185 protein-coding genes, 17 tRNA genes, 15 rRNA genes, 1 other RNA gene and 1 other annotated feature (1 of these 219 cut by a window edge) are annotated in these 230,686 nt (G+C 38.8%); of the genes, 45 read left to right on the top strand and 173 right to left on the bottom strand.

The window, feature by feature from the left end:
- Positions 1-604 carry the 3' portion of a response regulator transcription factor gene (locus MHB65_RS01090; protein ID WP_342442212.1) on the top strand. The gene continues 59 nt to the left of window position 1, outside the view, so the window shows 604 of its 663 coding nt (coding positions 60-663); its start codon lies beyond the left edge, outside the window; the stop codon is at positions 602-604.
- Positions 601-1,626: a sensor histidine kinase gene (locus MHB65_RS01085; RefSeq protein ID WP_342442211.1), complete on the top strand. Its 1,026-nt coding sequence runs from the start codon at positions 601-603 to the stop codon at positions 1,624-1,626. The genes MHB65_RS01090 and MHB65_RS01085 overlap by 4 nt, the downstream gene beginning before the upstream one ends.
- Positions 1,627-1,633: 7 nt before the next feature.
- Here MHB65_RS01085 and MHB65_RS01080 read toward each other — a convergent pair whose 3' ends face one another.
- The 8 genes from MHB65_RS01080 to MHB65_RS01045 form a co-directional block, all read right to left on the bottom strand.
- Entirely contained in the window at positions 1,634-2,368 is a 735-nt protein-coding gene (locus MHB65_RS01080; protein ID WP_342442210.1) for a hypothetical protein, read from the bottom strand.
- Positions 2,369-2,380: 12 nt separating this feature from the next.
- Positions 2,381-3,115 carry a hypothetical protein gene (locus MHB65_RS01075; RefSeq protein WP_342442209.1) on the bottom strand — a complete coding sequence of 245 codons (735 nt, stop codon included), beginning with the start codon at positions 3,113-3,115 and terminating at the stop codon, positions 2,381-2,383.
- The gene (locus MHB65_RS01070) at positions 3,108-4,022 is read right to left on the bottom strand and encodes an ABC transporter ATP-binding protein (RefSeq protein WP_342442208.1); all 915 of its coding nucleotides are present in this window, start codon (positions 4,020-4,022) and stop codon (positions 3,108-3,110) included. The genes MHB65_RS01075 and MHB65_RS01070 overlap by 8 nt, the downstream gene beginning before the upstream one ends.
- A 278-nt stretch (positions 4,023-4,300) precedes the next feature.
- A complete protein-coding gene (locus MHB65_RS01065) occupies positions 4,301-6,241 on the bottom strand; it encodes an AraC family transcriptional regulator (RefSeq protein ID WP_342442207.1) in 1,941 nt (646 codons plus the stop codon).
- A gap of 114 nt (positions 6,242-6,355) precedes the next feature.
- Complete coding sequence (locus MHB65_RS01060) at positions 6,356-8,281, bottom strand: AraC family transcriptional regulator (RefSeq protein ID WP_342442206.1); 1,926 nt, start codon at positions 8,279-8,281, stop codon at positions 6,356-6,358.
- 235 nt (positions 8,282-8,516) lie between these two features.
- Entirely contained in the window at positions 8,517-12,887 is a 4,371-nt protein-coding gene (locus MHB65_RS01055; protein WP_342442205.1) for an S-layer homology domain-containing protein, read from the bottom strand.
- 174 nt (positions 12,888-13,061) lie between these two features.
- Complete coding sequence (locus MHB65_RS01050) at positions 13,062-13,484, bottom strand: hypothetical protein (protein ID WP_342442204.1); 423 nt, start codon at positions 13,482-13,484, stop codon at positions 13,062-13,064.
- Between the two features lie 373 nt (positions 13,485-13,857).
- A complete protein-coding gene (locus MHB65_RS01045) occupies positions 13,858-15,426 on the bottom strand; it encodes a sensor domain-containing diguanylate cyclase (RefSeq protein WP_342442203.1) in 1,569 nt (522 codons plus the stop codon).
- Positions 15,427-15,935: 509 nt separating this feature from the next.
- Here MHB65_RS01045 and MHB65_RS01040 point away from each other — a divergent pair.
- Positions 15,936-17,120 carry a CaiB/BaiF CoA-transferase family protein gene (locus tag MHB65_RS01040; RefSeq protein ID WP_342442202.1) on the top strand — a complete coding sequence of 395 codons (1,185 nt, stop codon included), beginning with the start codon at positions 15,936-15,938 and terminating at the stop codon, positions 17,118-17,120.
- A 633-nt stretch (positions 17,121-17,753) separates the two neighbouring features.
- On the opposite strand, the gene MHB65_RS01035 is transcribed toward MHB65_RS01040, so the two are convergent.
- The 4 genes from MHB65_RS01035 to MHB65_RS01020 form a co-directional block, all read right to left on the bottom strand.
- The gene (locus MHB65_RS01035) at positions 17,754-19,229 is read right to left on the bottom strand and encodes a hypothetical protein (RefSeq protein ID WP_342442201.1); all 1,476 of its coding nucleotides are present in this window, start codon (positions 19,227-19,229) and stop codon (positions 17,754-17,756) included.
- A 197-nt stretch (positions 19,230-19,426) separates the two neighbouring features.
- Positions 19,427-19,981 carry an HPP family protein gene (locus tag MHB65_RS01030; RefSeq protein ID WP_205446458.1) on the bottom strand — a complete coding sequence of 185 codons (555 nt, stop codon included), beginning with the start codon at positions 19,979-19,981 and terminating at the stop codon, positions 19,427-19,429.
- Positions 19,982-20,179: 198 nt separating this feature from the next.
- The gene (locus MHB65_RS01025; protein WP_342442200.1) at positions 20,180-21,538 is read right to left on the bottom strand and encodes an acetamidase/formamidase family protein; all 1,359 of its coding nucleotides are present in this window, start codon (positions 21,536-21,538) and stop codon (positions 20,180-20,182) included.
- Between the two features lie 83 nt (positions 21,539-21,621).
- Positions 21,622-22,236 carry a PH domain-containing protein gene (locus MHB65_RS01020; protein ID WP_205446456.1) on the bottom strand — a complete coding sequence of 205 codons (615 nt, stop codon included), beginning with the start codon at positions 22,234-22,236 and terminating at the stop codon, positions 21,622-21,624.
- Positions 22,237-22,451: 215 nt separating this feature from the next.
- Here MHB65_RS01020 and MHB65_RS01015 point away from each other — a divergent pair, with 215 nt between their 5' ends.
- Both MHB65_RS01015 and MHB65_RS01010 read left to right on the top strand, forming a co-directional pair.
- Positions 22,452-23,174, top strand: coding sequence for a response regulator transcription factor (locus MHB65_RS01015; RefSeq protein WP_205446455.1), 723 nt, complete (start codon positions 22,452-22,454; stop codon positions 23,172-23,174).
- Positions 23,171-24,571 carry a HAMP domain-containing sensor histidine kinase gene (locus MHB65_RS01010; protein WP_342442199.1) on the top strand — a complete coding sequence of 467 codons (1,401 nt, stop codon included), beginning with the start codon at positions 23,171-23,173 and terminating at the stop codon, positions 24,569-24,571. Before MHB65_RS01015 ends, MHB65_RS01010 begins: the two co-directional genes overlap by 4 nt.
- A gap of 117 nt (positions 24,572-24,688) precedes the next feature.
- On the opposite strand, the gene MHB65_RS01005 is transcribed toward MHB65_RS01010, so the two are convergent.
- From MHB65_RS01005 to MHB65_RS00975, 7 genes are all read right to left on the bottom strand, one after another.
- Complete coding sequence (locus MHB65_RS01005; protein WP_342442198.1) at positions 24,689-25,048, bottom strand: YxeA family protein; 360 nt, start codon at positions 25,046-25,048, stop codon at positions 24,689-24,691.
- Between the two features lies 1 nt (position 25,049).
- Entirely contained in the window at positions 25,050-26,918 is a 1,869-nt protein-coding gene (locus tag MHB65_RS01000; protein ID WP_342442197.1) for an ABC transporter permease, read from the bottom strand.
- Positions 26,905-27,672, bottom strand: coding sequence for an ABC transporter ATP-binding protein (locus tag MHB65_RS00995; RefSeq protein ID WP_342442196.1), 768 nt, complete (start codon positions 27,670-27,672; stop codon positions 26,905-26,907). The genes MHB65_RS01000 and MHB65_RS00995 overlap by 14 nt, the downstream gene beginning before the upstream one ends.
- Before the next feature lie 151 nt (positions 27,673-27,823).
- Entirely contained in the window at positions 27,824-28,300 is a 477-nt protein-coding gene (locus MHB65_RS00990) for a glutathione peroxidase (RefSeq protein ID WP_205446450.1), read from the bottom strand.
- Between the two features lie 16 nt (positions 28,301-28,316).
- Positions 28,317-29,651 carry an FAD-dependent oxidoreductase gene (locus MHB65_RS00985; protein WP_342442195.1) on the bottom strand — a complete coding sequence of 445 codons (1,335 nt, stop codon included), beginning with the start codon at positions 29,649-29,651 and terminating at the stop codon, positions 28,317-28,319.
- Between the two features lie 13 nt (positions 29,652-29,664).
- Positions 29,665-30,810 carry a VanZ family protein gene (locus MHB65_RS00980; RefSeq protein ID WP_342442194.1) on the bottom strand — a complete coding sequence of 382 codons (1,146 nt, stop codon included), beginning with the start codon at positions 30,808-30,810 and terminating at the stop codon, positions 29,665-29,667.
- Positions 30,811-30,963: 153 nt separating this feature from the next.
- Positions 30,964-31,251 (bottom strand): DUF6509 family protein, encoded by a 288-nt coding sequence (locus tag MHB65_RS00975; RefSeq protein WP_342442193.1) that lies wholly within the window; start codon positions 31,249-31,251, stop codon positions 30,964-30,966.
- Between the two features lie 156 nt (positions 31,252-31,407).
- Here MHB65_RS00975 and MHB65_RS00970 point away from each other — a divergent pair, with 156 nt between their 5' ends.
- Complete coding sequence (locus MHB65_RS00970; RefSeq protein ID WP_342442192.1) at positions 31,408-32,583, top strand: DHHA1 domain-containing protein; 1,176 nt, start codon at positions 31,408-31,410, stop codon at positions 32,581-32,583.
- A gap of 49 nt (positions 32,584-32,632) precedes the next feature.
- On the opposite strand, the gene MHB65_RS00965 is transcribed toward MHB65_RS00970, so the two are convergent.
- Positions 32,633-34,630, bottom strand: a complete 1,998-nt coding sequence (locus MHB65_RS00965) for a methyl-accepting chemotaxis protein (RefSeq protein ID WP_342442191.1) — start codon at positions 34,628-34,630, stop codon at positions 32,633-32,635.
- A 329-nt stretch (positions 34,631-34,959) separates the two neighbouring features.
- On the opposite strand from MHB65_RS00965, the gene MHB65_RS00960 reads away from it, so the two are divergent.
- The 4 genes from MHB65_RS00960 to tatC are packed head-to-tail and all read left to right on the top strand — an operon-like array spanning position 34,960 to position 38,522.
- Positions 34,960-35,709, top strand: coding sequence for a gluconate 2-dehydrogenase subunit 3 family protein (locus MHB65_RS00960; RefSeq protein ID WP_205446444.1), 750 nt, complete (start codon positions 34,960-34,962; stop codon positions 35,707-35,709).
- Positions 35,710-35,721: 12 nt separating this feature from the next.
- Complete coding sequence (locus MHB65_RS00955; RefSeq protein WP_342442190.1) at positions 35,722-37,434, top strand: GMC family oxidoreductase; 1,713 nt, start codon at positions 35,722-35,724, stop codon at positions 37,432-37,434.
- 27 nt (positions 37,435-37,461) lie between these two features.
- On the top strand, positions 37,462-37,665 hold the full coding sequence (gene tatA / locus MHB65_RS00950; protein ID WP_205446442.1) for a twin-arginine translocase TatA/TatE family subunit: 204 nt from the start codon (positions 37,462-37,464) through the stop codon (positions 37,663-37,665).
- An 11-nt stretch (positions 37,666-37,676) separates the two neighbouring features.
- Positions 37,677-38,522 (top strand): twin-arginine translocase subunit TatC, encoded by an 846-nt coding sequence (gene tatC, locus MHB65_RS00945; RefSeq protein WP_342442189.1) that lies wholly within the window; start codon positions 37,677-37,679, stop codon positions 38,520-38,522.
- Between the two features lie 14 nt (positions 38,523-38,536).
- Here tatC and MHB65_RS00940 read toward each other — a convergent pair whose 3' ends face one another.
- Positions 38,537-39,352, bottom strand: a complete 816-nt coding sequence (locus MHB65_RS00940) for a metallophosphoesterase (RefSeq protein ID WP_342442188.1) — start codon at positions 39,350-39,352, stop codon at positions 38,537-38,539.
- A 536-nt stretch (positions 39,353-39,888) separates the two neighbouring features.
- On the opposite strand from MHB65_RS00940, the gene MHB65_RS00935 reads away from it, so the two are divergent.
- Positions 39,889-40,596: a DNA-binding response regulator gene (locus MHB65_RS00935; protein ID WP_205446439.1), complete on the top strand. Its 708-nt coding sequence runs from the start codon at positions 39,889-39,891 to the stop codon at positions 40,594-40,596.
- Between the two features lie 49 nt (positions 40,597-40,645).
- On the opposite strand, the gene MHB65_RS00930 is transcribed toward MHB65_RS00935, so the two are convergent.
- The 8 genes from MHB65_RS00930 to MHB65_RS00895 all read right to left on the bottom strand — a co-directional run bounded on the left by MHB65_RS00930 (position 40,646) and on the right by MHB65_RS00895 (position 51,470).
- Entirely contained in the window at positions 40,646-45,961 is a 5,316-nt protein-coding gene (locus MHB65_RS00930; protein ID WP_342442187.1) for an InlB B-repeat-containing protein, read from the bottom strand.
- A 15-nt stretch (positions 45,962-45,976) separates the two neighbouring features.
- Positions 45,977-46,501, bottom strand: coding sequence for a tail fiber protein (locus tag MHB65_RS00925; protein ID WP_342442186.1), 525 nt, complete (start codon positions 46,499-46,501; stop codon positions 45,977-45,979).
- Positions 46,502-46,515: 14 nt separating this feature from the next.
- Positions 46,516-47,016, bottom strand: a complete 501-nt coding sequence (locus MHB65_RS00920) for a tail fiber protein (protein ID WP_342442185.1) — start codon at positions 47,014-47,016, stop codon at positions 46,516-46,518.
- A gap of 15 nt (positions 47,017-47,031) precedes the next feature.
- Positions 47,032-47,544 (bottom strand): tail fiber protein, encoded by a 513-nt coding sequence (locus tag MHB65_RS00915; protein WP_342442184.1) that lies wholly within the window; start codon positions 47,542-47,544, stop codon positions 47,032-47,034.
- Positions 47,545-47,585: 41 nt separating this feature from the next.
- A complete protein-coding gene (locus MHB65_RS00910; RefSeq protein ID WP_342442183.1) occupies positions 47,586-48,704 on the bottom strand; it encodes a hypothetical protein in 1,119 nt (372 codons plus the stop codon).
- Between the two features lie 27 nt (positions 48,705-48,731).
- On the bottom strand, positions 48,732-49,844 hold the full coding sequence (locus MHB65_RS00905) for a hypothetical protein (RefSeq protein ID WP_342442182.1): 1,113 nt from the start codon (positions 49,842-49,844) through the stop codon (positions 48,732-48,734).
- Between the two features lie 19 nt (positions 49,845-49,863).
- Positions 49,864-50,928 (bottom strand): hypothetical protein, encoded by a 1,065-nt coding sequence (locus MHB65_RS00900; RefSeq protein WP_342442181.1) that lies wholly within the window; start codon positions 50,926-50,928, stop codon positions 49,864-49,866.
- A gap of 80 nt (positions 50,929-51,008) precedes the next feature.
- Entirely contained in the window at positions 51,009-51,470 is a 462-nt protein-coding gene (locus MHB65_RS00895; RefSeq protein WP_342442180.1) for a GNAT family N-acetyltransferase, read from the bottom strand.
- A gap of 680 nt (positions 51,471-52,150) precedes the next feature.
- On the opposite strand from MHB65_RS00895, the gene MHB65_RS00890 reads away from it, so the two are divergent.
- Entirely contained in the window at positions 52,151-52,318 is a 168-nt protein-coding gene (locus MHB65_RS00890; protein WP_342442179.1) for a hypothetical protein, read from the top strand.
- On the opposite strand, the gene MHB65_RS00885 is transcribed toward MHB65_RS00890, so the two are convergent.
- Positions 52,315-53,367, bottom strand: a complete 1,053-nt coding sequence (locus MHB65_RS00885; RefSeq protein WP_342442178.1) for a helix-turn-helix transcriptional regulator — start codon at positions 53,365-53,367, stop codon at positions 52,315-52,317. The genes MHB65_RS00890 and MHB65_RS00885 overlap by 4 nt on opposite strands.
- A gap of 112 nt (positions 53,368-53,479) precedes the next feature.
- On the opposite strand from MHB65_RS00885, the gene MHB65_RS00880 reads away from it, so the two are divergent.
- The 5 genes from MHB65_RS00880 to MHB65_RS00860 are packed head-to-tail and all read left to right on the top strand — an operon-like array spanning position 53,480 to position 57,659.
- Entirely contained in the window at positions 53,480-54,457 is a 978-nt protein-coding gene (locus tag MHB65_RS00880; protein ID WP_342442177.1) for an ABC transporter substrate-binding protein, read from the top strand.
- Positions 54,432-55,175 carry an ABC transporter permease subunit gene (locus tag MHB65_RS00875; RefSeq protein ID WP_342442176.1) on the top strand — a complete coding sequence of 248 codons (744 nt, stop codon included), beginning with the start codon at positions 54,432-54,434 and terminating at the stop codon, positions 55,173-55,175. The genes MHB65_RS00880 and MHB65_RS00875 overlap by 26 nt, the downstream gene beginning before the upstream one ends.
- A gap of 37 nt (positions 55,176-55,212) precedes the next feature.
- Positions 55,213-55,881 carry an ABC transporter ATP-binding protein gene (locus tag MHB65_RS00870; protein ID WP_342442175.1) on the top strand — a complete coding sequence of 223 codons (669 nt, stop codon included), beginning with the start codon at positions 55,213-55,215 and terminating at the stop codon, positions 55,879-55,881.
- A gap of 33 nt (positions 55,882-55,914) precedes the next feature.
- Positions 55,915-56,619 (top strand): class I SAM-dependent methyltransferase, encoded by a 705-nt coding sequence (locus MHB65_RS00865; RefSeq protein ID WP_342442174.1) that lies wholly within the window; start codon positions 55,915-55,917, stop codon positions 56,617-56,619.
- On the top strand, positions 56,616-57,659 hold the full coding sequence (locus MHB65_RS00860) for a saccharopine dehydrogenase NADP-binding domain-containing protein (RefSeq protein WP_342442173.1): 1,044 nt from the start codon (positions 56,616-56,618) through the stop codon (positions 57,657-57,659). The genes MHB65_RS00865 and MHB65_RS00860 overlap by 4 nt, the downstream gene beginning before the upstream one ends.
- Before the next feature lie 50 nt (positions 57,660-57,709).
- Here MHB65_RS00860 and MHB65_RS00855 read toward each other — a convergent pair whose 3' ends face one another.
- The 3 genes from MHB65_RS00855 to MHB65_RS00845 form a co-directional block, all read right to left on the bottom strand.
- Positions 57,710-58,432: an amino acid ABC transporter ATP-binding protein gene (locus MHB65_RS00855; RefSeq protein ID WP_205446424.1), complete on the bottom strand. Its 723-nt coding sequence runs from the start codon at positions 58,430-58,432 to the stop codon at positions 57,710-57,712.
- Complete coding sequence (locus tag MHB65_RS00850; protein ID WP_036075291.1) at positions 58,425-59,084, bottom strand: amino acid ABC transporter permease; 660 nt, start codon at positions 59,082-59,084, stop codon at positions 58,425-58,427. Before MHB65_RS00850 ends, MHB65_RS00855 begins: the two co-directional genes overlap by 8 nt.
- A gap of 133 nt (positions 59,085-59,217) precedes the next feature.
- The gene (locus MHB65_RS00845) at positions 59,218-60,012 is read right to left on the bottom strand and encodes a transporter substrate-binding domain-containing protein (protein ID WP_205446423.1); all 795 of its coding nucleotides are present in this window, start codon (positions 60,010-60,012) and stop codon (positions 59,218-59,220) included.
- A gap of 422 nt (positions 60,013-60,434) precedes the next feature.
- Here MHB65_RS00845 and MHB65_RS00840 point away from each other — a divergent pair, with 422 nt between their 5' ends.
- Positions 60,435-63,443 (top strand): ATP-binding protein, encoded by a 3,009-nt coding sequence (locus tag MHB65_RS00840; RefSeq protein WP_342442172.1) that lies wholly within the window; start codon positions 60,435-60,437, stop codon positions 63,441-63,443.
- 14 nt (positions 63,444-63,457) lie between these two features.
- Positions 63,458-64,174 carry a DNA-binding response regulator gene (locus MHB65_RS00835; protein ID WP_342442171.1) on the top strand — a complete coding sequence of 239 codons (717 nt, stop codon included), beginning with the start codon at positions 63,458-63,460 and terminating at the stop codon, positions 64,172-64,174.
- A 451-nt stretch (positions 64,175-64,625) separates the two neighbouring features.
- On the opposite strand, the gene MHB65_RS00830 is transcribed toward MHB65_RS00835, so the two are convergent.
- The 7 genes from MHB65_RS00830 to MHB65_RS00800 are packed head-to-tail and all read right to left on the bottom strand — an operon-like array spanning position 64,626 to position 70,401.
- Complete coding sequence (locus tag MHB65_RS00830; protein ID WP_205446420.1) at positions 64,626-64,994, bottom strand: Na+/H+ antiporter subunit G; 369 nt, start codon at positions 64,992-64,994, stop codon at positions 64,626-64,628.
- The gene (locus tag MHB65_RS00825; RefSeq protein WP_205446419.1) at positions 64,972-65,256 is read right to left on the bottom strand and encodes a Na(+)/H(+) antiporter subunit F1; all 285 of its coding nucleotides are present in this window, start codon (positions 65,254-65,256) and stop codon (positions 64,972-64,974) included. The genes MHB65_RS00830 and MHB65_RS00825 overlap by 23 nt, the downstream gene beginning before the upstream one ends.
- The gene (locus MHB65_RS00820; RefSeq protein WP_205446418.1) at positions 65,256-65,738 is read right to left on the bottom strand and encodes a Na+/H+ antiporter subunit E; all 483 of its coding nucleotides are present in this window, start codon (positions 65,736-65,738) and stop codon (positions 65,256-65,258) included. Before MHB65_RS00820 ends, MHB65_RS00825 begins: the two co-directional genes overlap by 1 nt.
- Positions 65,738-67,243 carry a Na+/H+ antiporter subunit D gene (locus tag MHB65_RS00815; RefSeq protein ID WP_342442170.1) on the bottom strand — a complete coding sequence of 502 codons (1,506 nt, stop codon included), beginning with the start codon at positions 67,241-67,243 and terminating at the stop codon, positions 65,738-65,740. Before MHB65_RS00815 ends, MHB65_RS00820 begins: the two co-directional genes overlap by 1 nt.
- The gene (locus tag MHB65_RS00810; RefSeq protein ID WP_004233143.1) at positions 67,236-67,574 is read right to left on the bottom strand and encodes a Na(+)/H(+) antiporter subunit C; all 339 of its coding nucleotides are present in this window, start codon (positions 67,572-67,574) and stop codon (positions 67,236-67,238) included. Before MHB65_RS00810 ends, MHB65_RS00815 begins: the two co-directional genes overlap by 8 nt.
- Positions 67,575-67,577: 3 nt before the next feature.
- Positions 67,578-68,000 (bottom strand): Na(+)/H(+) antiporter subunit B, encoded by a 423-nt coding sequence (locus MHB65_RS00805; protein ID WP_205446416.1) that lies wholly within the window; start codon positions 67,998-68,000, stop codon positions 67,578-67,580.
- On the bottom strand, positions 67,990-70,401 hold the full coding sequence (locus tag MHB65_RS00800) for a Na+/H+ antiporter subunit A (RefSeq protein ID WP_342442169.1): 2,412 nt from the start codon (positions 70,399-70,401) through the stop codon (positions 67,990-67,992). Before MHB65_RS00800 ends, MHB65_RS00805 begins: the two co-directional genes overlap by 11 nt.
- A 564-nt stretch (positions 70,402-70,965) precedes the next feature.
- Between MHB65_RS00800 and MHB65_RS00795 the strand changes: the two genes are divergently transcribed.
- A complete protein-coding gene (locus MHB65_RS00795; RefSeq protein WP_205446414.1) occupies positions 70,966-71,652 on the top strand; it encodes a histidine kinase in 687 nt (228 codons plus the stop codon).
- A gap of 27 nt (positions 71,653-71,679) precedes the next feature.
- Here the strand turns inward: MHB65_RS00795 and MHB65_RS00790 are convergent, their stop codons facing one another.
- Entirely contained in the window at positions 71,680-72,885 is a 1,206-nt protein-coding gene (locus tag MHB65_RS00790) for an MFS transporter (RefSeq protein WP_342442168.1), read from the bottom strand.
- 102 nt (positions 72,886-72,987) lie between these two features.
- Between MHB65_RS00790 and MHB65_RS00785 the strand changes: the two genes are divergently transcribed.
- Positions 72,988-73,707 (top strand): DUF421 domain-containing protein, encoded by a 720-nt coding sequence (locus tag MHB65_RS00785; RefSeq protein ID WP_205446412.1) that lies wholly within the window; start codon positions 72,988-72,990, stop codon positions 73,705-73,707.
- 24 nt (positions 73,708-73,731) lie between these two features.
- Here the strand turns inward: MHB65_RS00785 and MHB65_RS00780 are convergent, their stop codons facing one another.
- Entirely contained in the window at positions 73,732-74,436 is a 705-nt protein-coding gene (locus MHB65_RS00780; RefSeq protein WP_205446411.1) for a CBS domain-containing protein, read from the bottom strand.
- A 184-nt stretch (positions 74,437-74,620) separates the two neighbouring features.
- Between MHB65_RS00780 and MHB65_RS00775 the strand changes: the two genes are divergently transcribed.
- The gene (locus tag MHB65_RS00775) at positions 74,621-75,382 is read left to right on the top strand and encodes a MerR family transcriptional regulator (RefSeq protein WP_342442167.1); all 762 of its coding nucleotides are present in this window, start codon (positions 74,621-74,623) and stop codon (positions 75,380-75,382) included.
- Positions 75,379-76,032 (top strand): GAP family protein, encoded by a 654-nt coding sequence (locus tag MHB65_RS00770; protein WP_342442166.1) that lies wholly within the window; start codon positions 75,379-75,381, stop codon positions 76,030-76,032. The genes MHB65_RS00775 and MHB65_RS00770 overlap by 4 nt, the downstream gene beginning before the upstream one ends.
- Positions 76,033-76,085: 53 nt before the next feature.
- Here MHB65_RS00770 and MHB65_RS00765 read toward each other — a convergent pair whose 3' ends face one another.
- The 5 genes from MHB65_RS00765 to MHB65_RS00745 form a co-directional block, all read right to left on the bottom strand.
- Positions 76,086-76,868 (bottom strand): ABC transporter permease subunit, encoded by a 783-nt coding sequence (locus tag MHB65_RS00765; protein ID WP_205446408.1) that lies wholly within the window; start codon positions 76,866-76,868, stop codon positions 76,086-76,088.
- Complete coding sequence (locus MHB65_RS00760) at positions 76,865-77,749, bottom strand: ABC transporter ATP-binding protein (protein WP_342442165.1); 885 nt, start codon at positions 77,747-77,749, stop codon at positions 76,865-76,867. Before MHB65_RS00760 ends, MHB65_RS00765 begins: the two co-directional genes overlap by 4 nt.
- The gene (locus tag MHB65_RS00755) at positions 77,746-77,949 is read right to left on the bottom strand and encodes a PLD nuclease N-terminal domain-containing protein (RefSeq protein WP_016992404.1); all 204 of its coding nucleotides are present in this window, start codon (positions 77,947-77,949) and stop codon (positions 77,746-77,748) included. Before MHB65_RS00755 ends, MHB65_RS00760 begins: the two co-directional genes overlap by 4 nt.
- A 695-nt stretch (positions 77,950-78,644) precedes the next feature.
- The gene (locus tag MHB65_RS00750) at positions 78,645-79,076 is read right to left on the bottom strand and encodes a dual specificity protein phosphatase family protein (RefSeq protein WP_342442164.1); all 432 of its coding nucleotides are present in this window, start codon (positions 79,074-79,076) and stop codon (positions 78,645-78,647) included.
- A gap of 20 nt (positions 79,077-79,096) precedes the next feature.
- Positions 79,097-80,044: a carbohydrate kinase gene (locus MHB65_RS00745; RefSeq protein WP_342442163.1), complete on the bottom strand. Its 948-nt coding sequence runs from the start codon at positions 80,042-80,044 to the stop codon at positions 79,097-79,099.
- A gap of 156 nt (positions 80,045-80,200) precedes the next feature.
- On the opposite strand from MHB65_RS00745, the gene MHB65_RS00740 reads away from it, so the two are divergent.
- From MHB65_RS00740 to MHB65_RS00710, 7 genes are all read left to right on the top strand, one after another.
- Positions 80,201-80,764 carry a GNAT family N-acetyltransferase gene (locus MHB65_RS00740; RefSeq protein WP_342442162.1) on the top strand — a complete coding sequence of 188 codons (564 nt, stop codon included), beginning with the start codon at positions 80,201-80,203 and terminating at the stop codon, positions 80,762-80,764.
- Positions 80,765-80,782: 18 nt separating this feature from the next.
- The gene (locus MHB65_RS00735) at positions 80,783-81,697 is read left to right on the top strand and encodes a DMT family transporter (protein WP_342442161.1); all 915 of its coding nucleotides are present in this window, start codon (positions 80,783-80,785) and stop codon (positions 81,695-81,697) included.
- A 199-nt stretch (positions 81,698-81,896) separates the two neighbouring features.
- On the top strand, positions 81,897-83,003 hold the full coding sequence (locus tag MHB65_RS00730) for an extracellular solute-binding protein (protein WP_205446402.1): 1,107 nt from the start codon (positions 81,897-81,899) through the stop codon (positions 83,001-83,003).
- Positions 83,004-83,086: 83 nt separating this feature from the next.
- On the top strand, positions 83,087-84,157 hold the full coding sequence (locus tag MHB65_RS00725; RefSeq protein ID WP_342442160.1) for an ABC transporter ATP-binding protein: 1,071 nt from the start codon (positions 83,087-83,089) through the stop codon (positions 84,155-84,157).
- 12 nt (positions 84,158-84,169) lie between these two features.
- Positions 84,170-85,876, top strand: a complete 1,707-nt coding sequence (locus tag MHB65_RS00720) for an iron ABC transporter permease (protein WP_342442159.1) — start codon at positions 84,170-84,172, stop codon at positions 85,874-85,876.
- 27 nt (positions 85,877-85,903) lie between these two features.
- Positions 85,904-87,418: an argininosuccinate lyase gene (argH, locus tag MHB65_RS00715; protein WP_205446399.1), complete on the top strand. Its 1,515-nt coding sequence runs from the start codon at positions 85,904-85,906 to the stop codon at positions 87,416-87,418.
- Positions 87,415-88,362, top strand: a complete 948-nt coding sequence (locus MHB65_RS00710; RefSeq protein WP_342442158.1) for a BadF/BadG/BcrA/BcrD ATPase family protein — start codon at positions 87,415-87,417, stop codon at positions 88,360-88,362. Before argH ends, MHB65_RS00710 begins: the two co-directional genes overlap by 4 nt.
- A 597-nt stretch (positions 88,363-88,959) precedes the next feature.
- Here MHB65_RS00710 and MHB65_RS00705 read toward each other — a convergent pair.
- The 3 genes from MHB65_RS00705 to MHB65_RS00695 all read right to left on the bottom strand — a co-directional run bounded on the left by MHB65_RS00705 (position 88,960) and on the right by MHB65_RS00695 (position 91,467).
- The gene (locus tag MHB65_RS00705) at positions 88,960-90,264 is read right to left on the bottom strand and encodes a transglutaminase domain-containing protein (protein WP_342442157.1); all 1,305 of its coding nucleotides are present in this window, start codon (positions 90,262-90,264) and stop codon (positions 88,960-88,962) included.
- A 144-nt stretch (positions 90,265-90,408) separates the two neighbouring features.
- Complete coding sequence (locus MHB65_RS00700; protein ID WP_004233098.1) at positions 90,409-90,669, bottom strand: metal-sensitive transcriptional regulator; 261 nt, start codon at positions 90,667-90,669, stop codon at positions 90,409-90,411.
- An 84-nt stretch (positions 90,670-90,753) separates the two neighbouring features.
- Positions 90,754-91,467, bottom strand: coding sequence for a glycosyltransferase family 2 protein (locus tag MHB65_RS00695; RefSeq protein ID WP_205446396.1), 714 nt, complete (start codon positions 91,465-91,467; stop codon positions 90,754-90,756).
- A 264-nt stretch (positions 91,468-91,731) separates the two neighbouring features.
- On the opposite strand from MHB65_RS00695, the gene MHB65_RS00690 reads away from it, so the two are divergent.
- Entirely contained in the window at positions 91,732-93,648 is a 1,917-nt protein-coding gene (locus tag MHB65_RS00690; protein ID WP_342442156.1) for a tetratricopeptide repeat protein, read from the top strand.
- A gap of 44 nt (positions 93,649-93,692) precedes the next feature.
- On the opposite strand, the gene MHB65_RS00685 is transcribed toward MHB65_RS00690, so the two are convergent.
- The 6 genes from MHB65_RS00685 to MHB65_RS00660 form a co-directional block, all read right to left on the bottom strand.
- Entirely contained in the window at positions 93,693-94,100 is a 408-nt protein-coding gene (locus MHB65_RS00685) for a hypothetical protein (protein ID WP_342442155.1), read from the bottom strand.
- Positions 94,101-94,173: 73 nt separating this feature from the next.
- Positions 94,174-95,547 carry a HAMP domain-containing sensor histidine kinase gene (locus MHB65_RS00680; protein ID WP_342442154.1) on the bottom strand — a complete coding sequence of 458 codons (1,374 nt, stop codon included), beginning with the start codon at positions 95,545-95,547 and terminating at the stop codon, positions 94,174-94,176.
- The gene (locus MHB65_RS00675) at positions 95,544-96,215 is read right to left on the bottom strand and encodes a response regulator transcription factor (RefSeq protein ID WP_205446392.1); all 672 of its coding nucleotides are present in this window, start codon (positions 96,213-96,215) and stop codon (positions 95,544-95,546) included. The genes MHB65_RS00680 and MHB65_RS00675 overlap by 4 nt, the downstream gene beginning before the upstream one ends.
- A gap of 73 nt (positions 96,216-96,288) precedes the next feature.
- Positions 96,289-97,386: a DUF5808 domain-containing protein gene (locus tag MHB65_RS00670; RefSeq protein WP_342442153.1), complete on the bottom strand. Its 1,098-nt coding sequence runs from the start codon at positions 97,384-97,386 to the stop codon at positions 96,289-96,291.
- Positions 97,387-97,390: 4 nt separating this feature from the next.
- Positions 97,391-97,786 (bottom strand): GntR family transcriptional regulator, encoded by a 396-nt coding sequence (locus MHB65_RS00665; RefSeq protein ID WP_342442152.1) that lies wholly within the window; start codon positions 97,784-97,786, stop codon positions 97,391-97,393.
- 72 nt (positions 97,787-97,858) lie between these two features.
- The gene (locus MHB65_RS00660) at positions 97,859-98,752 is read right to left on the bottom strand and encodes a LysR family transcriptional regulator (RefSeq protein ID WP_342442151.1); all 894 of its coding nucleotides are present in this window, start codon (positions 98,750-98,752) and stop codon (positions 97,859-97,861) included.
- Between the two features lie 129 nt (positions 98,753-98,881).
- On the opposite strand from MHB65_RS00660, the gene MHB65_RS00655 reads away from it, so the two are divergent.
- Positions 98,882-99,547, top strand: coding sequence for an O-methyltransferase (locus MHB65_RS00655; RefSeq protein ID WP_342442150.1), 666 nt, complete (start codon positions 98,882-98,884; stop codon positions 99,545-99,547).
- A 271-nt stretch (positions 99,548-99,818) separates the two neighbouring features.
- On the opposite strand, the gene aceB is transcribed toward MHB65_RS00655, so the two are convergent.
- Positions 99,819-101,417 (bottom strand): malate synthase A, encoded by a 1,599-nt coding sequence (gene aceB, locus MHB65_RS00650; RefSeq protein WP_205446387.1) that lies wholly within the window; start codon positions 101,415-101,417, stop codon positions 99,819-99,821.
- Between the two features lie 112 nt (positions 101,418-101,529).
- The gene (gene aceA / locus MHB65_RS00645; protein ID WP_205446386.1) at positions 101,530-102,813 is read right to left on the bottom strand and encodes an isocitrate lyase; all 1,284 of its coding nucleotides are present in this window, start codon (positions 102,811-102,813) and stop codon (positions 101,530-101,532) included.
- A gap of 214 nt (positions 102,814-103,027) precedes the next feature.
- Between aceA and MHB65_RS00640 the strand changes: the two genes are divergently transcribed.
- Positions 103,028-103,699 carry a LytTR family DNA-binding domain-containing protein gene (locus tag MHB65_RS00640; RefSeq protein ID WP_205446385.1) on the top strand — a complete coding sequence of 224 codons (672 nt, stop codon included), beginning with the start codon at positions 103,028-103,030 and terminating at the stop codon, positions 103,697-103,699.
- Between the two features lie 99 nt (positions 103,700-103,798).
- On the opposite strand, the gene rrf (MHB65_RS00635) is transcribed toward MHB65_RS00640, so the two are convergent.
- The 26 genes from rrf (MHB65_RS00635) to pabB form a co-directional block, all read right to left on the bottom strand.
- Positions 103,799-103,914 (bottom strand): 5S ribosomal RNA (gene rrf, locus MHB65_RS00635).
- 67 nt (positions 103,915-103,981) lie between these two features.
- Positions 103,982-106,909, bottom strand: a 23S ribosomal RNA gene (locus MHB65_RS00630).
- A gap of 90 nt (positions 106,910-106,999) precedes the next feature.
- Positions 107,000-107,075 (bottom strand) — tRNA-Ala (locus MHB65_RS00625).
- Between the two features lie 12 nt (positions 107,076-107,087).
- A tRNA-Ile gene (locus MHB65_RS00620) sits at positions 107,088-107,164 on the bottom strand.
- A gap of 94 nt (positions 107,165-107,258) precedes the next feature.
- A 16S ribosomal RNA gene (locus tag MHB65_RS00615) occupies positions 107,259-108,810 on the bottom strand.
- A gap of 143 nt (positions 108,811-108,953) precedes the next feature.
- A tRNA-Ala gene (locus MHB65_RS00610) sits at positions 108,954-109,029 on the bottom strand.
- A 15-nt stretch (positions 109,030-109,044) separates the two neighbouring features.
- Positions 109,045-109,121, bottom strand: a tRNA-Pro gene (locus tag MHB65_RS00605).
- Between the two features lie 9 nt (positions 109,122-109,130).
- A tRNA-Arg gene (locus tag MHB65_RS00600) sits at positions 109,131-109,207 on the bottom strand.
- 7 nt (positions 109,208-109,214) lie between these two features.
- Positions 109,215-109,303, bottom strand: a tRNA-Leu gene (locus MHB65_RS00595).
- Positions 109,304-109,308: 5 nt separating this feature from the next.
- A tRNA-Gly gene (locus MHB65_RS00590) sits at positions 109,309-109,383 on the bottom strand.
- A gap of 35 nt (positions 109,384-109,418) precedes the next feature.
- Positions 109,419-109,503, bottom strand: a tRNA-Leu gene (locus tag MHB65_RS00585).
- 18 nt (positions 109,504-109,521) lie between these two features.
- Positions 109,522-109,597, bottom strand: a tRNA-Lys gene (locus MHB65_RS00580).
- A 7-nt stretch (positions 109,598-109,604) separates the two neighbouring features.
- Positions 109,605-109,680, bottom strand: a tRNA-Thr gene (locus tag MHB65_RS00575).
- Between the two features lie 3 nt (positions 109,681-109,683).
- Positions 109,684-109,759 (bottom strand) — tRNA-Val (locus tag MHB65_RS00570).
- A 10-nt stretch (positions 109,760-109,769) separates the two neighbouring features.
- Positions 109,770-109,885: ribosomal RNA gene (gene rrf, locus MHB65_RS00565) — 5S ribosomal RNA — on the bottom strand.
- Positions 109,886-110,000: 115 nt separating this feature from the next.
- Positions 110,001-112,928 (bottom strand): 23S ribosomal RNA (locus MHB65_RS00560).
- A gap of 180 nt (positions 112,929-113,108) precedes the next feature.
- A 16S ribosomal RNA gene (locus MHB65_RS00555) occupies positions 113,109-114,660 on the bottom strand.
- The 16S, 23S and 5S rRNA genes sit together here with 11 tRNA genes alongside, the layout of an rRNA operon.
- Before the next feature lie 772 nt (positions 114,661-115,432).
- On the bottom strand, positions 115,433-115,714 hold the full coding sequence (locus tag MHB65_RS00550; protein WP_205446384.1) for a hypothetical protein: 282 nt from the start codon (positions 115,712-115,714) through the stop codon (positions 115,433-115,435).
- A 208-nt stretch (positions 115,715-115,922) separates the two neighbouring features.
- Positions 115,923-117,425: a lysine--tRNA ligase gene (gene lysS, locus MHB65_RS00545; protein ID WP_342442149.1), complete on the bottom strand. Its 1,503-nt coding sequence runs from the start codon at positions 117,423-117,425 to the stop codon at positions 115,923-115,925.
- Positions 117,426-117,602: 177 nt separating this feature from the next.
- Complete coding sequence (gene dusB / locus MHB65_RS00540; RefSeq protein WP_205446382.1) at positions 117,603-118,643, bottom strand: tRNA dihydrouridine synthase DusB; 1,041 nt, start codon at positions 118,641-118,643, stop codon at positions 117,603-117,605.
- An 88-nt stretch (positions 118,644-118,731) separates the two neighbouring features.
- On the bottom strand, positions 118,732-119,244 hold the full coding sequence (gene folK / locus MHB65_RS00535) for a 2-amino-4-hydroxy-6-hydroxymethyldihydropteridine diphosphokinase (RefSeq protein WP_342442148.1): 513 nt from the start codon (positions 119,242-119,244) through the stop codon (positions 118,732-118,734).
- Entirely contained in the window at positions 119,244-119,609 is a 366-nt protein-coding gene (gene folB, locus MHB65_RS00530; RefSeq protein ID WP_342442147.1) for a dihydroneopterin aldolase, read from the bottom strand. Before folB ends, folK begins: the two co-directional genes overlap by 1 nt.
- Positions 119,609-120,463 carry a dihydropteroate synthase gene (gene folP, locus MHB65_RS00525; protein WP_342442146.1) on the bottom strand — a complete coding sequence of 285 codons (855 nt, stop codon included), beginning with the start codon at positions 120,461-120,463 and terminating at the stop codon, positions 119,609-119,611. Before folP ends, folB begins: the two co-directional genes overlap by 1 nt.
- Positions 120,464-120,475: 12 nt before the next feature.
- A complete protein-coding gene (gene pabC, locus MHB65_RS00520) occupies positions 120,476-121,315 on the bottom strand; it encodes an aminodeoxychorismate lyase (protein WP_342442145.1) in 840 nt (279 codons plus the stop codon).
- The gene (gene pabA / locus MHB65_RS00515) at positions 121,316-121,897 is read right to left on the bottom strand and encodes an aminodeoxychorismate/anthranilate synthase component II (protein ID WP_205446377.1); all 582 of its coding nucleotides are present in this window, start codon (positions 121,895-121,897) and stop codon (positions 121,316-121,318) included.
- Positions 121,894-123,324 (bottom strand): aminodeoxychorismate synthase, component I, encoded by a 1,431-nt coding sequence (gene pabB, locus MHB65_RS00510; protein WP_342442144.1) that lies wholly within the window; start codon positions 123,322-123,324, stop codon positions 121,894-121,896. The genes pabA and pabB overlap by 4 nt, the downstream gene beginning before the upstream one ends.
- A 327-nt stretch (positions 123,325-123,651) precedes the next feature.
- Here pabB and MHB65_RS00505 point away from each other — a divergent pair, with 327 nt between their 5' ends.
- Entirely contained in the window at positions 123,652-124,875 is a 1,224-nt protein-coding gene (locus MHB65_RS00505) for an IS110 family transposase (protein ID WP_342442143.1), read from the top strand.
- 911 nt (positions 124,876-125,786) lie between these two features.
- On the opposite strand, the gene cysK is transcribed toward MHB65_RS00505, so the two are convergent.
- From cysK to MHB65_RS00460, 9 genes are all read right to left on the bottom strand, one after another.
- On the bottom strand, positions 125,787-126,716 hold the full coding sequence (cysK, locus tag MHB65_RS00500) for a cysteine synthase A (RefSeq protein ID WP_205446375.1): 930 nt from the start codon (positions 126,714-126,716) through the stop codon (positions 125,787-125,789).
- Positions 126,717-126,964: 248 nt separating this feature from the next.
- Positions 126,965-127,936, bottom strand: a complete 972-nt coding sequence (locus MHB65_RS00495; protein WP_205446374.1) for a peptidyl-prolyl cis-trans isomerase — start codon at positions 127,934-127,936, stop codon at positions 126,965-126,967.
- Positions 127,920-128,801: an Hsp33 family molecular chaperone HslO gene (hslO, locus tag MHB65_RS00490; RefSeq protein WP_205446373.1), complete on the bottom strand. Its 882-nt coding sequence runs from the start codon at positions 128,799-128,801 to the stop codon at positions 127,920-127,922. The genes MHB65_RS00495 and hslO overlap by 17 nt, the downstream gene beginning before the upstream one ends.
- Positions 128,802-128,822: 21 nt before the next feature.
- Complete coding sequence (locus MHB65_RS00485; RefSeq protein ID WP_342442142.1) at positions 128,823-129,590, bottom strand: type III pantothenate kinase; 768 nt, start codon at positions 129,588-129,590, stop codon at positions 128,823-128,825.
- 225 nt (positions 129,591-129,815) lie between these two features.
- Positions 129,816-130,649 (bottom strand): aldo/keto reductase, encoded by an 834-nt coding sequence (locus MHB65_RS00480; RefSeq protein WP_342442141.1) that lies wholly within the window; start codon positions 130,647-130,649, stop codon positions 129,816-129,818.
- Between the two features lie 150 nt (positions 130,650-130,799).
- Positions 130,800-132,827, bottom strand: a complete 2,028-nt coding sequence (gene ftsH, locus MHB65_RS00475) for an ATP-dependent zinc metalloprotease FtsH (RefSeq protein ID WP_342442140.1) — start codon at positions 132,825-132,827, stop codon at positions 130,800-130,802.
- 277 nt (positions 132,828-133,104) lie between these two features.
- The gene (gene hpt / locus MHB65_RS00470; protein WP_205446369.1) at positions 133,105-133,647 is read right to left on the bottom strand and encodes a hypoxanthine phosphoribosyltransferase; all 543 of its coding nucleotides are present in this window, start codon (positions 133,645-133,647) and stop codon (positions 133,105-133,107) included.
- Between the two features lie 67 nt (positions 133,648-133,714).
- Entirely contained in the window at positions 133,715-135,121 is a 1,407-nt protein-coding gene (tilS, locus tag MHB65_RS00465) for a tRNA lysidine(34) synthetase TilS (protein WP_342442139.1), read from the bottom strand.
- Between the two features lie 29 nt (positions 135,122-135,150).
- Entirely contained in the window at positions 135,151-137,544 is a 2,394-nt protein-coding gene (locus tag MHB65_RS00460) for a SpoIIE family protein phosphatase (RefSeq protein WP_342442138.1), read from the bottom strand.
- A 419-nt stretch (positions 137,545-137,963) separates the two neighbouring features.
- Between MHB65_RS00460 and MHB65_RS00455 the strand changes: the two genes are divergently transcribed.
- From MHB65_RS00455 to MHB65_RS00440, 4 genes are all read left to right on the top strand, one after another.
- Positions 137,964-138,038, top strand: a tRNA-Gly gene (locus tag MHB65_RS00455).
- Positions 138,039-138,049: 11 nt separating this feature from the next.
- A tRNA-Met gene (locus MHB65_RS00450) sits at positions 138,050-138,126 on the top strand.
- 4 nt (positions 138,127-138,130) lie between these two features.
- Positions 138,131-138,202 (top strand) — tRNA-Glu (locus MHB65_RS00445).
- 153 nt (positions 138,203-138,355) lie between these two features.
- Complete coding sequence (locus MHB65_RS00440) at positions 138,356-138,607, top strand: hypothetical protein (RefSeq protein WP_205446366.1); 252 nt, start codon at positions 138,356-138,358, stop codon at positions 138,605-138,607.
- A gap of 86 nt (positions 138,608-138,693) precedes the next feature.
- Here MHB65_RS00440 and MHB65_RS00435 read toward each other — a convergent pair whose 3' ends face one another.
- From MHB65_RS00435 to metG, 25 genes are all read right to left on the bottom strand, one after another.
- On the bottom strand, positions 138,694-139,122 hold the full coding sequence (locus tag MHB65_RS00435) for a S1 domain-containing RNA-binding protein (RefSeq protein ID WP_004229154.1): 429 nt from the start codon (positions 139,120-139,122) through the stop codon (positions 138,694-138,696).
- 134 nt (positions 139,123-139,256) lie between these two features.
- Positions 139,257-139,661 carry a septum formation initiator family protein gene (locus tag MHB65_RS00430; RefSeq protein ID WP_342442137.1) on the bottom strand — a complete coding sequence of 135 codons (405 nt, stop codon included), beginning with the start codon at positions 139,659-139,661 and terminating at the stop codon, positions 139,257-139,259.
- Positions 139,662-139,678: 17 nt separating this feature from the next.
- On the bottom strand, positions 139,679-140,170 hold the full coding sequence (gene yabQ / locus MHB65_RS00425) for a spore cortex biosynthesis protein YabQ (protein WP_205446365.1): 492 nt from the start codon (positions 140,168-140,170) through the stop codon (positions 139,679-139,681).
- A complete protein-coding gene (yabP, locus tag MHB65_RS00420) occupies positions 140,167-140,466 on the bottom strand; it encodes a sporulation protein YabP (RefSeq protein WP_004229167.1) in 300 nt (99 codons plus the stop codon). The genes yabQ and yabP overlap by 4 nt, the downstream gene beginning before the upstream one ends.
- A 147-nt stretch (positions 140,467-140,613) precedes the next feature.
- Entirely contained in the window at positions 140,614-140,904 is a 291-nt protein-coding gene (locus MHB65_RS00415; RefSeq protein ID WP_205446364.1) for an RNA-binding S4 domain-containing protein, read from the bottom strand.
- A gap of 4 nt (positions 140,905-140,908) precedes the next feature.
- Positions 140,909-142,369, bottom strand: a complete 1,461-nt coding sequence (gene mazG, locus MHB65_RS00410) for a nucleoside triphosphate pyrophosphohydrolase (RefSeq protein WP_342442136.1) — start codon at positions 142,367-142,369, stop codon at positions 140,909-140,911.
- A gap of 9 nt (positions 142,370-142,378) precedes the next feature.
- The gene (locus MHB65_RS00405) at positions 142,379-144,001 is read right to left on the bottom strand and encodes an oligosaccharide flippase family protein (protein ID WP_342442135.1); all 1,623 of its coding nucleotides are present in this window, start codon (positions 143,999-144,001) and stop codon (positions 142,379-142,381) included.
- A 158-nt stretch (positions 144,002-144,159) separates the two neighbouring features.
- Positions 144,160-144,696, bottom strand: a complete 537-nt coding sequence (gene spoVT / locus MHB65_RS00400) for a stage V sporulation protein T (RefSeq protein WP_004229174.1) — start codon at positions 144,694-144,696, stop codon at positions 144,160-144,162.
- Between the two features lie 306 nt (positions 144,697-145,002).
- The gene (mfd, locus tag MHB65_RS00395) at positions 145,003-148,515 is read right to left on the bottom strand and encodes a transcription-repair coupling factor (RefSeq protein ID WP_342442134.1); all 3,513 of its coding nucleotides are present in this window, start codon (positions 148,513-148,515) and stop codon (positions 145,003-145,005) included.
- Between the two features lie 142 nt (positions 148,516-148,657).
- Positions 148,658-148,885 carry an anti-sigma-F factor Fin gene (locus MHB65_RS00390; RefSeq protein WP_016993788.1) on the bottom strand — a complete coding sequence of 76 codons (228 nt, stop codon included), beginning with the start codon at positions 148,883-148,885 and terminating at the stop codon, positions 148,658-148,660.
- A 241-nt stretch (positions 148,886-149,126) separates the two neighbouring features.
- Positions 149,127-149,693, bottom strand: a complete 567-nt coding sequence (gene pth, locus MHB65_RS00385; protein ID WP_205446360.1) for an aminoacyl-tRNA hydrolase — start codon at positions 149,691-149,693, stop codon at positions 149,127-149,129.
- A gap of 148 nt (positions 149,694-149,841) precedes the next feature.
- Entirely contained in the window at positions 149,842-150,432 is a 591-nt protein-coding gene (locus MHB65_RS00380) for a 50S ribosomal protein L25/general stress protein Ctc (protein ID WP_342442133.1), read from the bottom strand.
- 252 nt (positions 150,433-150,684) lie between these two features.
- Positions 150,685-151,644: a ribose-phosphate diphosphokinase gene (locus MHB65_RS00375; protein ID WP_004229183.1), complete on the bottom strand. Its 960-nt coding sequence runs from the start codon at positions 151,642-151,644 to the stop codon at positions 150,685-150,687.
- A gap of 24 nt (positions 151,645-151,668) precedes the next feature.
- Complete coding sequence (gene glmU / locus MHB65_RS00370; RefSeq protein ID WP_342442132.1) at positions 151,669-153,039, bottom strand: bifunctional UDP-N-acetylglucosamine diphosphorylase/glucosamine-1-phosphate N-acetyltransferase GlmU; 1,371 nt, start codon at positions 153,037-153,039, stop codon at positions 151,669-151,671.
- Between the two features lie 262 nt (positions 153,040-153,301).
- A complete protein-coding gene (gene spoVG, locus MHB65_RS00365) occupies positions 153,302-153,604 on the bottom strand; it encodes a septation regulator SpoVG (protein WP_205446356.1) in 303 nt (100 codons plus the stop codon).
- A 220-nt stretch (positions 153,605-153,824) separates the two neighbouring features.
- Positions 153,825-154,199, bottom strand: coding sequence for a RidA family protein (locus MHB65_RS00360; protein WP_205446355.1), 375 nt, complete (start codon positions 154,197-154,199; stop codon positions 153,825-153,827).
- Positions 154,196-155,029 carry a pur operon repressor gene (gene purR, locus MHB65_RS00355; RefSeq protein ID WP_205446354.1) on the bottom strand — a complete coding sequence of 278 codons (834 nt, stop codon included), beginning with the start codon at positions 155,027-155,029 and terminating at the stop codon, positions 154,196-154,198. Before purR ends, MHB65_RS00360 begins: the two co-directional genes overlap by 4 nt.
- A gap of 56 nt (positions 155,030-155,085) precedes the next feature.
- Positions 155,086-155,952, bottom strand: coding sequence for a 4-(cytidine 5'-diphospho)-2-C-methyl-D-erythritol kinase (gene ispE, locus MHB65_RS00350; RefSeq protein WP_205446353.1), 867 nt, complete (start codon positions 155,950-155,952; stop codon positions 155,086-155,088).
- Positions 155,953-156,173: 221 nt separating this feature from the next.
- On the bottom strand, positions 156,174-156,353 hold the full coding sequence (locus MHB65_RS00345) for a small, acid-soluble spore protein, alpha/beta type (RefSeq protein WP_004229193.1): 180 nt from the start codon (positions 156,351-156,353) through the stop codon (positions 156,174-156,176).
- Between the two features lie 113 nt (positions 156,354-156,466).
- Positions 156,467-156,727: a Veg family protein gene (locus tag MHB65_RS00340; RefSeq protein WP_004229199.1), complete on the bottom strand. Its 261-nt coding sequence runs from the start codon at positions 156,725-156,727 to the stop codon at positions 156,467-156,469.
- Positions 156,728-156,884: 157 nt separating this feature from the next.
- Positions 156,885-157,766 carry a 16S rRNA (adenine(1518)-N(6)/adenine(1519)-N(6))-dimethyltransferase RsmA gene (rsmA, locus tag MHB65_RS00335; RefSeq protein WP_205446352.1) on the bottom strand — a complete coding sequence of 294 codons (882 nt, stop codon included), beginning with the start codon at positions 157,764-157,766 and terminating at the stop codon, positions 156,885-156,887.
- Positions 157,759-158,325, bottom strand: a complete 567-nt coding sequence (gene rnmV / locus MHB65_RS00330; RefSeq protein WP_205446351.1) for a ribonuclease M5 — start codon at positions 158,323-158,325, stop codon at positions 157,759-157,761. The genes rsmA and rnmV overlap by 8 nt, the downstream gene beginning before the upstream one ends.
- Positions 158,326-158,529: 204 nt before the next feature.
- A complete protein-coding gene (locus MHB65_RS00325) occupies positions 158,530-159,741 on the bottom strand; it encodes a ubiquitin-like domain-containing protein (protein WP_342442131.1) in 1,212 nt (403 codons plus the stop codon).
- Positions 159,742-159,876: 135 nt separating this feature from the next.
- Positions 159,877-160,647, bottom strand: a complete 771-nt coding sequence (locus tag MHB65_RS00320; RefSeq protein ID WP_342442130.1) for a TatD family hydrolase — start codon at positions 160,645-160,647, stop codon at positions 159,877-159,879.
- 253 nt (positions 160,648-160,900) lie between these two features.
- Positions 160,901-162,877, bottom strand: coding sequence for a methionine--tRNA ligase (metG, locus tag MHB65_RS00315; RefSeq protein WP_205446348.1), 1,977 nt, complete (start codon positions 162,875-162,877; stop codon positions 160,901-160,903).
- Positions 162,878-163,226: 349 nt separating this feature from the next.
- On the opposite strand from metG, the gene MHB65_RS00310 reads away from it, so the two are divergent.
- The gene (locus MHB65_RS00310) at positions 163,227-163,505 is read left to right on the top strand and encodes an AbrB/MazE/SpoVT family DNA-binding domain-containing protein (RefSeq protein ID WP_004229214.1); all 279 of its coding nucleotides are present in this window, start codon (positions 163,227-163,229) and stop codon (positions 163,503-163,505) included.
- A gap of 238 nt (positions 163,506-163,743) precedes the next feature.
- Here MHB65_RS00310 and rsmI read toward each other — a convergent pair whose 3' ends face one another.
- The 20 genes from rsmI to ffs all read right to left on the bottom strand — a co-directional run bounded on the left by rsmI (position 163,744) and on the right by ffs (position 181,014).
- A complete protein-coding gene (gene rsmI / locus MHB65_RS00305) occupies positions 163,744-164,619 on the bottom strand; it encodes a 16S rRNA (cytidine(1402)-2'-O)-methyltransferase (protein WP_342442129.1) in 876 nt (291 codons plus the stop codon).
- Positions 164,616-164,879 (bottom strand): GIY-YIG nuclease family protein, encoded by a 264-nt coding sequence (locus tag MHB65_RS00300; protein WP_205446346.1) that lies wholly within the window; start codon positions 164,877-164,879, stop codon positions 164,616-164,618. The genes rsmI and MHB65_RS00300 overlap by 4 nt, the downstream gene beginning before the upstream one ends.
- Positions 164,863-165,612, bottom strand: coding sequence for a tRNA1(Val) (adenine(37)-N6)-methyltransferase (locus tag MHB65_RS00295; RefSeq protein ID WP_342442128.1), 750 nt, complete (start codon positions 165,610-165,612; stop codon positions 164,863-164,865). The genes MHB65_RS00300 and MHB65_RS00295 overlap by 17 nt, the downstream gene beginning before the upstream one ends.
- Before the next feature lie 63 nt (positions 165,613-165,675).
- A complete protein-coding gene (gene yabA / locus MHB65_RS00290; RefSeq protein ID WP_004229222.1) occupies positions 165,676-166,032 on the bottom strand; it encodes a DNA replication initiation control protein YabA in 357 nt (118 codons plus the stop codon).
- A gap of 27 nt (positions 166,033-166,059) precedes the next feature.
- On the bottom strand, positions 166,060-166,875 hold the full coding sequence (locus MHB65_RS00285; protein WP_205446344.1) for a stage 0 sporulation family protein: 816 nt from the start codon (positions 166,873-166,875) through the stop codon (positions 166,060-166,062).
- Positions 166,868-167,872 (bottom strand): DNA polymerase III subunit delta', encoded by a 1,005-nt coding sequence (holB, locus tag MHB65_RS00280; RefSeq protein WP_342442127.1) that lies wholly within the window; start codon positions 167,870-167,872, stop codon positions 166,868-166,870. Before holB ends, MHB65_RS00285 begins: the two co-directional genes overlap by 8 nt.
- 156 nt (positions 167,873-168,028) lie before the next feature.
- The gene (locus MHB65_RS00275) at positions 168,029-168,469 is read right to left on the bottom strand and encodes a YaaR family protein (RefSeq protein WP_004229228.1); all 441 of its coding nucleotides are present in this window, start codon (positions 168,467-168,469) and stop codon (positions 168,029-168,031) included.
- Between the two features lie 125 nt (positions 168,470-168,594).
- Positions 168,595-168,924: a cyclic-di-AMP receptor gene (locus MHB65_RS00270; RefSeq protein WP_004229230.1), complete on the bottom strand. Its 330-nt coding sequence runs from the start codon at positions 168,922-168,924 to the stop codon at positions 168,595-168,597.
- A 307-nt stretch (positions 168,925-169,231) separates the two neighbouring features.
- A complete protein-coding gene (tmk, locus tag MHB65_RS00265) occupies positions 169,232-169,861 on the bottom strand; it encodes a dTMP kinase (RefSeq protein ID WP_205446342.1) in 630 nt (209 codons plus the stop codon).
- Positions 169,862-169,878: 17 nt separating this feature from the next.
- Positions 169,879-171,312 carry an aminotransferase class I/II-fold pyridoxal phosphate-dependent enzyme gene (locus MHB65_RS00260; RefSeq protein ID WP_342442126.1) on the bottom strand — a complete coding sequence of 478 codons (1,434 nt, stop codon included), beginning with the start codon at positions 171,310-171,312 and terminating at the stop codon, positions 169,879-169,881.
- A 317-nt stretch (positions 171,313-171,629) separates the two neighbouring features.
- Positions 171,630-172,067 (bottom strand): SRPBCC family protein, encoded by a 438-nt coding sequence (locus MHB65_RS00255; RefSeq protein ID WP_342442125.1) that lies wholly within the window; start codon positions 172,065-172,067, stop codon positions 171,630-171,632.
- Positions 172,068-172,172: 105 nt separating this feature from the next.
- Positions 172,173-172,288 (bottom strand): 5S ribosomal RNA (rrf, locus tag MHB65_RS00250).
- 68 nt (positions 172,289-172,356) lie between these two features.
- Positions 172,357-175,284: ribosomal RNA gene (locus MHB65_RS00245) — 23S ribosomal RNA — on the bottom strand.
- A 181-nt stretch (positions 175,285-175,465) separates the two neighbouring features.
- Positions 175,466-177,017: ribosomal RNA gene (locus MHB65_RS00240) — 16S ribosomal RNA — on the bottom strand.
- A gap of 283 nt (positions 177,018-177,300) precedes the next feature.
- Positions 177,301-177,573, bottom strand: a complete 273-nt coding sequence (locus MHB65_RS00235; protein WP_342442124.1) for a pro-sigmaK processing inhibitor BofA family protein — start codon at positions 177,571-177,573, stop codon at positions 177,301-177,303.
- A 75-nt stretch (positions 177,574-177,648) separates the two neighbouring features.
- Positions 177,649-177,864: a YaaL family protein gene (locus MHB65_RS00230; RefSeq protein WP_004233954.1), complete on the bottom strand. Its 216-nt coding sequence runs from the start codon at positions 177,862-177,864 to the stop codon at positions 177,649-177,651.
- Between the two features lie 13 nt (positions 177,865-177,877).
- On the bottom strand, positions 177,878-178,474 hold the full coding sequence (gene recR, locus MHB65_RS00225; protein WP_205446338.1) for a recombination mediator RecR: 597 nt from the start codon (positions 178,472-178,474) through the stop codon (positions 177,878-177,880).
- Between the two features lie 11 nt (positions 178,475-178,485).
- Positions 178,486-178,800 carry a YbaB/EbfC family nucleoid-associated protein gene (locus tag MHB65_RS00220; protein WP_257962315.1) on the bottom strand — a complete coding sequence of 105 codons (315 nt, stop codon included), beginning with the start codon at positions 178,798-178,800 and terminating at the stop codon, positions 178,486-178,488.
- A gap of 21 nt (positions 178,801-178,821) precedes the next feature.
- On the bottom strand, positions 178,822-180,606 hold the full coding sequence (dnaX, locus tag MHB65_RS00215) for a DNA polymerase III subunit gamma/tau (protein WP_342442123.1): 1,785 nt from the start codon (positions 180,604-180,606) through the stop codon (positions 178,822-178,824).
- Between the two features lie 140 nt (positions 180,607-180,746).
- Positions 180,747-181,014, bottom strand: an RNA gene (gene ffs / locus MHB65_RS00210) — signal recognition particle sRNA large type.
- A 168-nt stretch (positions 181,015-181,182) separates the two neighbouring features.
- Here ffs and MHB65_RS00205 point away from each other — a divergent pair.
- The 4 genes from MHB65_RS00205 to MHB65_RS00190 all read left to right on the top strand — a co-directional run bounded on the left by MHB65_RS00205 (position 181,183) and on the right by MHB65_RS00190 (position 184,908).
- A tRNA-Ser gene (locus MHB65_RS00205) sits at positions 181,183-181,275 on the top strand.
- A gap of 127 nt (positions 181,276-181,402) precedes the next feature.
- Positions 181,403-182,662, top strand: a complete 1,260-nt coding sequence (locus tag MHB65_RS00200) for an ATP-binding protein (protein ID WP_342442122.1) — start codon at positions 181,403-181,405, stop codon at positions 182,660-182,662.
- A complete protein-coding gene (locus tag MHB65_RS00195) occupies positions 182,663-183,541 on the top strand; it encodes a response regulator (protein ID WP_205446335.1) in 879 nt (292 codons plus the stop codon).
- A gap of 92 nt (positions 183,542-183,633) precedes the next feature.
- A complete protein-coding gene (locus MHB65_RS00190; RefSeq protein ID WP_205446334.1) occupies positions 183,634-184,908 on the top strand; it encodes a cation:dicarboxylase symporter family transporter in 1,275 nt (424 codons plus the stop codon).
- A 46-nt stretch (positions 184,909-184,954) separates the two neighbouring features.
- Here MHB65_RS00190 and MHB65_RS00185 read toward each other — a convergent pair whose 3' ends face one another.
- The 10 genes from MHB65_RS00185 to MHB65_RS00140 form a co-directional block, all read right to left on the bottom strand.
- Positions 184,955-185,575 (bottom strand): RraA family protein, encoded by a 621-nt coding sequence (locus MHB65_RS00185; protein ID WP_342442121.1) that lies wholly within the window; start codon positions 185,573-185,575, stop codon positions 184,955-184,957.
- Positions 185,576-185,689: 114 nt separating this feature from the next.
- A complete protein-coding gene (locus MHB65_RS00180) occupies positions 185,690-186,598 on the bottom strand; it encodes a methyl-accepting chemotaxis protein (protein WP_205446332.1) in 909 nt (302 codons plus the stop codon).
- 138 nt (positions 186,599-186,736) lie between these two features.
- On the bottom strand, positions 186,737-187,264 hold the full coding sequence (locus MHB65_RS00175) for a TIGR00730 family Rossman fold protein (RefSeq protein ID WP_243456369.1): 528 nt from the start codon (positions 187,262-187,264) through the stop codon (positions 186,737-186,739).
- Between the two features lie 89 nt (positions 187,265-187,353).
- Positions 187,354-188,022: a deoxynucleoside kinase gene (locus MHB65_RS00170; RefSeq protein WP_048391003.1), complete on the bottom strand. Its 669-nt coding sequence runs from the start codon at positions 188,020-188,022 to the stop codon at positions 187,354-187,356.
- Entirely contained in the window at positions 188,022-188,657 is a 636-nt protein-coding gene (locus MHB65_RS00165; protein ID WP_279381321.1) for a deoxynucleoside kinase, read from the bottom strand. The genes MHB65_RS00170 and MHB65_RS00165 overlap by 1 nt, the downstream gene beginning before the upstream one ends.
- A 197-nt stretch (positions 188,658-188,854) precedes the next feature.
- Positions 188,855-191,266 (bottom strand): heavy metal translocating P-type ATPase, encoded by a 2,412-nt coding sequence (locus MHB65_RS00160; protein ID WP_342442120.1) that lies wholly within the window; start codon positions 191,264-191,266, stop codon positions 188,855-188,857.
- An 80-nt stretch (positions 191,267-191,346) separates the two neighbouring features.
- Positions 191,347-191,553, bottom strand: a complete 207-nt coding sequence (copZ, locus tag MHB65_RS00155) for a copper chaperone CopZ (RefSeq protein WP_004233974.1) — start codon at positions 191,551-191,553, stop codon at positions 191,347-191,349.
- A gap of 32 nt (positions 191,554-191,585) precedes the next feature.
- The gene (locus tag MHB65_RS00150) at positions 191,586-191,918 is read right to left on the bottom strand and encodes a metal-sensitive transcriptional regulator (protein WP_205446329.1); all 333 of its coding nucleotides are present in this window, start codon (positions 191,916-191,918) and stop codon (positions 191,586-191,588) included.
- Positions 191,919-191,984: 66 nt separating this feature from the next.
- Positions 191,985-192,938 carry a cation diffusion facilitator family transporter gene (locus tag MHB65_RS00145; protein WP_205446328.1) on the bottom strand — a complete coding sequence of 318 codons (954 nt, stop codon included), beginning with the start codon at positions 192,936-192,938 and terminating at the stop codon, positions 191,985-191,987.
- Positions 192,939-192,957: 19 nt separating this feature from the next.
- Positions 192,958-193,293 (bottom strand): metalloregulator ArsR/SmtB family transcription factor, encoded by a 336-nt coding sequence (locus MHB65_RS00140; protein WP_205446327.1) that lies wholly within the window; start codon positions 193,291-193,293, stop codon positions 192,958-192,960.
- A gap of 237 nt (positions 193,294-193,530) precedes the next feature.
- Between MHB65_RS00140 and tadA the strand changes: the two genes are divergently transcribed.
- Positions 193,531-194,046, top strand: a complete 516-nt coding sequence (gene tadA / locus MHB65_RS00135) for a tRNA adenosine(34) deaminase TadA (protein ID WP_342442119.1) — start codon at positions 193,531-193,533, stop codon at positions 194,044-194,046.
- 103 nt (positions 194,047-194,149) lie between these two features.
- On the opposite strand, the gene MHB65_RS00130 is transcribed toward tadA, so the two are convergent.
- The 6 genes from MHB65_RS00130 to pdxS form a co-directional block, all read right to left on the bottom strand.
- Positions 194,150-195,742, bottom strand: a complete 1,593-nt coding sequence (locus MHB65_RS00130; protein WP_342442118.1) for an amidohydrolase — start codon at positions 195,740-195,742, stop codon at positions 194,150-194,152.
- The gene (gene brnQ / locus MHB65_RS00125) at positions 195,739-197,070 is read right to left on the bottom strand and encodes a branched-chain amino acid transport system II carrier protein (protein ID WP_342442117.1); all 1,332 of its coding nucleotides are present in this window, start codon (positions 197,068-197,070) and stop codon (positions 195,739-195,741) included. Before brnQ ends, MHB65_RS00130 begins: the two co-directional genes overlap by 4 nt.
- A 109-nt stretch (positions 197,071-197,179) precedes the next feature.
- Positions 197,180-198,514 carry a sigma 54-interacting transcriptional regulator gene (locus tag MHB65_RS00120; RefSeq protein WP_342442116.1) on the bottom strand — a complete coding sequence of 445 codons (1,335 nt, stop codon included), beginning with the start codon at positions 198,512-198,514 and terminating at the stop codon, positions 197,180-197,182.
- A 141-nt stretch (positions 198,515-198,655) separates the two neighbouring features.
- Positions 198,656-199,936 (bottom strand): serine--tRNA ligase, encoded by a 1,281-nt coding sequence (serS, locus tag MHB65_RS00115; protein ID WP_205446322.1) that lies wholly within the window; start codon positions 199,934-199,936, stop codon positions 198,656-198,658.
- 75 nt (positions 199,937-200,011) lie between these two features.
- Positions 200,012-200,231 (bottom strand) — a binding site (T-box leader).
- A 49-nt stretch (positions 200,232-200,280) separates the two neighbouring features.
- On the bottom strand, positions 200,281-200,844 hold the full coding sequence (gene pdxT / locus MHB65_RS00110) for a pyridoxal 5'-phosphate synthase glutaminase subunit PdxT (protein ID WP_342442115.1): 564 nt from the start codon (positions 200,842-200,844) through the stop codon (positions 200,281-200,283).
- A gap of 1 nt (position 200,845) precedes the next feature.
- A complete protein-coding gene (pdxS, locus tag MHB65_RS00105; protein ID WP_342442114.1) occupies positions 200,846-201,730 on the bottom strand; it encodes a pyridoxal 5'-phosphate synthase lyase subunit PdxS in 885 nt (294 codons plus the stop codon).
- A 102-nt stretch (positions 201,731-201,832) separates the two neighbouring features.
- Between pdxS and MHB65_RS00100 the strand changes: the two genes are divergently transcribed.
- Positions 201,833-203,257, top strand: a complete 1,425-nt coding sequence (locus MHB65_RS00100; protein ID WP_342442113.1) for a PLP-dependent aminotransferase family protein — start codon at positions 201,833-201,835, stop codon at positions 203,255-203,257.
- A gap of 15 nt (positions 203,258-203,272) precedes the next feature.
- Here the strand turns inward: MHB65_RS00100 and asnB are convergent, their stop codons facing one another.
- The 19 genes from asnB to dnaA all read right to left on the bottom strand — a co-directional run bounded on the left by asnB (position 203,273) and on the right by dnaA (position 230,686).
- A complete protein-coding gene (gene asnB / locus MHB65_RS00095; protein WP_342442112.1) occupies positions 203,273-205,111 on the bottom strand; it encodes an asparagine synthase (glutamine-hydrolyzing) in 1,839 nt (612 codons plus the stop codon).
- Between the two features lie 99 nt (positions 205,112-205,210).
- Positions 205,211-206,542 carry a D-alanyl-D-alanine carboxypeptidase family protein gene (locus MHB65_RS00090; RefSeq protein ID WP_342442111.1) on the bottom strand — a complete coding sequence of 444 codons (1,332 nt, stop codon included), beginning with the start codon at positions 206,540-206,542 and terminating at the stop codon, positions 205,211-205,213.
- Positions 206,543-206,683: 141 nt separating this feature from the next.
- Positions 206,684-208,147: an IMP dehydrogenase gene (guaB, locus tag MHB65_RS00085; protein ID WP_004233999.1), complete on the bottom strand. Its 1,464-nt coding sequence runs from the start codon at positions 208,145-208,147 to the stop codon at positions 206,684-206,686.
- Positions 208,148-208,432: 285 nt separating this feature from the next.
- Positions 208,433-208,548: ribosomal RNA gene (gene rrf, locus MHB65_RS00080) — 5S ribosomal RNA — on the bottom strand.
- A gap of 67 nt (positions 208,549-208,615) precedes the next feature.
- A 23S ribosomal RNA gene (locus tag MHB65_RS00075) occupies positions 208,616-211,543 on the bottom strand.
- Positions 211,544-211,723: 180 nt separating this feature from the next.
- Positions 211,724-213,275: ribosomal RNA gene (locus MHB65_RS00070) — 16S ribosomal RNA — on the bottom strand.
- Between the two features lie 311 nt (positions 213,276-213,586).
- On the bottom strand, positions 213,587-214,480 hold the full coding sequence (locus tag MHB65_RS00065; RefSeq protein ID WP_205446317.1) for a patatin-like phospholipase family protein: 894 nt from the start codon (positions 214,478-214,480) through the stop codon (positions 213,587-213,589).
- A gap of 899 nt (positions 214,481-215,379) precedes the next feature.
- Positions 215,380-215,495: ribosomal RNA gene (gene rrf / locus MHB65_RS00060) — 5S ribosomal RNA — on the bottom strand.
- Positions 215,496-215,562: 67 nt separating this feature from the next.
- Positions 215,563-218,490 (bottom strand): 23S ribosomal RNA (locus tag MHB65_RS00055).
- An 89-nt stretch (positions 218,491-218,579) separates the two neighbouring features.
- Positions 218,580-218,655 (bottom strand) — tRNA-Ala (locus MHB65_RS00050).
- Positions 218,656-218,667: 12 nt separating this feature from the next.
- A tRNA-Ile gene (locus tag MHB65_RS00045) sits at positions 218,668-218,744 on the bottom strand.
- A gap of 94 nt (positions 218,745-218,838) precedes the next feature.
- A 16S ribosomal RNA gene (locus tag MHB65_RS00040) occupies positions 218,839-220,390 on the bottom strand.
- Positions 220,391-220,829: 439 nt separating this feature from the next.
- Positions 220,830-221,912: an HD-GYP domain-containing protein gene (locus tag MHB65_RS00035; protein WP_342442110.1), complete on the bottom strand. Its 1,083-nt coding sequence runs from the start codon at positions 221,910-221,912 to the stop codon at positions 220,830-220,832.
- Between the two features lie 142 nt (positions 221,913-222,054).
- A complete protein-coding gene (gene gyrA / locus MHB65_RS00030; RefSeq protein WP_205446315.1) occupies positions 222,055-224,520 on the bottom strand; it encodes a DNA gyrase subunit A in 2,466 nt (821 codons plus the stop codon).
- Between the two features lie 25 nt (positions 224,521-224,545).
- Positions 224,546-226,480, bottom strand: a complete 1,935-nt coding sequence (gene gyrB / locus MHB65_RS00025; protein WP_342442109.1) for a DNA topoisomerase (ATP-hydrolyzing) subunit B — start codon at positions 226,478-226,480, stop codon at positions 224,546-224,548.
- A 92-nt stretch (positions 226,481-226,572) separates the two neighbouring features.
- On the bottom strand, positions 226,573-227,688 hold the full coding sequence (gene recF / locus MHB65_RS00020; RefSeq protein WP_205446313.1) for a DNA replication/repair protein RecF: 1,116 nt from the start codon (positions 227,686-227,688) through the stop codon (positions 226,573-226,575).
- Between the two features lie 3 nt (positions 227,689-227,691).
- Entirely contained in the window at positions 227,692-227,916 is a 225-nt protein-coding gene (gene yaaA, locus MHB65_RS00015; protein ID WP_205446312.1) for a S4 domain-containing protein YaaA, read from the bottom strand.
- 113 nt (positions 227,917-228,029) lie between these two features.
- On the bottom strand, positions 228,030-229,166 hold the full coding sequence (gene dnaN / locus MHB65_RS00010; protein WP_004233305.1) for a DNA polymerase III subunit beta: 1,137 nt from the start codon (positions 229,164-229,166) through the stop codon (positions 228,030-228,032).
- Positions 229,167-229,336: 170 nt separating this feature from the next.
- Entirely contained in the window at positions 229,337-230,686 is a 1,350-nt protein-coding gene (gene dnaA, locus MHB65_RS00005; protein WP_205446311.1) for a chromosomal replication initiator protein DnaA, read from the bottom strand.

Raw genomic sequence — 230,686 nt, 5'->3', positions numbered from 1 at the left:
AGAGAGATATGGGTATGAATGCATAAGTGGCGATGATTTCACAAAAATTGTAGAAGATGCTCTACAAAGCATGCCGCATTTAATTATTTTAGATCTTAACCTTCCTTTTCAAGACGGTTTTCAAGTGTGTCGTGAAATTCGGAAATTGTCTTCTGTGCCCATTATTATAGTAACTAGCCGTGACACTTCCTTTGACGAACTATTAAGTCTTCAAATAGGAGCAGATGACTTTATTACAAAACCATATGATTCACAAATCCTTTTAGCTCATATTCAATCCGTTTTAAAAAGAACTTACGAAATTTCCAAAAGTGCTATTCTTTCTTATAAAGATTTAACACTGGAAATATTAAAGAGCAAAGCTATTTATAATAATAAAGAAATAGAACTTACAAAGAATGAATTATGTATTCTTAGATTATTGATGATGAATAAAGGAAACGTAGTTTCTAGAGATGAAATAATGAATGAGCTTTGGCAAAACGGAGATTTTGTTGATGAAAATACCTTAAATGTTAATATATCAAGGTTAAGGCGCAAATTGGAATCAATCGGTTTAAAAAAATATTTATTAACGAAGAGAGGACAGGGTTATCAGTTATGAGTTTAATTGAATTTTTTAAGGAAAAACAGTTAGCAATACTTTTTCATTTACTATCATTGCTAATTATCTCTAGTGTCCTCTACTTGTATAATGAAAATGGAAGTTTAGTAATAGTAATAGATTTGATTCTTCTATTTTTCTTTTTCACACCAATTTTATTTAAATATTATCAATTAAGGAACTATTACGATGAAATAAAAAATATTTCAAAACAAATCAAAGAAAAAACATATATTGCAGATATTGTAGAGGAACCCCCTTTTTTTTCAGGGAAATTCTTCTACAACATCTTAAATGAAGCAACAAAATACATGAATGATTGTATTTTCTCTTTGAAAAACTCACAACGTAATTATACCGACTACATTGAACTTTGGGTGCATGAAATAAAAACACCAATCACTGCACTAAAGTTAATTATAAGTAACCATAAGACACCTGAAAATATCCTTATTCAAGAAGAACTATTAAAAATAGAAGGTTATGTTGAACAAGCTCTATACTATGCAAGAAGTAGTACTTTAAATCAAGATTATAGAATAGAAACATTTACACTTGATAAGGCTGTAAATTTAGCCATTAAATCATTATCTCTAAGTATTATTCGTGCCAATGGTAGTATATATAAGGATAACCTTGATTTGAAAGTCACATCTGATTCAAAATGGATTATTTTTATTTTAAAGCAATTAATAGATAATGCTATCAAATATCGTCATAATCCGCTTAAATTATCCTTTATTGCTAAAAAAGTAGAAAACGGTACTTTATTGTTAATATCAGACAACGGTATTGGTATAGCTTCATCTGATATTGAGAGAATTTTTAAACGTGGGTTCACAGGAACCAATGGTAGAAACTATGTTAAATCTACTGGTATGGGTTTGTACCTTTGTGAAACCTTGTGCAAAAAATTAGGGTTACGCATAAGTGTAGATTCTCAAGAAGATACTGGCACTACATTTAAAATATATTTCCCTGATAAACTGCGATTATTCCAAGAATCGAAACAAAATATATAGAGTTTATTTATTTCAAATCCCTTTTTTTGATTATATAGAGACCTATTATATAGGTTACTACTGAAAAGAAGCTTAAGTAAATAATATTATTAATATTGTAGTATAGAGTAGAAAAACCATCAGAAGCAATGTAAAATGGTGTATTCTCCATAATCGTCTTCATCCAACTGTCATCTCTTTCTACAATTTGTATACCAATGTTATATAAAAAAATATATAGAACATATCCAATTATTAATGAGTAAACGCGATTAAACGTAATAGAAATTGTAAATATACCTACTGATAAGATAGAAGAGAAATAAACTATATATACAATCCAAACTGAGAATAGTGTACTTAGGATCTCCATACTAGAGAAATGTTTACCTATGATAAGTTGAACAGTTAATCCAATTAATATATTAAAAATGCCATATAGAGAAGTATAAAATAAAAATGAAACACTTTTAATATGAATTATTTGACTTCTACTGTACATACTACTAAATACCATTTTCGAAGTTCCAAAACTAAACTCGGATCCTATCATATTACTGCCTAAGTAAATAAAGTAAATTTGTATAATAAATAAGGAAATACCAATATTTCCGCTTAACTCTACGCTTTTACTTAAATTCATCTGATAATAAAGAACATTATCAATAATTGTAGCAATAAATAATATTATTAAAAAAACGCATGTTGATGTATCAAATATTTTCTTAATTTCCATTCGGCTTATAGAAAACATACCAGTCATATTATCAATCTCCTATATTTCTCTTTTATTAATAATTATTAAAGATATTAAAAATAATACTAAGCCTGTTAATGCTAAACAAATATTATTTGATATTGATAAATTATTATATTGCATTCCCTTATAAACCAAAGCCAGTGGATTCTCTTTAATCCAAAGAGCTAATTTTGTTGTAGAGTCTAATTTTATTAAAATAATACCTCTAATCATACTCTCAAATGAAAACATAGAAATAATGGAAACTATTGTTGCAATTTGACTGAACGTAATAAACCCAATGATGAAAGATAAACTTGAAACAAAAAAGGAAATAAGTAAATAATTTGTTAGATTAGTGAAAATATCGTGTGTAAGATTATTCAGAGTAAATTTATTATGTTCCAATACCCACAATAAATTGGCTAGTAATCGATGAATAGTTCCTACAATACATCCAATTAAAATCAATGAAAGTAATTTTGATAGAACTATATTTATACGTGATAAAGATCCTGTGAATATAATTCTAGAAGTTTTTAATGAAAACTCTCTTGACATAATAAAAGAAGGCATAATGAGAATAATATAGTACGAAATATCACCAAAGTAATTGTAATATGTATCCAAATCCGAAGGGGATGGGTACATGGGCCTTTTTAGATAAATTGTAATAGTGTACAAAACTGCAATAAATAAACTTGACCAAATGCCATATCTTTTGAATAATTGTTTAACCTCTAATATTGATATTCTTATAGTGCTATTCAATCTTATTTCCTCCCATTAACTCAAAAAATCTCTTTTCTAAATCTTTGCGAAGTGGATAAATAGCATTTATACTAATTTTATTTTTTACTAAATCTACTATAAGAGAATCAGAATCTTTATAAAGATATTGAAATTTTACTTTATCTTGATCTATTTCTATAAAAGGTATGTTTTGTATATCATTTAAATAGTTTTTTACCATTTCTATTTTTTTAGTTTCTATGATAAATTCATGTAGCTCTCTATCAGTCTGTTTTTCTGTTTTTAAATCAATATAATCTACTACTGTTCCCTTCTTCAAAAACAAAACTTTATCACAAACAGCTTCAATTTCTGATAAAATATGGCTGGATATAAGAATTGATATCCCTCTCTCTTTTGAAACTTTCCCCAATATTTCTCTTATTTCAGCAACTCCTTCTGGATCTAATCCATTTGTGGGTTCATCTAAAATCAATAATTTAGGATTATTAACTAATGCCTGTGCAATTCCTAACCTCTGTTTCATTCCTAAAGAATACCTTTTTACCTTCTTATGAACAAAACCTTCAATCCCCAATAAATGGATTACAGATGAAACATTATCTCTATCATATCCCCCTGAAATCTCTGCAAAATAAATAAGGTTATCCATTCCACTCATATGGGGATAAAAACTAGGGTATTCAATCAGTCCTCCAATACGTTTTATATGTTGTAAAGGTTGCTTTTCAATATCAAACCGAACCTCCCCCTCAAACTTCGTTATTAATCCCATAATTATTCGCATAAGGGTTGTCTTTCCTGCACCATTTGGTCCAACTAAACCTATTACTTCACCTTTTGGAACTGAGAAAGAAACATTATTAATTACTTTATTATTTCGATAACTCTTTGTGATATTCGACAATGTTAAAATATTACTCATTTCTTCTCCTCCTTCTAACGCATCTTATCAATTACACGCAACAATTTTACTGATTTCCAATAAAAATGGTTTATAATTACATTTTATTAAAATAAGGATTTATTGTAAAATAATAGAATTCATAAGATATTACTCTTTCATAAAAAAGATATAGCAAATTGTAATTTAGTAGTTTTCTCCCTAGCTGAAAAGCCCAAGTAGACATATCCACTTGGGCTTTGTTGTAACTTTACTGTTTGCAGGAAAAACTAAGGTCTAACCTAGCCTTTCCTATCTACTTATTTTGTTAGCATATTTGGAAATTCCTCTAGCAACATGTTACTCGTTGTCATATCATCATAATTCCATTTATCCTCTATGAAATGCACTTTATTGTTCTTCACAGCAGGTAGGGAGTTCCACAATGGTTCTTGTTTTAATTCCTCAAATGCCTTTTGGGCCTCTTTATCCGCAGAAATTAATACAAATAATTGATCACCCATAAGTGTCTCATGTAGCGTCTCTTTAGTAATTTCAATATATGGTCCACTATTTGGCTGTAGTGCTTGCACCTTTTCATCCATACTATATCCTTTAGCTTGATACAGTAAACCTGCTACCCCACCTGTTTTCATCACGAACATCTTTTTATTCCAAAAAAATTGGAGTACTACTGCCGTTTCACCTTCAGCTACCTTACCCTCTGCACGAAGCTGCTCCCACATGGCATCGGCATCTTCATTATATTTCTTCAGTAGCTGCTCTCCTTCTTCCTTTTTACCAACAATATCAGCAACGACTGGGAATCGATCCTTTAATGGCTGCATACCATCAAAAACAATAGTTGGTGCAATTTTAGAAGCTTCTTCGACCTCATTATCCATAACATATGACAGCATAATCAAATCTGGCTTTAATGTCAGAACCTTCTCTAGGTTTGTTGGAAAGCCGATATCTGTTGAACTTACTTTCCCGTTATCTTCTAAAACACCGCTCTCGATAAAACGACGATCTACCCCAACAGGCTCTATGCCTAATGCAAGTAAATCACCGATCGAATTGCCCTGAAGTACAATTCGTTCTGGATTTGTAGGAATTTCTACCTCTGCTCCTTGACTATCCTTATAAACTCTTGTCTCAGATGAGTTGGCAGACTGGCTTTCTGCAACAGGCTGATTCTGTCCTGTTGCTTCATTGTTTGAACTGGTAGTCCCTCCCGCACACGCGCCCAACAGCAATGTTATACAAAGTAGCGCTATTGCAGTGAATGAAGTTCTTGAACCTCTATACATATGTATATCTTCCTCTCCTTTATATTGATAATGATTATCACTATCAATATATCGCCATATTTGCCGCCACACAATGGACGATTCAATGATATTTTGAGGACGATGTATAGCATCTTTTCTTTCTTGTTTTCTAAAGCGTAATGGCGATACACCCTTATACTTTTTAAAAAGGCGACTTAAATAATAAGGGTCCCTATAGCCTACATTTTCAGCAATTTCTTTCAATGTAGCATCTGTCTCTACTAATAAATTAGCTGCTATATCGAGGCGCGTTTGAATTACATAGTCAATTACACTATAACCCGTTTTCTTTTTAAAGATGGAAGATAGATGAGGAACACTATAATTCAAATGAGTCGCAATAGATTCTAGTGTCAAATTCTGTGCATAATTCTCTTGTATATACATCATTACCTGTCTCACAAGGTCTGGTTTAATCAGATCTATCCCCTGGCTATGAAGCTGCTGTAATAAATTATGAACAAATTGGTAGAATAATGATTTCACATAAAAGCGATTTATTCCACCAGCCTTCCTCCATTCCTGCTCCATCAATTTAACTTTGTGATAAATAAAAATAGGGTAATTTGGTATATAGCTATATTGCAACAGAAATGGATTACTCCTATCCATGAGTTTCACTATTTTTTGGCTCGTAGGAATAGGCATGGTCACTTTATAAAAAATCAAATAATACTCCAGCTCATCCTCTGTTAGAAAAATATCTAAGATCGTTCCTTTACTACCATGTATGACTTGAAACTGCTGAATAATATACTCAATTTGATTGAGCTGAACCTGCGCCCTTCCACGAGACACAAAAATAAAACCATTGGAAGGCATTTTATAAGGCTGTAACGTTTCATCCATTCTCAAAACTTGATGCCTAACATCCAGCACTTTGATAGCAGCATGATCCCACAGGTATATATGGTCATCAACATTCATAATGCACCTAACTCCTCCTATCTATCTTCTTACTACTATCATTATAATTGAAAATGATTCTCAAATAAAAGCCAAACTACGATTGATGGTAGTTTGGCTTATGATTTATTCATGTTATTTATTTTTTTGCATATTACTAAAGGCTTCCACTACTAAATCAAGCTGCTTCTCTAATGAAACAGGGTCATTAAAGTAGGAAGCATTACTATCCAATATCGTAACCATGTTATTATTCACTGCAGGCAACTCATTCCATAATGTGCTTTCCTTCAGAAATTCAAGCGCTGTGTCTTCTACAAAAATAAAATCTCCTGCATAATCTGGCAATCGTTCAATAGAAAATGAAACGCCCCATTCTTTTGAATCAAGCGCCTCCTTTTGAACTAAATCGGGCGCATCTAATTGGAATTCCCCATAAATAATTTCTCCACCTCTAGAGTAATGATCACCATATATGTAAACCTCTTTATCAGTACCACCCATGATAGAGACCGTCTGTTTCCCTACAACTTCTTGAACAATTGGCTTGTACTTGGCAATTTTCTCATCCCAATTGCTAATCCATTGAGCGGCTTCTTTTTCTTTATTAAGCATCTTACCGAACTCCACTAATTGTTCGCGATAACTCATGTCGCCATACTTAATGCCAACGGTTGGCGCAATCTTTTCAAAGTTTTCAAAGCCTTCCATGCCATCGAAGGCAATAATTAAATCTGGTTTCAATTCCAAGATTTTTTCAACAGATTTGTTGTCACCAATACTTTCAATACCATCTGTTTTACCCTCAAAATAAGGATGGCTTAACGCAAAATCAGACATGCCAATAGGTTTAATACCTAATGCCAATAAATATCCCGCATAGCTGTCTGCTACAACTACAATACGTTTCGGATTTTTTGGAATCTCTACTTCTCCACTCGCAGCTTGGTATGTAATGGTTTCCACCTGTGTTGCTCCACTTGTTTCACTTTGTGCTTGAGATTGTGAGCCTGAATTTGTATTGGCACCACTTGCGCAAGCACCTAATAATAGCGTCAAACACAGCAATAGTGTAGCTGCAAAATTCGACTTATTTTTTCGAGCCATCTGAAATTTTCCTCCTTCTTTGCATCGATAATGATTATCACTATCAATATATCGTTGGAGTGTTTTTTCATCAATGGAGGATTCCATGATGTTTTGTGGAGCATCTTCTAGCATGCCTCGATCCAATACCAGTTTTCTATATTTCCCTGGTGATATCCCTAGATGTCTTTTAAAAAGGCGATTAAAATAATGAACATCTGTATAGCCAACACTTGCCGCAATCTCTTTTAAAGGTACATTTGTTGATTTTAATAGCGTTACAGCCTTTTTCATTCTTAATTGCATAACATATTCAACTAAGCTATGGTTTGTCTCTCTCTTAAATACGGCAGATATATGTGACACACTATAATTTAAACGTTCTGCAAGAGGCTCCAGCTTTATCGAATCTGCATAATGTTCTTCCACATACGCCTTTATTTGACTTACCAAACCTGTTTGTTTTACATAGCTCTCTTGGCTACTTAACTGCTGATATATACTTAATACAATCTGATAAAATAATGTTTTAACTTGCAAACGTTCCAGCCACTTTGATTGTTGCCAGCTTTCATGCATAAGCTGCACTTTTTCATAAATAGCTATCGGATACCTAGGTGTCAAGCTATACTGCACTTGAAATGTATCTCTTTTTTCGAACAACTGAAGAATCCTTTGACCAACAGGATAAGGTACGGAACCTTTATAAAAGATAAAATAGCACTCTAGTTCATTATTTATTTGATTAATTTCTAAAGCCATCCCTTTGCCACTATGTATAATTTGAAACTCATGCACATGATAATTGGTTTGATCCAGATGCATTTTCGCATCTCCCCGAGTGACTATGAGAAAAACACTTGCTGGTAATTTATATGGCTGCAATGTTTCCCCTATACTGAGTATCCTATGACGTACATCTAATACCTTGATAGAAGCGTGATTCCAAAGTAAAAGGTGGTCTTCTATGTTCATGAGGATTGGCCTCCTTTTTGGGTGGAGTGGTTTTATGTATTTATATTATAAATGACAACTATTATCAATTAAATAAAAAAGGAATGGTAGCCTTTAGTTATGAGGAATACTATTTTCGATAGAAAGGAGGCAATACTATTTAGATTAACAGCATTTGGATACTTTTTATAAAATTACGGTAATTATGTAAAGCTTAAAAAACCAAGTGGGGAAAACCACTTGGTTTTTTATAATTTTATGGTGCTTTTGTGATCGTTACATAAGGTTTTAAATCATTACTTACAGCCATAACAATATTACCATATTGATCAATAGTTAATAGGTAAACTTTTTGTCCTTCCCTAAATTCACTTGTACTCACTTTTAAGAGAATTGAAGGTGCTGCTCCTGTTGTTCCATTATTTGTATTGACAGGTACATCATCTTTATCAGATGCAACTACCCCAGGAGTTAGTTGTTTATGATCCACTGTATCAATAATATCTTTAGCTGTTAATATTTTTGTATTACTGTTTGTAACTACATAATAGTATTTTTGTTTTCGGTTTAATTCTGTGTTAATTTCAATACTTACTTTCAAATCATGGGATGAAGTTGCACCACTTGGTCCAATAAGCTCTGCTTTTAGAATTGTATTATTTTCAAAGTCTGCAGGGTGTTCGTACTTAGCAACAGATTTATCAGAAACAAAAGATAGCTTCCCTAAATCCTTAATATCTTTCAGAGTCGTCGCATTCATATCAATCATAAAGTTTGATGAAATTTTCTTATTAAATGTAATAATTAACCTGCGTGGTTCTGCCGTATTTAAAGTTTTTTCCCACTCTATTTTATCAATTGCACCTGAACCAATCGAACTAGAGCTCTCTAACTCATCTTTTAACTTCTTAATAGTAGCTGTAGTATTTTCCTTTACAGGAATCAAGTCAGTATCACTTGATAAAGAAATTGCCTCAGAAAATGTAATAACGAATGTTTGATCTTCTTTATAAGTTAATGTAGATGAATCATTTCTAGGAATAATATCGAATTCTTTATCTGTAATTTTCTTGATAATCGGATCAATCTTTGGTGCTGTCCCGTCCGCATAGAATGGTTTCATCATAACATCACCATATTCTTGCGTAGTACCTACCCTTTGTTGCACTGTGAAGTTCCCAGGTGTGTCTTCAACTCCAATGTATAATACATATTCTTCATGTGGTATTAATCCATCAATTGAAAGTTTATTATTACCCGCATCTAATGACGCACGCTTATAGCCTGTTGCAGCACTTAAGAAGGCAGCTTTCCTTGTAGCACTATCTTTAGATGAATCAGTTGTTCCAGGTAATGGTTTTAAATTGCCACTATTATCATATATATCTGGATTCAGCTCAAGCACACCGCTAACTGGATTTTTCTTATATTTTGGTAATGCAGCATAATATATAAAACCTTTTTCATCAGAGTTAAGTGTGATATCAGCAGTCTCTTCTCCTGGTTTCCCCGGTTTCTCCCCTTTTGGTGTTACTTGAATATCTCCAATTAGTGGAGGCTTACTATCATCAGCAATTAGGGCATCTTCAATGATAGATAAATTTCCGGAACGATCCTTTACTACCATATATACAGAATAACTTGTAAATGGATCAACTGCCAAATCTGATAATACAATATCAAATTTAGTGTTGCCTCTATTGGCTATCTTTTCACCTTCCTTGAATAAATAAATTTTCGCACCACTACTATTGTCAAATTTGCCACTTGGTTTTGATGTGAACTCATCTATAAAATCACGGGAGTCTATATTTAGAGCATCCATATCTGTATTTTGAGGCATAATCATATAGTAGAAAGTTCCCGCTTTATCTGTTGAAAATTCTACTTCAATCTTAGTTTTTTCAGCATTTTTCATTACCTTTTCAATTTTTAATTTTGGAGTATCTATATCTGAGTGCATATATTCTGCATAATTATTCGGAATAGCTCCAGAAGGAACCGTACTTATATTTTCAAAATCATTAAATGCCAAATCTTTAACTCCAGGTAATACTGTTACAGTTAAAGTATCATGATTAATAAACCCGCTTAATGAAGGAACTTTTAATAATACTCTTGATTTGCCAGAACCATATTCTTCATAAATAGCCTCTTCGGGACTAATTACTTTTTGCCCTGTAACGTTAATTATCCCTGTACCGGATAATTCATAGTTTTTAACATCCTGCGCGGTTTCTTTATCTAACCTTTCGTTGAAGTAAACATATACTTGATTAAGCCCTTTTCGTTCTAAAATTTTATTTTCGACATACGGATGAATACTATCAAGTTCTTTCGTTGTAAAATCCTTTGCTACAGCAGGGTCTACTGAAAAGTTGCCAGACTCATCTTTCATCACTACATAAAGCTGATAGCCTGTTTCAGCCTGTAAGCCTGTTAGAATTTCTGTTATGCCTAGTGCACCAGCCTTTGCTTTCCCTTTACCAGTTGGATTAGCAACGATATCTGCTGTTGTTGGGTCAGGTGCTGTAGTTTTTGGGCGTAAATAATAGTAATAGTCTCCAGGTTCACTTGCAGTAAACTTGAATTCAGCTCTTGTTCCACCATGTAAAGGTGTAACTTGTAAAGATTTTACTGCTGGTGGTGATGCATCTTTCATTTGGAAGGACTGTGATGCAATATCTGATGCATTTTTCGATCCATCTACTACCATAATGTAGATAACATACTCTTTTTTCTCACCTAAATTGGAAACCTTAATAGTATTCTTATCTTTAATGGCTGCACCAGTTCCATGTGCTACGTTCTTGTTGGAAAGACGGTTGACCATTTCACTTTTATTTGGTGCCTCTGCATCCTTTTCACGCACAATATAGTAGTAAGTACCGACTTCATCTGATGTGAAATCTGCTTGTATCTCACTACCATTTAGTATTTTGAGCTCCGTAATACTAATGAGAGGTTTTGTTTTATCATCAGGATTCTGGTTCTCATTATCGTCTTTATCGATTGGTTTGCCATCTGGATCAGTAATTTCCCCAACATTATCTTTATCATCTAGGAAATCATCAAAGATATCATTTGGTGACACGTCCTTAGGTAAAATAACTTTATCAATATACGTATAATCTCCAATATCAATCTTGCCATATGAATTATCAACAAATAATGTCCCAATTCGCCCATCAATATACAGCTCAAGATCTGTGTAGCTATTGTAATTAATCCAATCAATATTTCCTGAACCATAAATTGTGAGTTTTGTTTCAGTATTTAAATTTAACGTACCAATATTGCCTTGAATTTCAAACTCTCGCACATTTCCAATGATGTCTACACGTGGTAGTTTTGTATTTGTTTCAATTTTTGTACCTGTTTGAGATACTACTAGTCGAGAAACACTGCTGTTATAGAATTCTAGATACTTTTCAACATTTTTCATTTCCTCTTTTTCTTTAGACCAGTTGACGAACGGCTTGTCATTATCATTATTTGGTTTTGTCCAATTTTGAAGATCGTTCGAATTGTTATTTGACGAATCTTCTCCTTTATTGTTATCTGGATTCGACCAATTGATAAATGAGATATTGTTACTTGCTACACGCCCAAGAGCTAATGGTTGATGGTTTGCAGCCCCTATATGCAAAGGTGGGCGAACTGTTTCATTGACAAACATTGCCCCTGTCAATGTCATATTAGAGAATTCAATATAGTTACCATTTACAACAATCGTTGCACCAAAAGATCCGTAATTACCATCGAAATCAAGTGAACGAGAACTTGTTCCACTTGCATTGAGCGTTAGTTTTGAAATGGATCGAATTACTTTCCCTGAAAGATCACCCTCAATGTAGGCGCCTTTTAAGACAGGTGCATTATAGTCGTTAAAAATATGAGAAAGGCTTTCTGGAATTGTGTAAGATTCACCGTTTACATAAACTTTATCGTCTTCAACACCTGTAATTTTGAAAGATGTTTCATTGCCCTTCTTCTCTTGTGAACCGACAACAAATGAAGCAAACTGTCCACGAGTTACTGGAGCAAATGGAGAGAAAGTAACAGGTGTTGTACCTTCTGTAATATTTAAATCAATAACTGTTTGAATATAGATAGCATTGCTTGTTTGGCTATTTACATCCTTAAAAACATTATTATAATTTTGAGATACTTCTAGATGGAATCCGACCACTACTATTTTGGCTAGTTCACCTCGAGTAATGACTTCATTTGGCATAAATGTACCGTTTGAATAACCTGACATGATACCCGCATTTTGCAACGCAGCGACATATTTATAATATTCGCTACCCTTAGGTACATCTTTATAGTAAGGATCTTGGACATTTTTCGTATCCAATTTTAAAACAGTTGCCAGCATTTTCGCAGCCTGTCCTCGTGTTACATTTACATCCGGGCGAAATGTATTATCGGCAAACCCTTTAATTACCCCTTGAGAATATAATTTTAGAATATCGTTATAATGATCTGTGTATTGGTTAATATCCGTAAAGGGAGAAGTAGCCGCTGCCGCTTTCGGTGGAGGTACTACAACAGCAATTCCACTTGAAGCAAATACTGTTGCAATCAAGGCCTTATTTACTCTTTGGATTTTAGATTTATCCATTCCACTCTTCCTTTCGCTTATGTATTTTGATACGTTCAAATATCATTTTCCTCATACCCTTTATATCGACCATAGACTAGTGAACCTTCATAGATAAGTTTAAAATAGTGAGGTAAAATTCTTAATACGTATAATAAATTCAGACTATACTACTCTCTTTGTCGAAAAATAGTTTCAATTCCCCTTAGTAACCAGGTAGGATTGATTTCTAGGGATTACTTTTACACTTCTTATGAGCAGGAGCAGCTCTTTTTCGATCACTTTCAGACTTCTTATGAGCGGCGGCAGCTCTTTTTCGATCACTTCTTTACTCCTTATGAGCGGGAGCAACTCTTTTTCGATCACTTCCTTACTCCTTATGAGCGGGGGCAACTCTTTTGTGATCACTTCCTTACTCCTTATGAGCGGGGGCAACTCTTTTTCGATCACTTCCTTACTCCTTATGAGCGGGAACAACTCTTTTTCGATCACTTCCTTACTCCTTATGAGCGGGAGCAACTCTTTTGTGATCACTTCCTTACTCCTTATGAGCGGATTCCACTCTTTTGTGATCACCTCCTCACCCTCTTTGAGCGGATTCCTCACTTTTGTGATCACTCCCACACTCCTCATTAGAACAACCTAATTATTCCTAATCATTTCATAAGGATTCTACCCTATTTGTATTCCCCACCAAATATCAAATGAACTTCACTCAAGCACTCAACAAAAAAAGCCAAGGAGCATCGGTGCTCGCTTGGCTTTTGACGATATATAGGCATACATCCAGTCATACTTGGGGTGTCATAAGGGAAAGGGGGATAACCTTACGTCTTGTCAAGTCGATCAAGAGATGTGGCCCGAGTTACATATCATTTGAACATGGTTTAAAAGTCATATGGCGGATGACTTACACATAGCTTGCCCAAATGATGTTTGCATTAATCATTACCCCAAAAATTTGAGTTGTAAGCTCTTTTGTTATATTTTTTTAATTCGTTTTTGAGACTGCCACTTTTACTTGGTTGCGTCCCTCTTGTTTGGCAAGGTAAAGTGCATTATCAGCCGCTTCAATTAGCGCCTCCGTTGTATCTGCCATTGCGGGATAGACCGCTATTCCTGCAGATAATGTTACTGGTCTACCACATGGGCTGACTGTATCGGCCAAAATTCCTCGTAGTTGTTCAGCCACTCGTACTGCTTCCTCTGCTGTTGTATTCGGCAAAAGCATGACAAATTCCTCGCCCCCGTATCGGCAGCATATATCTCCTTTACGGGCTACAGATTCCATATGTCTAGCTAAAAATTGTAAAACTTTATCGCCAATTGCATGACCATATGTATCATTCACACTTTTGAAGTGATCTAAATCTAGCAAAATAATGGCATGCGGTACCTTATTTGTTAACCACTCAGCAAGCATTGAATCCATTGTTCGTCTGTTCGTAATACCCGTCAGTGGATCAACTGTAGATTGATCCTTGAAAAAAGAGACCTGTCCATGTAAAAACGATAAACTTCGAACCAATGCATTCTTCAAAGAATACGCTTCAAAGTACCATCCACTAACAGATTTTAAACCTTCTACATTTTTCTTATCTAGACTTTCCTCTGTCAAAGATGCTAGTTGCTGTAAGGGATTAGCAATGCGTGCTGCAGCCCAAAGTACGATAATAATCGAAACAACCATAAGGGGTACAGATTTTATAATGACTTCCTGTACACGATCAAATGAAGGTGCTAATGCTACGTCTAATGGTTTCTGCGCAACAACTCCCCACCCTGTCGTTGCCACTGCACTATAGCCAGCAAGCATTTTTACCCCTTTTGTGTTCTCAACTAGTTGGGCACCATCCTTGCCAGATATAACAGCTTGAACGACTTTATTTTTCGTTACAACATCATTAATACGGCTTGGATCTTGATGATAGATAACTCGTCCATCAGAATCAACTACATATACGTAAGAACCATCCTTACTATAATGCTCTCCCAATAAGGTTTTAAAGGCATTAGGTTCCTTTAAATAAATAGTGCCAGCAATCATTCCCAGATACTCATTGGACTCTGAGAAAATAGGATGCGATATAAAAATGATGAGCCGTCCTGTCATCGCCTCATAGGGTTTAGAGATGAGTGGTGTCTTTTTGGCTAATGCCTCTTTAGCACCAATAGATGTTAAAACCTCTCCTTTAATTTCTATAGATGGTGGGGAGACAGACAAAACAAGTCCCTTTGCATTTGTTATGACCACCGAATTGAACATTTGATTTTGCAATCTCAAACGCTCCGTTTCCTGATTCAATGCTTGTTCATCATCCATTTTTGTGTTGACCTGATTCGCACTATATCCTAAGATTTGAAAAGCTTCATGTAGATAGGAATCAGCAGTTGATGCCAATTTTTGAGCATAAACTCTATTCGTTTCTAGCGTATTTTCCTTAATAGAATCAACGTTCATCCTATAGCCGCCCCAAACACTACCAATGCTTGTGAAAAAGAATGCGGCCATCGCTACGCCCATTATAAGATGCTTTAATTTCAACTGATGTGATTTCATTTCTTCCCTCCTATTTACGTTGTTTTAATATGTATATTTTGAAAGATTCTTTAAACAATTAGTGCTTATTATAAGCAAAGACTCCTATAGGTAAAAGTATCATTTCATAATTGTGTAAGAAGAATCCGACACACCTCTAGGATTGTATCAATAAAAGAGGTCATATCATATAGAATCTAGTAAACAAAATTCCAACATTTTAGTTACTTAGATTAAATATTCCAACAGCTGACGCTAATTATCTGAAATTTGATAGAAAATCTAAATTCTAAATTTTTTTACTTTTATTGTTATTCTGACATATAAAAGTTGAAGCGTTTATTTTATAATAAAAATTAGCGTAGGCAAGTTAAGATTCAATCTGTTATAATACTCATTAAAATACAATAAACTGTAATAATACAGTATATAAAATACGCTTTTCACACAATGGGGATTATGAGAAAAGCGCTACTCTGCCATCACCATACAGATGGTTGTGTAGCCTACACAAAAAGGGGTTGGAAGATTTGGGCATTTTAAAGGGGTTAAAAATTCTCGATTTTTCTGCATTACTACCAGGACCAATGGCCACAATGATATTTGCTGATTTAGGAGCAGATGTCATCCATGTTGAATCTTCAAAGCGTGTTGATTTAACACGAATTATGCCTCCCTATGATGATGATCATGAGGCATATATCCATCAACATTTAAATCGATCAAAAAAATCAATTACGTTAAATTTAAAATCACCAGAAGCTATCGACATTGTTAAATCACTTGTACAGGAATATGACGTTATTATCGAGGGGTTTCGACCTGGAGTGATGCAGCGACTTGGCATTGGCTATGAAGCTCTTAAAGAAATAAATCCTAAGGTTATTTATTGTGCGATTACTGGCTATGGACAAACAGGGCCTTATAGTAATCGACCTGGACACGATAATAACTATCTATCCTTAGCAGGCGTACTCGACTATTCGCGCCATAAAGATAAAAAGCCTGTTTCGATGGGAGTTCAACTAGCTGATATAGCTGGGGGAACAATGCATGCCGCAATTGGCGTGCTGGCTGCTGCTCTTCATCGTGAAAAAACAGGGGAAGGACAATTCATCGATATAAGTATGACAGATGCTGTCTTTTCACTTAATGCTATGTATGGTGCTGCCTTTATTGGAGGTGGGCGTGTTCCACAGCCAGAGCAAGAAATTTTAAACGGAGGCAGTTACTATGATTTTTACAAAACAAAGGATGGACGATTTTTCTCTGTCGGTAGTTTAGAGCCTCAATTTCGCAAATTGCTCTGTGAAGCACTCGATATTCCTGAGTTGATCGATAATACCTTCAATGATTCCTACTATACGCAAATTCGTTTTAAAGAAGCTGTTCACGATGCCTTTTTGTCCAAGACATATGAGGAATGGCTTGAAGTATTTAATGAGGATTTTGAAGGTTGTGTTGAGCCAGTTCTAACATTTCCTGAAGCATGTGAACATCCGCAGCTAAAAGCACGGGAGATGATTGTGACTATTCCCAAAAGCGATGGGACTATGCAAAAACAAATTGCCTCTCCGTTTAAATTTGATGGTGCACAGCCTGAATACAAGCATGTTGGTGCTAAGTTAGGCGAGCATAATGAGGAAGTTTTACTATCTCTGGGCTTTGATGCTGAACAAATCGATGCTTTGAAAGAAAAAGGCGTTTTAGAGTAAAAAAAAGGTGTCTAATACTGTGACGTATTAGACACTTTTCATGTTGTTGAAAAAGATCATGTCACTAGCAGAAAAAGATCTTTTAGCAAGGCGAGGGGTTGATTTCCGTTCCGCCAGCGTCCTTTCCAGGGGGCGTCCGATGAGCCACTTCACTCACTAGCGTTCGCTCCAGGGTCACATCTGTGACACTAAATCCCCTAGGAGTGACGCTGGCTCCACTCCAATCAACCATTCTGCAAAGTGTCTTTACTTTTTTCATACTAGCATAGCAATCAAATAGCCCAATAACTGTATTCTTAGGGGGATAGGCCCTTTATTTTCAATGTGGAGAAGTGATGCGTGACAACACTCCTCCATAAAGAGTAGTGAACATCTTCATTTTATTTGAAAATCTTTGCTAAAAAATTAAATATTTATGGGTTGGAGTGGAGGGCTACTTGACTCCCGTGGGATAGCGAGACAGGCGAAACCCTGCACGGAGCGGTAGCGGAGGAAGCGATTCGGCGCTCGCCCACAGGAAAGCAAGTAGCCTGCAACGGGAACCATTTTCACCTTTCACAAAAATTCTATTGATGGTTTTGTTTTTCAACACTATGAAAGGTGTCTAATACTGTGACGTATTAGACACCTTTTTTATACATACGCACTAATAAACATACGAAGGCTTTCAAAGTGATCATCAATTAGCAGATATTTTTTATAGATTTCCATTAATTTTTCAAAAAGCTCGAACTGCTCGGTTACAAACAATACTCTTAAAATATTTAACATATGCAGAGAGGCACTTTGTGCTACAACATAGTATGGTGCATCTGGTTGACGATAATTGCGTCGCCACTCTTCCACAGACAAACCAATATGTTGGAGAGAGTTATTCACATGTAGTGCTATATCCTGTTGAACATACGCCTCAATCGCAATAAGCTGTTCACTACTAAAGTTTTTTTGTACTAATGAGGTATTAATTTTTTTATTAGATGCTAGGACATGCTCCTTTAATAAAAGTAAGCCATCCTCATAACGTGCCATTTTTACATAATGCTCAAGTAGAATAGCATATAAATTTTCTAAATAATTTAGCTGATAATTTTTAATAATGGCAGGTGGTGTTGGTTTACGATTTGGTAATAGCTCTTTATACTCAAGTAATATTTCAATAGCGTAATTATTTATTCGTTCATCTTCTAATAAATATTCACCATAATGTATAACTTCTTCACTCTGCTGTTCTTTATTGGCTATATGAAATAAAATATAGGCAATTAATACTTTTTCCTTCTCTGATAGTGCATACATTGAATAGCGCCATTCCGCTTCGAATGAGGTAATAAACGCTTTAACACTATTAAAATCACCTTCTGATAAGCAATAATGAGTAACAATTTGGTAAAGACGTAACTGTTTCTTTGCCAAACAGCTAGCATTATGCTTATCCACATGAGTTATACACTTATCCAGTATTGATTTATAGTTATTCACAAAGTTATCCACATGTTCACAATTTTCTCTCACAGATTGCTCGAAATGTCCCATTATTTCATAAAGAAATGTGAATTGCTCTAAAGGTCTGTGGATAAGAAGTGAATAAACTTTTTTTGTGAAAAGCCAATGCCAAAAAGATGCATGCTCTTTATACATCATATGCACTAAATATTCATCTTGAAATTTATATAAAATAATTGATTGTAGCTCATTAACTGGCATAGCTATTTGCATTCGTTTCCCAAAAACTAACCAAATTAATCGTTCTAGGTCTATTGTATGTTGTGCAAAAAGCTGCTCAAAAAAAGTATCTTTGCCTTTTTGCGTATAGAAAAAAGCACTAAGCCGCTCATTCACGAATTTTGAATCTAAACCATATTTGTCAAAATACATTTGCATTTCTGTTGATACATGACCCCAGTATTTACGTGCTGTGGAAAAAGCAATATTCTTAGCCGTTTCTTCGTCTACTAAAAATAGATTGGGTGAAAGCGAAATACCAAGTATTTTTGGATCTTCTTGCAGATTGGACTCTGCCTCCAGCCATGTTGCTAGTATATTTTCAGCACCCTTTTCACTTCTTTGTTTATACGCCATGAATAATTGCTCATCACAGTCCAACAGCATACAATTGGATCCTCCCATCAAATTCTACCAACAACGATCTTCCCCTATCATTCAAATACATGTTTTTTACACTCTTTCTTCAATATAACAAATCTTAACTAACATATGCTAAAGAAATTTTGGTATGCATAGCGAAAACGTTAACAAATAAAAAAACCATCTATTAAGTGAACACACTTCATAGATGGATAACTTCATTACCAAAACATCGGATATTTTCTTTTTTCTCGTAAATTATTTATCAACAACCCGAAAAACACAATGATGACTGCTCCAATTAACACCGGTGTGAGTAAGTAACTCCAACCGTAACCTCCTAAAATAATAATTATAGGATTGGCGCCTGCTGGCGGATGAATGACACCTAAAAAGGCCATAAAAAATATGGTTAATCCAACACCTAGACTAATCGACAATATATTGGAACCTAATAAGGAATACATGGCCAAGCCAATAAAGGCGGAAATAAAATGACCTCCGATTATATTTCGAGGCTGAGACAAAGGTGCATTCCAGACGACAAATACAAGCACGCAGCTACCACCTAATGATGCCATTAGCCAAGGTGAATCAGTAAAGTTGGTTAACCATAGCAACACAAAAATGCATATTAATCCACCCATTGCTCCAGTAAAGGCATCAGCGAAATTTGTTCGAGAAGGCGCATGACCTCCTCCTCTCATTTTTAATATAAAGGGTTTAATGCTATTCTTTTTCTCTATCTTATTTTCCACACCTAGGATTTCTGTCATTGGACACCAACTTTTCTCTTCAATACTCATCTATTTAAATACGAACATGTTAATCATTGTTAAACTTTAACTATTATATCAACACGACAATAGATTTCAATCCAAACTTCAAATTTCAGACAAACATTTACTTTTTCAACTTATAACTCATACAAAAAAGCAAACTTTTAAAAGTTTGCTTTTGCAAGAAATCATCTATTAGTCATATTGCCTTTTCACAGTTTTATATATTCTTACCTTTTTCAATATTGTTTTAGGTACTTGGAAAGTGGCTGTGACAACCCCTGGATGGCGTCCGATTTCAATGGAGCCTGTGATTGTTGCTCTATTTAATACCTCTGGCTCGCTCATCTCAAATAGCTTCGCAGCTCGACTTATCGCGTTATCGGTCGCCTCATTTAACGTTTTACCAGAACCAACCACCGACACTGGAAATGCATCCTCTACCTGTTTAACACCGAATTCCTCCGCTAGCTCACGTGCACGACGTTTTTCTTCCTTTGTAAAGGGCTTTGCTGTATAAGGTAAATCTTCTACATTTGGTAGTAAAATTGGGCCTTCCAATGCTACTTTTTTCAAGACTTTCACTTGAAGCTGGACAATACCCGCTACATCGGTTGTATGACCAGCAATCTCGCCATCCCCTTGCATGGCATGCATGTCTCCAATATATACACCACCGCCTGGTACCTTGACTGGACAAATTATAGTCGCTCCTTCTCGCACTCGGCTAATATCCATATGTCCATCGGTACGATGTAAATCCAATTCATCTTGGGTAAAGGCATATTCATGTGGTGCTCCAATTAAGAATGAACCAAAATCTCCAGCATTATGAGAATCTGGCATCGCTTTCGAAGGGGTTGTACCAAGCTGACCTAAAAATGGACGCATTCTTGCTATTACACCTACTAAGTCGCTGGGAGCTAATGCAACAACAGGATTTTGTACAGAATTTTCAGGTGTTCTCATGTAATTTCTGGCATCAAGTGCAATTCGTCTAGCACCTTCTCGTCCAACAGTCACACCCATTTGCCCTTTATGATCTAGTGCCATCGTATAGCCATTTGTCATTTTAAAAGGTGCCGTTTCTGTATCACATGTCGAACATCGAATTGCATGTGGACCTATTCCTTTGACAACTGTGCTTGGGTGAAGTTTGCCACAGCCTGGACATTTTACAGAAACAAACGGATCGCCAATGAATCGATCTACAATTGCCTCATCATGACCAGACGAAGTTGCAAGCGATGTGACCTGAATCGATTTAATTTTTATAACAATAGCATCACCCACCTCTGCCCCTTCTACAAACACAGGCTTCGTTACTTCATGTCCTCCACGAATAGTGGGTGTAAGCATGGGTCCCCAACAGCCAGGTGTTGTATTGGCAATAATCGTTCCACCATCCTTAACCGGTCCTAACATCTTTTGTGATGGATCTAAAATACCATCAATAAACTCATTTACGAACAATGTCTCAGCGGCTTGTGGTTGCTGTATAAAATCATCACTTTCTACCTCTTCTTTTTCTAGCACATGCAATTCGTTTGTCATTTTTCATCACGCTCCTAGAATAATTTTTATGTATAACGTTATATGTTAAAAATGCTCTCCACACTTGCAGAGAGCTATTTTTATCAATTGTTCATATATAAATCAAAAATATGTGAGAAGTCTTCTTTTTTATACTTATCTTTATGATCGATCATCCAAGTATTCGCAAAGCGCGTAATTTCCTCGAATGACGCTGATGGAGAAATGTTGTCATTGCCAATTCGTCCAAGTGATGAAGAAGCAATGTTTAGACTTTTTTCTGCTACTTCTAACTTATAGGCATTGTTCTTTTGCTCATAGCTAATAGCATGTAGTGCTTTATATAAATCTTTAATGTCATCAATAAAGCGTTTATGAATGTCGATGGATAGTGGGGAATTGCCGATTGTAAACTTAATTTCGACATCAAGGTCGATTGTTCCTGCTGTTTCGAGAAAAACTTCTGTCACAGTATACATAGAATAGTCATAGCGTCGCAGTAATCGTTTCTTGCTCATAGCGCTTTCGCCATCCACATGAATAATGGCACGATTCGTAAAGCAATATTCATCTGCTTTCGTTTTAATTAAAAAATAAATTTTTTCGTCAATTTCATGTAGGATAAAATCATCTGCATCTGTTTTATCATAATCCTCTCGCGGCACAACCACCCCGATATCTGAAAGTCCAAGTGCATCTGCTGCTATTTTTTTAAACATCGTCATTCCTCCTAATTTGTCATACTCTTTTTACGCTTTACAATCTGTAAAGGTTTCACAATGTAGCGTTTTATATACAAAATGACTGCTTCTCTTTTAGAATAAAAGCATTTGCTGGTTAAGCTATACTACTCAACATTTCCTCTTTCCTATACATTTCATTTATAATGATTGTCAGTAAAAAATTTTTCCAAATCGAAAGGTCGTGTGAACAAGTGCAAGAACCAACTATTTTAGTAGTGGATGATGAGGCTGATTTAGCCAATCTGCTAAAAGTAAGCTTACAAAAAGAGGGCTATAAACAAATTCATACAGCTGGCACCATCCACGATGCTTGGACAAGCTTTCAACAAACAACACCCGATATTGTACTTCTAGATGTCATGCTTCCAGATGGTGAGGGCTACGATTTATGTAGACGTATCCGTGAAGTATCACATGTCCCTGTGCTCTTTATGTCTGCTAAAAATGAAGAAATTGATAAAATTTTAGGGCTTGCCATTGGCGGAGATGATTATATTACAAAACCTTTTAGCCCTAAAGAAGTTGCTTATCGTGTGAAGGCTCAATTACGTAGAGCTGGCTATCAAACACAAGATACCGTAACGAACATTGTCGAAAAAGCGCTACAGATTGGACCATTTCAGTTGAATGCAGATGAAACAGAGGTCCATAAAGATGGCGTTTTATTGGAGTTAACAGCTAAGGAAATTGGTTTAATGGCGTGCTTTATGCACAATCCCAATCGAATCTTAAGTAAAGAAACATTGTTTGAACGTGTATGGGGAGAGGATTTTTTTGGTTCTGATAACACGGTTATGGTGCATATTCGCCGTTTACGTGAAAAAATTGAGCAGGATCCCTCTAACCCGCTATATATCACAACCGTAAAAGGACTTGGCTATAAATTTATCATTCCAAAAGAGGCACAAGAATGAAGTGGAAATTAACGGCTCGCTTTCTCCTTTCCGTGCTTTCTATAGTCATCATTGTTATTTTCGTCAATACAGCTATCTTCATGGGACTCCTTACTTATCGGTTAGCAACTGATTCTGAAGGCGCTTCTGCCACTAAAGAGGAAAATTTTGTGCGGGAATTTCAAAAATATATTGAAATAAAAAATGGAGCAACCTCCATCAATGCAGACGGACTTGAACAATTGCATCAAAGAAATGCTTGGATACAATTGCTTGATGAAAATGGTCAAGTTATTGATGCTCATTTTGCGCCAGATAAAGCACCATCGCACTATGCACCTATCGACTTAATTCAAGTATATAAATATAAAGAATTTGATTCTGATACTACGGTGTATATTGGCAGTAAGGATGCTTTTAGTTATTTAATTGGTATTAAAGGTAGTGGTGTTACAAGATTTGTTACGCATGTTTCTGGTACATCACTCTTACAGTTTATAGGGAAATTTGGATTGTTCATCGTGATTGCTGACTTATTAGTAGCTACATTGGTAGGATGGCTTTTTGGTCGTACATTAACGAAACCTCTATATGCGATGATAGAGCGCATTCATCATTTAAAGAATCATGATCATAAGTCTGTTAAAGCTCCTGGTGGTGTCTACAAGCCAGTTTTTGAAAACTTAAATGAAGTATCACGAGAATTGGCAGCCCATGAACAGGAGAGAAAGAGACTAGAGATCATGCGTGAAGAATGGATCAGTAATGTCTCCCACGATATGAAAACGCCACTAGCCTCTATTCGGGGTTATGCAGAACTATTAAATGATGCACAAATAACAAATATTGAGCAAATGGCGTACGCACAAATTATAGAAAAACAATCATTGCATATGCAAAATCTACTGGATGACTTAAATTTAACGATGCGTTTAAGACATCAACAGCTTCCACTTACACGAAAAGAAGTTAACATGGTGCCTTTCATTCGTGAGATAGTGATTGAAACATTAAATACACCACAATATGAACAGGCTAATCTTGCGTTCGAGGCAGTCACTGAGAATAGTCTGCATCAAATCGATGAACATTTTATGCGCAGAGCTATTATGAACTTTTTACACAATGCGCTCCTTCATAATGTTCCAGATGTATCTGTTCATGTGTCTGTTGATGAGAATACTATTACAATTTCTGATAATGGCAAAGGGATAGCCCCAGAGGATCTTGAACATATTTTTGAGCGCTATTACCGAGGTACAAATACGGACAAAACAGCTGGTACTGGTTTAGGTACAGCAATTGCTAGAGATATCATCGAGGCCCATGGAGGAACAGTGACCATCACCTCAGAAAAAGGAAAAGGTACAAGCGTTATTATTTATTTACAAAAGGAATTTCCAAGTCCAAACCAATAAATTCAGGATTCTCTTAAAAACAGGAAATTTTAATACACTTTTGCTACTGGCGCTTCGTTATACTTCGCTTTCATGCAGAAAAGGAGGAGCCTCAAATTTATGAGACTCCCCTTTGTGCTATTTCATTTGATTCTGTACTTTTTTAGGTAATTCATGGAATTTTACTTCATCAAATGAAGTGACTTCCGTTTCCTTTTTCACGTAAAGCTTTAAATAAGCATCCTGGCGTAAATTTTTGTGAGCTGAAAACTTTAATGTTTTCTCTTCCCCATTTTTATTGTAAGTAGGTAGCTCATACCAATACATTTTAAAGATTTCACCACTATCTGTCTTATACTCTTCTACCTCACCATCAGCTGTAATATGGACATAGTATGTGTCTTTATTTAAACGGTTAAAGTCTACAGTCATCAATACAACCAATCCTGCTACGAATAAGATGAACAACGCACCTATTCCGAAAAATACTTTTTTCATATTAATTCCCCTGTCTCACTATTTTATAGAACGAACGCACGGTAAAGATATAATAAATAAAGTAAATAGCTGAATATGCAATCATCCACAGAATGACTGGCTTTGTAATATTCATGCCAAATAGCTGTGAAAATGCTAGTAATGCAAACGCACTATGCACAATACCTACAATAAGTGGAGCACTAAAAATGACAGCCACCTGTCCTGCTACTGTCTTTAATATTTGCTTACTATTTACACCAATTTTATTTAAAATAGCATATTTCGCCTGATCTTCTTCAGCTTCCGTTAAAATTTTGAAATAGATAATACTACCCGTTGCCGCTAGGAAAACCAATCCCAGAAAGCTTCCTACAAACAAGAGGGCACCAACTGTTGCTAAACTATCCTCATAGCTTTGCGGTACACTCGAGAAGGATTCTTGCTGTTCAGAAGACAATAGCTTGTAAATGTCTTTTGACACATCCTGCTGTTTCAAATCATTGTTCAATCCAACGACCTGCATGATCATCTCATCGGCATCTGTAGCCATAAATTCCTGATCATTCACAACGAGTACTGTTCCCGCTGCTATAAAGTTTAGGACGCTATCCATGTACATTTTATCTACATGGAAGGAATCTCCGTTTTGTAGTTTAAAATCTTCACCTGTAAAATCATGTGAAAATCGTTCATCAAAGGCTGCATCAAGTAAAATCGTAGAGCCATCTGCAATGTTTAGCTCTCTATCCTTGCCTTGTAATTTCGCTAATCGATTATAATCCGATTCCTTCAGTAATGTATATTCGAAAAACGATAATTCATTATCAACACGTAGATTTTTCACAGCCACTGCTTCATTATATAAGACATCTTCTTGAGAAAATTCTACTGTCTCGCCTTTCCACATAAATGTATTTGGCAGCATCTGACGCACACTTGCTTCTGCATTGTAATACATGCCAAAGACACCACCACCAGCAGTAATCGTTGTGGCACTTAAAATTGCAATGATTGACAACGATTTTGCATTGGCTCGAATACGATATAATAACTGAGAAACACCAATTAGATTTAAGCCCTTCCAGGACCATGATGTTGCTCTTTTTAATGCTGTTAACAGAAAGACGCTCACACTATGGAATAGAAGGTATGTCCCTGCAATCGTTACGCCTATAACCATTAATGGCGTCCCTAACACCGTAAAGAATCGCCATATTTCACTCGTAAACATATCAGAGGCAGCTGTATAATAACCAAATGCAATAAGTACAGTACCAAGTAAAGCGGCTACTAATGATGCACGTGGAATTTGCTCCCCCTGTTTGTCTGCATGGAATAAATCAATTAGCTTAAATTGATAAATCACACGATAGCCCTGTAAGGACGTGAATAAAAACAGTAGGGTAAAAATACCCGTTGTATTAATTAGTGCCTCCATTGAAAATGTCAGGCTACCAACCACTTCATAGCCCATTAAGCGTACTAAAATCATTAACAGCCCTTGAGACATAAAGAATCCTAGAACAATACCAAGTACTAGAGAAACAAGCCCTATTACTAAATTCTCAAAAAAGAGCATTAAGCCGATTTTTTGCTTACGCACACCTAGTAAAGAGTAAAGGGCCACTTCTTTTTTCCGCTTCTTCATAAAAAACGAATTGGAATAGGCCATAAAGATAACAATGAAGAACAGAAGTACTACGGACGAGGCACTCATCAATCCTTTAATTTGTTGTGACGATTGCTTTAAGGCTGAGAGATCATCATTGTATTTGAGCGTCACAAACGTAAAATAAATAACGATACTAAATACCATCGAGGCAATATATAAAAAGTAATTCGACATATTGCGTTGAATATTTTTCCGCGCTAAGCTAAATAACGTCATTTACTCCACCCCCGATGCTAGACAGCACCTGTAAGATCTCTTGGAAAAATTGCTTCCTTGTTAGAGTCCCACGTTGAATTTCCTTAGAAAGCTGTCCATCCTGAATAAATAGTATGCGCTGGCAGAAGCTAGCTGCAAAGGCATCATGGGTAACCATCATAATCGTTGCGGCTTGAGATTGGTTCAAATCACTTAAGCTTTCTAGTAAATCTGTTGCGGATTTTGAATCAAGCGCACCTGTAGGCTCATCGGCAAAGATTAGTTTCGGCTCTGTCACTAATGCTCGTGAGGAGGCAGTACGTTGCTTTTGCCCACCTGATATTTGATAAGGATATTTATCAAGCAAATCACTTATACCAAACAGTGCAGCAATGCGATCAACCCTTGCGTTAATAGCCTTTGTCGGCATTTTTGCAATCGCTAGTGGTAAAACAATATTTTCTCGCACTGTTAAAGAATCGAGCAAGTTATAGTCTTGGAAAATAAACCCTAAATTATCACGACGAAAATCCGCCAATTCAGCATCCTTCATACGTGCTAAATGAGTATCCTCAATAATTATTTCACCAGTCGTTGGTGTATCAATCGTTGCTAATACATTTAGAAGTGTAGATTTCCCAGCCCCAGAAGGACCCATTACACCAACAAACTCTCCTTTTTCAACTTCAAATGATATATTCGATAGCGCTGTAAAAGTATTTGCGCCTTTGCCGTAAGTTTTTCCAACGTTTTGTACCTTTAATAATGGCGTCATATACGCTCACCTCTTCTTTCTGACTTTAGTATACGACCTCAAACTTACAACAAATTTGTCGCAAGCTTACAGCAACCTTAAATCATCTGCTTTTTGAAATTTGTAGACAAAAAAAGATTCATACACAAACTGTGCATGAACCTTTTCTAATCTATTGTGCTAATACCTTTTGAATATCTTCCTCAAAGCTACTTGGCTTATCTGCTGATGCATACCGTCCAACAACCTCTCCATTACGATTCACAAGGAATTTTGTAAAGTTCCATTTAACACTATTACCTAAAAATCCTTTGGAGTGAGAAGTAAGATAATCGAAAATAGGATGTGCTTCTTTACCATTTACCTTAACTATCTCATGCATTGGGAACGTCACACCATATGTCAGTCGACATTGGGAGGCCGCTTCTTCAGCTGTCGCTAGCTCTTGTTTAAATTGATTTGACGGAAAACCAAGTACAACCAGACCTTGCTCCTGATATTTTTCATAGAGCCCTTCTAATTCTTCAAATTGTGGTGTAAAGCCACATTTGGAAGCTGTATTAACAATTAGCAAAGGCTTTCCTTTATAACGTTCGAGGCTATAGATAGTACCATCTTCTAAAGTTACGTTAATATCATAAATGCTCATCTCTCTCTACCTCCTATTATAAACGTCCATTCATTCTTGCCACCTGCTGCAAAGGATCCCAAACACCGTTAAATGGTGGTGCATAGGCTAAATCTAAATCTAGCAAATCAGGTAGTGTCATTTTACTATATAATGCCGTAGCAAACACATCGATACGCTTATCGACTCCCGCAGGTCCCACGATTTGCGCACCCAATAACAATTGATCACGTTTGCGAACGACCACTTTAATAAACATACGTTGTGCACCTGGATAATAGCCAGCTATATGGCGTGCAGATAATTTAAATGCCTCATAGTCAAAGCCCAGCTCTTTAGCATTGCGCTCATTAATGCCTGTTGTAGCTATGGTTAGATTGAAAAATTTTAAAATAGAAGTGCCCACAATTCCTCTAAACGGCGCAAATTTGCCTGACATATTGAGACCAGCTAAACGACCTTGCTTATTGGCTGTTGTTCCTAAAGGTATATAATCTAAACGTTCCTTTACAATATTAAAATGGGTTGCACAATCTCCTGCTGCATAAATATTTTCAATAGAAGTCTCTAAATGGCGATTTACAATGATTGCTCCATTTTTTGCAAGTGCAATCCCAGTATCCTTTAAAAACTGCGTATTTGGTTGAATGCCTGAAGCGACAATCACTAAATCTGTCTCCAAAATACCGTTGTCTGTAACAACGCGTTCAACCCGTTTATTTCCTTCAAATGCTTCAACACTCGTATTTAATAACAACTCTACATCGTTCTTTTTTGCTTCCTCATGAACATGCTGAGCAAGCTCTTCATCTAAAATTCTTGCTACATGGCTCCCTCGTTGAACCAGTCTTACCTTTTTCCCGCAGGCATGTAGCGTTTCAGCCATTTCTAATCCAATATAGCCACCACCTATGATGGTTACCTGTTCAATATCTGGTGTTAAATCAGCCAGTAAATCTTCCAGTTGAGGAATTGTTTTCACGGTATGGATACCTTCTAGCTCAATCCCTTTTTTCACAGGCATGACTGGACTAGCACCCGTTGCAATAAGAAGTTTATCGTAGGTAATCTCAAAGTTTTCGCCACTTGCTTGTGTACCTGTAATAATCTTCTTCTCTATATCTACATGCTCTACCTCATAGCCAACTCTTGCATCAATGCCATATTTATCTCGAAAAGTCTCGACATCTCTTGCAATTAAACGTTTGGTTGATGAAATACGACCATCTACAACATACGGCAATCCACATTGCCCATATGAATAAATAAAACCACGTTCTAAAGAAGTTATTTCTGCTCCTGGAACATTCCGATAGATTTCCATTGCTGCAGACATACCTGCAGCATCTCCCCCAATGATGACGTATTTCATTCTACAAGCCCCCTTATTTTTTCCTTGTTGCCATTAAATCTGCATATTGATCGATATACAAACGTCGCTTTCCACCACTTACGATGACCCGTATCACATGAATAGCTATTATCATTGTAAGTGCAAAACCTGCTATAGCGGCAAGTAGAGAAATGACAATTTGCAGAACATAAAATGGTGAATCCATATCTAATTGAATGTCACCTAGCGTTGTAATGGCCTCTGATAAACACAAGGTAGCAATAATAGCAATACAGCGACGCCACGATTGCCTTACAATACTTTTGCCATTCTTGTTGACCATTGTAAAACGCATCACTTTCATACCGAGCGTTGCGCCTTTCATCATACTTGGCATCAAACCGAAGAGTATCATGTACAGAGCCATTTCCACTAAGAATTCAAAAGTACCGCTATACCCTGTCAGAACACCAATCATCATCCAAATCAGTTGGGCGATAATTAAGTCAATGACCAATGCCAGCAAAATAGAAATCGGCTTAACAATATCATTTTTTTCCATTTCAGCAGCTTTAGCCTCAACCTCTTCATGCGAAGGGAATAATGCCCAAACAATTGGTGCTAAGAAGAAGCCTAATAGTGCACCTACACTGTTTAGTAATAAGTCATCTACATCAAAGATTCGGTATGCACAATTAAAGATGCCATAAATGCCTGTTCTTTGTGTGACCTCATAAAACAATGTTAGCAAAAAGCTAATTAAAAATGCACGTTTCCAGTACCTTCTTTCTTTAAGAAAATAGCGCAAGTAAACGCCGAATGGCATCAGTAGTAAGAAATTAAAGAAGGCTTGAAAAAATGCCTGCTGTTTTGTGATAGCAAGCCATGTAGATGGATTTGTGACAACAATCCCACTGTCCTTTAAAACATCATCAACAAATTGAAAAAGTCTCAAATTAGTATGAACGGTGTCCGGGGATTGAAGTGAGCAAGTATCTCTTGTAGATGGAAATGGTAATAATACTAAACAAAGCGCAGATAAAAAGTAAAAAATAAATGAGAACATGATAATGGTTTTGGACATCGATAAGTATCCATACTTGCGATACGTATAAATTAGCCATGGAATAAACAGTACAAAGGATAAAATAATGGTTATGAAAAACGCTATAAAAATGGATTGCGTGTACGTTGACATAGAAACACCTCTCTCTTTAAATTGCCCTATTTTCTAAACACTAAAACTAAGTTTAGTCCTTCAATACTACATGTATATTTCATCAAGCTTACATAATCCTTAATTCAATAAAAAAACAGGTAAAGAATATATATACTCTCTACCTGTTACTTATTATACTTTCGCTATTTCTTCTTTACAGAATGCCAAAATTTCTTCTAGTTCAACATCCTCTAGTGCAAAGTCTAAATATTCACCTTCAGCCTTTTCTATGATGAAGTAATTTAAAATAAATGGCTCTTCTCCCTTTTCGCCAATAAGAACACGAATTTCAATGCCGGCTTCGTGGTATAGCTCATCCTCTTCATCTATTTCTACATCCAAAATAAATTCATAGCGCTTACCTTCTATAATATTTGTTGGGTCTAAAATTTCTTCCATTGAGAATTGTGTAATTTCCATTATGTTAGCTCCTTTTTTCTTTAGCTGTTCTTTTCTATATTAAATCAATTTCAGCATGGGTCAACTAGAAAAGCCGTATACACCTGTAAGTAATTATGCCACAATTAAATGGAATTAAATTAGAGTTTAATTTCCCTACATAAAGGAGGCTTTTTCATGAAAGAGCTATTATATTACCAAGACGTTATGTTGCAAGAGTTTGATGCAACTATTATTAGTAAAGGGACTGATGAATCTGGCCGTCATTATGTTGTACTATCGAATACCGCCTTCTATCCAACTGGTGGAGGTCAGCCTCACGATACTGGTACATTGAATGCGATGGAAGTCATAGATGTTGAAAAGGTGGCTGATGAAATTCGTCACTATATTCAAGGTGATCCATCGACTTTAGATGGTGTCATACATGGCAAGTTAAATTGGCCAAGGCGATTTGATCATATGCAGCAACATGCTGGGCAGCATATTTTAACAGCTGCTTTTGTAGAGCTTTTTAATGCGCAGACTGTAAGCTTTCATCTAGGCAGTGAGCAAGTCACAATTGATATTGCAGTTGATACGCTGTCTGAACAACAGCTTGCAGCGGCAGAAGCTAGAGCCAATGACATCATTTTAGAAAACCGTCCCATTCAAACAACCTGGGTTACAGAACATGAGCTTGGCAACTATAATCTTCGTAAAGAAGTTGCAGTGACGGGGGACATTCGACTTGTGATTATCCCTCATTTTGATTACAACGGTTGTGGTGGCACTCACCCCACATCTACTGGACAAGTTAGTGCCATAAAAATATTAGGTATCGAAAAAATGAAGGGTAATGTGCGCGTTTCTTTTGTTTGTGGTCAACGTGTTTTAACTGAGCTTGGCATGCGAAAAAAAGTATTAGGAGACGTTGCTCGACAATTAAGTGTCCCTGAGGTTGAAGCTGCTACAGCACTCACAAAAGTTCTCTCTGCTCAAAAAACCACAGAAAAAGCACTTGCTGCTGCAAAAGAGGAGTTACTCACTTATGAAGCAAAGGCTCTTGTTAATAGCGAAGGCATAGTAACTGCTGCTTTTAATCAACGAACAATGCAGGAGCTACAAAAAATAGCCCGCATTATTGTCACGGAACAGAAAGATGTAATAACTCTTCTTGTGTCTGAAAATGAAGACAAGCTACAATTCGTTGCAGCAAGAGGTACGAATGTTTCAAAAAGCATGAAGGATATTGCCCAAAAGGCACTGCCTCTTATTAATGGTAAGGGTGGCGGAAGCGATCAAATGGTACAAGGCGGTGGCGATTGCACCATTTCTAAAGAAGCGTTACTAGCAGCTATGCAAGACGCTTAATTGCATCATAATAGGGGAGCTGTCATTAAAAGACAGCTCCTCCTCTAATTTAATATTTAAATTTTTGAATGGCTTCATATAAACGTTTTGCCATTTCTGATAGTTTTTCAGTTTGATTGTTCATTGTTGCTACAGTCTTCAATTGTTCGGCTGTTGCATCTGTTACCTCATGCACATAATCACTTGCCGCATGTGCAGTGGCCGCCATTTCTTCCATAGAAGCTGAAACTTCCTCCGTATTGGCAGACATTTGCTCAGCCGAAGCATTCATTTCTTCAATTTGACCTGCTATTTCTCCCACTGCTTGAACCATTTCCTCGAAGCGCTCTCCTACTGCCTCAATGGAAGCTAAACCACGCTCCACATTATCTTCGCCTGATTCCGCAGCTTTTACTACTTCTAATGTGTAAGATTGAACTCTTTCAATTAGCACATTAATTTTGGTAGCTGATTCTGCTGTTTGCTCTGATAGCTTGCGAACTTCTTCAGCCACAACGGCAAAGCCTTTACCAGCATCCCCTGCCCGTGCTGCTTCAATAGAAGCATTCAATGCCAATAAATTCGTTTGATCGGAAATATCGGTAATCATTTTTGAAATTAAGCTAATTTCTTCTGACTCTTTTTCTAGTTTGTGAATAATGGTTAGTTCATCCGTTGTGCCTTGCTGAATCTCATTCATACGTCGAATGGATTGCTGGACTGCATAATTGCTTTCACTAATTTTCTGGGAAATAAAATCTGTATTACAAGCAATGGTTGAGGCAACTTCAGCTACATTTTGTATCCCCATTGCCATTTGCTCCATTGCTGAGGCACTTTCCTCTGCCATCACAGTTTGGCTTTGTGCCCCTCGGTCTACCTCACTTATTGCACCAGCAATTTGCTTCGAATGCTTTGTTACTCCGACTACATCTCCCATTAAATCACATGAAGCTTCATTCACTGCAGTTGCTTCTTGACTCACTTTAGCTATCATTTCCCGCATATTATCAGTCATGCGATCTAATGCACGTGCCATCGTTCCCATTTCATCAATACGTTTCAAATATTTTTCTGGGATCTCCTGTGTAAAGTCTCCTTCTGATAAGCCCTCACTAATGCGAAGTACATGTCGAAGTGGTCTACTAACAGAGCGTGAAATGGCAAACGAGATGCATAGCCCTAGTATCGAAACAATGATTGTTGTGACAATGAAGTTCGTCTTAAGCTTAGAAAGCCCTGAAAACATCTCATTCTCTAATGCGATAACACCCATTTTCCAACCATTATCAAGGGTGTGATAGCCCATTAAGTTAGTTCCAGCATCTTCTGTTTCAAAAGAAAAATAACCGTTATCATTAGCAAGCATTTCTTTAGCAGCCAATGCCCTGCCTGTCATGATACCTGTTTCGTCTGCTTCCTTGATTGGATTGTATTGCTCCTTCACATACGAGTGATTATTATGTCCAATAATCGTTCCGTTAGCGTCTAACATAAATGCGTAGCCACTGTCTCCAACCTTAATGCCTTCTACAATTTTAGATAGGTAATAGCCATCGATACGCGCTAGTAATAAAGCTTTTTCACCAGTCGCTGTTTCAATTGGTGAAACGATTAAAATAACTGGTTCACCTGTTACACGACTAATCGTAATTTCTGACATAACAGACTTACCAGTAAAACCTTCCTTTACATAATCACGATCCCCTAGTTCAGCTGTTGTATCATCAAGGTAATGAGCAACTCCATCAGCGTTAATAATGCCAAAACCTAAGTAATTTTCATTATTAGCAAGACGTTTCGATAAATATTGTTTCTGCTTCTCAAAGTCCATGCTACGAACTGCCTCTTGCTCTGCGATTGCTTCAACTTCTACTAATGTTAATTGGAAGTGTTCTTCTATGTATTGTGAAACATCCTCTGCTCTAGAAACCAAATTTGATTCCACTTGTTCATTCATAGCTTTTGTACTATTTATCCAAGTAGATAACCCTAGTGTGCCACATGTTACAAATACAAGAGCTATAATTGCAACAATTAATTTACCACCAATACCTTTTAACCACATTTCCCTTTTTCTCACTTCTTCCATTTTTAGCTATATCATTCACATATTTATGCATAACTTCAGAGTAAGGTCACTAAAAGTAGAAGTCAACAAAAGTTTTCCAATATGATTAATAAATGTATAATAATACCATTAACACTATCTTTATAGTGCTAACAATTTTCTACAAAATTTTCAATTCATTGATCCATCTTGTTATAAAAAGACAGGGTACATAAATCCAATGGATGAAATTAAAACATTTTCCAACAAAAATTGATTATAATTCACATTTTTTGCTGATTATTAAAGATAGGATCGGTTTAAAACATTTTGAGGGGAGGATTTCTATGAGTTCAGACAAAAACAATGTTTCTCGTCGAGACTTTTTAAAAACAACAGGTATTGCTGCTGGTACATTAGTCGGTGGTGGATTAATTGGAGGTCTAGTAGGCTACAACATCCATGGTAAAGGCACTTCTACCTTGGAGCATGGTGGTCATGAAACAACGAATGAGGCAACAGGTTCACCTAAGGCTAAGATGTTTTTTAGAAACGAAAGAGATTTTAGTATCTTATCAAAGGCTACAGAACGTATCTTCCCAGAAGACGATTTGGGACCAGGTGCTATAGGTTTAGATGTTCCCTATTTTATCGATCATCAGCTTGCAGGAAATTATGGGAGTAACTCTAAAGAATATATGCAAGGTCCATTCGATGTGGGTGCCCCAACTCAAGGCTATCAGAGCCGCTTAACGCGAGCGGAAATTTTTAGGCAGGGTATTCAAAAAATGGAGGACGAAGCACAAAAACGTTATAAAAAAAGCTTTAACGATATAGATGGCAAACAAATGGATGAGATATTAACAGCGTTTCAAAAGGGTGACATAGAAATGGTTGGGGTTACATCTGCGTTCTTCTTTGCACTATTACGCGCGGCTACATTAGAGGGAGCTTATTCTGACCCAATGTATGGAGGAAATCGTAATATGGATGGCTGGCGCATGAAGGGCTTCCCTGGTCACCAAATGGCCTATATTACACAAATAGAAGATGCGAAATTCCAAAAAATTGAGCCTAATCCATTAGGCAACCATTAAGGGGGTTAGGAAATGGTTAAAACATTACCAAGTGTAGACGTGGTAACAGTTGGTGTAGGTTGGACAGGCGGTATCGTTGCTGCCGAGTGTGCCAAAGCTGGCTTAAAGGTAGTCGGTTTAGAGCGTGGGCAAAAGCGTGGTACCGAAGATTACTTAAATGTTCATGATGAATACCGTTATGCCATTCGTTATGATTTAATGCAAAATCTATCCAAAGAAACGGTAAGCTTTCGTAATGATCGAAATATGAAAGCATTGCCAATGCGTCAGCTTGGCTCCTTCTTGCTTGGAGAGGGTCTGGGCGGATCAGGAACACACTGGAATGGGATGACTTATCGATTTTTACCCTATGATTTTCAAATCAAAACGTTAACAGATAAACGTTACGGGCCTAATAAGCTTGGGCCAGATTATCTGATTCAGGATTGGGGTTTAACATATGATCAACTTGAGCCCTATTTCGATAAGTTCGAGAAAACAGCTGGTATTTCAGGTGATGATAAAAATAAATTTAGTGGAAAGCGCTCGAATCCCTATCCAACACCGCCTATGAAAAAAACGCCTATGCTTGCACAATTCGAAAAAGCTGCAGCAAACCTGAAGCTAACACCTTATATGGTACCTTCAGCCAACGTGTCAGAGGTTTATAAAAATCCAGATGGCGAAACGATCAATGCTTGCCAATATTGCGGTTTTTGTGAACGTTTTGGATGCGAATACGGTGCAAAATCATCTGCAGAAATTACGGTTGTCCCTACTGCTCTGAAGACAGGAAATTTTGATTTACGCTTCAATTCCAATGTTGTAGAAATTTTAAAGCAGGGTAATAAGGCTACAGGTGTTAGATATATCGATACCGTTTCGGGAGAAGAATTCATTCAGCCTGCTAATGCTGTTGTATTAACTAGTTATGTCTTTAATAATGCTAAGCTATTAATGGTCTCTGACATAGGTGAAAGATATGACCCTACTACTGGTAAAGGAACACTTGGCAGAAACTATTGCTATCAAATCTTGCCTGGTGCCGCTGGGTTCTTCGAGGAACAATACAATACATTTATGGGCGCAGGTTCCTTAGGCATGTGTATAGACGACTACAATGGGGATAATTTTGACCATAGTGATTTAGATTTTATTCACGGAGGAAATATTGCGCTTACACAGACAGGCACTCGACCAATCGGTTCCAATCCAACACCGCCAGATACACCTACTTGGGGACCAGAATTTAAAAAGCAATCTATTTATTACTATACACGCTCATTCGGTATTGGTGCGCAAGGAGCATCTATGCCACATAAGCAAAACTATTTATCACTGGATCCTACCTATAAGGATGCTTACGGCTTGCCATTAATGCAATTAACGTACAATTTTACTGGGCAGGATCGTGCACTTCATAAATATATCTCTGCACGTGCAGCGGATATTATGAAGGAAATGGGTGCAAAAACAATCGTCCCTAACGCGGAAATTACCGATTATAATATCGTACCTTACCAAACAACGCATAACACTGGTGGAACGGTGATGAGTTTAACACCCGAACAAGGCGTTGTGAATAATTACTTACAGCACTGGGATGTTGATAATCTTTTCGCAGTAAGTGCGGGCAACTTTGCACACAATAGTGGTTACAATCCAACAGGCACATTAGGTGCGCTTGCCTACCGTTGTGCTGAAGGGGTTATTAAATATAGTCAATCAGGTGGGTCTTTAGTGTAAAAAAACATTATAAGGGAGGCAAGACTTATGGGAGGTCTTGGAGCAATTGGAGTACCTGGATTAATCATTATTTTAGTTATTGTATTAATTGTATTTGGTCCGAAAAAATTACCTGAAATCGGTGGAGCAGTTGGTAAAACGTTTGCAGAATTTAAAAAGTCTACTAAGGGGCTTATGGATGATGAAGAGGATACCGTGAAAAAGGTCGAAAAAAAATCTGATGCTTCGTAGGAGGGGTTCCTATGGATCCATATGAAGACGGAAAAAGAAAATATTTAAGCCCTCTTGATAAACCTCAAGCCGAGCCTCCAGCACCTGTGGAGGCTTTAATTGAAATACCTGTGGTAGCAATTGAAGAGGAGCATGTTTCAGCTGAGCCCCTGATACCTGTTACTTCATTATTGGAGCATCTTACTGATTTACGTAAGCAGATTATCAAAGGGCTAACGGTTTTTATTCTATTTTTCATTGTTGTCTTTTCCACAATTAATATTTGGTTTCCTTTCATAACGCGAGGTCACTCACTCGTTATTTTAGGACCGCTAGAAGTGGTTAAATTTTACATGACGATTTCAACTACTTTAGCTTTTGGTCTTGCAATGCCTTTTCTTGTCCATTTTCTGTGGAGCTTTATAAAACCAGGCTTAAAGGAAGAGGAAAGTCGATTTTTAGGCCTCTATGCACCGATCATGCTAATTCTTTTTTTAGTAGGGATAGCTTTTGGTTATTTCGTCGTAAACCCACTTAGCTATACATTCTTAGTAAGCGTTGGGGCTACCAATTTCGATGTCATGGTATCAGCAAATGAATATATGCACTTTTTAATCATGACCACAGTACCGCTTGGTTTATTATTCGAGTTACCGATTGTTGCCCTATTCTTATCAGCCATTGGTGTACTGACTGCTGAATCCATGAAAAAGATACGGGGCTGGTCTTATATCGCTATGGGCGTAGGCTCTGCTGTTATCACGCCACCAGACTTTATAAGCCAGCTACTTGTATTAATACCAATGATTATTTTATATGAAATAAGTATCTATCTCGTTAAACGTATAGAACGCAAACAAATTGAAAGCACTGCGTAGATTTTACGCAGTGCTTATTTTTTCTTTAAATCCATCACAATAATTTCTGGTAGATTAAAAATACGATACGGTACGGAGCTATTGCCTAACCCTCTACTAACCACCATTTTCGTCGCGCCTGCTTCGTAGACACCAGCTGTATATTTTGGGAACAATCCCTGTCCTGGTGCAACAAGTCCTCCTAGTCCAGGAATACGAACTTGTCCACCATGCGCATGTCCCGAAAATACTAAATCTATGTGATAATTTACATACGTATTAAACATTTCTGGTCTATGTGCTAGTAACAACTTAAACATATCATCTGGCAAATAGGCTGTTGCAATGTCCAGCATGTCTTCAGTTGTTCTACCCATTAACGGATCCTCAATTCCAACAATCGCCAAGCGCTCCCCGTCGCGCTCTAACACGGTCGATTCGTTGGCCATTATATGTACCCCTAACGATGACAGCGCCTCATAAATTTCACTCACCTTATTCGTCGCTACCTCATGGTTACCTAGTACATAATAAACATCCGCTATTTCAACTAGTCCTTTCACTGCCTGTAGACTTTGTTTTAAATCATAGCGATTACTATCGATTACGTCACCTGTGATAAAAATATAATCAGGTTTTGTATCCTTCACCTTTGCAATCAGTTTTCGTTGACTGTCACCAAAGACGGCATCATGTAAATCCGAAACTTGTACTATGCGTAGCCCATCAAAGCTAGCAGGTACATCTTCTGATTCAAACACATGTTTACTTACGACTAGCCAGTGATTGTTTACGTACAAAAAAATGACTATAAAAACAACAAAGAAAATACCATATAATAATTTTTTCAATCGCAATCGCTCACTTTGTGGCTACTTTTTTCAGAAAAAATTCTGACTTTCCTATTATAAGCAAAAAACAGAGTGATTGTAAGTATATGCACTTTAAATAAACAAAATGCACAAAATCCCTTTGATTAAAGTTTCTATCATTAGATAAGGATGCACGGTTTTATCTATTCTTAGTTAACTTTTGACATGCTATACTATGGGTAGAATGGCATATTTAAGTATCCATTCATAATACATCACGATTTGAGAGATGCATCTCATTTACTAAGGTGCGAGAATACTAATAAACCTAAAACAGTTAAAGGAGTAATAGACCTGCGCTAGTAAAATTTGCAGGATAATATTCCAATTAAATTGGACGGCGAACGGCGTTCTGCCACCTAAAAATTATTGAATTTTCAAAAACATGTAATTATTTAGTGGATGTCCCGTTGCTGTGGACAAAGTATAGCATTGGTGACAGAAGTTTTACTTCTACCAACTTCTTAGTGATATTTGAAAAAGCCCCCTAATTTTAGATGAAAAGAGGTGAAAAAATGTTAAAAGCCATCATTGTAGACGATGAAATTTTGGCAATCAATTTATTAGAAGCTACATTAAACGACAATGGTGCTGTTACTATTGTGGGGAAATTTCTAAATCCACTAGAAGCTATAGCAAACATCCCTACACTCAAACCAGATATTCTTTTTTTAGATATCGAAATGGCCGAAATGAATGGTATTGAATTGGCCAGTAAATTTGCAAACTTTGTGCATTTAATAGACATTGTTTTTGTAACTGCCTATGAACATTATGCCTTAGAGGCTTTTACTGTACAGGCTTTTGATTATATTTTAAAACCTATTGAGAAAGAACGTTTAATGAAAACAATTGAAAGAATTTCTTTGCGTAGAAAGCAGTTTCAATTAAAAGCCGATGTACACCCAATAGATGAAGATGCTCGTACTATAGAAGATTTTCACTTTCATGTTCACTCAGGAAGAGTTTATATTGGTAACACAGCTTTAGCCTTATCCACAAAGGAATTTCAAATATTTTTCTTTCTAGCACAACGGCCAGGACAAATTTTTCATCCTTCAGAATTGTATAAGCTTATTTGGGCAGAGGAAAGTATTGGGCATACTCAGGCATTAAAGGTTCATATTAGTAATTTACGAAAAAAACTGGAATCTGTCACTGGCCATAGAGCTAGGATTGTAACCGTGAGAGGTTCTGGGTATCAATTTCTATTTGAATCATGAAAAAAAGGCACGGCGATTACATAACGAATCGTCGTGCCCAATTTTCAGCTTATTTTTTTGCTGCTTCTTGAATTTCATAAAATGCCCAATGCTGTCTTGGCACATCTTTAAATAATGGTGTTTGATTTTCAACGAGGACTTGACGCTCAAACAGTCGATTTAATACTTTCACCGCTTGTGCACGTGTTAAGTAGCCATCTGGATTGAATGTATCTGCTGTTACTCCTGTCATAATTCCCGCTGTATTGACAGTATCAATCGCTTTCACTGCCCAATGATTGTCGCTCACATCTTTGAATACTGCACTTTGTAAGGTTGGTTGACAAAAATCTGCATCAGGACGATCTACACATTGCTGTTCTATCCAGCGGGCAGCTACTGTTGCCATCTGTGCACGCGTAATCAAGCCGTTTGGATTAAAGTTAGTTGCCGTAACCCCTGTAAACAAACCCTTTTCCTTTGCAAATTCAATCGCATCTTTTGCGTAATGCTGAATGGTATCTGTATAGGTTGCCTTCGCTTGCGGAATTGCATCACCTGTTAATTGACGGGCAAACATACTTGCCATCTGTGCTCGTGTAACAGGGGCATTCGGACGGAAGGTACCATCTGGATAGCCTTGGATATAAGGTGAATGTATGACGGCGTCAGTAGTTGGCTCCTTCACTTCTTCCTTTTCTGGTAAGTAAAGAATAGAGAATGTAGAGAACTTATTTACCTCAAACTGTAAACCTGCTATTCCTTTTTCATATTCTACAATCTTTCCACGTACAACTTCTTTTGTGCCATCACTGTGCTCTATATAGATAGCCAGATGATTGAGCTGTTCCTGTGTTAAATCTGTAGGTAAAGGTAAGGTTAATGTGACGGGACGGCTTTGCATATTTGTTTCAATGATCATTGGACGACCAAGTAACTCAACAACTGCACTTCCAGCCAACTGCTGCACAACCCTTTCCTTTTTTGCTTGTTCTTGGATATCCAATTGTTCAGCCTGCCCTCTTATAGGAATAAGTCTGAAATAGAGATTATCATTAAACATTTCCAACGAAGTTTTTGGCACTTCAATTTTGACGTTATCTGTGACAATTTCAAGATGGACTGCACCATTTTGTAGAAGTGTTACCACATTATTGGGTATAGACACATGAATTTGATTTACTTGATCCTGCTGATCCGGAATGATGATTCTTGCTTTATCATTTCCTTGTTCCTTTAATTTTCTAATTGTCTCTGTTGCGCTCTCAGCAGTTAATGTCACTTCATCCTTTATAGTGTTATCTACATTTTTTGTTCGTTTTATTGTTGTTTTAGAAACTAGGTCACCCTCACCAGACTCAACATCTACCACAATTTCCTCTACATTGGTTGAAGGTGTTGATGAACCTGAATCAGGATTTGGTGAAGGATCGGTATTACCACCACCTGTATTATTACTAATCCATTTTGCATAGATCACTGTGTTGGCTGTAATTGCAGTATCAAAATTATATGGTGTTGTGTAGGCATTATTTGTATACCAACCTCCAAATGTATAGCCAGCTTTTGTTGGCGCAGATGTCGGTTGACTTGCTTTTCCTTCATGTGTCACCGTCTGATTTGATACGGCACTTCCTCCTGCTACATCAAAGTTTACCGTATGTGTCACAACCACCGGATTCCATTTTGCATAGATCGTTGTGTCCGCTGTGATTGCACTGTTAAAATCATATGGCGTTGTGTAGGAACCACTTGTATACCAGCCTCCAAATGTATGACCAGTTTTTGTTGGCGTTGGTGTCGGCTGACTTGCTTTTTCTTCATGTGCAACTGTCTGATTTGATACGGCACTTCCTCCTGCTACATCAAAGCTTACCGTATGTGTCACAGCCACTGGACTCCATTTTGCATAGACTACGGTGTCTCCTGTAATGGCAGTATCAAAATTAAAATGTGTATTCCCAGTACTACTTGTGTACCAGCCGACAAATGTATGACCAGCTTTCGTTGGCTCTGGGGTTGGTTGACTTGCTTTTTCCCCATAATCTATTGTTTGATTCGAGATGGTACTTCCTCCATCTACATCAAAGCTCACTGTATAATGATTAATTGCCCATTGTGCAAAAAGTGTGATATTTTCGGTTGCTATTTTAAATGTATTATTTGGCAGATAAGATGTACCTGTACCATTCGCCTTTGTATTCCAGCTTATAAATGAGTGCCCAGTTTTAACTAGACCGCCATCATTGGCAGCTACAGTGACATCGTCATTTTGACTATATATTGCATTATCTTGAGGTACAGTTCCACCTGTATTACCGTTACCATCGTATAAAACTGTATAAGTTAAAGGTGAAATGATTTGTGTTGAAGACGATACTCCTTGATCCCCATCTAAAATTAGTAGTCCATCACCTTTTGGCTGTACAGTAAAAGTATAGCTTCCTATGCCATTTGTTTGGAATGCGGTAGTAAAGTCAACACCTTCATTGATATTACCAGCTAATACATTTGTTGCTGTTCCAACTGCTATACCGCCCTTATACAGAAGCACATCATAGCTCACCGCATTAGGAATAGCCTGCCATTTCGCAATATCTCCATCCCAGTTCAAACCGTTTGTAATACTTGCTAGTTTAATAATCGTTTGTGTGTTAGAAGAGATTGACGGAGCACCATCTAAATATGTTAACCCATCTCCCTTGGCTTTTACGGTTACTGTATACGCTCCCACTCCAGCAGCACGCATTGCTGTTAGGAAATTATGCGTTGTTGTATCTGCTGATATGTCAACGACACTACCAATCGGAGAGCTATCTTTATAGAGCTGTACAGCATAGGAAGATTCACCTGCTATATCTGTCCATGTCGCAATACCACTAGTGCTTAAAGCCACATTGTCTACTTGTTCGAGAGTAGGTAATGCTCTTATCACCGTGAGGGTATATGTTTTAGTTGCTACTCCGTTTTCAGCAGTTACAACAATGGTAATCGTGTTACTACCTACATTTAGAGGTATTGTTCTCAATTGTCCACTTGCAATGGAGATACCATTGAATTTAAGGATTGCACTACTATCTGCGGTCGTTGGCGTTATTTCAATATTTTCAACATTATAAGCAACATTAACCTGATAATTCACTGTACTATCTGTAAAATTAGGATTTAAATTGCCTGATGAAATAACTAAACTACTTAAATTGGCATTATCACTAGGAGATAGCGTAGTAAAATGCCATATATTATTTGCTGTTATACCTGCTACACCCTGATTGGCTGTGTCTACAAATGCCCCATCGTCCATTAATACATAATAAGTTATCTCTTTTAATAGAGTATTAGTTGGTTGAATTGATACCGTAGAGCCATTTACTGTTGCATTAGTAGCGTCTATTGTATCTATTAAACTATTATTTGGACCATAGATACGAATGTTCTTTCCTGCAACACCACTCACATTTTCGCTAAATGTTAAAGTTAGTGTAGGGTTAATTGGAATATTTGTTGCATTATTGGCTGGTGCTGTTGATATCAGTGTAGGTATTGGGTCTTCGTTGACATCGGTAACCGATATAGTAAATTCTTTATCATAAAATAAGCCATCTTTATCTGTTACCCTAATCCGAACACTATAGCTATTCTTGGTTTCGTAATCAAATGAGCTATTTGTCCGCAGTTCATCCCCGACTATAGTAAAGCTACTATTATCGGTATCACCTGTACCAACTACTAAACTATACGTGAACGTCTCTCCTACATTAGCATCCGTGGTACTTAATGTTCCGACTTTGGTTCCTAATGGTTGATTTTCTGCTATTGATGTTGGGCTTAATGAAATATCTGTTGGGGCTTCATTGACATCTGAAATACTTATAGTGAATGCTTTTTCATATAAATTATTGGTACTATCGGATACTTTAATTCGCACACTGTAGTTATTCTTCGTCTCATAATCAAATATTTCTGCGGTTTTTAGCTGATTCCCATCGATGGTAAAGCTACTGTTATCTGTAGCTCCTGTGCCAGCCACTAAGCTGTAAGTAAATGTGTCTCCAACATTAGGATCAGTAGTGCTAAATGTACCAACAACCGTTCCTACAGGCTCATTTTCCGCTACTGTAAGTGAGCTTAGCGTAATATCTGTTGGACCCTCATTCAATTCTGTCACCGAAATGGTAAATATTTTTTCAAACGTTAATCCTTTATTATCCGTTACCTGAATTCGAACACTATAGCTGTTCTTTGTTTGATAATCAAACGAACTATTTGTTCGGAGTTCATTACCTACTATGCTAAAGCTACTATTATCTGTTGAACCTGCTCCATTTACTAAACTATACGTAAAAGAGGAACCTGCATCAGGATCAGTAGCACTTAATGTTCCGACTTTGGTTCCTGATGGTTGATTTTCTGCTACTGTCGTTGGGTTTAATGAAATATCTGTTGGGGCTTCATTGACATCTGTCACATTGATAGTAAACGATTTATCAAATGATAGACCTTGACCACCTTTATCAGTTACCCTGATCCGTACACTAAAACTGCTCTTGGCTTCATAGTCAAACACACCTGCTGTTTTTAACTGTGTTCCATCGATGCTAAAGCTATTATTATCGTTATCCTCTGGGCCATTTACTAAACTATATGTAAACGTCTCTCCTGCATCGGGGTCTGTAGTACTTAACATTCCCACGGTTGTTCCTGTTGGTTGGTTTTCTTCTACTGTAGCTGGATTTAATGATATATCGGTGGGTACACTATTTTGACCATCACCATAGGTAATTTTTAGAGTAGGTGCCAAGGGTGCCAATTCAGAATCCATCGAGCTACTAAATTTAACTACAGTCATCTCATTTGAATTACTCGTTAATATAAATGTTACATTATTACCTATAATTGCTGATGAATTTGTTACTAGATCTGTCACATCAATCAATTCTTCATAAACTTGTCCACCGTCACCTTGAGCTACAGCTTCATTTTTTGTAGGAATTCCCTGTATAAAATCTGGAAAGTTATTTCCTGGAGAAGTACTATTCCAATTATTATTACCTATTCTAACTTCTAGATTAGAAAAAGGTTTATTATCTTGATTTATTCCAGCTAAAGCAAGCTGAGCTGAAAGGATGGGTTTAGATGTATCAATACTAAATTTCAAAGCAGCAAAATCTTTAGTTGCAACATTCATCATAGCAGGGTCATTATATTCCGCTAAAAGTTGACCATTAGAATCCTTTTTTACATTCATCTGTTCTACAGGAGATAATGTGTCTGTATAACTAGCACTTGCAGGTTGTATTCCTAAGGTTGAGAAAACCATTGTAGAAATGGTTAAAATTATTAATATTTTATATACTGTTGATTTTATAAAAGAAGCTAATTCCATTCTCACTCCACCTTCTTATGGCTTCTGAGGATATATTCCGTCTAAACAAATAATAAAATTCATTGCGACAAATGGCTGCATATTATTATGTGGTTGATTTCCACCTTGTGGATTTACTATATCTACTTTCATTGCAATTGCATTTTTTAAATTAACATATGGTTTTGCCGAAAGCGCTGACTCACTACCCCAAATAGCATTAGTGGGGTTGTTAATGCCACCTGCTACTACAGAGGACCCCTGTGCTATATGTTTATGAATAGGCATTTGTGTTTCATTAAGAGTTACTGTACCTGATCCTATTGATTGGGCAAATGTCCTTGGCGTTAAACCAGGACCATCGCCATAGTGCATGGGGGCACGTCCCCTTAAATCAGGTAACTGAAATGTTGTCTTACCATCTCCACCATAAGTTATTCCGATAATGGAGTATAAAGCATTGTATTGAGCAATAGACAATAGACTGCCATCACAAAATGCCCAATCTCTCGGAGCATAGTTTCCTGCGAAAATTCTAATCTCACCTAAATACGGATCCATTCTGTAGTCCCTCCTTATCCTCTACTTGGAAAAATGCCCATTGTTGCAATACAAAATGATAAGCTTAAATAGGGCTGCATATTATTATGTGCTTTATTCTGTCCTGTACTTGACAAAGCAGTTTCATTCATAGCTGTGTTATGGTTTTTAGCATAAATATTCTTCCCATTAACTGCACCCCATGTATTGTCTTTTGGTGAAGGCTTATCTGTTGTCGAAGAATCTGCTGTTATTTCATGGGTATGAGAGGGTATCTCGTTAACTGTCAATGTATGTGCTTCCTCTCCTCCTACTGTTCCGTAAGCAATCTGATTACCTTGATGTAATGGTACTCTACCTTGTAAATTCGGAAGCGCAAAGGTTGTCTTGCCATCCCCTCCATACGTAACTCCTAACAATGAATACAACGCAACATTTCCAGTTATAGGTAATGTTTGACCATTACAAGGAAGCCACCCTCTCGGTATTTTATTGAAACTAAAAAGACGTATTTCGCCTAAAAATGGCTCTGCCATTATACTCACTCCTTTTTATTGAAAATCGGGATAAAGTCCCTGCGTTGCAATTATAAAATTAAGGACAAATGAAGGCATAATGTTATTATGAGATTGATTTCCACCTACATTAGAAACTAACTCGTTGTTCATTTGTACAATATTACTGGAAACATTCGTTTGATAGTTTGTAAGGCTAGATATTCCCCAGGTATTATTAGCTGGTGAGTTTTCGGTTGCTTCATTTGGTATATTATTGGCATAAACACTATGAGTATGGGCAGGTAAATTTTCCTCTGTTAATGCAACCGTCTCCGTGCCACCTTTACTTGCCCAGGGGAACTGGGAACTATTATGAATCGGTAGTCTTCCACGTAAATCTGGTAAAGCAAAATTCGTTCTACCATCTCCCCCATATTTGACACCTATTAATGAAAAAAGTGCCTCATTACCTGTAATAGTCAATAATTGACCATTGCATAATTCCCACCCTACTGGAGCATATTTACCGCTAAACATGCGTATTTCGCCTACATATTGATCTGACATTATGCACATCCTCCCTTATTGTAATTTCGATGAATGCTATATTAAGCAACACTCGCTAAAATATCCTTATTTTCTTCTTGGATAGATTCGACTTCTTGGATTTCCATTTCTAAGACTCTTGCTATCTCGGATGGTGTATGCTTCGTAAATAACATATACATAGCCTTTATTTTCTTTGCTTGATCCCCAGAAACTTTTAAGGTATTGGAGATTTCAGCTAAATCTGTATGGCTCTCTATTAAATACGAGCCTAATAAAGTATTAGTGACTTTTTGTAACTCATTTGGATCCGCGGTGTTTTTACATAATGCTTCAGCAGCTATACTTGCTGCCACGGATAAATCCATCCCTTTTTCATGCATCCGTTTCATAGCATTAAATTGATCTGACCATTTGCGTAATGTAGAGTTTTGCTCCTTTACTAAGAAAACTAGCTCTCGATGATTTACAACAGTATCTTGTAAAAGTCCTGTCTCCTTAAATGTCATTGCAAGATCTTTAAAGAAAGCATTAACTTGACTCTGTCCACGATTAATCTCTTGTTTGGTCTTAGTTAAATCCTCTTTTGCCTTATTCGTTTCTGCTTGAATATTTTCAAAATACTCTTTCCGCAATTCACCTTGAATAATTCCTGTAATAAGGTAAAGGACAGCAGCTATTGCACCAAGCGTACCTAGTTTCGCAACTAAGCTATCCAGCACTTTTATTTTTCCAATCCATTGATTAACTACAAATAATGTAAGCGCCACATATTTATCTAAAGCGATTTTCTTATAAGAAGGCACAACGATTGATAAAGAAATCAGCGGCAACGTATTTTTAAAGCATTTTCTCCATTCGAGGAATTCCATTAGCAAACTATTTAAATCATCTTGGATATCATGCTTTAAAATATTTAAGTCAATTGATGTTCCACTTAACTCACTTTTCAGCTCTTTTAAAAGCTTAATTGCTTGTACTTTTCGCTCTGGGTTATCTGTACGAAATAGATTATCACCAAGCCATGCACTAATTTCTAAATCCTCGTCTAATAGCTTAGAAATGATGCTATCAATTCCCTCTTTACACTCAGCCAGCTTGTCTTCTACCTCATAAATATTTTTTAGAGCAGGCTGTAATTCTTCTACATAGGTTGCTAATGTCGCTTCTGTAATCGCCATATTATCCATCCATTCTAAGATTATTTTTTAGCTAACAATTGCTATTAAATCGCTATTCGTCTCTTGAATCGTCATGACCTCGTTTACATCCATTTCCAAGACTTGTGCAATTTCATCTGGTGTATGCATTTTAAATAACATGTAGGTTGCTTTTACTTTTTTAATTCTTTCTAAGGACATATCAAGCTTTTGAGACACTACACTATTGGACTCTCCCATTTCAATAAGGTATGCACCCATTAACAGCTTGGTATAATTGTCTAATTCACTTTTATCATCTTGTTTATTTACTAGATTTGCAGCAACCACTTCTGCTGAAAATTCAATATCTAAGCCTTTATTAATCATTCGCTTCATCGAATCATATTGATCCGACCAACGTCTTAATGTCCCAGCCTGTAATTTTACAAACGATACTAGCTCCTGATGGTTTGTATATGGCTTCGTTAACAAGCCTGTTTCTTGAAAGCTCTTTGCCACATCTTCAAAAAAGGTATTTACTTGTACCTGCACATCATTGATATCCTGCCTTAGCTTTTTAACATCTTCCATCGCTACTTTTGTTTCTTTTTGGATATTTTCAAATAGCTCCATTCTTTTTTCGCCTTGAATTATTCCATCTATTAACACCACCACCACGATAAGACCTACAACACCTAACCCTAACACCTCAAATATTGGTAATAATATATCTTTCAATACGATGGTTAATACAAACCCTAGCATTAATCGATGAAAGGGATTAGAAGCCTGGAATTTAGGTACAGCTATGGAAAATGCAATGAATGGTAACCTATTATCAAAGTAAGTTTTCCATTCCCCATATTCCTTTAATAAAGTATTTAATTCATCTTGGATATCATGCTTTAAAATATTTAAATCAATTTTTGCATAACTTAATTCATTGTTTAAGTCATTTAACAGTTGAATAGCTGTTTCTTTCCTTTTCGGGTTATCTGTCCGAAATAGATTGTCACCAAGCCATGCACCAAGATCAAATCCTTCATCGTTTAATTTGGATAAAATACTGTCTATATCTCCACCGGCTTTTCCAAGCTTGTCTTCTAGTTCAATTATATTTTTAATACTGGGTTGAAGTTCCTTCACATAATTGTCTAATTGGTATTCCGAAATTGGCATAGCATTTTCTCCTTTCTGTTTAGGAAATAATTAAAGAAAAAAATTCTTTATTTTCTTTATAAAAAGCTTCAATCTCCATCAATTCCAAATTCACTTGTTCAGCAACTACTACTATGCTCTCTTGGTTTAGCAATAAGTATGCTGCTACTAGCAACTTTGCCTGTTGTTCAGAAAGCTTTAAATCTTGTGCTAATGTCATATAGGTCGCGCCTGTTTCAAGTAGATAAGCTCCTTGTAAAATTCTCTGGTTTTGATAGATTTGCGCTGGTTCCTCTAAACCTTCGCTTAATACTTTTGCCGTTAGATGTATAGCTTCTTGGAATTCCATATCTTTTCCAAGCATTGTATGAAACATTTGATAATGGTCCGCCCATATTTTCAACTGCTCTCCCTTGCTTTTAATCTCAGCAATGAAGTCCTGTTGAGTAGAGGGGGATTCTGACAATCTATCACTTTGATTTAAATTTGAGATGACATTACCAAATTGCCTATCCAATTCATTTTCTGTTTCCGTTACGCTAGACATTAATTTAGCTACACTGCTTTTGGCTTCATTTATTTGCTCTTTTATGTTCACATCAAATTTTTCTAGAGTTACTATTATCCCGTTCACTTGGCTCGATTCAAATGCTGCAGTTAGTAGTGGCAATTTTGTTACTATCTCTTTTTCAATTAAGGGGGACAGAAATACGCTAAATTGAACATTTGAAGAAAGGCTTGTCTCAAAGGGATAGCTTGATAGTGCAAATGGCAGTAAGGGAAGCATCTCCTTAAAAGCTTGCTGAAATTCTCTGCTATCTTTTAGCAAAGTGTTTATTTCATTGACAAGTAGCTGTTTGATATGAGAAATACCGATTAAAGATTTTTGTAAATCCGATTGTAGTATTCTTAGTTCTCCGAGGTATTTTTCTTTCTTTTTACTCGCTAATAAGAATCCTCTTTCTTTTTTTCGAATATAGCTTTTGATATTGCTGTCAATGTGAACAATGATACTTTCGACTTGTCCCTCTAAATTAAAAAAGCACTGAATCGTTTGCCGTAAATCTTCTTCATATGTCTGTAAAGCCGTATTTGATATTGGCAATTCACATTCACCTCTCTTTATTTTTTAATAATGGACGGGTTGTAGCTTTAAAAGAGTGGCAACACTCAAATCCATTTTGTTTATTGCCATCTCATTTTTAAATAGATTTCATCCGTTGACACTACTTGAAATCCTAATCGCTCATATAGATTTTTTGCAGGATTTGTATGAAGAACTTGCAATATCACTGGTTTATTTTCTTCATTTGCCTTTTGCTGAAGATTGCTAATTAGATAAGTTCCTACTCCATTACCTTGGAAGCTTGGCAGAATAGAGATATCAATTATATGTAGTTGCTCAGGTAAGTCTTCTGTTAACAATCTCCCTATATATTGCTCATTTGAAGTAATAATACAGTGGTTTGCCTGTGGAAATCGCTGCCTATATGAGGTCTGCTGTGCGCACCACTGCATTTCTAAAAAGTGCTGTATTTGTTCAGCAGACCATCCCCATGAATCTATTTCTTTCCTACGAGAAGAAGCATAGACTTCGTAAAGGAATGGCTCATCATCTTTTGTAGTAGATTTAAGCTCTACTTTCATCCTCTCACCCCCTTCTTTTCTTGAAAATCTTAATGATTATAGAGTTATAACCCATGTCTGTTATATCTCTCCCACTTCATTTATCTTAAAATTCAGATTTTTTAAACCCTATTAATAACTAATCCTTAATACCCAAATTTAAAGTCTATTATTGCATTTATTTGGTGACTTTCAGCCTTTTTTTCATTATATTATAGGTCAATAGATTTCACTATGAATTTATTCCATTTTTTAGGTTAATTTTTCTTAACCTTTTATTATGATTAGTGATGTTAGTAGCTAAAGTATAGTTATTGGCTTCTTTTTAACTATCACTGATGTAGCTTAATAGCTTCCAATCACACACCTACTGATGGAATGTTAATAAACAATAAGAATCTGCTAGAAAGCTAGCAGATTCTTATTAGTGTTGAAAAACAAAACAGTCAATTGAAAGGTAGAAATGGATTTCAAATAAAGTGAAGGTGTTCACTACTCTTTATGGAAGGGTGTTGTCACGCATCACTTCTCCACATTGAAAATAAGAGCTTATCCCCTCTAAGAATCCAGATAATGGACTAATTGATTGCTATGCTAGTATGAAAAAAGTAAAGACATTTTGCAGAATGGTTGATTGGAGTGGAGCCAGCGTCACTCCTAGGGGATTTAGCGTCACAGATGTGACCCTGGAGCGAACGTAAGTGAGTGAAGCGGCTCATCGGACGCCCCCTGGAAAGGACGCTGGCGGAACGGAAATCAACCTCTCACCTTGCAAAGTTGCTTTTTCTGCCATTGACATCATCTTTTTTCAACACAATGAAGAATCTGCTAGAAAGCTAGCAGATTCTTTTGATTGTTCACCTTATTAATCTAATTGGAATCGGGAAAAGATCTTCCATACTAGCTCATTCCGATTCGAGACATTTACTTTTTGAAAAATTACCTTTAAATGATCTTGTACTGTGTAAGTTGAAATATCAAGATTATGAGCAATTTCTTTTGTAGGAATACCTTTAATAATTTCAAACACTACTTCCTTTTCTCTAGGGGTAAGATTATAGGCCGTTATTAAAAAATTGAGCATTTCTCTTGATGATGCTTCATTTATTAATAAAGCAATTTGCTGTTCTTGTTGGCTTGTCAGCAATAGTGATGCCCGAATAGCAATATAGCCTGTATCTTTGATAGGTACTATTAAAGAAGTATTTGAATTGTAATTGTCAGCTAGTAGCTTTGCGCATATAGCTTGAATAGGCTTAGGTACTTGTATATCTGCTAAACTTTCATACTTTCTTAAAATAGAGAGCAATTCACAAGCTTTGGTATTACTTGAAAGAATTTTTAACCTTTTATCAAAAATAACAATGCCTTGTTCTCCTTCTACAGCTGGAATCCTCTCCTCAATAATATAATGATGGAACTCCTTTAACGATTCCCCCATAATTGGCATCAGTATTTTTATAAGCACTAGATCTTGATCTTGAAATAAAGGCTGCTCATTTTCAGCTCTTTTGAAAAGTGTTAAAAACCCATAGCATTGTCCTTGATAGGTTAATGCAGCTCTTATTTCATCGCTAAAACCATTGGGCATAAACACTTCTTTATAACGGAAGCTTTGACTTGACGAATCGCTTAACCTGCCTATATTTTGACCACTTTGTACTAAGAATCCATATTTATTTACATCTTCTGTCGTATATTCCAACTCCATAATCTTCTGATGAATTGCCTCTATTGATTGTTCTGTGACTGCTCCTACTGAAAAAAGTGTATGTGCATCCGTTAATGTACAGCAATAAGCATCAAAATTTATATGTGTTCGTAGAGCTTCTATCATCAATTGACGATATTCAAATGAATTTTTGCTGTGCTTGAAGCATTGTTCAGATTTTCTTTGCCAATAGTGTGCTTCCTTCATAAAAACCTACCTCCCCCCAGAAATATGGGATAGTTCTTTTTTTCCGAAAGTTTATAATTGAGAATAATTCTTAATTGAATTGTACAGAAGTTCAACAAGGAGGAATACTATTTTGAAGAAATTTTACTTTTTATTTTTTATTGTCTTACTAACAACTGCCGTTATTAGTGGCTGCTCAGAGAAATCATCTCCAGCAACTGCGGGTAGTGATCAGAATTCAGAAGAACAGCAAACTCTTAAAGCTACTATTAGTGCACCTAAATCGCCAGCTATTTTTCCAAGTATCTTATTGGCAGAGCAACAGAAGGATATTGAACTTATTACCTGGGAAACAGCAGATACCCTTTTAGCTCAAATACAAAAAAAACAAGCACAATTTATTGCACTTCCTCTTAATATGGGGGCAAATCTATATGCAAAAGGTATGCCTTTACAACTTATTCAAGTCAATACATTTGGCTCTATGTTTCTTGTTTCTACGGATGACAAGGTTCAAAAATTAGAAGATTTAGCACATCAAACTATTTTCGTACCTAGTCAAGGTGGTCCACCAGATATTTTAACAAATTACTTAATTGCTCAAAATAATATCCCTGGTGTTAAGCTCTCCTTTGTCAATCTAACTGAAATTGGTCAACAACTAGCATCAGGAGCTATTCAACATGTTGTTATTCCAGAGCCATTGTTAAGTATAGTACAAGCTAATTTACAGACAGATTTACATATTGCCATCAATTTTGAAGAAGTATGGCAGAAACAATTTAGCAAACAATTACCTCAAACCGGTATTTTTGTAAATAAGGCTTGGGCATCTAGTAATCAACATGCTATTAAACAATTTCAAGCGCTTTCTGAACAAGCAATTACTGATTTATATCAACAGTCTGATGTTTCCTTGCCCTTACTGAGTGATTTTTTCAAAAGCAATGAAAAAATTATGGAAAGTGCATTAACAAATAGCTCCTTACACTTTCAAACCGCTCAACAAGCGCGGAATGAAACAGAAGCTTATTTTAAGATTTTACTAGAGATTGCACCTGACTCTATAGGTGGTGCATTACCTAATGAAGACTTCTATTACAATGAATAGCCTACTTCGTTCAACAGGTAGCATGATCGTGCTAATACTTTTCTGGATTATATTAGCTACTAAATATCCTGACGTACTATTACCTAGCCCTATTGTAGTTGTTTCTGTCTTATTCAAACTATTAGGAAGCCCTGTGTTTTGGTCCGCCTTTTTTATTACAATACTGTCCTTTCTTATTGGAATACTGCTGTCTTTGTTATTGGGTAGTATTTTAGGAATCGCAGCAGGTTTATCAAATAAGTTAAAAGATTTTATAAAACCGCTTATTACATTAGCTCAATCCATTCCTCCCGTTTCATGGATGTTATTTACGGTTTTATGGTTTGGAGAACAGGGTGGTGCTCAAATCTTTATTATTTTCGTCACTTTAGTTCCTATCTTTTTCTTTAATGTCATGAAAGGGATACTTCAAACTCCTCAAGAACTGCTCGAAATAGCTCAATGTTTTAGAGTTTCACGTAAGAAAGTGATAAGAGATATTTATTTTCCACAAGTATCACCTTACTTACATTCAGCCCTATTAATAGCAGTTGGAATGGGGTGGAAGACAATTGTCATGTCAGAGTTAATTGTGGGTCATGGAGGGATTGGTCAGCAGCTTAGTCAAGCACGTGTTTTCTTTGATACCCCAACAGTGTTTGCCTGGACGATCATACTTGCATTAGTTGGTCTAGCTATGGAGTTTTTCCTACAAAGACTACTAAAGCAATCTATCTAGTATTATTCCTGTACATCTTTAGAAAGGAGCTTAGCCTATGTTAATCCTTGAGAATCTATCCTTTTCAAGAAATCAAAAGGAAATTTTTCAGCAGTTTCAATTACAAATTGCCCCTCAGACAGTGACATGTATTTTAGGCTCTTCAGGTATCGGAAAAACGACATTATTAAGGCTTATTGCAAAGCTTATATCACCCGATTCAGGGCTAATAAGCTCTCCTACTGGATCTTTAGGCTATGTTTTTCAGGAGCCACGTCTTCTTCCTAGTCTCACCGTATTTGAAAATATTGCATGGGTCAGTGAGACAGTTGATGTGGAACGGATAAATCAATTATTAAAAATTGCAGGGCTCTATCACAATAAAGCACACTATCCGCATCAATTAAGTGGAGGTATGAAACAGCGAGTCTCACTTATTCGAGCGATGGTTAATCAACCAGCTCTTTTATTAATGGATGAACCATTCCAGTCACTGGATGTCCGTTTAAAAAAGGAAATGTTGCAGTTAGTCCATACACTTTGGTTGGACTATCAACCAACCGTTTTATTAGTGACACATGATTTACACGAGGCTCTTTTTCTTGGACAACGAATACTTATTTTTGGGAATAGTCCTACACAAATACTGGGTGACTTCACTAAACAATCATCAGCCTTTCATCCGAATGATTGCTTAAAGATGAAGGAATTGCTCTCGGAATCTTAACGCATAGAAATTAATTATTTTGGAGGTATTTTAATGAATAGATCTTTACATAACTGGGACAGTCCTTCTGTCAACACATATCAACAGTCCATTCGACAAAAAATCATAGGCTATGATCTTATCTATGACATGATGGCCAATATACTTCACAATTTTACTGCTGTAAATAAATTTTTAGTAGTAGGTGCTGGTGGCGGACAGGAATTACTCACATTAGGCAAATCCTTTCCGTCTGCCCATTTCACAGCAGTCGATACCTCAAAGGTAATGCTGGATCTGGCTGCTAAACAAATTGAATCGCTACCACACGAGCTTACTATTAAGTGGCTTGAGAAGGATTTACTCTCCCTAAGAGTGAATGAGTTATTCGATGTAGCTAGTTGTCATTTAGTTTTACATTTTATAGAAGACTTGGACCAGAAGAGGACAATGCTTCAAAAAATTGCGGATAGCTTAAATGAAAATGGTGTGTTATTTATCTCATCGATTAATGCTGATTTAACTTCCCCAACATTCAAACACGAGCTTCGTTATTGGCGAAGTTCCATGCTTCATAACGGAATAAGCGAGGATCATTGGGAACGCTTTGAACAATCCTTTCGCATGACAACTCACCCGATTACTCTTGAATTGCTTATTGATTTGCTGAAAGAGGCTGGTTTTACGACAATCCTTCCATATTTTAAAACACATATGATTGACGCTTTAGTCGCTATTAAGGGAGAAACTACTTTATGAAAAATGGGAATATCTTAATCATCGGAGGCTATGGTGAAGTGGGAGGGAAAATTGCAAAATTATTGTTGCAAAGCTATCCTAACAGAATATGGATTGCCGGAAGAAATATAGAAAAGGCTAAGGATTTCTGCGCCCAGCACAATAACTTAGTAAGACCTCTACAATTGGATGTGTCGAAAAAAGTGCAACCAGAGCAATTAAATAATGTAGCACTGGTTATTATGTGTTTAGAGCAAAAAGATACTGCATTTGCACAGCTTTGCTTAAATGAAGGGATTATGTATATCGATATTACTGCAAGCTATACCTTCCTTAAAAAGTTAGAGGCACTCCATTTACTAGCTGAACAGAATCATTCAACAGCCGTATTTAGTGTTGGTATGGCTCCAGGATTGACCAATTTAATGGCCATGCATGCTGCAAAGCAATTATCCTCCGTAGAGGGGCTGCATATTTCTATCTTACTCGGCGCAGGCGATACGCATGGCACTGCAGCAATTCTTTGGATATTGCATCAATTAAATACACCGTTCAGTAGCTACAACAATCAGAGAGTTGCTAATTTCACTAATAAGAGAACCGTGAAATTTAAGAAATTTGGAAAACGTAGTGTGTATCAATTTAATTTCTCTGACCAGCACACATTAACAAAGCATTTTCCTTCTATTCCTATCGAAACAAGATTAGGTTTTGATGTAGAGTCGCTCAATAGATTTGTATCCTTTTTACAAAAAAGTAGAATTGCTTACTTATTAAAATTTGACCGTATCCAAACCTTGCTCGCTTCACTTATTCAAAAAATTAAAATTGGTTCTGATGTGTGTGGTATACAAATACAAGCCATTGGAAAAAAACATCACAAAGAAACAAGTTATACATTAGACTTTCTAGAACGCGATGAATCTCTCGTAACAGCGAAAGTTGCAGCATTTATTGCGAAAGAACTCCTTAACAACAATCATTCATCAGGAGCCTATCATATTGAGGAGCTATTTACTTTAGAAACCTTACAGGCTCAATTTGAACTGTCCATTCAATAAAAAAGACATTTAGCATTCGCCTAGACGGGGAGCTAAATGCCTTTTATTTTTTATAAAACCTTTTCTAAAAAATCCTTAGCACGCTGTGTTGATGGCGCTGTAAAAAACTGCTCTGGTGAAGCATCTTCAATAAGCTTGCCGCCATCAAGGAAAAGAATACGATCAGCAACCTCACGAGCAAAGCCCATTTCATGTGTCACAATCAACATGGTCATACCAGAATCTGCGAGGTTTTTCATTACAGCCAATACCTCTTTAACCATTTCAGGGTCAAGTGCCGATGTAGGCTCATCAAATAATATAACTTTTGGATTCATAGCAAGTGCTCGCGCAATCGCAACACGTTGTTTTTGTCCGCCTGATAATCGATTTGGATATTCTTGACGCTTCTCAAACAGACCTACTTTCTTCAGTAACTCTTCTGCTTTATTGACAGCAGTAGCCTTATCCATACCCTTTACATTAATTGGCGCATATGTTAAATTTTCAAGAACTGTTTTATGAGGGAAAAGATGAAAATGCTGAAATACCATCCCTACTTCTTCACGTATTTTCATAATATTTGTCCCTTTATCTGTTAGGACATCCCCTGCAATCGTTACCTTTCCACTTGTCGGAGTTTCCAATAAGTTTAAACAACGAAGAAATGTCGATTTACCTGATCCAGAAGGTCCAATAATAGCAATTACTTCTTTTTCTTTAACTTCAGTTGAAATGCCTTTTAATACTTCATTCTGTCCATAAGATTTGTGTAAATCTTCAATTTTAATCACTTTTTCTCATTCCTTTCTCGATTCGTTTACCAAGGAACGTTAAAACAAGCGTCATGATGTAATAGATTACTCCTGCAAAAAGTAATGGCTCAAGATAACGATATGTCGAACCCCCTACAATGTAGGCACGACGCATAATATCTAATGCACTGATTACTGTCACAACTGCCGTTTCTTTATTTAATGTAATAAATTCGTTTACTAAAGATGGTAAAATATTTTTCACTGCTTGCGGAATAATAATATCCTTCATCATTTTTGCATATGGAATACCCAGTGCCTGTGCCGCTTCCATTTGTCCTTTATCGACTGCATTAATACCCGCACGGATAATTTCTGAAATATATGCACCTGAGTTTAAACCAAAAGCAATAATCGCTGTTGGTATGGGTTCAATTTGAATATCTAGTAATTGTGGTACTGCATAATAAATAATCAGTAATTGTAATACAAGTGGTGTACCGCGGAAAATCGACGTATAGAAATCAGCAAACCAACGTAAAAAATTCACTTTACCAATTTTACATAATGCTAAAAGTATACCTACGATAAAACCGATGATGGATGCACCGATTGCAATTTGAAGTGTAACACCTATCCCTTTTAAAATATAAGGAATAGAGGGAACAATAGCTGTAAAATCTAAATTCACAGCGCTCCCTCCTTTCTTTTTCATCATGATGTAGCTTTGTTTTTTGTACCAAACACAAATTTGGAAGAGATATAGAGGTTAAAAATGAAAAGCACAAACGATAGCCCAAAAATAGAGCTATCGCACGCAATTATTATTCAACTTTTTCTAGCCATTTTTCTTCCAGCTCTTGAATTTTGCCTTCTTCAGCTAGCTCTTTTAATGCTTTGTTAATTTTATCTTTTAAATCGCTTCCTTTTGGCACAGCGATTGCTTTGAAATCTTCAGGCTGTTCTTCTACAGGAAAAGCTTCTAATTGATCATTTGTTTTTAAATAGCCTTTCGCAACGCCACCCTCTAAAATACCTGCGTCTAAACGTTTAGACATCATATCTTGAACGATCTCAGGAATTCGTGTACGCCCTTCGACTTTTACATCAACCTTTTTCGCTATTGCATTACCTAAGTTCTCTTGGATAGATGCTGTCTGTACACCTATTTTTTTACCAGCTAAGTCAGCTTCTTTTTTAATACCGCTATCCTTTTTAACAAGGATTACTTGCTCTGTTTCATTGTATTTATCAGAGAAATCAACCACTTTTTCACGCTCTGGGTTCGGTGTCATACCAGAAATAACGACATCAATTTTTCCTGCTTGTAAAGCTGGTACTAGACTATTGAAATCCATATCTTGCACCTTCATTTCAACACCGATTTTTTCACCAACGAGTTTAATTAAATCAATATCAAAGCCAATAATTTCTTCACCTTTTGCTGCATCCACATATTCAAATGGTGCATAATCTGCTGAAGTTCCAACTTTTAATACTTGCTTACCTTCTGTATCAGTAGTAGATCCTGTATCACTTGCATTATTATCTTTAGTGCCACATGCTGCAAGAACACCTATTACTAATACAAGCATTGTGATGAATAACTTGTTCTTCATATTCAGTAACTCCTTTTATTTATAATTTATTGTGTATGAGAATACATTTCTCGAAAATAGTCGATTGGATATTTATTCATATTGAAGAATAAAAAATCTATCTGCTAATTAAGATATACTCTTTTGAAATAATAATCAAGATAAACTAAAAAATTTTTAGCTAAATATTTTATACATAATTTTCTGATAAGTCAATTTATTTTTCTTTCGTTCTTTCTATAAGGTAACTTTACTATTTTCCGTTTTATCATTATTTATTCCTCGATCATAAAAACAACTTAAATTAGGCGGTTCAGATACAGGGATTGATCATCATCATTTAAGCTCACAATAGTTTGATTTCATCGTTAGTAGGAATTTTATATTAATGGCGTAAGTTATCTTGTATAATCCAACTAAATCATTTGAAAGGGATTTTTATAATGAAAAAATTATCGTTGTTGTTCGCAATTATTATTGGTTCAATGCTGATAGCAGGCATTACCTTTTTCTTAACTCAACCTAAGTCGCATGGGCAACAAGCGATTAAAGGTGTGATGGATTTACGCCATCATACCTTTAACGATAATACGCCTATCAAATTGGATGGAGAGTGGTCATTCATCCCGAATCATTTAGTTGACGGTGAAGCCTTTGATACTTATCAAAGCTATCTTGTCGATGTCCCTTCAGCATGGACAAAATATACAATTGAGGGGCAACAAATACCTGTATTTGATAGCGGGACTTATCGTCTCAAGGTTTTAATCGATGATACCGAAGATATTTTAGGGATTAAGACAAGTAACATCCGTATGTCGAACGCATTGTATATTAACGGAAAGCGAGTTGGGCACAGCGGAGAGCCAGCTGAGGATAGCAGTTATATACCACACAATACTCCATATACTGCTTATTTTTCGCCTGATAAAAAAGAACTTGAATTGATTGTACATGTGACAAATTTTGATTATGCACCCGGCGGAGGAATTATTAGCTCCATTTTTTTAGGAGATCAATCTAGTATTGCCAAGCTACGAGAGGGTGCACTATTCTACGATTTAATTACCTTAGCAGGCTTTTTAACAATGTTTATCTACTTTTTTGGCTCTTATCTTTATTCAAAATTTGGTATAGAGCAGCTTTATTTTGCTTTATTTTGCTTTTCAAGTGGTCTCTACACCCTTACACATGGGGAAAAGTTATTACTAGCCTTTATAGATATGCCCTACGCACCATTTCAGAAAATGCAAATGATCTCTAGTATAGCTGTCGGTCTTTTCATATTGTTATATTTTTACCGTGCTCTAAAAAAACATATGAATCGTTTGGTTGTGAAAGTGCTTTGCGCTGTAGGAACCCTTCTTATTCTTGTTGCAATGCTTCCCACATCAATTAATTCGCTATTTCAGAATATTAACTCACTATATGTATTCGCAAATATTGTTTATATTTTCTATGCGCAAATTATGGCAATTTACCAACGTGCTACTGGTGTAATGTATTTAACTTTAAGCTCATTAGCCATTTTGCTTTATTTTATCGTTGCAACGTTAAATACAAATATTAATCTAGAACTGAATGCCCTACCACCGCTGTTGCCATTTATTTGCCTAACAATGCTTTCACTATATATTTCTCATCGTTTTGCAGATTCTTATTTAGAAAAAGGCAAGCTTACAGAGGCACTTATCCGTGTAGATAAATTAAAGGATGAATTTCTTGCTAAAACATCCCATGAATTCCAAACACCTTTACATGGTATTATTGGCATTTCGCAGTCTATGCTGAAAGACAATAGCGTTCCCATCTCAGCGGACGAACAAAAAGAAAAAGTATCACTTATTTTCAATATTGCTGAACGTCTATCCTATTTAGTCAATGATTTACTTGATTTTTCAAAGCTGAAGGAGAACCAATTAACACTGCGTATGACCTCTGTAGATTTATATGCAATTACACATATGACTGTAGAAGTGCTATCCTATACGATCAGCAAAAATGTAAAAATTTATAATCATATTGAACGGAGAACCTTTGTCCAAGCTGATGAAAATCGCCTTCGCCAAATTTTATATAATTTAATTCATAATGCAGTGAAGTATACAAATGAAGGGAAAATTGATATAACTTGTTATGAGAAACAGTCATTTTTAGTGATTGAAATAAAGGATACTGGCTGTGGGATAGCGCCAGAAAATTTAAAAACTATTTTTAATGCATTTCAACAATTCAACTATTCAATTGATGGCAGTGGATTAGGTTTACATATTACAAAGGAGCTTGTTGAGCGGCAGGGTGGAAAAATTTTTGTAGAATCTATTGTTGGACAAGGCGCAACCTTTTCAATCAAATTACGAAAAGCACAGCCGACAAACGAGGAATTACCATCAATGCCAATCCAAACATATCAACATCCCTTCCTAACATTCCCACATATTGTTGAAAATATAGGGAAGAAAAAAATCCTAATTGTGGATGATGACGCTGTTAATTTAAAGGTGTTAATAGATATTTTGACGCAAGAAAACTATTCCATTATAGCAATTGATAATGGACACCATGTTTTTGAATACCTTACACAACAACCTAGTATTGATTTATTAATTTTGGATATAATGATGCCCACTATTTCTGGCTATGAGATTTGCCAACAGGTTAGACAAAATTACACGTCTACAGAGCTACCTATTTTAATGTTGACAGCAGCAATTCGCCCAGAGGATATGATCGCAGCCTTTCAATCTGGTGCAAATGACTTTTTACATAAACCCTTGGATGCTACCGAGCTTAAGACAAGAGTTCGCAATCTTCTTTTATTGAAGGAGTCTGCAGAAACAGCTGTGAAAATGGAAACTGCGTTTTTACAAGCACAAATTAAACCGCATTTTATTTATAATGTCTTAAATTCCATTCTGTCACTTAGCTATTTAGACTTAGATAAATCACGGACAATGATTACAGATTTTGCTACATTTTTGCGTAATAGTTTTGCCTTTGAAAATGCCAACAGTCTTGTTCCTTTAGAAAAGGAGCTTAGTCTTATTGAGGCTTATGTAAATATTCATCGAACTAGATATCCAGAGCAATTAGAATTTAAAATTTGCATGGATGAGCCTATCCAATGTCTTATTCCTCCTTTATTGCTTCAACCTTTAGTGGAGAATGCACTTCTTCATGGTCTGAAAGTAGGAAAAGGGCATAGCAGGCTACAATTAGTTATAAAGGAGGAAAAGCAAATGGTGATTTTCCAACTGATAGACAATGGCATTGGTATATCTGCAGAGCTTTTACAGCAAATTCAAAACGGTGAAAAAACCGCTAGTCAAGGTATTGGTATTCTAAATATTTCTAAAAGATTAAAAAAATTCGATAACGCTACTATCCATTTTGATAGCCTTGAAAATGAAGGAACGACTGTTGAAATAAGATTTCCGATAATTACTACATAAAGGATGTGAGCAGCTTGTTAAAAGCAGTTATTATAGATGATGAAATTTTAGCCATTCGTTTATTAGAATCCATGCTAAAGGCAAGTGGCTCTATTGAGATTATTGGAACCTTCCAGAATCCAAAGGATGGTTTAGTAAATATTGATATATTAAAACCTGATATTCTATTTTTAGACATTGAAATGGCCGAAATGACCGGTCTTGAGTTTGCTTCTAAAATAGAAGATGTCTCAAGCTACATGGATATTGTCTTTGTGACAGCATATGAAAATTATGCTTTAGAGGCCTTTAATGTACAGGCTATAGATTATATTTTAAAGCCCATTGACCACAGCCGACTTTTAAAAACCATTGAGCGGCTACTTGAACGGAAGCGTCATAAAAAGTTGATACAACCAATTGATTATACTTCTGTGAATGAAGGAACTAAAATTATTCACACATTACACTTTCATATACACTCAGGGAAAGTTTCAATTGGTGATACTGTATTAACTTTACCAACAAAGGAATTTCAAATTTTATCCTTTTTAGCACAGCATAGCAATCAAGCCTTTCCAGCTGCTGAGCTGTATCAACTTATATGGGGCGAGGATAGCTTTGGACAAACACAAGCATTACGAGTTCATATCAGTAATTTAAGAAAAAAACTGGAAACGATCCCAGGACACACAGCAAAAATTATTATGGTAAGAGGCTCTGGCTATCAATTAGTTTTTCAAGCTGAATAATTTGAAAGGGAAGTTGATTAAACCGATCAACTTCCCTCTTCCACTTGAATTATCCAATGATAACTGACTAGAATCTACTACTCTCTCATCTAGTTCAGAATTGTATCCCCCCTTGGAGTGACGCTGGCTCGACTCCAATCAACCATTCTGCAAAAAGTCTTTACTTATTTTCATAGTAGCATAGCGAGACAGGTGAGCCTCTAAACGGAGCGATAGCGGAGGAAAGCAAGTAGCCTGCAACGGAAATCATTTTCACCTTTCACAAAAATTCAATTGGTTTTGTTTTTCAAGACTATGAGAGGCTGAGACAAAAAGAAAAAATGTTAGACCGATTGTTTCGGACTAACATTTTTTGATTTAGGAAGGAACACTCTACTCATCAAAGGGAAAAAGTTATCATCAATTTTCGCTATTATTCAAGATAATCGAGTTCTGTCCCAGCCTCCTCCTTCTATTTTATCGAATGTTCTTCAGGAAATAATTTTGACTTTAATTCGTCCTCTCCAGAGCCCTCCGCTAATGGGACATGAGAACGATAGGCTGCACGGCAAATTAAATGTCCAGCGACTGGTGCTGTCACAAAGACGAAAAGAATACCTAAAATGAGCCGTACACTAACAAAGCCGTCATGCACCCAGAAATAAATAAACGCTCCTAATAAACAGGTTAAAACTGATAACGTAGAACTTTTCGTAGCAGCATGTGATCGTGTATAGACATCTGGTAAGCGAATCATTCCAAATGCGCTAATCACACTCACGATGGAACCTATAAGAATAAGGATAACTGCCGCCCATTCAATCATCTGATTTACGTTCAACAATCACACCTCTTTCTATATATTTTGTAAAGGCAATCGTTCCGATAAACGCTAAAATACCTAAAATAAGAATAGCCTCTAAATATGCCTTCGTCTTCAATATAATAGAGACAATCGCAATAGCCGATAATAGATTAACACCAATTGTATCGAGAGCTATTGCTCGATCCGGCATTGATGGGCCACGGATAACACGATACAACGACAGCGCAATGGAAATGCTAAAGAAAGCAAGTGCAAGAAGTAATATATTGTTAATCATTAGCGTGTCACCTCCATTATTGCTTGCTCAAATTTTCCAATTGATCGTATAACAGCATCCTTAGACTGTTCTATGTCCATGGCATGGATATAAAAAACATCGCCCTCTTCAGACACTTCCATGACGACAGAGCCAGGTGTTAATGTTAACAGTAATGCAAGTGCTGTAATCTCCCAGTCTCCCTTTAGTACAGTTTTATATGTGAAAATACCAGGTGTAATGTTTAGCTTAGGTGTAGTGATTTGTCTCAATACACTATAGCTTGATAAAAATAGCTCCCAGTTAAACAGCCATAATAATTTAATGATTGAAAAGACTCTTCGCAAGTAAAATTGAGTACCATAAAAGCGATGCATTGCATATAGAATACCCATACCTACAAAAAAGCCCATCAAAAATGTCGAAAATTGTGGTGTCACTTCATCCTGTAGGAGTAACCAAAGTGCTGCGATAAATAAATTTAAAATAAACTGCATCGCCATTATTTATTCACCTCACCTTGCCATTGTTCGCCATCTAAAACTGCATCGATATAGATAGATGGTGTATAAAGTGTTTCAGCTGCATCTGTTACAAATGGTGCCAATTTTTCTGCCCCAATACCTAAACCAATTGTACAGGCAGCCAGTAATGTTAATGGCAACAATATACGTTTTGGTAAAGGTTTTTCATCCTCTAAGCTAATAATCGTTTCGCCAAAAAAGGAAGAAAGAAATATCCGTAGCAGTGAATATAAAACAATTAAACTAGAGAAAAACCCTAGACCTAATAGAACGAAATGGCTACCTTCTATCGCACCTTGTCCAATTAAAACCTTTCCTAAAAAACCGCTTAATGGTGGTATACCAGCTAATGAGCACATCGCTATAAAGAATAACCACCCAAAGAAAGGATAATTACGAATCAGTCCACTCATTTTATCAATTACTGTTTCCCCAGTGACATATATCATCATGCCAACTGCTAAAAACAACATAGCCTTTGCTACCATATCATGCATTAAATAATAGATAACACCCTGTAATGCTGACTCAGTGCCAACCGCTAGTCCAACTATTATAAAGCCAACACCAATTAGCACATTGTAGGAGGCTATCGTTCTAACATCACGACTTGAAAGAGCACCGATACAACCTGCTATTATTGTAATTCCAGCCATGATGCCAAGCGCTGTGTGTGTGACCTCAGTATTATTAGGGAACAGCAATGTAAAACTACGTACAAGTGCATAGATCCCTACCTTTGTTAATAAAGCAGCAAATAAAGCAGCAATGGCAGTTGGTGGTACGCTGTATGAGCCTGGCAACCAGAAGAATAATAAAAGTCCAGCCTTCAAGCTAAAGACGATTAAGAAAATAAGCGCCACTGTTGTAATAAGTGGATTAGCTCCTGCCTCCATTACACGAACGGAGATATGAGCCATATTTAAAGTGCCTACTGTTCCATACAGAAAAGCTAACGCCACTAAGAAAATCCAAGAGGCAACAATGTTGATGAGTACATATTTCAATGCTTCACGTAGCTGAATTTTTTCGCCACCTAAGCTGATAAGTGCATACGAAGCGAGCAACATTACTTCAAAACATACAAATAAGTTAAAAATATCTCCAGTTAAAAATGAACCATTGACGCCCGCTATCATGAGTAAGGTAAATGAATAAAAATACATTTTTTCATACCTTAGCTCCATCGTAAAAATTGCATATAACATACAAATGAGGGCTACAAGATTTGCAACTAACACTAGAAGTGTCGCAAATGAATCTGCAACAAATGAGATTCCAAATGGAGGTGCCCAACCGCTAAAATCAATGCGCATCACACCCTGTTCTTGAATCTCTACTAATAAAATGATGCTAATGATAATAATAAAGCTCAATGTCAATAAGCTGATGATACGTTGTAACATCACATGCTCTTTTAAAAACACCAGTAAAATAGCTGTAATTACCGGTACAATTAATGGTAAAACAATCATATTACTCATCCGGCGTACCTCTCAATTCATCAAAATTCCCTGAACCATTTGTTTTGTACGCACGATAGCCTAAAACGAGAACAAAGGCAGTGACAGCAAAGCTAATGACAATAGCTGTTAAAATTAATGCTTGTGGTAACGCATCTGTATATGGTCCCTCTGATTCCCCTAATAATGGTACATCTCCTTTTTTTAGACCTCCCATTGTCAGAATCAGTAAGTGGGCAGCATGTGATAAAACAGCAGTACCTAAAATAACACGCAATAACTGCTTCGAGAGGATTAAGTACGTCGCAACAGCTACTAATATACCTACTAAAACAAGTATTAAAGACTCCATTGGCTACTCATCCTCACTTATACTTAAAATAATTGTTACAACAACCCCCACCACTGTTAGAGCCACACCCGCTTCAAAAATAGTGACAGTTGAAAAACCCATTTTCCCAAATATAGGAACATCTATATACGTATGTGCTTGTGTTAAAAATGGCACATCGAAAAACAACGAACCTATTGCAGTTCCTGTTGCAAGCAATACACCAAGAGCTGCAACTTTTTTGAAGTCGAAAGGCATCCCTTTATGCACAGTTTCAATATCGTAGGCTAGATATAATAAAACAATGCCCGAGGCTAACACCAGACCACCTATAAAGCCACCACCAGGAGCGTGATGCCCAGCGAAGAATAAATACACACCGAGTGTTAAAATAATGAAAACGACTGCCTTGGTGATGGTCCTTAAAATCACATCATTAATTTTCATGATCTGCTTCCTCCTTTCGTGGCTTAAGCTTTGTCAGAGCATAGACCCCTAAGCCAGCAATCAGAAGAACAACAACCTCTAGCATCGTATCAAAAGCACGGAAATCCCCTAATATTGTATTAACGATGTTGGAACCGCCAGCCAATTCATAAGCATCATTGAAGTAAGTAGCCACTGGTTCAAAGCGATCATAGTGTACAACCGCTAAACCAACAATTGTTACGGTTGCCCCAACAAAAACAGAAATCAATGCTTTTGACCATTGAACCCTTTTACGTGGTACCTCTGGCATTAAATCTGGTAAATATTTAAAACATAAAAGGAATAAAGCTGTTGTGACCGATTCAACAACTAATTGTGTTAAAGCTAGATCTGGTGCACGGAAAATAACAAAGAAGAAGGCAATAGAATAGCCTAGTACACCATTAAGCAACATGGCTGTCACTCGACCCTTTGCGAAAATCATCCAAACTGCTGCAAAGATCATGACAAATACAAGGATTAATTCGTAGTATTCAATAGCGGAATCTTTGTCAAAATTAAAAGTCATAGCATCTGACCAAACAAAATAACCAGCTATAAGTGCAATAAAAAATACATATATATAGACAAAATAATGTGTTAAATTACCTGTCATATATTTATTAGTGAGCTTCTGTGAACCATTTTCGCTCATCTCTATCATTCGATTGTAATACGTATTAAACGTATACTTTTGTGAAAACAGACGATAGAGTGGCTTCCAGCTTTTTAAAGTTTTGAATAAAATAATCCCAATAATAATGACACCTACTGTCATCAATAACTCTGCATTAATGCCATGCCATGCATGGATATGTGGTGTTAATTCACTTGTAGTCGGGAATGTAGGATAAATACTTGCCATGGCAGGCTCTAAAATATAGTGACCTAACACATTCGGGAAGAAAAAGATACCAACTACCAACAAGCATAAAATAATTGGCGAAATTAACATGCCAAGTGGAGCTTCATGTGGTTTTTTATCGATCTTCTCAGGCTGTAGTTTACCCAAAAATGTACGACTAATTAAAATCAAACTATAGACAAAGGTAAAAATACTTGCCACCCATGCTACTAATGGGAAAAATAACCCTATATCGGCAATAGAGAATGCTTCTACATCGCGAATAGCCAATACTGCTGCAAAAAACATTTCCTTACTTAAAAAGCCATTAAATGGTGGTAGTCCTGCCATTGAGAAGCCACCAATGACTGCGATTGTAAAAGTGATAGGCATTAAAGACATTAAGCCACCGAGACGACGAATATCACGAGTACCTACTTCATGATCGACAATTCCAACCATCATGAATAAGGCTCCTTTAAAAGTCGAATGATTCACGAGGTGAAATAGTGCTGCAAAGCTTGCTTGTGTGTATAAAATAGAATCTTCACCATAGCCATAATAGTGACCAACAGACCCAAGACCAAATAGACTCATAATTAAGCCAAGCTGACTCACTGTTGAAAAGGCTAATAAAGCTTTTAAATCTGTTTGACGAACCGCATTAAATGAACCCCAGAATAATGTAACTAGACCGATAACACTAACTAGCCAGAACCACGTTGCTTCTCCGCCAAAAACTGGTGAAAAACGAGCAACTAAATAAATGCCTGCCTTAACCATTGTTGCGGAATGTAAGTAAGCACTAACAGGCGTTGGGGCCTCCATAGCATCAGGCAACCAAATGTGGAATGGAAATTGTGCAGACTTTGTAAACGCCCCTAGTAAAATTAAAATGAGGGCTGGCGTAAATAGAGCATGATCCCGTATAATCTCTACATTCGCTACAATTTCACGAATACTAAATGTATGTGAAGCTACATAGAGCATTAAGAAGCCTGCAAGCATGGATAGTCCGCCAAAGACTGTAATCATCATCGCTTTTTTGGCCCCTGCACGAGATGCCTTTCTATGATGCCAAAATGCGATTAATAGGAATGATGACACACTTGTCAGTTCCCAAAATGTGTATAATACCATTAGGTTATCTGAAAAAACAACGCCAAGCATAGCGCCCATGAATAGTAATAAATAGCAGTAAAAATGATGAAGAGATTCTTTCGTTGATAAATAAAAAATAGAATATAAAATGACTAAACTACCTACACCAGTAATCAGCAGACCAAAAATCATACTGAGTCCATCTAGGTAAGTTGTGAAATTTATATTAAAAGAGGGAATCCACTCATATGTATGAATAAACGTTTTACCCTCGGCTAATTGAGGAATATAGCGAGCGAGTAAAAGAAATAAGATGAATGGAACAGATAAAACAAACCAGCCAAGATGTGTGACACGCCTTAGTCGCCTGTAAAGCAATGGAATCAGTGCAGCACAAACAAATGGCAAAAGTATCGCGATGAGAACTGTGACCAAATGAAAACCTCCTACTATCAAAATCATCTAGCAAATTTTTGTGGTGATTGGCATGTAAAGTGCTAAGACTTTAGAAATTTGTTCAAGCTAAGTAACATATTAGATGTATTCTTGAAATTTTTTAAAGGAATGTTGTGGGGTGTTAAAGTGCCTTATCGTTTATAAAAATGGTTATTTTAGTTATTTAGTCACTTCTAACCCGATGCAAGCCTAAATAACTTGTGGAAAATCAGATAATTTATACAGTTACAACTTAGTTTATATCAGCACAATGAAGACACTTGACTATCTATTTAACTCACTGCATAATAGTGTGGCATATGAAAGCAATTTAGCTTTGATGCACAGAATGCATAAATTAAATAATTTCAAATTATTGATTTAAGCTTCATCCTTCAAGGGTTTTCCAATATATTTCCGTTAACTTTTATACATTTTTAAGTATACATTATAAATGAGCATAATGCACTGTAACAGCATTGATTTTAGCTGTTTTAGGATAATTTTTTCAAAATCAACAGTGAAATTAACAAAATACCAACAGATAAGAGGTGTACATTTTTTATGAAGCATGTAAAAGGGCGTTTAGATGAAAGTATATTAGTTTGTGTTTACTACGGCTTAAATGGCGAGCGTTTAATACATCGTGGTCATAAGATGGCCACAATGCTTGATTGCCCACTCTATATTCTTTCAGTCGATTCGCAACCCCTTGATGCATTTGACGCAGAGAAATCTAGTTATATAGAGCAATGGAAGAAGTTATCAGATGAGCTTGAGGTTGAAAAATTTATTTTGCAAGATAATGAAAAACGCCCCATACAAAAAGTTATTGCAGAAGTCGCAAAGAATTATGGCATTTCGCAAATTATCGTAGGGCAAAGCGCACAAAGCCGTTGGGAGGAAATTACTAAAGGTTCGTTCCTAAATGTACTGTTAAAAGAAGTTCCTTTTGTTGATTTTCATATTGTAGCTGTTCAACGCCCAACAGACGATGATGCAAATGAAACATATGAAAAAGGAGTACGTGCTTACTTAATTAAAGAGCAGGATAACTTTAAAGTAGCATTTACATGTCCTAAATATGTATCGATTGAGGGTATATTTTTCAAAGAAATTGGCACAGATTTTGACAATGGCATCTTTAAATTTACTTACAACGATAAAATGCATGAAGTTCATATTTCAGAGGGCTATGTAGTCGATCAGGAGAAACTGCCAGCAGAATTTTTAGCTCCATTAAGACAATAAAAAAACGCGTAGATACGCGTTTTTTTATTAGACAGCAGCTGATGCAGGTTTATCCTTTGGTAAGAAGAAGGCTACTAGTAATAATAAAGGTAATAATGAAACGACAATCATTGTAAAATCAATGCCTTTATGATCCATTAAAACCCCGATAACCATTGCTCCTATTGCTCCCATACCAAAAGCAAAGCCCGTTGTTAGACCTGCCATTGTGCCAATTTTTGTTGGAACTAACTCTTGAGCATAGACCACTGTTACGGAGAAGCTAATCATGATTAATGTACCGATAATGACTAAAAATATCATAGCGGTCCATAATGGTACATAAGGCAATGCTAAACAAAATGGCATTGGTACTACAACAGAAAGAATTATGACATTCTTTCTACCAATACGATCTGATAAAGAGCCTCCGAAAAATGTACCTACTACCCCAAATGCCATAAAGGTGAATATTAATATTTGCCCTAGTCGAAGACTGACATCATAGTGATCCATCAAATAAAACACATAAAAGCTAGTTATATTTGTTGTATAAAATGATCGTGCAAAAATAATTGTAAATAATAACGTTAACGCAATTCCTACTTGTTTCTTTGTTAAAGGAGGCAATGTTGAGACGAGTACACGTTTTTTCTTCGCTATACGCTCCTGCTCCAATTGTTTTTTATACCATGTTGCAATTTTACTTAATAAAATGATACCGAACGTTGCAATGACTAATATGATCGCAGCACCTCGTTGCCCGAGAATATCAAATATGTAAGCACTAATTAACGGTGCAAGAGCTTGTCCTGAATTCCCCCCCACCTGATAGATAGACTGAGCAAGTCCTCTTTTAGAGCCAGCTGCCATAAATGAAACTCTTGATCCCTCAGGATGAAAGATAGCTGAACCAAAGCCGATAAATAATACCGCAATAATAATAATCCAATACTGTGTTGTAAACGCTATAATGGCAATCCCTATAAATGAACTAATCATACCTATAGGTAAAGCATAGGGCATTGGTTTTTTATCACTGATAAAGCCCACAGCAGGCTGTAAGGCAGAAGCAAATATGTTTAAAACAAAAGAAATCATACCAATTTGTGTAAAGGTCAAACCTAATTCACTCTTAAATATGGGAAACATCGCTGGGATAACAGCTTGCATCGTATCATTGATAAGGTGAGCAACACCGATTGCAATCATAATTGGATACATTGGATTTGTTACATTTAATTGTTTATTCATGTTGCCACCTCACTCTTATTTTGGTTATACATGATTGTCGCATACTATCGACCATTTTGCACAAGCTATAGTTTGACAGCTGTAAAAGGAGTTGATATATGCATGGAAAGCTTTATTCATGCTCACTTTTGGGAAATGATTCTTCGAACAACACTTTCATTTTTTGCATTACTTATTCTGGCGCGTATACTTGGAAAAAAACAATTGGGCCAGTTAACATTCTTCCATTATATTACCGGCATTACATTTGGGTCGATCGCTTCAGAAATTGCCTCTCAGGAAGAAACACCATTTTTAGATGGTATGATTTCCCTCGTTTGGTGGAGTGCCTTAACGTATTTGATGACCGTTATTACGATTAAATCTAAAAAAGCTCGCGTTCTCATTGATGATAAGCCAACGATTGTTATTCAAAAAGGTCTTATATTAGAATCAGCACTACAAAAAAATCGTCTTCATCTAGATGAGCTTACAATGATGCTACGTGAACAAGCCATTTTCTCTGTACAGGACGTTGAATATGCCTTACTAGAAACGAACGGGAAACTCAGTGTGCTACAAAAAACCTCTGAACAGGTGGCTACAAAGCAGGATGTTAAAGCAGACGTATCACCGCCTACTTATCTTCCTACAGAAGTCATTTCTGATGGTCAACTTATTATAGAAAATATTGTTGAAATAGAGCTGACAGAAGACTGGGTCATGAAGAAATTGAAAAAGCAAAATGTGCATTCCGTAGAAGAAGTTTATTTTGCTCAAGTCCAAACAAATGGTTCCCTGTACATTAGCTTAAAAGATAAAGCGAGACATTCAAGCCCTTAATTGCTTGTCTAGTCTCGTTTTTTGTTAATCAATTTTGACAATATCTAATGGTGTAATAATACCGAGTAATTTTTGATGTGGTTGACCGTGCTCCGTTATTAATAATGCCTCAAATCGCCTCCCTCTTTCGACCCCCTGTTTAAATATTTCCTCAGCCTCATAGATGGATATAGATCTACTGACAAATTTATAATTCACTCTATTTTTCTCATGCATTAAAATATCATGCAATGTTGGAATTCTTTTTGGTAAATGATCGCCACCCATCTTTGAAGCAAGCCAATTGGTGATTCCTACTGTCGTGATTAGCCCCTTAAATTGCTTATTATAATAAACGGGAAATTGTGTATATTTTCGCAGACGTATCACTTTTAAAACATGTTTCAAAGAATCATTTTCTTGAAAAATCAGTACTCTTTTACGGAACATTTGCCCCACAAGCGTTGGCTTAGCGAGAGTAGCATCTATGTATTCAATTCGTTCTACAACATCGGTATGTGGCTCTGCAATCACATAATGTAAAGAGGTACGATGATGCACAATCGCATTTCGTAAGTCGGCATAGGAGCGTAGATCATCTTCATATTTCTTCACCAAGACATCCTTTTTCTTTGCTTGATCAATAAGCCGATAAAAAGGCATAAAATCCTTAGCACCTACAATATCTCGTAATCTATGATCTATCCGATTAAACGCTGTCAGGAAACGATCGGAATTTTCAGTTCCCACTTTTCATGTCCCTTCTTTCTATAGTAGTCTATATATTTTCCGAGTTATTTGACAAATTTCGAGTTACACCCCCATTATATTCCTAAGTTATGGAGATTCCAAGAATGTAGTTTTACATTCCCTCTTGAAAGTGACGTTACGTCATTTTATATAATGTCATTAACAGGGAGGAGGATTCGTTATTTTGCTTACGATTCATCATGTATCAAAACAAACTGGTATTTCTGTTCGCACATTACGTTACTATGAGGAGATTGGCTTGTTACTTCCTATAGCAAAGACCGAGGGGGGACACAGGATTTATGACGAGAATGAGCTAAAAACATTACAACAAATTGTATTTTTAAAAACATTAGGTTTCAAGTTGAAAGAAATTCAGACACTTATCAATAATTCGTGGGAGTGGGAAGCAAGTTTAGACCATCAGCTAGCTTTTGTAGCAGAGGAACAAAAGAAACTACAGCAGATGAAGAACGCCATCCTTGGATTAAAGAATGCTTCGTCTATCGAAGGTGGATTAACAGAGTCCCTTATCCAAAAGTACATTAAGCTTTCGAGTCAAGAACGAGATAAAAAGCAAGCTTTCCGCCAGCAGATTTTTGCAGCTGCCGAAATGGACCTTTTTCAAAAATTGCCTAATTTAAACCGAAATGATCCTAGTTCTTTAGAGTGGATTGGCTTATTGGGTCAATTAAAGCAGCTTCGTAAGGAAAGCCCTGAAGCAGATTCCGTTCAGTTTATTATCAAACGAATGATGGAAAAGACCGAAGTAGAATACAAAGGAAATGATGCGTTTTTAGAGAAGATGTGGACTATACGAAGGTCACCTCACAAATCTGAGCAAATGGGATTATATCCTTTAGAGGAAGAATTTCTACATTTTATTGAGCAGGCTCTTCATATTTATGAATCAAAAAAACAGGTGTCAGGAAAGTCACAACCATGAACATAGAAATGTTGCTACTGATAGGTACCTTAGCTTTATTAGACATGTTTAGTCCTTCTATTATTGGTGTGTCTGTCTATGTATTGCTTGTAGCTAAAAAGCAGCAAATCCGCCTTTTATTAACCTATTTAATGACTGTTGTCTTGTTTTACTTTAGTACTGGGGTTTTTTTAATGTTAGGTCTAGGCGTCATGTTCGACCCGATTTCTAATTTGCTAACTAGCTACTCAGCTCGATTTATCATGACCATTGTGGGAGCAATTTTATTTATCGGCAGTTGGTTAGTACCAAAGAGAAAGGCAAATGGGGCACCTAAACCAAAGTCTTTACATGTGACCTCTATGGTAGCCTTAGGTTTCACAACTTCTATTTTAGAAGTTGCAACCGCCCTTCCCTATTTCGCCGCAATAGGTATTTTAACGAGTAATCAATTAACGTTTTATGAATGGTTACCTTTATTGGCAGGTTACAATTTGGTAATGATTGCACCTGGGATTATCCTACTGTGCTTACATCTATTATTCCGCCGATTTATGAATAAACCTTTAAGAAAAATTCAAACACTTTTTGATCAAAGAACAAGTTCTACCCTTTCTTGGATCATGTTCTTTTTGGGACTAATTTTACTTATAAATGGTGGGATGTTTTAAAACGAAAAACGGTAAAAACCCATTATAAGTTGGTTTTTACCGTTTTATACTCTTTAGATTTTTGTCATAGACGCATTTCTTTTCATCATCACGATGCCAATGCTGATACAGATGATTGTTAATGCTAGCGTAATTATTAAGCTCCACCAGTAATCTGACACCTCTATTGTTCCTCGAAATTTTGCAATTCCGTAGCTTGCTAGTTTCCACGGTGATATTGTCCAAAAGATTCCTACAATCATATCGACGATTTGCCCAACAAAAATCACTGTAAATGCACATGTAGTAGCAATAACTGTTTTAAAACTGGCACTCATCATTAACGTAACAGCTATCACAAATAGCAACCATATATAGTACGTCGAAAAGCTTATTAACAGTGCACCAATGTCCAACGTTCCGTATAGAATACTTGTATAATAGACATTAGCAGCAAACCCAGCTAAAACACTAACAAAACAAATGGTGCTCATGACAACAAATTTACTTAAAAAATATGCGCCAAATGAAATGGGCCGAGCATATAATAATGTTGCCATACCATTAGCTCGTTCCTTACTAATAGCCCCTACAAACGAAGCCATCATCACCAATAAGCCGATCGTTTGAAACTGCCCGATAGCAGCTTGAATTAAATCAAGTGGCATTAATTCTGGCATCAGCATTTCAAAGCCCTCTGGTACATTCCCAACAGCATTTAAAATATCCATCATATAGTAGTTTGTTAGTGGATCATTCATTCCAAGCAGAGCAAACACAAGAGGAATCCATAGAAACTTCCAACTCCGCCACGCTTCTCTAAATTCCTTTTGCAGAAGTACATTGAATCCTCTCATGCTTTTTTCGCCACCTTCATGAAAATTTCTTCCAGAGATGCTGTCTGTCGCTCTACCTTTCTAATTGTATAAGGACATTCACTTAAAAGTTGAAGCAACTTCTTCATCGTTGGCTCCTCATTCACTATCTCAATATAGACATAACAACCGTTTACATGATTAGATGGATTTGCAAAAAGCTTAGCCTCTTCTTCACTTCCAAATTCAATGACATAATTTTGCTCATCAAAACGTTGCCGTACCTCACGTAATGTTCCCTGTTCTACGAGCTTTCCATTTTGCAAGAATAATAGTTGGTCTGTCATTTCTTCAGCATCATTTAAAATATGCGTTGAGTATAAAATAGTCGTCTCTTGTTGTAATCCTTTTAATAAATCGAGCACTTCTCTACGTCCAACGGGATCTAATGCTGAAACAGGTTCGTCTAATAGCAGTAATTTAGGCTTATGCACTATTGCTTGGGAAATACCAAGTCGCTGCTTCATCCCACCAGAAAAAGTGGCTATCTTTTTATGTTGGGCATCTCCTAACCCTACAAATTCTAAGGTTTTTTGTGCTTCTAATTTAGCCTTTTTGGCTGCTACACCATTCAACCTTGCAGCCATTTCTGTAAACTCTAACGCAGTTAGCCAAGGATGAAACTGTGGATATTGTGGTAAAAAACCTATATTCGCACGTAAATCATTACCTAGCATCTTTACACTTCCAGCAGTCGGTCTTAAAAGCCCCGTTAACATAGATAAAGTCGTTGTCTTGCCAGCTCCATTTGGACCAATTAAAGCCGTAGAAGTTTTTTCCTCTAAGTTGAAATGAATATTATCTACAACTTTGTGCTCTGCAAATTGCTTGGTCAAACCTGTAACTTGAAGTAAAGTTGTCATGACTGCTTTCTCCCCACTATAAAGTACGCAATTGACCCTAATAGATTAGCAAAGATAATGATAAATACCCAAAGAATTTTAGGCCCGTTTGTTGCATGAATTTTACGTAAATCAATAAGTGCTACGATCATCAAAATAATTTGAACGATGATGAGCGGTGCTATAACTGCCCATGGAACTTTTGCTAATTCCTCCATCATATAGATCACCTCATTATTTGTTATATACTAACTATAACAACTTTGTTCTAATATGTATAGAACAAAATATCTCTTACACCATAAAAAAAAGATGTACCTTAATTAGTACATCTCATAGTATTGAAAAACAAAACCATCAATAGAATTTTTGTGAAAGGTGAAAATGGTTTCCGTTGCAGGCTACTTGCTTTCCTGTGGGCGAGCGCCGAGCCGCTTCCTCCGCTCCCGCTCCGTGCAGGGGCTCGCCTGTCTCGCTATCCCACGGGAGTCAATTAGCCCTCCACTCCAACCTACAAAATGTTAACTTTTTAGCAAAGGTTTTCAAATAAAGTGAAGGTCTTCACTACTCTTTATGAAGGGGTGTTGTCACTACACATTGAAAATAAGAGCCTATCTAATTATATAAATCATGGGCTAATTTGATTACTACGGCTAGCTAGTATGAAAAATAAGGAAAAGACACTTTGCAGCATGGTTGATTGGAGTGGAGCCAGCGTTACTCCTCGGGGATTTAGCGTCACAGAGGAGACCCTGGAGCGAACGTAAGTGAGTGAAGCGGCTCATCGGACGCCCCCTGGAAAGGACGCTGGCGGAACGGAAACCAACCCCTCACCTTGCCAAAAGGTCTTTTTCTGCTAGTGACACGATCTTTTTTCAACAACATGAGATGTATCTTAATTAGTACATCTTCTCTATTATTTATAAAGTTTTTGCAGAGCATCTTCCATTTTTGGGCGAATGGTTACTTGTGGACGAGCTGTTTTAACTGCTGCCTCTGCTTCCTCTAAGGAATCGGCCATTCCCAACTCCATTAGTACAGCGGTAGCTGCAACACCTGCACGACCGCCACCACTTCCACAGTGAACATATACTTTCTGCCCTGTCTCATAGGCTAAAGCAACTTCCTTCGCTACTTGTTGGATGGATGATGCTACTTCACTATCTTCATCTGCTATAGGCATATGTTTATAAGAATAAGGAACTTTCTCCTGCTCTTGAGAGGATAGCCCTTGAACACGAACATCTATCACAACATCAACTGATTCTTGTGCAAATGCAGCCTCTGCATCTTTTGCACCGCCAAAGAACAGTTGATCCTTTACTAAAACATCGTAGTTTTTCTCCATATTCTTCACGCCTCGCATGTTTATTTTAGTAAATGCTTAATATCCTCATAATATGGTAGGGCTGTTAAAGCGCCCGCTTTCGTTGCGGCAAAAGCCCCTAATTTATTGCCAAAGCTTGTACAACGCACAAGTTCTTCTTTAGTTGTAGGTAAACCATTGTAATGGACATCACGCAGGACACCTGCCATAAATGCATCTCCCGCACCTGTAGTATCCACAGGCACTACTTTCTCAGTCGGTATATGGATAACCTCACCATTAAGAACTGCATAAGTACCATTCTCTCCTACGGTGATTAAAATAATAGGCACCAAATAGCTATTTAATTGTTCGATCCCTTCTTCTAAGCTACTTGTCTCTGTCAGGAAGAATAACTCATCATCCGTCACCTTTAAAATATCGACATCTTCAAAAAATGATGTAATCGTATCTCGACAAATTTCTTCACTGCTCCAACGTAATGGACGAATATTTGCATCCATTGCAATAATTGCACCCTTGTCCTTAGCCATTTCTACTGCTGCTCGTGTTGTAGCAAGAGCTGTTGGATGGAACATCGTGCCTGAACACACTGTTAAAGCAGAGGCATGTTTAAAGGCTGCTTCATTTAGCTGTGAGGGTTCAACTTGTAAATCTGGTGTTTCATCAACATAATCCTTAAAAATCCGTTCACATGCTTCTGTTAGATGCACATATACACCACTTACTCGTTTTGCTGGATTAAATACGGCATAATCCAGTTTCACACCCTCTTGGGCAAGCCCATCTCGCACAAATTGCGAGCCCTCGTCATCCCCCGTAATTGTAATTAAAGCTGAAGGCGCACCAATTCGGCTAATACCTGCTGCAACATTGACCGTTGCGCCACCCATATATTTAGTAAATGATGTGTTTGTTACATCATCAGCAATATAGTCAATAAAAGCATCTCCATAGACTAATATAAAATCCTTCTCTTGCTTTGTCATGATAGTCCTCCTGAAAGTCTAGTCATTATAGATTAACACGAAAATTGTCATTCTATAAAGGTTTTTACTTTTGGCATTTCTTCATAAGAGGATGGATAACTTGAGTCATCCCCTATCTTTGTTATACTTGCCTATAGAAAGGTAGGGATTATCAAAATGAGTATTACAATTCGACAAGCGCAACCACAAGATGCCCATGCCGTTGTGCCTTTAATTATCGATGCAATTGGCGATATAGCTAATCGCTTAACCGGCGAGCAATCAGCGGAGGCTGTTATGCAAGAACTGACTGTTCTTTTTCAACGTGAGGACAATCGACATTCTTATTTAAATACTTTTGTCGCTACTGAAAATGAACATATTTTGGGGATTCTCGTTTATTATCACGGCGCACAAGCCGTTCACATGGACGCAAACCTTGTTAAATGGCTTGAAGCAAAAAATGCACCATCCATTGTTATTGACCGAGAAGCCCATGAAGATGAGGCTTACATTGATACAGTTTGTGTCGCACCAGATGCACGTGGTAAAGGAATCGGAACATTGCTATTACAATTTGCCGAAGAACTGACAAAGCAGCGTGGCTATACAAAATTATCATTAAATGTTGAAACCGAAAAAGAAGATGCTCGCCGTCTTTATGAACGCTTAGGCTTTGTTATTACGGAGCCATGGTCAATAATTGATGAGCCTTTTCACCATATGGTTAAACAGTTTTAGGAAGTGAAATATGAATAGATGAAAAATAATTTTATTTACCCTCTTTTGATTGTCATTGCTTCTAGTAGTTACGGGATTTTGTCGACTATTATCAAAGTAGCTATGCAGCATGGCTTTACATCAGCAGAGGCTGTTTCAAGCCAGTATATTATTGGCTTTATACTCGTAATAGCTATCTTTATTTTTACAGACAGAACATTACCAAGTCCGTCCAAAAAGGGCTTACTTATTTTAATATGTACTGGGATTTTTACGGGGGCAACAGGGATTGTATATGGAGAATCTTTAAAGTATCTTCCTGCTTCTCTTGCAGTAGTCATGTTATTCCAATTTACATGGATTGGTCTGCTGATTGATTGTGCTCTTCATAAAAGATTACCAAGTAGACCTGAAGTGATTTCAATCGTCATCTTATTTATAGGAACCATTTTAGCTGCTGGTGTATTAAATGTAGATTTAAGTGACATCCCTATTCAAGGGTGGCTATTCGGTTTTGCAGCAGCGGTTACTTTTGCATGTTTCATTCAATTTAATTCCCGACCTGTCGAGGGTGTTACTACCACAACAAGGGTATTAATCGTTTCCTTTGTGGCCCTTATTTTGATTAGTATTTTCCTTAACCCTGAGGTTATTTGGAACGGCAAATTATTCATGCAAGGCCTCTGGAAATATGGACTAGCACTTGGTCTTTTCGGTATTATATTGCCGATTTATTTATTTTCGATTGCTATTCCAAAAATCGGTGGTGCGCTTGCTTCTATTTTAAGTGCCATCGAATTACCAGTGGCGGTTACTGTTTCCGTTATTGTTTTGCATGAACCTCTAACTACTGTACAAATTATTGGGATTGTTCTCGTTATTGCTGGCATGATGCTGCCAACCATTGTTGCACAACGTCAACAAAAAGATAGCTTCTTAGAAGCACATTCATAAACTGACAAAAAACTCCTTAAAAATGGAATGATTCCTTTTTAAGGAGTTTTTTTGAACTTTATTGAAATGCCGTTGCTTACTAGCATGCACTTCGCTATGATGAATGCAAATGTAATTTTTTAATAATTCTAACATTAATGTTCCCCTTCGGTATTATACTGCATTATGCAAGTAACTTACTTTAAGAAAGGGGAAGTTGATGAAAAAAAAACGTATTCTTGGTTTTTTCCTTATGGTAATGCTTTTCGTTTTAGCTGCTTGTAACGGCAATGACCAGCAAGATTCTACAAATGATGCAGCAAATAACGACAAAGCTTCTGATGGCGACAAAACAGAAGTAGCAGCAACGTCACCTTCAGGCAAGCTTGTGATTTACACTGGACGTGATGAAGAAATGGTGCAAAATGTGATCGATCAGTTTAATGAAAAATATCCAGACATTGAAGTAGAATTTTTAACGATGGGTGCTCAACAAATTTTAGAACGTCTACGTGGTGAAAAGGCAAATCCTCAAGCAGATTTTTGGTGGGGTGGAACACAATCCGCTCTCATTGTTGGTGCAAATGAAGACTTACTACATGCTTGGCAGCCGAGCTTTATTGACGCTATTGATGCCACGCACAAAGATGTAGATGGACGATGGTTCGGCGAAATGTTGTTACCAGAAGTAATTATGATTAATAGTGATTTACTAACAAAAGAAACTGGTCCACAGGACTGGGATGACTTATTAGATCCTAAATGGAAGGATCAAATTTTAATCAGAGGTGTACTTGCGTCAGGTACAATGCGCACAATTTATTCCTCAATGATTGTACGACAAGGTGCCGATTCACCTGATAAAGGCTATGAATGGTTATTACAATTAGATGCCAATACAAAGGAGTACACGCAAGACCCTAATGCTTTGTATTTAAAGCTAACACGTCAAGAAGGCAGTGTCTCCTTATGGAATCTGCAAGATATTTTATTAAAAAAATATACGACAGATTATCCTTTTGATTATATTTATCCAAAAAGCGGAGCACCTATTTTAGTAGATGGTGTAGCAGTTGTAAACAATGCGAAAAACCTAGAAAATGCGAAACTATTTGTCGAGTTTTTATTTGAAAAAGAGATGGTAACACAATTAGCTAATGATTATTATCAAATTCCTACACGTTCTGATATCGACAAAGCCTCTATGCCAGAATGGTACCAGGAATTAGATTTAAAAACATTCGATATTGATTGGCAGCTAATGTCTGACAAAGAAGCTGAATGGATGGAATACTGGGATAACAATATTAAAGGGCGCAGTAAATAGTAGAATGGGTAAAAATTCGGCTTATGCAGCGAATTTTTACCTTCCTGCATCATCTAGATTCTTTGTTAGAGAGGAGTTTATGATTGAAAAGTGTCAGAATCGAAAATGTCTCGAAGTATTTTGGTCAAGTATATGGTGTGAAAGATTTAAATCTTGAAATAAAAGCAGGTGAATTTTTTACTTTTCTCGGCCCTAGCGGCTGTGGCAAAACAACCACTTTAAGGATGCTCGCAGGCTTTTATTACCCTACTAAAGGCAAAATTCTTTTTGATGATCGAGATGTCACTCGACTTCAGCCCAATAAACGCAATATCGGCATGGTATTTCAAAATTATGCCCTTTTTCCCCATATGACGGTTGATGAGAATATTGCATTTGGTTTACAAGTTCGAAAATTTTCAAAGGCTGAGATTCAACACAAGGTTGATCGAATTAGAGGACAAGTACATCTTGCAGCTTACGGCAACAGAAAAATAAATGAGCTATCTGGTGGGCAGCAGCAGCGTGTTGCTTTAGCTAGAGCACTCGTGATAGAGCCAGATATTTTATTGCTAGATGAACCTCTATCCAATCTAGATGCAAAATTACGTGAGGAAACACGTATTGAAATCAAACGAATCCAATCTGAGCTGGGAGTCACAACCATTTACGTTACACATGATCAAATGGAGGCCATGTCCATGTCGGATCGAATCATGGTTATGGAAGATGGCTATATCAAGCAAATTGGGACCCCTCAAGAAATTTATCATCAGCCCGAAGATCGTTTTGTGGCTAATTTTATTGGTGAAACTAATTTAATTGAAGGTTCTATCCAGGCTATTGAGAATGATGATGTACAAGTACGAACAGTAAATGGACATATTTTAACTGGGCGAAAACAACAAAGCTCTCCCTCTTTAACGCATATGATTGGAGACAAAGTATTTATTTCTATTCGTCCAGAATCGATTCAACTTGGTACTGGTGAAAACACATTAACAGGAAAAATTACATTTGTTGAATTCACAGGTATTAGCGTTAATTACATTGTAGATTTTACTGCGTTCTCACTTAAAGTAATGCTTATTAATTCTTATGACCAAATCAAAAAGATCGGTGAAGATATTACAATCCATATGGCACAAGATTCACTGTACTTTTTAGGGGAATAGGAGGAAGCCAATATGGGGAAACAGTCTGAAAGTACGTGGACGCGAATTTTGCATGCTAATTGGTTTGTCTATGTTTTAATATCGCCATTATTTTTAGTGTTATTCGCCTATGTGGTTTATCCCTTCTATCAAACTTTCATCCAAAGCTTTGCTGGTGATGAAGCATTCTTTCACTATAAGAAATTTTTTGATATAGCTAGTCCAGCAAATTTAGAGGCCTTGTGGACCAGTATTTATATTTCATTTATCAGCGTTATTTGCTGTGCACTTGTTGGGGTAACAATGGCCTTTTTACTAGAACGCTATAATTTCCCTGGGAGACGGATATTGTCTGTTTTAGTTTTGGTTCCAATGGCACTTCCTCCTTTAGTGGGTGTGCTTTCCTTTTCATTTTTATATGGGGATAGCGGGATTTTCCCACGAATTTTGCAGCATCTATTTGGGTTAGATCATGTGCCTTTTGCCTTGAAGGGAATATGGGGAGTCATCGTCGTCCATACATTCACAATGTATACGTACTTCTATTTAACAGCCTCTGCTGCTATTAAGGGGCTTGATCCAGCTCTTGAAGAGGCTGCTACTAGTCTGGGTGCAGGACGTATTCGCGTATGGACAAAGGTTATTTTACCAATGCTCACACCTTCTATTGTTGCCTCATCCTTATTGGTGTTTATGATTTCTATGGCTTCTTATACTGCACCTTTAATGTTTGGTGTGGAGCGCACTATGACAATGCAAATTTATTTATCACGTACAAATGGGAATCTTGAGATGGCTGCAACACAGTCGATGATATTATCCCTTGTGTCTATCACTTTTTTAATCATCATGCGTTGGTATCAAAATCGCCGAAATTATCAAAATCTCAGTAAGGGAATTAGTGTTCACCGTTCAGAGGTATCCTCAAAAAAGGTGAAAATTATAGCAACAATTTCCTCTTTTGTTGGCACATTAATATTGATATTGCCTATTTTAGTGCTGATATTGATATCCTTTTCTGTGGATGGAGCTTGGAAAACCCAAATTCTCCCGACCGACTATACAATCGATCATTATATTGCCCTTTTTACCGATGAGCGCACATGGCGACCCATTTGGAACTCCATTCAAATGGGTGTCATTGCAACACTGGGCAATATCATCTTTGGTGTCGCGGCCGCTTATGCTATGGTGCGCTTAAATTTTAAAGGGAAAACCTTGCTCGATATTTTGATAATGGTACCTTGGGCTTTGCCAGGAACAGTAGTTGCTGTTAATTTAATTGCTGCCTTTAGTACAGAAAGCATCTTTAGTTTTAATCAAGTATTGATCGGTACATTTTGGATTTTGCCATTAGCCTACTTTATTCGACATTTACCACTTGTTTTTCGATCAACATCCGCCTCTCTTGTACAGCTAGATCAATCGATTGAAGAGGCATCACGTGGCTTAGGGGCCAACTGGTGGTATACATTTAGACGTATTGTCGTGCCTTTAACATTCACCGGGATTTTAGCAGGGACACTCTTAGCCCTCGTGCAAAGCTTTGGTGAATTTGTTGCATCCATTCTAATTTACAGTACATCCACTATTCCATTGTCTGTAGCGATATTCCAAAAATTATATGCATTTAAATTTGGGACCGCCTGTGCTTATGGTGTCTTACAAATTTGTTTAATTTTAGTTGTCCTTATTATTTCTGAAAAACTATCAAAAGGCAGTGCTGGTACAGCCATCTAACTGCCAATCTATTAGGGGGCCATGACAATGTTTGAAGATTTTCGCAACAAAACACAGCAGGAAGATGGGATGATATTCCCTTCTAACATCTATCGAAAAATCGTTTTACAGCCAGCTTATGATGAGGCGAAGAAAAATTTTTTAACAATCATGCTACAAATCAATATTGCTCATTTAAAAATGTTAGAAGAACAAGGACTTGTAAAAAAAGATGAAGCAAAACAAATTGGGATAGCTCTGAAAAAAATAGACTTAAATTATTATCGTTTAGAGGATTACAGTCCCCAATATGAGGATTTATTTTTCCGCATTGAAAATAAATTAATAGAGCTTGCTGGTGATGTTGCTGGAAATCTTCACATTGGCAGAAGCCGAAATGATATGGGAATCGCCATCTATCGAATGACATTAAGAAAAAAATTATTATTATTAATGCGCGAGTTACTAACATTACGTGATGATTTAATCGCTGCTGCTGAGGAACATATTGATACCATTATGATTGGCTACACACATACACAGCAGGCCCAGCCTACAACCTTCGCTCATTATTTAAAGGCCGTCATCGACCAGCTAGAGCGGGATTTTGAACGAATGCAGCATGTTTATAAAACGGTCAATCGCAGTAGTATGGGGGCCGCTGCCTTAACAACAACAGGCTTTAATATTAGTAGAGAACGTATGCGTGATTTACTTGCCTTCGATGATATTATCGAAAATGCATGGGATGCTGTTGCAGGAGCAGATTATATAGCCGAAGCTGCAAGTATTGTACAGCTTGCTGCTCTCAATCTCGGTCGTACTTCTCAAGACTTTTTATTATGGGCTACTCAGGAGTTTAATGCGTTTACACTCGCAAGTCCATATGTGCAAATAAGCTCTATTATGCCTCAAAAACGTAATCCTGTTTCTATAGAACATACACGCTCATTACTATCTGCGGTTGTAGGAGATGCAAGCACTGTATTACAGATGGTACATAATACACCGTTTGGAGATATCGTAGACACGGAGGATGATATGCAACCTTATTTATGGCGCGCCATTGACCGATTAATTGGCATTTACGAGTTGTTTGGTTCGCTTGTTGTTACAATGGATGTCAATAAGAAAAAGTTAAAAAATCGGGCTGAAAATAGCTTTGCGAATGTCACTGAGCTCGCTGATACATTAGTCCGTTCAGAGGGAATTTCATTCCGTCAAGCACATAGTATTGTTAGTAAATGTATTAAAGTTCTACTTGCTCATGGAGAGGAATCATTGGCTAGCCTTACATGGGGTCTTGCAAACACACAATCGAAATTGATTACGGGCAACGAATTAACTATTTCGGAAGAGGATTTCTATAAGACGTTAAAACCAGAATCTTTTGTTGGTGTGCGAACATTACTGGGTGGTCCCGCTCCAGCTACTATGAAGGATGCTCTTGAGCGCTCCAGATTGAATGCCCATGATTTTTATGAATGGATTCGCTTAAAGGAAAGCTCTATTATTGAAGCCGAAAAAGAACTAACAGCCTTTCTAGAGGAATGGAATCAATGAAACAATGGTTATTGATTATTGATGGTGGGGCGACAAAAACAGCATGTGCAGTTGTTCATGCTGAATCTGGTAACGTTGAATATTCTACATCCACTAAGGGCTCTAATTATCAAGCCATTGGTGTTGAATCAGCTACAGCAATCTTACAAAAGCTTTTAGCAAATGTTGAAACTTTTTTGCAAAAGCACTCTCATTCTCAAATTGCTGTAGCTACCTTTGCATTAGCTGGCATTGATTCTCCTAAGGATCATTCAGCAGTAGTGGCCATTGTTCAAAACGCTATTCAGACCACAGAGCTACAAATCGATACACTGATTATTGAAAATGATGCAGAGGCCACACTACTAGGTGTGACTGCTGGACAGGCAGGTGCACTACTCATTGCTGGAACAGGAGCTATTGCCTATGCCTATAATGGACAACGAATTGTACGTGCTGGGGGCTGGGGACATCGGGCTGGCGATGAAGGAAGTGGGTATTGGTTAGGGCAAGAAGTCGTAAGAGCTATATTTAAAATGGAGGATGGTCGTGGTAGGCCAACAATCTTAAAAGAAGCTGTCTATCAGTCTTTAGGTATACAGGATGTTACAGAGCTTGCTGAATGGTTATTCCACCCTTCCTATACAAATGCACAACTGGCCAAGATGGGCTCCTTTGTGGCAAAGGCAGTCGAGCAAGAAGATCCTTGCGCTATCGAAATATCTCAACAAGCTGCCTACGAACTAGTCCTTCTAGCAAGGGCTGTATTGAAAAAAATTAACTATCAGAATGAACCATTCTCTTTTTATTGTAATGGTGGTGCCATGAAGCATAATCCGCTCATTTTAAAAATTTTCACAGAGCAAATTACCTCCATGTATCCTCAAGTGAACATTACACTTTGTCAGCACCAGCCTATTACTTATTTGATTGAACGTACAAAAAGGGCATATGACTGTTTATAAGTCATTGCCCTTTTCTTAGTGTTGAAAAACAAAACAGTCAATTGAAAGGTAGCAATGGATTTCCGTTGCAGGCTACTTGCTTTCCTGTGGGCGAGCGCCGAATCGCTTCCTCTGCTATCGCTCCGTTTAGGGGCTCGCCTGTCTCGCTATCCCATGGGAGTCAAGTAGCCCTCCACTCCAACCTACAAAAGTGTTACCTTTTTAGCAAAGGTTTTCAAATAAAGTGAAGGTGTTTACTACTCTTTATGAAGAGGTGTTGTCACTACACATTGAAAATAAGAGCCTATCTAATTATACAAAGCATGTGCTATTTTGATTGCTACGGCTAGTATGAAAGATAAGAAAAAGACACTTTTGCACATGGTTGATTGGAGTGGAGCCAGCGTTACTCCTAGGGGATTGAGCGTCACAGATGTGACCCTGGAGCGAACGTAAGTGAGGGAAGCGGCTCATCGGACGCCCCCTGAAAAGGACGCTGGCGGAACGGAAATCAACCTCTCACCTTGCCAAGTTGCTTTTTCTGCCGTTGACTTCATCTTTTTTCAACAACAAGAAAAGGGCATATGACTGTTTATAAGTCATTGCCCTTTTCTTGTTTTAGAGTGCCATTCTCTTCAATTCATTGGTCGTAAAATAGAGATAGCCATCCTTTATAAATAAATCCTTCGTATCCTCCCTATTTAGTACCTCTTCTCCACTGCCATCTGGACGAATCTTTGTTAAATACGCCCCTCGGGAATAATTACTAAAGTAGAGCCAGCCATCCGAATAAACGATATATTGTGCACGAGAATTTGTGACACGCTTTGTCTTACCAGTTTTCATATCAAGTACATATAACTTATTGTCATCTGAAATATTACTAAAAAACAATTGGTCTCCAGCCTGTGCTGGGAAGTCAATATCATGATAATAACTATACATTGTGCTTGTTGCCTTCGGGTAGTCTTCAGCAATCCACGTGTGATCCTTCGCCATTGTACGATCATCTACTAAAAAGTATTGGTAACGTATTGCACCCTTACGATCTGGTACTGGATCATTCCATGTCGTATCGAGATGATACCACTGTCCATCCAGCTTCACAAGATTCCACGCATGTCCCTCTTGACCTACATAGCCCACGATATATTTTGTTTCTATACCCAGTTTTTGAAGCATAGAGTGAGCAAGTAATGCATAGCCCTGACATACTCCCCCATGCTCGGCAAGAACGGTATAAGCACTATGTGGACTAGAATTCGTTTGATCCGTATAAGAAGTATTGGCAACAATAAAGTCATTGACAGCCTTTACCTTTTCTACATTCGTCATAGATTTTTTACTAATTTTGGCGATGATTTCTTGAACATTCATCTCTACATAAGCAGCCTGCTCTGGCGTCATTAAATAGCTCTGCTCTCCAAAAATAGTTGCTTTATTTCGTCCATATTCATATCGAATTGAATGTTTACTTACATGGCCGTAAACATAGTCATCTCGTTTAATAGCATTGTTATAGGCCTCTTCTACAATTTGTTCAATTCGCTGTGTATTCCCTTTATATTGAATTTCAAACTTCGGTGAAAAGCTATTATAATACGCATACATCGCATCAGCCATTTCCTTGGCATTTGTCACGACTAACTTTGTTTCAGGTTTCTGAATTGGTGGAGCTGTAGGGGCTACCTCCGCTTCATGTACATCTTCTATCGATAGGGCTGTTTCAATTGAGGCATTATCTGAAAGTCTTGCAGTAACATCTACGATTTTCTCCTTTGTTGAAAGAAGCATAGTTTCTATTTCATCATTATTTGTCCAATCGACCACCTGCTGAACAACCGCCTTACCAGCCGTATAAATGGGATCAATAAAAATAATAATAATGGCAATTATAGCTAATTTCTTCCACAAACTCCTCACCTCCAACCGTCTTCTTTACATTATATACAAAAAAAGCACAAAGAACTCACTTAAGGGTCCAATTGTGCTTGTTAATATTTGTTTGTTGATTTAATAAAATTCTAAGTTACTGTCTTTTGTATTCTTATTACAAATTCATAACTTCTATCTACTTTTCACAACTAAATTAACTGCTTCCTGAATGGCCTCATTCATTTTTTCGCCATCCCCTTCAGCATTTTGTACACATTCCAATAGATTTGTACTGACAATAACCCCAACTGTACGGTCTACAGCAGAGCGTACTGCTGATAATTGTGTAATGACTGCCTTACAGTCCTTTTCCTCCTCCATCATTTTCAAAATGCCACGTAGCTGTCCTTCCATCCGTTTTACACGATTTTTTACTTGATCTGAATATTCCATAAACATTGCTCCTTCTCTTATACTCGCTACGCTCTCATGAGTAATGGTTATTCTTTATCCTAGCTCATTATTTTAAATTTAAACCTAGCCATTACTATTCCTTGGCTTTAAATAATTCATGAGCATTCTCGTAATAATGGTACCAGCGTTTGTTATTTCATCGTACTGGATTATTGAATTCTTCTTTATACGTAATTGCCCAATTTCTACCTCGAAAATTGGACACTTTCTTTTAAGTGCAGCAATTAACATATTTGTATCATAATCATAGCGTTCACCTTTTACCTTCATTAGCCAAGGCAACTCATTTATCGAAATATAGCGCAAACCTGTTTGTGTATCCATTAATTTCTTGTGATACAATAACTCAAAAAATAAGCTTGTTGCACGATTTCCCCAATAAGAAAGGAATGTACTATCAGCTGAACGAAAGTTACGTACACCTAGCACTATCCCTTCTGAAAACACCTTTGTCATCGTTAAGACAAGCTTTACATCTTGTAAAGTATGTTGCCCATGTGCTCCAACTGTAAGGATACCATGGCACCTTGCTTGTTGTTGTCGTATATATGCAAAGGCGGTCTTAAGTGCGCCACCCTTACCAATATTGCAGTCATGCTGTAGTACTTGGCAGCGTTCAATTTTATTTAGATTTTCAAAAATATCCTTATATTTTTGATCACTCCCATCATTGACAATGATGATTTGTGTAATGGTCGTTGCTAATAATTGATGTACATAGGTAATGAGTGATTGTTGTGGATTATATGCTGGTATAATGGCTGCAATATTTTTCATTTCGATCCCCCACCTAAAGGCTGACAGGTTCTCCGTAGCTACGAATCTCCCTTATATCAAATAGTATCATGTCACAGCAACAATTCAACTGATGAATCCCATTAAAACATATCAATAATATCGATTTTTCTCCGATATATGAACAAAGAGATAAAGAGGCGCTTTGCAAAAAGGCTCGTAGGACGGAATGTTTATCTGTGCAAAGGCGAAGGGTCAGCTGCAATAACGCCGAGGTAATTAATGAAAGAGGTGAGTACTATCGTCATGCATTACGAAAATCTTGAAGAACAATGTCAAAAATTAAGGCAGTTGTCCTTCACAAAGTTAGCTAAAAATTTACAGGATGCTAGTTTGCTCGCCATTTCAACCCCAGCAGAATCTTTACAAAAGTCACTTCTTGTATTAGAGGAAATTTTATATGAGATTTATCGATTGGAAATGCATACCGAACCTAAAATCAAAAATGTTCGAATGCTATTAAATAATCGAAGTTTTGTAGCGCAAATTCATCCTCGTCGGATTTATTTATTGATGAATTTAATTCATAAAATGACAAGCCATACTAGTAATGACATTGTGGAAGCCAAAGCAGCTAAAATTGTTTTGGATTATCTTAGCGATATTGTTGAATGGTTTATGAAGCGTTATGATCGTAGTTTCAGATCAGCACGCCTTCCCTCTCACGCTGCAGAGCTTCCTTCAATATTTGATCAAAACATACTCCAGCATGATCAATCGCCAGAGGCTTACACACATGCAGCCAAATGGTTTGAAGTAGCGGCACATAACGGAGATGCAAGTGCTCAATATAATTTAGGTGCTCTTTACAATCATGGACGAGGGGTGGAAAGAGACTATAGGCTTGCAAAAATGTGGTATGAACGAGCTGCCGCACAGAATGACGCAAATGCTCACTATAGCCTCGGGGTACTTTTTCATCTAGGTCAAGGTGTCACACAGGATTATATGGAGGCTGCGCGTCATTACCAATTAGCGGCTGATTTAGGGAATGCTGACGCTCAATACAATTTAGGGGTACTCTATAATCAAGGGTTAGGCATGTCTCAAAACTTTCACGAAGCAGCCAAGTGGTATACCTTAGCAGCCAATCAAGGTAATACAAGCGCGCAAAACAATCTAGGCTTCCTTTATCACAATGGCACAGGTGTAGAACAAAGCTATGAAGAGGCCATCACTTATTTCGAAATGGCTGCCTTAGCAGGAGATGCGAGTGCTCAATATAATCTCGGCTATATGCACCTTAAAGGGCGTGGTATTCCCCAAAACCTAGAAGAAGCAGCAAAATGGTTTCATATGGCTGCTTTACAGGACCATGTGAACGCAGAGTTTCAACTGGCAATGCTCTACAACACTGGGCAAGGAATGACGAAAGATCATCTAGAAGCTTTAAAATGGTTCAAGCTAGCGGCACATAAAGGACATTTAAATGCTCAGTACTGTCTTGGCCTACTGTATGAAAAAGAACAGGATCTTGTGTCAGCAGAAAAGTGGCTACTGCTAGCCGCTGACAATGGCCATATCAGCGCTGGCTTCGAGCTAGGACGTCTATATGTATATCAGCTTCAAGAACCAGCCAAAGCAATGTCGTATTTTATGGCTGCGGCTGAAAAAGGCTATGCAGATGCACAGTATGAGCTTGGCCTATTACTGACATCAGGCACAGGCGTTCCTATAAATTATAGGGAGGCCGTGAAATGGTGGCGAGCAGCAACAGATCAATCACATATTCAAGCTGAATATCAATTAGGCCTACTATATGAACAGGGATTAGGGGTTAGCTTGAATCTTGAGGAGGCACGTAGGTGTTATCGCCTAGCTGCCATTCAAGGCCATGCAGGTGCGCAGTATCAACTTGGTAATTTATTTGATAAAGGTAAAGGTGTAGAGCAGGATTACACAGAGGCAGCTAAATGGATTGAACAGGCTGCATCACAAGGACATGTGAAGGCACAATACCAATTAGCTCAAATGCACATTCATGGACAGGGCGTACCAAAGGACTTTGCAAAGGCTGCCCAGCTTTATCGACTCGCTGCTAATCAAGGGCATCAAAAAGCTCAATTCCAGCTTGGTATGCTCTACAAAAAAGGGCATGGTGTTGCACAAGACTATCAAGAGGCTACAAGATGGCTGAAAAAGTCACTTGAAGATATTAAATAAACATTTTAAAACCTACCGCATCACGAATGACACGGTAGGTTTTATTAATGGATGATATTATCCTTTTGTTGATGAATCATGAATGTTACAACAATAAATAAAGCGAAGCTAATTAATAGCGTAGTTCCTCCTACAATAAAGAAGACTAATGTAAAAGTACTACCAAAATTAAATGGATTGATATTGTAAAACCACATGCCTAACGTTAAACCCAAAACACCGATAATGGCTGTCCAACCGTGAATAGTTACTAATTTTTGTGATTTCACTTTGAATGCTCTATAAAAAATACCCCAGGCAAACATACTAAGCCACCCGACCAGTAAAATATGTGCATGTATCGGTCTATATTCATAGCTACCTGATCCCGACATATGTGAACCTAAATATGTGCCGATTAAAGCAAAGATGGCCGCTAATCGAATAAGGCGTATGCTCCACTTTTGTTCCATACGATAACTCCCCCTATGTGTGTCTCAACTAAGTAGCAGTTTATCGTGTGAACATGAACTTTACATGAACTCCTTATGACAAAATTGGTAGATGGATATAAACCTTTGTACCGGCATGCATCGTACTTTCCATCTGTATAGTCCCCCCATGTAGCTCAATAATTTGTTTGACAATCGCTAAGCCTAGTCCCGTCCCTTGCTTGGTTCTAGAAGCATCGGCGCGATAAAAACGGTCATATACTTTTACTAATTGATCCTCAGTCATTCCTATCCCACTGTCCTCAACTAGGATTTCAAGTGAAGTGGATTTTTTCTGTAAATACAGATGTATTTGCCCACCCTCTACATTATATTTAATGGCATTTGTCAGTAAATTATCCCACACATTTTGTAAAAGCCCTGCATCGCCATCATAAATAGTTTGCTCTAGCTTGTATGATATTTGAAGCTGTGACTCTTCCATTTGCCAACGATATTTTCGCACTGTTTCCTTTAGTTGTTCATCTAACCGGTACGGCTCACGTTTTGCGATTCTTGTCGATTGATCAAGGGAAGTTAATAATAATAATTGCTTGGTTAATGTAGATAGGCGTTTTGTTTCTAGTTCAATTATTGCTGCGTATTCCTGTCTTTCCTGCTCCGTAAGGGAAGGATTTTTAAGTAAATCGACATACCCTTGAATATTTAATAAAGGCGACTGAAAATCATGTGATACATTACTAATAAATTCCTTCCGTGTACGATCATTTTCTTGTAATCTCTCGGTCATCCTATTAAAGCTTGCCGCTAATTGACCAATTTCATCTGCACGATCAATGTCTAAAACCGTATCAAATTTTTCATGTGCAAGCTGTTGAGTTGCTGCCGTTAGCTTTGTAATGGGTCGAATTAATGCTTTAGCAAATAGTAGCATGGCAAGTAAGCTCAGTACTGTCATAACCAACATTAATCCAGCAAGTATCGTATGCACCTCAGAAAACAATAAACGAATATCAGGTCTTATGAATAATGCATAGGGCTTGTTTTCATAGGTAAATGGCACACCAATTGTATTAATCAATTCGTTAGCAAAGAAGCCTGTTACAAAGGTTTCTTTAGGGAAATCCCGCATACCATGATAGGTTTCTCCATTTAAAACATGCTCAACTACAGATGCTGACAATGTTTGATCACGATATTGACCGCCAAAAAAATGCCCCTCTTCACCTGGTGTCACATAAATTTGATAGCCGATTTCGCCCAATGTTGTCAGATAGCTATTTAAATCTTCTGGTTTGTCTGTCTCAATATAATGCACAATATCCTGTGCTATGTTTACGTTTTTCGTATCATTTTTTTCTTTTACGACTTGATGATAATAGGTATTCGTTGCCAAAAAACCAATACATAAGCTAACGATCATTACTAGCATTGTTGTGATAACAAATTTACTATATAACGTTTTCATGTTGTTTCCTCTAGCTTATAGCCAACACCTCGTACTGTTGTAATTTCAACAGCCGTGTCATATCGATTTAATCTTTCGCGAATCCGCTTCACATGTGTATTTAACGTTTGCTCATCTCCGTCATAGTCATAGCCCCATACTTGCTCCATAATATAGCTACGCGTAAACACTTGATGGGGGCGTGACGCTAACAAAGCCAGTAATTCAAATTCCTTTAAAGGTAATACAAGCGTATCTTCCCCTATTACAACCTCAAAGCTTCGACGGTCAATTATTAATTGTCCTACTTGCATGGTTACTTGATTTTTCTTATCTAATCTCCTCAAAATGGCTGCTATACGAAATAATAATTCCTTTGGTTCGAAGGGCTTAACAACATAATCGTCAGATCCTGCTAAAAAGCCACGCTCTTTATCCTCTAGCTCGCCTTTTGCTGTTAATAATAAAACAGGAATGTCATAATCCTGTGTTAAAGACTCTGTTAATGTAAAGCCATCCATTCCTGGCATCATGACATCGACAACAGCTAAATCTGGCAGATTCCCTTCAAGTAAGGCTAGTGCCTGCTGTGCATTTTCTGCAAGTAACACTTGATAGCCTTCCCTTGTTAGATAAATATTTACTAGCTGTAAAATATGAACATCGTCATCCACAACAAGGATCTTCATCTGCCCACCTCCAGTTAATAAGAAAAAATCCGATCACACGGAACGAATTTTTTCCTCACAAATTACTATTATTTTATAACGAAAATATAGAAATCAACAGCAATAAGAGAAAAGGTAAACCAATGACAATATAACCTCTAGGATTGGCAAGGTTCATGGTCCATCCTACCCCAAAGCGTTTCTCCACAAAAACGGAAGGGTCTTGTCGATTCATATAAATTAAACCACCCTTCCAATAACGATCCTCATCCACGTCCATTACCTGTGAATCTATATTTGCTTCATAACGTACTTTGTGTTTATGCTTTTTCACAACATATATAAGTAATGAACCAAGCAAAACAACTAAAAATAAAATAAATACTGGTAATAGCTTATAACCTACCGTCATAGAAGGATAGATGTTGCTTAATTGTAAAATTGTTAATAAAGCCGTTAATGCATAACTCATCAGTAATATTTTCCAACTCATGTATTTTCGCGTTTTTAGCTGATCCTCCAGCGATTCCTCTTTGCGATTTACAGCTAATTTAATTGCAGAACGTTTAATGGAGTCGGTAATTCCCCACATCATACATTGCATCATTAGCATTACCAGCGGCAGTGAAATAGCCGTAAAATAAGTCTTGTTTCTCCAGGCATCCGCTTCTCCACTCGGCCCCCAATGTACGGCTATATCATTTGGCATTTGATCGTAATGAAGTATTGTGTAAACGATCAAAAACACTGATATTCCTAACGGTACAGCAAAAAAAGACCAAGGAAGCATTTCATCACGGCTTCGTGCAGTTAAATCCACTGCCCGTACTTGTTTAATATTTACACCCCACTGCTCTTGTTTTTTCAACGTTGATACCTTCTGATGATTTATCCAATACACCGCCATACTCACTGTCAGCATACTAAACAAACAACTTAATAAAACAATACTTTGAATGGATTCAGAAGGAGCTAATTGATTGTAACTAATAATCATGATGATTAGAAATACTATTCCTGTGCCCCCTACGAATTGAACATACTGTTTTTTCAACTGAGCCAAGATGGGATGCTTAATCTTTTGATCAGGCACAGTGACTCCAAAAACTATTGTCTCTCGTACAATATAAGGAACCACTATTTGCAAAGCTAATGTCATGATGTAAATGGTAGTAAAAACACCAAGTAGCATTTTGCTACACTCCCTCTGCTGGAATTTGCAAATCAGCGAATACTTTTTTCATCATGTGCTCAATTTGTTCAGCTGTTGCGCCGAGCACCATTCCTTCTGCCACAACAGGTTTCAAATTCTTTTCGATTTGTCGTAATTGCTCAGGTGTTAAAGCTCTCTCCTCTGTTGAACTTATAATAGCTCCAGATTTTGGTCGAATGGTAATAATCCCTTTCGCCTCTAATTCATGGTAGCTCTTATTAACCGTATGCATATTGACACCTAAATCAGCAGCTAAACTCCGCACAGATGGTAAAGTATCGCCTGGTTTCATTTCTCCTCTTGCAATTCCTTCAATAATTTGACGTGTCACCTGCTCATAAATAGGTACGTCTGATTGAAATTCTATTTGAATAAACATGTTTATCAGCTCCATATTTGTTATATAACTAATATAACAAATTTCCTTCCATCTTGCATGAGATACAAATTTTTAAATGGGGGAATTTTTAATGGTTTCAATAAATTTTTGTACAAGTAAATTCTGCTTCTCATTATTCCTTGTGCAAATCGCAATTTTATGTTTGACAGCATGTATATCCTTCACATAAACCCTTGCCAAATGCCCACTCTCTACGTACTCTCTAACTGCAAGAGAAGAAATAAAATTTGCACCATAGCCTGCCATAACAGAGCGAATTGTTTCATTGATGCCATTAAATTGCAGGGCGATTTTTGGTGGTTTCACTTGGTATGTTTGACATAATGAGAAAAGATGCTCTCTCATCGAACTCCCTACTTCTCTCATAATAAAAGGCTCCTGAAACATTTCAACTAATGTAATAGATTGATGTGCATAACGATTATTTGGTGACACTACAAACCATAATTCATCCTCATATAATTCCTCCCACTCTATTTCTTTAGGTCTTTCAGACATTCCTCCACCATAAATGGCCATATCCGCTTTATAGTTTATTAACTGTTCAAAGGCATCCTTTGTATTGGTCGTTGTAATCATTAAATTCGCCTGTTCATTTGCAGCCTTGAAAGTAGCTGCCCATTTAGGAATTAAAAAATTGGCAGGTAAATAGGTAGCCACAATGTGTAAATTCCCTGCTCTTGCAAGTCGGTAATCTTCTATAAATGTTTCAATGTGTTGTTCAAGTGCGATCAGATTTTGCGCTTTTTCTGCCAGTGTCACACCGAATTCAGTAAGTACTACACCACGTCCCTGTTGCTGAAATAGCTGGACGCCAATTTCATGTTCAAAACGTTTGATTTGACTTGAAACGGCAGGCTGGCTTATGCATAGAATTTCTGCAGCTTTTGTAAAACTGCCTGTAACAGCAACTTGATAAAACAATTTTAAGCCATGACTATTCATGATATAACCTCAATTCATAATCTATAGTTATGTATAAATAATAATAATATATTTTTATTATGATTCATTCTATCATACACTTTATTGGCAAGCTTGCACTTTAAAACATAGTGAAATGAGGACTGTATAATGACAGAGTTAAATGTTTGGCAACATGTAGATGACTATTTTATGAATAAGCTCCTACCAGAAAACGAACACCTTAATGCTGTACTACAGGCTAATAAAGCTGCAGGTATTCCAGAGATTGACGTATCCCCTACTCAAGGCAAACTATTATATTTACTCGCTAAAATGAAAGGCGCAGCAAATATTTTAGAAATTGGCACACTTGGTGGCTATAGCAGTATTTGCTTAGCCCAAGCTCTTCCTCAAGAAGGTAAAATAGTGACTTTAGAAATTAATGAAGAGTATGCTTCAGTCGCTAAGCAAAATATAGAGAATGCAGGCTATGAACAACAGGTTGAGGTCATTGTAGGAAATGCCCTAGATATATTACCAAACTTAAAAAAAGCTGAACTATTATTCGATTTTATCTTTATTGATGCCGATAAACCCAATAACCCTGCTTACTTGCAGTGGGCGTTAAAATTAGCTCACCCTGGCGCTATCATCATCGCAGATAATGTAGTGCGCAATGGTGCGGTAACTGATGAAAATAGTGAGGATGAACGTGTTAGAGGCGTACAGAAATTTATGGATTTACTAAAAGAATGCCCTAGAATCGAAGCAACAGCCATACAAACAGTTGGTGTGAAAGGGTATGACGGTTTTGTGCTAGCCATAGTAAACTAGAATAGAAAAATCCGCGTAACTTAAATAACCGTTACGCGGATGTACTATAAAAAGATGCCTTACTGCTCCCCATCTAAGCTAGCAAGACATCTTTCACCCCTTAAAATCTCTTAACTTTTATTAATAGACCCCTTTTAATTCAAGCGTGCTCATCTCTTTAAACGGGGGAACAGACCCCGTCACGTTATGTTAGTGGAATAGGCTGGATTGTACCCGAGTGCAATCCATAGTTATTAGGAAAGTTTGATATGTTGGATAGTAGACTTGTATTTTACGCTAATTTTTCATACCCTGGAAGTGTCAAGAATTCCGCAAATTCATCTTGTTCAATTAAGGATTTAAACAGTTCAGCAGCTTCTTCATAGCGACCACTGTTATAGGCTTGTTCCCCAACAGCCTCTTTAATTTTCACAAGTTCTTCTTCCAATATTTCTAAAACAAACGCTAATGTAATACCACGTCCATCATCTAAGATACCTTTCGGATGACGGATCCATTGCCATACTTGTGTACGAGAGATCTCTGCTGTTGCAGCATCCTCCATCAAGTTATTGATTGGTGCAGCTCCGTTACCTCGAAGCCATGAAGCAATATATTGTACACCAACACTACAGTTAATACGAAGACCTTCAATTGTAATTGTTCCTTCTGGTACCGCTACTAAATCTTCGGCAGATACGTGTACATCTTCACGTTTTTTATGAATTTGGTTAGGCGTTGTCATAATAGCATCAAATTGCTCCATCGCTGTTGCAACCATACCAGGATGTGCTACCCAAGTACCGTCATGCCCATCTGTTGCCTCACGACGTTTATCTTCTGCAACCTTTGCAAATGCTACCGCATTCGCCTCATCATCATTTTTAACAGGAATTTGTGCTGCCATTCCGCCCATTGCTGGTGCATTCCGCTTGTGACATGTTTGAATACATAAAGATGTATAGGCTTTCATGAAAGGTACCGTCATCGTTACTTGCCCACGGTCTGGCAAAATAACTTCAGCTTGATTGCGTAGACGTTTAATGTAGCTGAAAATATAATCCCAGCGACCACAATTCAAACCAGCTGAATGTTCACGTAACTCAAATAAAATTTCATCCATCTCAAACGCGGCTAAAATCGTTTCGATTAATACAGTAGCTTTTATTGTCCCCTGTGGAATACCAATATAATCTTGGGCAAACACAAAGACATCATTCCATAGTCGAGCCTCTAAATGGCTTTCAAGCTTAGGTAGATAGAAATATGGTCCTGTACCTTGTGCCAGCGCGTTTTTGGCATTGTGGAATAAATATAAACCGAAGTCAAAGAAACTGCCTGAAATCGGCTCTCCATCGACTAGTACATGCTTCTCAAGCAAGTGTAGACCTCGTGGACGAACTAACAGCACTGCTGTTTCATCATTTAATTTATATGTTTTACCATTGGATGCTTGTGTAAATTCAATCGTCTTATTAATAGCATCACGCATATTAATTTGACCACCAATCATATTTTCCCATGTCGGAGAAGATGCATCCTCAAAGCATGCCATAAACATTTTTGCTCCAGAATTTAACGCATTAATAACCATCTTCCGATCAACTGGCCCTGTAATTTCAACACGGCGATCTTGCAAGTCATTTGGAAGTGGTGCAATTACCCAATCACCTTCACGAATATGCTTTGTCTCTGGTAGGAAGTCCAGTTTCTCTCCCGCATCAAGGCGTTTTTGGCGTTCTTGTCGAGCCTCCAACAGCTCCTTACGGCGAGCATCAAATTTTTCGTGCAGGGCAAGAACAAACTCAAGAGCTTCAGGTGTTAAAATTTCATTAGTTTGCTCGTTTTGTTCTCCAACAATTTTAAGCTTACCTGTCGTTGCTTGTTCCATTAGTTGTTTACCCACCTTTGCCATTTTAGTTTCGTCATCCTCCGCTTTAGGAGGAGCGGAGGAGACTATTCTATGATTATGAATTTAGGAAAACACGTATTTAAACGGCGACTTATACAAACTGTTCTGTTTCAGTAGAACCTGCCATCGCTGTTGTAGAAGAAGTACCACCTGAAATAACTTGAGAGATTTCATCAAAGTATCCAGTACCTACTTCGCGTTGGTGACGTGTAGCTGTATAACCTTTAGACTCAGAAGCAAACTCTGCTTGCTGTAGCTTAGAATATGCAGCCATACCATTATCTTTATAGTCATGAGCAAGCTCAAACATAGAGTGGTTAAGTGCATGGAAACCTGCTAAAGTAACAAACTGGAATTTATAACCTAATTTACCAAGTTCGCGTTGATACTCTGCAATTTCTTCTTCTGAAAGATTTGCTTTCCAGTTGAATGAAGGTGAGCAGTTGTATGCAAGCATTTTACCTGGGAATTCTGCATGAATAGCTTCAGCAAATTCACGTGCTTCCTCAAGTGATGGTTTAGAAGTTTCACACCAAATTAAATCTGCATATGGTGCGTAAGCTAAACCACGAGCAATTGCTTGTTTGATACCTGGTTTTGTACGGAAGAAGCCTTCAGGTGTACGTTCACCAGTGATGAACTCTGCATCACGTGGATCAATATCTGAAGTAACCATATCAGCAGCATCAGCATCGGTACGCGCGATTAGAATTGTATCTACACCCATAACATCTGTTGCTAAACGCGCAGCAACTAAGTTACGAACAGCATTTTGCGTTGGAAGTAATACTTTACCTCCAAGATGTCCACATTTCTTTTCGGAAGCTAATTGATCTTCTAAGTGAACACCAGCTGCTCCAGCTTCAATCATACCCTTTACAAGCTCAAATACGTTCAGAGGTCCACCAAAACCTGCTTCTGCATCTGCTACGATTGGTGCGAACCAATCAAATTGATCGACACGTCCTTCAGCATGATCAATTTGATCTGCACGTTGAAGTGCTTGATTAATTCGTTTTACTACTGCTGGTACAGAGTTAGCAGGATATAATGATTGGTCAGGATACATTTGTCCAGACAGGTTTGCATCTGCAGCTACTTGCCATCCTGATAGATAGATAGCCTTTAATCCAGCTTTTACTTGTTGTACTGCCTGATTCCCCGTTAATGCCCCCAATGCATTAATAAACGGTTCCTCATGTAATGAATTCCAAAGTCGAGTAGCACCTTTTTGTGCTAATGTTTGTTCAATTACTACAGTACCCTGTAATTTAACAACCTCTTCAGCTGAATATGTGCGTTCAATACCAGCCCAGCGTGGGTTTTCAGCCCATTGTTTTTCTAAAGCTTCGATTCTTTCTTGACGAGTTGACATATTGAAATTCCACCTTCCCCTTTGTGTACAATATACTCTGTTAAAAAACTTTTAATTATCTGTTCCATAACAGGTTTATTTGTTGTAAATTAATATATAACAGACTGTTTGAATTTTCATTATTTTTCGATAAAAGATCAAATTTTAAGGATAAAACTACCTTTTTTGACGATGAAATTTGGAAGACTGTTTACAAACAAGGGGGCTATTCACAATGAACAATGAGTTAAATTCTTTCGTAAAAGATATTTCACAACAATATATTTTTATGTTGAAAGACTGGATTCCTGCTGATTCATCCATTGCAATTGCTGTTGAAAATTCTTATATTTATTTTCACTCTGGCCATACAAGTATTCAATTAGAGGTAGGTCAACAAGTATTACCTGGGAGTATTGCTTACCAAGTGTTACAGACTCACAAAAAAACAGATGCCGTATTAGATAATTCCCTATTCGAAACGCCATATTACGGCATTGGTTACCCCATATACATTCAAAATAAGCCTGCTGCACTAGTCATTGTCTTACCGTCATCTTTTACAACAAAAAAAGCAGAACCGTTTCAATTTTTAACTGGAAAGCAAGAGGAGGAATGGAGTCCTGTGGCAATCAATAAAATTTCTCATATAGAAAGCCTACAGAAAAAGACATGGTTTTATGTAGATGGTGAGCAGTTTAAAACGAGCATTACGCTTAAAGAACTTCAATTAAGATTACCGTCATGTTTTATTCGTATCCATAGATCTTACATAGTAAATATACATTTCATCAAAAAAATGGCCCGTGATTTAACGTCAAATTTTATTGTTACATTAATTGATGGAAGTGAGTTACCAGTGAGTCAATCCTATATAAATGATCTTCGACATGCTCTTGAGTTTTAAGCATATAGGCTGTCTTTTTTGAGAGACAGCCTATTTTAAACTTTCTTCAATTTGAATACAGCAAAAAGACCAGAGAAAAAATTCTCTGGTCTTTCATTTGCCTAGCGACGTCCTACTCTCACAAGGGGAAGCCCCCAACTACCATCGGCGCTAAAGAGCTTAACTTCCGTGTTCGGTATGGGAACGGGTGTGACCTCTTTGCCATCATCACTAGACATGTATTAAATTGAAAGAATTATTCTTTCAAAACTGGATAAACGTGCATTGAATGGTTCAAACGTTTTGGTTAAGTCCTCGATCGATTAGTATTCGTCAGCTCCATGTGTCACCACACTTCCACCTCGAACCTATCTACCTCATCGTCTTTGAGGGATCTTACTTACTTGCGTAATGGGAAATCTCATCTTGAGGGGGGCTTCATGCTTAGATGCTTTCAGCACTTATCCCGTCCACACATAGCTACCCAGCGATGCCTTTGGCAAGACAACTGGTACACCAGCGGTGTGTCCATCCCGGTCCTCTCGTACTAAGGACAGCTCCTCTCAAATTTCCTACGCCCACGACGGATAGGGACCGAACTGTCTCACGACGTTCTGAACCCAGCTCGCGTACCGCTTTAATGGGCGAACAGCCCAACCCTTGGGACCGACTACAGCCCCAGGATGCGATGAGCCGACATCGAGGTGCCAAACCTCCCCGTCGATGTGGACTCTTGGGGGAGATAAGCCTGTTATCCCCGGGGTAGCTTTTATCCGTTGAGCGATGGCCCTTCCATGCGGAACCACCGGATCACTAAGCCCGTCTTTCGACCCTGCTCGACTTGTAGGTCTCGCAGTCAAGCTCCCTTGTGCCTTTACACTCTACGAATGATTTCCAACCATTCTGAGGGAACCTTTGGGCGCCTCCGTTACCTTTTAGGAGGCGACCGCCCCAGTCAAACTGTCCGCCTGACACTGTCTCCTGCCCCGCTAAGGGGCATGGGTTAGAATTTCAATACAACCAGGGTAGTATCCCACCGACGCCTCCTTCGAAGCTGGCGCTCCGAGATCTCTGGCTCCTACCTATCCTGTACAAGTTGTACCAAAATTCAATATCAGGCTACAGTAAAGCTCCACGGGGTCTTTCCGTCCTGTCGCGGGTAACCTGCATCTTCACAGGTACTATAATTTCACCGAGTCTCTCGTTGAGACAGTGCCCAGATCGTTACGCCTTTCGTGCGGGTCGGAACTTACCCGACAAGGAATTTCGCTACCTTAGGACCGTTATAGTTACGGCCGCCGTTTACTGGGGCTTCAATTCGCAGCTTCGCTTGCGCTAACCACTCCTCTTAACCTTCCAGCACCGGGCAGGCGTCAGCCCCTATACGTCACCTTACGGTTTTGCAGAGACCTGTGTTTTTGCTAAACAGTCGCCTGGGCCTATTCACTGCGGCTCTCATGCGCTTGCACGCTCAAGAGCACCCCTTCTCCCGAAGTTACGGGGTCATTTTGCCGAGTTCCTTAACGAGAGTTCTCTCGCACACCTTAGGATTCTCTCCTCGACTACCTGTGTCGGTTTGCGGTACGGGCACCTCTCACCTCGATAGAGGCTTTTCTTGGCAGTGTGAAATCAGGAACTTCGTCCATACGGACTCGCCATCACAGCTCAACGTTACAGTGTGCGGATTTGCCTACACACACGCCTTACTGCTTGGACGCGCATATCCAACAGCGCGCTTACCCTATCCTACTGCGTCCCCCCATTTCTCAAACGGTGAGGAGGTGGTACAGGAATATCAACCTGTTGTCCATCGCCTACGCCTATCGGCCTCGGCTTAGGTCCCGACTAACCCTGAGCGGACGAGCCTTCCTCAGGAAACCTTAGTCATACGGTGGACGGGATTCTCACCCGTCTTTCGCTACTCATACCGGCATTCTCACTTCTAAGCGCTCCACCAGTCCTTCCGGTCTGACTTCAACGCACTTAGAACGCTCTCCTACCACTGACATCGTAGATGTCAATCCACAGCTTCGGTGAATCGTTTAGCCCCGATACATTTTCGGCGCAGCGTCACTCGACCAGTGAGCTATTACGCACTCTTTAAATGATGGCTGCTTCTAAGCCAACATCCTGGTTGTCTGTGCAACGCCACATCCTTTTCCACTTAACGATTACTTTGGGACCTTAGCTGGTGGTCTGGGCTGTTTCCCTTTTGACTACGGATCTTATCACTCGCAGTCTGACTCCCGTGTATAAATATCTGGCATTCGGAGTTTGTCTGAATTCGGTAAACCGGGATGGCCCCCTAGTCCAAACAGTGCTCTACCTCCAGTATTCTCATCACGAGGCTAGCCCTAAAGCTATTTCGGAGAGAACCAGCTATCTCCAAGTTCGATTGGAATTTCTCCGCTACCCACACCTCATCCCCGCACTTTTCAACGTGCGTGGGTTCGGGCCTCCAGTAAGTGTTACCTCACCTTCACCCTGGACATGGGTAGATCACCTGGTTTCGGGTCTACGACCACGTACTATTTCGCCCTATTCAGACTCGCTTTCGCTGCGGCTCCGCCTTCTAAAGCTTAACCTCGCACGTAATCGTAACTCGCCGGTTCATTCTACAAAAGGCACGCTATCACCCATTAACGGGCTCTAACTACTTGTAGGCACACGGTTTCAGGATCTCTTTCACTCCCCTTCCGGGGTGCTTTTCACCTTTCCCTCACGGTACTGGTTCACTATCGGTCACTAGGTAGTATTTAGCCTTGGGAGATGGTCCTCCCGGATTCCGACGGAATTTCACGTGTTCCGCCGTACTCAGGATCCACTCAGGAGGGAACGAACTTTCGACTACAGGGCTTTTACCTGCTCTGGCGGACCTTTCCAAGTCGCTTCATCTAACTCGCTCTTTTGTAACTCCGTATTGAGTGTCCTACAACCCCAAGAGGCAAGCCTCTTGGTTTGGGCTCTTCCCGTTTCGCTCGCCGCTACTCAGGGAATCGATTTTTCTTTCTCTTCCTCCAGGTACTTAGATGTTTCAGTTCCCTGGGTCTGCCTTCAAGACGCTATGTATTCACGTCAAGATACTACGCGATTAAACGTAGTGGGTTCCCCCATTCGGAAATCTCCGGATCAAAGCTCACTTACAGCTCCCCGAAGCATATCGGTGTTAGTGCCGTCCTTCTTCGGCTCCTAGTGCCAAGGCATTCGCCGTGCGCCCTTAATAACTTAACCAAGTTATTAAGCCTATAAAAAAACTTAAAAAATAAATGTGTTTGTTACAATTTCAATGTCGTTTTATCCAGTTTTCAAAGAACAAAAAAATGGTGGAGCCTAGCGGGATCGAACCGCTGACCTCCTGCGTGCAAGGCAGGCGCTCTCCCAGCTGAGCTAAGGCCCCAAGAGGTATATATGGTGGGCCTAAATGGACTCGAACCATCGACCTCACGCTTATCAGGCGTGCGCTCTAACCAGCTGAGCTATAGGCCCTCTTAGAAGTTTTATTATATTTCATAAACCTTCAAAACTGAACGCAAAACGTAATCTTACAAACCCAAGGTTTGTATTCCGAAATAATCCTTAGAAAGGAGGTGATCCAGCCGCACCTTCCGATACGGCTACCTTGTTACGACTTCACCCCAATCATCTATCCCACCTTCGGCGGCTGGCTCCAAAAGGTTACCTCACCGACTTCGGGTGTTACAAACTCTCGTGGTGTGACGGGCGGTGTGTACAAGGCCCGGGAACGTATTCACCGCGGCATGCTGATCCGCGATTACTAGCGATTCCGGCTTCATGTAGGCGAGTTGCAGCCTACAATCCGAACTGAGAACGACTTTATCGGATTAGCTCCCTCTCGCGAGTTGGCAACCGTTTGTATCGTCCATTGTAGCACGTGTGTAGCCCAGGTCATAAGGGGCATGATGATTTGACGTCATCCCCACCTTCCTCCGGTTTGTCACCGGCAGTCACCTTAGAGTGCCCAACTAAATGATGGCAACTAAGATCAAGGGTTGCGCTCGTTGCGGGACTTAACCCAACATCTCACGACACGAGCTGACGACAACCATGCACCACCTGTCACCGTTGCCCCCGAAGGGGAAACTATATCTCTACAGTGGTCAACGGGATGTCAAGACCTGGTAAGGTTCTTCGCGTTGCTTCGAATTAAACCACATGCTCCACCGCTTGTGCGGGCCCCCGTCAATTCCTTTGAGTTTCAGTCTTGCGACCGTACTCCCCAGGCGGAGTGCTTAATGCGTTAGCTGCAGCACTAAGGGGCGGAAACCCCCTAACACTTAGCACTCATCGTTTACGGCGTGGACTACCAGGGTATCTAATCCTGTTTGCTCCCCACGCTTTCGCGCCTCAGTGTCAGTTACAGACCAGATAGTCGCCTTCGCCACTGGTGTTCCTCCAAATCTCTACGCATTTCACCGCTACACTTGGAATTCCACTATCCTCTTCTGCACTCAAGTCTCCCAGTTTCCAATGACCCTCCACGGTTGAGCCGTGGGCTTTCACATCAGACTTAAGAAACCACCTGCGCGCGCTTTACGCCCAATAATTCCGGACAACGCTTGCCACCTACGTATTACCGCGGCTGCTGGCACGTAGTTAGCCGTGGCTTTCTAATAAGGTACCGTCAAGGTACAGCCAGTTACTACTGTACTTGTTCTTCCCTTACAACAGAGTTTTACGAACCGAAATCCTTCTTCACTCACGCGGCGTTGCTCCATCAGGCTTTCGCCCATTGTGGAAGATTCCCTACTGCTGCCTCCCGTAGGAGTCTGGGCCGTGTCTCAGTCCCAGTGTGGCCGATCACCCTCTCAGGTCGGCTACGCATCGTCGCCTTGGTGAGCCGTTACCTCACCAACTAGCTAATGCGCCGCGGGCCCATCCTATAGCGACAGCCGAAACCGTCTTTCAGTGTTTCACCATGAGGTGAAACAAATTATTCGGTATTAGCCCCGGTTTCCCGGAGTTATCCCAAACTATAGGGTAGGTTGCCCACGTGTTACTCACCCGTCCGCCGCTAACGTCGAAGGAGCAAGCTCCTTCTCTGTTCGCTCGACTTGCATGTATTAGGCACGCCGCCAGCGTTCGTCCTGAGCCAGGATCAAACTCTCCATAAAAGAAATTTGATTAGCTCAAATTGTTTTGCTGGCATCAATTTTGATGTCCAAAATTTTTGTTTCGTTCACTCGCCGAAGCTAGCTACTTAAAACTTTATTGATTACGTTTTGCTTGTTCAGTTTTCAAGGTTCATAAATTGACTTGGTGGAGCCTAGCGGGATCGAACCGCTGACCTCCTGCGTGCAAGGCAGGCGCTCTCCCAGCTGAGCTAAGGCCCCATAATTTATAGGAAATGGTCGGGAAGACAGGATTCGAACCTGCGACCCCTTGGTCCCAAACCAAGTGCTCTACCAAGCTGAGCTACTTCCCGTTGTTCTTTTGGCGCGCCCGACAGGAGTCGAACCCATAACCTTCTGATCCGTAGTCAGACGCTCTATCCAATTGAGCTACGGGCGCATTAAAATGGTGCCGAGGACCGGAATCGAACCGGTACGGTAGTCACCTACCGCAGGATTTTAAGTCCTGTGCGTCTGCCAGTTCCGCCACCCCGGCACATTTGGAGCGGAAGACGAGGTTCGAACTCGCGACCCCCACCTTGGCAAGGTGGTGTTCTACCACTGAACTACTTCCGCATGTGCATAAGTTTTTTATCTGGCAATGAAAATAATGGTGCGGGTGAAGGGAGTCGAACCCCCACGCCTTGCGGCGCTAGATCCTAAGTCTAGTGCGTCTGCCAATTCCGCCACACCCGCTTATTATTATTTCAAAAATGGTGAGCCATGAAGGACTCGAACCTTCGACCCTCTGATTAAAAGTCAGATGCTCTACCAACTGAGCTAATGGCTCGAAAAAATGGTGCCGGCTATAGGAATCGAACCCACGACCTACTGATTACAAGTCAGTTGCTCTACCTGCTGAGCTAAACCGGCATATGGTGGAGGATGACGGGCTCGAACCGCCGACCCTCTGCTTGTAAGGCAGATGCTCTCCCAGCTGAGCTAATCCTCCTGGGTAATATGCCTAGCGACGTCCTACTCTCACAGGGGGAAGCCCCCAACTACCATCGGCGCTAAAGAGCTTAACTTCCGTGTTCGGTATGGGAACGGGTGTGACCTCTTTGCCATCATCACTAGACTTTTTAAAAGACAAGATTTATTATAACATATTTCATTATAAATGCAAGCTTTTTTCAAAACTTTCTTGTTCTTTCAAAACTGGATAAACGATGCATTGAATGTTTCAAACTTTTTTGGTTAAGTCCTCGATCGATTAGTATTCGTCAGCTCCATGTGTCACCACACTTCCACCTCGAACCTATCTACCTCATCGTCTTTGAGGGATCTTACTTACTTGCGTAATGGGAAATCTCATCTTGAGGGGGGCTTCATGCTTAGATGCTTTCAGCACTTATCCCGTCCACACATAGCTACCCAGCGATGCCTTTGGCAAGACAACTGGTACACCAGCGGTGTGTCCATCCCGGTCCTCTCGTACTAAGGACAGCTCCTCTCAAATTTCCTACGCCCACGACGGATAGGGACCGAACTGTCTCACGACGTTCTGAACCCAGCTCGCGTACCGCTTTAATGGGCGAACAGCCCAACCCTTGGGACCGACTACAGCCCCAGGATGCGATGAGCCGACATCGAGGTGCCAAACCTCCCCGTCGATGTGGACTCTTGGGGGAGATAAGCCTGTTATCCCCGGGGTAGCTTTTATCCGTTGAGCGATGGCCCTTCCATGCGGAACCACCGGATCACTAAGCCCGTCTTTCGACCCTGCTCGACTTGTAGGTCTCGCAGTCAAGCTCCCTTGTGCCTTTACACTCTACGAATGATTTCCAACCATTCTGAGGGAACCTTTGGGCGCCTCCGTTACCTTTTAGGAGGCGACCGCCCCAGTCAAACTGTCCGCCTGACACTGTCTCCTGCCCCGCTAAGGGGCATGGGTTAGAATTTCAATACAACCAGGGTAGTATCCCACCGACGCCTCCTTCGAAGCTGGCGCTCCGAGATCTCTGGCTCCTACCTATCCTGTACAAGTTGTACCAAAATTCAATATCAGGCTACAGTAAAGCTCCACGGGGTCTTTCCGTCCTGTCGCGGGTAACCTGCATCTTCACAGGTACTATAATTTCACCGAGTCTCTCGTTGAGACAGTGCCCAGATCGTTACGCCTTTCGTGCGGGTCGGAACTTACCCGACAAGGAATTTCGCTACCTTAGGACCGTTATAGTTACGGCCGCCGTTTACTGGGGCTTCAATTCGCAGCTTCGCTTGCGCTAACCACTCCTCTTAACCTTCCAGCACCGGGCAGGCGTCAGCCCCTATACGTCACCTTACGGTTTTGCAGAGACCTGTGTTTTTGCTAAACAGTCGCCTGGGCCTATTCACTGCGGCTCTCATGCGCTTGCACGCTCAAGAGCACCCCTTCTCCCGAAGTTACGGGGTCATTTTGCCGAGTTCCTTAACGAGAGTTCTCTCGCACACCTTAGGATTCTCTCCTCGACTACCTGTGTCGGTTTGCGGTACGGGCACCTCTCACCTCGATAGAGGCTTTTCTTGGCAGTGTGAAATCAGGAACTTCGTCCATACGGACTCGCCATCACAGCTCAACGTTACAGTGTGCGGATTTGCCTACACACACGCCTTACTGCTTGGACGCGCATATCCAACAGCGCGCTTACCCTATCCTACTGCGTCCCCCCATTTCTCAAACGGTGAGGAGGTGGTACAGGAATATCAACCTGTTGTCCATCGCCTACGCCTATCGGCCTCGGCTTAGGTCCCGACTAACCCTGAGCGGACGAGCCTTCCTCAGGAAACCTTAGTCATACGGTGGACGGGATTCTCACCCGTCTTTCGCTACTCATACCGGCATTCTCACTTCTAAGCGCTCCACCAGTCCTTCCGGTCTGACTTCAACGCACTTAGAACGCTCTCCTACCACTGACATCGTAGATGTCAATCCACAGCTTCGGTGAATCGTTTAGCCCCGATACATTTTCGGCGCAGCGTCACTCGACCAGTGAGCTATTACGCACTCTTTAAATGATGGCTGCTTCTAAGCCAACATCCTGGTTGTCTGTGCAACGCCACATCCTTTTCCACTTAACGATTACTTTGGGACCTTAGCTGGTGGTCTGGGCTGTTTCCCTTTTGACTACGGATCTTATCACTCGCAGTCTGACTCCCGTGTATAAATATCTGGCATTCGGAGTTTGTCTGAATTCGGTAAACCGGGATGGCCCCCTAGTCCAAACAGTGCTCTACCTCCAGTATTCTCATCACGAGGCTAGCCCTAAAGCTATTTCGGAGAGAACCAGCTATCTCCAAGTTCGATTGGAATTTCTCCGCTACCCACACCTCATCCCCGCACTTTTCAACGTGCGTGGGTTCGGGCCTCCAGTAAGTGTTACCTCACCTTCACCCTGGACATGGGTAGATCACCTGGTTTCGGGTCTACGACCACGTACTATTTCGCCCTATTCAGACTCGCTTTCGCTGCGGCTCCGCCTTCTAAAGCTTAACCTCGCACGTAATCGTAACTCGCCGGTTCATTCTACAAAAGGCACGCTATCACCCATTAACGGGCTCTAACTACTTGTAGGCACACGGTTTCAGGATCTCTTTCACTCCCCTTCCGGGGTGCTTTTCACCTTTCCCTCACGGTACTGGTTCACTATCGGTCACTAGGTAGTATTTAGCCTTGGGAGATGGTCCTCCCGGATTCCGACGGAATTTCACGTGTTCCGCCGTACTCAGGATCCACTCAGGAGGGAACGAACTTTCGACTACAGGGCTTTTACCTGCTCTGGCGGACCTTTCCAAGTCGCTTCATCTAACTCGCTCTTTTGTAACTCCGTATTGAGTGTCCTACAACCCCAAGAGGCAAGCCTCTTGGTTTGGGCTCTTCCCGTTTCGCTCGCCGCTACTCAGGGAATCGATTTTTCTTTCTCTTCCTCCAGGTACTTAGATGTTTCAGTTCCCTGGGTCTGCCTTCAAGACGCTATGTATTCACGTCAAGATACTACGCGATTAAACGTAGTGGGTTCCCCCATTCGGAAATCTCCGGATCAAAGCTCACTTACAGCTCCCCGAAGCATATCGGTGTTAGTGCCGTCCTTCTTCGGCTCCTAGTGCCAAGGCATTCGCCGTGCGCCCTTAATAACTTAACCAAGTTATTAAGCCTATAAAAAACTTAAAAAATAAATGTGTTTGTTACAATTTCAATGTCGTTTTATCCAGTTTTCAAAGAACAAGTTTTGAAGCATTTCATTCAGAAGAATGAACCTTCAAAACTGAACGCAAAACGTAATCTTACAAACCCAAGGTTTGTATTCCGAAATAATCCTTAGAAAGGAGGTGATCCAGCCGCACCTTCCGATACGGCTACCTTGTTACGACTTCACCCCAATCATCTATCCCACCTTCGGCGGCTGGCTCCAAAAGGTTACCTCACCGACTTCGGGTGTTACAAACTCTCGTGGTGTGACGGGCGGTGTGTACAAGGCCCGGGAACGTATTCACCGCGGCATGCTGATCCGCGATTACTAGCGATTCCGGCTTCATGTAGGCGAGTTGCAGCCTACAATCCGAACTGAGAACGACTTTATCGGATTAGCTCCCTCTCGCGAGTTGGCAACCGTTTGTATCGTCCATTGTAGCACGTGTGTAGCCCAGGTCATAAGGGGCATGATGATTTGACGTCATCCCCACCTTCCTCCGGTTTGTCACCGGCAGTCACCTTAGAGTGCCCAACTAAATGATGGCAACTAAGATCAAGGGTTGCGCTCGTTGCGGGACTTAACCCAACATCTCACGACACGAGCTGACGACAACCATGCACCACCTGTCACCGTTGCCCCCGAAGGGGAAACTATATCTCTACAGTGGTCAACGGGATGTCAAGACCTGGTAAGGTTCTTCGCGTTGCTTCGAATTAAACCACATGCTCCACCGCTTGTGCGGGCCCCCGTCAATTCCTTTGAGTTTCAGTCTTGCGACCGTACTCCCCAGGCGGAGTGCTTAATGCGTTAGCTGCAGCACTAAGGGGCGGAAACCCCCTAACACTTAGCACTCATCGTTTACGGCGTGGACTACCAGGGTATCTAATCCTGTTTGCTCCCCACGCTTTCGCGCCTCAGTGTCAGTTACAGACCAGATAGTCGCCTTCGCCACTGGTGTTCCTCCAAATCTCTACGCATTTCACCGCTACACTTGGAATTCCACTATCCTCTTCTGCACTCAAGTCTCCCAGTTTCCAATGACCCTCCACGGTTGAGCCGTGGGCTTTCACATCAGACTTAAGAAACCACCTGCGCGCGCTTTACGCCCAATAATTCCGGACAACGCTTGCCACCTACGTATTACCGCGGCTGCTGGCACGTAGTTAGCCGTGGCTTTCTAATAAGGTACCGTCAAGGTACAGCCAGTTACTACTGTACTTGTTCTTCCCTTACAACAGAGTTTTACGAACCGAAATCCTTCTTCACTCACGCGGCGTTGCTCCATCAGGCTTTCGCCCATTGTGGAAGATTCCCTACTGCTGCCTCCCGTAGGAGTCTGGGCCGTGTCTCAGTCCCAGTGTGGCCGATCACCCTCTCAGGTCGGCTACGCATCGTCGCCTTGGTGAGCCGTTACCTCACCAACTAGCTAATGCGCCGCGGGCCCATCCTATAGCGACAGCCGAAACCGTCTTTCAGTGTTTCACCATGAGGTGAAACAAATTATTCGGTATTAGCCCCGGTTTCCCGGAGTTATCCCAAACTATAGGGTAGGTTGCCCACGTGTTACTCACCCGTCCGCCGCTAACGTCGAAGGAGCAAGCTCCTTCTCTGTTCGCTCGACTTGCATGTATTAGGCACGCCGCCAGCGTTCGTCCTGAGCCAGGATCAAACTCTCCATAAAAGAAATTTGATTAGCTCAAATTGTTTTGCTGGCATCAATTTTGATGTCCAAAATTTTTGTTTCGTTCACTCGCCGAAGCTAGCTACTTAAAACTTTATTGATTACGTTTTGCTTGTTCAGTTTTCAAGGTTCATTTCGTAACCATCTTTCGACAGCAACTTTTATATTATAACATTTCTTCATTTCGTTGTCAACACTTTTTCTAAAAAGTTATTCAAAAATTATCAGAGACAACTTTTATATTATATTATAATCATTTATTTCTGTCAACATCTTTTTTCAAATTCATTTTTGAAGCTCGATGTTGTTAATTGCGTTGTCTTAACGACAAGTAATAATTTATCACGTTATAAAAAACTTCGCAAGTGTTTTTTACACAAATTCTATTTTATTTTAATAAAATTGATTTTATAAGCTATTTTTTGCATTTACGAGAGTTTTAATTATCGTATTCTCGTTTCTTACTTAATTATTTGTTTTACTATACATCTCTTTCTATTAAATCTCAACATTTAAAATTAAAATACTAATAATTTTATAGCTCTTAAAGTTGGTAGTTGTAGCTAACAAAATCATTACTTTATATAAGAGATCATTCTTTTACAGATGTCCTTCTTCCTTGATAAAAACTACAAATCATACAAAACCGTTTATTCCTTCATAATAACTATAACTGTAACTACAATCTATGTTACTTCAATCCCAACCTAAAATAAGCAGGCGCTAAAGTACGTCTTCTGTACTTTAGCGCCTGCTTATTTCTAAGATGCCCCTATTTTATGTCATTACTTTGAGGATCGACTATGTTTAAGCACCATAAGAAATTATCCCATGCGGAATACCAGCCACTGAAGATTTCAGAAGAATCATCCCAACGAACTTCAAATTTCTTGTGGCCATCTATTTCCACTAAATATAAGGTAAGCGTCTCGTCTTTTTTAGCAACGACTAATTTCATACCATGCTCGAGCTCTTCCTCCGTAAATGGAACATCGGAAACAGAACGTAATTGTGCCTGTTCAAATACTTGTTTGTTAATAATTTTGTAATTCATTATAAGCCCCCAATAAAATACTTCTTTTTTATACTTATTGTATTGAAAAACATAGAACTATAAAAGTATAACCTAAATTTAATCAACGTTTAAACAACTTAATTTTTTTCATTGAACAAAAAGAAGAGAATTCACTTATCTTGTGAATTCTCCTCTTCATACATTACTGCTCTTTTATAGCTCTATGAAAAACCTACACTACAATTTACTATTTTGTAATATGACGCATTGTTGGGAACAATAATACATCACGAATTGATGGTGAATTTGTTAGTAGCATGATTAAGCGGTCAATACCGATACCTAGACCACCTGTTGGAGGCATACCGTATTCTAATGCTTCAATGAAATCATTGTCCATTTCATGTGCCTCATCATTACCTGCTTCTTTTTCTGCTAATTGCGCTTCAAAGCGTTGGCGTTGGTCGATTGGGTCATTTAACTCCGTGAAGGCATTTGCATGTTCACGACGAACGATGAATAACTCAAAGCGATCTGTAAAACGCTCGTCCTCTGGATTTTTCTTCGCAAGAGGTGAGATTTCTACTGGATGACCAAATACGAATGTAGGCTGTACAAGTGTCTCTTCTACTTTCTGTTCAAAGAATTCATTGATAATATGACCTACTTCATGAACATCCTTCACTTCTACTCCATGCTCTTTAGCAAGCGCTTGTGCTTGTTCTTTTGTCATTGGCTGCCAGAAATCTACACCCGTTGCCTCTTTTACAGCATCTACCATGTGAACTCGTTTCCAACCTACCGCAAGATTAATTTGATCTTCTCCATATTGAACTGTTGTTGTACCTAGAACTTCTTGGGCAACATGTGCAATAAGGTTTTCAGTTAGAGACATGATATCTTGATAATCAGCATATGCTTCGTATAGTTCAATCATTGTAAATTCAGGGTTGTGGCGTGTAGAAATTCCTTCATTACGGAACACACGTCCGATTTCGTAAACTTTCTCTAAACCACCAACGATTAAACGTTTTAAGTGCAATTCGATGGCAATTCGCATATATAATTCCATATCAAGTGCATTGTGATGCGTAATAAATGGACGAGCAGCTGCGCCACCAGCAATTGTGTGAAGCATTGGTGTTTCTACTTCTAAGTATCCAGCATTATCTAAATAATTACGGATTGCACGGATAATTTTAGAACGAGTGATAAATGTTTTTTTGCTATCTTCGTTTGTCATTAAATCTAGGTAACGTTGGCGATAACGTTGCTCAACATCCTGTAAGCCATGGAATTTCTCTGGCATAGGACGTAGCGCTTTTGTCAGGAACGTGAATTCCTCAGCCTTTACAGAAAGTTCTCCCACTTGTGTACGGAATACGTTACCGCGCACACCTACGATGTCTCCTAAATCAGCTTGTTTAAATAATTCATACGCTTCTTCGCCTACATGATCTTGGCGAACATAAATTTGAATTTGACCACTTAAATCCTGAATATGCGCAAATCCAGCTTTTCCTTTACCACGTTTCGTCATAATACGGCCCGCAATAATAACCTCTTGAAGGTTTTCCTCAAGCTGCTCTTTTGTTTGATCTGCAAATTGCTCACGTACTTCTGTGGATAAATGTGTACGCTCAAAACGGCTTCCAAATGGATCTTGTCCGTTTTCTAGTATAGTTGTCATCTTTTGGCGTCTCACCAATAGTTGATCATTTAATTCTTCTATATTTGACACTTGTTTCACTCCTTAAGTAAATTGTCCGCGTTTACGTCCATAATATTTCTATTGTACACAATTTTAGTGCTGTAATCATCTGTTTCAGTTTATTTTCAACCTAATACAAAATAATTAATAATTCGAAAAATTTAAGTTGCAGCTAAAAGGCGTCTCTACCAAATTGTAGAGATGCCCATCATGTATCTATATAATTAATTCTTTGGCTTCTGGAACAATCAATTTAGATTCGCTTTCTTCATACTCCTGTACAAGACCATTTAACAATGCGCGAAGCTCTGCCGCAGTTTCAGTTTGGTTAATAGCATTGCGTGCTTTACCATTGCCGCGAATCCCTTTTAAATACCATGATGCATGTTTACGCATTTCCCGAACTGCAATTCCTTCTCCTTTTAATTGAAGAAGTCGTTCAAAGTGTAATAGACATACATCCATTTTTTCACGTACACCTGGTTCTTCTTTTAATTCACCTGTTTCTAGGTATTGAACCGTACGGTAGATCATCCATGGATTACCTAAAGCAGCACGTCCAATCATTACTGCATCTACACCTGTAGTTTCAAGCATGCGTTTCGCGTCTTGTGGTGTTTCCACGTCCCCATTACCAAGCACAGGAATGCTGACATTTTCCTTCACTTGACGAATGTAATCCCAGTTCGCTTTACCTTCATACATTTGTACACGTGTACGACCATGAACTGCTACTGCAGATGCACCTGCCCGCTCCACAGCTTGGGCATTTTCAATTGCAAAAATATGCTCTTCGTCCCAGCCAATACGCATTTTTACGCTAACTGGTTTTTTGACGGCATCCACAACAGCCGCTACCATTTCATATACTTTATCTGGATTAAGTAGCAAGCGTGCACCCGCTTCACATTTTATGATTTTATTAACAGGGCATCCCATGTTGATATCAATAATATCAGCAGTTGTATTTTCATCCACATATTTCGCTGCTTCCACTAAGGTTGCTTTATCCCCACCAAAGATTTGCAATGACAGAGGATTTTCACGTTCATCGATATAAAGCATACCTAATGTTTTTTCATTTTTTTGAACAATGCCCTTATCACTAATCATTTCAGCGTATACGAGACCTGCACCAAACTCCTTAACCGTTAATCGGAAAGCAGAGTTACAAATCCCAGCCATTGGCGCTAATACTACTCGATTGTCCATGACAATATCGCCAATTTGAAATGGCTTCTCTGTTGACTGACCCAACGTTTTTCTTCCTCCTCTATAGGCTTTACCTATTTTTCTCTAGCTATCGTTAATGCTATACGCTGATAATTCATTCCTACACCATTACTTAATTCACCGTTGAAGGTTCATTAAAAAGTTTCCAGAAGATCACGCCTTCCTTTTCACAATCCATTTGCTGTAACAGAACATGCGCTTGTTGTAGCTGTTCATCCAGTGGTGATGGTGTAATCTCTACAAGTGGTACTAGGACGAATGCTCGCTCATACATTCTTGGATGAGGAACAATTAAGTTCTCCGTTTCAATATTCTCTTGATTGTAAAGTAAAATGTCAAGGTCAATAACCCGTGGGCCCCAGCGGAATTCTCTTACACGCCCTAATTCCTGTTCGATTGCTTGGCAAATCTTCAACATCTCAGTAGACGATATATCTGTTTTTAGATGAACAGCTATATTTAAAAAATCTGCCTGGTCCGTGTAACCTACAGCTGCTGTTTCATAAACAGATGAAACACGGATTAGCTCAATTTCCTTCTTTTCCTTTAAAAGGGCTACTGCGTGCTGAAGATTTTCATATCTCTCTCCCATATTTGTTCCGATAGATAAATAGACATCCTTCATTAGAAATCACCTCTCGTTACCTCAACAGAGACCTCTTTGTAATAACCATGAATGGGTGGGTCTGGTTTAATGAGCTCTACACGAACGCCCTCTACTTTATCCGGATAGGTTGCTAAAATTACATTCGCTATTTTCACAACAAGAGCCTCAATAAGCTTAAACGGTTCGCCTTCTACAATATCACGACATAACGCATATACCTCTGCATAATTAACTGTATAAGAAAGATCATCCGTTTCCCCAGCTTTTGTCATATCTACTGCAAGCGAAACATTTGCTCGGAAGCGTTGACCTAGAGTCGTTTCCGCGGCTAACACACCATGATAGCCATAAAACTGCATGTCCTTTAAATGAATATAATCCATCAAGCTTCCTCCTTAAACAAACGTTTACCCACTAATACATCCGCCATATGTGTTGTACGCGCCATTTCCTTTACATCGTGAACTCTGATCATATGACAGCCCTTTTCAATTCCATAAGCCACCGTTGCACTTGTCCCTTCAAGACGCTCCTCAACAGGTAGCTTTAAAACATTACCAATCATTGATTTACGTGATGTTGCTAATAATACCGGATAGCCCATAGCCACTAATTCCGTTAAGTGTTGCATCATAGCTATATTTTGTGCAGTATTTTTAGCAAAGCCAATACCTGGATCTAAGATGATATGATGATCAGGGACTCCAGCTTGCTGTGCGATGGCAATACTTTTTTCTAAATCTGCCTTTGCAGTCGTCCAAAAATCAATGCCATAATCCATATTTTCACGATTATGCATTAAAATGATAGGAACATGTAAATCTGCAGCCACCTGAGCAATTTCTGGTTCTGCTTTCGCTCCCCAAATATCATTGATGATATGTGCGCCCGCTTCAATTGCAGCACGCGCTACACTTGCTTTATACGTATCAACAGAAATAACGGCCTTTACTTCTTTTGCCAATGCTTGAATAACAGGCACAATGCGTGCAATTTCTTCTTCATCTGAAATTCGTTCATACCCTGGACGTGTAGATTCCCCACCTACATCAATGATTTTTGCTCCTTCAGCTACCATTTTTTTCGCTTGAGCAACAGCAGCCACCACATTGTTATACTTTCCTCCATCAGAGAAGGAGTCTGGTGTAACATTTAGAATCCCCATAACAAATGTTTCTTGTGTATAGTCTAATGTAATACCATTAATCGTTAATGGTTTCGTATATTTTTCTAGCATGTAAACGCTCCTTTATCCTTGCTCCACTTCTTGAATAAATGCCCCATGCAAAAGCGAATAAATAGGTCCTTTATTGCCAAAAAATCGCTGGTTCTCCAAGCTACTAATAGGCACAAGCTCTTGTACTGAATTGGTAATGAAGCATTCCGCACTTTGTAGTAAGTCTTCTTTTGTATAAAAGCCTTGCTGTACTTCGATATCTAGCACATTGGCCTTCTCTATAACCCATGCACGAATAATCCCTGGTAAAATACCTGTCTCCAAGGAAGGCGTATATAGTATATCATTTTTTACCCAAAAAACATTTGATGTCACACCTTCAGCCACATAGCCTTGTTCCGTTAAAAAGAAACCTTCTTGTTTGGCCAGTGATGGTATTTCAAAGCGACCAAGTACGTTGTTGCCATAATGATGTGATTTAACTCGTACCCCTTGTTCAGGTGTATTGCGTGTTGTAGTAAGCCATTGTGCAATCTTTTCAGTACCACGCGGTGTGTCCTGAAGTTCCTTGCGAAAAATGATGACATTGGGTTGCCTATATTCTGTTGGCTGTAATCCAATATTATGCTCTCCAGCGGATACATTTAAACGGAAGTAGCCATCCTGACCGCCTGCCAGTTGATTTAGTTGTTGTACAACCTCAAGTAATACATTTTCAGAATAGGTTAAATGAATGTGATATTGTGATAAAGCATGCTGTAATCTTTCCATATGTTCTTCCCAGCAGAATACCTGACCCCTATATGTTCGGAACGTTTCAAAAAATCCCAAACCGTATAAAAACCCATGATCAAATGGCGAAATTCGCAAATCCTGGGCCGCCATATAGTTTCCATTCATCCAGCACTGCATCTATTTCACTCCTTCTACATACATCTCTATAAATTGGCGAAGAAGTTTTTTCCCTTGCTCCGTCATAATGGATTCTGGATGATATTGTACACCCTCAATTGGATATTCCTTATGACGAAGACCCATAATTTCTCCCTCTTCTGTCCAAGCTGTTACTTCTAGACACGCTGGTAATGTCTCCTTTTCTACAATAAGAGAGTGATAGCGAGTTGCTTGGAATGGATTTGGCATACCTTTATGCAAACCTACTTCTGCATGCAGCACGGGTGATGTCTTACCATGCATTAGACGTTCCGCTCGTATGACATTGCCACCAAATACCTGTGCAAGTGCCTGATGTCCAAGGCAAACCCCTAAAATCGGAATATTTCCCGCGAAATATTTAATAATGTTCAGGCTTTCACCCGCCTCATTCGGACTACAAGGTCCTGGAGAAATAACAATCATATCAGGTGCAAGTTGTTCTATTTCCTCTACTGTCATAACATCATTACGTTTCACAACTATCTCATGACCAAATTCACCCAAATATTGGACGATGTTATAAATAAATGAATCATAATTGTCGATCATTAAAATCATTTTGCTCGCTCCTCTGCCATTGCCTTCGCCTGCCACATTGCCTTCGCTTTGTTTAAAGATTCCTGATACTCTCTTTCGGGAACAGAGTCAATGACAATGCCTGCGCCAGCCTGAATATGCGCAACCCCATCTTTTATAAATGCTGTACGGATCACAATATTAAACTCCATATCACCGGTAAAGCCTAGCCAGCCGATTGAGCCTGTATATAAACCACGTCGTACAGGCTCCAATTCTTCAATAATTTCCATAGTGCGGATCTTTGGCGCTCCCGTAATTGTCCCACCTGGGAACATTGCACGAATAACATCTGCATTCGTTTTGCCTTCTGCTATTTCTCCTCGCACATTTGAAACGATGTGCATAACATGTGAATAGCGCTCAATGACCATAAACTCATCCACTTCCACTGTTCCATAGGTCGATACTCGGCCTAAATCATTACGCTCTAAATCCACTAACATTACATGCTCAGCACGCTCTTTTTCATTATCAATTAACTCCTGAGCCAATGCTAAATCTTCCACTTCGGATTTTCCTCTTGGTCGAGTACCCGCAATTGGTCTCGTCGACAACTCATTGCCTTGACGCTTGACTAATAATTCTGGTGATCCAGAAACAACAGCAAAATCAGGTGCTTCAATATAAGCCATATATGGTGACGGATTAAACGCTCGAAGTGCCTCATAGACATCCATTGCAGTTGCATTTAGGTTCTTAGACTGACGAACAGATAAATTCACCTGAAAGACATCACCTTGCGCGATATACGTTTGTATTTTTTTAACCGCTGCCTCGAAATCAGCTCCTGCAAATGAAACAAGTAATTCGTTCTCATCATTCATAACTTCTGTAGCATTTGTTTTTTCAAATTTGCGCGCGCCTAATCCAGCCTGTGCTGCAACATGCCAGTTGTTAGCCCATTCTTCCAAGTTGACCTCATTATCTTCTAGCTTCATAAGTGTCACTGTATTTGTTTTCACATCATGTACTGCCCAACAATCAAAAATATAATAATAGATATCTGGTACTTGTAGGTCATCTATTGCCGTATTAGGAAGCTCCTCAATTTTACGGGCATAATCATACGCAACGAATCCAATAGCCCCTCCCTGAAAAACAGGAAGCTCTGCATTATAAGTAACCCGATATTCCGCCACAAGCTCTTCCAATAAGTCGAGGGACTCACCTTGTAAAACTTCTTGTCTACCATTTCTCCAATTTACTAAAAGCCCACCCTCTACTGATTGTGCGGTAACTAATGGATTCCACGCAGCTATTGAAAAATGTCCACCACGTCCACTTTCTAAAAACACATGTGCTTGCTGAGTCTCTGTCTGCTTTTTATAGCTATAAAAAAATGAATCTGCATCCATCGTTAATGTTTTCGTAAGTATTGTCTTCAAGTTATTTTCCCCTTTAAACATATGATGTGATTCCATCTTAACTTGATTATTACATAGAAGCGAATATTTTTATAATTTTCATAGTGTCCATTTTTTTGCATTAAAAACATACTAACATTAGTAGTACAAACCAAGGCCATGGTTTGTGCTACTATTTTTTATTGTAGAAGTGAAGAAAAGTCGACCAGCCTCTGGGACCATTTGTGAGTCCGTATATAAAACCGGCTAACTTCATACCCTTAGAGGAATCAGTTTAGTATGTTGGGTCCTAAGAGATCGTGTATAAGAAAGTGGAATCAATAAGGTACTGTGAAGGCTTCTATGATTGGTCAAAAGGAGAAGAATGAGATGAAACATGTCATTGCGTTAGATGTCAGTAAAGGAAAAAGTACTGTTGCGATTTATGATGGTCACCGCCAATGTGAATTCGAAGGTGTGCTACTTCATACACGCGGTGATTTTGAGCGATTAAACGAACGAATAGTAGAGATGTCAAAACAAGATGGACAAGCACCAGCTATCGTATTTGAAGCAACAGGTACCTATTCAAAACCTATCGAAGCATTTTTCAAAGATTACGGCTACGCATACTGCCGCATGAATCCACTTGAAGCGAATTTACAGATGGCAACGATGCGTCGTCATAAAACCGATATTAGTGATGCCCATGAACTTGCGAAGACTCATTTTAAAATGGAACGCGAAATAACGTACATACAAGACGATTATTATGAACAGATGCGTGCACTGACTCGTTACTACGATGAAATTGATGAAGAAATCATTTTACTCAAAAGTAGAATGCATGCCATTTTACAGCTGAGTTTTCCAGAATTAGAAAAGCTGATTACACCGAGTTCAGCACTATTTTTAAATATTGTACAACTCTATCCACACCCCGCACTTTTACAAGCCCATTCAAAAACGATGATTAAAAATCGTTTAAAGGCCAATACGCGAAAAAACCTCTCGCTAATGCGTGCGGAGGCTAAAGCTATTACATTATTAGAAGCAGCTGAAAATAGTTACCCCGCGATTAAACCAACAGATATTCGTTGTGATCAAGCACGAGATTACGCAGCTCGCATTGCGGATTTACAAGAGAAGAAAGATACGCTTGTGAAACAGATGGTGGAATTGTCGGAAGGACGAAAAGAATATCTAGTATTTCGATCGATTCCTGGAATTGGCGATTCAACGGCGTGCCGATTAATTGGAGAGATTGGTGACATCCACCGCTTTCAAAATGCGAAACAACTGAACGCTTACGCAGGCATTGATATTATGCGGTACCAGTCTGGGAATATGCAATATCGAGACAGAATTAATAAACGAGGAAACAAACATTTACGAAAGATTTTATATTTTATGGTGTGCGCAATGCTTATGGCTAAAGGAAAACCGAATCATTTTGTGGACTATTACTACAAATTAAAAAAGCAACCTCAGAGGAAGCCTCATAAGGTTGCGATCATCGCCTGCATCAATAAGTTTCTGAAAGTGACATTTCAGTTACTGACGCGTGGCATTCTTTACGATTATGAGTCCGCACTACCAGCTCAGAAATCGTAATCACCTACATAGAACTATATCATAATGACCTTTCGAAAAAAATAAAAATCGTCAGGTCTTTTTGGCGTATCTAAAAATGAGTGTGAAGTGATGAGGGATATCCCTCACCACTTCACACTCATAAAAATATAAATTATTCATTAAATAAAGTTGACTAATCGTAAGAAAGAGGCTGGGACAAAAAGAAAAAATGTTAGACCAAGATATAATTGGTCTAACATTTTTTTGATTTAGGAAGGCATATTTAACTTCTTAAAGTGAAAAAGCTAATAACCATTTTTATTATTTTTCAATATAATCGAGTTTTGTCCCAGCCTCTTAGTGTTGAAAAACAAAATAGTCCATTGAAAGGTAGAAATGGATTTCCGTTGCAGGCTACTTGCTTTCCTATGGGCGAGCGCCGAATTGCTTCCTCCGCTACCGCTTCGTTTAGAGTTTTGCCTGTCTCGCTATCTCACGGGAGTCAAGTAGCCCTCCACTCCAATCCACAAAAGTGTTACCTTTTTAGCAAAGGTTTTTAAATAAAGTGAAGATGTTCACTACTCTTTATGAAGGGGTGTTGTCACGCATCACTGCTCCACATTAAAAATAAGTGCCTCTCCTCTCTCTAATAAGACAAATAGTGGGCTATTTTGTTCACTACTACTAGTATGAAAGAGGGAAAGACACTTTTACAGAATGGTTGATTGGAGTGGAGCCAGCGTCACTCCTAGGGGATTTAGCGTCACAGAGGAGACCCTGGAGCGAACGCTAGTGAGGGAAGCGGCTCATCGGACGCCCCCTGGAAAGGACGCTGGCGGAACGGAAATCAACCCCTCGCCTTGTAAAATTGCTTTTTCTGCCGTTGACATCACCTTTTTTCAACAACAAGGACTCCTTTTATAAAGGAGCCCTTACATAAAAAACTTTAATTAGTCTTCAAATTGATATAAAGGTGTTGATAGGTAACGCTCACCGTTAGAAGGCACAATAGCAAGAACATTCGAACCCTTACCTAAACGTTTTGCTGCTTCAATTGCAGCATAGATTGCAGCACCAGATGAAATACCACATAGGATTCCTTCTTCACGTGCTACTTTACGTGCTACTTCAAAAGCAACCTCATTTTCAACAGGGAATACTGAAGAATAGACTTCCGTATCTAAAACGGCTGGTACAAATCCAGCGCCAATTCCTTGAATTTTATGTGGCCCTGGTTGACCACCAGAAAGAACTGGTGAATCTTTTGGCTCAACAGCAATGATTTCAATGCTTGGATACTTTTCTTTTAAGACAGCACCCGCACCAGTGATTGTACCACCTGTACCAACACCCGCTACAAATGCATCAAGTGTTAGGCCATCAAATGCTTCTACAATTTCAGGACCTGTTGTTAGACGGTGAATTACCGCGTTCGCTGGATTCGTAAACTGTTGTGGCAGGAAGTAGCCATGCTCTGCAGATAGTTCTTCTGCTTTAGCGATTGCCCCCTTCATACCCGCTGGACCAGGCGTTAACACAAGCTCTGCACCATACGCACGCAATAAATTACGACGCTCTAAGCTCATTGTTTCTGGCATAACTAAAATGGCTTTATAACCTTTAGCAGCAGCAATCATTGCAAGACCAATACCTGTATTACCAGATGTCGGCTCAATAATTGTACCACCAGGTTTTAATGTCCCGTCTTTTTCCGCAGCTTCGATCATCGCTAAAGCTAAGCGGTCTTTTACTGAGCTTCCTGGATTAAAATATTCTAATTTTACATACACAGTACCTTCATTTTCACTTGTTGCATGATTTAATTTTACAATTGGTGTTTTACCAACTAATTCAGCTACCGAATTTGCTAATCTACTCATTTACTAATCCACTCCCAATCCCTACTATTTTTATAGGTTTTACTTATTTTGTATTTTATCAATTTTTCCATTCGATTGTCAATAAATAAAGCATATATTTTCAGAATATTTATCATTGCGTTGAAAAGGAAAAACTTTATCATAGGCTAAAGAAAAAGAATCTGCATCTATTGGGTAAATCACTACGAATGCCTGTAAGTTTGATCAGACTCATTTTACCCCGCAAAACCTGCAGACTCTTTCATGTATTATTTTTCTTTTTTAGACTCTCCATAATACCAAGTAGCATTAAATTCAGACCAAAATGCTTCTGGCGTAACAGATTGCGGCAATTGCTCTAAAGCTAATTCACGCTCAATATGTTCTTTCACATCGTCATATGTAAAGGATTGTCCTTCTAATACCTCTTGCACTTGAACAATGCCATAATGACCATTATCTAACTTAAAGGCTTTACTTACCTCATTTGCCTTTATCGATTTCACAGCATTAATAATTGCAGGGTCTAGATTTTCCTGATTCTCTGTAAGAAAACCAATATCTCCTCCTAAACTTGCTGAAGCACTATCAACAGAGATTTCTCGTGCCAGCACTGTAAAGTCAGAGCCATTTTTTAATTCACCCAATGCCTCATCAGCAGCTTTTTTTGAATCGACCTCAATAAAATTCGTACGATAGCTTGTTTTTGTATTATATAATCCTTGATTTTCCTCATAATACTTTTCAACGCTTTCTTCCTCTATCACTACGTCTTTCGTGAGTACCTTATCCAATATAAGCTGTGAACGGATCTTTTGGCGTAGTTGCTCTGCCGAAAGATTTTGCATGGCTGTATCAAACTTATCTTGAGCAGATCGCATTAACGCTAGTTCAAGATCAATTTCCTGATCAGTAACTTTAATTTTATATGTTTTTGCTGCCTTTTCCATTACTGTTTCATTCACTAAATTTTGCAGTGTTTCTTTACCATATCGTTCTTCCATGGCAATCATCCACTCTTGGCGTGTGATAACATCCCCGTCAATGGCAGCGACTTGTTCGTCGCTACCAATTTCTTGACCTTTGTTCGGGATCAACCAACTAATGAACCATAAAATATTTCCTAATAACAAAACGGCTATGACAGCTAAAGCAGGTTTTGTCTTTAAACGACGTTGCAATAAAGGAGTTTGGTTTGGTGTTACATTGGTTGAAGGTCGCCGATTACGCGTTGAGCTCATCGATAAACCCTTCTAGCTCATCTTTAGAAAAGCTGTATGTCTCTAAGCAGAAGTGACATTGTGCTTCTGCACCGCCATCCTCATCAATCATTTCTCTAATTTCTGCTGTTCCTAGACCTAAAATTGCCGCACCAAACCGCTCTTTTGAACATTGACATTTAAATTCAACTGGCATGGAATCTAAAATTTGTAGATGTCCATTGCCTAATACAGCTTCTAAAATTTGCTCTGGTGTAAAACCTTTTTCAATCATTTTTGAAACAGGCTCTATTGTAGCAAGATGTTGTTCAATTTCAGTAATTGTTTCTTCCTCACAGCCTGGCATTAATTGAAGTATAAATCCGCCTGCTGCAAGAATAGTGTTGTCTGGATTAACTAATACGCCTAAACCGACGGATGATGGTACTTGCTCAGATGTAGCAAAATAATAAGTAAAATCTTCAGCAATTTCGCCAGAAACAATTGGTGTTTGTCCTGAAAACATATCTCTCAAACCAAGGTCTTTAACGATTGTAAGAGCTCCTTCTGTTCCAACGCCTGCTCGAACATCTAACTTACCTTGCTCGTTTAAATCAAAGTGTACATGAGGATTTGTCACAAATCCACGCACTTCTCCATGCGCATTACTATCAATTACCATTGGGCCAATTGGGCCGTTGCCCTCAATTTTAATCGTGATTTTCTCTTCACCTTTTAACATGGCTCCCATCATAACAGCCGCTGTCATTGAACGACCTAAAGCTGCTGATACAACTGGCCATGTATCGTGACGGCGTTGCACTTCTCCTACTGTGGCTGTTGTACGAGCTGCAAACACACGAACTTGCCCATTAAATCCTAAACCTCTTACTAAATAATCATTCATAAATGGAATGTCCCTCATTTCCTATTGGTTACGTTTATAGAGCTTATATAAACCCTTTAACGTTAAAAATGGATCTACAACATCTATAATTTGTGTCTCCCCTGCGATTAGATTTGCTAAACCACCTGTAGCAATTACTAATGGCTCCTCTTTACTTTGTGCTTTCATACGATTAACAATGCCCTCTACTTGTCCAACAAAGCCATAAAAAATTCCTGCCTGCATAGCAGAAACGGTCGTTTTTCCCACTATATGTGTAGGTCGAACGATTTCAATACGCGGCAATCTTGCAGCCTGAGTATAAAGAGCCTCTGTAGAGATAGTGATGCCTGGCGCAATAGCACCACCCATATAATCGCCCTTTTCGTTCAAATAACAATAGGTTGTTGCTGTACCAAAATCAACTATGATACAAGGGGCCTTATATAAATCTAGAGCTGCTATGGCATTCACAATGCGGTCAGACCCAACCTCGCGAGGATTTTCGTATTTAATATTTAAACCCGTTTTCACACCTGGTCCTACTACTAAAGGCTTTTTTCGAAAATACTTTTGACACATCGCCTCTAACGAAAACATAATTGGTGGCACAACTGAGGATATAATAATGCCTGTTATTTGTTCAAACGAAATGCCTGCATGATTAAAAAATGAAAGAACTTGCATGGCATATTCATCTTCTGTTTTATGAAGATCCGTCACCATACGCCAATGGAAGGCTAATTGATCGTTGTCATCATAGACACCTAATACAATATTTGAATTCCCTGCATCTAAAACTAAAATCAAAACTGACACCTCCCATATCGCCATTGTAACTTTCCCAATCCTCATGTTACAACTTTCTATCTAACTGAAATGAAGTTAAAACACTTTAGAAAATGATACCATACTTTTTATCTTGATTCAGCAGATGTTGTTTGTACCGTAGGCGAAGTGGCAGCTACAGGCTGGAGAAGATTTTTCATGCTTTCTTTAAAAAGAGGCCCCTAAAATTGGCAGCCTCTCTTGAAATCATTTGAAATTAAATTTTTCTGGATCTGGACCACAACGCAAGCCATCGTTCATTGCATCCAACTGTGTCATTTCCTGCTCAGTTAACGCAAAGTCAAAAACATCTAGGTTTTCAGTCATACGTGCAGGTGTCATCGTTTTTGGAATCGTGACAACATTATGTTGCACATCATAGCGTAATACAATCTGTGCAGGCGTTTTACCATATTTAGCGGCTAGCTCTTGAATCACCGCTTCTTCCAGTAGAGATCCATTCATCAATGGAGACCACGCCTCCACCTGTATGCCCTTATCCTGGCAATAAGCACGAACTTCCCCCTGTGTTAAATGTGGATGGAATTCGATTTGATTAATAACAGGGACAACAGTCGTTTCCTTCAAAAGGCTTTCTAAATGGTGTAAATGGAAATTACTAACACCAATTGAGCGTACTCGACCATCTTGATAAATCTTTTCTAGCGCTTTGTAAACCTCAAGATAATTTTGGTCTATGCCTGGCCAATGTACTAAATATAAATCCAAATAGTCTAATCCTATTTTCTCCAAACTGCTATCGTATGCGGCAAGTGTTTCTTCATAGGAAAGTCCATCGTTCCAAACTTTTGATGTGATAAATAGTTCTTCACGAGTTACTAAGCCTTCTTCAATGGCTGCTCGTATTCCTCGCCCAACACTTTCTTCGTTACGATATACTTGTGCTGTATCAATACTACGATAACCTTTTGCAATCGCTGTTTTTACTGCTTCCGCTAGGTCATCTCCTTCAGGTACTCGAAAAACACCATAACCAACCAAAGGCATTTTAAGACCATTATTCAACGCAACATTTCCCATGTTTAAACACTCCTATCTGTTTTAGCTCACAAATACCACATCTATCCTAAATGCAGCTTGTCTTTTTTACTACTATATCCTAATGCTTATTAGCAAGAAAAGGCAAAGAAAAAGACTGCTTACTGAACTAGTAAACAGTCTTCTCTATTTTTAATCACGTTTTTCATCGATACCCTTAGGTGCATCATTTGGTTCTTTACGTTCTTTTGCTAGATCCAAAGTTGTTGGATTTGGCTCTTTACTTAGTAGCTCTTTTTCAACAACAGGTTCACCAATTGTATCTAATGTTGGCTTTGCTTCAATCTTTGGAGTATTGTCCTCAATTTGTTCTACAGCCTCTGGTTCAGGTAATACACCATGATCACGTAAATGCTCAATTTCCTGTGCATTTAATGTTTCTTTTTTCATTAGCGTATTGGCAATTAAATCAAGCAGATGGCGTTTTTCCGTAAGGATACGTTTAGTACGCTCATACTGTGTATCAATAATTTTTTGCATTTCTTTATCAATTTCATAGGCTATTGAATCAGAATAGTTTTGGTCAGAATTAAAGTCACGGCCAAGGAATACATTACCGCCTTGACTTGAGCCAAATTGCATTGCTCCAAGATTCTCACTCATTCCGTATTCAGTAACCATAGCACGGGCAATGCTTGTAACCTTTTGGAAATCGTTATGAGCTCCCGTAGAAACTTCACCAAGAACAATTTCTTCAGCTACACGACCACCAAGAAGACCTGCAATACGATCTAAAAGCTCTTGCTTTGTAGTAAAGAAGCGCTCTTCCTTTGGTAACATAATCGCATATCCGCCCGCTTGCCCACGAGGAACAATTGTTACTTTGTGTACTGTATCAGCCTCATCTAGTTCAAGACCAACAACTACGTGGCCAGCTTCATGGAAGGATACCAGTTTCTTCTCTTTGGCTGAATATACGCGACTAGCTTTTGCAGGACCAGCGATTACTCGGTCTGATGCCTCATCGATATCTGTCATATTAATAGTACGTTTACTTTTTCGAGCTGCTACAAGCGCTGCTTCGTTTAGTAAGTTTTCTAAGTCCGCACCTGAGAAACCTGGTGTACGTTGAGCAACTGCTGCTAAATCAACTGTATCTGCTAAAGGCTTATTGCGTGCATGTACTTTAAGAATTGCCTCACGTCCTTTTACATCAGGATGCCCTACTGTAATTTGACGGTCAAAACGACCTGGACGTAATAATGCTTTATCTAAAATATCTGGGCGGTTTGTTGCGGCAATGATAATAATTCCTTCATTGGCACCGAAACCATCCATTTCAACTAATAACTGGTTTAATGTTTGTTCACGCTCATCATGGCCTCCACCGAGACCAGCACCACGTTGACGACCTACTGCATCAATCTCATCGATAAAGATGATACATGGAGCATTTTTCTTAGCATTTTCAAATAGATCTCGAACACGTGAAGCCCCAACACCGACAAACATTTCTACGAAGTCAGAACCTGAGATAGAGAAGAATGGAACGCCTGCTTCACCTGCTACTGCTCGTGCAAGTAATGTTTTACCTGTACCTGGAGGACCTACAAGTAAGATACCCTTTGGAATACGGGCACCGATTTCAGTGAATTTGCGGTGGTCTTTTAAGAATTCTACCACCTCAACAAGCTCTGCTTTCTCTTCATCAGCACCTGCTACATCTGTAAAACGTACTTTTTTCTTTTGATCATCATACAGTTTAGCCTTACTTTTACCAAAGCTCATCACTTTATTACCGCCACCTTGAGATTGGCTCATTAGGAAGAAGAATAAGAAAATGATGATAATGAAAGGAATAATTCCTGTAAAGAATTGAATCCATCCACTAGTTTCTGGTGCTGCTAAAAAACTAATATTACTATTTTTATCCTTAGCAGCCTCATCGATGCGGTCCATTAAAGATTGGTTTTCACGAGGGATGTTTGTAGTAAAGCTTTCCCCTTTTTCATACCCCTTCAGTGTTCCTTCAACGACGTAAACTGATTTATCAGGTTGAATTGTAGCACTTGTTATTTCTTTCTTATCTAGAGCTTCTTGAAACTCATGATAAGTTAATTCTTTCGTTGGTGAATTCCCACCATTGAAAGTACCAAAAATACCGATAATCACTAGGAAAATCAGTAGATAGAATATGGTATATCGAAATATTCGATTCATCTCCAGCCTCCTCATTACAAACAGAAAAATTATAAGTAAAATCTTAACATATCATGATTTCATCATACAACGAAAAGCCCTACTTAAAAAATGTTTCGTTCACTTATTGCCGTTATCACAACAGTTTTTAGGCCATCTTTATATGTCCCAGCGTAATTGTACCTGTTCCTCGGGCTCGATATAGCTGAACATTGTGTCAAGATTTTGAATTATGTTAAACATAACAAAAAATACATGACTTGCGCTGGAGACCTTTACTTGTTATAGCTTTTGTATCTTAGAAAGAATATACCTCAGGCTTCAAAATACCGATATAAGGTAAGTTACGATATTTCTCAGCGTAATCTAAGCCATATCCTACAACAAAGCCATCTGGCACTTTAAAACCAACATAGTCAGCAGATAAATTCACTTTTCGACCTGATGGTTTATCAAGTAATGTAACAATTTTAATGGACTTTGCTTTGCGGTATTTAAATAAATCTACTAGATAGCTTAAAGTTAAACCACTATCAATAATGTCCTCGATAATTAATACGTCACGTCCCTCAACGCTTGTATTCAAATCCTTTAAAATCTTTACTTCACCTGATGACACGGTAGCATTACCATAGCTAGAGACATCCATGAAATCCAGTTCGATGAAAGAATCGAAACGTTTCATTAGGTCCGTCATAAATGGCATTGCCCCTTTAAGAACGCCAACAGCTAATGGAAATGCATCTTTGTATTCCTCTGTTAATTGCGCGCCTAAGTCTGCAATTCTTTCTTGCAATTGTTCTTCTGTAATCATAATTTTTTCGATGTCGTTTTGTAACATATCGATTCCTCCTCGTGATGTATCAAAAAATCTTCAACCTATTACGTTGAAATATTTTACAAAGACCTTAGTCTACGATGAGCACTGTATCATCGTTTGGTTGCGGAGTGGTTGAAAAAAATATTCCCATACGCACACCAATTACCGCTACCACCTCATCAGATTGAGAAATCAGTAACGGCCAGCTATTTCGCTCATTTAAAGGAATCTTTTCATCTATAAAAAGGCGAGATAAGCGTTTTGGCTGATCCATTCCTTTTAACAGCATTCTATCTCCATCCCTGCGTGCCCGAACATAGAGCGGTAGGTGGAGTTTGCTAGCGTTAAAATAAAAAAGTTGTGCAGTATCCGTCAGCAATTCAGACGATAAATCATGCAAATTGACTACGCGTAAGCGCTCACCATTTGTCAGTGTTGTCCAGCCATTAGCAGTCGAAATAACCTGGTTTTCAGGGGAAGCTCGGCCTTCTAACGGCTCATTTTTCTGAATCGTTAATTTCCCATAACGGCGAACTGCTAGAAAACCTTCAGGTAAGTGAATTTCAGCATACCCTGCTGTTGTATCACAAAGCTTTAAAATTGAAGTCAATAAGGCATAACTTTGTATCGTATTTGAATCTTTGTAAAGATAGTTTAATAGTATTAAAATGAGCCTCCTTTGTAAAGCAAGTGGTACCAATTGAAAAGCCTCAATTTCCATGCTATATGTATTTTCGTTACTTCTTATGATAATTTGGGAAAATACATCTTGGGCCAATGTCATTAAAAAGGTATCGTCTTCTTGCAATTGCTTTGTGAAATGGGTCACCTGTTCAGTCACTCGCGGATTTTCTGCCTCCAGTAATGGTACCACATGATGTCTAAAACGATTGCGTACATAGGTATCTTTGGAATTGCTTGCATCTTCTCGATAATCCAAACCTTTTCTAAGTAAATATTCCCCTATTTCAGACTTTGTAACCGTTAAAAACGGACGAATTAATGATTTTCCTTCAAAAAGTCTTTGTGGACGTATGCCTTGCATACTATTCATTGTTGCATTTTTTGTAAGGGCCATTAATACTGATTCCAGTTGGTCATCCGCATGATGTGCAGTTACAAGCTTATTAGCATTTGTTTTTTGCAAAACTTCTTTGAAATATCGATACCTTTCCCTACGACAAATTAACTGTGTATTACCGTTTTCCTGTGCCATAATTGCTGGTATTGGAATTTCCGTAGCATGTAAGTAAACACCATTATCGTCACAATATTTTTGAACAAAAGCTCTATCCTCAGCAGAGGCTTCCCCTCTCAACATATGATCAACATGTACAGCCTCCACCCGAATGTTCCACTGCTCCTGTGTTTGAACAAAGTAATGAAGTAAAGCCATAGAGTCTACCCCACCCGAAACGGCGATGAGAAGATGGTCGCCTTGCTGTAATAATTGCTCTTCTTCAATAAATGTTTTGACCTTTAATTCAAATGACAAACGCTTCTCCTCCCCTTTTCGTTGTTATTTTATGATGATTTACTCATAGAATACTGAGCTGGCCTAAAAACAGCCCATGTCGGTACAACATGCGTCACCTCTAACATTAATACTGTACAGTCATCTTCTATTTCAAAATAACCTTGGAATGATTGCATAATGGTTGTTAGCTTTTCTTGAATGGTTTTATTTGTACTTGCTACCTGCTGTGCAAAAGCTAAAAATGTCTCCTCTTGTTCATCCCAATCAGCTACACTTGAGAACAGGCCGTCTGAATGCATTAAAATAACGTCTCCTGCCTTTAGTTTTCTTTTTTCAGCTTCAACTGTTGAAATAGATAGGAATCCTACAGGTGCTGCATTACTTTCAACTTTCAGTACCTCTTTACCACGTAAAATGTAGGTTGACATTCCACCAGCCTTCCACGACCACAAATCGCCGTGCTGTAAATCGACAAGTGCAAAATCAAGAGTTGCATACATATCATCTTGTTGCTTTAAAGCCATGACATAATGGAGCGTATGCATCGCAGTTTCTGGATTCATATTGTAATTTAGACACTCTCGCATCAAATGGATCAATTTTCTACTTTCATGTTGTGCTTCTTTACTTTGCCCCATACCATCAGACAGCAAAATTGCAAATAATCCAGGATGCAATTGGAAAAGGGCATGAGAATCACCCGAGTATAATGTTGCATCTTTAGACATGCTATATATATCATACTCTACTTCAAAGCTAATAGCTGATCTAAAGCATATTTGAACATGACGAAACGGTATTTCACAGGCTACTACTTTTTCAATTTCAAAAGGTTCATCAAAAATTTCATAAAGAATCGGCAGAATCATACGTTCAGCTAATGTCGTATCTTTCTCCCAATTGACACGTGCTGGTGCTAAGGCACAAACGATCTTTCTTGCCCCCGGCTTATTGCTTAGGACATCAAGTTGAAAACATTCAATATTGGCCTCCTTTAAGCGTTCAACAATGTCCTTTTCAACACTTACAAAAGAAATTGTATCCTCCTTCATCTCAGCAATTAACTGATTCAAATGATTACTCATATCTCGAAGTTGTAAGGCAATCATTTTTTTACCATGGAAATATTGCCCGTTAATGCGTTCTCTATAGAGCTCTGTATCTAATTCCTCAAAAATTTTCGTGGATTTCACGCATTTATAGCGTATTTGTTCTTCTACACGATGAATAGCTGATTCCTTTCCTACTCCTTTCATATGAAACCAATCTGTCATCAGCTTGTCCATACCATTATTTTGCGCTCCCCAGCAATGATCGTAACGGAAACAACTTAAACAAGTATTCATTGGCGCTACTTCCTTTGCAGCTTCTACTGGTGCCGTCATAAAGCGATCAAACACAAGCTCCTTCATGAATTGCACAAAATGCTGAAAGTGCTCTAATTTATACGTTACATGTTCCGTTAACCAATTCTGTCGGGCTAGTAAAATCTCCTCTCGTTGTGGAAAGAGCTTGTCCCTTACCTTATCTGAATATTTCTTTGGAATTGTTAGAAATAGAATACTCCCAATGGCAATTGAGGTGAAATATACACTATCTAAAGGCAATGTGGCGTCATAAAATAGAAAAAATACACTCGGTAAAATACTACCGATAGCAACGCCAAATCTACCACCTTTCGCTCCCATACCCGCACACAATCCTGTTAAGGTAGCAACCGAGAGCATACCCGTAAACGAAAGCTTGGCCACACCGATAAGAGTCCCTAGTACTGCTCCAATAACAGTTGCTAACGGAACACTTCCAACCAATGCACCAAAACAGATAAAGAGCTGCAGTAAAAAAATAGGGAGTGAAAAATAGCTAATTACAACTGCTTGCATCCCGGTAAGCATGGCTGCAAAGACGACTAATCCTGAACCTAGCTTTTCATATGTCCAATGCGTCGTAAACCATTCATACGAGTTAACAAATAGTACCTGCATAAACAATGTCATAATAAGAGCTAAAGCTGCTTCACAGCCCACATAAAATTGTACAAGCACTGGTGGTAAGCCTTGATACATCACTCCTTGCCACATTATTTGTACCAGTAATACAGCTAAAGACACCGCAATACTTTGGGGCAGTTGCCAGTAACGGAAACGCATAATACATTCATACAGGATGATTTGTAAAGCGAGAATAAGGACTTGTCCAAAGCCCAGAAAAAAGCAACCCGCTAAACTCCCAAATAAAACAAATTTGGCATACTCCCTATATTTCGTTCGGATAATGGCCCAAAAAGGAACTGAGAACGGTACAGCCGCTTCAAATACAACAGATTGAGCCAAGAAAAAGGCTGTTAAAAAAAAGAGAGAGCCTATTAGGATCTGCTTCTTTTTCAAACCTATTTTTTGGTCATCTACATTCGTTGTATTATACCATTCAATACTTGTCATTTAACTATCCCCTTTCCGCACTTTTGGTTATTATAAAAAATTATGTGTGGAAAGATTGTCTGACGTTGACATAAAAAAATATAAATATTTCGACTAATAGCTATTCATAAATACGAGAACTGGCAACAATTTCTTTAGTAAAAGGCTGTTAATCAAAAAAAATATTGAAAAATCTATTTATTGAAGCAAAATAATAATCACTTACTATTGGTCTTAAACCCTAATTTGAAGGGATTTTGCGTACTATTAGTGCCTTTATTCAGCTATTCCCCCCGATACATTTCTACGTAAGAACTAAAAATCCGCTAAAATATCCTGCTATGTTCATTCTCCTGAAATATCTTTAAATATTTTTTAATAAACCTACTTGACACTAGCACGATTGGCTTGTATTATTTAACTTGTTGCTTAAACGACATGCGGAAGTAGTTCAGTGGTAGAACACCACCTTGCCAAGGTGGGGGTCGCGAGTTCGAACCTCGTCTTCCGCTCCATTTATAAATTTGGCGGCCTAGCTCAGCTGGCTAGAGCGTACGGTTCATACCCGTAAGGTCGGGGGTTCGATCCCCTCGGCCGCCACCATATAGGCCCGTTGGTCAAGTGGTTAAGACACCGCCCTTTCACGGCGGTAACACGGGTTCGAATCCCGTACGGGTCATCTCAAATAGGCATCTCAGAATCTAGTTCTGAGATGCCTATTTTTATTTTACCCATCAGATAATTCTATCCGTCAGCTCAACTAAAGCTATGTGACGGAGTATAAAAATATGGCATACTAGTAAAAAGAGTGTTTTTAGGAGGTTTAATTCCCTTGAGTGCATTAACAAAGGCTGCTTTAATTTGCGGAAGTGGCTCAATGATTATTCTTATTTCAATTCTAATAAACTTACCGTTTTTTGTTCAAATAATCCTATTGCTTTGTGGACTAGCTGTGAGTGTATATGGTGTTTCTTTACTTGTCAAAATGGTAATCCATCCAGTGAAGAAAGAATCCATAGGTCCTTCAGATGAAAAAATGATAACACCCACAAAAAAGAAAAAGAGACCTTCTTCTACTTTGTAGGTACATTAAAAAAGGGAGTAGCTTTTTAAAAAGCTACTCCCAACTCTATTTCATACACTTTTTCTACGATTAAAACAGTCAGCAAACTACCCTCTTCTAGCTCCGCGACCTCCGCGTTTTGATTCTGTAGCACGTTTAAGTGTTGCTAGACGTTCATCACTATCTTTTAAGAAGCGTGCCATTTTTTGCTCAAAATTTTCTTTTGGCTGGTGGCGTTCGTTGCGATCATTAGAACGATTATCACGACGTGGGCGTGCTGGACGCTCTGGTCTCTCAGCTTGAGGCTTTGCTTTACGGATTGAAAGACCAATCTTTCCGTCCGCTTCAACATTCATCACTTTTACTTCAACTTCATCTCCAACTTTTAGATGCTCATTGATATCTTTTACATAATTGTCAGCAACTTCACTAATGTGAACTAAGCCTGTTTTGCCATCTGGCAGCTCAACGAATGCTCCAAAATTTGTGATTCCTGTTACTTTACCTTGTACCTTGCTGCCTACTTCAATTGACATAAAAAAAATGCTCCTCCTTAAAAATTAAGCGACTCTTTTGAGCCATGTAATCAATTTAATCAAACTTTTTACTGCAATAAGCTTCTCTTTTCATTATATATAACAATAAAAGAGTGTCAACAATACATAGCTTTTCAGTCGTCTTTTTTATCTTCCTTATCTGGAATTATGAAAATAATCTCACCTTTTTCCGATAAGTAGTACTCTTTTCTTAATAGCTTTGCGATATATTCATCATCCTGTAATTGTTTGATTTTAAGATTTAATGTATCTTGTTCTTCTTTCAATTCAGTGAGATGCTGATTCGCTTCTTCCTTGGATTTCTCTTTTGCTGCTAATGTTTCATTTTGATGTGACAGCACATTTAAGAGAAGAGCAATAATAATGACTGGTACAATCGCAAAAAAGACAATACGACGTATTTTACGTTTTCGAGCCTGTTGTTTGCGATTTATAGCTCTATCCGTGTTACGGACATAGTCATTATCAAGCTTCGTGAAGTTTTGTGATTCATCATTTGATGAATGACGTCTAGTCATGCCCGCACCTCCGAAAATTATTGTTGCTTTTTATTATACTTCAAATATCGTAATTTTTTTAAAAAAGTGTAGGACAAATACGAATAAATTTTGACAAAAGGTCTTATAACAAACATAACAATATTTATGAATAATTGCAAAATTTGTCGAATAACAGTAACTATGAAGCGTACAATGAACCAGAAGGGTCTCCATGTTATATTCACCAAAATTCTAGCAACGAAACGTAAAAAGGTTTGAAAAAACGTTTGATACAAAAAAATTCCGGCTATTTGCGCTAGCGGGTCATAAGCCCGCCAAGCGCCATCTTTTAGCCAAAATAATAAATAGTATGTCAATCCTCCAAGTAGAATCCATGCTATTAACTCAACAACCATCATCCACTTTCGAAGGCTTGACCTTTTTGGAGTTGAAAAAACAATGAGCCTTATACTATCAATTATGAAACCAACTGCTATACCGCTCAAAACCATGACAATTAATTGGTAAAATTGTTCACTGACAATCATCCAAATAACTTATGAAGGAAACCTTTCGAGAAGCCACTTTCCTCCTCGTCATACTGTAAGGTTTTTACAGTTCCTTCAAGCGTCAATAATCCTTTGTCAACATCTAAATGAACGATATGCAGTTCCTCTCCACGGATTAACAAGTGCCCTTGGGACGTCTTAATGAAAAACTCTTCCTGATCAAAGCGTTCAATTGATTTTACAGAAGTCATGTCCATTCTTTTACGATTACGAATCGTTAAAATATGCTCTCCAGATGGAATTGTGTAACGATTACTTTCTTGATGTAGCGTCATTTTTTTCCTCCTTTAGTCGTCCTAGCTTCTGTTCACTTTATGCGGACAACCTTCAAAGCATGACAACTTTATTTAAGTTGTATAATACTTTCACCCACAAAAAGAAAGGTGGGACAACATTAGGAGGGCTAGAATTTAAATTTAGCTTTATTCCTCATCATCAATAAATTCAGGTTCAATCTTATCCAGTCGTTCTTCTTTCAAAATGGTAAACATTTTTGCTGCATCTTCTTTTTTCACAGTATCACGTAATTCTTCTACACGTGCTGTTACTATTTTTTGACCGAAACGGATTGCAAGCTCATCACCTGCTTTTACTGAACTGCTTGCTTTTGCAATCTTTTCATTGATTGTGATACGGCCCTGATCTGCCACTTCTTTGGCTAAAGTGCGGCGCTTTATTAAACGGGATACTTTTAAAAACTTATCTAATCTCATATTCTTACTCCTTTTCTAGTTGCTTTGCTTCATTCCAAAATGCATCTAATTGTTCTAATGTAAAATCGGAAAATGGTTTTCCACTTGCCTTTACCTGTTGCTCAACATAGCCGAAACGCCTTGCAAATTTCTCATTTGCATGTAGCATAGCTTCTTCTGGTGACAATTTATAGAAACGCGCTAAGTTTACTAGCGTGAACAGCACATCACCAAATTCATCAAGACGAGATGCATTAGAGCCTTTCGTCACCTCATGGCGAAATTCCTGCCACTCCTCGGCAAATTTATCCCATGCTCCCTCCACATCTGGCCAGTCAAAGCCCACTTTTGCAGCTCTTTTTTGATAGTTATAGGCTGTTTGTAACGCAGATGATGCTCTATACTCTTCGTCTAATAACGCTTTATCGCTAGTTCCCTTTTCTTCAGCCTTGATGGCCTCCCAATTAGCCACAACACTATCTGCATCTTCTACTGTAACATCCCCAAAAACGTGAGGATGGCGACGAATCATTTTTTCACTGATTGAAGCTAACACATCTTCAAGTGTAAAGTAGCCTTGATCTTCTCCTATTTGTGCATGTAAAAATACTTGTAACAACACATCGCCTAGTTCCTCAATCATTGCAAAATCATCTTCAGCATCTACCGCAGCCAAGTATTCATGTGCTTCTTCAAGTAAGTATTTTTTTAACGACTCATGTGTTTGCTTTTGATCCCAAGGACAACCATTCGGACCTCTCAGCGTTGCAATGATTTGGCGGAATGTTGTCCAATCTCTTAATGACTCCTCCTGTGATTTCACAGGTGGTACATAGACCGTTGTTAAATTATTTACTTCTACACTCTGATCGAGTTCATAGAGTGGCACTGTGACAATCTGTTCTTGTGAAGATCCTGCAGCTGTCACAACCGTCACAGGATATTCATCATCGTATTTCTCCATCAACGTCAGCTTCACTTCTGATGCACTGAATGTATCGTATACTTGAGCAATTAAGATATGCTGACGCATGTTAATGTCATGCATTGAAAAGCTGGTACCATCAAGTAATTGAAAGCCTTCAATTGGATCAATTTTTAATGCGCCAAAAATTGGATCTAAGAAACTCTGACCACCCTCAATGACTAGCTCAATTTTCCCTTCATTTGCTGCTGCAATAAGCAATTGCACTGTTTGCTCTGCAACTAATGGGTGGCCAGGCACAGCATACATAATATCCTCAACAGCTGTAGCCTTCATAAGGGAATCAGCTATTTCCTCATAAACAGGTTGGAATGTATCGTGTTTTTCGTATACATTGTCAAAGCTTTCGAATTCTACACCTTCTGCTGCTAATTCCTCTAAAACCGGATGATCCACTGTACGTACATATAATTTGTTTGCAGTCTTTAATTTTTTATAAACACCCATTTGCAGCTGATTAAAGTCTCCTGCACCTAAGCCAATAATTGTTAATGTATTCAATATCCACACCTACTTCTTTGAATTTAGCCAAAGTTGGTAAACAGCCATTCTACGTCCAAACGGCAATAAATACCACTCTTTTTCTACTAATACTCGTTTCTTGGCAATGATTGTCAGCATAACAAACGCCCCAATAGATACTGCCGTCAAGCCCGCCACCATAGCTATCATTCGTGAAGACATCAGATGGTTTAAAAAGGCCGACACTAGCTGTAACCATACAAGCACGACGATTGCCATACTGAAAGATGCCATCCCTACTTTTTTATAAAAAGCGCCTGTGGCTAATTGGATGCCAGTCAATGTTTTTAAATAAATAATCAGCAAGATTGCTGTTAATAATAATCCTATATCATTAGCGATGGCAGCGCCTAGTACACCTAACCAACCGATTAATCGTACATTTAAAATCATTTTTAATAGAAAACCTAATATTAAAAATAAAGCTGGTTTTTTTAATTTTCCATAGCCTTGTAAGATTGCTGTAAATGTAAGAATAATCGACAATGGGACGATTTGGAATACATAGACAATCAATACCTCGGATAAGGAATTGGTTTTAAAAAGCATTTCATTTAAATAAGGCATAACTAGCATTAAGCCTAGTGCAGCAGACCAGCCGAACAGTACGGATGCTTTGTATGTTAATTGTATGAATGGAACTGCACTTCGTCCCTCTTGTTTTTTCGACAAATGGGCAACAAGTGGCACAATGGCCAGCGACAATGAGGATGCAATGACAACACCTAATTGAACTAATGGTTGTCCTCGATCATAAATCCCCTTCGTTTCCTTCGCTATTGTAGGAGTCATGCCATGATCAACTAATGATGAATAGATCGTAAATGAATCGACTAACTGATAACCGAGTAGTAGTAGACCGCTCATACTGACACTCAAACTCAGCCATGTGACCTCTTTAATGATAGGCAAACTTGGATTACGATGTAGATGTTGTTTAACTTGCAGTAAACCAAAACGTTTATACGAGATATAAACAAGTAATAACAAGGCCGTAATTTCTCCAATTACTGTACCGATAACAGCCATTCTTCCCGCACCATAAAGTGATTTTGTAGTTGTCATAATAATAAAGGTCCCCGTCAAAATAACAGTTACTCTCACTGCTTGTTCAAGTACTTGAGCATAAGCAATGGGCTCCATAATTCCTCTTGATTGAAAGCTACCTTTCAAAATAGCCAGCGCCGGCATAACCAATACTACAAGGGAGCCTGTGCGAATCAATGGTGCCAATTGAATGTCTCCCATCAACTGGGCGATCTTTTCAGCACCTCCAAATAAAACAGCAAAAAACAGTAGTGATAGTACCGTCAAATACCTGAAAACAACCCGCATAATAGTGCTACGTCTTTCATCACGTTCTATTGTATCAACAATGCAATCATTGTCTGCAAGCATTTTAGAAATGGCTACAGCAAAGCCACTAGAAGTCCAAACAACGAAGATTGATATAACTGGATATACCTGTTGATAGATATAAAAGCCTTCATCACCAACTAGATTTTGAAAAGGCACACGATAAATGGCACTAAGAACTTTTACAATAAGGGCCGCTATCGTCAATAAGGCAGCACCCTTCATGTAGCTTTTCATACCAAAACGTTGCGACATAAATTGCCCTCTTTCCTTCTTAACAATGCCAATAGTATAGCATATCTCAAAAGTTTGACGCTTCAAGTAGCACTACTGTTCCTATAATGATCAATCTTTATGTACGCAAAAAAGTTATTGTTCAGCCTTAAAGGTCTTCGCAATAACTTTTCCATGCATCAACTATTCATTTGTTTAGCTAAGAAGTTTGCAGCGGTTTCCACTACTTTGACTTCTACCTCACCCACAAAATGTACTTTAGACAATACGATAATACAGCCGATCGGATCACCATTCACCATTATAGGTGTCGCACAATATGACTTTACTTGCTCATATTGCCCAGGAACAATTTCAATCGTTGTCTCCATTTTTTCAATTTTTGTAGAGCGCTCGTCCATAAAGCTTTCCGCAAAGGACGTAATGCGACGATTAATATATTCCTTTTTCCCAATCCCTGCAACAGCGATTACTTCATCACGGTCAGTGACAAACGCCGGTGTGCCCATTGTTTCATAAAGTGTTTCAACATATTCTCTTGCAAATTCCCCCAAATCATTGATGGGAGAATATTTTTTTAAAATGACTTCGCCTTCTCGGTCCGTATAAATTTCAAGCGGGTCGCCTTCACGAATACGTAGCGTCCTACGAATTTCTTTTGGAATAACTACACGCCCTAAATCATCAATACGACGAACAATTCCTGTTGCCTTCATTCTAATGCCTCGCTTTCGCTACAATGAAATTTTTATTCAACTATAGTATGGTTTTTATTTAAGCAATCTATGCAAAAACTGAAGAAAAAGGATTTCACAACCAACAATTTTTTTCAAAAAAGCAGTATTACATCAATCAACTCCTTATTAGATTACCCAAGGAATAAGTTTCTATAATTAATTCATAAAAAATATTGGAAAAAATCAATTATTCCTCCGCTCAATGTGTTCCAGATGTTGTTTACTGAATCAACATAAAAAAAGGCCATCTTATCTTTTACAGTAAAAGATAAGATGGCCTTTTGACTATTGCTGCTTTTTTGCTTTATCAATAATTTGCATTAGTTCTTCCAACATATCAAAGGGTTGATATTTCCCACTCTTGCGTTCATCTATTGTTAATTTTAATTGCATGCCATCCATACCAAAACCAACAGCACGCTCAAACTTCATCGACTCTTCAATAATCTTACTGCCATCGACATTTGTTGTCCCTTGTTCCGACAATAGTATTGTAATAAGTTTTTGCTTCTCCTTTACAGATACTACTCCCGCACCTAAGCCCCAAACTTTCATTCTTGCTATTCGAAGTAAACGCTCTGTTTCAATTGGAAGATCGCCAAATCGATCCTCTAATTCCTCCATGATTTCGTCATACTCCTCCACCTGATCCATGGCCTTAATTCGTTTATACATTTGGATTTTTTGATATCCATCTGGAATATAGACGTCTGGAATATACGCATCAATACTCAGCAAAATTTCAATATCTGGCTTTTCTTCTTTTTTCACGCCTGTTTGACGTTCAGCAATGGCATCCTGAAGCATTTGAGAATATAAATCAAAGCCGACTGAATCAATAAAGCCATGTTGCTGGGCTCCAAGTAAGTTTCCTGCTCCTCGAATAGATAAATCTCGCATCGCAATTTTAAAGCCTGAGCCAAGCTCTGTAAATTCTTTAATTGCCTGCAAACGTTGCTCCGCTACATCTGTCAAAACTTTGTCGCGTTGGTACATAAAATACGCATAGGCTACTCTGTTAGAACGTCCAACGCGCCCACGTAATTGGTAGAGCTGAGCTAAGCCCATGCGATCAGCATCATGGACAATTAATGTATTTACATTTGGTATATCGACACCTGTCTCGATAATCGTTGTTGTGACAAGCACATCATAGTCACCCTCTAAAAAGGCTAAAATCACTGATTCTAGCTCTGATTCTGTCATTTTTCCATGAGCAAAGCCTATACGTGCTTCTGGGACGAGCACTTGAATCTCCTCAACCCTTCGAGCCATATCTTCAACACGGTTATATAAATAAAATACTTGTCCGCCACGTGCCATTTCTCTCTCAATAGCTTCTCGCACTAATGCACCACTGTGCTCCATCACATATGTTTGAACCGGGAAACGATTAGCAGGAGGCGTTTCAATAACAGATAAATCTCGGACCCCTACCATTGACATATGAAGTGTTCTCGGGATTGGTGTAGCCGTTAAAGTTAAGACATCGACATTTGTCTTTAACTGCTTAATTTTTTCCTTATGTGTCACACCAAAACGTTGCTCTTCATCCACAATTAAAAGACCAAGGTCTTGGAAAATTAAATCTTTGGATAAAATGCGGTGTGTTCCAATAACTATATCGACTCGGCCTTCTTTTAATCCTTTTAATGTGGCTGTTTGCTCCTTTTTCGTACGGAAGCGAGATAACACTCCAACATTAATAGCAAAATCCTGAAAGCGCTCACGAATAGTCTCATAATGTTGCTGGGCTAATATGGTTGTAGGGACAAGGAATGCCACTTGTTTACCATCTTGAATAGCCTTAAATGCGGCACGAATGGCTACCTCTGTTTTACCATAGCCTACATCACCACAGACTAAACGGTCCATAGGGCGTTCACGTTCCATATCTCGTTTTACTTCAACAATTGAACGTAGCTGATCCTCTGTTTCCTCATAGGGGAACATCGCCTCAAAATTACGTTGGTCATCATTATCAGGTGTAAAAGCATGCCCTTTCTCTGCTTCACGCTTTGCATACAGCTTTATTAAATCATCTGCAATATCCTGTACAGCAGAGGATACCTTCGCTTTAGCCTTTTTCCACTCGGCTCCACCTAATTTATGTAGCTTTGGTTCACGATCCTCTGACGCCACATATTTTTGGATTAAATCTATTTGCTCTACAGGTACATATAATTTATCGTCTGCACGATATCGAATATGCAAGTAATCCTTATGTGTACCATTGACCTCTAATGTTTCTACACCAATATATTTACCAATCCCATGATGAACATGTACAACATAATCACCTGGCTTAATTTCCGTATAACTTTTAATACGTTCAGCATTGGTCATTTTTTGTGTACGTGCTTTTTTCTTTACCTGCTGTTTAAAGAGCTCATCTTCTGTCACAATTGCTAAACGCTGTAGAGGTAATTCAAAGCCACTCGACAAGCCACCATCTATAATATAAATACCAGGTTCTGTTGGTTCACCTAATGACGTATGAATATCGTATTCTTCAAGCATTTGCTGTACTTTTTTCACTCGTTCTTTATCTCTTGCCACGATTAGAACGGTAAATTTACCAAGTAACCAGCGTTCAACCTCACTTTGAAGCAAGGACATTTGACCATGAAATTGTTGCATAGGCTTGCAGGAAAAATTCGTCGTTTTATTAAACGTAATCCCCGCAAATGTTCGCGAAAATAATGAAAATGAAAGCTTTTGTTGTGACAACATCGCCTGTATTTCTTTTAATGAGAAGGCAGGTTTGACATCATGAACCATTTTTCCTTCTTCAATTAAAGATAAAAACCATTCATCTTCTTCGCGTTCCCACGCATCCATTACCTCTTGAATACGTCCAAGTTCGTCAAAAAGGACAATACCATCATGTTCAAAATAATCTCCCAAATAGGCTGTTTTATCATATAATAATGAGCCATATTTGTTTACGTAATCAGGTAGATTGCCTTGCTGTAACAATTCAATATCATATTGAATATGCTGATACAGGAGTTCCTTTGTCTCCTGCTTTTTTACCTTCTTTAGACTTGCTGCTAACGCCACTTCTAGACGGCCTGCTAATGCCTGTCTTTCTGATTTAGTAAGAATGACCTCAGAAGCAGGAAGAATACGAATTTTTTGTAATTTATCAATAGAACGTTGGTCATCTGCTGAGAATGTCCGAATGGAATCAACCTCTGTATCAAATAATTCTATACGAATAGGTGCTTCCAAATAAGGTGGATAAATATCTAAAATACCCCCACGCAACGCAAACTCTCCAGGTGACGTCACCATCGAATTTCGTACATAGCCCATCTCAACTAATGTTTGTAACCACATATCAATTTCAATATCATCGCCTACGGCTGTTTGTAAAAAATAGTGTAGCCAGTGTTCCTTAGGCTGCATTATTTTACGTAAACCAGCCACAGGTATTACATAGACAGCTTTCTCACCTCTAGCTAAGCAATCAAGCGTCGCGATTCGCTCCGCGCGAAGTTCTGGTGAAGCTACAGAAAGATCGGCTGCAATAAATTCATCCGCTGGGTAATAATGAACATGTTCTTCCCCTAACAATCCAGCAAGCTCATCGACCATTTTTTGTGCCTGCAGTAGATTAGGAGAGACAATGTAGATTGGCTTCTTTACATATTCAAATAACACATCGACCATTACGGGGCGTGCGCTTCCTGTTAAACCTGTAATAAGCTGTGATGCAGTTTGACCGCTCTGAACTTCCTTTAAAAATGATGTAATATGTTTATCCTGCGACACAAGCTGTCGTAAAACCTCCACAGTCAAAAGCTCCTTTCAGCATAAAATTCTATATTTTTATTTCTATCATTCTAGTGCTATTTTACATATTTCTATTAATGGCTAATTTATAAAATGGAAAAAGCCTTGAACACACATATAGTGTGTCAAAGCATCCTTCCAATTATTGAATCCATTTATTGAGTGCGTGATAATCTGGATATTGTCTCAGCGAATCCTCACATTGCTCACAAATGCAGTGCACAGTCGTTTGACCATGTTGATCTTTCTCAACATAATCATCCGCTTCTCCCAATTCGAAAATATGCAACTTTCGAATTGTATCATCTGCATCAAATGGTAGTGTCCCTATTTCTACTTCACAATGCCGACATCGATAGCGAACTGACATCTCCAAATCATCCTCCTTTAAGCAACTTTCTACTTAAAGTATAGACATTTATAAAAAGGATTATGCACTTTTCACTGTCATCATCATTGCAATAACTTGAAAATTAGAGAATTAATTTTTACTTGTAGCGAAGACTATTCACTACAAGCATTAGCTGTAATGATAGTGTAAGGCATTTGATCGATCACCTTACACCATGCCAATTATCCAAAAACTTTAACAGAAATTTCATTACTTCCATCTATTTGCTTGCGTTAAAGTGATTCATCACATCAAGAAACGGCTTTGAAAGAGATGCTTCAACAGCATTTACTGACTTTACAATAGCGTCTTGCATAAGAACTTGGTCTTCCTTCGAAAATTTCGCTAATACATAGTCTGCTACCTTCATGCCCGCTGGCGGACGATTAATTCCAACTCGAATACGATTAAATTCCTGAGTACCTAAATGTTGGATTAACGATTTAATGCCGTTATGGCCACCTGCACTTCCTTTTTGTCGCAGACGTAATTTACCTGTTTCTAAATCCAAGTCATCATAAATAACAATTAAATCTTCTACCTCAATATCAAAATAATCCATTAGGGGTCCAACACATTCCCCTGATAAATTCATATATGTTAAAGGTTTAACAAGTAGAACCTTTCCTTCTGGTCGATGTACAGTAGTGTACATTCCATTAAATTTTGAATTTGTTAAAGGCGCCCCCCATTTTTCTGCTAAAGCATCAATTACATCAAAGCCAATATTATGTCTTGTATGTTCATACGGTTTACCTGGGTTTCCTAAACCAACGATAATTTTCATAAGTACCTCGCTTCTTTCAAATCTAATAGTCATTATTTTACCATATAGCACACCTAGAAAGCATTTTGTACAATTGTTAAAGGGCATAAAAAAATAAGGCTAATAAGAAAGCTGTAGCCTCCTTATTAGCCTTAACTGTTATTTACTTTTATACTGGCTCTTCTTCACTATCTGTCGTCTCTTCCTCTACAGAAACAGGCGCCACAATAGTTACTAACATATAATCATCTTCACTAATAATTTCAACAGATGTAGCATCTCGAATATCTGCTACTGTTAGCGATTCACCAATTTTCAATGATGAGATATCCACATCAATTGATTCGGGTAACTCTGCTGGTTTTACTTTTACTTTTAATTCTAAGTTAGGCTGCATTAAAATACCGCCCTCACTCACACCAACTGACTGTCCAAGTAATTTAATTGGGACATCCGCTTCTAGCTCCTCGGCCATATTAATGGCTAAAAAATCAATATGATTTACTTCATCTTTCAATGAACATTGCTGTATCTCTGACACAACAGCATTCACTTTTTTCCCCTCTAACTCTAGCGAAAACACACTGTTTTGCCCATTTTTTTGAATGGATTTTTTAAAATCCTTTGCAGCAATAGAAATTGGGGTTGAATCTACTTTGTAGCCGTAAATAACTGCAGGAATGGCTCCCCCTTTTCTAAGTTGGGTTATTGTTGAACGATGCCCAGTTTCGCGCTTTGTAACACTTAATACTGTACTCATACTTCTTTATTCCCCTTCCAAGAAAATTATTTACGCCTCAACAATAATTCGTTGTAGGCTATGATAATATTTAGCTCTATTTTTTAAGGTAGAGTAAATATTATTAAGACACATTTTTATTATACCCCTTTGTGAGAAGATTCACACAAAAAACACTCATCTATTTCTTTCCCTTGATGAAATAGTGTCCAATTTATATAGAAAAGACCAATCTACTCAAAGAATAGATTGGTCTTATACTTACGATATTTATTAATCAAATAGAGTACTTACAGATTTATTTTCATAAACGCGAGAGATAGCATCAGCCATTAGCTTAGCTACAGAAAGCTCCGTAATTTTTGGAGATTTTTTCTCGTCTGAAAGCTGAATTGTATTTGTCACCACTAATTCTTTAATAGCAGAGTTTTCAATACGTTCAATTGCTGGACCAGATAATACAGGGTGTGAACAGCAAGCGTAAACTTCTTTTGCACCAGCGGCACGTAACGCATCTGCCCCAATTGTAATTGTGCCTGCTGTATCAATAATATCATCAATTAAGATTGCCACTTTACCATCAACATTACCAACAATGTTCATCACTTCCGCAACGTTTGGTTTCGGACGACGTTTGTCAATAATTGCAATCGGTGCTTTTAATCGTTCAGCCATTTTACGAGCACGTGTTACCCCACCATGATCTGGTGAAACAATAACGATTTCATCTCCTGGAATACCTTTAGATTTGAAGTAATCAGATAGTAATGGTACTGCCATTAAGTGGTCGATTAGGATATCGAAGAAACCTTGGATTTGAGGTGCGTGTAAATCTAATACGATAACACGTGTTGCACCAGCAGTCTCAAGTAGATTTGCCACTAATTTAGCTGTAATTGGCTCGCGCGCTTTTGCTTTACGATCTTGACGTGCATAACCATAATAAGGCATTACAACGTTTACTGTACGAGCAGATGCACGTTTAACTGCATCTACCATAATTAAAAGCTCCATTAAATGTTCGTTTACAGGTGCAGAAGTAGACTGCACGATAAACACATCACAACCTCGAATACTTTCTTCAATGCTAATTTGAATCTCTCCATCACTGAAGTGCTTAACAGAAGATTTACCTAATTCAACGCCCATTTCCTGCGCAATTTCTTGAGCTAATGGATTATTAGAATTAAGTGAAAATATTTTTAATTGTGAGTTTGCATAATGATACGGCATGATGGCCTCCTGTTTAGTTGATAATTATTTTGAATTTAATTTGCTTACATAATTCGGTTTGTTTTCTTGTCTTGCACGAGCTATTGCAAGTGCATCTTCAGGAACTTCTTTTGTAATTGTAGAACCTGCTGCAATAAATGAACCTTTTCCAACTTTCACTGGTGCTACTAAGTTAGTATTACATCCTACAAATACATCATCTTCAATAATCGTTTTGAACTTGTTTTTTCCATCATAGTTTACTGTAATGGAACCACAACCAATATTGACGTTACTGCCGATTTCGGCATCGCCAATATAACTTAAATGCGAAACTTTCGTGTCATTACCCAGCTTGCTTTTCTTCACTTCTACAAAGTTACCAATTTTAACATGACTACCGATGTCTGAAAGTGGTCGAATATGAGCAAATGGCCCAATAGCAGTATCCTCTGCAATAGCGCTTTCACGGACAACAGAAGAGTGTACAGTTGTGCGATCACCAACACGACTATCGATAATTTGAGTATTTGGCCCGATAATGCAATCTTCACCGATCACAGTAGCACCTTCAATCATTGAGCCTGGTTGAATCACAGTGTCACGCCCAATAACTGCATCTACACTAATATGCGTTGTTTCAGGATGAATAATTGTTACACCATTACGCATATGCTTCTCGTTGATTCTTGTACGCATTAATGTCTCAGCTTGTGACAAAGCCACACGATCGTTAACACCTAACGTTTCCTCAAAATCATCAGTGACATATGCTTCAACAATATCACCTTGCTTTTGTAAAATTTCAATGACATCTGGTAAATAATATTCACCTTGAGCATTATCATTTTTCACAAGCTTCAATGTTTCAAATAATAATTTGTTATCAAAGCAGTATGTGCCAGTATTTATTTCTTTTACTAATTGTTGCTCTGCTGAAGCATCCTTTTGCTCAACAATTTGCTCGACCTGCCCGTTATCGCCACGTAAAATACGGCCATAGCCAGTTGGATTTTCAGCAATTGCTGTTAAAATAGTTGCTTTAGCATTCTTCGCTTGATGATGTTCGAATAGAGCTTGCATCGTTTCAGGACGAATTAGTGGTGTATCTCCACATACAACTAATGTTGTACCTTCTTCATTACCTAAAATTGCCTCAGCTTGTTGCACAGCGTGCGCTGTACCTAATTGTTCAGCCTGCAGTACATACTCACTCTTATCTCCAAGCTGTTGTTGCACTTTTTCAGCACCATGTCCGACTACCGTTACAATGCGATTCACATCTAACGTTTGAATATGATCCACCACATGTTGTACCATAGGTTTCCCACATACTGGATGGAGCACTTTATATAATTTGGACTTCATACGTGTACCTTGACCTGCAGCCAAAATGACAGCAAAAACATTGCTCATCTGTAAGTCCTCCAATACGCTCATTTTCTCTTATGACTATATAGCAAAATTCATCTATTTTCAAGGCATGTAGAGTTGACAAAAACATGAATTCCTAAATCCAATGCACCTTATGCTCGAATGTCATGAAGTATATCCTAAAATTGCTCATATTATCTTTTTATCAAAATAAAAAGAACCCTTCTAGCTAGAAGAGTTCTTCCTATCTTTTTTTACCATCAGTTTGTAACATATCCTTTAAAAGTAAGTTATTACCTTTCTATTACACACCGATTCCCTCTAATTCTTCCTCTTTACCGGTTTCCTCTACTTCACTAGAGTTATGATACTCGTTTAAAATGATTTCCTGAATTTTATTTCGAGTATCAGAATTAATTGGATGGGCAATATCTCTAAATTCCCCATCTGGTGTTCGTTTACTTGGCATAGCTACAAATAAACCAGTATTTCCATCAATTACACGAATATCGTGAACAACAAACTCATTGTCAAGTGTAATGGAAGCAATCGCACGCATGCGACCATCCGTCTGTACCCGACGTAATCTCACATCAGTAACTTCCATTTTCTCACCACCTCTCTTCTTGGATGCCTAAATGAAAATATCATATTCTCGATTACCGAATATTTTCCTTTTCATAGTCTATCAAATTTTCTAAAAAATTTGAATACTTATTAGAATAATATTTTTTCTTATATACGTAATTTTTGACAATTGTTTGTCGGCATAAAAAAACTCACTAAATAGAATAGAAATTCTCTTTAGTGAGCTTAGCAAGCTTCATTTATTTTACGATTGCGATTACTTCGATTTCAACTTTTACATCTTTCGGAAGACGGGCTACCTCTACAGCTGAACGAGCTGGTTTATGATCACCAAAATGACTTGCATAAACTTCATTCATCGCTACAAAGTCGTTCATATCCTTCATAAAGACCGTTGTTTTCACAACATTATCTAAAGAAGTTCCAGCTTCCGCTAAAACTGCTTTTAAATTAGCAAAGACTTGATTTGTTTGTACAGTTATATCGCCTTCCACTAAATCACCTGTAGCTGTTAATGGAATTTGACCAGAGCTATAAAAAATCCCGTTAACAATAATACCTTGTGAGTATGGTCCGATTGCTGCTGGTGCATTTGTTGTTGCTACTACTTTCATTTGTCATGTCCCCTTTTAGAAAAATAGTTACCTTCACTTAATGCAATTGTTCGATCTTTTTCATTAACTTCATGAAGCTTTACAAGTGAATAATAATCATCTACTAATGTTTCGTCTGCATGCTCAGCCTCCACAAGCACCGCAATACCTGCTAGCTGACAGTCAAACTCTTCTAATAGATTTTTCATGCCATTCATAGTACCGCCGACCTTCATAAAGTCGTCTGTAATTAATACACGTTGTCCACTCTTCATGCTTCTTTTTGATAATACCATTGTCTGAATTCTTCTGGAAGAACCCGATACATAGTTAATGCTAACTGTAGAGCCTTCTGTTACTTTACTATCTCTTCTCACAACAACCACGGGTACATTTAAATGCCTTGCAATGGCATGGGCAATGGATATCCCTTTGGTTGCTACTGTCATTATGACATCGATTTGTTGATCTGCAAAGGCAGAAGCAAAGACCTTCCCTACGCGATTAATTAAATCTGGGTTTCCAAGCAAGTCTGTCATAAATAAGTAACCGCCTGGTAACAATCGATCTGAATGTTCTAGCTCTGCCTTTAAATCTTGAATCACTAAACGTACTTCTGCCTCGGACATTTTCGGAATATACTTTACTCCTCCTGCAGCACCCGGCACTGTTATCAATAACCCGATTCCTTTTTCTTCGAAAGTTTCTTTTACAATCGTTAAATCCTCACTAATGGATGACTTAGCAGATTGATATAGTTCTGAAAAATAAGTTAGCGGGATCAGCTGATGTGGATGTTCTAGTAAGTAGTACGTCATATCAACTAGTCGTTCACTACGTTTCCATTTCATGCGACCCTCTCCTAAACACGAATATTTATAGGTAAAATTAACACAAATTTGCGTTTCTAAGCAAGCGTATTTCGCTCACCTAAAATTCGTACTGCATAAACTTCCTCACAAAAACCACGTAAACCATTATAAATGCGACTTACACGAGCTTCACTATCCACCAGCCCAAACACAGTCGGACCGCTTCCACTCATTAACGTAGCATCTGCCCCAAAGCGCTTCATTTGTTCCTTTAACATCACAACTTCTGGATGTAACTTAAATGTTACAGTTTCCAAAACATTTCCTAATGAAGAACATAGTAGCTCATAATCTTTTGTCTCTATAGCTTGTATCATCTGCTGTGTATTTGGATGTTCCAATCCTTCAACCTTAAGACCCCCATATACTTCTGCTGTTGATACACCAATTTTAGGCTTAGCTAGTACAACCCAACAATTAGGTGGGGCTGATAATTCCTTTATTTTTTCGCCTCGTCCTGTAGCGAGTGCTGTACCTCCATAAACACAAAACGAAACATCCGAACCAATTTTAGCGCCAAGCTCCGCTATTTCATCTATTGATAAACCTAAATCCCACAGTTCATTTAACCCTTTTAATGTTGCAGCTGCATCACTACTGCCACCTGCGAGCCCTGCTGCGATGGGTATTTCCTTTTCAATCGTAATGGATACACCTTGTCTAATGCCGTATGTATCTTTTATGAGACGCGCTGCCTGATAAGCAAAATTGCGATGGTCATTTGGTACAAAATTATCTGTTGAAATTATTTGAATAACACCATCTTCTCGAGATTCAAGACTGATACGATCAGCTAAATCGACTGTTGTCATAACCATCTCCACTTCGTGAAAATTATCTGGTCTTTTATAAAGTACATCTAATGTTAAATTGATTTTTGCAGGCGCCTTTACATAAAGCATCTTTCTTCCTCCCTTATAGCTACACGTATAAACAGTTCTTTTTTTCGCGCAAGATTATTCATTTTATTTTACCATATTGAGAATACGAAAATGGAAAAAAAGAACCGTTTACCCTGTTCGGAGTAACGGCTCTCTCTCGTCAGTTGTATTTGTTGTGTCAGTAAGGATTTTCATCCCTGCTGAATGAAACGTTATAAGATGACTATTTTAGCAAAAACAGTCTACTTACGCTCTTGCTCACTACTTGCCCGTTCAGCCATTTCTATGGCACGTTTGACCATATTACCAGCATCACGAGCTTTTATGCCGCCCCAGCCTTCCTTTTGCACAACATCATAAAATCCAAGCTCTTTTGCGATCTCTTCTTTTAAACGAGGTGACATGATACCTTTTCTAGGCATATAAACTCCTCCTTTAACAACTGACGAATTTAGTATGCCCGTGAAAACGCAAAACACTCATGTATTTTTTAACATACATGAGTGTTTCTAAATATAGAAATAAGTACTAGAAACTATTTTGCGACAGCAGCCTTTGCTTCGTCTAAAAATGTAATCTCTACTGCTTCAGTTAAAATATCTGTGTAGCTATACGATACGCGCTTGCACGTATTGTCTTCTTGATCGAGTTCTACTACAAAGATGGCGCGATATGTCTCACGTAGTATCCCTGCACACTCAACCGTTTTCTTGCGACCACCGTTTGCTTTTAATTGCAAACGTTTACCCAAATGACAATCCAACGACTTTTTAATGTCCGCTAAAGTTTTTGGCATTTTCGCTTACACCTCACTAATTACAAGTATAAGCTAATGGCCCAAAAATGTCAACAAAATATAATATTTTATCAGCCTCTTATAAATCTTGTCAACTTATTTTTTATAAAAAAATATATATTTTTTTACATCTCCGAAAAAATGTTAACAAAAATTTTTACTTTGCAAAAACAGGATGCAGTGCATCAGCTAATTTTCCAAACTCTTGAATAGAAAGTGTTTCTCCACGACGAGTTGGCTCAATATGAGCTAGCTCTAATGCCTGTAAAATTTGATCCTTTTGTGCCTTTCCATTTGGTAAACCAGCTTGCAGGTTATTATAGATCGTTTTTCTTCGCTGTACGAAAGAGGCACGCGTTACAACAAATAGAAAATCCTCATCTATTACTTTTACTGGTGGTTCATCATGCTTGATAAGGCGAATTACAGCGGAGTCGACATTAGGTTGTGGCATGAAAACTGTTTTTGGCACTGTCATAGCAATATCTGCCTTCACGTAATACTGAATCGCAATAGATAACGAACCGTATTCCTTCGTTCCCGGCTTAGCCGTTATACGATCTGCCACCTCTTTTTGCATCATAACAACAAAACCACGGATTGGTAGTCGGTCATTGAGTAATTTCAATAAAATCGGCGTAGTGACGTAATATGGTAAATTGGCAACAACCATAATATCATCAATACCTGGCATCTCATCTGCAATTACCTTCGCAACATCTGCCTTAAGTATGTCAGAGTGGATGATAGACACATTATTATATGGACTAAGTGTATCTTCTAGTACAGGTAATAAACGTTGGTCGATTTCAAAGGAAACAACCTTTTTAGCGCTTCTTGCCAAATGCTCTGTTAATGCCCCAATACCAGGGCCAACTTCAATTGCACCACTATTCTCTGTTAAATTTGCGTGGCTTACTATATTTCGTAAAATGTTAGGATCAATTAAAAAGTTTTGCCCTAAGCTTTTTTTAAATGAAAAACCATATTTTTTTAGAATTTCTTGTGTTCGAATTGGTGTAGCAATATCCTTATGCATCATTTTCCTCCTGATCTACCTGTGCGATAGCCGCACCAAATTGCTCCTCTGTAATCTGAAACATCTTCAACCTTTTATGAAGTTGTTTACCGTTTGTAGCACCTATATTTAAGATTTCTCCTAGACGATCACGACGCTGCTTTGATTGTGGGTGTCCAATTAAACGCGCTGTCATTAAATCTTCCAGTGTAATAACCTCTTCGTTTAGTACATCATGAATAGGGGTATAGACATGTTGTAGTGCCTCACGTATATCATCGTCAGCAGCATGTTCGATACCTAACCCTTTACCGTTTTTGGCAATCGTTTTGGCTTTTGGTAAAAAGGCATGCTTCACCCCTTGTACATGCTCCTCAATAATGGCGCGTATTCGTCGTCCTGGGTAGTCAGGATCTGTAAATACAATAACACCACGCTTTTCTTGGGCATGCTGAATTCGTTTCAACGTTTCTTCAGAAATCGCAGATCCATTTGTTTCTATAGTATCTGCTTGCACAGCACGTTTAATAGCCGTCGTATCGTCTTTTCCTTCAACAACAATAATTTCTTTAATTTGCAAAAAGGCCCCTCTTTTCTATCTACCTTATCTTCTGACCATTTTACAACTGCTCTATATGATTTGTACAGGAATACAAGGTACAGACAAGCTTAATAAGCTTATCTTACAAAATCATTTGCTAAAAATAATAAAGAAGCTTTCCCGCCAGTCAAAACAGGAAAGCTCCATTTGTGAAAAAACATTTTGATTAATTTTACAATTTTTCTAATTTAATACTTTAATGCGCACTTTCTTACGTCCCCAGTTACGTGCTTGGGCATCTGTTTGTACAAGTATGTCAATCTTATTACCCTTAATTGACCCACCAGTATCCCCAGCAATAGCTGTACCATAGCCTTCAACCCAAACCTTTGATCCTAACTTAATAACAGAAGGGTCAACTGCTATCACCTTCAAGCCTGAATTTGACCGTAAGTTTATACCAGTTGCTGATGTACCAGTACAACCGTTGCAATATGGTGTATAAGCTGTTGCTGTTACATAAAATTCCTTACCGCTAGCAGGCTCTGCAGAACCACGTGATACAGTTGCTGCGCTTGCAACAATTGTTTTTGTGCCAACTGCAACGACTTGTTTCTTCGGCTCTTTTAAAACTTTCTCAGATTGTAGATTTTTTGCTACAACATTACCATTTTCTTTGATAACTTCATACGTACGAGAAATCGATCCCTTCTCGCCTGTTGCTACTACTTTTTGTTTCCCCTTTTGCAATGAAGCATCCTGCTTCTTTTCAACTGCGAAATCTAAAGAGTCTTCCACTACATCGATAACCTTTTCTACGCGAACTACTGTGATTTTACTCTCCGGAGTAATAACGTTCTCCAGGTTATTTTCGACACGATCGAATTCATTTAGCTGAATTCCTTGTTGTTTTAAAAAGTTAGCGACCGTAGTCGAAGTGGACCATACTTGTCTTTTATTTACGCCATCGACAAGCGCTACTTGAAACGCTTTTTGAATATCGATTTTGTTTTCTGCTCCTAGTTCAGTATCTAGACCTTGCGCTAAAGAGTCGTGCTCAGATACTTTAATATTTGCTTCCTTCAAAATGTCCTTCACAAGTGTTTCAGTTGTCCAAACTTTTGACTGATTTCCATCAACTGAAATAGTTACTTCTTTTGCCTGTTCCCATGTAATTGCTAATCCATTCACAATTTTGGTGTTCAGAGAGGGTGATATTTTGTCATGCTCTGCTATATCTATATTTTGACTTTGTAATAATTGTTCTACAGTTTTGGCATGTGTGGATACTTCGATTGTTTCTCCATTTGCTTCAAGCTTAACGGCTTTTTTCGTACCTTGATAAAGCACGAAAGAGATTACAGATACAAACAGGACAAGTGAAATAATTCTTATCACTGTTTGCTTACTCCTCAATGATCCTAAGAACAAGTTTTTCATGGAATTATTTGACATGAAAAAACGCCTCCTTAATACAAGGTTGGATTATACGGACTAGTTTTGGCACTGTCAACCCGAAAGTATTTCTCTGAAAATTGACTTCTTGTTTTTTGCCAACCACAAACCCTGTATTGGAGGCATCTAAGCTAGTTAATTGTCAATCCCAAAAAATTTTTTCGCATTGGCTGTAGTTGCTTGTGCAATTTCCTCAATTGTCAACCCTTTCAAACGTGCGATTTCCTCAGCAACTAAAGGCACGAAAGCGGGTTCATTACGCTTACCTCGATGTGGATGTGGAGCTAAATAAGGAGCGTCTGTTTCAATCATCAGGTGCTCTAGAGGTATTTCTGTAGCCACTTCCTTTGGTAGTCTTGCATTTTTAAATGTTACTGGCCCCCCAAGACTAATCATAAAATTCATAGCTATACATTCACGTGCTGTTTCTACACTCCCACTAAAGCAGTGCATGACACCCCCTACAGAAGCCGCATTTTCTTCACGCAAAATTTGTACAACATCACCTGTTGCATCCCTATTATGAATAATGATTGGCAAATTGATCTTTTGAGCTAATTGAATTTGCTTGCGAAAAAGTGCTTGTTGAACATCTTTTGGTGACTTATCCCAATAGTAGTCCAATCCAATTTCACCAATGCCAACTATTTTTGGATGTGATGCTAATTCCTCAATCCACTCTAAATCTTGTTGAGTACAATCAATGGCGTCTACTGGATGCCAACCAATGACACCATAAACAAAGTCATATTGCTCTATTAGTTGCATTGTTCTCTCAATGGTTTTACGGTCAAAACCAATGACCACCATTCTCTCTACTTTCGCTTCAAGGGCTCTATCAATCACCTCTTGAAGGTCTTCCTCATACCGGTCTGCGTTTAAATGTACGTGCGTATCAATATACATTTTCATTCTCCTAACATAGATTTTATTAAAATTTATTATTTCATATTTTTCGTAAGCATTACATTTTCGTTACAAACTATTTGGTATTGTGACATTCCACTTAATCGACAATACCCAAAATAGTTCTTTAAACCTATAAATTCACATCTTTCACGCAATATAAATTATTTCAAAATAATTTAATCCCAATTTCCCTAACGGATTTGAAAAGCCTGCTGAATAATTCATATTCAGCAGGCCTTTCTTAAGATCATTACTTTACTTTTGCACCATTTTCAAGTTTAGGATCAACAGATGCTAATTTTAAAATTCCATCTTTTTCACCAGCCAAAATCATTCCTTGTGATAATTCACCACGTAATTTTACTGGTTTTAAATTTGCTACGACAATCACTTTTTGACCGATTAAATCATCTGGTGTATAGAATTTCGCAATACCTGAAACTACTTGACGTTGCTCATATCCTAGATCAACTTGAAGCTTTAATAATTTATCCGCTTTCGGAACTGTTTCACATGCAGTCACAGTCGCTACACGCAAATCAATTTTCATAAAATCATCAATAGCAATTTCAGGAATTTCTGGGTTTTCGTCAGTCTTTGTAGCCTTTTTACTTTCTTCCTCCTGTGGTGTTTTCACAGAACCACGCATTTCCTCTCGAATATAAGCAATTTCAACCTCATTTTCCAAGCGTGGGAAAATAGGTATCCCTTTTTCTACCACTTTAATGTTTGCTGGAATAGTATTGCCGAATGTTTCAATTGTATCCCATGCTAAGAATTTGTCATCTAAACCTAACTGATCGATCATACGTTTCGGGGTTGTTGTCATAAATGGTTGTAACATGACAGCAATTTGGTGTAAGCTCTCTGCCAAATTTCGCATAACAGCACCTAATTTTGGCTTATCGGACTCTTCTTTTGCCAACACCCAAGGTTGTGTCTCATCGATATATTTATTAGTACGTGACACCAATGTCCATAAGTCAGCAAGAACGACACTAAATTGCATTTTTTCCATACTTTCTTCATATTTAATACGTACCGACTCAGCTTGCTCTTTTAACGCAGCATCAAATTCTGTCGGTTGAAGATTTTCTGTCGGAATAACACCATCAAAATATTTATTAATCATTGAAATAGTACGATTTAATAAATTTCCTAAGTCATTCGCCAAATCAAAGTTTGTGCGTTCTATAAATGATTCTGGTGAAAATACACCATCAGAGCCAAATGGTAATTCACGTAATAGGAAATAACGTGTCGCATCTAGGCCATAACGCTCGATTAACATTTCTGGATAAATAACATTGCCTTTTGATTTAGACATTTTACCGTCTTTCATCATAATAAAACCATGAGCAAATACTTTTTTTGGTAATGGTAAATCTAATGCCATTAAGAAGATTGGCCAATAAATCGTGTGGAAACGAACAATATCCTTCCCAACTACATGTACATCTGCTGGCCAATATTTATTGAATAGTGATTCATCCTCTGATAGATATCCTAAGGCTGTAATATAATTCGTTAATGCATCAACCCATACATAAATGACATGCTTTGGATCTCCTGGTACTTTAATACCCCAGTCGAAGGATGTTCTTGATACAGATAAATCTTCTAGCCCCGGTTTAATGAAGTTGTTAATCATTTCATTTTTTCGCGACTCTGGCTCAATGAATTCAAGGTTCTCTTCATAATAAGCTAATAAGCGATCCGCATATTTCTTCATATTAAAGAAGTACGATTCTTCTTTTACTTTGTGCACTGGGCGACCACAATCTGGACAGTTCCCGTCAACTAATTGAGTCTCTGTAAAGAATGATTCACATGGTGTACAGTACCAGCCTTCATATTCACCTTTATAAATATCACCATTATCTAAAAACTTTTGGAAAATCTTTTCGACAGCTTTCGTATGTCGCTCCTGCGTTGTTTGAATAAAGTCATCATAAGAAATATCCATTAAACCCCAAAGTTTTTTCGCAGCATCTGCGATTTCGTTTACATAATCTTGAGGATGTTTGCCCGCTTCTGCTGCTTTTTCTTGAATTTTTTGACCGTGTTCGTCCATTCCTGTTAAAAAGCGTACATCATACCCTTGTAAACGCTTATAGCGCGCAATAGTATCAGATGCTACTGTTGTATATGCCGTACCAATATGAAATTTCCCACTTGGATAGTAAATGGGTGTTGTTATATAGAATGTTTTTTGTTGTTCACTCACAAGAACTGCCTCCATTGTTTTACAATATACTTTCTATTCTAACGAAGTACGAAATTCGTTTCAATGAAAGTTTATCAAACGCGAAAATTGTCGAATAATATATCTAATCCATTAAATGACTTAAATAAGAACCTTTTTTACTATAAACAAAAATATTTATTAAAAACCTTTTAAAAAAATTAAAATACCTGCATTCTTCTCAAAAAATTTTTTTAAAAACCATAATATTAGTGCATTAATTAATTGACGTTTATGGCATTACTTGGTATGATAACTATCAGACAAAGAAATAATGTCGAAATTTGACGAAATACCAATATAACTTTTATAAATTAGGAGGAAATCTATTATGAAATCAACAGGGATTGTTCGTAAAGTCGATGAGTTAGGTCGTGTAGTAATTCCTATCGAGTTACGCCGTACGCTAGGTATTGCTGAAAAGGACGCTTTAGAAATCTATGTGGATGACGATAAAATCATCTTAAAAAAATATATGCCTAATATGACATGTGCTGTTACTGGTGAAGTTTCAGATGATAACTTCCGTCTAGTTGGAGGCAAATTAATTTTAAGTCCAGAAGGCGCTGAAATGTTAGTTAAAGAAATTCAATCTAACTTAAAAAAATAAGTGATTACTCACCTAAATCAAAAACAGTGATTTAGGTGTTTTTGTTTATATACAATTTAATATACCCAAAATCTAGAACCCTTATAATGTCCATGTCAGACCTTTCCTCTTAAGGTTACTATTATTTACAATTATTATCAATTTAAAATTATGTCTCAAAATCATTACATTTCAACTTTTTAAGTTATGATGACTAACTAAAAATAAAGAGCTACCCTACTAAGGTAACTCTTTACTATTATTCACTATGATATTCATTATAAACATCTCGTTTTGCCACTTTTCTTAGCTTAGCTACTTCCTTAATGGCTTCTTTTGAAGTGATATTGGATTGATTGATAATAAAATCAACATGTTCAACTATAGACATGTTTTGCCAATAGGCTTCTTCATGTTCTTCCTCTTCTACAGAGCTATTGCCTTCAAGGACAATACAAAACTCTCCTCGTATTTCCTCTGTTTGTGACCATTCTACAGCTTCGGCCAATGTACCTCGTAAAAATTCTTCAAATTTCTTTGTTAGCTCTCGAGCTAAAACAATGCGACGGTCCCCGAGTATAGCTTCCATATCTTTTAATGTATCCTTTAAGCGATGTGGTGCCTCATATAATAAAATCGTTTCTTGGCGTTTTTTTAATTGCTCTAATTGCTGGCGACGTTCCTTTTTCCCGCGGTTCAAAAATCCATAAAAGAAAAATGGCTGAGGCGACAAACCAGATGCAATTAACGCTGAAATCGCTGCATTAGGACCTGGCACTGGTACGACAGAAAAGTTTTGAGCAATTGCTTTTTCGACTATATCCGCACCTGGATCAGAAATACAAGGTAAACCTGCATCACTTACTAATGCGATTGTTTTTCCTTCTTGTAGCAATGTTAATAATTTTTCTCCACCTACGGCTAAATTATGCTCATGGTAGCTTATTAGTGGTGTTTCAATCTCGAAATAGTTACACAGCTTTTTTGTGTTTCTAGTATCTTCTGCAGCGATAATATCGGCTTCTTTTAAAATGCGAAGTGCACGCACGCTCATATCCTCCAGATTACCAATAGGTGTTCCTACCAGATATAAACAACCTGTCTGATCGTGTATTGTACTTTTTTGTGATTTCACGATTCACCCCTCCTTATATAATTAATTTTCTGTGATCTTGTTAATTGCTTAAAAGCATATTCCGCACGCATTGCTTCTTGCTTTGTCTCAAATATTTCTTTATAAATACATTTCACTGGACCTCTAGCTCTTGTATATTTTGCTCCTTTACCAGCGTTATGTACAGCAACACGTTTTTCTATATTATTTGTATACCCTGCATAAAGCGTTTGATCAGCACACTCTAACACATAAAAGTAGTGACTATTGCTCTTTTCCATACAGAATGTCTCTCACTTCTGCCGTGTATTCATTATTGGCATCATAGACATACAACGGCGGCAGAATTTTTAAATCTGGCTTTCCATCTTTGATTCCTTCTATTAATAATGTATTGGCCTCTTTCCCTTCCTTCGGATAAATAAGCTGCATCCGTTTAGGCTCTAAGCGATTTGCTCGCATAGCTGTAACAATATCTAATAATCGCCCTGGACGATGGACAAATGCCGCCTTGCCACCCTGCTTTAATAATTTACTTGCTGATTGAATCGCTTCTTCTAATGTTAAATATAGTTCATGTCTTGCAATGGCATGATGCTCACTAAGATTTTTATCACTTGCTTCATGTGCTAAAAAATAGGGTGGATTGCAGGTAACCGCATCATACTTTTCAATGCCTAATTGTTTCGGTATTTCTTTTACATCTCCAAGAATCATTTGAATTTGCTGTTCTAGTTGATTGTAACGTATACTTCTCTCTGCCATATCAAATAAACGTGACTGAATCTCTACTCCCGTTATTTGTCCCTTTGTACGTGCACTTAAAAAGAGAGGAATTACACCATTTCCTGAGCATAAATCAACAATTTTTCCCTTATGATAAGGAATATTAACAAACTTTGAAAGCAACACTGCATCCAATGAGAATGAAAAGACAGAGGAGCTTTGAATAATACGTAAATTTTCAGCCAACAAATAATCTAGTCGTTCGTCACCTTTTAGCCATTTTTCCATGCTTCTTCCTCCTACGCTACAAAACAAAAGACTGACACCACCGTAGCGGGAATCAGCCTTCTATTACACATTTTGTTTATTTAAAAATGATAGACAAAACAGACAATCCTCACCTTTACGGGAACTTCCAAAATGAACATGACAAACATGGAAGCCCTCCTGGTAGAGGCGAGCTAAGTTATCATATCCCTCACCAATATCTAGCGGACTCTCTTTCTTTACTTCAGCAGCTTGTACGGAGTTTGTATTAGAAAGTAGTTCTTCTAGACGTGTTCGTAGGTGATGATTTTCTGTCTCAAGCGCCTTATGCTCTTCCATCATTAACGCTACAAATTGTTTCAATGCACCAAATTGCTCCTGCATTGCTTCGAGCTGTTGTTCGAACTCCATAACGGTATCCAAGAAATTACGGTCCTTCACCCAAGCCACCTCGTTAAATTCTCTATCTTAAATAAGATTTTTTTCGCCTGCTAGCAGTTCTTCTAGTGTATACTCAACTGTGCGTTCCTGCTCGTGTAAATATACTTGAATAATTCTTTCCAGCACATTTAGCCCTACTACTTTTCCACGGCCATCTGGTGTCATTGTTATCTCACCAACATCTGGCATGCCCTCTTTTGCTTCTTCATATTCATCATTTTCATACTTTAAGCAACACATTAACCGTCCACAAAGACCAGATATTTTTGAGGGATTTAATGATAAGTTTTGATCTTTAGCCATCTTGATAGAAACTGGCTCAAAATCACCTAAAAATGTGGAGCAACAAAGCATTCTTCCACATGGACCAATGCCACCTAATAGCTTTGCTTCATCACGCACACCGATTTGGCGAAGCTCAATACGCGTTCTAAAAACTGAGGCTAAATCTTTTACTAGATCCCTGAAGTCAACTCGTCCTTCAGCTGTAAAGTAAAAAATAATTTTATTACGATCAAATGTATATTCAACATCTACTAGTTTCATTTCTAAATTATGCTCTATAATTTTAGTACTAGCGAGTTCAAATGCACGTTTCGATTCGGCTGCATTTTCCTCTACTTGTATACGATCACGATCATCCGCTGGTCTAAGTACTTGTTTAAGTGGTAATACAACATCATTATCACCCACTACTTTTTGAGGGACAACTACCTTTCCATACTCTACACCGCGGGCTGTCTCTACAATGACATATTGACTATCTTCTAGTAGAAATGATGCCGGATCAAAATAATATATTTTACCCGCCTTTTTAAAGCGGACTCCTACTACATTATACAAATGTATATCCCTCCTGCAGATTTAGCATTAACTGCTCCATCAATAACGTCCTATTCATGTTACGCTGTAAAGAGGCGCGCGCTTGTAAAATAGATTCCATCTGATTTGATAATCTTTCATAAGTGGAATATAGCGCAACTTCTTTAAATAGTGGTAACATGTCTGGATAAGTACAAGCTGCCTCGGGATTAGCTTTTATTGACACTATATCACGGTAAGCAAATAGTAGTAAATCCAATGCTTGCTCCATCTCGCTTTTTTCTTTAAAGTGAGGCAACCACTCTTCATGCACAATAAGCATTGCTTCGTGTACATTTTGCCGAATGGCCTCTACTAATTTTAACACTGTTTTTCGAGCGAGTGCAAACTGCTCATCATTCGCTAAAAATATAGCCGTTTCGAGCTCATTTGTCATCATGCTTACTGTTGAAGCCATTGAATGTGAAATATTATTTTCCTGTAAATGCTTCAACAAAACATGACGTGGCATTTTTTGAAATTTGATATGTTGACAACGAGAACGGATAGTTGGAAGTATTGACTGCATTTGCTCTGTTAGTAATATGGCAGTTACCTCTCCATCTGGTTCCTCTAAAAATTTAAGTATCATATTGGCAGAGGCTGTATTAAGACGGTCTGCATGATGAAGCACATAAATCTTACGTCCCTCTTCTACACCCATCATTTTCATTTCTCCAATGAGTTCTCGCATTTGATCAATTTTTATGAATTGACCATCAGGATAAATTTGATGAATATTTGGATGATTTCCCGAATCTACACGTTTGCAATTTCGACATGTTTCACATGGAACATTTCCACTTGGTTGCTCACATAACATTAATTTGACAAAAAAGTACATAATATCTACCTTGCCTGTCCCTTTTTCGCCATCAAAAATATATGCATGTGCTAATCTATTCTTGTCAAAAATCGTTTGAAGTTGCTTCATTACGACTGGTTGTAGTGTGAGTAGCTCTTCAACATTCTTGGCCATACATTTAAATTCCTTCCTGTGTCTATAACAAAAAGTGCGACTTTCTTGCACTCTTACTTTTTGTAAAGAAACATTACAGTGGTTCTACTTTAGTGGCAAGTTGCCAACTTAACATTTGAAAAAAGCCCGCGCCTATATGAGAACGAGACACGGGTTTTACATATATAAATTAATTAGTAAGCCTTTAATCTCACCGATTTTATCAAGGAGATCTATTGCTTCTTTTTCTTCATCTAAGAGATCCTGTGCAAGTTCGACAAGACGTGTATCAATGGTTTCAATGATTTTTAAACGTCTTCCTTCACCAAAACGATTCCAGGTATGTGATTGTTTTAACTCCATACCATGTTCTACTGTCTCTTGTAGAAATCGTTTAACAAGCATTTTAAACCTAGCAAGTTCTCGTAAATTACGTGATCTAGCAACTCGGTCACCTGCAGTAGATATATCCCCTAACAAACGTGTTAGTTGTTCTGTTTGCAGCTTATTACCTTGCTTGACGACCATATCTCCAAATCGGTTATTTTGATTATTATTTTGTAGTGGCTCTTTGCGATTTGTATTTAACCCGACACGTATATCTTGATTAATCTTCAAGCTGGTTTCGCCCCCACAATTTTTATCTATTTCTCCTAGGCATAATCGCTTTTAAATAACTATTAGTTTTTTTAAAATGTCTAATAGTAGCTAATAATCAATAATTCAGCTTCGGAGGCTACTTTTTAAAAATGATGGAATTGTTCAATCGGTAAAACAAATACAGTAGCTCCTCCTACCTCAACCTCCACAGGGTAAGGTATATAGGAATCAGCATTTCCTCCTAACGGAGAAACTGGTGCAACCATTTGCTCTCTTGCTCGACAATTATCCCGAATAATATCTAAAAGTTTGGGTATGAGAGAGTCTTCAGTTCCTATAAGAAACGTCGTATTTCCTGAACGTAAAAATCCTCCTGTGCTCGCTAATTTAGTTGCGCGAAACTGATTTTTCGTTAAAGCATTTGATAAGCGGCTGCTATCCTGATCTTGCACTACAGCTACGACTAACTTCATTCGCACTCACCCCTTTTATAAAATTCACCTAGATAGATTTCAATACTATTCCTAAGCATTAGCTTATAAACATTTATCTTGATTCAGCGGATGTTTATACACCCGTTGAATATAGGGGAACACCATCATGTTGCCCGCCTACACAATGCAGGTTTGTTAATCTAAAAACTAAATCTGCGTGAAAGCGAAGCGTCAGCGGCAATTGCGCTCCGACGTAATGGGTACTCCCACAAATGATGTTATCCTAGTGAAGATAAATTAATGGATAGTATCATTATATCACATTGTTGTAGACAACTTCATGCTTTTACTGCATTGCTTCCAATAATAATAACCATACATCTTCCACAACATTCTCAATATCTTGGTCTGCGTTGACCACACGTATTCGTTCTGGGTACTGCTCTACTAGTTGTAAATATCCTTCACGCACCTTCTGATGAAACGACAAGCTTTCAACGTCTAAGCGGTTTACTTCCCGATTGCCAGTTGCATGAATACGTGCTAAGCCTACCTCTGGTGCAAGATCAAATAATATAGTCACGTCAGGCAATTTTTTCCCAATAGCGAACTCATTAATAGAAAGCACTTCATCGACACCGATTCCTCTTGCATATCCTTGATAGGCTAAAGATGAATCGATAAAACGGTCACATATAACCAACTTCCCGGCATCTAAAGCAGGTCGTACTTTTTCAAAATAATGCTGGCTTCTTGCTGCAGCATATAATAATGCTTCTGTTCGTTCGTCCATGGCTGTATGTGCAGGATTCAAGATGATGGTTCTTATTTTTTCTGCAATCTCAATTCCACCGGGTTCTCTTGTTGCCAGAACTTCAATATTTTTTTCTGTTAATCGCTTTGCTATCATTTGAATGACCGTTGTTTTTCCTGCTCCCTCGGGACCTTCGAATGTAATAAATAAATTGCTATTCATGCTGTTATTGCCTCCAACTATTTAATGACCTGAATCATTTTTTCTGCTAAACGATGATTCCCTTGGAATGTCGCACCTGCTGCTAATAGCTCTTCCAATTGACTTAATTTAGCTACTGTTATTCTTTCTCCTGGCACTAACAATGGTATACCAGGTGGATAAGGTATAATCATATTTGCTGAAATCCGGCCCATTGTACGCATATATGGTAACCATTCTTTATTTAATGATGCAACCTCATTAAAGGTATAGATAGGCTCAGTAATCGGTACAAAATGATAGGCTGTATGAGAAGCCGTTATGCTATCGGTTTTAGCTGTGTTTAATAGCATAGTTATAGCCTCTTTTATACGAATTCTGATTTCAGCAAATGGGTAGGTATGTCCTTGCTTCAGCAAAGGTAACACAAATAAGACCTGATTCGCATCTGCCAGCTCCCCATAAACATGCTTCGCCTCTAATGCCTCTTGTAATTGAAAACCACTATAACCATTAACACGTAACAATACTTTAAGTGGATCATCTACTTCAATTACTTCCAATGAACCAATCGAACGTAATGCTTCAATCCATTGATTCTTTTTTTCTATTATATATGCCCCATCACTCTCCATATATGTCTGTACATAATAGCGAGCATCATCTAATGAAGCTAATAATAAATAAGATGGGCTACTAGATTGTAACATGCGTAAATAATGATGTATTTTGTCAGCCGCTATCAATTCCGACTTAACATGCATAAAAGAAGCCATCGTCATAGCTGGTAGAGTCTTATGCGCTGATTGTACAACAATATCTGCTCCAAATGACAATGCGGATGGCTGAAATAAAGTACATGCATTAAAATGAGCGCCATGTGCTTCATCCACCAATACAGGTATTCCTTTTTCATGACAATAAGCAATTTGCTGCTGTATTTCATTAGAAGTCATCCCATAATAAGTAGGATATGTCAGAACAACTGCTTTCGCCTCTGAATAATTTTCTACTGCTTCTTTTAAATCTCTATAAGTCACATGTGTCGCCGATAATGTTCGTTCATCCCATAGCGGTGACACAAATATTGGCTTAGCCCCAACAAGTTCAATGGCATGGAAAATTGATTTATGTGCATTACGCTGAACAATAATCGTATCGCCCTTGTTACAAGTAGCATATATCATTGCTAAATTTCCAACAGTAGAACCTCCTACTAGAAAGAAACTCTTCGTTGCTCCATATGTATCTGCCAATAAATTTTCTGCTTCTAATATCATTTCCTCAGGATAATGTAGATCATCTAAACCTGATAATTCAGTTACATCATAACGCATTACATCTTTAAATGCTTGTGGAAGGTGGGACAGTTCGCCATGCTTATGACCTGGGACATGAAAAGAAATATTTTGTTGTTGTCGAAAACGTTCTAACCCTTCAATAATTGGCTTTTTCTTTTGCAAAACAAACACCCATTTTCGTTAGATTCTCCTTTAATTATACGAAATTATAAGGAGATAAAAAAGCTATCCCTCGACAAGGTCATCCATTTTTATTTAATAAACAAATTTTTTCAACAAATTATCTTATTATCAACCAGGACATCTTGATGTCATTACCGCTGACACTGCGCTCAAAAATAAAACAAGTATATTCACTCTTTCTTATAAGGAGAAAGTCTTCTATGCCTGAACCATCTCTTTCTGTACAAGTAATATTTGCTGAATCAAAATAAAACCGATTATTACAGATGACAGTAATAATCGGTTCTCCAAATCTTTTCATATCACTATTCTTTTGCCACTTGAAGAGCCATTGCTTCCACTAATTGCTCGACTAGCCGAGGTACAAAGTTATCTAATACCGGATTCATCATTCCCGCTAAAAATCCACTTGCTTTCATTGTTAAATTACCAGTCAGTTGAGGTGATTCACCTTGATTTTGTTTTATTTCAAAAGAACCATCACCATTTATCGGATCAGATAAACCCTCTAAATCAAATAGTACTTGATGAGCATCTGATTTTTTCATTTTAAGTTCTACTTTAACCGCTTTTTGAATAATGCCAAAATCACCTTGGAAGACCCAAATCATATCATTTTCATTTAGTATTTCGTGATGTAAATAACCTGGTATTAAAACAGCCCATTGTTCTCTATTTTGAATAAAATTCTCTAATTTTTCTTTCTGTATATTGATTTCCTTATTACATTGTCCTGTTGCCACTCCATTGCACCCCTTTGTTTATTTTAATTACTCTATTAAACTTTAACATTTTATAGGATTCTAAATAAACAAAAAAACCACTGATTTCTCAGTGGTTACTTTTTTGCCTAGCGACGTCCTACTCTCACAGGGGGAAGCCCCCAACTACCATCGGCGCTAAAGAGCTTAACTTCCGTGTTCGGTATGGGAACGGGTGTGACCTCTTTGCCATCATCACTAGACATGTATTTAATTGAAAGTGTTGTTCTTTCAAAACTGGATAAACGTGCATTGAATGGTTCAAACTTTTTTGGTTAAGTCCTCGATCGATTAGTATTCGTCAGCTCCATGTGTCACCACACTTCCACCTCGAACCTATCTACCTCATCGTCTTTGAGGGATCTTACTTACTTGCGTAATGGGAAATCTCATCTTGAGGGGGGCTTCATGCTTAGATGCTTTCAGCACTTATCCCGTCCACACATAGCTACCCAGCGATGCCTTTGGCAAGACAACTGGTACACCAGCGGTGTGTCCATCCCGGTCCTCTCGTACTAAGGACAGCTCCTCTCAAATTTCCTACGCCCACGACGGATAGGGACCGAACTGTCTCACGACGTTCTGAACCCAGCTCGCGTACCGCTTTAATGGGCGAACAGCCCAACCCTTGGGACCGACTACAGCCCCAGGATGCGATGAGCCGACATCGAGGTGCCAAACCTCCCCGTCGATGTGGACTCTTGGGGGAGATAAGCCTGTTATCCCCGGGGTAGCTTTTATCCGTTGAGCGATGGCCCTTCCATGCGGAACCACCGGATCACTAAGCCCGTCTTTCGACCCTGCTCGACTTGTAGGTCTCGCAGTCAAGCTCCCTTGTGCCTTTACACTCTACGAATGATTTCCAACCATTCTGAGGGAACCTTTGGGCGCCTCCGTTACCTTTTAGGAGGCGACCGCCCCAGTCAAACTGTCCGCCTGACACTGTCTCCTGCCCCGCTAAGGGGCATGGGTTAGAATTTCAATACAACCAGGGTAGTATCCCACCGACGCCTCCTTCGAAGCTGGCGCTCCGAGATCTCTGGCTCCTACCTATCCTGTACAAGTTGTACCAAAATTCAATATCAGGCTACAGTAAAGCTCCACGGGGTCTTTCCGTCCTGTCGCGGGTAACCTGCATCTTCACAGGTACTATAATTTCACCGAGTCTCTCGTTGAGACAGTGCCCAGATCGTTACGCCTTTCGTGCGGGTCGGAACTTACCCGACAAGGAATTTCGCTACCTTAGGACCGTTATAGTTACGGCCGCCGTTTACTGGGGCTTCAATTCGCAGCTTCGCTTGCGCTAACCACTCCTCTTAACCTTCCAGCACCGGGCAGGCGTCAGCCCCTATACGTCACCTTACGGTTTTGCAGAGACCTGTGTTTTTGCTAAACAGTCGCCTGGGCCTATTCACTGCGGCTCTCATGCGCTTGCACGCTCAAGAGCACCCCTTCTCCCGAAGTTACGGGGTCATTTTGCCGAGTTCCTTAACGAGAGTTCTCTCGCACACCTTAGGATTCTCTCCTCGACTACCTGTGTCGGTTTGCGGTACGGGCACCTCTCACCTCGATAGAGGCTTTTCTTGGCAGTGTGAAATCAGGAACTTCGTCCATACGGACTCGCCATCACAGCTCAACGTTACAGTGTGCGGATTTGCCTACACACACGCCTTACTGCTTGGACGCGCATATCCAACAGCGCGCTTACCCTATCCTACTGCGTCCCCCCATTTCTCAAACGGTGAGGAGGTGGTACAGGAATATCAACCTGTTGTCCATCGCCTACGCCTATCGGCCTCGGCTTAGGTCCCGACTAACCCTGAGCGGACGAGCCTTCCTCAGGAAACCTTAGTCATACGGTGGACGGGATTCTCACCCGTCTTTCGCTACTCATACCGGCATTCTCACTTCTAAGCGCTCCACCAGTCCTTCCGGTCTGACTTCAACGCACTTAGAACGCTCTCCTACCACTGACATCGTAGATGTCAATCCACAGCTTCGGTGAATCGTTTAGCCCCGATACATTTTCGGCGCAGCGTCACTCGACCAGTGAGCTATTACGCACTCTTTAAATGATGGCTGCTTCTAAGCCAACATCCTGGTTGTCTGTGCAACGCCACATCCTTTTCCACTTAACGATTACTTTGGGACCTTAGCTGGTGGTCTGGGCTGTTTCCCTTTTGACTACGGATCTTATCACTCGCAGTCTGACTCCCGTGTATAAATATCTGGCATTCGGAGTTTGTCTGAATTCGGTAAACCGGGATGGCCCCCTAGTCCAAACAGTGCTCTACCTCCAGTATTCTCATCACGAGGCTAGCCCTAAAGCTATTTCGGAGAGAACCAGCTATCTCCAAGTTCGATTGGAATTTCTCCGCTACCCACACCTCATCCCCGCACTTTTCAACGTGCGTGGGTTCGGGCCTCCAGTAAGTGTTACCTCACCTTCACCCTGGACATGGGTAGATCACCTGGTTTCGGGTCTACGACCACGTACTATTTCGCCCTATTCAGACTCGCTTTCGCTGCGGCTCCGCCTTCTAAAGCTTAACCTCGCACGTAATCGTAACTCGCCGGTTCATTCTACAAAAGGCACGCTATCACCCATTAACGGGCTCTAACTACTTGTAGGCACACGGTTTCAGGATCTCTTTCACTCCCCTTCCGGGGTGCTTTTCACCTTTCCCTCACGGTACTGGTTCACTATCGGTCACTAGGTAGTATTTAGCCTTGGGAGATGGTCCTCCCGGATTCCGACGGAATTTCACGTGTTCCGCCGTACTCAGGATCCACTCAGGAGAGAACGAACTTTCGACTACAGGGCTTTTACCTGCTCTGGCGGACCTTTCCAAGTCGCTTCATCTAACTCGCTCTTTTGTAACTCCGTATTGAGTGTCCTACAACCCCAAGAGGCAAGCCTCTTGGTTTGGGCTCTTCCCGTTTCGCTCGCCGCTACTCAGGGAATCGATTTTTCTTTCTCTTCCTCCAGGTACTTAGATGTTTCAGTTCCCTGGGTCTGCCTTCAAGACGCTATGTATTCACGTCAAGATACTACGCGATTAAACGTAGTGGGTTCCCCCATTCGGAAATCTCCGGATCAAAGCTCACTTACAGCTCCCCGAAGCATATCGGTGTTAGTGCCGTCCTTCTTCGGCTCCTAGTGCCAAGGCATTCGCCGTGCGCCCTTAATAACTTAACCAAGTTATTAAGCCTATAAAAAAACTTAAAAAATAAATGTGTTTGTTACAATTTCAATGTCGTTTTATCCAGTTTTCAAAGAACAAGTTTTGAAGTGTTTCATTCAGAAGAATGAACCTTCAAAACTGAACGCAAAACGTAATCTTACAAACCCAAGGTTTGTATTCCGAAATAATCCTTAGAAAGGAGGTGATCCAGCCGCACCTTCCGATACGGCTACCTTGTTACGACTTCACCCCAATCATCTATCCCACCTTCGGCGGCTGGCTCCAAAAGGTTACCTCACCGACTTCGGGTGTTACAAACTCTCGTGGTGTGACGGGCGGTGTGTACAAGGCCCGGGAACGTATTCACCGCGGCATGCTGATCCGCGATTACTAGCGATTCCGGCTTCATGTAGGCGAGTTGCAGCCTACAATCCGAACTGAGAACGACTTTATCGGATTAGCTCCCTCTCGCGAGTTGGCAACCGTTTGTATCGTCCATTGTAGCACGTGTGTAGCCCAGGTCATAAGGGGCATGATGATTTGACGTCATCCCCACCTTCCTCCGGTTTGTCACCGGCAGTCACCTTAGAGTGCCCAACTAAATGATGGCAACTAAGATCAAGGGTTGCGCTCGTTGCGGGACTTAACCCAACATCTCACGACACGAGCTGACGACAACCATGCACCACCTGTCACCGTTGCCCCCGAAGGGGAAACTATATCTCTACAGTGGTCAACGGGATGTCAAGACCTGGTAAGGTTCTTCGCGTTGCTTCGAATTAAACCACATGCTCCACCGCTTGTGCGGGCCCCCGTCAATTCCTTTGAGTTTCAGTCTTGCGACCGTACTCCCCAGGCGGAGTGCTTAATGCGTTAGCTGCAGCACTAAGGGGCGGAAACCCCCTAACACTTAGCACTCATCGTTTACGGCGTGGACTACCAGGGTATCTAATCCTGTTTGCTCCCCACGCTTTCGCGCCTCAGTGTCAGTTACAGACCAGATAGTCGCCTTCGCCACTGGTGTTCCTCCAAATCTCTACGCATTTCACCGCTACACTTGGAATTCCACTATCCTCTTCTGCACTCAAGTCTCCCAGTTTCCAATGACCCTCCACGGTTGAGCCGTGGGCTTTCACATCAGACTTAAGAAACCACCTGCGCGCGCTTTACGCCCAATAATTCCGGACAACGCTTGCCACCTACGTATTACCGCGGCTGCTGGCACGTAGTTAGCCGTGGCTTTCTAATAAGGTACCGTCAAGGTACAGCCAGTTACTACTGTACTTGTTCTTCCCTTACAACAGAGTTTTACGAACCGAAATCCTTCTTCACTCACGCGGCGTTGCTCCATCAGGCTTTCGCCCATTGTGGAAGATTCCCTACTGCTGCCTCCCGTAGGAGTCTGGGCCGTGTCTCAGTCCCAGTGTGGCCGATCACCCTCTCAGGTCGGCTACGCATCGTCGCCTTGGTGAGCCGTTACCTCACCAACTAGCTAATGCGCCGCGGGCCCATCCTATAGCGACAGCCGAAACCGTCTTTCAGTGTTTCACCATGAGGTGAAACAAATTATTCGGTATTAGCCCCGGTTTCCCGGAGTTATCCCAAACTATAGGGTAGGTTGCCCACGTGTTACTCACCCGTCCGCCGCTAACGTCGAAGGAGCAAGCTCCTTCTCTGTTCGCTCGACTTGCATGTATTAGGCACGCCGCCAGCGTTCGTCCTGAGCCAGGATCAAACTCTCCATAAAAGAAATTTGATTAGCTCAAATTGTTTTGCTGGCATCAATTTTGATGTCCAAAATTTTTGTTTCGTTCACTAACCGAAGCTAGCTACTTAAAACTTTATTGATTACGTTTTGCTTGTTCAGTTTTCAAGGTTCATTTGTTTGCCGCTGTTTCAGCAGCAACTCTTATATAATACCATGCACTATACATTGTGTCAACAATAATTTTTAAATTATTTTTTCGTTTCAACCAGTTGTATTAGCGACTTCTATAACTATACCAGAATCTTTTTATAATGCAAGCCTTTTATAAAAAAAATATTAAAGCTGTTATTCCTAATACACCTGGAATACCTAAGACAGCGATTGTTAAGACAGAAAACAGATTGATTGGCACATTATATCCTATATAACCAATAACTAAATGAATTACGAATAATAATAGAAAAGCAAATGCAAATCTAAACCAAAACACCGATAATCCTTCTAAGATTTTACCCAGTTTAGCATGTCTTATTATTACATAAAGAAAAAGAAGCCCAACAGGAATACAAATACTCATAATTACTAACCAAGACATATAGTTGCCCCCTCAATTAAATAATTATGAAAGTTTATGTTTCCTGTTTTGCTTCTATGAATATTTTAAAAAGAACTATTTTATTAATACCTTACGAATTCTAGCTTCCTTAAACAAATAGAAATGAATACTTTCTGCAGTTTTGCGTTGAGCAATCACACCAAGATCATAATCATCCATTAATTCTTCTATTATCTTCGCCTGCTGTAAATCCTCTTTTGTTTCTTTAATCAGATTCACAAGCTTATCATCGAATTCTTTTTTTAGTTTCCCTTTACTACGGAAGAACATATTAATCCCTCACTCATAACTCGCGTCGGCCTTCCATTGCCTTAGATAGCGTAACCTCATCTGCGTATTCTAGATCTCCACCTACTGGTAATCCATGCGCAATACGGGTCGTACGAATACCTGACGGTTTGACTAGGCGAGAAATGTACATAGCGGTTGCCTCACCCTCAATTGTTGAATTCGTAGCTAAAATAAGCTCTTGGACACTTTCATCTTGCAAGCGCACTAACAAAGAAGCAACATTAATATCTTCTGGACCGATACCATCCATTGGCGAAATAGCCCCCTGAAGTACATGGTACATACCATTGTAGTCGCGCATTTTTTCCATTGCGATCACATCTTTTGTATCTTGCACAACACAAATAACAGAATGATCTCGCTGCTTATCTGTACAAATGTGACATGGATCTACATCCGTTATATTGCCACAAACAGAACAGTAGCTTAGGTTTCGTTTAGCATCAATCAGTGCTTTAGAGAAAGATAATACATCGTCTTCCTTCATTGATAACACAAAAAACGCCAGACGAGCCGCAGTTTTCGGCCCGATACCTGGCAATTTCATAAAACTATCGATCAATTTAGATATTGGTTCTGGGTAGTACATATGAATACCTCCTAGAATGGAAGGTTTAAGCCTTGAGTGAATTTACCCATAGTTGAGTTTGTTTTTTCTTCTACCTTTTTCAACGCTTCATTTGTTGCAATAACAATTAGGTCTTGTAACATTTCGATGTCTTCAGGGTCTACTACAGATTCATCAAGATCTACTGAAACTACTTCACGCTGACCAGAAACTGTTACTTTCACCATACCGCCGCCTGCAACACCTTCAAATTGCTCAGCATTTAAAGCTTCTTGAGCCTCCATCATTTCCTTTTGCATTTTTTGCATCTTTTTCATCATACCTTGCATATTTCCCATTCCACGCATAAATGTTTTCCTCCTAAAAATTTAATCTTCAATAATTTCAACAAAATCTTTACCAAAGAGCTTTTCAGCCTCTGTCACAAGTGGATCTTGTGAAGCGAGAGGTTGGGCATCATCGATAAATGGTTCTTCTGGCATTTCTGCCGGTGGTGGCTCTAATAATTCCTCACCATGCTCTGATACAGTCTGCGTTTTCTTTTGCTGTAAACCATGATCACGAATAAACTCTTCACGCATTTTCAACCATGATTCTTCAGGTATGCATAGCATCTCGTACATTGTACCAGTTTGCCCTGCCATTAATTGTGTAAAGTGAGCCTTTAAAGACTGGTTGTCGGCAACCATCTGACAATGAATATCATACTTGAATTTTAACACAAAAGCACTTGAAGATGCCGCAACAGGTTCGGCTTCTGCTAAAAGAGCAGATTGAGATTTTTGCAGTTGACTTAAAGCTTGTGCCCAAATGGACTTGATACGTTGCACATCTTGCTTAGTAGCGTCTTTCAGCACTTCCTGAATACGACCCGTCGGCGCTTTATAACCATTCGGACTTTTAGCTCTCGGCTTTTGCTCTTTTTGTGCTGCCGACGCTTGAACAGGTGCCCCTGTTTGCAGTTGTAAGGATAATTGCTGAACCATCTGCTCTAGAGCTATAATCTTTTGAGTGAGCTCAGGACTTTGCACCGTTTCGTTTGTGGCCACTGATTGATGGATTGCTCCTCCCGAAAACTGTACCATTTTAAGCAAAGCCGTCTCTAAATAAATTTTCGTATGGTGAGAGAAGCGCATTTCCTGCTGTGTTTTTGCGAGTATATCAATATAGCCATAAAGCATATCTGGTGCAAAGTCGTGTGCTAAAGTAAATACGCGTTCCTCAGGGGACACGAGCTCTAAAAGTTCAGCTAAATCATCACTTGTTTGAAGTAATAATAAATCACGGAAAAATGTAATTAAATCCTCTGAGAGACGCAATGGATCTTTACCATCAGCTATAAGTTGCTCTAAAAGTGCAAGCATTTGCGCAACATCTTTCACTTTGAGTGCCTCAGCCAATTCATAAAAAATATCCTGACTAATTGAACCTGTAACTAACAACGTATCTTCAAGTTTTAATTTTTCCCCACTAAAAGACACAACTTGGTCCAATAAGCTCAAAGCATCACGCATTCCCCCTGCGGCAGATTGTGCAATTACCTTTAAACCTTGGTCTTCATATGGTAAATCAATATCTTCTAAAACAACCTTCATCCTTTCAATAATATCATTAGTAGAAAGTCGTTTAAAATCAAAGCGCTGACAACGAGAAATAATCGTTGCAGGCAATTTATGAGGCTCTGTTGTCGCTAAAATAAACACAGCATGGGGAGGTGGTTCTTCCAATGTTTTCAAAAGAGCGTTAAAAGCACTTGTAGAAAGCATATGCACTTCGTCAATGATGTACACTTTGTATCTACTGCTTGCAGGAGCAAAACGAACCTTTTCTATGATATCCCTAATCTCTTCAACACGTGAATTCGAGGCTGCATCAAATTCAATGACATCTGGATGAGAACCATCTGTAATACTTATGCATGTAGCACATTCATTACACGGTTCTTTCGATGGTGCATGTTCACAATTTAAGGCCTTTGCAAAGATTTTAGCCGTACTTGTTTTCCCTGTACCACGAGGTCCAGAAAATAAATACGCATGTGTTGTTTTATTTGCTAGGAGAGCATTTTGTAGCGTTCTTTTGACATGTGCTTGGCCAGACATTTCTCGAAAAGATTGCGGTCGATACACACGATAAAATGCTTGATACGTCACTATTTTCCTCTCTCCTTCTCCATTTAATTGAATAGATTTATTATAGCATTTGCTGCATTATATAGAAAACGAAGTTGCTAAATTAAAATAAAAAAGCATCCGCCTATAATAGACGGATGCTTTGAATTGGCAATTTAATGCCGTGCACCTTTCCTTGACAGCCGCACATAAGCGTTACTCTTGTCGTTAGCTCAGATTAGGCAACCCCGCGGCACATGAATAAGACCACTTAATGCTGCTTCCTTCCGGACCTGACATGGTTCATGGGTATCCATTGCGCAGGACCCAATCGTCAACACTACGTGCAAAAGGCAGACCAAACAATACGGACAGCCTCGAAAAAGGAATTCAGTCTCGCTAGAGCGGATTGCGAGTTACAGGACACCGCTACCTTCCCACCTAGCACGGCAATAACTAGTATACTGACTGTTTGTATAAATTGCAACTTAATGCACAAATTATTTATTTCCAAGTCATGATTTAAACAATATAAATTTTTTCAAAAAATATATTGACGCTCGTTTCTAGTTATGATAAATTTATTTCTGTCGATAAGACAGCAAAGCAATATAACATGGAGGTATACCCAAGTCTGGCTGAAGGGATCGGTCTTGAAAACCGACAGGCGGGTAACACCGCGCGGGGGTTCGAATCCCTCTACCTCCTCCAGTTTTAAATTTCCGACTACAAATGTAGCCGTTTTTTTTTTGCCTAAATTGTATGTATGACTTGTTAGATACCACTTCCACCTCGGTTGTGGTATTTTTTATTATATCAATGATGGGAGGTTATTGAATTGCAATCGAAATTACTTATGACGCGTGCTTCCCTTACTTGGATTTTCATTATTGCTGTTATGACCGCAATTGGTAGTGAAATTAAAATTATGCCTTTTGCTAATACAACTTTCCGTTTTGGTTTAGGAACAATTGTCTTCTTTTTATGTACATTAATTAAACCTACACCTATTATTTTGGCTGGCGTTGCTACAAGTATTGTGACAACTATTTTTCGTGTTTTTAATTCCACATTACATGATGTTCCGATTTCTGAGAGTATATTTAACCATTTACCAGCCGGTTTATTTTATGTATTGTTTGCACTATGCCTGCAAATTTTAGATATTCAACAATACAGAGAAAAACCACTAAAACTTGGTTTACTCGTTGCCTTTAGTGAGGTCATTAGTAATTTAGCTGAACAAATTTTTCGCTTCTTTGTCCAAACGTATACTTTTTTATTTCTTCATGACCTCTTGATCCTATTAGCAGTAGCATTATTACGAAGCTTTTTTGTAGTAGGGATTTACAGCTCTATTTTGATAGCTGAACAAAAAAAACGGGTACAAGAAATGCTGAATATTGGATCTGACCTCTATGTTGAGACCCTCTATTTAAAAAAATCAATGAACCATATTGAAACAATTACGGCTAGTGGTTATGAATTATATCGACAGTTAAAAACTCTAGGTTATCGAGCAGAAAGTTTACAAGCACTTCATATTGCCCAGGAAATCCATGAAGTGAAAAAGGATTCTCAACGTATATATGCCGGTATTTCAAAGATTGTTGGTGAAAAGAGCTTTGGCCCTTTTGTATTATCTGAATTATTGCATTATATTGAAGAAGGTAATAGGAAATATGCAGAATTACTCGGTAAGGAGATACAATTTAATACATGTATAGACTTCGATTTTCAAACAAAAGATCATATTGCACTCCTTGCTCTATTAAATAATTTATCAGCCAATGCTGTTGAGGCTATTGAAGAACAAGGGATCATTTCTATTGCTATTGAGCGCCAAGAAGATAATACTGTAATAACAGTATGTGATGATGGACAAGGGATTTCACAAGCAGATATTTCTGTTATTTTTGAACCTGGGTACACCACTAAATTCAATGTTGATGGTGTAGCGGCAACTGGCATTGGGCTTTCACACGTTGCTGAACTAGTAGAAAAATTAAAAGGCTCAATAACCGTTGAATCAAACAATCAATACACAACGTTTAAAATCATAATTCCTACGCAAACTATTCAAATGGGAGAGACTTAAATGAGGTATTTTATTGTAGACGATGATCGTGCAAGTCGTGTTATGTTAAAACAAATTATTGAAGATAGCGGGTTAGGTACAGTTATTGGTGAGGCTCGCAATGGTGAGGATGCCATTCCACAAATTTTAATGACGCAGCCAGAGTTTGTGCTAATTGATTTACTGATGCCTAAGCTTGATGGTATAGCAACTGTAGAACAACTTATGCAAAATCGTTTCGAGGGACAATTTATTATGATTTCACAGGTAGTGAATAAAGAAATGGTTGGCGAAGCTTATGAGCAAGGAATTGATTTCTTCATTCATAAACCAATCAATCGTATTGAAGTCGAAAATGTTTTGAAAAAAACAACTGAACAATTTCGACTCAAAAACTCACTATTAGTGATACGTCAATCTCTTACAAACATTGAGTTAAGTGAACAAAAGGCTCATAAAGCTACATCACGAGATCATATTCAATCTATTTTGAATGATATGGGGATTGTCGGGGAAATTGGTAGCGAAGATATCATTGCCATTATAGAAACATTACTTGCTCACCAGCACAAGATTGCACCCCTTCCTCCATTAAAAGAGCTTTATGAAGAAATTGCTGCTGTGACCAAGGCTACACCAGATGAAATTTTAAAAGAGAGTAAAGCCATCGAGCAACGTGTGCGTCGAACAATATTAGCTGCCATGATTAATCTCGCTAATTTAGGGGTTGTCGATTACACAAACTCAGAATTCGAGTACTATGCCCCTCGCTACTTTGATTTTAAAGAAATTCGTCAGCTCATGACACAGATTGAAGATCACGATAATCGTAAAGCAAAAGTAAATATTAAGAAGTTTATTCAAGTGTTATATTCAGACATTTTAACAAAAATAAATTAATTTTCTCGGATTTTGTCGGATTCCATAAGTCCTCCGTATTATTAAAGTAAGGCATGTCCTAAAAATTTAATATTAGGGGAGGTACAAAGGATTTGAAAAAGAAATTTAAAATCAGTTTAGCCGCTCAAATTTTAATCGGTTTGATTTTAGGGATCGTTGTTGGTGGTATCTTTTACGGAAACCCCAAAATCGAGACATATTTACAACCATTAGGGGATATATTTTTACATCTTATTAAGATGATTGTTGTACCGATTATTATTTCGACATTAATCGTTGGTGTTGCTGGTACTGGAGATATGAAGCAACTTGGACGATTAGGCGGTAAATCTATAATTTACTTTGAGATTATTACAACCGTTGCAATCGTTGTTGGATTACTTTCCGCAAACATTTTCCAACCTGGTGCAGGACTTAACATGAATGAATTATCTCAAGGGGATATTTCGAAGTATGTATCAACAACTGAGGAAGTACAGCATGAAGGGCCATTTGATATCATTGTAGGCATCGTCCCAACAAATATTATTCAGTCAATGGCTGAAGGTAATATGCTAGCGATTATCTTCTTCTCCGTTATTTTCGGTTTAGGGGTTGCTGCAGTAGGTGATCGAGGGAAACCAGTCTTAGACTTCTTCCAAGGGGTAGCAGATGCTATGTTCTGGGTAACCAACCTCGTAATGAAATTCGCTCCATTAGGGGTATTTGGTTTAATTGGTGTAACCGTTTCCAAATATGGGTTTGCTTCACTGGTTCCACTTGCCAAATTGGCTATTCTTGTTTATGCAACAATGCTGTTCTTCATCTTTGTCGTTCTTGGACTTGTGGCAAAATTCGCAGGAATCAGCATCTTCTATTTAATTAAAGTGTTAAAAGATGAGCTAATTTTAGCCTTCTCAACAGCAAGTTCTGAAGCTGTATTACCACGTATTATGATGAAAATGGAGAAATTAGGTGCGCCAAAGGATATTGTATCTTTTGTTATACCGACCGGTTACTCCTTTAACTTAGATGGGTCAACACTATATCAAGCCATTGCAGCATTATTTATTGCGCAAATGTACGGTATTCACCTAAGTATTGGTGAACAAATTACGTTAATGCTTGTATTAATGGTTACATCTAAAGGTATTGCAGGTGTTCCAGGGGTATCATTCGTAGTACTTCTAGCAACTTTAGGCACTGTAGGTATTCCACTTGAGGGACTAGCCTTTATTGCTGGTATTGACCGTATCCTTGATATGGGACGTACAGTCGTTAACGTAATTGGTAACTCATTAGCGTCATTAGTAATGGCTAAATGGGAAGGCCGTTTCGATCGAGAAAAGATGAAAAATTACTTTAATGATAATGAAAATCTAGCGTAATTTTAAAAAAATCCTCACGATGTTGGATGGCATCGTGAGGGTTTTTTTATTTTGCTAATACTTTATCTAAATAAGCGATAATGGATTCTTTCCCATTGGCATGTGCTTCTTGTGCACGCTTTTCATCTTTTTCAAGTTTAGCCTCTGCTGCGGCAACAATTTTTTCAGCATCTTGCTGTGGCACAACAATCACACCATCCACATCCCCAATAATATAATCACCAGGATGAACCGTTACTCCCCCAATGGCGATCGGCACATTTACTTGTCCACCGCCATTTTTATTGCCTGCTGCTACAGTAGTGCCTAATGAAAATACAGGGAAATTCAACTCCCGAATTGCTGCAATATCACGGATTACGCCATCCACAACAAAACCTTGTACACCTATCCCTTTAGCTAAGGAGATTACAAAATCTCCAGCCACAGCTCGGTTGGTATTTCCTTTTGCATCAATGACTAAAATATCCCCTGCAGTTGCCACCCTAATCGCTTCCAATACGGCGCCATTTTCACCATCTGGTAAACGTACAGTTACAGCTCGCCCAGCAATTTTAAAATGGTCTGCTAATGGCTTAATATCACTTCGCAAATTGGTATGCCCGCCTGTCGCATCTGAAATAGCTGTTGTTGGTAAATGCTGAAAGCTTACTTCCACTTTTGTCATACATAACACCCCTATTATGATTGATGACTTACACTATTATTGTAAATAAAAAACATATACTATTTCAATATATCTCGGAAACTATTGGTAATTATAATAATAATCATTTTAGAATTAAATAATTTCAATAAACTGCTTTGAGTGCTCATCTAATGCTTCAGCGGCTGATGCTATTTCACTAAAGTCATTTGCTGTGACAGTAATTTGCTCATTTGTTTTATCTATTTTTTCAGCTATTTTTGTAATACTGTCTGTCACCTGACCAATTTCTCGCTCAATGCCCTCCACATTATCCTTCACTTCCGAAATGGATTGTTCAACTCTTACAGAAAGTTTTCGTACCTCTTTAGCCACTACATCAAAACCTCTACCATATTCTCCAGCCCTAGCTGCTTCAATAGCTGCATTTAACGCTAATAAATTAGTTTGTGAGGCAATCTCCTGTATAGTCTTTACAATTCCTTTAATAGAATCTGCTTGTTTTTGAAGCTGTACAAGATTACTTACATTTTCATTTGATTCCTTGGAAACCACTTTAATGGTTTCTAGTAGATCTTGGCTATTTTGAATACCCGCTTCTGAACGCTGGTAAAGCTTATTAGACATGCCCTTCAACTTGTCCGCAACACTAACGATCTCATGTTGTCGTTCAGTAATATTGGTAGCTATTTTGGAAACACCTATTACTTTTCTTGTATTATTTGCGAAGACAGGCATATATGTCGCTTCCAACCAAATGATATTACCCCTAGCATCAATTCTTTCTATTTTGTCCTGATAGCTGTTTCCTGCCGTTAGATTGCGCCAAAATTTATCATACTCCATACTATTCACGAAATCAGGCAAGCAAAAGTCTTTATGATTTTTTCCTAGCATTTCCTTGACTGTATAGCCTAATGTTTGAGCAAATAGTTCATTGACATATGCAACTCGTCTGTCCATATCGAAGCGGATAATGGCTATATTGCGTTCAATGGCTTGTACTACTAAATCATCGGTTACTTGAGCATCTACACTATGCATAAACAACACCCCATCCATTACTAATTTTTTACTTAAAATTTAATTATTTTACTTTTATATTACATCAATTATGCCTCATTGTAATTGCAACGGATGTTAGAGCACCCGTTGCATCAAGATAAAAAACATGGAGAATGTTCATCCATGTTTTTTTAATAAACGTAAAATCCCTTCAGAGGTAGCCGCTACACGTAAGAATTTCTTTTGCTCAGCACGTATAAAGCCTTCCTCTAGCATTATTTTAAAATGCTGTAGAAGCGCATCATAGAATCCATGGACATTATATAAAATGACAGGCTTTGTATGCAGTCCAATCTGAGCCCAAGTAAATACCTCAAAATATTCATCTAAAGTACCTGCGCCGCCTGGAAGAGCAATAAAAGCGTCGGCTAACTCGGCCATCTTAGCTTTACGAATATGCATAGAGTCTACAATATGAATCTCTGTTAATGAGGCATGAGCCAATTCACGCTTTTGTAAATGAGTTGGCATCACACCAATCACTTCTCCACCCGCTGCTAAAACAGCATCGGCTACCTTCCCCATTAGCCCTGTTTTAGAACCACCATAGACAACTCCGTGACCGTTTTTTGCCAGTGCTGTACCAAGCTCAGCCGCTTTCTCCGCATAAATAGGACTTTTACCTAAACCAGATCCGCAATACACTGCGATTCTTATAATAATCCCTCCTATTCAAAAAACGTGAAACAATCGGCTATATATTGTCTCACGTTTTTTGGTCATTTATTTTACTTTTATTTTCGTAAATGGCTTGTTTGTTTTAGCATATGACTGATGCGGCTCACAATTGCTTCAATGGCATCAGGATTTTTTAATAAATCATAATCATTAATATCTAAACGTAGAACTGGACAAGAATTAAAATTATTTATCCAATTTTCGTAGCGTTCATGCATTTCTATCCAATAATCATTCGGTGTTTGTTGCTCCATTGTACGTCCACGTTCTTGAATTCGACCAATAACTGCATCAATAGGTCCTTCAAGATAGACAAGTAAATCTGGATGTGGGAAATATGGTGTCATCACCATAGCATCAAACAAATTCGTATAAGTCTCATAATCTGTTGGACTCATCGTTCCTTTATCATAGTGCATCTTAGCAAAAATGCCAGTATCTTCGTAAATAGAACGATCTTGTACAAATCCTCCACCATATTCAAAAATACGCTTCTGTTCTTTAAAACGCTCTGCTAAAAAGTAGACCTGTAAATGAAAGCTCCATTTTTCAAAGTCCTCATAAAATTTATCAAGGTATGGATTTGTGTCTACTTTCTCAAACGATGTACGAAAGTTCAACGCTTCTGCTAATGCCTTTGTCATCGTCGATTTTCCTACCCCAACAGTACCAGCAATCGTAATAACAGTTTGTGGTGGAATATCGTACTTCTCTCTTAAATTCATTATTGCAAACTCCTTTGTTGTAACGTCTCTTTAATTATTTTTAAAACATAATTTAAATCGTTTGGATTTTTTACAAAATCAAGCTGATCTCCATTAAATCGAATAACTGGAATTTCAGGATGCATGCTCTCAAAATGCTCGATAAAAGAATGATAGTCGGCAACAAGCTGCTCCATATAATCTCGTGAAATCATCTTTTCAAATTCTCGTCCCCGCATGGCGATACGCTTCATTAATGTATCAACGCTGGCATGTAAATAAACCACTACATTTGGAACAGGCATGTCTTTCGTTAAAATTCGATAGATTTCCTCATACTTCTCATACTCAGTTGGTGCCAATGTACGCTTCGCAAATATTAAATTTTTAAAAATATGATAGTCTGCTACAACAGGTTTGGCATGTGCTAAACGAAATTTTTTAATATCGGTTAATTGCTTATAGCGATTACAAAGGAAGAACATTTCCGTTTGGAAACTCCACTCCTCAATGTTTTCATAAAACTTATTTAAAAAAGGGTTTTCGTCTACAATTTCTTTTAATAGATGGTAATTAAATGTCGCTGCTATCTCTTTCGATAAAGAGGTTTTACCAACACCAATCGGACCTTCTACCGTAACAAATGGAACCGTCACCAGAAGCTCCTCCTTTTGTTCTATGGATTCGATCATTGTGTCCTACATAAATGAATCAGTGCCTTTCATTTTATCATAGTAAGAAAATGAAAAACAGAATCAACCTATTGTTCTAGTAAATTTACCTGTGGAATTTTTCTCCTGATGACATAGAAAAAAAGGCATTGAGAATATACTTCTCCATGCCTTTCACATGCCTATAATTTCACTCGTTGTAAACGAAGTGCATTTAATACTACTGATACCGAACTAAAAGCCATCGCTGCGCCTGCAACCCATGGAGCAAGCAGACCGAGTGCAGCAATTGGAATACCTAATGTATTATAAGCAAATGCCCAAAATAGATTTTGTTTAATATTACGCATTGTTTTTCTACTCATTAGAATGGCATCCGCGATACTATTTAAATCTCCACGAATAAGCGTAATATCTGCAGCTTCCATTGCCACATCTGTCCCTGTACCAATTGCCATCCCAATATTCGCTGTTGCTAAGGCAGGTGCGTCATTAATGCCATCACCAACCATCGCTACTTTTTTCCCTTGGGCTTGAAGTTTTTTCACTTCATCAGCTTTACCTTCTGGTAAGACTTCTGCAATAACATGATTCACTCCTACCTCTGTTCCAATGGCTTGAGCAGTACGCTCGTTATCACCAGTCATCATGATGACCGTAATACCCATATCCTGTAAACGACGAATAGCTTCTTTTGATGTATCTTTCACGGTATCAGCCACAGCTACTAAACCTGCATATTGCCCATTGATGGCTGCTAACATGGCTGTCTTACCGTTTCGTTCTAGTTGCTCCATTGTTGGTAAAATATCAGTAATACTTATTCCATATTGTTGCATTAATTTACGTGTGCCAATGACAACACCTTGACCTGAGACAGTTGCCTGCACGCCATAACCAGGTATTGCCTCGAAGAATTGAACATCCCCTAAAGCTATGCCTCGTTTTTCTATGCCCTGTACAATGGCTTCTGCTAGTGGATGCTCTGACTGCTTCTCTGCTGCGCCTATTAGGGATAAAAAGCGCACCTCATCTTGCTCTGACGCTAAGAGAACATCCGTAAGCTCAGGTTTTCCGTGTGTCACTGTACCTGTTTTATCTACAACGACAGTATCAATGCTTTGTGTTTGCTCTAAATGTTCTCCACCTTTAAATAAAATACCAAACTCAGCTGCACGTCCTGAGCCTGCCATTATTGAAGTTGGTGTTGCTAACCCTAGAGCACATGGGCAAGCAATAACAAGTACTGCGATTAAAACCTCTAAAGCAGGTGTAAATTCTCCAGGGCTAACCCAAATAATCCAAATTAAAAAGGTTACAATGGCTATACCAACAACGATTGGTACGAAAATCCCCGAAATCTGATCTGCTAAACGCTGTATTGGCGCTTTTGATCCTTGAGCATCTTCAACCACTTTAATGATTTGTGCTAATGCTGTATCACGGCCAACCTTTGTTGCAGTCATTTTAATAAAACCATTTTTATTAATGGTTGAGCCAAATAATGGATCACCTTGTTTTTTATCCACGGGTAGACTCTCACCTGTTAACATCGATTCATCAACAGCTGTTGTTCCCTCTATTACTTCACCATCGACAGGAATCTTTTCCCCTGGCTTCACTAGAATAACATCGCCAATGATAACTTCTTCTAAAGGAACCTCTTTTTCTACACCGTCACGTACAACAATAGCAGTCTTAGCTTGAAGTCCCATTAGTTTTTTTATGGCTTCAGATGAGCGTCCTTTTGCTTTTGCCTCAAATAATTTACCTAATAAAATTAACGTAATTAAAACAGCACTCGTTTCAAAATAAAGATGTGGACCATGGTGTGATCCTATCGTTACAATCGCTTGATAGACACTATAGAAATAGGCGGCTGATGTCCCCATGACAACAAGCACATCCATATTTGCACTACCATTGCGTAATGCTTTATATGCCCCTACATAAAATTGCTTACCAATAATAAATTGCACAGGAGTAGCCAATACCATTTGGACCCATGGATTCATTAGAAATTCTGGAACATATAAAAATGACGTAAAGGAAAAATGGCCAACCATCGTCCAAAGCAGTGGTAAAGAAAGTATAGCCGATAAAATAAATTTATGTTGTTGCTGTTTGATAGCTTTTTCGCGATAATCCACTGTTTCCTGCTCATCTGCCTTTTGATGAGCCCCATAGCCCAACTTTTCTACCTTTGCAATGATATCTGCGATGGACACTTCTGATGGATTAAATTCGATCATCGCTTTTTCCAGTGCTAAGTTGACATTAGCAGAAGAAATACCGCTTAGCTTATTTAAGCCTTTTTCAATGCGAGTCGCACAAGCTGCACATGTCATACCTGTAATATCAAGTTCAGTTTTTTGTTTAACAACACCATAGCCAAGTGCTTCTATTTTCTTTTCAAAATCTGCTTCATTTAGCTTTGCTGGGTCGTATTTAATAGACGATTTTTCAAGTGCTAAATTTACCGTTGCTTGTTCTACACCATCCATTTTATTTAAACCTTTTTCAATACGAGTGGCACAGGCTGCACATGTCATACCTGTAATTTGCAAATTAGCTTCTTTACTAGCAGAACTCATTTACTGTTCACCTCTCCTTATACCAACAGGGGGTATATATATTTGAAAATAAGAGAGTGCTACAGGAGCACTCTACAATTTTACTTTACGTCATATCCTTGATCATCAATTGTTTCTTTAATTTGGTCAAGTGATACTTGTGCATCATCAAATGCAATATCCACTAAGCCATCTGCTAAATTAACTTTAACTTGTTCAACACCAGCTAAAGCGCCAACACTTTTTTCCACAGCATTTACACAATGACCACATGACATTCCTTGTACGTTTAATGTTACGTTTTGCATAATAAATTCTCTCCTTTTAATATGGTTTTATTCTATTTTTTCATTAACTTTTGGATCGTTACGACTAACTCATCTAGTACTGCTTCATCGCCCTCTGAGAGACGATCCACTACACAGCCCTTTAAATGACCTTCTAATAATATTTTTGCCACACTATTTAATGCTGATTGTGTAGCAGATAGTTGCGTAATAATATCATCACAATAAACGTCTTTATCAATCATTCCCTTAATACCACGAATCTGACCTTCAATACGGTTTAAGCGGGTTGTTAAATCCTTTTTCACACGCTCAGGGTGATGACTTTTTCGGCAAGACGTAGCTTCCTCTGTATGACAAGCATCCTCTTTTACCGTGTCCTCCATTTACTACACCTCCTATTTGTAATTATCATACTATACCCAAGAAGGGTATGCAAGTTATAAAAAAATTTATTTATCATCATGATGATGCTCATGGTCATTTTCTAATTTACATAAAATAGAATCGTCATGTCGATGTAAAGCTGTTTCTAATTGAATTGTTACATGCTTAATGCCCTTATGCTGAAGATTATGTTCAATTTTCCGCAAGATATGCTCACTCTCAGCTATTTTCAATTGATCATTTACAACCGCATGACAGGATAATGCATTCGTTCCACTAGTAATTGTCCAGATGTGTAAATCGTGGATACTTTCTATTCCTTCAGTCTGCTCTATTAACTGAATAATCTCCTGAACATCTACATTTGAAGGAGTCCCCTCCATTAAAACATGGATTGAGGCTTTTGTGACATGGTAGCCACTTCGTACGACCAATAATGCAACAATAACGCTAGCAAGAGGATCTGCCCAGCCCCAGCCAAAAAACATAATTAATAGTGCCGCAACAATAGCCCCTACAGACCCTAGCATATCACTTAGTACATGTAAAAAGGCTCCGCGCATATTTAAATTATCCTTTGTATCACTGCCACGCATCATAATCCAGGCAACTAAAATGTTAACGAACAAACCAATTGTACTAATAATAAGCATTCCTGTAGTAGCTACTTCTGGTGGGTTTGTAAATCGTTCAATCGCTTCATAGAAAATGAATAATGCTATCCCTATTAATGTAATGCCATTTAATACTGCGGCCAAAATTTCAAATCGTTTATAGCCGTATGTTTTACTATAGCTAGCAGCTTTTTCTCCAAACATAAAGGCTAACATCGCTATACCCAAAGAGATAGAGTCACTTAACATATGCCCTGCATCAGATAAAAGAGCTAAACTATTTGTTAAAAAGCCACCAATGGCTTCCACTACCATGTATCCTGTAATAATAATAAACGACAGTAAGAGTACCTTTTTATTTGCACCATGTGTATGGTCATGACCATGATCATGATGATGTCCCATAGTTATTCCTCCATTTCATTTAGTTATGAGCAGCATGCTCAATGGCCTGCTTCAATAAATTCATAATGTGATCGTCATCCTTAGAATAGTATAAGGTTGTTCCCTCTCTTCTAAATTTCACTAACCTTAAATTTTTAAGAAAACGTAATTGATGAGAAACGGTCGATTGGCCTAAATCTAAAATGTCTGCAATATCATTTACAGCGTGTTCATCTGAACAAAGTAAGTTTAAAATACGAATTCGAGTTGGATCACTCAATGCTTTAAAAGTCTGAGATACTACAAATAATGTCTCTTCATCTAAATGCTGATCTACATTTTTTAGTGTTTCTGAACTGTTTAATTTTTCATCCATAAAAGTTTACCCCATTCTTCAATATTTATATATGAGCATGTGTTCATATATAAATATATATGGATATATTAGGAATGTCAACAAGCATTTATGGTTCTGCATGTTGCAGGCCACTCGTTATCGCATGGATGCGATGATTTTAGGCTAACATCCCCTATTAACCAATACCGACTAAAGAAAGTTAAAAGTAGCAATTAACAATTCAGCGCGCTACACTACTGTTAAGGAGAGATATGTGTGGATATTTTTGAATCAGATCGTTTATTTATGAAACAAGCATTAGAGGAAGCCCAACAGGCAGCCTTACTTGGAGAAGTACCCATTGGTGCAGTCCTTGTTTATGAAGGGAAAATCATTGCACGTGCACATAATTTAAGAGAAACAACGCAAAATGCAACAACACATGCTGAGCTGTTAGTGATTCAAGAAGCCTGCAAAAAAATAGGTAGTTGGCGACTCGAGGATACTACTCTTTATGTGACATTAGAGCCTTGTCCAATGTGTGCAGGAGCCATTCTCCAATCGCGTGTGCCCCGTGTTGTTTATGGTGCAAGGGATCAAAAAGCTGGGTGTGTAGATTCCCTTTACCGTTTATTAAATGATGAACGCTTTAATCATGAATGTGATGTAACAGAAGGGATTTTAGCCGAGGAATGTGGTCAAATTTTAACAGACTTTTTTAGGGCTTTACGGGAGCGTAAAAAAGCTGAGAAAAAAGCACGATTAGCTTCCAACGATGTAAATAGCAATTAAAGAAGGTGCCTCCTAATGAGACACCTTTTTTTTATATTTATGGGAATGGCGATATATATGAAATGTGTCGTAGCAGCGACAGCACCTTCATAACTAATGACGATTAAGCTTCAATCGTTGATTGTGTAAAAACACATTCTCCTTCGATATATGTAGCGAATGGTTTTACATGCATAAGCTGGTTATGTGCAAGCGTCAGTAAATCATCAGTTAGTACAACAAAATTTGCATCATAGCCCTCTTTTAACTGACCAACATTGTTCATACGGATCATCGTTTTTGCATCAGCTGTATATAGCTGTAATGCCTCCTCCACAGAGATTTTTTCTGCTGCGCCTAAATCTGTTCCATCATAGGCTGTACGTGTAACGGCTGCTTGTATCGTCACAAAGGGATTAGCCGCTTCTGCCCAAGATGTAGCAGGGGCATCTGAAGATAACGTGGTCGCGATCCGCCGCTGTAAAAATGTTTGTACACCATATAATGTCTGTGTTTTTTCTAGTCCTAGATTTTCTAAATAGCTCTCAATTTCACAGAATAAGAAGATTGGTTGTGGCACAAAGCCTATGCCCCATTCAGCAGCTTTTTGCAAGGCACTTTCAGAAGGCATGGCTGCATGCTCAATACGAACAGAAGGTGCATCTGTTAACCAAGCTTTTTCCTCATAAAATGTGTCAACAATTAGATCAATGGCTCTGTCTCCCATTGCATGAACCACTAATTGAACGGCACGTTCTTTGGCTTCCGCAGCAGCTGCTAGTAGTTCCTCTTTCGAAGTCATGGCTATGCCCTTTTCTTCACTTCCCAAAAATGGCGCTGAAACAAGTGCTGTACGGCCTGAAACACTGCCATCTGAAAATAGCTTGATGCCTCCGATATAGGCTCCTGCAGAACGATCGATATTATTTGCTGTTAACAGCTCGTATCGTTGAATATCCTCCCAAATATAATAAACTGCTACTCGTTGCTTAAAGCCTTTTTCTCGGGCTTTACGGTACAGGCTTAAATAATCAACCGGGGCTACAGTAGCCATTAATTCTGTAATACTTGTTACACCGTAGGATGCCAAAGTTTGTGATAGCTTTAGAAGCCTTGTCACAATTTCTTCTTCAGAGGGTGTAGGTAAATGCTGTAACACTAGATTCCGTGCATTTTCACGTAGTACGCCTGTAGGTTCCCCATTTTCATCACGATCAATTTGTCCACCCTGTGGATCAGGGGTATCCTTTGTAATACCTGCAATTGCTAATGCCTTGCTATTGACCGATATAATATGACCACACGTACGCATAACAATGATAGGTAATTCTGTGGAGGCACGATCTAAATCCTCTTTTAAAGGCGCTCTTCTTTCTTTTAGTTTTCCTTCATCATAGCCCCAGCCTAATATCCATCCATGCTGACTTGCATCATATTTTGCTAGTGCAATTATTATATCCTCAATAGAATGAATGTGTGGAGGTAAACAAGCCACTTGTTCCAAAACATCTGCTAACATAATTGGATGCATATGAGCGTCAATAATCCCAGGAATAATGACCTTTCCTTGTACATCTATTATTTCACCATGATAGGCAGGTAAGTCTTCCTGTTGTCCAATCCAAACTACCTTTCCATCTTCAATCACCATGGCTGTTGCAGATGGCTGATAAGTATCTGCCGTATAGATTTTTGCATTACAAATAATTTTCATCATTTTTCAACTCCTATTTCTTCCATACCAAAAGTCGATTTTTCAGGATCTTCTGCTTTCAGTACTTTATGCAAAATAGTACCTATAATAAAGCCAACAATAGATGGCCCAATCCAAGCAAATCCGCTAGACTGTAATGGTAAATGTAAGACCAACTGTGTCACACCAGGAATCGTAATTTCATAGCTAGCAAATGTTTCAACAACGCTTACTAGAAATGCAAATAGGACAGTTCCTTTATAAGCTCCTGCATTTGGCACAAAACGATCAAAAGCCCCCAGTAGTACAAGTACAATAATGACCGGATAAATGACCAAGAAAATTGGCAATGTAATTTCGACAATGGCACCTACACCTAAGGAACCAATGGTTGCGCCTACTACACACATAATGAATACCCATGATCTATAGCCAAGCTTCTCTTTTGTTAGTTCATTTAAAAACTGTGATGATATGACCATGACACCAATCGCTGATGTTAAGCAGGCAAAAACAACACATATAGCCAATAACACTTTACCCAAATTACCAATAACACTAAAGGCAATACCCGCTAATAGTTCTGTATCACTGCCAGAATTTGTGATGATGCCGCTACTTGTAGCACCTAAATAAAGTAAGCCACCGTATACGGCAATTAACCCTATTGCTGCAATAGCCATACCACCTAGTGCGACCTTTTTAGATAGTTTCCCTTTATAGCCATAGCCAACTATTGCTGCTAAAAAAATAGGAGCACAAAGAATGCCTGTTCCCACATCTCCTGTTTGATAGGCCGCTATTATCGAATTGGCAAAGACCCCTTCTGCCCCTGTATTGACTGCTGTTCCCATTGGATCTAGTACCCCTTTACCAATTAGGATAATGAGTATAAGAACAAGAACGGGGGTCAACCATTTTCCAATCTTATCGATAACATTTGATTGATCCATCGCAAAGTAAAAACAAATTACAAAGAATGCTAATACTGACACAATTAAAGGTACGTTCGGAATAATTTGTGACACCCCTAATTCATGTGTTGTCGCTGACATTCTCGGTATTGTGACAACCATTCCAATACAAACCATCATGACCGTGTTAAAGGCTTTATAAAACCAATTTCCAATTGGCCTTGTGAGCGCTTCTACAGTTCCCCCAGTGTTAAAAATTGCATACACCGCAAGCACAGGCAAAATAACACCTGTTAAGCTAAAGCCCATCAGAGCAGAAATCCACGATTCCCCTGCACTATTTCCTATAGATGGCGGAAATATTAAATTTCCAGCGCCAAAAAATATAGCAAATAAGGCTAGCCCGACGATTATCGTATGCTGTACAACTTTAGACATATCCTCAACCCCTTTATAATCGTTTTGCATAAGATTTATCTAAATAATAAAAAATTTAAAAACATGAAAAAAGGAGATAAATTTTTATCCCCTTTTTGTAAAAAAAATTTTACAACAATTCATATTTTAAACACTTATACTTTAGCAATTGACGTGAAATACCTAAACGACGAGCCGTTTCCGCTAAACGTCCATTCGTTTCACGCAACTTTTCCGCTATAATTAGACGCTCGTAGGCTTCAGTTAAATCTCGTAAATGACCAGATTGGTTGTTCTGCATCATCGGCTGAGTTGAATGTTGAATATTTTTTTTAATCCTTTCTGGAACATGCTCAATAAGAATTTCATCTCCAAGTAAATTATTGTATGCCGATTCAAGGGCATTTTTTAGTTCACGCACATTACCTGGCCAATGATAGGCATAAAATAATTGAATTACCTCATCACGATAACTTACATTTTTCTGTAGAGTATGTTCATTATAAAATTGTATATAAAAATCAAGGATAGGTGGTATATCTTCCTTCCTTAATCGTAGTGGTGGCAAATCAATTTGGAGAACATTTAAGCGATAAAATAAGTCCTCGCGTAGCTTTTTCTCAGCTAAGAGTTTCTCTACATCTTCATTGATAGTAGTAATATAGCGTATATCCAACTGCTCTCCATTCAGGATTTTGATATCTACTGCATGCAACAGTTTTGCCTGTAGAGATACATCTAATAAATTTAGGTGATCAATGAGTAGTGTCCCACCATTAGCCTCCTGTAACTTTCCTCTTTTTCCTTCATTGTCTGAGCCATATAGCTGTGTAAAAATATTATCTTCCGTCAATGTTGAACAGTTCAACATAATAAATGGTTTTGTATAGCGTTTGCTTTCATTGTGTATGCCTTGTGCGATAATATCTTTCCCTGTTCCAGTTTCCCCTGTTAGTAAAATAGGTGCGTTTTTTTTGGCACTACGACGTGCCTTTTCAAGTTGAGTCTTCATCTCAGCATTTGTAGTAATGAAATCCTCCAGACGATAGGTAGTGTGATTATCTCGATATAATTTATGTCCCAGGAAATTATCTAAGTATTTAATTTGCTTGCTTTCATAAAAATGTTTTGAGAATTCAATGGCTCCAATGGCTTTTCCATGCTCCATAATGGGATAGGTTGAACTCAGCGATAAATAACTAAAACCGTTCAATGTTGTAAGTTGTTGCTCATAGTATAAAATTGGTTGCCCTGTTTGTATGACTTGAAAGACAGTACTTGTCTCAGATGATAAATTTTGATAATTATCAGTCACAGTACTGTGAAAAAACTCATCTGGTGTTAAGCCGATTTCCAATAATATATTTAAATCTGCTAAGTCATAAAAGATTGCACAGCCTTTATCATCTGTAATTAAAACATTATCAAATTCACTGAGAGCCTGTGCAAATTGTTGCAATTCCATGAATTTCTCCCCCTTGTCCCCATGAATATTACCCATTATAACGAATTTTCAAAAATTATGAGAGATTTCAATTTTTGAAATACAAAAAAGCTATTTTAGATTATCCATAAAAGGATTATCTAAAATAGCTTTATCTGTGGTTTATTTTGGTGCGATTACTTCTTTACCACCCATATAAGGTCTTAAAACTTCAGGAATTACTACACTTCCATCAGCTTGTTGATAGTTTTCTAGGATAGCGGCAACTGTACGACCAATGGCAAGACCTGAACCGTTTAATGTATGAACATACTCTGGTTTTGCATTTGGCTCACGACGGAAGCGGATATTTGCTCGTCGTGCTTGGAAATCTTCAAAGTTAGAACAAGAAGAAATTTCACGGTACATGTTTTGTGCAGGAATCCAAACTTCTAAATCATATTTCTTCGCTGCAGTAAAACCTAAATCAGCTGTACACATTTTTAGCTTACGATATGGTAAGCCTAGTAATTGTAATACCTTTTCCGCATGATTTGTTAATAGCTCTAATTGTTCGTATGATTCCTCTGGTTTTACAAAGCGAACTAATTCTACTTTGTTGAACTGGTGTTGACGGATTAAACCACGTGTATCACGACCTGCAGATCCCGCTTCTGAACGGAAGCATGCACTATACGCTGCAAAGCCTTGCGGTAAAGCCTCAGCCGGTAAAATCTCATCACGATAGAAATTCGTTACTGGTACTTCTGCAGTTGGAATCATGAAATAATCTGTTTCCTCTAATTTGAATACATCTTCCTCAAACTTCGGAAGCTGTCCTGTACCTGTTAGGCTATCACGATTAACAATGACAGGTGGTAGCATTTCCTCGTAACCATGCTCCTCTGCATGTAAATCCATCATGAATGTCATTAATGCACGTTCTAAACGAGCGCCAAGACCACGGTAGAATAAGAAACGGCTACCTGTTACTTTCGCGCCACGTTCAAAGTCTACAATTTTTAAATCTGTAGCAAGGTCCCAGTGTGCTTTAATATCAAAATCAAATGCTGGAATTTCACCCCACGTATACTCCTCAACATTGTCGTCCTCTGTTGTGCCTACTGGTACAGACTCATGCGGAATGTTTGGTAAACGCATCATCATATCTTTAAAGCGTTCTTCAACATCATTTAATTGTACGTCTAATTCTTTAATTTCATCGCCAACCTGACGCATACGAGCAATAACTTCATCTGCATTTTCCTTGTTGCGTTTCATTATTGAAATTTGTTCAGATACTTTATTGCGTTCTGCTTTTAATTCTTCTGTTTTCGCAATCAATTCACGACGTTTTGCATCTAAGCCTTCAAAGTCATCTAAATTTCCTAAATCTTCATTACGTGTTAATAACATCTCTTTAATTTCCGCGAAATTATCGCGTACACGTTTAATATCTAACATCTTCATACCTCCAATAGTTTCTTAATGATGGAAAATCGTAGCAGCGAAATGAACACAAAAAAGCCCTCATCCCTAAAAAGGGACGAGAGCTACCCGCGTTGCCACCCTAATTGACTAGGCATAAAGCTACCTAATCCACTTATTTCATAACGGCATTTCAGCCGGCTACAGCCTACTTCATTCACTTCGACTGTGCAACTCCAGGACGGATTCACAAGTGCTTTTATCAGCTTCCACCAGCCGCTGACTCTCTAAAAAAAACGTGCTTGCTACTACTTCCCATCATCGTGTTCAGTTATTTAAAATTTAAACATACTGTACTATATGAAAACAAATTTTGCAAGTCATACAATAGAGGATACAAAATATTCAAGAATTCGTGTATCGGCTGTTAATTCAGGATGAAACGAACAGCCTAATAAATGGCCATCTTGCGCTAAAATAATTTTCCCTTCATGTTGTGCTAGAATTTCAACATCTTTACCCACGGCTTCAATATGAGGTGCACGAATAAATACTGCTGGGATACCTACACCTACTTTAGGAATATCTAGTTGTACTTCAAAGCTATCTACCTGACGTCCATAAGCGTTTCTTGCTACGGTCACGTCCATCACAGCCAAATGTGGTTCATCATCTACTAGATGCTTGGCTAATAAAATTAATCCTGCACATGTACCAAGCATCGGTAAACCTTGCTGTGCAAGTCCACGAATTGGCTCTAGTAGATCAAAACGATCCAGCAATTTTCTCATTGTTGTGCTTTCTCCACCAGGTAACACAAGTCCATCAAGATTTACTAAATCCGTCTTTTGTTTTACGAGGATAGCTTCACAACCAAGAGCCTTTAACATCTGAATATGCTCACGCACCGCTCCTTGTAATGCTAAAACACCAATTCGTTTCATGCTACCAACCTCGCTCTTGCATACGCTCGTTGTGTCCAAGCTGTGCAATATCAATCCCCTTCATTGGTACACCTAGCTCCTTTGATATTTCCGCAATAAGCTTATAGTCTTTATAATGAGTAGTCGCCTCTACAATGGCACGTGCAAATTTTTCAGGATTCTCAGATTTAAAAATACCTGAACCTACGAAAACGCCATCAGCTCCAAGTTCCATCATTAAGGCAGCATCGGCAGGCGTCGCTACTCCTCCTGCTGCGAAGTTTACTACTGGTAAACGACCAAGACGTTTAATTTCTCTTAATAATTCGAAAGGAGCTCCTAGTAATTTCGCCTCTGTCATTAATTCATCTTCTGTCATGCCCACTACTTTACGTACCTGAGCATTTACTTTGCGAATATGTCGAACTGCTTCCACAATATTCCCTGTTCCTGGCTCACCTTTTGTTCGTAACATTGATGCGCCTTCCCCGATACGACGAGCTGCCTCCCCTAAATCACGACAGCCACACACAAACGGTACTGTGTATTCACTTTTTAATAAATGGTATTCTTCATCCGCTGGTGTTAAAACTTCACTTTCATCAATATAATCAACACCCATTGCTTCTAAAACACGTGCTTCCACAATATGACCAATACGTGCTTTGGCCATCACAGGAATAGTTACAGACCCCATTACTTCCTCAACAATACGAGGATCGGCCATGCGTGCAACGCCACCTGCTTTACGAATATCTGAAGGTACTCGTTCTAATGCCATAACTGCTACAGCACCTGCAGCTTCTGCAATTTTTGCTTGCTCTGCATTAATGACATCCATAATGACGCCGCCCTTTTGCATTTCTGCCATACCACGTTTTACTAGCTCTGTACCTGTTTGTTTCATTTTCTAACCTCCACCTTTATGATGAAGTTTAGTATAATAGAAATTGACCATATCAAAATATCCAGTTTTCAAAATATTTATAAGGTCAGGAGGCTACAAAACATGGATATGCTTTTATTTCAGCTTGAAAGAGATAGTGATAAACCGCTTTATGATCAGCTTTATAGCGGTATTAAAGAAGCCATCATTTCTAATAAAATAACTGTAGGAGAAAAATTGCCTTCAAAAAGAAAATTGGCTGATTTTTTAAATATTTCTCAAACAACAATTGAAATTGCCTATGCCCAGCTATTAGCTGAAGGTTATATTATGTCCAAATCAAGGATTGGTTATTTTGTAGAAGAAATAGATGAATTACCCTACATTCAGCAGGATACTATAACGTCCATCAATGAGCATCCTAAGAAAAAATCATACAAAATTGATTTTAATCCTGGTTCTATTGATATCGATGCCTTTCCATTTCAAACTTGGAGAAAATATGCGAAGGAGCTTTTTGACGATACCTCAAAGGAGCTATTATTAACAGGTGAACCACAAGGAGAACTTTCTTTACGCACAGAGATTGCTAATTATTTATATCAGTCGCGTGGTGTTGTATGCCATCCTGAACAAATTGTCATTGGTTCTGGTACGGAACAGCTTCTCCCTATGATACTACGTCTTTTTAGCGAAGACACAAGCTTTGCATTAGAAAATCCAGGGTACCCTGCCGTGCATCGTATGTTTTCGCAGCATAAACGAAAAGTTTACCCAATTGCAGTTGATGAAGAGGGCATAATTATTCATGAGCTTGAAAAAACGAATGCTAATGTCGTGTATATTACACCCTCACATCAATTCCCAACTGGTGCTGTATTATCCGCTACAAGGCGAGCACAGGCTTTAAATTGGGCGGCGCAAAGCTCCTCTCGCTATATTATTGAGGATGATTATGATTCGGAATTTCGTTATGCTGGAAAACCAATTCCTGCTCTACACGCCTTAGATCGAAACGATAAAGTTATTTACATGAGTACTTTTACAAAATCATTAATGCCATCCTTGCGAGTGGCTTATTTTGTACTTCCACCTAAACTACTTGCTACCTATAACGATGTCTTTAATTATTACTCATCTACTGTGCCTCGTTTCGATCAACATATCGTGGCAAATTTTATGCGTGACGGGCATTTTGCAAAGCATCTCAATCGTATGCGTAAAATTTATCGTAAAAAACACGATAAACTCACTTCTATTTTAGAAAAATATTCATCATCCATTAACATTACTGGTGAGCAAGCGGGTATGCATATTTTATTAGAGGTTCAACACACATTCTCAGAAAAACAATTACAACAGCTCGCCTCTCAAGCAGGGATCGGCATTTATCCATTATCAGCCTACAGACTAGATCATTATGAATCTTCACAAGCTCAATTTTTATTAGGCTTTGGAGGGATTCCCGTACAAGCAATTGAATCATCTATTGAACAGTTGATGGATTGCTGGGGAATACAAAAAAATGACCCATCTACCAGTGAGTAGATAGGTCATTTTATATTAAGTTTCAATTAATTGAATTTGATAATGCTCAAACCATGTATGAACTTGCCCTAGATACGCTAAAAGCTGAGGACCTGCCATTAATTGCCCATACCACGGAATCTTAAAAGAGCTACCGCCAGATTCAATTAACTCCTCAAGCTTTTGTCGTTCAAATAGTTCATGTAAAATCGAATTTTTATCACGTAGAATTTCCTTCAACCATTTTTGCACACCAGCTGTGTAGACAGGATGATATGTTTTTGGATAAGGATTTTTTTTACGATACAACACTTCATTAGGCAATAAATGTGCCATTGATTTTCGAAGTAATCCTTTTTCTATCCCATCCAAATTCTTCATTTCCCACGGAATATTCCAAGCGTATTCTACAAGCCGATGATCTGCAAAAGGAACACGTACCTCTAAACTTGCCCCCATACTCATACGATCTTTCCGCTCTAATAATGTTTGCATGAACCATAGCATATTTAAGTAAGACATCTCACGATGACTTGCCTCTGCTAGACCTTCTCCATCTAATAATGGTACTTCAGCTATTGTTTGTGTATATAGTTGTTGTGCATAGGACTCAATTTTTAATTTTTTATCCCACTTCTCTTGAAGTAATCCACTTCTTTCAGACAATGAACGGATCCAAGGAAAACCTGAAGCCCTTTCTTTAAACCATGGATACCCACCAAAAATTTCATCTGCACACTCTCCTGATAACGCTACAGTAAAATCCTTTTTTATTTCTCGACAAAACCATAATAACGATGAATCTACATCTGCCATACCAGGGGAATCTCGAACGATGACCGATTCCACTAATAAATCAATTAACTGTTGCTGAGTGATTTCCTCTGCATGATGGGCCGTCTGGAAGGTGTCTGTCATTTTCTGAATCCAGTACGTATCTGTAGACGTTTGGAAAGAATGTGGGTTAAAGAAGCGCTCATTATCTTCATAATCGATAGAATACGTATGCAATTGATTGTTTTGTTGCTGGAAGCTATTTGCCGCAATGCCAGTGATAATACTGGAATCTAATCCTCCTGAAAGAAATGTACAAATGGGTACATCCGAAACTAACTGACGTTCTATAGCATCCGTTAACAAAAAACGTACATGCTCAATTGTTTCCTCCAATGATTCTTCATGTCTGCGGCTTTGTAGCTGCCAATATGGCCACTTTTTTAAACCTTCTTCTCTAGAGAAACGCATGGCATAGCCAGGCCGTAATTCTTTAATATTTTGAAAAAAGGTTTTGCCTGGCGCTCTAGAGGGCCCTACAGCCATCATACTTGCCAATCCTTCAACGTTTACACTTGCTTGGACCGTCGGGTGTGCCAGCAGAGCCTTCACTTCAGATGCAAAAAGTACACCATCTTGTTGCTCTGTATAATACAAGGGTTTCACACCTAATCGGTCTCGGCACAAAAATAGTGATTGTGTTTGTTCATCCCAAACACCAAAGGCAAAAATGCCATTTAGAAAATCTACACATTGCTCTTTCCACTCAATATAGGCTGTTAATAATACTTCAGTATCCGATTGTGTTGTAAAACTGTGTCCTCTTTTTAGAAGTTCTTTACGTAGCTCTTCTGTATTATAAAGTTCGCCATTATATGTAATGACATAGTTTAATCCATCATGAATTTTTTTCATTGGTTGTTTGCCACCAATTAAATCAATAACAGCCAACCGTCGATGACCAAATGCTATATGCTCACTACACCAAATATTTTCATCATCTGGCCCTCTCTTATTTAATGTTTGCGTCATCGATTTTAATATTGTGTTACTTGTTCTTAAATCCTTTTGAAAGCTAGCCCATCCTGTAATGCCACACATTTAGCCACATCCTTTCGCCTATTAGCGTATGCAGCAGCGTGTAAAAATGTGAAAAAGCACATGAATGCTTAAGTACATTCATGTGCTCCTATTTAAATATTAAAATAATCCACCAACAAAGTCTGTAATGCCTCCCCATAAATTACCGAAGAAGTTACCTACACCTTGGAAGAACAATGAGATACCGCTAGCACGCTCTACAGCCTTTGTTGTGACAACATCGGATGAAATATCCTTGCCATCGATAAAGCCGTAATCTGTGCCTTCTGTGCGCTCAATAACAACCTTCCCTACAACAGTGTCTTTTTTAACATCTGCCTCTAAACTCTTTTTATCTAAAACCAATGTAGGTTTATATAATTCTTTATCAGAAGACTTAATCATAAAGGAAATTGGTTCTTTTACTGCAATCGATACTTTGTCTTCTTTACCTTTTGTCACTTTAACTGTTTTTTGATCTTTGAATGTATAGTTCGCTGGTAAAATTTCTTGTTTCGAGAATTGTGAAAAACCATAGTTAAATAATTTTGCTGTGGCATCAAAACGAGCTGCATATGATCCTTGTCCATTTGCATCAACAGCTTTCATAACAACTGCAATCAAACGAGTACCATTGCGCTCTGCAGTACCTGTGAAGCAGTGACCTGCAAAGTTTGTTGTACCTGTTTTTAATCCATCTACGCCTTGATATTCATACACTAATCCAGGTAACATAAAGTTCCAGTTAGACATTTTAATCGCATCTTCTGTACCTTCACGGAATGTCTTTTTTGCAATTTTAGATGTTTCTAATACCTTTGGGTGATCTTTTAATAAATGATACGCCAATTTTGCTACAGATTTTGCAGGCATCACATTTTCATCTTCTGGGCCTGTGCCTGATGGATGCATACCAAATAAATCAGCATTATTAAGACCAGTGGCATTGACAAATTTATAGCCCTCTAAACCAAGTTCTTCTGCTTTTTTATTCATTAACTTTAAAAATTCAGTTTCAGAACCTGCAATCGTTTCAGCAATAGCTACGGTAGCTGCATTTGCTGAATAGATAGCCATTGCCTCGTATAACTCACGAATCGTATAAGAACCATCTCTACGTAAAGGTACATTACTTAATGCACGATTTTGAGACATACGATACGTATAATCAGTTACGTGATATTCCTGATCCCATTTAACTGTCCCTGCATCAATCGCGTCCAATAACAGGAATTCAGTCATCATTTTTGTCATACTTGCAATACCTAGTGAAGTATCTGCATTTTGTTCAAATAAAATTTTTCCTGAATCTGCATCAATTAAAATCGCAGCATCCACTGTTAATCCTAAATCTGTTTCCGCATTTGCCTTTGCAGGAATACCTGCAAAAATACTAAATAATAAAACAGGAATTAGGAGTAAGCGTAATACGGTGTTCATTTTCTTTTTCACCTTTAAAGCCCTCCAAAAAATAATCTTGTCCTCGACATTTTATCATAGATAACAACAAACGTGTTGACTCTCTACCATAAAAAAATGCTCTCGCGCCATCTTTGTAGACGATGCGAAAGCATAAAAGTTGCAAGTAATATATTACATGGAATAGTTTGGTGATTCTTTTGTAATCTGTACATCATGTGGATGTGATTCACGAAGACCAGCACCTGTCATTCTAACAAATTGTGCATTCTCTCGTAGGTGCTCAAGATGTGGTGCTCCACAATAACCCATACCAGCGCGAATACCACCAATCAGTTGGTAAATCGTATCAGCTAATGGTCCTTTATATGGAAGGCGACCTTCAATACCTTCAGGTACTAATTTTTTCGCATCCTCTTGGAAGTAACGATCTTTAGAACCTTTTTCCATTGCGCCGATAGAACCCATACCACGGTAAACTTTGAAGCGACGTCCTTGGAAGATTTCTGTTTCTCCAGGAGATTCAGATGTACCTGCTAGAAGAGAACCAAGCATTACAACGTTGCCCCCAGCTGCAAGAGCTTTTACGATATCACCAGAGTATTTAATACCACCATCAGCAATAATTGTTTTACCAAGCTCACGAGCTACTGTAGCACAATCATATACTGCTGTAATTTGTGGTACACCTACACCAGCCACAACACGTGTAGTACAAATAGAACCAGGACCAATACCTACTTTAACAACATCTGCCCCAGCTTCAAATAATGCACGTGCGCCTTCTCCTGTAGCAACATTACCAGCAATGATTTCTAGCTCTGGGTAAGTCTCACGGATTGAGCGAATTGTTTGTAATACGCCTTCTGAATGACCATGGGCTGTATCGATTACAACAATGTCCACTTGTGCTTCTACAAGCTTCTCAATACGTACCATCGTATCTTTTGATACACCAACTGCTGCGCCCACTAATAAGCGACCATGTGTATCTTTTGCAGCATTCGGGAATTCAATAACTTTCTCGATATCTTTAATTGTGATAAGTCCAGTTAATCTACCTTCTTCATCTACAATTGGAAGCTTTTCGATTTTATATTGTTGAAGAATTTTTTCAGCATCCTCTAAAGTCGTTCCAACTGGTGCTGTAATCAAATCTTCTTTTGTCATGACATCTTCAATTTTTAAAGAGTAATCAGAGATAAAGCGTAAATCACGGTTTGTAATAATCCCTACTAGCTTTTGATTTTCCATACTATCAACAATAGGTACACCAGAGATTCGGTATTTACCCATTAGATGCTCAGCATCGAAAACTTGATGTGTCGGAGTTAAGAAGAATGGGTTTGTAATAACACCATTTTCAGAACGTTTTACTTTTTCTACTTGTTCAGCTTGCTCATCGATCCCCATGTTTTTATGGATAATACCGATACCGCCTTGACGTGCCATAGCAATCGCCATTTTAGACTCTGTAACTGTATCCATACCTGCGCTGACCATTGGGATGTTTAATTTAATCTTTGGTGTTAATTGAACAGATAAATCAACATCTTTCGGTAGTACTTCGGAATGAGCTGGTACTAATAATACATCATCAAAAGTTAAACCTTCTTTGGCAAATTTAGTTTCCCACATTTTCGTAACTTCCTCCTATAGTTAAAAGAATATTAATTGTAAGATTAACAACGTGGACTGCTACTGTCAAGGAACTTATAAAAGAAAGACAATTCAGATTTTTAATGTGTGGTAATTAAAATGAGCAATCTAAATAATTATCTACGTTTAAAAGTCATTTATTCCTACTCTTTTTAATTAAAATACTTATAAATATAATAGATTTTTGAACCAGTTCTTTAACAAAGTTAAAAGATACCATTAGAAAGTAAAAAAATAGCCAGCACACGGCTGACTGTTTCAATTGCCTAGCGACGTCCTACTCTCACAGGGGGAAGCCCCCAACTACCATCGGCGCTAAAGAGCTTAACTTCCGTGTTCGGTATGGGAACGGGTGTGACCTCTTTGCCATCATCACTAGACATGTATTAAATTGAAAGAATTATTCTTTCAAAACTGGATAAACGTGCATTGAATGTTTCAAACGTTTTGGTTAAGTCCTCGATCGATTAGTATTCGTCAGCTCCATGTGTCACCACACTTCCACCTCGAACCTATCTACCTCATCGTCTTTGAGGGATCTTACTTACTTGCGTAATGGGAAATCTCATCTTGAGGGGGGCTTCATGCTTAGATGCTTTCAGCACTTATCCCGTCCACACATAGCTACCCAGCGATGCCTTTGGCAAGACAACTGGTACACCAGCGGTGTGTCCATCCCGGTCCTCTCGTACTAAGGACAGCTCCTCTCAAATTTCCTACGCCCACGACGGATAGGGACCGAACTGTCTCACGACGTTCTGAACCCAGCTCGCGTACCGCTTTAATGGGCGAACAGCCCAACCCTTGGGACCGACTACAGCCCCAGGATGCGATGAGCCGACATCGAGGTGCCAAACCTCCCCGTCGATGTGGACTCTTGGGGGAGATAAGCCTGTTATCCCCGGGGTAGCTTTTATCCGTTGAGCGATGGCCCTTCCATGCGGAACCACCGGATCACTAAGCCCGTCTTTCGACCCTGCTCGACTTGTAGGTCTCGCAGTCAAGCTCCCTTGTGCCTTTACACTCTACGAATGATTTCCAACCATTCTGAGGGAACCTTTGGGCGCCTCCGTTACCTTTTAGGAGGCGACCGCCCCAGTCAAACTGTCCGCCTGACACTGTCTCCTGCCCCGCTAAGGGGCATGGGTTAGAATTTCAATACAACCAGGGTAGTATCCCACCGACGCCTCCTTCGAAGCTGGCGCTCCGAGATCTCTGGCTCCTACCTATCCTGTACAAGTTGTACCAAAATTCAATATCAGGCTACAGTAAAGCTCCACGGGGTCTTTCCGTCCTGTCGCGGGTAACCTGCATCTTCACAGGTACTATAATTTCACCGAGTCTCTCGTTGAGACAGTGCCCAGATCGTTACGCCTTTCGTGCGGGTCGGAACTTACCCGACAAGGAATTTCGCTACCTTAGGACCGTTATAGTTACGGCCGCCGTTTACTGGGGCTTCAATTCGCAGCTTCGCTTGCGCTAACCACTCCTCTTAACCTTCCAGCACCGGGCAGGCGTCAGCCCCTATACGTCACCTTACGGTTTTGCAGAGACCTGTGTTTTTGCTAAACAGTCGCCTGGGCCTATTCACTGCGGCTCTCATGCGCTTGCACGCTCAAGAGCACCCCTTCTCCCGAAGTTACGGGGTCATTTTGCCGAGTTCCTTAACGAGAGTTCTCTCGCACACCTTAGGATTCTCTCCTCGACTACCTGTGTCGGTTTGCGGTACGGGCACCTCTCACCTCGATAGAGGCTTTTCTTGGCAGTGTGAAATCAGGAACTTCGTCCATACGGACTCGCCATCACAGCTCAACGTTACAGTGTGCGGATTTGCCTACACACACGCCTTACTGCTTGGACGCGCATATCCAACAGCGCGCTTACCCTATCCTACTGCGTCCCCCCATTTCTCAAACGGTGAGGAGGTGGTACAGGAATATCAACCTGTTGTCCATCGCCTACGCCTATCGGCCTCGGCTTAGGTCCCGACTAACCCTGAGCGGACGAGCCTTCCTCAGGAAACCTTAGTCATACGGTGGACGGGATTCTCACCCGTCTTTCGCTACTCATACCGGCATTCTCACTTCTAAGCGCTCCACCAGTCCTTCCGGTCTGACTTCAACGCACTTAGAACGCTCTCCTACCACTGACATCGTAGATGTCAATCCACAGCTTCGGTGAATCGTTTAGCCCCGATACATTTTCGGCGCAGCGTCACTCGACCAGTGAGCTATTACGCACTCTTTAAATGATGGCTGCTTCTAAGCCAACATCCTGGTTGTCTGTGCAACGCCACATCCTTTTCCACTTAACGATTACTTTGGGACCTTAGCTGGTGGTCTGGGCTGTTTCCCTTTTGACTACGGATCTTATCACTCGCAGTCTGACTCCCGTGTATAAATATCTGGCATTCGGAGTTTGTCTGAATTCGGTAAACCGGGATGGCCCCCTAGTCCAAACAGTGCTCTACCTCCAGTATTCTCATCACGAGGCTAGCCCTAAAGCTATTTCGGAGAGAACCAGCTATCTCCAAGTTCGATTGGAATTTCTCCGCTACCCACACCTCATCCCCGCACTTTTCAACGTGCGTGGGTTCGGGCCTCCAGTAAGTGTTACCTCACCTTCACCCTGGACATGGGTAGATCACCTGGTTTCGGGTCTACGACCACGTACTATTTCGCCCTATTCAGACTCGCTTTCGCTGCGGCTCCGCCTTCTAAAGCTTAACCTCGCACGTAATCGTAACTCGCCGGTTCATTCTACAAAAGGCACGCTATCACCCATTAACGGGCTCTAACTACTTGTAGGCACACGGTTTCAGGATCTCTTTCACTCCCCTTCCGGGGTGCTTTTCACCTTTCCCTCACGGTACTGGTTCACTATCGGTCACTAGGTAGTATTTAGCCTTGGGAGATGGTCCTCCCGGATTCCGACGGAATTTCACGTGTTCCGCCGTACTCAGGATCCACTCAGGAGGGAACGAACTTTCGACTACAGGGCTTTTACCTGCTCTGGCGGACCTTTCCAAGTCGCTTCATCTAACTCGCTCTTTTGTAACTCCGTATTGAGTGTCCTACAACCCCAAGAGGCAAGCCTCTTGGTTTGGGCTCTTCCCGTTTCGCTCGCCGCTACTCAGGGAATCGATTTTTCTTTCTCTTCCTCCAGGTACTTAGATGTTTCAGTTCCCTGGGTCTGCCTTCAAGACGCTATGTATTCACGTCAAGATACTACGCGATTAAACGTAGTGGGTTCCCCCATTCGGAAATCTCCGGATCAAAGCTCACTTACAGCTCCCCGAAGCATATCGGTGTTAGTGCCGTCCTTCTTCGGCTCCTAGTGCCAAGGCATTCGCCGTGCGCCCTTAATAACTTAACCAAGTTATTAAGCCTATAAAAAACTTAAAAAATAAATGTGTTTGTTACAATTTCAATGTCGTTTTATCCAGTTTTCAAAGAACAAGTTTTGAAGTGTTTCATTCAGAAGAATGAACCTTCAAAACTGAACGCAAAACGTAATCTTACAAACCCAAGGTTTGTATTCCGAAATAATCCTTAGAAAGGAGGTGATCCAGCCGCACCTTCCGATACGGCTACCTTGTTACGACTTCACCCCAATCATCTATCCCACCTTCGGCGGCTGGCTCCAAAAGGTTACCTCACCGACTTCGGGTGTTACAAACTCTCGTGGTGTGACGGGCGGTGTGTACAAGGCCCGGGAACGTATTCACCGCGGCATGCTGATCCGCGATTACTAGCGATTCCGGCTTCATGTAGGCGAGTTGCAGCCTACAATCCGAACTGAGAACGACTTTATCGGATTAGCTCCCTCTCGCGAGTTGGCAACCGTTTGTATCGTCCATTGTAGCACGTGTGTAGCCCAGGTCATAAGGGGCATGATGATTTGACGTCATCCCCACCTTCCTCCGGTTTGTCACCGGCAGTCACCTTAGAGTGCCCAACTAAATGATGGCAACTAAGATCAAGGGTTGCGCTCGTTGCGGGACTTAACCCAACATCTCACGACACGAGCTGACGACAACCATGCACCACCTGTCACCGTTGCCCCCGAAGGGGAAACTATATCTCTACAGTGGTCAACGGGATGTCAAGACCTGGTAAGGTTCTTCGCGTTGCTTCGAATTAAACCACATGCTCCACCGCTTGTGCGGGCCCCCGTCAATTCCTTTGAGTTTCAGTCTTGCGACCGTACTCCCCAGGCGGAGTGCTTAATGCGTTAGCTGCAGCACTAAGGGGCGGAAACCCCCTAACACTTAGCACTCATCGTTTACGGCGTGGACTACCAGGGTATCTAATCCTGTTTGCTCCCCACGCTTTCGCGCCTCAGTGTCAGTTACAGACCAGATAGTCGCCTTCGCCACTGGTGTTCCTCCAAATCTCTACGCATTTCACCGCTACACTTGGAATTCCACTATCCTCTTCTGCACTCAAGTCTCCCAGTTTCCAATGACCCTCCACGGTTGAGCCGTGGGCTTTCACATCAGACTTAAGAAACCACCTGCGCGCGCTTTACGCCCAATAATTCCGGACAACGCTTGCCACCTACGTATTACCGCGGCTGCTGGCACGTAGTTAGCCGTGGCTTTCTAATAAGGTACCGTCAAGGTACAGCCAGTTACTACTGTACTTGTTCTTCCCTTACAACAGAGTTTTACGAACCGAAATCCTTCTTCACTCACGCGGCGTTGCTCCATCAGGCTTTCGCCCATTGTGGAAGATTCCCTACTGCTGCCTCCCGTAGGAGTCTGGGCCGTGTCTCAGTCCCAGTGTGGCCGATCACCCTCTCAGGTCGGCTACGCATCGTCGCCTTGGTGAGCCGTTACCTCACCAACTAGCTAATGCGCCGCGGGCCCATCCTATAGCGACAGCCGAAACCGTCTTTCAGTGTTTCACCATGAGGTGAAACAAATTATTCGGTATTAGCCCCGGTTTCCCGGAGTTATCCCAAACTATAGGGTAGGTTGCCCACGTGTTACTCACCCGTCCGCCGCTAACGTCGAAGGAGCAAGCTCCTTCTCTGTTCGCTCGACTTGCATGTATTAGGCACGCCGCCAGCGTTCGTCCTGAGCCAGGATCAAACTCTCCATAAAAGAAATTTGATTAGCTCAAATTGTTTTGCTGGCATCAATTTTGATGTCCAAAATTTTTGTATTGTTCACTAGCCGAAGCTAGCTACTTAAAACTTTATTGATTACATTTTGCTTGTTCAGTTTTCAAGGTTCATTATTATGTTTACTCTTCTGTAAGAGCTAACTTTTATATAATAACATGTTTTATATTTAATGTCAAACAGTTATTTTATTTTATATTTTAGTAGCTGTATGTCTCAACAGCAACTTTTATATAATAACACCCTATTTATTATTGGTCAATAGTTTTTCAATATTTTTTTATAAAATAATTACAACTTCAATCTTGGCCAATTCCGTAAAAATTGAATTGTACGGTTTCTTCCTATTTCTAATAAGGTTTCTTTTGTTTCCTCATTTAAATCAAATTGAGTAGCACTATAATCTTCTACAGGAATAAAAATAATATCTCTTTCATGACGTCTTGATATATATCTTTCATCATGTGCATCTTTCATCGTTGAAAATAAAGCTTCAAATAAACTCAGACCATTTTTAATTTCTTGTGGACATTGTTCTTCTCTTCTTCTGCTAAGTTTCAGACCTAAAATTGGGCGTACTTTTCGACCTTCTTTATCATCGAATATCCATAGTGGAAAATTACTTAAAACTCCACCATCCACTATTACTGATTCTCCCTTCCCAGTCTTTAATGTAACTGGTTCAAAGAAAAATGGTATACCACAACTCATTCGTAACGCACAAGCAACTGAAAAATTTTTTGCTTCAATTTGATATTTGTGCAAATCGTCTGGTAAAACAATCATTCTACCATTGGTTAAATCTGAGGCTACTAACTTAAGTGAATCTTTAGGCAGATCACCAAAAGTATAGACCCCTTTTGCAGCTAACTTTTGGAAGAACCATTTTTCTAATGCCTTTCCTTTATAGAGACCTAAATGATTATAAACATTTACCCATTTCATAAAAGGGAAAGGTAAAATTGTTCTTCTTGGGTCCAGTAACGAAGGAACGTCCAACTCCTCTAGCATGATTTCAATCTCTTTTCCACTATATCCTGCAGCGATAAATGCAGCTAAAATGGCACCTGCACTTGTACCAGCTACACGTTTAAATCGAAAATGTTCAGCTTCTAGTACTTGATATGCTCCTACTAATGCAAAGCCCTTCAAACCGCCGCCAGAAAACACACCATCAATCCACAAAATTCCCTCTCCTTTTTGATGTAATCTTTACAGTATAGGGATGAATAATGACGAATAGAACTAAAATTTTCACTTTATTGTCGATACCTAAAAACATAGCTACAAACTTTAATAATGACCTAACTAAAAATGAATTCTATTATCATCCATATAAAGAAAGTACTAATCATAAAAAATAAAGGGGAAAAAATTTAGTTATCATTAAAATGTATAAAACTACTTAAATAGTAATAAAAGTTGCATTATGAATCAAAATTTTCATATATTTTGCAGAGTTTTAAAGTGTAGAGCATATTTTGACAAAATTAAAGAGCATAAGCCCAAAATAATATTGGACTCAAGCCCAAACCACTACCTAATGAGTTAACTATGTCTAATAAGTGCGTACTGGTGATTTATTGTAGATATGATGCGCTAAAGAATTGGCCTTATTTTAAAGACATCGGGTAAGATTCATCAACCATACTAAAATAGCTTATATATTTTTTCTTTCTCTTTATTTCTTCCATAAACAGTCTATAAATTCTTTCATTTATCTTTTTCTTATCTCCATCAACAGTATTTTACAATGTCCCCATATTATAATTGACGATTACTATAATTAAATTTGTAGGTTGATTGATAATCATTAAACTATTCACCCATTTTAATTGGTCCATGAAAGTTTTAGATTGGTTAGCAATCGATGAACATGATTCACAAACGTTGTTACCTTCATAACTTCTACATCTTTCTTCCACTGATTTAACATACTATCGATCTCTTCTTCTTTAGCAAGTTGGTTGACTAGACGTGACTTTTTAATGGTTTTAGCTAAAAGCTTTCTAAACCCTCCTACACAGTACGAAGTTTACAATGAATATAAAAAAACAGTCAACATACAGTTGACTGTTTCATTTGCCTAGCGACGTCCTACTCTCACAGGGGGAAGCCCCCAACTACCATCGGCGCTAAAGAGCTTAACTTCCGTGTTCGGTATGGGAACGGGTGTGACCTCTTTGCCATCATCACTAGACATGTATTAAATTGAAAGAATTATTCTTTCAAAACTGGATAAACGTGCATTGAATGTTTCAAACGTTTTGGTTAAGTCCTCGATCGATTAGTATTCGTCAGCTCCATGTGTCACCACACTTCCACCTCGAACCTATCTACCTCATCGTCTTTGAGGGATCTTACTTACTTGCGTAATGGGAAATCTCATCTTGAGGGGGGCTTCATGCTTAGATGCTTTCAGCACTTATCCCGTCCACACATAGCTACCCAGCGATGCCTTTGGCAAGACAACTGGTACACCAGCGGTGTGTCCATCCCGGTCCTCTCGTACTAAGGACAGCTCCTCTCAAATTTCCTACGCCCACGACGGATAGGGACCGAACTGTCTCACGACGTTCTGAACCCAGCTCGCGTACCGCTTTAATGGGCGAACAGCCCAACCCTTGGGACCGACTACAGCCCCAGGATGCGATGAGCCGACATCGAGGTGCCAAACCTCCCCGTCGATGTGGACTCTTGGGGGAGATAAGCCTGTTATCCCCGGGGTAGCTTTTATCCGTTGAGCGATGGCCCTTCCATGCGGAACCACCGGATCACTAAGCCCGTCTTTCGACCCTGCTCGACTTGTAGGTCTCGCAGTCAAGCTCCCTTGTGCCTTTACACTCTACGAATGATTTCCAACCATTCTGAGGGAACCTTTGGGCGCCTCCGTTACCTTTTAGGAGGCGACCGCCCCAGTCAAACTGTCCGCCTGACACTGTCTCCTGCCCCGCTAAGGGGCATGGGTTAGAATTTCAATACAACCAGGGTAGTATCCCACCGACGCCTCCTTCGAAGCTGGCGCTCCGAGATCTCTGGCTCCTACCTATCCTGTACAAGTTGTACCAAAATTCAATATCAGGCTACAGTAAAGCTCCACGGGGTCTTTCCGTCCTGTCGCGGGTAACCTGCATCTTCACAGGTACTATAATTTCACCGAGTCTCTCGTTGAGACAGTGCCCAGATCGTTACGCCTTTCGTGCGGGTCGGAACTTACCCGACAAGGAATTTCGCTACCTTAGGACCGTTATAGTTACGGCCGCCGTTTACTGGGGCTTCAATTCGCAGCTTCGCTTGCGCTAACCACTCCTCTTAACCTTCCAGCACCGGGCAGGCGTCAGCCCCTATACGTCACCTTACGGTTTTGCAGAGACCTGTGTTTTTGCTAAACAGTCGCCTGGGCCTATTCACTGCGGCTCTCATGCGCTTGCACGCTCAAGAGCACCCCTTCTCCCGAAGTTACGGGGTCATTTTGCCGAGTTCCTTAACGAGAGTTCTCTCGCACACCTTAGGATTCTCTCCTCGACTACCTGTGTCGGTTTGCGGTACGGGCACCTCTCACCTCGATAGAGGCTTTTCTTGGCAGTGTGAAATCAGGAACTTCGTCCATACGGACTCGCCATCACAGCTCAACGTTACAGTGTGCGGATTTGCCTACACACACGCCTTACTGCTTGGACGCGCATATCCAACAGCGCGCTTACCCTATCCTACTGCGTCCCCCCATTTCTCAAACGGTGAGGAGGTGGTACAGGAATATCAACCTGTTGTCCATCGCCTACGCCTATCGGCCTCGGCTTAGGTCCCGACTAACCCTGAGCGGACGAGCCTTCCTCAGGAAACCTTAGTCATACGGTGGACGGGATTCTCACCCGTCTTTCGCTACTCATACCGGCATTCTCACTTCTAAGCGCTCCACCAGTCCTTCCGGTCTGACTTCAACGCACTTAGAACGCTCTCCTACCACTGACATCGTAGATGTCAATCCACAGCTTCGGTGAATCGTTTAGCCCCGATACATTTTCGGCGCAGCGTCACTCGACCAGTGAGCTATTACGCACTCTTTAAATGATGGCTGCTTCTAAGCCAACATCCTGGTTGTCTGTGCAACGCCACATCCTTTTCCACTTAACGATTACTTTGGGACCTTAGCTGGTGGTCTGGGCTGTTTCCCTTTTGACTACGGATCTTATCACTCGCAGTCTGACTCCCGTGTATAAATATCTGGCATTCGGAGTTTGTCTGAATTCGGTAAACCGGGATGGCCCCCTAGTCCAAACAGTGCTCTACCTCCAGTATTCTCATCACGAGGCTAGCCCTAAAGCTATTTCGGAGAGAACCAGCTATCTCCAAGTTCGATTGGAATTTCTCCGCTACCCACACCTCATCCCCGCACTTTTCAACGTGCGTGGGTTCGGGCCTCCAGTAAGTGTTACCTCACCTTCACCCTGGACATGGGTAGATCACCTGGTTTCGGGTCTACGACCACGTACTATTTCGCCCTATTCAGACTCGCTTTCGCTGCGGCTCCGCCTTCTAAAGCTTAACCTCGCACGTAATCGTAACTCGCCGGTTCATTCTACAAAAGGCACGCTATCACCCATTAACGGGCTCTAACTACTTGTAGGCACACGGTTTCAGGATCTCTTTCACTCCCCTTCCGGGGTGCTTTTCACCTTTCCCTCACGGTACTGGTTCACTATCGGTCACTAGGTAGTATTTAGCCTTGGGAGATGGTCCTCCCGGATTCCGACGGAATTTCACGTGTTCCGCCGTACTCAGGATCCACTCAGGAGGGAACGAACTTTCGACTACAGGGCTTTTACCTGCTCTGGCGGACCTTTCCAAGTCGCTTCATCTAACTCGCTCTTTTGTAACTCCGTATTGAGTGTCCTACAACCCCAAGAGGCAAGCCTCTTGGTTTGGGCTCTTCCCGTTTCGCTCGCCGCTACTCAGGGAATCGATTTTTCTTTCTCTTCCTCCAGGTACTTAGATGTTTCAGTTCCCTGGGTCTGCCTTCAAGACGCTATGTATTCACGTCAAGATACTACGCGATTAAACGTAGTGGGTTCCCCCATTCGGAAATCTCCGGATCAAAGCTCACTTACAGCTCCCCGAAGCATATCGGTGTTAGTGCCGTCCTTCTTCGGCTCCTAGTGCCAAGGCATTCGCCGTGCGCCCTTAATAACTTAACCAAGTTATTAAGCCTATAAAAAACTTAAAAAATAAATGTGTTTGTTACAATTTCAATGTCGTTTTATCCAGTTTTCAAAGAACAAAAAAATGGTGGAGCCTAGCGGGATCGAACCGCTGACCTCCTGCGTGCAAGGCAGGCGCTCTCCCAGCTGAGCTAAGGCCCCAAGAGGTATATATGGTGGGCCTAAATGGACTCGAACCATCGACCTCACGCTTATCAGGCGTGCGCTCTAACCAGCTGAGCTATAGGCCCTCTTAGAAGTTTTATTATATTTCATAAACCTTCAAAACTGAACGCAAAACGTAATCTTACAAACCCAAGGTTTGTATTCCGAAATAATCCTTAGAAAGGAGGTGATCCAGCCGCACCTTCCGATACGGCTACCTTGTTACGACTTCACCCCAATCATCTATCCCACCTTCGGCGGCTGGCTCCAAAAGGTTACCTCACCGACTTCGGGTGTTACAAACTCTCGTGGTGTGACGGGCGGTGTGTACAAGGCCCGGGAACGTATTCACCGCGGCATGCTGATCCGCGATTACTAGCGATTCCGGCTTCATGTAGGCGAGTTGCAGCCTACAATCCGAACTGAGAACGACTTTATCGGATTAGCTCCCTCTCGCGAGTTGGCAACCGTTTGTATCGTCCATTGTAGCACGTGTGTAGCCCAGGTCATAAGGGGCATGATGATTTGACGTCATCCCCACCTTCCTCCGGTTTGTCACCGGCAGTCACCTTAGAGTGCCCAACTAAATGATGGCAACTAAGATCAAGGGTTGCGCTCGTTGCGGGACTTAACCCAACATCTCACGACACGAGCTGACGACAACCATGCACCACCTGTCACCGTTGCCCCCGAAGGGGAAACTATATCTCTACAGTGGTCAACGGGATGTCAAGACCTGGTAAGGTTCTTCGCGTTGCTTCGAATTAAACCACATGCTCCACCGCTTGTGCGGGCCCCCGTCAATTCCTTTGAGTTTCAGTCTTGCGACCGTACTCCCCAGGCGGAGTGCTTAATGCGTTAGCTGCAGCACTAAGGGGCGGAAACCCCCTAACACTTAGCACTCATCGTTTACGGCGTGGACTACCAGGGTATCTAATCCTGTTTGCTCCCCACGCTTTCGCGCCTCAGTGTCAGTTACAGACCAGATAGTCGCCTTCGCCACTGGTGTTCCTCCAAATCTCTACGCATTTCACCGCTACACTTGGAATTCCACTATCCTCTTCTGCACTCAAGTCTCCCAGTTTCCAATGACCCTCCACGGTTGAGCCGTGGGCTTTCACATCAGACTTAAGAAACCACCTGCGCGCGCTTTACGCCCAATAATTCCGGACAACGCTTGCCACCTACGTATTACCGCGGCTGCTGGCACGTAGTTAGCCGTGGCTTTCTAATAAGGTACCGTCAAGGTACAGCCAGTTACTACTGTACTTGTTCTTCCCTTACAACAGAGTTTTACGAACCGAAATCCTTCTTCACTCACGCGGCGTTGCTCCATCAGGCTTTCGCCCATTGTGGAAGATTCCCTACTGCTGCCTCCCGTAGGAGTCTGGGCCGTGTCTCAGTCCCAGTGTGGCCGATCACCCTCTCAGGTCGGCTACGCATCGTCGCCTTGGTGAGCCGTTACCTCACCAACTAGCTAATGCGCCGCGGGCCCATCCTATAGCGACAGCCGAAACCGTCTTTCAGTGTTTCACCATGAGGTGAAACAAATTATTCGGTATTAGCCCCGGTTTCCCGGAGTTATCCCAAACTATAGGGTAGGTTGCCCACGTGTTACTCACCCGTCCGCCGCTAACGTCGAAGGAGCAAGCTCCTTCTCTGTTCGCTCGACTTGCATGTATTAGGCACGCCGCCAGCGTTCGTCCTGAGCCAGGATCAAACTCTCCATAAAAGAAATTTGATTAGCTCAAATTGTTTTGCTGGCATCAATTTTGATGTCCAAAATTTTTGTTTCGTTCATTAGCCGAAGCTAGCTACTTAAAACTTTATTGATTACGTTTTGCTTGTTCAGTTTTCAAGGTTCATGTTCTTTATTTCACTGTCACCTCTTGGCGACTCATTTATAATATCAAGATTCTAAAACAAAGTCAACACTTTCTTCGAAAATATTTTATTACATTAGATTTAAATGTTTCAAAACACAATCATAGTGAAAATGCGCACTATTTAATTGATTAATATTGGTTACTATTTCTTAAGAAAAATACTAAACTGCCGCCTATTAAGAAGGTGTAAACTAAATTGCTTTCACTATATACAGTGAACACCTCACTTCCCTGAAAACCTTTGAATAAAAATAGGCAAGCCATATAATATGGTTTGCCACTTTTTTATAGATTAGTTATGATTCGTGAAATATAAAAACTGCGATTTTTTCCTAAATCAAAAATTTCCCCTGAATGAATTAATTTAATGAGAGGTCGTGTTGGGGCAAATTTATTTACAAACATCACTTCTCCACGTTCTAGATTAGAAAGTTCTACAATCGTCCCTATCGGAAGATCTGCAACAATATCAATTAAAGCACGTACTACTTTAATATCAAACTTTCCAAACTCAGATTCATTAATCATTTCTATAACTTTAAATGAAGATTGCTTCGATCTATACACTCGTTCACACGTCATAGCATGAAAAACATCTGCAACAGCAATGATTTGTGCAAAAATAGAAATATTGGCGATCTTTTCGCTCTTCGGATATCCGCTACCATTTAAACGTTCATGGTGTTGGAAGATGGCTTCTTTCATTGTTTCTTTTAAAATGGTCAGATCTTTCACCATGTTATGGCTATAAGTCGGATGTTTATATATTTCATCATATTCTTGCTCTGTTAAAGGTGTCTTCTTATCTCTGATACGAGGATGTACTTTAGCCATACCACAATCGGCTAATAAACCACCAATGGCTACTTGAATAGTGGTTCCTCTATCATAACCAAGTTTTTGCGCAATAACTGAGGCAATCAAACCAGTTGCTACACAATGATGATACAGGTAGTCTTTAGGGTTTGAATACTCATTTAGATCAAAAATAATAGTACGATCTTCTAGCACCATCTCTACTAAAGGTAAAATAATTGTCCTTGCTTTTGCAATATCTACCTTTGCTCCCGCTTCCCAATTTTTAAATTCCTTTTTAAACTGTTCAACAGAATGATTATAGACTTTTCTAAAGGTCGGAATTTCTTCAATTGTAACTTCGACATCGATTTCATTTTTTTCTACTCGAGTAACATTTTCACTTTTGTAAACTGGGACGTTGAAAATATTAAATGCATGAAAAACTTGCAAATGTACATAAGAAATCATTGTATCTTTGAATATAATCGGATACTGTGTATTAGCAAATATATCTTCAGAAATTACCTTGCCAACGCCTAGCTCTGAAATCGGAACATGTATAGTTTCCACGGAATGAACACCTCTCCACTATTTCTTGCTTCAAAATAAGGTATTTCCATTTTATCATGGAATTCAAAATAATTACTTATTTTTCATTATTTACGTAAAAAAAACCGATGGCGACATTCAATGTTGTCGTCATCGGCTTAAATTATTCTTCTATTTCTTCTTCGTCCTCTAAAGCCTCTTCTGCTTTTTCCACTTTAGCTACAGTTGCAACCAATTCGTCATCTCCTAGTCGAATTAAACGAACTCCCTGCGTACTGCGCCCAATTAGTGAAATATCATTTACATCCATACGAATAAGCATACCATTAATGGTAATAAGCATTAAATCCTCAGAACCATCAACAGTTTTTACAGCCACCATCGGACCATTCTTATCTGTAATTTGGATAGTTTTCAGACCTACACCACCACGACTTTGTAAACGATAGTCCTCTTCAGAAGTACGTTTACCGTAACCTTTTTCGGTTACTACTAAAATTTCTTGTCCTGGCTCAACAATCTCCATACCTACTACTTCGTCACCATCACGCAGCTTAATACCACGAACACCACCAGCTGTACGACCCATAGAACGGATGTCGTCTTCTTGGAAACGAACGAGCATACCGTCACGTGTACCAATAATTACTTGTTTCTCTCCATCTGTTAGACGTACAGAAATAAGATCATCGTCTTCTCTCAAGCTAATAGCTATTAAACCATTTGTTCGGATGTTAGCAAATTGTGATACAGGGGTACGTTTTGTAATACCTGTTTTTGTGGTAAAGATAAAGTAAGCATCTTCATCAAACGACCCAACACGAATCATAGCTGTTACTTTTTCGCCTTTATCTATATTGAGCAAGTTTACGATTGGTAACCCTTTAGCCGTACGACCGAACTCTGGGATTTCATATCCTTTGGCTCTAAATACTTTACCTTTAGACGTAAAGAATAGAATTGTATCGTGGGTTGAAGTATTCATTAGATGCTCTACAAAATCGTCTTCATTTGTACCCATTCCTTGTACACCACGACCGCCACGCTTTTGACTACGATATGTATTCGCAGCTAAACGCTTGATATAGCCATTATGCGTTAAAGTAACAACTGAGTTTTCAACAGGGATTAAATCCTCATCCTCAATCATTTCTAGACCACCTGATGTAATCTCAGTACGACGTATATCATTAAAACGTTCTTTCAACTCTAAAATTTCAGTACGAATAATATCAACAATTTTCTCTTCATCTGCTAAAATTGCCTTTAATTCAGCTATAAGAACTTGAAGCTCTTGATATTCTGCTTCAATTTTTTCACGCTCTAAGCCACTTAATCGAACGAGGCGCATATCTAAAATAGCTTGAGCCTGACGCTCAGACAAGCTAAAACGTTCCATCAATTGAGGTTTCGCTTCTTCACCACTACGTGAACCACGAATAATAGCAATTATTTCATCAATATGATCCAGTGCAATTCGTAAGCCCTCTAATATATGTGCGCGGTCTTCCGCTTTTCGAAGGTCGAATTCTGTACGACGACGAATAATTACTTTTTGGTGCTCTAAATAATGGTATAGCATTTCCTTTAAGCCTAATACTTTGGGCTGACCATTTACTAAAGACAGCATATTGATACCGAAGCTCGATTGCATAGCTGTTTGTTTATATAGATTATTTAAAACGACATTAGCATTTGCATCTTTACGAATTTCAATGACTACACGCATACCACGACGGTCAGATTCATCACGTAAATTTGTGATACCATCTATTTTTTTATCACGAACAAGCTCTGCAATTTTTTCAATGAGCTTAGCCTTATTCACTTGGTAAGGCAGTTCATGAATAAGAATAGTTTCCTTACCATTTGCCTTTTGCTCAATTTCCACTTTCGCACGAATAATGATGGAACCTCGACCAGTTTCGTAGGCTCTACGTATACCACTACGTCCTAAAATCAATCCTCCAGTAGGAAAATCAGGGCCTGGAATAATTTCCATTAGCTCCTCGGTTGTAATGGCTGGATTTTCAGAAAGTGCTATAACGGCATCAATTGTTTCTCCCAATTGATGTGGAGGAATATTTGTTGCCATACCTACGGCAATCCCTGCTGCACCATTTACTAATAAGTTTGGATAACGACTTGGTAAAACGACTGGTTCTTTTTCAGAGCCGTCATAGTTATCCGTATAGTCAATTGTATTTTTATTAATATCACGAAGCATTTCCATTGCAATGCGAGACATACGTGATTCCGTATAACGCATCGCCGCAGCTCCGTCCCCATCGACAGAACCAAAGTTCCCGTGGCCATCAACAAGCATGTAACGATAGCTAAAATCTTGCGCCATACGTACCATTGCATCATAGATGGAAGAGTCACCATGTGGATGGTACTTACCCATTACATCCCCGACGATACGTGCTGATTTTTTATACGCTTTATCTGCTGTATTTCCTAGCTCTTGCATGCCGTATAAAATACGACGATGAACTGGCTTCAATCCGTCGCGTACATCTGGTAATGCACGCGAAACGATTACACTCATTGCATAATCGAGGAAGGATGTTTCAATTTCTTCTGTTATATTAATTCCTTTTACACCGGAGCGTTCTTGTTCTGACAAAGTGTAGACCTCCCCTCAACTAAAATTAAATATCTAAATTAGCGTATACGGCATTTTCCTCAATAAATTGACGACGAGGTTCAACTTCATCGCCCATTAAACGCTCAAATGCTTGGTTTGCTTTAATTGCATCATCTAATTCTACTTGTAATAATGTGCGGTACTCAGGATCCATTGTTGTTTCCCAAAGTTGCTCAGCGTTCATTTCACCAAGACCTTTATAACGCTGCACATTTGGTTTTGGCATTTTTGGTAGTCGTTCTAAAATTTCTTTTAATGTCTCTTCATCATAGCAATACTCAATATGTTTACCTTGTTTCACTTGATAAAGTGGTGGCTGTGCAATATAAATATAGCCCGCTTCTATAAGTGGTCGAAGGAAGCGGAAGAAGAATGTTAAAAGTAATGTACGGATATGCGCTCCATCAACATCGGCATCTGTCATGATAATGATTTTATGATAACGAGCTTTTTCTAAATTAAACTCCTCACCTATTCCTGTGCCGAATGCTGTAATCATTGCACGGATTTCTGCATTCGATAAAATTTTATCTAGTCGAGCTTTCTCAACGTTAAGAATCTTACCACGTAAAGGCAAAATTGCTTGGAAATGACGGTCACGCCCAGATTTAGCCGAGCCGCCGGCAGAATCACCCTCAACAATATAAATTTCACAATCAGCTGGGTTTGTAGAAGAACAATCAGCTAATTTACCTGGTAAGCTAGATACTTCAAGTGCATTTTTACGACGAGTAAATTCACGTGCCTTTTTCGCAGCTACACGTGCACGAGCTGCCATTAAACCTTTTTCGACAACCTTACGTGCAACAGTTGGATTTTCTAACATAAAACGTTCAAAGCCATCAGAGAATAATGAATTGGTAATTTGACTTACTTCTGAATTCCCTAACTTTGTTTTTGTTTGTCCTTCAAATTGAGGATCTGGGTGTTTAACAGAAACAATAGCTGTTAACCCTTCACGTACATCCTCCCCTGTAAGATTAGCGTCAGATTCTTTGAGCAATCCATTTTTTCGCGCATAGTCATTAATAACGCGAGTAAGGGCTGTTTTAAAACCAGACTCATGTGTACCGCCCTCGTACGTATTAATGTTGTTAGCAAATGAAAAAATATTAGAAGAGAATCCAGCATTATATTGCATGGCAATTTCTACTGTGATGCCATCCTTCTCTCCAAGAACATCAATTGGATCATGGATTGGTTCTTTAGATTGGTTTAAATGCTCAACATAGGAACGAATACCACCTTCATAGTGGTATGTAGTTGAACGAACCTCTTCTTCGCGTTCATCAGCAATCGTAATCTTAATGCCACGATTTAAATAAGCCAATTCTCTAATACGATGAGCTAAAATATCATATTCATAAACAGTTGTTTCTTTAAAAATTTCTGGGTCAGCTTTAAATCGCGTTGTTGTACCATTGTGATCTGTATCACCGATAACTGTTAACTCTTGAATAGTTTTTCCACGTTCAAATTTTATTTCATGGATATGACCTTCACGATGAACTTGGACAATTGTTTCAACAGAGAGTGCATTTACCACGGATGCTCCAACTCCATGAAGACCACCAGAAACTTTATAGCCTCCACCGCCAAATTTACCACCAGCATGTAAAACGGTCATAATAACTTCAACTGCTGGCTTACCCATTTTTTCTTGAATGCTAACTGGAATACCACGACCGTTATCTTCTACGCGGATCCAGTTTTCTTTTTCAATTGTTACTTTTATATCTGTACAAAATCCTGCAAGAGCTTCATCGATACTGTTATCAACAATTTCCCATACTAAATGGTGAAGCCCTTTAGAGCTTGTTGAACCGATATACATCCCTGGTCTTTTACGTACTGCTTCTAAACCTTCTAATACCTGTATCTGATCGGCCTCATAAGCTTGGTTTTGTAAACCTTCGTTCTCTATAGCCACGGCTTTCATCTACTCCTTCATAACATCATTGTGTGTAAATGAATGAACAGTCAACCGAGCTGACTATTACCATTCTTTTGTAATCTAAAAAACTACCCTGGCTAACTTTTTTCAATCGCACCTTGTTTCACGTGGAACAGTTGAGCCTGTTCCATCGTTTCATGATGAATTCCATCCACACTTGTGGTTGTGACAAAGGTTTGGACTTCACCCTGAATGGTATTTAATAAATGCGATTGGCGATAATCATCGAGTTCCGATAAAACATCATCTAAAAGTAGTATGGGTGTTTCGTTTGTTTCTTGTTTAATTAATTCAATTTCAGCAAGTTTTAAAGACAATGCTGTCGTACGTTGTTGTCCTTGTGAACCATATGTTTGAACATCATAGCCATTTACTAAAAACTGCAAATCATCACGGTGTGGACCAACGAGCGTCACACCCCTATCAAATTCACGTTCTCTCGCTTCAATTAATTTTTGATGTAAAGTATTTTCAATTTCACTAGTAGAGTGTTCTTTTTCAATACCAGCTACCGTACGATATTTTATAAGCAGTGTTTCCTTACCTTGCGATATACCTGCGTGTATGGGTTCCGCCCACTCCTGCAATAAATCCATAAATTGAAATCTTTTACGAATAATTTGGGTAGCAGCGTGAATATATTGTTCATTGTAGACCTCATACATCACATCATTTGACATGGACTTGCCTTGGTTCATTTTTAAAAAATGGTTACGTTGTTTTAAAACTTTTTGAAAGGTTAATAAATCATGTAAATAGACAGGCGAAATTTGCCCAATCTCCATATCAATAAAACGTCGACGTATTTGCGGACTTCCCTTTACAACGTTCAAATCCTCTGGCGCAAACATAACGACATTCATTTGACCAATATAATGACTAAGGCGACTTTGCTCTATATGATTTATCTTGCCCTTTTTACCTTTCTTTGTAATCGTAAGTTCGATCGGTAAAATACCATGCCTTTTTTTAACGGCCCCTTCTATTTTACCATAGTCTGAATCCCAACGTATCAATTCTTTATCGTTCGTTGTTCGATGGGACTTAGCCATTGCTAAAACATAGATGGACTCCATAACATTTGTTTTTCCTTGTGCATTTTCACCAATGAAAACATTAATTTTTGGAGAGAAGTTTAAAGCTAAGGCATCATAGTTACGGTAATTTGTAAGTTTTATTTGATCAATATACATAATTTATTGTCCAGTTGGTCCTACGATTTGAAAACGACCACATCCAGGAATATTAACAACGTCTCCGTTACGTAATTTCCGACCTCGACGATCATCTACTTCTCCATTTACATATACAGCATGTTCTTGTAAAAACCACTTGGCCATTCCACCTGAACTAATGGCATCCGTAATTTTTAAAAGCTGCCCTAACGTGATGAACTCCTCATCAATTTTAATGTCCTGCATAGTGTGTTCCCCTCCGAATACAGACTGTCTATCTCTCTATCATACCTAAAATTACGCCATAAGTAAAAAAAGATAGTCACTATGAGCGACTATCTTAACAGATCTTATATTCTTTAGTAAGTTCGTACAGGTAAAATTAATTGTAAAATAGCATCATCATGAACGGAACGTAAAATAAACGGTCTCATTGCCCCAGTAAATTGAATAACTACGTCTTGTCCATCAATTGCTTTTAATGCTTCCATCATATATTTTGCACTGAAAGAGATTTTCAAACCTTCCCCTTCCAATGCTTCTACAGGGATTTCTTCTTGTACTTTACCGATTTCGGGAGAATTAGAAGAAACTTCAACTGCTTGATTATCTAAAATTTCAAAACGTACAACATTATTACGATCTCCTCGTGCAACAAGTGAGGCACGGTCAATAGCTTGTAATAAAGATTTTCCGTTAATCGTTACATTTGTTTGGTATTCTTCAGGAATTAGACGAGTTGTATCTGGATAATTTCCTTCCAGTAAGCGAGAGAAGAATAATACATCGCCAGTTTTAAATAATACTTGCTGACTTGTAATAACGATTTGTACAAGATTTGTAGAATCCTCTAATACTTTATTTAATTCGTTCAAACTTTTCCCAGGAATAACTACACTATGTTCAACTTCTGGTAAATTTTCCAATTGCACTTTACGTCTAGCTAAACGATGACTATCTGTTGCAACACAGATTAAAGTTTCGTTTTTGATCTGCCAGTTTACACCTGTCAACACGGGTCTACTTTCTGAAGTGGCAACAGCAAATACTGTTTCACGAATAATTGTTTTTAAAAGATCAGCTGGAATAGTAAATTTTTGATCTTCTGTTAGCTCTGGTAATAATGGGTATTCTGCAGCATCCGAGCCAATTAAATGGAATTCGGATTTTCCTGAACGAATATGCGTTTGGAAACCAGGTGTCACTTGGATTTCAACATCGTTTGTTGGTAATTTACGTACAATTTCATTAAACATACGTGCCTGCACAACAATTGATCCAGTTTCTGTAATGTGAATAATTTGTTGTCCATCTTCTTCAACTGGAATAAATGTTTGAATAGTTATATCAGCATCACTACCTGTTAAGCGGATACCTTCTTCTGTAACGTCAATTTTAATCCCTGTTAAAATCGGAATAGTTGTTTTTGAACTTACTGCTTTCATGACATCATTTAAACCCTCTAATAAACGGTCACGTAAAATATCAAATTTCATTCGTTTTCCCTCACATATTTATATTATTTATTTATATAAAATAAAAAAGATATAGTAATAGGCCCTGTGGATTTGTGGATAAGTATCTTTTTATGAATAAAATCAGTCTATCCACATGTAGATAGACTGTGTATAAGTTTGTGTTTAACTTAATGGTTTGTCCACAGTATTTACTTCCCTAGCATACTACGAATTTGTTTAACATCTTGTTGAAGCTGAACGTCATTTTTCAACATAGAAGATATTTTTTCGTGCGCATGGATAACAGTCGTATGGTCGCGACCACCAAATTCTTCGCCAATTTTCGGCAGCGAAAAATCTGTTAATTCGCGTGATAAATACATAGCAACTTGACGTGGAAAAGCAATTAGTTTTGTACGTTTTTTGGCAGTGAAATCTTCCAAACGTATACTAAAATGCTCCCCTACCGCATTTTGAATGTCTAATATTGTCACTGTCCGCGGCTTTGAATTTGGAATGATATCCTTCAATGCTTCGGCAGCTAATGTCGCTGTAATATCTTTGTTAACCAGTGAAGAGTAAGCAACGACGCGAATAAGCGCACCTTCAAGCTCCCTAATATTGGAGTCAATCTGGTTCGCAATATAAAGCATTACTTCATTCGGTACCTCTAGACCGTCTGCTTTTGCTTTTTTACGCAAAATAGCGATACGAGTTTCCAAATCGGGTGGCGCAATATCAGTTATTAACCCCCACTCAAAACGTGAACGGAGCCGATCTTCTAAAGTTGGAATCTCCTTTGGAGGTCGGTCACTTGATATAACAATTTGTTTTGATTCTTCATGTAAAGTATTAAAAGTGTGGAAAAATTCTTCTTGAGTTGATTCTTTTCCAGCAAGGAATTGAATATCATCAATTAGCAGTACATCCACGTTGCGGTACTTATTGCGAAAATCAAGTGCTTTGTTATCACGAATGGAGTTAATAAATTCATTTGTAAATTTTTCGGATGATAAGTACACCACTTTTGCATTAGGATTATGCTCTAATACATAATGACCAATGGCGTGCATTAAGTGTGTTTTCCCTAGCCCAACGCCCCCATAAATAAAGAAGGGATTATATGCCTTCGCAGGTGCTTCTGCGACAGCTAGCGAAGCTGCATGTGCAAAGCGGTTACCAGAGCCAATAACAAACGTATCAAAAGTATACTTCGGGTTTAACATACCTGGTGAAATATCATGATGTTCGTTATTTTTTGCTTGGATAATCGGCGCTGGCAAATCGAAATCGTCCGAATCCTGGTTTTTTTGAACAACAAATTTAATAAGCAAGTCTTCGCCTGTAAGCTCCGTTAATATACCTGTAATCAAATGAATATAATGATTTTCAAGCCAGTCTCGAGCAAACGAATTTGGCGCAGCAATTGTCACAGTGGAACCACTACCATTGTAAGATAGTAACTTTGTAGACTTTAGCCACGTTTCGAAGCTTGGTTTAGAAATTTTTTGTTCAACTTGAGCCAGGACATTGTTCCATAGTTCTTCTAAATGTTCCAA

The organism is Lysinibacillus sp. FSL K6-0075 (assembly GCF_038592945.1).
Classification (GTDB): Bacteria; Bacillota; Bacilli; order Bacillales_A; family Planococcaceae; genus Lysinibacillus; species Lysinibacillus fusiformis_F.
This window is presented reverse-complemented; position numbering and strand designations above follow the sequence as displayed.

Excerpts from the sequence above, each read along its gene's own strand:
- yaaA (WP_205446312.1), bottom strand. The coding sequence starts at position 227,916 with ATGCAGGACATTAAAATTGATGAGGAGTTCATCACGTTAGGGCAGCTT.
- copZ (WP_004233974.1), bottom strand. The coding sequence starts at position 191,553 with ATGCAAAACGTAACATTAAACGTACAAGGAATGTCATGTGGTCATTGT.
- MHB65_RS00710 (WP_342442158.1), top strand. The coding sequence starts at position 87,415 with ATGAAACAATGGTTATTGATTATTGATGGTGGGGCGACAAAAACAGCA.
- aceB (WP_205446387.1), bottom strand. The coding sequence starts at position 101,417 with ATGGAACAAGCAACGACAGGTAAGCTTAAAATTGTTGGAGAACAAAAC.
- spoVT (WP_004229174.1), bottom strand. The coding sequence starts at position 144,696 with ATGAAGGCAACAGGAATTGTTCGTCGTATTGATGATTTAGGGCGTGTA.
- MHB65_RS00895 (WP_342442180.1), bottom strand. The coding sequence starts at position 51,470 with ATGAAAGTAGAGCTTAAATCTACTACAAAAGATGATGAGCCATTCCTT.
- MHB65_RS00320 (WP_342442130.1), bottom strand. The coding sequence starts at position 160,647 with ATGTATATTGATACGCACGTACATTTAAACGCAGACCGGTATGAGGAA.
- MHB65_RS00885 (WP_342442178.1), bottom strand. The coding sequence starts at position 53,367 with ATGAAGGAAGCACACTATTGGCAAAGAAAATCTGAACAATGCTTCAAG.
- MHB65_RS00860 (WP_342442173.1), top strand. The coding sequence starts at position 56,616 with ATGAAAAATGGGAATATCTTAATCATCGGAGGCTATGGTGAAGTGGGA.
- MHB65_RS00915 (WP_342442184.1), bottom strand. The coding sequence starts at position 47,544 with ATGTCAGATCAATATGTAGGCGAAATACGCATGTTTAGCGGTAAATAT.
- MHB65_RS00730 (WP_205446402.1), top strand. The coding sequence starts at position 81,897 with ATGAAAAAAAAACGTATTCTTGGTTTTTTCCTTATGGTAATGCTTTTC.
- tatA (WP_205446442.1), top strand. The coding sequence starts at position 37,462 with ATGGGAGGTCTTGGAGCAATTGGAGTACCTGGATTAATCATTATTTTA.
- MHB65_RS00785 (WP_205446412.1), top strand. The coding sequence starts at position 72,988 with ATGGAAAGCTTTATTCATGCTCACTTTTGGGAAATGATTCTTCGAACA.
- MHB65_RS01085 (WP_342442211.1), top strand. The coding sequence starts at position 601 with ATGAGTTTAATTGAATTTTTTAAGGAAAAACAGTTAGCAATACTTTTT.
- MHB65_RS00925 (WP_342442186.1), bottom strand. The coding sequence starts at position 46,501 with ATGGATCCGTATTTAGGTGAGATTAGAATTTTCGCAGGAAACTATGCT.
- MHB65_RS00130 (WP_342442118.1), bottom strand. The coding sequence starts at position 195,742 with ATGATGAAAATTATTTGTAATGCAAAAATCTATACGGCAGATACTTAT.
- MHB65_RS00150 (WP_205446329.1), bottom strand. The coding sequence starts at position 191,918 with ATGGAGGACACGGTAAAAGAGGATGCTTGTCATACAGAGGAAGCTACG.
- MHB65_RS00825 (WP_205446419.1), bottom strand. The coding sequence starts at position 65,256 with ATGATTAACAATATATTACTTCTTGCACTTGCTTTCTTTAGCATTTCC.
- pabA (WP_205446377.1), bottom strand. The coding sequence starts at position 121,897 with ATGATTTTAATGATCGACAATTATGATTCATTTATTTATAACATCGTC.
- MHB65_RS00325 (WP_342442131.1), bottom strand. The coding sequence starts at position 159,741 with ATGTCAAATAATTCCATGAAAAACTTGTTCTTAGGATCATTGAGGAGT.
- MHB65_RS00685 (WP_342442155.1), bottom strand. The coding sequence starts at position 94,100 with ATGGAACAAAAGTGGAGCATACGCCTTATTCGATTAGCGGCCATCTTT.
- MHB65_RS00140 (WP_205446327.1), bottom strand. The coding sequence starts at position 193,293 with ATGGATGAAAAATTAAACAGTTCAGAAACACTAAAAAATGTAGATCAG.
- MHB65_RS00180 (WP_205446332.1), bottom strand. The coding sequence starts at position 186,598 with ATGCATAGTGTAGATGCTCAAGTAACCGATGATTTAGTAGTACAAGCC.
- MHB65_RS00345 (WP_004229193.1), bottom strand. The coding sequence starts at position 156,353 with ATGCCTAGAAAAGGTATCATGTCACCTCGTTTAAAAGAAGAGATCGCA.
- MHB65_RS00995 (WP_342442196.1), bottom strand. The coding sequence starts at position 27,672 with ATGACGCCATTATTAAAGGTACAAAACGTTGGAAAAACTTACGGCAAA.
- MHB65_RS00930 (WP_342442187.1), bottom strand. The coding sequence starts at position 45,961 with ATGGAATTAGCTTCTTTTATAAAATCAACAGTATATAAAATATTAATA.
- MHB65_RS00690 (WP_342442156.1), top strand. The coding sequence starts at position 91,732 with ATGCATTACGAAAATCTTGAAGAACAATGTCAAAAATTAAGGCAGTTG.
- MHB65_RS00910 (WP_342442183.1), bottom strand. The coding sequence starts at position 48,704 with ATGGCGATTACAGAAGCGACATTAGCAACCTATGTAGAAGAATTACAG.
- recR (WP_205446338.1), bottom strand. The coding sequence starts at position 178,474 with ATGTACTACCCAGAACCAATATCTAAATTGATCGATAGTTTTATGAAA.
- pabC (WP_342442145.1), bottom strand. The coding sequence starts at position 121,315 with ATGCAGTGCTGGATGAATGGAAACTATATGGCGGCCCAGGATTTGCGA.
- MHB65_RS01060 (WP_342442206.1), bottom strand. The coding sequence starts at position 8,281 with ATGAACATAGAAGACCACCTTTTACTTTGGAATCACGCTTCTATCAAG.
- MHB65_RS00815 (WP_342442170.1), bottom strand. The coding sequence starts at position 67,243 with ATGAGTAATATGATTGTTTTACCATTAATTGTACCGGTAATTACAGCT.
- MHB65_RS00980 (WP_342442194.1), bottom strand. The coding sequence starts at position 30,810 with ATGTCAACGTACACGCAATCCATTTTTATAGCGTTTTTCATAACCATT.
- pth (WP_205446360.1), bottom strand. The coding sequence starts at position 149,693 with ATGAAAATTATCGTTGGTTTAGGAAACCCAGGTAAACCGTATGAACAT.
- MHB65_RS00845 (WP_205446423.1), bottom strand. The coding sequence starts at position 60,012 with ATGAAGAACAAGTTATTCATCACAATGCTTGTATTAGTAATAGGTGTT.
- MHB65_RS01005 (WP_342442198.1), bottom strand. The coding sequence starts at position 25,048 with ATGAAAAAAGTATTTTTCGGAATAGGTGCGTTGTTCATCTTATTCGTA.
- MHB65_RS00795 (WP_205446414.1), top strand. The coding sequence starts at position 70,966 with ATGAAGCATGTAAAAGGGCGTTTAGATGAAAGTATATTAGTTTGTGTT.
- MHB65_RS00665 (WP_342442152.1), bottom strand. The coding sequence starts at position 97,786 with ATGTTTATTCAAATAGAATTTCAATCAGACGTACCTATTTATGAGCAG.
- dnaN (WP_004233305.1), bottom strand. The coding sequence starts at position 229,166 with ATGAAATTTGATATTTTACGTGACCGTTTATTAGAGGGTTTAAATGAT.
- MHB65_RS00960 (WP_205446444.1), top strand. The coding sequence starts at position 34,960 with ATGAGTTCAGACAAAAACAATGTTTCTCGTCGAGACTTTTTAAAAACA.
- MHB65_RS00720 (WP_342442159.1), top strand. The coding sequence starts at position 84,170 with ATGGGGAAACAGTCTGAAAGTACGTGGACGCGAATTTTGCATGCTAAT.
- cysK (WP_205446375.1), bottom strand. The coding sequence starts at position 126,716 with ATGAGTAGATTAGCAAATTCGGTAGCTGAATTAGTTGGTAAAACACCA.
- yabQ (WP_205446365.1), bottom strand. The coding sequence starts at position 140,170 with ATGATTGTCAGTGAACAATTTTACCAATTAATTGTCATGGTTTTGAGC.
- MHB65_RS00375 (WP_004229183.1), bottom strand. The coding sequence starts at position 151,644 with ATGCCGTATCATTATGCAAACTCACAATTAAAAATATTTTCACTTAAT.
- MHB65_RS00965 (WP_342442191.1), bottom strand. The coding sequence starts at position 34,630 with ATGTGGTTAAAAGGTATTGGTGGTAAATTAATTGTTGCAATTATAGCT.
- MHB65_RS01055 (WP_342442205.1), bottom strand. The coding sequence starts at position 12,887 with ATGGATAAATCTAAAATCCAAAGAGTAAATAAGGCCTTGATTGCAACA.
- MHB65_RS00505 (WP_342442143.1), top strand. The coding sequence starts at position 123,652 with ATGAAACATGTCATTGCGTTAGATGTCAGTAAAGGAAAAAGTACTGTT.
- hpt (WP_205446369.1), bottom strand. The coding sequence starts at position 133,647 with ATGTTACAAAACGACATCGAAAAAATTATGATTACAGAAGAACAATTG.
- MHB65_RS00185 (WP_342442121.1), bottom strand. The coding sequence starts at position 185,575 with ATGACAAAAGTGGAAGTAAGCTTTCAGCATTTACCAACAACAGCTATT.
- MHB65_RS00100 (WP_342442113.1), top strand. The coding sequence starts at position 201,833 with ATGGATATGCTTTTATTTCAGCTTGAAAGAGATAGTGATAAACCGCTT.
- MHB65_RS00170 (WP_048391003.1), bottom strand. The coding sequence starts at position 188,022 with ATGAATTTAAGAGAGAAGTACGATATTCCACCACAAACTGTTATTACG.
- argH (WP_205446399.1), top strand. The coding sequence starts at position 85,904 with ATGTTTGAAGATTTTCGCAACAAAACACAGCAGGAAGATGGGATGATA.
- MHB65_RS00975 (WP_342442193.1), bottom strand. The coding sequence starts at position 31,251 with ATGGAAATTACACAATTCTCAATGGAAGAAATTTTAGACCCAACAAAT.
- MHB65_RS00810 (WP_004233143.1), bottom strand. The coding sequence starts at position 67,574 with ATGGAGTCTTTAATACTTGTTTTAGTAGGTATATTAGTAGCTGTTGCG.
- MHB65_RS01035 (WP_342442201.1), bottom strand. The coding sequence starts at position 19,229 with ATGCTGTTGGACTGTGATGAGCAATTATTCATGGCGTATAAACAAAGA.
- MHB65_RS00695 (WP_205446396.1), bottom strand. The coding sequence starts at position 91,467 with ATGAAAAATATTGCAGCCATTATACCAGCATATAATCCACAACAATCA.
- MHB65_RS00550 (WP_205446384.1), bottom strand. The coding sequence starts at position 115,714 with ATGAATTACAAAATTATTAACAAACAAGTATTTGAACAGGCACAATTA.
- ftsH (WP_342442140.1), bottom strand. The coding sequence starts at position 132,827 with ATGAATCGAATATTTCGATATACCATATTCTATCTACTGATTTTCCTA.
- guaB (WP_004233999.1), bottom strand. The coding sequence starts at position 208,147 with ATGTGGGAAACTAAATTTGCCAAAGAAGGTTTAACTTTTGATGATGTA.
- MHB65_RS00495 (WP_205446374.1), bottom strand. The coding sequence starts at position 127,936 with ATGAGCTCAACGCGTAATCGGCGACCTTCAACCAATGTAACACCAAAC.
- folK (WP_342442148.1), bottom strand. The coding sequence starts at position 119,244 with ATGAAGGATGTCTATTTATCTATCGGAACAAATATGGGAGAGAGATAT.
- MHB65_RS00820 (WP_205446418.1), bottom strand. The coding sequence starts at position 65,738 with ATGGCGATGCAGTTTATTTTAAATTTATTTATCGCAGCACTTTGGTTA.
- MHB65_RS00680 (WP_342442154.1), bottom strand. The coding sequence starts at position 95,547 with ATGAAAACGTTATATAGTAAATTTGTTATCACAACAATGCTAGTAATG.
- MHB65_RS01065 (WP_342442207.1), bottom strand. The coding sequence starts at position 6,241 with ATGAATGTTGATGACCATATATACCTGTGGGATCATGCTGCTATCAAA.
- MHB65_RS00220 (WP_257962315.1), bottom strand. The coding sequence starts at position 178,800 with ATGCGTGGAATGGGAAATATGCAAGGTATGATGAAAAAGATGCAAAAA.
- MHB65_RS00790 (WP_342442168.1), bottom strand. The coding sequence starts at position 72,885 with ATGAATAAACAATTAAATGTAACAAATCCAATGTATCCAATTATGATT.
- MHB65_RS00840 (WP_342442172.1), top strand. The coding sequence starts at position 60,435 with ATGAAAAAATTATCGTTGTTGTTCGCAATTATTATTGGTTCAATGCTG.
- rsmA (WP_205446352.1), bottom strand. The coding sequence starts at position 157,766 with ATGCATAAGGATATTGCTACACCAATTCGAACACAAGAAATTCTAAAA.
- MHB65_RS00970 (WP_342442192.1), top strand. The coding sequence starts at position 31,408 with ATGAAAGAGCTATTATATTACCAAGACGTTATGTTGCAAGAGTTTGAT.
- MHB65_RS00230 (WP_004233954.1), bottom strand. The coding sequence starts at position 177,864 with ATGTTCTTCCGTAGTAAAGGGAAACTAAAAAAAGAATTCGATGATAAG.
- pabB (WP_342442144.1), bottom strand. The coding sequence starts at position 123,324 with ATGTTTAAAGGGGAAAATAACTTGAAGACAATACTTACGAAAACATTA.
- MHB65_RS00745 (WP_342442163.1), bottom strand. The coding sequence starts at position 80,044 with ATGACAAAGCAAGAGAAGGATTTTATATTAGTCTATGGAGATGCTTTT.
- MHB65_RS00415 (WP_205446364.1), bottom strand. The coding sequence starts at position 140,904 with ATGAGATTAGATAAGTTTTTAAAAGTATCCCGTTTAATAAAGCGCCGC.
- MHB65_RS01070 (WP_342442208.1), bottom strand. The coding sequence starts at position 4,022 with ATGAGTAATATTTTAACATTGTCGAATATCACAAAGAGTTATCGAAAT.
- MHB65_RS01025 (WP_342442200.1), bottom strand. The coding sequence starts at position 21,538 with ATGACAAACGAATTGCATGTGCTAGAAAAAGAAGAGGTAGAAAGTGAT.
- MHB65_RS00675 (WP_205446392.1), bottom strand. The coding sequence starts at position 96,215 with ATGAAGATCCTTGTTGTGGATGACGATGTTCATATTTTACAGCTAGTA.
- MHB65_RS00735 (WP_342442161.1), top strand. The coding sequence starts at position 80,783 with ATGAAAAATAATTTTATTTACCCTCTTTTGATTGTCATTGCTTCTAGT.
- MHB65_RS00870 (WP_342442175.1), top strand. The coding sequence starts at position 55,213 with ATGTTAATCCTTGAGAATCTATCCTTTTCAAGAAATCAAAAGGAAATT.
- MHB65_RS00935 (WP_205446439.1), top strand. The coding sequence starts at position 39,889 with ATGTTAAAAGCCATCATTGTAGACGATGAAATTTTGGCAATCAATTTA.
- MHB65_RS00360 (WP_205446355.1), bottom strand. The coding sequence starts at position 154,199 with ATGAAAGTAGTAGCAACAACAAATGCACCAGCAGCAATCGGACCATAC.
- folP (WP_342442146.1), bottom strand. The coding sequence starts at position 120,463 with ATGCTAGAAAAATATACGAAACCATTAACGATTAATGGTATTACATTA.
- MHB65_RS00300 (WP_205446346.1), bottom strand. The coding sequence starts at position 164,879 with ATGGAAAAGAGCAATAGTCACTACTTTTATGTGTTAGAGTGTGCTGAT.
- MHB65_RS00460 (WP_342442138.1), bottom strand. The coding sequence starts at position 137,544 with ATGACAAGTATTGAATGGTATAATACAACGAATGTAGATGACCAAAAA.
- MHB65_RS01020 (WP_205446456.1), bottom strand. The coding sequence starts at position 22,236 with ATGTTTAAAAAAATAGCAGCAGATGCACTTGGACTTTCAGATATCGGG.
- MHB65_RS00235 (WP_342442124.1), bottom strand. The coding sequence starts at position 177,573 with ATGTCTTGGTTAGTAATTATGAGTATTTGTATTCCTGTTGGGCTTCTT.
- MHB65_RS00670 (WP_342442153.1), bottom strand. The coding sequence starts at position 97,386 with ATGCTACTTGGTGTTTTTACTACCATTTACATCATGACATTAGCTTTG.
- pdxS (WP_342442114.1), bottom strand. The coding sequence starts at position 201,730 with ATGAAACAAACAGGTACAGAGCTAGTAAAACGTGGTATGGCAGAAATG.
- MHB65_RS00765 (WP_205446408.1), bottom strand. The coding sequence starts at position 76,868 with ATGAGAGGATTCAATGTACTTCTGCAAAAGGAATTTAGAGAAGCGTGG.
- MHB65_RS00310 (WP_004229214.1), top strand. The coding sequence starts at position 163,227 with ATGAAATCAACAGGGATTGTTCGTAAAGTCGATGAGTTAGGTCGTGTA.
- MHB65_RS00390 (WP_016993788.1), bottom strand. The coding sequence starts at position 148,885 with ATGTCAGTTCGCTATCGATGTCGGCATTGTGAAGTAGAAATAGGGACA.
- MHB65_RS00990 (WP_205446450.1), bottom strand. The coding sequence starts at position 28,300 with ATGAGCATTTATGATATTAACGTAACTTTAGAAGATGGTACTATCTAT.
- MHB65_RS01045 (WP_342442203.1), bottom strand. The coding sequence starts at position 15,426 with ATGAAATCACATCAGTTGAAATTAAAGCATCTTATAATGGGCGTAGCG.
- folB (WP_342442147.1), bottom strand. The coding sequence starts at position 119,609 with ATGGATTATATTCATTTAAAGGACATGCAGTTTTATGGCTATCATGGT.
- MHB65_RS00430 (WP_342442137.1), bottom strand. The coding sequence starts at position 139,661 with ATGACTAGACGTCATTCATCAAATGATGAATCACAAAACTTCACGAAG.
- asnB (WP_342442112.1), bottom strand. The coding sequence starts at position 205,111 with ATGTGTGGCATTACAGGATGGGCTAGCTTTCAAAAGGATTTAAGAACA.
- hslO (WP_205446373.1), bottom strand. The coding sequence starts at position 128,801 with ATGAATGATTATTTAGTAAGAGGTTTAGGATTTAATGGGCAAGTTCGT.
- MHB65_RS01010 (WP_342442199.1), top strand. The coding sequence starts at position 23,171 with ATGAAGTGGAAATTAACGGCTCGCTTTCTCCTTTCCGTGCTTTCTATA.
- serS (WP_205446322.1), bottom strand. The coding sequence starts at position 199,936 with ATGTTAGATATTAAACGTGTACGCGATAATTTCGCGGAAATTAAAGAG.
- tatC (WP_342442189.1), top strand. The coding sequence starts at position 37,677 with ATGGATCCATATGAAGACGGAAAAAGAAAATATTTAAGCCCTCTTGAT.
- MHB65_RS00750 (WP_342442164.1), bottom strand. The coding sequence starts at position 79,076 with ATGGAGAAAAACTACGATGTTTTAGTAAAGGATCAACTGTTCTTTGGC.
- gyrB (WP_342442109.1), bottom strand. The coding sequence starts at position 226,480 with ATGAAAGCCGTGGCTATAGAGAACGAAGGTTTACAAAACCAAGCTTAT.
- aceA (WP_205446386.1), bottom strand. The coding sequence starts at position 102,813 with ATGTCAACTCGTCAAGAAAGAATCGAAGCTTTAGAAAAACAATGGGCT.
- MHB65_RS00920 (WP_342442185.1), bottom strand. The coding sequence starts at position 47,016 with ATGGCAGAGCCATTTTTAGGCGAAATACGTCTTTTTAGTTTCAATAAA.
- recF (WP_205446313.1), bottom strand. The coding sequence starts at position 227,688 with ATGTATATTGATCAAATAAAACTTACAAATTACCGTAACTATGATGCC.
- MHB65_RS00380 (WP_342442133.1), bottom strand. The coding sequence starts at position 150,432 with ATGAGTACAGTATTAAGTGTTACAAAGCGCGAAACTGGGCATCGTTCA.
- MHB65_RS00955 (WP_342442190.1), top strand. The coding sequence starts at position 35,722 with ATGGTTAAAACATTACCAAGTGTAGACGTGGTAACAGTTGGTGTAGGT.
- MHB65_RS00655 (WP_342442150.1), top strand. The coding sequence starts at position 98,882 with ATGACAGAGTTAAATGTTTGGCAACATGTAGATGACTATTTTATGAAT.
- MHB65_RS00145 (WP_205446328.1), bottom strand. The coding sequence starts at position 192,938 with ATGGGACATCATCATGATCATGGTCATGACCATACACATGGTGCAAAT.
- MHB65_RS00270 (WP_004229230.1), bottom strand. The coding sequence starts at position 168,924 with ATGAAGTTAGTCGTAGCTGTAGTGCAAGATCAGGATAGCAGCCGCTTA.
- MHB65_RS00805 (WP_205446416.1), bottom strand. The coding sequence starts at position 68,000 with ATGAAAATTAATGATGTGATTTTAAGGACCATCACCAAGGCAGTCGTT.
- MHB65_RS00480 (WP_342442141.1), bottom strand. The coding sequence starts at position 130,649 with ATGGGAAATGTTGCGTTGAATAATGGTCTTAAAATGCCTTTGGTTGGT.
- MHB65_RS00295 (WP_342442128.1), bottom strand. The coding sequence starts at position 165,612 with ATGGAAAAATGGCTAAAAGGTGACGAACGACTAGATTATTTGTTGGCT.
- tmk (WP_205446342.1), bottom strand. The coding sequence starts at position 169,861 with ATGAATAGCAATTTATTTATTACATTCGAAGGTCCCGAGGGAGCAGGA.
- MHB65_RS00875 (WP_342442176.1), top strand. The coding sequence starts at position 54,432 with ATGAAGACTTCTATTACAATGAATAGCCTACTTCGTTCAACAGGTAGC.
- MHB65_RS00760 (WP_342442165.1), bottom strand. The coding sequence starts at position 77,749 with ATGACAACTTTACTTCAAGTTACAGGTTTGACCAAGCAATTTGCAGAG.
- MHB65_RS01080 (WP_342442210.1), bottom strand. The coding sequence starts at position 2,368 with ATGACTGGTATGTTTTCTATAAGCCGAATGGAAATTAAGAAAATATTT.
- ispE (WP_205446353.1), bottom strand. The coding sequence starts at position 155,952 with ATGCTTTATGTAAAGGCGCCTGCAAAAATCAATTTAACATTAGATGTA.
- MHB65_RS01000 (WP_342442197.1), bottom strand. The coding sequence starts at position 26,918 with ATGACGTTATTTAGCTTAGCGCGGAAAAATATTCAACGCAATATGTCG.
- MHB65_RS00740 (WP_342442162.1), top strand. The coding sequence starts at position 80,201 with ATGAGTATTACAATTCGACAAGCGCAACCACAAGATGCCCATGCCGTT.
- MHB65_RS00985 (WP_342442195.1), bottom strand. The coding sequence starts at position 29,651 with ATGAAATACGTCATCATTGGGGGAGATGCTGCAGGTATGTCTGCAGCA.
- purR (WP_205446354.1), bottom strand. The coding sequence starts at position 155,029 with ATGAAATGGAAACGTAGTGAACGACTAGTTGATATGACGTACTACTTA.
- glmU (WP_342442132.1), bottom strand. The coding sequence starts at position 153,039 with ATGAGCAATGTTTTTGCTGTCATTTTGGCTGCAGGTCAAGGTACACGT.
- MHB65_RS00660 (WP_342442151.1), bottom strand. The coding sequence starts at position 98,752 with ATGAATAGTCATGGCTTAAAATTGTTTTATCAAGTTGCTGTTACAGGC.
- MHB65_RS01030 (WP_205446458.1), bottom strand. The coding sequence starts at position 19,981 with ATGACAGAAATCCTAGGTGTGGAAAATAAGATAGAGAAAAAGAATAGC.
- holB (WP_342442127.1), bottom strand. The coding sequence starts at position 167,872 with ATGGCCAAGAATGTTGAAGAGCTACTCACACTACAACCAGTCGTAATG.
- MHB65_RS00195 (WP_205446335.1), top strand. The coding sequence starts at position 182,663 with ATGAGGTATTTTATTGTAGACGATGATCGTGCAAGTCGTGTTATGTTA.
- MHB65_RS00755 (WP_016992404.1), bottom strand. The coding sequence starts at position 77,949 with ATGATGGAGGAATTAGCAAAAGTTCCATGGGCAGTTATAGCACCGCTC.
- MHB65_RS00640 (WP_205446385.1), top strand. The coding sequence starts at position 103,028 with ATGAACAATGAGTTAAATTCTTTCGTAAAAGATATTTCACAACAATAT.
- MHB65_RS00770 (WP_342442166.1), top strand. The coding sequence starts at position 75,379 with ATGAACATAGAAATGTTGCTACTGATAGGTACCTTAGCTTTATTAGAC.
- MHB65_RS00120 (WP_342442116.1), bottom strand. The coding sequence starts at position 198,514 with ATGGAATTGCAACAATTTGCACAGGCTCTCAGTGAATTTGATAATGTT.
- brnQ (WP_342442117.1), bottom strand. The coding sequence starts at position 197,070 with ATGTCTAAAGTTGTACAGCATACGATAATCGTCGGGCTAGCCTTATTT.
- spoVG (WP_205446356.1), bottom strand. The coding sequence starts at position 153,604 with ATGGAAGTTACTGATGTGAGATTACGTCGGGTACAGACGGATGGTCGC.
- pdxT (WP_342442115.1), bottom strand. The coding sequence starts at position 200,844 with ATGAAACGAATTGGTGTTTTAGCATTACAAGGAGCGGTGCGTGAGCAT.
- yabP (WP_004229167.1), bottom strand. The coding sequence starts at position 140,466 with ATGACGCTACATCAAGAAAGTAATCGTTACACAATTCCATCTGGAGAG.
- MHB65_RS00340 (WP_004229199.1), bottom strand. The coding sequence starts at position 156,727 with ATGCCAAAAACTTTAGCGGACATTAAAAAGTCGTTGGATTGTCATTTG.
- MHB65_RS00865 (WP_342442174.1), top strand. The coding sequence starts at position 55,915 with ATGAATAGATCTTTACATAACTGGGACAGTCCTTCTGTCAACACATAT.
- MHB65_RS00905 (WP_342442182.1), bottom strand. The coding sequence starts at position 49,844 with ATGCCAATTTCGGAATACCAATTAGACAATTATGTGAAGGAACTTCAA.
- MHB65_RS00405 (WP_342442135.1), bottom strand. The coding sequence starts at position 144,001 with ATGTCGCAACGTTTTGGTATGAAAAGCTACATGAAGGGTGCTGCCTTA.
- MHB65_RS00160 (WP_342442120.1), bottom strand. The coding sequence starts at position 191,266 with ATGAGTTCTGCTAGTAAAGAAGCTAATTTGCAAATTACAGGTATGACA.
- MHB65_RS00700 (WP_004233098.1), bottom strand. The coding sequence starts at position 90,669 with ATGGAATATTCAGATCAAGTAAAAAATCGTGTAAAACGGATGGAAGGA.
- MHB65_RS00435 (WP_004229154.1), bottom strand. The coding sequence starts at position 139,122 with ATGTCAATTGAAGTAGGCAGCAAGGTACAAGGTAAAGTAACAGGAATC.